The sequence below is a fragment of the Mycobacterium sp. DL genome (assembly GCF_039729195.1).
Taxonomy (GTDB): Bacteria; Actinomycetota; Actinomycetes; order Mycobacteriales; family Mycobacteriaceae; genus Mycobacterium; species Mycobacterium hippocampi_A.
This window is the reverse complement of the sequence record NZ_CP155796.1, coordinates 1,768,442-1,999,127: the sequence shown is the minus strand read 5'-3', so window position 1 is coordinate 1,999,127 and position 230,686 is coordinate 1,768,442. Positions and strand designations below refer to the sequence as shown.

Below are 230,686 nucleotides of genomic sequence, written 5' to 3'. Positions count from 1 at the left end.
CTTGCGCGCGAAAGTGCGCAATCACGTTCTCCGCGCCGCCAGCAAGGTGCCGTACTTCACCACATGGCTTCGCGACCATCGGTGGCTCCCCGACGCCCACTACCGGACCGGCCTGTTGGCGCTCAACGGCAATCCGGCGGAGGGCTGGCTCATCCCCCAACCATGGGTCATCGACAGCCACGGGGACCGGGTCCGGCTCGACGACATCATCGGCGGCTGTTGGACGATCCTGCACACGGGTCCCGAACGTCCATGGCAGGCCTGGCGATCGGCCGGTGTTCCCATCGTCAGGATCGCCCCGCCCGGGAGCGCGCCCCGCGCCGACTCCGTCGTCGATGCGGACGGAACGCTCATCCGCTGGCTCAGGCAGAAGAAGGCCTCGGTAGTGGCCGTTCGACCCGACGGATTCATCTACGCCGCCGGCGGCGACAAACCCCTTCCGCAACCCCCGGCCGGGTTCACCGGCGTAGTGGCCGAACGATCGAAGGAACTCGCATGACCGAACCCGCCCTCCCCGATACCGACCCGACACGTATGGGCTCCGAATACACGGTGCGCGTCAAGGATGCAGAGATCTTCGTCACCGACACCGGCGGAGTCGGTCCGGCCGTTGTGATGCTCCATGGCGGCGGCCCCGGCGCCTCCGGGGTGTCGAACTACTCACGCAACATCGCCTCGCTGGCGCGCTCTTTCCGCGTCATCATCCCCGACATGCCCGGGTACGGCCGTTCGACCAAACATGTCAACCACGATGATCCGTTTGGCCACCTCGCCGACTCGATCCGCGGCCTACTGGACGAATTACGTCTTCCCACAGCACATCTGATCGGCAATTCGTACGGAGGGGCGGCTGCCCTCCGACTGGCCCTGGACACGCCGCGCCGGGTCGGCAAGCTCGTGCTGATGGGGCCGGGCGGCATCGGCACCACCAGGGGCCTGCCCACCGACGGACTGAAGAACCTGCTGTCGTACTACGGAGGTGGAGGTCCCACCCGCGACAAGCTGTCATCGTTCATTCGGACATACCTGGTGTACGACGGCGCCGCTGTACCCGACGATCTGATCGACCTGCGCTACCGGGCCTCGATCGACCCTGAAGTGGTGGCCGATCCCCCGCTGCAGCGACCGAAAGGGCTGCGCACCCTGTGGCGGATGGACCTGACCCGGGACAAGCGGCTCCGCTGCCTGCCCAATCCGACTCTGGTGCTGTGGGGACGGGACGACAAGGTCAATCGACCATCCGGCGGACCGCTACTGCTCAACCTCATGCCCAACGCCGAGCTCGTCATGACCTCGCATACCGGCCACTGGATGCAGTGGGAGCGCGCCGAGCTGTTCAACCAGCTCGTGACCGAGTTCCTCTCCGCCGAATCACGATTGGCGACCTCATGACCGCGGGCACGGACGTTTTCGGCAAGGTCCGTCTCGGCTACCTCGTGATCGAGTCCGAGAAGTTCGGCGACTGGAAACGGTTCGGCCGCGACGGAATCGGCATGCACCTCGACGAGACGCTCCCCGACGTCATGCGGTTCCGCCTCGACGACAACGAGTGCCGGTTCCTGGTGCAACGCGGTCGGGCAGAGGACACGACGGCACTGGGATGGGAACTCGACGACCATGCCACCTTCGAGGCGATCGAGACGCGCATTCGGAGTCACGGGGTGCCGGTGACGGAGGGCCCCGCAGAGGAAGCCATGCTGCGCGGTGTCGAGCGCTTCATCAGGTTCCCCGGGCCGAACGGTCTGAACCAGGAGATCTATATCGATGCCCGGAAAGCCTCAGCGCCAGCGCAGTTGGCTGCGCGCAGTGGTTTCGTCACCGGTGTGGACGGGATGGGACACGTTGCCATCGCGACCAAGCGACCGCACCAGATGCGCGGCTACTACAGCACAGTGTTCGACGCCCGGCTGAGCGACTACATCGACGAGACCATCAGCGGACTGAAGTTCAAGATCCGCTTCCTGCGAGTCAACGAGCGTCACCACACCGTGGCCATCGCCTCGGTGAACCGTCTGCCGATCAATCCGATCCGCACCCGAATCCAGCACTGCAACGTCCAGGTCGCCGATCTCGACGACATGACGTCGGCCTACCAGCGGGTCAAGCATCTTGGCTTCGACATCGCGCTGTCGATCGGCCAGCACACCAATGACAAGGAACTGTCCTTCTACGCGCAGACCCCGTCCGGGTTCGAATGGGAGGTGGGCTGGAATCCGATCGTCGTCGACGAAAGCACCTGGGAACCAACCACGCATCAAGGCATCAGTATCTGGGGACACACCCCGGAGGGACAGACGATCATCGACACCCTCGATCGGTTCAGGACCGGTGTGCACTCGGTGATTCACCCTGAGGACAGCGTCCCCGCCCTTGCCGGCGCCGGGGTTGCCGACGACTGACACTTCGGCGCCAATCGACGGTGAGCACCCATTGGTGACATGGGTGCCGGCCGGGACGGTGGTGCTCGAGTACAGGCTCGACGACCGAATTCGTCGCTGGGCGAGGACCCCGCAGCCTCGAGGCAGAAGTATCACCACCAAGACCACCCGAACAGTCACCGATGTTTTGAGGCATCGTTTGTCACTTGGATGTGTTGTGTCACTTCAGTTTCAGCAGTCACACCGTTGCCCGGATTTGTCAGTGGTCGAATGTATGTTCGAATCATGTCGGGGACGGGTTTGCAGGAGGCGGTGACCGCGTTGCGGGCCGCCTTCGACGCCGTCGCCGCCTGCGATATCGACCTGCTGACCCGCGCAGAGCTGATCGGGCCCCTCGACGATCTGCAAACCCTGACCTGCCAGCTCCCCAGCGTGAGTCAGCGGCTGCTGGCCCGGCTACAGACCGAGGCCACTCCGCAGCAGCTGGGCGCCAAATCCTGGAAAGACGTCCTGACCGTCCGCTGGCGCATATCCGGGGCCGAAGCGAATCGCCGCCTGAACGAGGCCGCGGTGTTGGCGCCGCGACGCACCATCACCGGAGAGCCCCTGCCCGCAGCGCTGCCGGCGACCGCGGCCGCCCAAGCTCTCGGGCTGATCACCAGCGAGCACGTCGCGGTGATCCGCGCCGCGGTCACAAAGTTGCCGGGTTTCGTCGACGCGGCCACCGCCGCCCAGTTCGAAGTCGACCTGGTCCGCGTCGCGGTCGGAGTCGGGCCGAAGGAACTCAAAGAGACCGCCGCGCTGCGGTTGTTCCTGCTCGACCAGGACGGCCCCGAACCCGACGACACCGAACGCGCCCGCACCCGCGGCCTATCGGCAGGTAAACAACAACGCAACGGCAACATCCCCGTCCGAGGGGAGTTGACCCCCGAAGCGTGGGCGACCCTGGAGGCGATCTTCGCCAAATACGCCGCCCCCGGGATGTGCAACCCTGATGACCCCGAACCGTGCACGTCGGGCACACCGAGCCAAGCCCAGATCGACAACGACCACCGCAGCCTGGCCCAACGCCAACACGACGCGCTGGTGGTGGTCGGGCGGATCGCGTTGATGAGCGGCCTGGGCGACCTCAACGGGCTCCCGGTATCGATCATCATCCGCACCACCCTCCAAGACCTCGAGAGCAGGGCCGGGGTCGGTGTCACCGGCGGCGGCACCGTCATCCCGATCAAAGACGTGATCCGCCTCGGCGCCCACGCCCACCACAGCCTCGCGGTGTTCGACCGCACCACCGGATCAGCCCTGGACCTGTTCCGCACCAAACGCATCGCCTCCCCCGCCCAACGACTCATGCTCATCGCCCGCGACAACGGCTGCACCAAACCGTGCTGCACCGTCGGCGCCTACGGCACCCAAGTGCATCACGTCACCGCCGACTGGGCGGCCGGCGGCAACACCAACATCGACGACCTCGGCCTCGCCTGTGGACCCGACAACCGCCTCGTCAACACCCACGGCGGCTGGACCACCCGGATGAACGACCGCCACGAAGTCGAATGGATCCCACCACCGGGACTGGACACCGGCCAAACACGAATCAACTACTACCACCGCCCCGAAGCCCTTCTCCGCCCACCAGAAGAACCGGAACCTCAGGGCCCCAACGGTATCGCTCCGTCAGCCGAGTCCGCCGATCGTGATGAGGTCGGCGACACAGAATCGTGCGCCCCACCCCCGATCGACCACCCCAGCGAACCCGGCGGACCCGCACCCCCCGACAACCAAGCAGCCTGAGCACCGCGCGAACTTTCGCAGCCGCGCATTTCACTGCACCGCCTAACCGTAGGCGGGATAGCGATTCTCCCAAATGGCGAGTTGCTTTGCGCGGTGCTCACGTACGACTCCGGTCTCTGGACCGAGCAGCATCGTGGACCCGCCGACGCCGTCGTAGGGTTCCCAGGGCTCTCCCCCACGCACGAATTCCAGCCACAGATCCTGAACTGCGTCTGACATATGGCGCGCCTCTGCGTCGTCACCGGCCAGCGCAGGCGCAGCGTCCAGGTTGCCGAAAAGCAAGGGCAGGCACGAATCGTGACATGCGCCCAATCCGGCACGCGGAGAGGTCCATTGCAGTTCGTAGCGGAACACCGTGTTGCCGCGCTCGGCGTGTGCCCGGACGAACTGCTCTGTCGGCGCGGTGAAGTGGTAGTCGGTGACCATCGCGCTGGCGACATCACGAAGCGTCTGGTGGTCGGCGCCGTACGTCGCCACCACCGCGTCGGCGTCGTGACCATCCCCGGCCAGTGCCTGCGCCCTGTCCCGCACGTACTTCTCGGTGAAGACGCCCTCATCCAGCGCCGCGTCGAAGATCCGCCACTCGTCGCGCGTCGTCCCGGCGAGGACTGGGATCGCCGGCATGTCCCGGGTCCGCGCGAGCAACAACGGATGCCGTTCGATGACGCCACCGTCGATGCAGGGATGAAACGGGCCCTTCGGCGGCACGAATCCCGTGTCGATAGCACCTTGTGCAGCAATGATTTCCGCGACAGACGGTTCTCGTGTGACGGCAGACATGACTTGCTCGGCCGCGGCCGAGGCAGCCGCCGTCGACCGGACGCGCTCCAAGCCGCCACTCTGCAGGATCGCACGGTCGAAGAGTTCACACCCTCCGGCGAGCAAGGCCGATATCGCGATCGCACCGGAGGACTGGCCCGCCACCGTGACGGCGCTGGGGTCGCCGCCGAAAGCGCCGATCTGCGCGCGCACCCACTGCAGCGCGTGCCTCTGGTCGCGCAGTGTCAGGTTGGTGGAGTCGGCCCCGTGCCAGTCGGGCGCATAGAGCGCACCCAGCGCGCCGAGCCGGAAGTTCATCGTCACCACCACGATGTCGCCGCGCCGGGCCAGCCGCGAACCGTCGAGGAGCGGAGCGGACCCGTGCCCTTGCGTCTGTCCGCCGCCGTGCAGGAAGACCAGCACGGGTCGGCGGTTGTCGTCGGCCGCAGGCGTCCAGATGTTGAGCGTGAGACAGTCCTCGCTCATCGTTAGGCCGCGCTTGGCCAGCCGCTCGGGCGAGATCTCCTGCGGTGCAATCGCCCCGAACGCTGTCGCCTCGCGCACGCCTGCCCAGCTGGTCACGGGTTGCGCTGGGCGCCAACGTCGCTCGCCTGTCGGCGGCGCTGCGTATGGCACGCCGCGAAAGACGACGACGTCGCCGGTTGCGTCGCCGCGCAGTGCTCCGTAGGCGGTGTGCGCGACTGCGGTCACGGGCGCTCGGTCAGAGGGTAGAGCTGCGCCATCTCACCGTCGAGCACTCGGGTCAGGAAGTCGCGGCCCTTGAAGCTCACCACCTCCACGCGAAGGCCGCTGTGCGGGTCGCGCAGGAACGCCACACCGGCACCCGTGCGCTCCAACTCCCAACCGTCGTCCTGCAGTCGCGTCACGTCGTCGCGCCAGCGCTGCGCGTAATAACCGACGTGGTGCATGCCGCCGAGCTTCGGTTCAGCGAAGATCGAGTCAGCGGCAGCGACCACCTCGATGAGCTCCAGGTACGGCGGGCCGGAAGCGGAGAACGCGATGCGCACGGTCTGGTCGTCCGCGGATCCGTCCGGACGGGCGAAGCCACTACGCATCTCGAACGGTGGCGCCCACGTGATCTGCATGGCGCCGCCAAGAGTCCGCATGGCCGGCAACAGATCGGGGACGACATGGCCCACGTGGTAGACGTTGTCGAACGCCGACAAGGCAAGCGTCTCGCGTTTCGGGTCCATGTCAGATCCTGTACCTGCGGCGGATGGCGTCGAAGCGTGTGTGCAGTTGCGCGGCTCGCTCCTCGGGGGTGACGTGCCGGGTGGCGGCAGGCAGGACGGTGTCCAGCTCGGCTGCGCTGACGACGGTGGTGCTGACCTCGGGCAGCTGTCGACTGCCGATGACGCGCATCGTCAGGTAGCCCTCGCTGAAGCGTTGCGTGTCGATCCAGTTGTACACACCGGGGTCGTTGTGCGCCATCACCATTCGCACACGGCCATCGGAGTCGATCGCCGATCTGCTCGGTGTGTAGCTCACCGGGCGGTACAGGTAATCCATGCTGTTCCAGAACGCGCCCATATTGGTCAGCATCCAGAACTCCCCGCCGTCGGCGAACTCGAAGATCAGCGCGTCATCGGGACCGAGACGCCACGGCATCGTGACGATGAGCCGGCCGCGGCGGGCATCGCGTTGTTCCGCCGTGCCGGTGAAGCGCGCACCCGGAAACACGTTGGGCTCGGGTTCGCCGTACAACGAGCCGATCTGCAGTTCGCGATCCGGCCAGTCCGTCATCACCCCGGTGAGGAAGTCGCCGGCCCACTGCATCGAGGCGATCAGATCCTGCGGTGTCGGCACGGGACGCGGCTCGTCCATGTCGATGCGCTCGATGCTGAACTGCGCCGAGCGCTCGCCCCAGGAGTCGAAACCCTGCCGCATGAACAGTTTTCGTGAGCCCGCAGTGGTGGGCAGCCAATTCGGTCCCCGCCGTGCGCCACCGACGTAGAGGACGAAGCTGCCGTCGGGCTCGGTAACCAGGTCGTCGCCGGTGATGTTCGCCTCGGGGGTATCGCCGAAGGGTTCGTGCAGGTTGGGGTGATCGGCGCCGTAGTACACGTCCTTCTCGGGTCGCGGACCTTGGACGGTGAAGTTGAGGAACCGCGCTGTGCCGCGGTCGCCCGCGATCCGGTACGTCGAGGCGCCGTCGATCCACGCCTGCAGATAAACGAAGTCGGCGTTGTCACCGCCGAGCTTACGGCTCGGCCCGCAGAACGGGTGGATCACCGGATAGCGGGTGTCCTTGGTCTCCAGAGCCAGGTCGTAGGCCTGCCCGAGATTCTGCGTCAGGTAGCGGAACGCGTCGGCGCGCTGCAGGGCATCCGCCGGCGAGGTGTCCTTGAAGGCGAGATCGCCCGCTGCCTTGAGTCTTTCGCAGAACTGGTGCCATGCCCCGCGCAGCGCCTCGTCGTCTGCGCTGTCACCGAACGCCATCAGCGCCTCGTTTCGATGTCGATGCCGAATCGCTCGCGATAGGCGGCGAATTCGTTGTGCAGCTGCTGCACTGGAACCGGCAGTATGTCGGTGGAGTAGGTGAACTTGCCGTACCTATCGCTACGGTTGGTGACGAGGTAATCGCGCATCGCCTTCTCGGCTTCGGCCATGAACGGAAGTCCGGCGAAGTCGTAGAACCCGCCGATCGTGGCGACCGGGTCCGCGACGAAGTCACGGTAGCGGACGTGATGGATGCGCGGGTCGTCCACGAGTGGGTCGGTCAGGTAGGCGTGGAAGTTGGCCCGCGACCCCGCGATCGTGTCTTCGGCGTACCGAGTCCAATCCAGCGTTCCGGCAAGGCTCTCGTTGATCTGCCCGAACGCCACGATCTGCGAGGCGAGCACCTGCACGGGGTCGCGGTGTACCCAGACGATCCGGGCGTCGGGATAGGTGTCGAAGAGCGCCCGCAGGCGTCGGCCGTGAAACCCTTTGAGCACCCACCGCTTCGGCGGGCGAGCGTATTGGATGTGCTGCAGCATCATGCGGTGCAGGGCGTACTGCGCGTGAGGGTTCTGCGGAAAGTTCTGGATGGTCATCGGAACCCGCCACCAGGCGCTCGGATTCGTCGCGCGGAAGTCGAAGGCCCACGTGCGTTCACACTCGGGCAGCCCAGCACCGAGCAGATCGTTGTAGGGGTGGCTGACGATCCACGGTGGGATGCGGTCGAGGATCTCCCGCCAGTCGGCATCGGCCCGTCCCCGGCGCGGGTCGTCCCCCGCGGCCGGGCCGGGTGGCGGCGAGGGATACATGACCTCCCAAAAGCGCAGCGCTCGCGATTCCTCGTCCTCGGCGAGCAGAGCATGCAGCAGCGTCGTTCCCGACCGCGGCTCACCGGTGGCGAACAGCGGTGCCGTGATCCGTTCTGATGCCAGCGGCAGGCGTGCGTGATCGGTCATGAAGCGCAGGCGACTCGTCAGCAGTCCGGAGATCGTGTGTGCGGCTGCCCGCGAACCTGTTTCGTCCAGTTCGGCGCCGTTGAGGCGGTCGACGACCAGTGCCACGCGCGCGGGCAGGGTGTCATCACCGAAGTCAGTGAGCCCCGTCGACTCCTGCGCGTCCGCGATGAGGACGTTCCCGTCCAGGATTGTCATGGCGTGCTTCCTGTGAACTGCAGCAGTGCGTCCTCGACCTCACGAACTTTGTGTGCCGAGTCGGCGGCGTAGGCCTGCCCGGCCATTCCGCCGTAGTCGAGCACCGACACGATCCGGGCACCCGCCTCGCCGAATTCGGCGATCTGCGCGGCGACCTGTTTCGGTGTGCCGTGCGTAACCACAGACAGGATCGCGGCCGGGTCGACCTGCTCGAAGAGCCGGAGCAGTCTGTCCCGGCTCAGCACCCGCGGGTCGATGTCCTGGATGCCGCGCCACTGCTCCCCCATCGGATGACGGTGACCGGTGGCTGCCAGAGCGTCGGCCGTCAGTTGCAACACCAGCGATTTCACCAGCGGAGCATGCATGATCTCGCGCAGTTCGTCGGGCTCGCCGATGAGGCAGACCACCATCTTCGCCGGTGTGATCGCCTGCGGGTCGCGGCCGGACTGTTCGGCCGACTCCCGGATAGCCGCCAGCTGAGTGGCGTAAGTCTCTGGCCCGGCACTACCCGTCGGCCACCAGCCGTCTCCGAGTTCACCGACCAGCCGCAGCATGCGGGGGCCGTTGGCCCCGATCCAGATCGGTGGCGGGCCGGTGGTGTGAAGCTCGGCGTCCAGCCGGGCGTGCTCCAGCGTGAAGAACCGCCCGGCGAAGTCGATCGGCCCATCGGTGGTCCAGAACAACCGGATCAGTCGCAGCGCCTCACCGAACCGACTCACCGTGCCCTCGTGGTCGAAGCCGTACGGAGCCAGATTCTCGCGCTCGCCGGCACCGAGTCCGAGGATGAAGCGGCCGTCGGAGAGATGGCTCAGGGTCAGTGCCGACTGCGCCAGCATCACCGGGTGGCGACGGACGGTGTCGAGAACGCTCGTGGCGAGCCGCGTGCGCGTGGTGCGAGCCGCGACCGCGCCGGCGAGGGTGAGAGCGTCCAAGTAGCGGTGCGGCGACGGCGACACCTCCGCGAGGTCGGTGAACTCCGGCGTCCAGATCGAGTCCGGCCAGAAGCTGACGAGGTGATCGGGCATCCACAGGGAGTGGTAGCGGCCCTGATCGAGGGCGTCCAGCCCGCTGAGATCGAGCGGCAGAGTCGTCCGGAAGAACGAGGCCAGCTCCAAGGGCATGCAGCGCAAGCTACCGGAGGTCGGCGGCTACGTCAGCGGAATGCTGTGCATCTGCTCAGCAACCCGGGTTCGATCATGGTCAACCCGATCCCAGCGCAGCCTGATCCGCCACCGCGACGAGCCGGAAACCGCCCGGACCGTAGGGTCACGGTCCGAGCGGTTTCGGCTATCAGAATCGTCGGGCTCAGAAGTATGTCGTTGTCGCCGTGCTGGTTCCGTTGTCGCAGGCGATGGTGACATTCCAGTTCTTGAACCGCGGCACCGCCGGGACGATCCGCAGGGCGTACTGGGAGTTCGCGGGTAAGGCGAATGCACGGTTGAAGTTGTCAGCCGTGTACGTGCACTGCGACGACACCCCACTGCGATCTGTGATGTGAGCGACCAGGCCACCCAGAACCGTGTCGAACGACACCGTCGGACCCAGCTTCGGCGCCGGCGGGGGCGGCGGCGGATCGTTCGGAGGCGGTGGAGTGTTGCCATTCGAGCACCCCGACACGATCACCTTCGCACCCGTCTGGTTCTGCAGCTTGGCCAAGGCGCTACTCGAGGCGGCGGCAATCGTCGAGCCTGTTGCCCCTTCCCTTTCGCCGTAGTCATTGGAGGCGGCCGCCGCGCACTGGTTTGTGGCGATGACCACGGTGACGCAGTGACCGGCACCGTTGTTGGAACAGTTCGTCAGCGCCCCCTGGGCAGCCTGGTCCTGGTTGCCCCCGATCGACGAACCGCCTGCCATCGTGACGGGCGGATTCTCGTTGACATATCCGAGCGCCAACGCGATGTACTGATCGGCAGCCTGCGCCGATGCGGGCGTGAGTAGGCCGACGGCGGCCGTACCCGCAGCCACCAAGATGGCGGCCGCGGTGCGGCCTTGCCAGCCCACACTGTTCTTCGAAGTGGTGTTCATGATTGCTCCTGTGAGGTTGTCGCTGCCCTGGGTCGGGCGCGTGTTGGTCGTTCGGCCGTTCACTGCGGGTCTGTATGTGGTCTGCCGAGCTTTCGGCCGTCTCCGGTTTTTCCCGCTGCAGCAATAGTCGTGCGCCGCAAGCGGCTGCGGAATCGCCGGGAAGCCAGAACACGACGCCAAAAAGCCAGGGTTTCCTATCCGCCAGGTAAGGCCGACGGCGTGCTGCGCTGAATGCAAGATCGTCGCGGTGGGGGCCTGACCTCTAGTTGCGTGTGGGTCGGACAGAATCAGGACAAATCATCAGCACAAATCGCCCCTCTAGCGCCCACCACAGCGAACAAAAAGCCGCTCCGACCTATGGCCGAAGCGGATTGTCGAGAGTGGAGCTACCGACGGGCATAACCCCTGCGCCGACGTTCGGTCGTCACGCGCTATTTCGCTGGACGGAAATAAGGTTCAACCGTGCCGCTGAGCTTGACGACCATCGGGTTTCCGCGACGATCCTTGGCGGTGGGAACCTCAACACGCACCCAGCCTTCGGCCACGTCGTATTCGAGAACATTGGTCTTCTCGGCGCCGTTGAAGCGGATACCCACATCGCGGCGGAGCACCTCTTCGCTGTAGAAAGGGCTGCTCGGATCGATGGAGAGGTGGTTCGGTGGAACGTCGGTGACCTGATCCTCAGACATGATGGCTTTCGTCGAATGCGGCGTGCGTTTCGTGGTGGAGCTAAGGGGATTCGAACCCCTGACCCCCACACTGCCAGTGTGGTGCGCTACCAACTGCGCCATAGCCCCTAGATGTTGTGCTCATCGAAGTTACACCACCCGCGGGGGCCGTTCAAAATCGCAGGTCACGGCACTTCCCCGCCGGCTTCCGGTCCCAGCGGACGGGCCTGCGTGTGCTCGGTGTCGGTCCGTGGCCTGGTTTCGGGGGCGAAGATCCACCCCACCGCCGCGATGCCGAGGATCAGTCCGCTGATCAGGAACGCCCACCCGAACGACGTGTACTGGGCAATGAGGCCCACGAGCAGCGATCCGCCGATCGAGCCGAAGTCCGCCATCATCTGGAAGGTGGCGACCGCCGACCCGCCCCGCGACTTGTTGCCCAGCACGTCGGCGACGGCGGCCTGCTGCGGTGAGATGAAGATGCCGGTCGCCGCACCGGCGATGACGGCCGCGGCCAGGAACACCGGCAGCGAGGTGGTGAAGCCCACCAGCGCGGTCGACACCGAGGCCAGCGCCAGGCCGAAGATCAGCAGCTTGCGGCGCCCCAGGCGGTCCGACAGATATCCACTGGGGATGACGACCGAGATGTTTCCGACCGCGAAGGCGGTCAACGCGAGACCGGCCGCGCCCGGTCCGCCGCCGAGCACCTCCACGACGAACAGCGGTACCAACGCTATTCGCAGACCGAACGACGCCCACCCTGTCGCGAAGTTGGAGAACAGCGCCGCCCGATACGCCCGGTGCCGGAACACCGTCCGGAAGGGCACCGGCGGCGTCACCTCCTCGTCGGCCTGGGCGACGACCGCGGAATTGCGCAGGCTGACAAAAACGACGGTCGCGGCGACCAACAACGCCGCGCCGTAGATCAGGAACGGTGCCGACAGGCCGAACCCGACGGTCAGGCTCCCCAGGATCGGCCCTCCCACCGAACCGAACATGAAACCCGACGAGAACAGCCCGGCGACGCGTCCACGGGCATCAGGCGGGGAGATCCGGATCATCAACCCCAGTGACGACACCGTGAACATCGCCGACCCGACTCCGCCCAGGGAGCGGAAAAACAACAGCTGCCAATAGGTTTCGGCGAACGCGCACGCCGCGGTCGACAGCGCGACGATGACGAGTCCGCTGATGTAGACCTTCCGCTCACCCAGGCGCTGGACCATCCAGCCCGCCGGCGGCGCCCCCACCAGTCGCATCACGGCGAAGGCGGTGATGACAAATGTCGCGGCGCTGATGCTGACTCCGAAGTGGCGCGCGTACTGCGGCAGCACCGGCGCCACCACTCCGTAGCCCAGCGCCACGACAACGTTGGCGACTACCAGGACCCAGACTTCACGGGGAAGCCGGCGTTTGGTCTTGTCCTGACACTCGCCCTCCGGGCGCGCACTCAAGCGATGACCAGTCTCACGAAATGACCTTGTTCACCACTTCACGCGCAGCGTCCTGCACCTCCGCGAGATGCTCGGCGCCGCGGAATGATTCGGCGTAGATCTTGTACACGTCCTCGGTACCCGACGGACGCGCAGCGAACCACGCGTTCTCCGTCGTCACCTTCAGTCCACCCAGCGGGGCACCGTTGCCCGGTGCGGTCGTCAGCTTCGCGGTGATCGGCTCACCGGCCAATTCGGTTGCGGTGACCTCCTCGGGCGACAGCTTGCCCAGACGTGCCTTCTGCTCACGGTTGGCGGGCGCGTCGATGCGCGCATAGGTCGGCGCACCGTACTTGTCGGCCAGCGTCGCATACCGTTGCGACGGGGTCGATCCCGTGACCGCAAGGATCTCCGAGGCCAACAGCGCAAGAATGATGCCGTCCTTGTCGGTGGTCCACACCGATCCGTCGCGACGCAGGAAGGATGCCCCGGCGCTCTCCTCGCCGCCGAAACCGATGGTCCCGCCGATCAATCCGTCGACGAACCACTTGAAGCCCACCGGAACCTCGACGAGCTTGCGGCCCAGACCGGCCACCACCCGGTCGATGATCGACGAACTCACCGCCGTCTTGCCGACCGCGATCGAGGCGGGCCAGTCCGGACGGTTGGAGTACAGGTAGTCGATCGCCACGGCGAGGTAGTGGTTCGGGTTCATCAGACCGCCGTCGGGGGTGACGATCCCGTGCCGGTCGGAGTCGGGGTCGTTGCCGGTGGCGATCTGGTAGTTCCCGATGCCGCCGATCAGGCTGGCCATGGCGTTCGGGGAACTGCAGTCCATCCGGATCTTGCCGTCGGTGTCGAGCGTCATGAAGCGCCACGTCGCGTCCACGAGTGGGTTGACGACGGTCAACTCCAGGTTGTGGCGTTCGGCGATGGCACCCCAGTAGTCGACGCTGGCACCGCCGAGTGGGTCCGCGCCGATCCGGATGCCCTGCGCGCTGATCGCGTGCATGTCGATGATGTTGGGCAGGTCGGCGACGTAGGCGTCGAGGTAGTCGTGGTGCTGCGCGGTGCTCAGCGCCTTGGCCAGCGGTACTCGTTTGACCGCCTTGAGCCCGTCGCGCAGGATCTCGTTGGCCCGGGCGGCGATGACGCCGGTCGCGTCACTGTCGGCCGGCCCACCGTTGGGCGGGTTGTACTTGAAGCCGCCGTCGCGGGGCGGGTTGTGCGACGGCGTGACGACGATCCCGTCGGCGAGGTCGGTGTCGCGGCCCCGGTTGAACGACAGGATGGCGTGGCTGACCGCCGGCGTCGGGGTGAATCGGTCCGCCGAATCGATCATCGCCACAACGTCGTTGGCCGCCAGCACCTCCAGCGCCGAGACCCACGCCGGCTCGGAGAGCGCATGGGTGTCGCGGCCGATGAACAGCGGTCCGGTGGTGCCCTGTGCGCGGCGGTACTCGACGATCGCCTGCGTGGTGGCCAGGATGTGGGCCTCGTTGAAGGCTGCGTCCAGGCTCGATCCGCGATGCCCCGAGGTGCCGAACACCACCTGTTGATCGACGTTGTCGGGATCGGGAGCAACGGTGTAGTACGCCGTCACCACCGCGGCCACGTCGATGAGGTCCTCGGGTTGCGCCAACTGACCGGCACGGGGATTAGCCATGGGGTTGATTCTGCTACGTCGGCGGCGCGCAAAGAACCCACCCGGGTGTGCATACTTTCCGGCATGGCCTTCGACCGGCGGGAACTCGCCGCGGTATTCGTCGGCGGGGCGCTGGGAGCGGTGTCCCGCGCTGCTTTCGAGACGCTGGCCGCCCCGGATCCCGGGCGGTGGCCGTGGCCCACGTTCGTGGTGAATATCGCCGGCGCGTTCCTGCTCGGGTACTTCACCACCCGACTGCTGGAGCGACTGCCTCTCTCCAGCTACCGCCGGCCGCTGCTCGGCACGGGGTTGTGCGGCGGCCTGACGACGTTCTCGACGATGCAGGTCGAGACCATCTCGATGATCGAGCACGGGCACTACGGGTTGGCGGTGGCTTATACGACGGTCAGCATCACCGCGGGCCTCATCGCCGTGTACACCGCCACGATGCTGGTGCGACGGGTCCGGGTGGGGAAGCGATGAGCGCTTGCGCGAAGAGCAGAGGGAAGCGATGAGCGTCCTGGTTTGGAGCGGGGTCCTGGTCCTCGGCGGGGTGGGCGCGGTGGCGCGCTTTCTCGTCGACCGGACGGTGGCCCGTCGCACCGCGGGCTCGTTCCCGTTCGGCACCCTGGTGGTCAATCTCAGCGGCGCATTCGTGCTCGGTTTCCTCACCGGCCTCGCGCTCCCGCCGGATGTGGCCCTGCTGGCCGGCACGGCATTGATCGGCTCGTACACGACGTTCTCCACCTGGATGCTGGAGACCCAGCGACTCGGCGAGGAACGTCAGGCCAGATTCGCAGCGGCCAACATCTTTGTCAGCGTCGCGCTCGGTCTGGTGGCGGCGGCCACCGGCATGTGGCTCGGGATGGCGCTGTGACCGACAACTGCCTGAAGTTGACCGCCTACTTCGGCGAGCGGCAGCGCACCGACGGGCACTTCCTCGCCGAGCAACTGCTATCCCTCTACGGCCGGGAGCAGGTGGCCACCAGCATCATGCTGCGCGGCTCCGCCGGCTTCGGTCCGCGTCATCAACTGCGCACCGACAGCTCCCTGAGCCTGTCCGAGGATCCCCCCGTGGCGGTTGCGGCTGTTGATACCCGCGCCAAGATCGAGGGACTGGTCGACGCGGTGGTGGATCTGACGCCTCGTGGCCTCGTCACGGTGGAACGAGCGCACCTCATCGACGGCGTCGCCACGCCCCGCGTCGGCAGCGACGCGGTCAAACTCACGGTCTACGTCGGCCGCCAGGAACGTGTGCAGCGCGCACCGGCCTACCTCGCCGTCTGCGATCTGCTGTTCCGTCACGGACTCGACGGAGCCTCGGCGTTCCTGGGCGTGGACGGCACCGCCCATGGAACCCGCTACCGCGCCCGCTTCTTCGGGCGCAACGTCGATGTGCCGATGATGATCATCGCGGTCGGCCACGCCGATCCCGTCGGGAATGCGGTGTCTGAACTCAACGGCCTGCTGCGCCGCCCGCTCATGACGATCGAACGTGTCCGGGTGTGCAAACGCGACGGCGTCGTCCTCGCTCGCCCTGACACGCTTCCCGGCGCCGACGACCGCGGCCGCCCCCTTCACCAGAAGCTGATGGTCTACACCTCCGAGGACTCCCTCGTCGACGGGGTGCCCGTGCACCGCGCGCTGATCCGGCGGTTGCGCGAGACGAAAAACGCCAGCGGGGCAACAGCATTGCGGGGAATGTGGGGCTTTCACGGGAGTCGGCCACCGCACGGCGATCGGCTTCTGCAACTCACCCGGCGGGTGCCGGTCACGACCATCATCGTCGACACCCCGGACAGCATCGCGCGCAGTTTCGACGTCGTGGACGAGGTCACCATCCGGCACGGCCTGGTGACCAGCGAGATGGTGCCGGCGTTGGTGTCGATCGATACCGGGACACCGCGGCCGCGCGTCGAATTGGCGGACTGGGCATACTGAGCGGCAAAGCGAGGTAAGCGTAGCCTACCTTTACCTCCCGGTGTAATCTCCCACCGCATGGAGACGTCTAGCCCGGAAGCCGTCAGCGCGGCCCTCGAGGAGATCCTGCGCGATGACCTCAAAGTCGATATCAGCCGGGTGACGCGCGAATCGCGCCTCATCGACGATGTGGGCCTGGACTCGGTGGCGTTCGCGATCGGAATGGTGGCCATCGAGGACAAGATCGGCGTCAAACTCTCCGAAGAGGATCTCCTGACCTGCGACACGGTGGGCGATCTGGAGGACGCCATCCTGGCCAAGACGCCGGCCGGCCGATGAACGCACTCGCGAGCGCGATGTCGCAGACCATGACGACGGCCACGACAGACCTCGTGCTGCTCGACCGCGCCGGCACCCAGTGGACCCGCCATCCGTGGCAAGAGGTCCATGCCCGGGCGGAGAACATCGCTCAGCGCATCGTCGACGGCCCTGCCGGTGCCGTCGGCCTGGTGGGTGAACCCACGGTGGAGTTGATCGCGGCGATTCAGGGGACGTGGCTGGCGGGTCGCTCGCTGTCGATCCTTCCGGGCCCCGTCCGTGGCGCGGACGACGGGCAGTGGGCCCGCGCCACCGCCGAGCGGTTCGCGGACATCGGCGTCACTCAGGTCTTCAGCCTCGACAATTATCTGAACCTGTTGCGTGACAACGCAACAGGTCTCACGATCCACGACGTCATCGATGCCGGCCACCCTCGACGGTCGTCGACATTCGAACAGCAGACCACGCCCGACGGCACCGCGGCGGTCCTCCAGGGCACCGCAGGATCCACCGGAACCCCGCGCACCGCCCTGCTGTCACCCGAGGCCGTGATGAACAACGTGAGGGGGTTGGTGGCGCACGCCGACGTCCGCACCGGCCACGACGTGGGGTGCACGTGGCTGCCGCTCTACCACGACATGGGCCTGACATTCCTGCTGACCGGCCTGCTTGCCGGCGGTGAGATGTGGCTGGCCCCTACCGCGGCCTTCGCCGCCTCACCGTTCCGCTGGCTCAGCTGGCTCTCGGAGAGTCGCGCAAGCATCACCGCCGCACCCAATTTCGCGTACTCGGTTCTCGGCAAGTACGCCCGCCGGGTACCCGATGTCGACCTCGGCAACCTGCGCTACGCGATCAACGGTGGCGAGCCGATCGACTGTGCGGGCTTCGATCTGTTCCTGACCGAGATGGCCCGCTTCGGGCTCGATCCGCGAGCTGCCGCCCCGTCCTACGGCCTGGCCGAATCGACCTGCGCCGTCACCGCCCCCACCCCGCACACCGGCTTGCTGTTCGACGAGATCGTCGACCCGGCAACTGATTCGGTCACACGACACGCCCTGCTCGGTACGCCGATCCCCGGCATGGAATTGCGGATCACCCCGACCGGACACGCCGAGCCCTCCCGCGCAGGGAGCACCGAGATCGGCGAGGTCGAGATCCGCGGTACGTCGATGACGACGGGCTACCTCGGCCAGGATCCGCTGGTTCCCGGCGACTGGTTTCCCACCGGTGATCTGGGCTATCTGACCGACGCCGGACTGGTGGTGTGCGGCCGGATCAAGGAGCTCATCACGGTCGCGGGGCGCAACCTTTTCCCCAGTGAGGTCGAGCGGGTCGCCGCGCAGGTGCGTGGCGTGCGGGAAGGCGCGGTGGTCGCGGTGAGCACCGACGGGGACTCGGCCCGCCAGGGCCTCGTCATTGCCGCGGAGTTCCGTGGCCCCGACGAGGCCGGAGCGCGAAGCGATGTGGTCCAGCGGGTGGCGTCACAGTGCGGCGTGGTGCCTGCCGAGGTGGTGTTCCTGACTCCCGGATCGCTGCCCCGCACGTCGTCGGGCAAGCTCCGCCGCCTCGAGGTCAAACAGAACCTGGTTGCGGCGCGCGCGTGATCGCATCCGGCCCGCGCGCCGTCGTCCGGCGACCCGGTCAGCGGGCCGCGGGGGCGTCGGCCGCGGTGCGGGGCAGGGCGTAGAGCGCCATCCTGCGGTTGGCCATCTCGTGCTCGCCGAGGAATGTACAACCGGCGAACTCACACACCCTGCGGGCGCCGGTGTTGCGGTGGTCGGGGTCGAACATGATTCGGCGACAACGGGGTTCGACCTCGAAGAGACTGGCCACCACCTTCGGCAGCAACAGCGGCATCAGACCGCGATTGAGCAGCTTGAGGTCGGCCACCGCAGCATGCAGACCGAGGTCGTAGGGGTCCGCCTGGTAGCGCGGGGCAATGGAATCCTTTGCGGCCCGGTAGATCTCGATGTAAGCCACATCCTGGCCGCGGAAGCTGCCGATCAACGGCCGGGAGTACTCACCGTCGATCTGGGCTTGCAGGTAGCGCTGCCACCGCTTCGCCGGCCAGGGGTATTCCCACGCCTCCACCAGGTGCGGGCGATTCATCCACTCCGACACCATCTCCGCGTCGGCGGCCGGGTCGACGAGGCGGAGCGCGTACGGTTCGCCGATCCGCGGGGTGGGCGGCCCCGGCACCGCCGCAACGTCGTCAGGTACCGAAGTGAGCTCGCGCGGGAGGACAGTCGGGGCCTCGTCGATGTCGGTCATTTGTCCGACGAGCCTACCCGAGGAGGTAAGGGCAGGGTTACCTACTGCTGTTCGCCGTCCCGGTCAGGATCCTGTGGAACCTGCCGCCACGCGCCACCCGGGCCCCGTGAGGGTAGCCTTCCGTCCATGACCGCAGCTGCGATCACGGTGACGCCATGAGCGCAGGCTTGTTCGCGCTTCTCGACGATGTCGCGGTGCTGGCGCGCCTTGCGGCGGCCTCCGTCGACGACATCGGCGCAGCGGCCGGGCGGGCGACCGCGAAAGCGGCCGGGGTGGTCATCGACGACACCGCCGTCACGCCGCAGTACGTCCACGGCCTTGCCGCTGAACGTGAACTGCCGATCGTCAAGCGCATCGCGATCGGATCGCTGCGCAACAAGATCCTGTTCATCCTGCCCGCCGCGTTGCTGCTCAGTCAGTTCGTGCCGTGGCTGCTCACCCCGATCCTCATGCTCGGCGCCACCTACCTCTGCTTCGAGGGCGCCGAGAAGGTCTGGGGCAAGCTCCGCGGGCACGAGGGACACGGCGCACCTGTCGCCACCGTCGGGCCCGACGCAGAGCGCCTGATGGTCACCGGCGCCATCCGCACCGACTTCATCCTGTCGGCCGAGATCATGGTGATCGCGCTCAACGAGGTGGCCGATCAGTCGTTTGTGCCGCGCCTGATCATCCTCCTCGTGGTCGCCGTGGTGATCACGCTGGTGGTGTACGGCGTCGTCGGCGGCATCGTGAAGATGGACGACATCGGCCTGAGCCTCACCCAGCGGTCATCGAAGTTCGCCCAGAAGGTCGGCCGCGGTCTGGTCGCCGGCATGCCCAAGCTGCTGGCCGCGCTGTCGGTCGTCGGCACGGTGGCGATGCTGTGGGTCGGTGGACACATCCTGCTGGTCGGTACCGACGAACTCGGATGGCACGCACCGTACGGGCTCGTCCATCACGTCGAGGGTTTCGTCGACCACGTCGCCGGGGTCGGTGGCGTGTTGGCCTGGCTGATCAACACGGCAGCCTCGGCAGTCATCGGGCTTGTTGTCGGGCTCGTGGTCGTCGCGGTCGTGCACGTGCTCCCGTTCGGCCGCAAGGACAAGCACACCGCCGACGCCTGACCGGGTCAGAGGTGCTGGTCGCCGCTGCCGTCGCGGTCGCGGACGAATGCCAGCAGCTTGGCATCACCACTGGTGAATCGCCCCATCTCCTCGCCACCGTCACAGCGGACCAGCGCCACCGTCACTGTGTCGGCGGTACGTCCGATCACCTGCCACAGCGCTCCGGAGTCTTCCCAACGTTGCAGTTCGGCGACACGATCAACGTCCACTGCTCAACGATGCCACCGTAGGCTCCAGCTGTGCATCCCGGCTCCGCTGTCGCCGCCGCAGCACTGTTCCTCTGGCTGGGAATGGTCCTTGCCATCTCGTTCGTCGAAGCGCCGTTGAAGTTCCGCGCCCCGGGCGTCACCGTGGCGATCGGCCTGGGTATCGGCCGGTTGGTCTTTCGCGCTCTGAACCTCTGCGAAGGGGTGCTGGCGATCGTCGTCGCCCTCGCGTTCGTGGTGTCGCCGCCCTCTCCCGGCGCGGTGGCCGCGGCGGCCACCGCCGCCACAGCGCTGCTTGTCCAGGTCCTGGCTGTTCGGCCCGCTCTGGGCCGGCGCTCCGATGCGGTGCTCGCCGGGGCGGAGGGGCCGCGGTCCCGGGCGCACCTCTGGTATGTCGCTCTGGAAGTGGTCAAGGTCGTCGCGCTGATCACCGCGGGTGCGCTGCTGCTGTCTGCGTGACGCGTTTTGGGTCGGCACCGCTCGGGTACCTGCCGGGGACACCCGAGAGTCAGGTATTGAATGAAATCGCATGTGAGAACCACGGTCGCCCTGTTCGGCGGTGCCACGCTGCTCACCTTCGCCGTCGGCTGCGGCAGCAGTGACAGCGGCGAGTCGACCACCACGACGACGCCCACTACCAGCGAGACCACCACCACGACCACGACGACGCCGCCGTCCACGACACCGGTGGCGCCGACGAGCACTGCCCCCGGCGAGGCGCCCGGCGGCGGCGCTGCCATCCCGGGCGGGCCCACCGGAGGCGGCGGACCCGAGGGCGGCGGCGGAGCCATCCCCGGCGGACCCACCGGAAGCGGCGGACCTGACGGCGGCGGCGGAGCCATCCCCGGCGGACCCACCGGAAGCGGCGGACCCGCGGGCGGCGGCGGAGCCATCCCCGGCGGACCCACCGGAAGCGGCGGACCCGACGGCGGCGGCGGTTGCATACCCGGCGTGGGCTGCGTCGAGGTCCCCGTACCGTGACGCACCGCCGGTCGTCGACCGGTGACCGGGGCACCTGATGTCGCCCTCGGCACCCGCTGTTCTGTTCGACGTGGACGGCACCCTGGTCGACTCCAACTATCTGCACGTTGCGGCGTGGCTGCGCGCGTTCCACGCTGAAGGTCTGCCGGTCGACGGTTGGCGGATTCATCGCTGCATCGGCATGGACGGCACCAGGCTGGTACGCACGCTCTCCGGCGATGCCGGCCAGGACGTGATGGAACGCCTGAAAAAGGGACACAGCGAGTTCTACGAGCAGAGCGCGAGCCTGCTCGCCACGCTGCCCGGCGCCAGAGACCTGGTACGCGCGGTGGCCGACCGGGGTCTGCAGGTGGTGCTGGCGACGTCGGCGCCTGAGGACGAATTGTCAATGCTGAGAAAGGTCCTCGACTGCGAAGGCGTCATCGCCGCGGTGACGTCATCGCAGGATGTCGAGACCGCCAAGCCGAAGCCCGACATCGTCGAGGTCGCGCTGGAACGCGCGTCGGTGACTGCTGAGAACGCCGTATTCGTCGGCGACGCCGTCTGGGATTGTGAAGCGGCCGCCCGTGCGAAGGTCACATCGATCGGACTGCTCAGCGGCGGGACGTCGCGAGCGGAGTTGCTGGAGGCCGGCGCTTCGGCAGTGTTCGAGGACGCGGGCGACCTCTTGGGAAAGCTGGATTCGACCATGATCGATGAGCTGGCTCGCCGTTCATAGGCGGTTTCGAGCACGCCCCGGTCGCGCTCAGATTTTCTGATTCTTCCGCCGTTTCCCCTGCGCGAGGACCAGCGTCAGAGTTCGCTCGAGGGGGGCGTCCATGGTCACTGGAAGAGAGGCCGGTCGGGTTGCCGGCCTTGCCGTTTCACTGGGTGTCGGGCTGGCGATCGTCACCGGGGGGCTGAGTGAAGCCACCGCAGAGCCCACCGACTCATCGGCGTCTGTGGGCAGCGCGGACTCGCCGTCCAGTGATCCGCCCAAACGCTCCATCAACTCGGCCGACGATGACGGCACCGCGTCCGAGCGGTCGAACCGCACCGCGTCGACGGCGGAGTCGGGTGGCGAATCGTCGGAGTCGAAGCGGTCGTCGCGGCGTAGCACCGTGACGTTGTCCTCGCCGGACGAACCGGCTGGTCAGGCGCCGCAGCGGGCCGAGGACGACGACCCGGCACGCGACGAACCGAGCCCCGCACCCATGCAGGCTCAGGCGGTGTCGACGATGGTGGCCTCCGCGCGCCGCCAGTCCCAGGATCCCGCCTTCGAACCCACCGCGTCGGAGTCACCGACAGCCGAGCGGGTGTCGGTGACGCAGACCAGCCAGGCCTTCACCGCGGCCGGCGCGCCGAACTCCCCGCCCGCGGTGAGCGCAACGGTCGCCGCACCAGATCCGCTCTCCGGCGTCACGCAGGTGACCGTCACCGCCACCGACACGGACCCGGTGACGTTCACCGCGACCAGGCCGTCCTTCGGCAGGGTGATCGGCGACGGGGCGGGCAACTTCACCTACACGCCAACAACATTCGTGCGGTTCCTGGCCCGTTTCCTCCCTTCGATCAACTCCGATCGGTTCTCGGTCACCGCAACCGACAGCCACGGAGCGGCGACCTCGGTTGCCGTGACCGCCAGCATCGTGCCCATCAACTCCGCCCCCAGGGCGGGTGCGGTGACGGTCAGCCTGCCGGCCGGCGCGACCGGCGTGGTCACCGGAAACGCCAAGTCCACCGACCCCAATCGGGATCGCCTGAGCTACCTCGCTTCGACGACCACGACCGCCAAGGGCGCCGTGACGGTGAACAGCAACGGCACGTTCGTCTACACACCGAACGCCCTTGCGCGACACCGCGCCGCAGCCGTCGGCGCCACTGCCGCGGACAAGACGGACACGTTCACCGTGACGGTCTCGGACAGGTTCGGCGCGGTCACCGGCATCAGGGTCACCGTGGCCGTCAGCCCGAACAACTCCACACCAACAGCCACCTCCGAGGTCGACGATCCCGATCCGGTCACCGCGGTCGTCAGCGGCATGGTGATCGGCGCCGATCCCGACGGCGACGTGCTGGCCTACCGGGGGCCCACCGCCACGCTCAAAGGCGCCATCGTGGTGCACGCCGACGGCACCTTCACCTACACGCCGTCGGCGACCGCGCGATACCACGCCGCGCACGCCTACGCGCTGCCCTACGACAGGTCGGACTCCTTCGACGTGACCATCGAGGACGGCCACGGCGGTGTCACCACTGTCCCGGTCAGCGTCGTGATCAGTCCCGGTGACGAAACCCTTTTGGCACCAGAGCTTTCGACGTTCTGCGGATGCATCCTGATGCCGAAGGACACGATCTTCCACGCTGATCTGCGCAGCCTTCCCGCGATGCCCGAGTCCGACACGTGGATCGGCCTTCTCGGCGGAGACCGGGGTGCCACCCTGCGCGCGGCGTGGGCGGGCAACGAATGGATGGGCAGCACCGGCGGCATTCCGGTGAACGTCGTCGGCGCGGAACACCCCAAGGAAGACGTGGTGTTCAACCGTGGCTACTCGACCACCGGACCCGGCATCGATGACCGGCCCTATGCGATCCCCCACCGTCCGCTCGTCGAGGGCATGCCGTCGGTCCCGGCGTGGGACCGCCATCTGCTGGTGTTCCAGGAGGGAACGTGCATCTCCCAGGAGCTGTACAACGTCGCCAACGGTGTCGAACTGCCGTCCGCCGGCATTCTCGACGCCCTCGGAAACGCCGCCTACGCGGCCATCTGGGGGTCCCAGTGGATCGCCGAGGCGGGCGCGCAGTACGACATGAGCTCGCCCCTCTACCCGACGATCGGGCACTCGAACGCCTCCAGGCTCCCCTATCTGCCGATGATTCTGCGACCCGATGACCTCGAGCGCGGCTACATCGACCACATGCTCGGCATCACCATCGCCAAAGACGTCGGCGCGGGTTATGTCTGGCCGGCACGCTCCGGCGACGGCAGCGCCGCCGACGGCATCCCGATGGGCACGGTGCTGCGCCTGCGTGGCGACGTCGACATCACCCGGTACGCGCAGTCCACCCAGGTCATCCTGCGGGCACTGCAGGTGCACGGTGCGGTGGTCTTCGACTCGAAAGGGCCCGGCACCGACGGGGCCAGCCTCCTCGCCATGAGCAACGGCTGGGAGGACACCGACTACGTCACCGCCAAGAGCGAACTGAACACCATCCCGATCAACCTGTTCGAAGCCGTCGACGCCGCAAGCCTGGCCCTCGACCCCGCCGCCGGCTGGATGATCGGCTGATCGATCCCGGGGTGGACTGCCGATGAACACCCTGTGACGCATGTGGCGACAGGCGTGGCGGCGGCCCTGCAGCCGTCACAACACCTCTATGCTTGGTCCCGCCATCGACAATGGAGGCGTCCTGACCCACCGTTCATCGCCGAGAAGCCTCCCGTGACGTCCCGGCCAGCCGATTTCACGGCTCCGGTGTTCGCCGCCGGCCATGCTCACGACGACACCGATCTCATCGACGACGATCTGCCCCAGGTCGTCGCCGACACCATCACCGATTTCCTCCACACCCCGCGCGCCAGGGGCTGGATTCACCTCTACTCGGCCGCCACCGCGATCGTGGCCGGGGCGGCACTGGTGCCGGTCGCCTGGCTCACGGTGTCACCCAAGGCCGGGCTCGCCACCCTGATCTACGCCGTCGGCATCGTGGCGATGTTCGGCATCAGCGCTGCGTACCACCGCGTCGACTGGAAGTCTCCGGCGACGGAGAAGTGGATGATGCGCATCGACCACTCGGTGATCTTCGTGTTCATCGCCGCCAGTTACACGCCCTTCGCGATGTTGGCGATGCCGCCGCACACCGGCGCGCAGGCCCTGACCATGGTGTGGTCGGGCGCGGCCGCCGGCGTCGTCCTCAAGATGTTCTGGCCGTCGGCCCCGCGCTGGGTCGGGCTACCGCTGTACCTGCTGCTGGGCTACTCCGCGATCTGGTTCGCCGGAACGCTGGTCGACGGCGCAGGGTGGCCGGTGGTCGCACTGCTGATCCTCGGCGGCGTGCTCTACAACATCGGCGCCATCTGTTACGGCCTACGCTGGCCGAATCCGTGGCCACAGACTTTCGGCCACCACGAGTTCTTCCACGCTTTCACCGCAGCGGCGGCGCTGTGCCACTACTTCGCGGCCTGGGGCCTGATCATCTAACCGAACAGTTCGTCGAGCGCCCGGTGTTCGAGTTCGACCCATCGCTGCACCTGCCGTCGAACGTCCTCGACCTCATCGGGACTGAGATGCGTCGCGCCCTCCGGCGTGATCCGGCAGATGTCCATCGGACCTCCGACGCTGGGTGACGAGGCGTCCAGCGCGTCGAGCACCCGAAGCGCGGCCACCACGCCGTAGTCGACATCACGTTCCGCCATCTGGAAGTGCGCGAGCAGGGCGTGGGCCTGCTGAGCCATCGGGGCTCCACTGCCGATCGCCTGGAATCCGGTTTCCTCGTGGTGCCCGATCAGTCCGTTCGGATCGAGGTCGATGATGAACGGTTCGTCCCCGGAGTAGCCGGCGGCGAGGACGTAGGTGGCCGGAGTGCCGGCCGCTTCCTGGCCGGGCACCTCGGAGATGAAGTTCTCGTAGTGATGCTTGAGCACCGGCAGCACCCTGGACTGCAGTGCGTGCCCGAGGTTCTTGGCCTCGACGACAGCGTCGGCTTCATCGTTGAAGATCTGCTCGATGTCGTAGAGCACCGCACGGGATCCGCTGCCGCCCCAGGCGGCGTGCTCGCCCAACGCGTGCAGCTTCTGCGCCGGATAGGACAGCCCCCTGCCCGGATCGGTGATCTGCGAATCGGATGCCACCACGATTCCGTTGGCGCACAGCACGGCAAGGACAACAGTCATGGGGCGGGCCTCACTGTGGCCACCTCGGTGAGGCCACTGATCTTCAGGACGGGCATCAGGATCGGATTCACTGTGATCTCGACGTTCTCGGCGTGGTCGAACAGCACGCTGATCGCGCGGCTGTCCAGGTAGTCGACGCCGCTGAGATCAATAGTGAGCTGGTGATGATCAGCACTTGCCTTCCTTGCGTCGGTCAAGGCTTCGGAGAACATGTCGATGTTGCTCAGGTCGAGCTCGCCCGTCGCGCGGACGACAAGCGATCCGTCATCTCGGCTGTCGGTCGTCAAGCCCAGCGGTGTGACCATCAAACAATCCTTGAGCGCATGTGTACCGTCGTGCCGCCGGCCTGCGGTTCGATCGACACATCATGCATCAGGCCCCGCATGAGGGCGATGCCCCGACCGCGGTGGGCGGCCTCGACCGGAGTTTTCCAGGTGCCGGTGTCGACGATGGTGACATCCAACTGGTCCGCCACCGCGGTCGCCCGCAGGGTCACCCTGCTCGCGGTGTCTGTCGACGAGTGCCGGTGGCCGTGCTCGATGGCGTTGGCCAGCGCCTCCCCGGTGGCGATCAGCACGTCGAGGGTCTGCTCGGAATTGAGACCGGCCCGGGTCAGCCAGCCCCGCAGCGCCGCCCGGCTGGGGGCGAGCTCGCCGACGTCGGGTGCCAATTGCATCTCCAGCGGTGCGGGCTGGCGATACAGCAGCAGCGCGACGTCGTCCTGGTATCCGTCGTCGGGCGCCAACCGCGTCATGATCAACGCGGCCAGGTCCTCCAAGGTCCCCTCGCCGTGACCCTCCATAACTTCGGCGGCGCGGGCGATACCGTCGTCGATCGCTTCACTGCGGCGCTCCACCAGACCATCGGTGTAGAGCAGCAACGTGGACCGCGGCCCCATGGTGGTGTGTGCTTCGGGTCGGGGTCGGTCCGTGGCCAGCCCGAGTGGCACCGACTGCGCATCCTCGAGCAGGACGCGGGTGCGATCGGGCCGCACCAGGATCGGCGGTGGATGCCCCGCACACGAATACGCAAGGTCACCTGTTTCCGGATCGAGCACCGCGCAGAACGCCGTCGTGCATCGTGCGGCCGGGATCCGCGCTGCGAACCGGTCAACAGCCGACAGTGCGGCGGCGGGGCTGGGACGCTCCAGCAACAGTGCACGGGCAGCGCTGCGGAGTTGGCCCATGACCGCCGCGGCCGCCAGGCCGTGACCGACGCAGTCGCCGACGATCAGCCCGATCCGACCGTCGTCGAGATCCACCACGTCGTACCAGTCGCCGCCCACCTGCAGCGGACTGGCTGCGGGCTGGTAGCGCACCGCAAAACCGGCGGACACCGCGGGCCCGAGGATCGCGTGCTGCAGCGCCAGGGCCGTCTCCCGCTGCTGGTCGACCTGGTGTACGCGCTGCAGGCCCTGACCGAGGCGCCCGGCGAGCACGGTGAGCAGGGTGTGTTCCTCCGACGTGAAGGGCCGTTGGTCGTCGAGTTCGATGAGCACCACCAGCACGCCTTGGGGGTGTTGCAGAGCGATCGCGGCTTCACCGGGCACCCCTGTGACGGGGACCAGCAGTTCGCCGTCACGAAGCGACGTGACCGCCTCCCGCGTGCGCGGTGGTAGACCCTGCCAATCTGCGGATCCCTCTCCGGCGAAGAGCAACTGCGGGACGGGCCCGCTTCCGGAGTGCGGCGAAGGAAATGTCACCGCCCGCACCCGCCGCGCATCCCACACCCGGCACAGCACGTCCGCCGCACCCTGGACCGCGTCGTCGAGGGTGTCGGCCTGGACGAGCCGCTCGTTGAGCGACGCCAGCGCCGTCTGGCGCTGTACGACGTACCGTTCGGCGGTGACGTCCCGCAGGGTCCCGACCGTGACCTGGCGACCGGTGACGGGATCGGCGGTGTGGCTGAAGGTGGCGTTGACCCAGAGCCGATGGCCGTCGCGATGCGTGACCGGGACCGCAGCCAGGCTGCCGCTCGCCTGTTCCATCAGCTGACCGAAAGCGTCGGTGAACTGCCGGTGGGCTTCGGAGTCGCCGTGCGCCGACGGCCACCACGGATGCAGTGGCGGATAGGGCAGACCGTCGACGCCGAAGCCGAGGATGTCGGTGAACGCGGCGTTGATCTCGATGACGGCGCCGTCCTCGTCGCAGACGAAGAAGGCTTCCTGCAGCGAATCGACAAGGGCGGAGCGCCACTGCGAGTGGTGCTCGCGCAACCGTGCGAGTTCGACGTTGCCGCGCACCCGGGCGAGCAGTTCGGCCGCGGCGAACGGCTTGACCAGGTAGTCGTCGGCACCGGCCTGTAGACCGCCGATGGATGCCTCCTGGCCGGCGCGGGCGGACAGCAGCAGCACCGGCACCGCGGAGGTGCGACGGTCGGCGCGCAATGCCGCCACCAACTCCAGGCCGTCCAGTCGCGGCATCATCACGTCGCTGATCACGATGTCGGGCGGAGTGACACGGACGCTGTCCAACGCCTGCTGTCCATCGGCGACGGCGTGCACCGCGTATCCGTCGGCTCGCAGCAGTCGGGTCAGATAGTCGCGCATGTCGGCATTGTCATCGGCGATCAGCACCCGCACCGGCCGCCCGGTTGTGCGGGCGTTGCCCGGCAAGCCTGGCGCGCCGTCGACCTGTTCGGATGCCTCGTCGGTGGTGCTCCACCGCAGCGCTTCCTGCACGTAGGTTTCAGCGGTGTTGCTGCCCGGCCCGGTCTGTGTGCTCGGCGCGACGACGGCATCGTCCGGTAGATGCGCGGTCCCGAAGGGCAACCGCACGGTGAAGCTGGTCCCCACCCCCTCGGTGCTCTCGGCCTCGATGGTTCCCCCGTGCAACCCGACCAGTTCCTTGACGAGCGCGAGCCCGATCCCGCTTCCCTCATGCGAGCGCGCCCGGGCGTTCTCGATACGGTGGAACCGCTCGAAGAGCCGGGGAATCTCGTCGGCGGACACACCGATCCCGCTGTCGGAGAACACGATCACCGCATGGTGCGCTTCACGTCGCGCGTCGATCGAGATGGCGCCCTCGAAGGTGAATTTCAGCGCGTTGGACAGCAGGTTGAACACCACCTTCTCCCACATGTCGCGGTCGATGTAGACCGGTTCGCCCAACGAGGGGCAGTCCACCGCGAGCCTGAGACCCGCGCGCTCGACCGCTGACCGGAAGACGCCCGCGAGCTCGGCGGTGGTGGTGGCGAGGTCGACAGGCTCGTAGCGTGCCTGCGTTCGACCGGCTTCGATGCGTGAGAACTCCAGAAGCGTGTTGACCAACTTCGTCAGGCGTAACCCGTTGCGCCACACCACGTCGAGCTCCTGGCGTGTTCGTTCCCCGACATCCTCGGCCTGGCGCAGCTCGGCGACGGGATCGAGAATCAGTGTGAGCGGGGTGCGGAACTCGTGACTGACGTTGGAGAAGAAGGTCGTCTTGGCTCTGTCGAGCTCGGCGAGTTCCTCTGCTCGCCGCTGCTGAACGCGGTAACTGCGGGCCAGCCCGATGCCGGCGGCGATGTGCCCGGCGACGAGGGTCACGAACCCGCGGTACCCCTCATCCAGCGGGCGATACCGATTCAGTGCCGCCACCAGGAACCCACTGGGGGAACCGCCTTGCTGCAGAAGGGGAACGACGAGCGCCTGCGACGGCGGCTCACTCCAGTCTCCGGTCGGCAGATCGGGGTAGGCCGCTGCGCCGAGGTCGACGAGCACCGACTCCCCGTTCGCCGGTGCGTCCATCGGCCAGCGGCCGCCGCCGCCCGCCGTCTGGACCTCCGGCGCTACCGGATGGCCCGCCGGGATCCCACTGGTACCGACCAGGCGCGCGTCGCCGGCGTCGTCGAACAGATAGGTCAGCGTGAAGGGCAGGTCACGTAGATTCTGACGGAGCTGCCGGCCGGCGAAGCTCAGGATCTCGCTTTCGTTGCGCACCACGCTCGGGTCGGAGCCCAGGTCTCTCAGGGTGGCCATGCGCCGCTCGCCGATCACCTGCAGCGTGTCTTCGCTGACAACACAGAGCATGCCGACGACCCGGGCATCGTCGTCGCGCAGCGGGCTGTAGGAGAAGGTGTGGTAGGTCTCCTCCGGATAGCCCGAGCGCTGGAGAAGCAGCAGCAGGGAGGTGTCCCACGTGGCCTCTCCTGTCGACAGGACCCGTTCCACGCGTGGGCTGACATCGCTCCAGACTTCGGCCCACACCTCGCTGGCCGGTCGTCCCAGTGCCCACGGGTACTTGCGCCCCAGGGTGTCGCGGCGATACGCGTCGTTGCAGAAGAACGTCAACTCCGGGCCCCAGGCCATCCACATCGGAAACCGTGTGGACAGCAGGATGCTCACTGCCGTCTGCAGGCTCTGCGGCCACAGCTCAGGCGTGCCGAGCGGGGTCGCCGCCCAATTCACCTGCGCGTGATCGCGTCCGACGGCACCCCCGGCTGCAAAAACCTCCGCTGTGGACGAGCTCTCGGGACTCACCTCAGCCATCGACGACCGTGCCACTGCACCGCCACATCACGAACATCCCGTCTACATGGACAACCTTCTGGAACGTCCTACCGGCGCCGGTTACCCGATCCGTGGCTCGCACACACACCCACCTGTCTGCGGCGCGCGCCACGGTGCGCCCATTCTGTCATCGCCTCACCGATCACACCCGTATCCGTGGATCGGTTTTGGTGCGACGAGGCCGACGTTCCGTTCCCGTTCCACGGCGGCGTCAGGTTGGCTGCGCAGGCACAGATCGATCCGATGCCGCTGCTGCAGCGGCTCGCGGAGGAACTCGAGGCGCACGGTGGCCTGGTCATCGCCGGAGCGCGGGTGCACGCCGTGTCGGGACGCAGTCCGTTGCGGATCGAGGTGCGCCTGTCGACCGACGACGAACGGCAGTCTTTCGGGACCCGGATCTCCGCGCCGCGGTGCATCCTCGCCACCGGAGTTCCCATTCTCGACCGCGGCGCGTTCTTCGCCCGGGTGAAGCCCCAGCGGTCCTACTGCCTGGCCTTCGATGTGCCCGGCGACGTGACCAGGCCGATGTTCCTGTCGGTGGACTCGCCGACCCGATCGGTGCGCTACGCGCCGACGGCCGACGGCGACAAGCTCATCGTCGGTGGTGCCGGCCATACCGTCGGGCGGTCCGCCGCGCCGTCGCGCGGCATCGAGGAGTTGACCCGCTGGGCGCGACTGCACTACCCCGGGGCGGTGCAGACCCATTTCTGGTCGGCTCAGGACTACACCCCGATCGACGAGCTTCCCTATGTCGGGCCGCTGCTCCCCGGCCTCGACACCATCTATGTGGCAACGGGATTCGACAAGTGGGGAATGTCCAATGGCGTCGCTGCGGCACTGGCGCTGACCAGTCGGATCCTCGGCGGACGGATGGACTGGTCCGCTGCGTTCGCCAGTTGGCGCACAGGCGAACTGGCAGGAGTGACCACGGCACTACAGGCCAACCTCGAGGTCGGCCTGAACCTGGCGAAAGGTTGGGTGAGCCCGTGGGCCGGTGGTTCTCAGCCGCCCGGCGACGGGGGCGGCGTTGCCAGCGGACCCCCGTGGAACATGCATGCCGACAGCGTGGTCGGCGGTGTCGCCCACTCGGTATCCCCGGTGTGCCCGCACCTCGGCGGCGTCGTGCGATGGAACGACGCGGATCGGGCGTGGGAATGTCCGCTGCACAGTTCACGCTTCGCACCCGACGGCGAACTGCTGGAGGGGCCGGCCACGCGGGGGCTGACGCCGTGCGCGGCAAAAGTGAGTGGCCCCGCGCGAGCGGACAAGCGACCCGCCGCGTCAGCCCGCAGCGTCGAGGTCGCGCCGCTCCACCAAAGCCGCGAGCCGCCAGGTGCATTCGCGGTTCCGCGGCCAGGCGGCCGCGAGACCAACCGAGTCGGGCAGCCACTTCAGCGGCACGCTGGCCGGGACCTCGGCCATTTCGATTCGACAGCCCCCGGCAGGAAGGGCGCTGAGCCGCAGCGTGATCCGCGCGGCCCCAAAGGGGCGGGTCTTGGCCAGCAACACGAGTTCCTCGCGCGGCGTGCACGCCTCCACCGTGGTGGTGTCGTTGATGACCAAGGGCCACAGCCCGATCGAATGGTGGATCTGGCTGCCCGGCTCGGGCCAGTTCCTGTCCACGGCCCGCATCCGGCTGTTCCCCACCACCCACTGCGAGTAGGTCCAGCCGTCTGCGAGCGCATCCCACACCGCGTCGAGCGACGCCGTGGTGTCACGGGTGACGGTCAGTGGATTCTGCGCTTCCTCGGTCATCGATTCACTCTTCCTGCTCTGCGCCTTTCGCGACTGGCTGCCGTCGGAGGGCTTCCCCTGCGAAGGGCGCTCAAACCCGGAAGGACTCGACGATCAAGCCTCAGGCACTGTTCGGGCCGAATTCGTTGGCGACGGGTGTCACCGCGGTCACCGGGAACCCGGCGCGGCGAGAGTGTTCGCGGACCGTGTCCTCACTGTCGGCATCGTGGATGCAGTACACCTTGTCACCGGCGACGTAGCTGGTGATCCACGAATACTCCACGCCCAGCGACTCTGCTGTGGCATTGGATTTGCGGGCGACCTCTGCAAGCTGCTCGTCGGTCAGCTCCGCGGCGCCGGGCATGTCGCGTTCGATCAGAAAGCGTTGCATCGTGATCTCCTCGGTCTCGATCGGACCGCCGCGGGTGCGCCGGGCTCATCCAGCCTGCAGGACGCGGTGGGCGGTGGCATCGGCAGAAACTCCCCATTCCCCGCCCGACACCGGACCGGCAACGCCCGATCGGACCGTTTCCGCAGGTGGGATGCCCATCAGGGATAGCATTCAGACGTGACGCTCACCGAGCGCGGGCACGAACTCGACCTGCTTGCGACCCGGGCGGCCGACGCCTACGCCGGCCGCGGCGGCGCGGTGACGGTGTGCGGCGAGTCGGGTGCGGGCAAGACGTCGTTCGTCGAGGAGTTCGTCGCCGGGCTGACCGACGGCCGGCGTGTGCTCTGGGGCATCTGTGACCCGTTGTCCACCCCGAGGCCGCTTGGCCCACTTCATGATCTGGCACATGAGTTCAGCCCCGCCACGCAGGAGCTGCTCCGCAGCAGCAACCTGCCGTACGACATCTTCGTCGCGGTTTTCGAGGAGCTCCGCAGTCGGCCGTCCGTGCTGGTCCTCGACGATCTGCAGTGGGCCGACCAGGGCACCATCGACCTGCTGCGGTTCCTGCTGCGTCGTGCCCCGCAGTCACACCTTCTGATCGTCGGGATCGTGCGCGACGACGAGGTCAGTGTGACCCACCCGCTGCGTGGGCTGCTCGGAGATGTGGCGCGCTCCGCTCATGCGCAGTCAGTGGTCGTGCCTGCGCTCAGCGCGGCCGCAGTCGCCACCCTGATCGGCGACCGCGACATCGACCCGCAACGGCTGCACACGCTGACGGGCGGCAACGCGTTCTTCGTCTCGGAGATGCTCGACCATCACGGCACCGACCTACCCCCCACGGTGCGCGACGCCATCCTGGCCCGCACGGCCGGTCTGGACGTCCCCGCCTGGGATCTTCTCAATCTGCTGACGTGCGCGCCCGGTTCGATCCCGGACCACCTCCTCACCGATCTCGGCGTCACCCTGCCCGCGCTTCGTTCCCTTCACGAGGCGAGGCTGATCAGGCGGGACGCCCGTGGTGTGGCCTTCCGCCACGACCTGTGCCGACGTGCGGTGTCCAGCGTCATACCGCCGGGCGCCGAACCCGGTCTGCACCGCCGGTTCATCGACGCACACGCCAGGGCGTCACAATCCGACCCGGCGGTGTTGACCCATCACGCGATCGGGGCGGGCGATGCGAAGCTGATCGCCTCAGCGGCTACCGATGCGGCGCGGGCTGCCGCCCGTTCCGGCGCCCATACACAGGCATGCGAGTTCTTCCGTATCGCCCTCGAGCAAGGCGGAATGCTCACCCGTACAACCGAAGCCGAATTGCTGGAGTCATTGGCTACCGAGTGCTACCTCGTCGACCGACTCGACGACGCGATCGCTGCCTGCCACCGGGCCCTGCGGATCCGCCGAGAGCTGCGGGCGCCCGTCACGGTCAGCGCGAACCAGCATTCGCTCGCAATCTACGAGTGGTACAACGGCAATCGCGCCCTTGCTGACGGCCATGTCCGCGACGCCATCGCCACGCTCGAGGGCGACGCCGCCCGAGGGGAATCGGCCCGGCCCCTCCAGTTGGGACATACCTACGTCACCCAGGCTTTTCTGGCCATCCAGTCCAGCCGACTCGACGTGGCGACGCAGACGCTCTGCCACGCCGCACACCTCGCTTCCGAAGTCGAGGATCCTGCCCTGACGGTACGAGTCCGTCTCACAGAGTGTTTCGCAGAGATCCTGGCCGGCGATCGGACGGCCCGCGATCGCCTTCTCTCTGTGCTGTCGGGTGGGCCCAGCCACATCGACGACGTGTACTCGACCGGCTACACCAACCTCACCTACTTCGACGTCGAGCAACGCCGACTCGGGGAGGCCGCCCATCTGCTCGACGTCAGCATCCCGCTGATGATCGAGCATGACCTTCCCATCTGCCGCATGGTGCAACTCGGTTCTCGCAGCAGGTTGAACCTTCTGCGCGGCGACTGGGACGGCGCGCTCGCCGACGCCGACAGTGTCCTGGACAGTCCCAGCGCACCGTTGGCGCGGACGTGGCCACTGCTGATTCACGGGGTCGTCTCGCTGCGCCGGAGCGGTGACGATGCGGGGGGCATCGACCGGGCGTGGGAGTTGGCGTGCCGCTTCGGCGAACTGGTGAGGGTGCTGCCGGTCGCGGCGGCGATCGCCGAACGACACTGGCTCACCGGCATCGAGGATCCGCGTCTGGACGAGTGCCGGACACTGCTCGACAGTTCGCCACGGGAAGGGTTGGAATGGGCGCGCGGCGAACTGGCGATGTGGTTGCAGCGCATCGATTCCGCTGTGTCGGTCACAGGTGTCGCGGAGCCGTACGACCTGCTGATCGGAGGTGGTTTCGCAGCGGCCGCCGAGGTGTTCGAGCGCCAGTCGACGCCGTACGAGGCTGCGCTGGCACTCGTGGATTCCGGTGATTCCCGGCTGGTGCGTCGTGGGCTGGACGCGCTTGACCGGCTCGGCGCCGACGCCGTAGCCGCCAAGGTGCGGTTCAGCTTGCGCGCGGCGGGCGTCGCCACGATTCCCGCCCCCCGGCGCGCGACGACCTTGACGAACCCGGCGGGCCTGACGACACGTCAGGTCGAGGTGTTGCGGCTGTTGCAAGACGGCTTGACCAATGCCGAACTGGCCGAGCGGCTATACCTCTCCGTCAAGACCGTCGATCACCACGTATCGGCGATCCTCACCAAACTGAACGTGACGAAGCGGCGCGACGCCGTACGTCGCGCAAGGGAGGTGGGCATCCTCGCCTGACGCGTTTCGAACATGGGTAGCTCCTCCCGATGTCGGAGAACTCCCGATGCCTGAGGGTCGAGGTGACACCACGACGCGAGGAGTACGCCGATGAGCACCACCCCGACCCACCCGCAGACACAGTCTGACCGAGATGCCGACAGCCGGCTCAAAGCCAAGCACCGGGCCTTGTGGGCGTCCGGTGACTATCCGGCTGTGGCCGCCGAGCTGATTCCCGCGCTCGGCCCCAGGCTGGTCCAGGCCTGCGGCATCGGATCCGGCCAACGGGTGCTCGACGTGGCTGCCGGCTCCGGCAACGCGGCGATTCCCGCGGCCGCGGCGGGGGCCGTCGTGACCGCCTCGGACCTGACGCCGGAGCTGTTCGACGCCGGCCGCACGATCGCCAGGCAACGGGGCGTCGAGCTCGACTGGGTCGAAGCCGACGCCGAGTCGATGCCGTTCGCCGACAACAGCTTCGACGTGGTGATGTCGTGCGTGGGTGCGATGTTCGCCCCACACCACGAGGCAACCGCCGACGAGATCATCCGGGTCGTCCGGCCAGGCGGCACCATCGGGATGATCAACTGGACGCCGGGCGGGTTCATCGGCAACCTCTTCGCAACGATGAAGCCGTATGCTCCCCCGCCACCGCCGGGGGCCAGTCCGGCGCCTCTGTGGGGAGATGCCGACCACGTCCGAGAACTGTTCGGCGACAGGGTCACCGACCTCGAGACGCACCGTGAGACGGTCGTGATGGACCACTGCGCGACGCCCTTGGACTTCCGGGAGTACTGGAAGCGCAACTACGGCCCCACCATCACGACCTACCGGTTCAACCAGGACGACCCCGAGCAGACCGCAGCCTTGGACCGCGATTTCCTGGCCCTGCTGGAGGGCTGGAATCACTCGACCGAAGGCGGCCGAACCGCCTATGAAGCCGAGTATCTCGTGGTGACGGCAACCAAGAGGTGACGCTATGCGCCGTCCAGGGGTGCCACCCGATCGCCGACCGGCCGCCGCGGAGTGGCCGGTAACGGATCGGCGCCGGGAGGAGCCCATCCGACGCGCACGAGCATCTGCGGAAAGTACCGATCGTCGAAGATCTCCGACCGCAACATCGTGCGGGTTTCCGCGACTTCCAGAACCTCGGACATCAGGCAGGTGGCCAGCCCTCTCACCGTTGCGGTGAGCAACGCCGAACTGGTCGCTTCACCGGCCCGCAACCTGCTCGATTCGTCATCGGCCGCGGTGGCGAGCGCCAGAAGGACGCCGTTGTCGTACGCGGGGGGCGCATCAGGAGGCTGCTCCAACGCGCTTCCCGCGAATACGCGCGCGGGCACCGCCGACGTCGGATCGGATCGGGGGGTGTTGCGCGCCGGCACCCCGGCGGCCGCCGCGTGCCGACCACTCCACGTACTCAGCTCCTGTGCGTAATCCGAGTCCAGCGCGTGTTGCCACAAGGCCTGGGTCAGTACGGCCTTGAAGTCGGTCGTCGTCTCGACCCGGCGCAGTGACACACCCATCCGTGCGACCCGGGCGCCCATCCACGCGATGTCGGCGAGGTCCACCGCTCGCGAGCTGAAGGTACGCCGATCGGTACGCCTGGTCGTGATCGCGGCGGCGAGCGCTACATCCGTCTCCCGGGCAGGGTGTGGTTGCACGGTGATCGAGGCGAGATGGTCGGGCTCGGCAGGGTTCGGCAATCGATGGATCGTCGCCTGCCAGCCCATGGCAGACAGCGCAATGACGCAGTGGTTGAGCGCAGCGCCGCAGCTGACGGTCAGCTCGCGCCGATCCGGATCAGCGTGCTTCAGATGCAGCGTGCGGTCGGCATAGAGGTGCAGGCTCTGCGGCCCGGCCCGCCACAGCCACGGTTGAGAGTTGTGGACCGACGGTGCGCGGGTCGCCAATGCCAAGACCGCGGAAACGGTCTCGTCGTCGGGAAAGGGTGCGGCCACGTCTTGGAGTCTGGCCGCGGCCACCGATGGTCGGACAGAGACAGAAGTCCTCTATCGCGGTGACCAATGCCCGGAACATCCGCAGTGGACGTTCGGCACCCGGCAGTGGTCCAACGGCCCTACGCAGCCGCCGGCCATCGCCGATACGTTGATCCGATCGATGGGTGTGACGGGTGACGATGTGACACGACGCTGCCCGACACGATGCCGAATGAACGGGGACCGCCATGAGTTATGCCGCGACTGACCGTCCGGTCACGATTCTGCCCGAAAGTGAGTGCTGGCAACTGCTCTCGGGAGTCACCCTGGGCCGGCTGGTGACCAGCGCCGACGGCAAACCGGAGATCTTTCCGGTGAACTTCGTCGTCCAGCGGCGCACCGTGCTGTTCCGCACCGCAGAGGGAACGAAACTCATCAGCAGTGCCATCAACAGGCAGGTGCTCTTCGAGGCCGACGATCACACCGCAGCCGAAGGCTGGAGCGTGATCGTCAACGGCGTGGCCCGCACTCTGCACACCGACGAAGAGATCGACGAGGCCGAGCGCGCCCACCTGCTGCCGTGGACGGCGACGGCCAAAGAGCACTACGTCCGGGTACTGCCGACTCGGATCACCGGTCGCCGGTTCAGTTTCGGCGCCGAACCCGATCGGGAGGTTCGCTGACCAGCTGATGCTGCGCGCTGTCAGCCGCCGGCGCTGTGGCCACGCTGCCGGAACGCGGCCACAGCCGTCGGGAGCGTGGGGTAGATGTGATCCGACCCGATGTTCTCCAGCATCCCGGCCGCCTGCAACGCATCCCGTAGGTCCTGCTTGACCCGGGCCATCGCGAACTGCACACCGCGCCTGCCCAACTCGACGCGTAGCCGCTCCAGCGCATCCAATGCGGTGAGATCGACCTCCGAGTTGGCTTCGGCGTTGAGGACGAACCACTCCACCGGCTGAGGGTAGGCATCAACGGCTTCCAGGGCTCGCAGGCGGAAGTCTTCGGCGTTGGCGAAGCACAGCGGTGCGTCATAGCGGTACATCACCAGGCCCGGCACCAACTCCGCCTGCGGATAGTCGTCGACGTCGTGCATACCGGGCAGCCCGGGGACAAAACCGAGGACGCTGTCGTGGGCCCGAGCCACCCGACGCATCAGATCGAGGATGGACAACGCCACCGCGACCAGTACGCCGTACAGGACACCCAGGACCACCACCGCGGCTGTGGTGGCGACGGCGAGAATCAGCTCGCTGCGGCGGAATCGTGCCAACCGTCGAAACTCGGATCCGTCGATCAGATGTAGCGCGGCGACGATGACCAGTCCTCCCAACGCCGCGAGGGGGACGGTTGACAGCACGCCCCCACCGATGGCCAGCACGATGATGACCGCGCCGAGCGAGGTCAGTGACGCGAGCTGGGTTCTCGAACCCACCGCATCTCCGATCGCGGTGCGGCTACCACTGGAGCTGACCGGGAAACCGTGCGTGAGCCCGGCACCGATATTGCACATCCCCAGTGCGCGCATCTCGGCATTGGCATCGATCTCCTGGCCGCTGCGTGCGGCGAACACCCGCGCGGTGACCACGTTGTCGGAGAACGCCACGATCGCGATGCCCACGGCGGGAAAGATCAACGCCACGATCTCGTCGAGACCGAGGACTGGAATGTCGATGCCCGGCAACCCCGACGGGACTGCCCCGACGACGGCGACGCCGCGGGACTCCAGAGACCACACCAGCACCACGACCGACGCCAGGACAACGGCGATCAGCGGCCCGGGCAGGCGTGCCGCTCGTGTCGCCAAGAGGAGTTGAATGGCGATCACGGCAGCCGCCAAAATCACCGTGAGCCAGTGCACTTCGGCCAGATGGGTGATGAAAGAAGCTGTCTGAGAGATGAACTCGCTTCCGGCCACCTCTGTCCCGGTGATCTTGCCGAGTTGCCCGGCGATCATCACCAGCGCAATCCCCGCCATGTAGCCGACCAGGATCGGTCGCGACAGCAGGTTGGCCAGGAACCCGAGGCGCACCAGTCCCCCGATGAGGCAGACCGCGCCGACGAGCAACGCAAGGACTGCCGCCGACGCGGCGTAGCGCCCCGCGTCACCGCCGGCGATCGGCCCGAGGGTGGCCGCGGTCATCGCCGTGGTGCTCGCCTCGGGCCCCACCGACAACTGCCGCGAGGACCCGAGCACGGCGTACAACGCAAGTGGCACGAGCGCCGCCCACAAACCGGTGACGGGCGGGAGTCCGGCCAGGGTTGCGTAGGCCATCGCCTGCGGGATCAGATATGCCGCGACGGTCACCCCCGCCGTCAGATCAGCACGCAGCCAGGAGCGCTCGTACTGACTGAACTGCGTCAAACCCGGAAGCAGGTGATCTGCGTCAGGGCGCCACGTGTTCGGTGTGGCCCGCGCCGACCGGCCGGTCATGAGAACACCGCGGCGTCAACGGCGAACCAGCAGCACAGAGCAGTCAGGGTAACCGAGGATCGGGTGACAATTGGGCACCTCCAGGTCGGTGATCCGATCCGCGTCGGTATGGCCCACCACGGCCAACTGGACGTGTTGACGGTCCGGATGCAATTCGGAGTATGCCCTACCGCTACCCGCCGCAACCGTTTCGACGTGTACGTCGGGATATCGCCGAACCCAACTGTCGAGCCGTCGATCCACCTGACGTACGGTCGCGTCGCGCAGGCGACCCTCCTGCATGGCCAGGTGGACTACGGAGTCGTTGTCCGGATCGTCATCCAGGACAACTGAAATCACGCCGGTGTCGCAGATTGATCCCGCCGAGTCGGACCGAATGAGCGCGACCGGGCACTGCGCTCCCGATGCGAGCGCGGCAGAGACGGGACCGAACAGACGTCCTTCCAGCCGCTCTCGGCTCGGGACTCCGATGCAGACCATCTGCGCGCGAGCCGATTCCGCGACAAGGACGTCGCCGGGATCTCCCTCGATGCGTACGGACTCGAACCGAATCGTGCGTCCTGCTCGTGTCGCCTCGGCTTCGGCCGCCGCCACGACCGAGTTGGTGTGCGGTGAGTGCTGCGCACCGTCGGGGACCGCGTGCACTATTCGAAGGGGCACATCGAGGTGGACGGCTTCGGGCACCGCCCATCCGAGGGCGTTGAGCGCAGCGCGTGATCCGTCGACGCCGACGACGATCGGCAGCGCAGCCCTACTCATGGCGCCACGGTAACGAGGGCTCACGCCCCCGGGATAGGGCCTTTGGTCAGTCGGTGCGGGCCGCATTCAGCGCCTAGGGAAGCGGTGCACACCATTTCAGCACCGTGCCGCCACCCGGTGAGTTCTCGACGCTGAAGGTGCCGCCCACATCGTCGGCACGCAGACGCAGATTGGTCAGGCCACTGCCGGTGATCTCGTCCGGTAGACCGCAGCCGTTGTCGCTGATCTCGATCGACAACTCGTCCTCGACGACGACGTTGACGGTGAGGGTGCTGGCCTTTCCGTGCCGGACCGCGTTGCTGACAGCCTCGCGGACAACCGCTTCGGCGTGATCGGCCAGCGCGGCATCGACAACCGACAGCGGACCGACATACTGCACACTCGTACGGAGGTCGGCGCCGGCGAACTGAGCGACGGCCTCGTCCAGACGCTGGCGCAGCCGGGTGACGCCCGACGACGAGCCGTGCAGATCGAAGATCGCGGTGCGGATCTCCTGAATGACTTCCTGCAGATCGTCGACACACCCCATGAGCCGTTGTTGCACCTCGGTCGAGCGTGCTCGTGGAATCGTCCCCTGCAGGGCCAGCCCGACGGCGAACAACCTCTGGATCACATGGTCGTGCAGGTCGCGGGCGATACGGTCACGATCGGTCAGGATGCTCAACTCGCGCATCTGACGCTGGGTGCTGGCCAGCTGCCACGCCAGCGCCGCCTGGTCTGCAAAAGCAGCCATGATGTCGAGTTGCTCACTGGTGAACGGTTGGGCACCGGGAGGCCGCAGCGCGACGAGTACCCCGATGACGGTCCCGGTTGCGCGTAACGGCAGCACCAACGCCGGACCACTTTTCGTCGCGTCGCCGGCGAGGTCCACACCGTCGAATCGTCCCGGCGTGCGCCCGACGAAGGCGTCTCCGATCACCGTCCCCTCCACCGGTATCGCGCGCACGTCCAGATCCGGGCTGTCACCCGCGGTTGCCGAGATGACGAGATCGATGGTTTCGCTGACCGGCAACTCGGGGTCCGACGGGACCGCAACGAAGGTGTGTACGGCGCCGCTGAGCGCCAGGGATTCATCGGCGATCAGCCGGAACACGGTCGCCGGATCGGTCCCTGCCAACAGTTCGGTCCCGATGTCGCGGGTGGCCTCGATCCACGCCTGACGAATCTTGGACTGTTCGTAGAGTCGCGCATTCTCGATCGCGATACCGGCGGCCGCGGCCAGAGCCTGGACGAGCACCTCGTCGTCCTCACTGAATGGCAGCCCGTCCGCCTTCTCGGTCAGGTACAGATTCCCGAACACCTCGTCGCGGATTCGGACCGGCACCCCGAGGAACGTCTGCATCGGCGGGTGGTGCGGCGGAAATCCCACTGATGCGGCGTGGTGGGAGATGTGGTCGAGCCGGATCGGTTTCGGGTCGTCGATCAGCACACCCAGCACGCCGTGCCCCTCGGGCAGGTGCCCGATCTCCTCACGCGTCGCCCCGTCGATTCCCTCGTAGATGAATTCGACGAGTTCGTGGTCATGGCCACGCACACCCAGCGCCCCGTAGCGGGCGTCGACCAGATCGATCGCCGTGTGCACGATCGTGCGCAGCGTCTCGTCGAGTTCGAGACCTGCGGTGACCACCAGCATCGCTTCGACGAGCCCGTCGAGTCGGTCCCGGCCTTCTACGATCTGCTCGACACGGTCCTGCACCTCGCTCAAGAGTTCACGAAGTCGGAGCTGAGAGAGGGTGTCGCGCACCGGGTGCACAGCCGAGTCTGCATCGGACCTGTCGGTCACGACAACAGTGTGTCACCACACCTCTGTGTCGCGTGAGAGTCTGGCGATTCTGCTGCTGCGGCGGTTCCGCCGACCGCGGCGCTCGGTGCACGGTCGGCGGCAACCACACCGTGTGCCGCCACCGCGTCCCGTCGCGTCTGCTCGGCCCGGGCGCGGACCCCACGCATCATCTTCTGTTCCATGACGAAGTGCGGGATGTCGAACACGGGATTGCCGACCGCACCACCGCTGCCCCGGACCAGCAAGCGGGTACATCCTGCAGTGTCGCGCAGGTAGAACCCCCACGCGCCGCTGGCGAGGAGCCCCTGCCCCATCCGCTCGAAGTCGTCGGGCGACATCAACACCAGATGCGACCGAGGTTCCACGGCCGCCACCAACTGCCGGGCAGCGCCACCGTAGCGACGCGCCAGCCATATGGTGTCGCCGACCCTCACGTCCTGCCATTCCGGGTGAACGGTGGCCGCGTTGTGAATTTGTGCGCCGACGAGCCGTTCCAGAGCCGAGTAGCTGTAGAACCCGCCGCGGTCCTCGCCGATCTGCGCCAGCCACGGCCACACCTGCCCAGGAGACGCGTCGATCGTCAACGCACGGGTGGTCCTGGGCCCGCCCGACGCCACCAGCTCGTCACCGGGCAGCACCGCTGTCAGCTCGTCGTCGTGAGCGCCCCAGCGATACATCCACGGCCGCACCACGTAGCGATACAGCCCGACCGCACCGGTTGCCGCCATCAGCCCCGCGAGCACCGGTCTCTGTTCACCCATGGGTCAACGCTAGGAGTGCAGCGGCGCAGAGTGCAGGGTCCAAGGTCCCCGATATCGGCGACCTACGCCTTTTCGTCTCTGCGGCATCACAATCCGGTCGGATACGTCTCGGGCGTCTCGCCCGCTGACCATGAACTCGTCACCTCGAGTGGCTCCAGCGCCCGCGTCCTGTCGATGTGGATGATCGCGTCGAACTGCTCGCCCGGTCGGACGTGGTAGTAGTGGCTCTGCCGTTCGGTTTGCGGAAGGTAGATCACCCCGATGGCCCGACCCAACCTGACGACATCGAGTGGATCGGCCGCAGCGTGGCTGATCGCTGCCGAAACAAGGAATTCCGACCTGCCGGTCTCATGGAGCAGCTCTTCGACGCTGCCGTTCAGGGCGGGGCGAACGACCTTGCGCTCGGCGATTCCCCCCCATTCACTGGCCGCAGTGACAGTGCCCGTGTACGTGGTGAAGCCGATCAGCCGGCAGTCCGCACCGTACCGTTCCCGCACCAACTGCCCCAGCGTCAGCTGGCCGTCGGATCCCACCTCGGTTGCCCGGGCATCTCCGACATGAGAATTATGGGCCCACACCACGACCCGGGCCGGCTCCGATTGCGAGCCGCGTCCCAGGTGGGTCAGCAGGGCGTGCAGAGTCTGGGCCATGTGCTGATCCCGGAGGTTCCACGATGTGACGCGACCACCGAACATCGCTCGGTAGTAGACCTCCGCGTTGCGGACGGTCTGCGCGTTCTGTTGGGCATAGAAAATCTCGTCCTCGGCGAGCAGGCCGTCGCGACGCGCGTATTCGACTGCGTTGAGTTGTAGCTCGACCAATTGATCGATGGCCTGACGCTCGCAGGACAGTCCGGCGCCAAAGGCCGCGGCGAACCCGTACGCCTGCCCATCATCTGCGGAGGCGTGGTCAAAACACGCGTACCGGTCACGTGCCCGGGCCGCCGCCACGGGGTCGATCGTGGCGAGATAACCGATCACTTCCTGCATCGAGCGATGAAGGCTGTAGAGGTCGAGTCCGTAGAAGCCCGTTTGGCGCTCGCCGCGCTCGCGCTGCCGACGGTTGTGAGTGTGCAGCCATTCGATGAAGTCTCGCACCACCACGTTGCGCCACATCCAGGCCGGGAACCTCTCGAATCCGCTCAGCGCCTGGTCCGGGTTGGTGTCGTCACCCAGTCCGCGCACATAGCGGTTCGCCCGGTACGCGTCGGGCCAGTCCGCTTCGGCGGCAACGGCGCAGAAGCCCTTGTCTTCGATGAGCCACTTCGTGATCGCTGCCCGCGCCGCGTAGAACTCCTCTGTGCCATGCGAACTCTCGCCGATCAGGACGATTCGAGCATCGCCGATGATCTCTTCGAGTGCCTCTGCCGGGGGCACACCACCGGGGGCGTCCACCGCGCAGCGATCGATCACCTGCGCGGGGGTCTCCTTCATCCGCATCCGCGAGGTCGCGACGCCCACCGTCGGAGTGGCGAGATATTCGCGGACCTCCTCGTCACTGACCTGCTTGAAGTCCCAGAACGACTCCCCCACCGCGAGAAAAGGCGTCGGCATCGTGGCGCACACGACGTCGTCGACCAGACCGGCGAACTCACGGCAGGTCGACTCCGGGGCGGCAGGCACGGCTACCACGATCTGCGCCGGCTCCGCCTCTCGAAGTGCCTGCACCGCTGCCAGCATGCTGGCGCCGGTGGCGAGCCCATCGTCGACGAGGATCACTGTCCTACCGGCAACCTCGATCGGCGGGCGGCCCCCGCGGTAGGCGGCCTCGCGCCGTATCAACTCTCGCCCTTCGCGTTCGGCGACGTCACGCAGTTGCTGGGGTGTCACCCGCAACGCGCGCAGCACATCGTCATTGACGACGACACGTCCACCGCTGGCCAATGCACCCATGGCGAACTCTTCGTGGCCGGGCGCCCCGAGTTTGCGCACGATGAAGGCATCGAGTGGAGCGCCGAGAGCTACTGCCACTTCCCACGCGACGGGGATGCCGCCGCGCGCAAGGCCGAGGACGACGACGCCGTCCAGATCGCGCTAGGCACTGAGCAGGTCGGCGAGCACCCGGCCGGCTTCTCGGCGATCACGAAACACCCGCCGGGGTGCTCGATGCAGGGATTCTCGTGTACGGGTCATCTGGGTACTCCGTCCCGATTGTGTCGCCACTGTCACCATGCGCTGCGGTGCCACCGGGGACTAGGGACCGAAGTCCCGCTGTGAAGAGCCGTTCGTCCGGTGTCCTTCGAACAGGGACCACCGGCCCTAGTCGGCCGGCGGCCGCGAGCGCAGAGTCTGCTCATGAACAACAACATGGTGCGGATCGTCGGCGCGGTCACGATCCTCTGGGCGGCGCGCAGCTACTACCGCAACTGGGGCACGACGAAGGAAGAGTGCCGGATGAATCTTCCTGGCGACGAGTTGATCCGGCGTCCGTCAGTCCAGTCCACCGAGGGGATCTGGATCGACGCGCCACCGTCGGACGTCTGGCCCTGGCTGGTGCAGATCGGTCTGGACCGCGGCGGCCTGTACTGCTCCGGCATTGCCGAAGTGCTGATCGGCCCGGACCACGCCAAGGCCGACGGAATTCATCACCAGTGGCAGCACCTCGCCCCCGGGGACACCATTCGACTGACGCCCAGCGGCTGGCTGGGCCTGCGGCACGGGCTCACCCTGACGGTCGATCAGGTCGTCGACGGCAGCCTGCTGGTGCTGCGCGGTAGCCGACCGGGCATGCCGTGGGACACCGTGTGGTCGTTCCACCTGCTTCCCCGCTGGGAGGATCGCTGTCGATTGCTGATCCGAACCCGCACCCGGCTGCGGCACCCCGGCGAAGTGCTGGGCGTCGAACTGGCCGGCCCGATGGTCGCGCTGCTCACCCGAGGGATGTTGTTGGGGATCAAGCACAGGGCCGATCCTGCAACACCAGCCGGTGGTCGTCAGGATACGCCTGAACCCAGCGCCAACACTTCGTCGAAACCGGCGACAAGGCACGCGTGAAACACGTCGTAGTCCGGGATCGCCGCGGTGTCCACGTCGATACCCAGCGTGCACACATCGACATAGGTCAACAACGTCACGTTGACGGCCGAGCCGATGGTCGGACCGAATCCATACTGAGTCACAACCTTTGCGCCACCGAGGAATACCGGCACCGGGATCCCGGGGACGTCGCTGCACAGAAAGTCGACGTTGCGCAGGATCGAGCCGATGTACCACCGGGGCATCATATTGAGCGCACCGGCGATCCACTGGGTGTAGGGCACCGACTTCTCCTGCCGTACTTTGCCTGTGATGTCGTGGATCTGGCGGATTCGTTCCACCGGATCGGCCACACCGACCGGGACGTCGAACCGCATGATGGTGATCCGGTTGCCGCCGATCTCGTCGCCCTCACGGCGCAGGCTCATCGGCATCGTCAGGTGGAGGTCGCCCACCGGGACGCCGTGCTTCTCGTGGTAAATGCGCAACCCTCCGGCCACCCCCGCGACGAAGGCGTCGTTCAACGCACCCCCACCGTGGTGGGCGGCGGCCCGAAGCCGGCCGAACGGGACCTCGTGCACGCCGAGCCTGCGGATCATGCTGCGCTCACTCATCAGCGGCGAGCCCCTGCGGTTCACCGGGCGTATGGTCCGGTATATCGATGCGGCCAACTCGGCCGCCGAGGACACTGTGTCCACCGGATTCACGATGCTGCGGGACAACAACTTCGGAGCGCCCTTCACGGTGCCCCACAGCGCATCGCCCACCAATCGTGCGTCGTAGCGCGCGGTGTCGCGGTAGCCGCGCAGCCACGGCGGCTCGGGCACCTGCGGCATCGCCGCCACCGGCCCGTGCTTGTCCGGGACTTCCGACAGGTCGAACAGCATCATGCCTATCTGGACGCCGCCGACGCCGTCGGTCAGAGCATGATGGAACTTCAGGACCAGCGCCGCGCCGTCGTTTTCGAGCCCATCAACGAGCGTGGCCTCCCAGAGTGGGCGGGCCCGGTCGAAGTCCTCCATCGCCGCGATCCGCGCCATCTCCAGCACCGTGGCCATGGTGCCTGGCACGGGCGCGGTCACTCTGCGCATATGGAAGTCGAGGTCGAAATCCGGTGCCTGCTCCCACCTCGGCGGCGCAGGTGGCGGGGACTGGACGACCCGCTGTCGCAGCATCGGCACCGCGCGCGCGATGACATCGAAGCGACTGCGTACCTCGTTCCAGTCCGGCGACCTGCCGAGCAGGATGACCGTGACCACCGTCGAACGGAGCTGGGGATCAGCTTCCATCGCCCAGGTGAACGCATCGCTGTGGCGCATGAACTCGGTCACTTGGCACCGACATCCACTCGGGCTGCACCGTCTGGGGGTGTGAGGCCGCCTCGGCCTCGGCCGAGTGCTGCCAACCGCTGCACCGCGTCTTCGATCCCCCGGGCGAGCACGTCCACGTCGGGTGCACTGTCGTAGTCGGCGGTGATGCCGAAGGAGAACCGGCCCGCGTAGCTGAGCATGGCGATGCCGGTGCGCAGATGGAGCGCAATGGGCGGTATCGGCAGGATCTCCAGAACCTCGCGCCCCAATACCCTCTGCCGGCCGCGGGGGCCCGGGACGTTCGTCGCCAGCGCCGTCACGGAATTCTGAGGCAGCCGGGTGAGCAGTCGGATCGTCCACGCCGAGAGCGCGAATGGGATGTTCCCGGCAGCGGCGAACACGGCTCGGCCGCCCTCCCGCTGGCCACTGTCCTTGGCGCGGCTCAACCGCCGGTGCACGATCTCCAACTGCTTGACGGGATCGGGTTCGTCAACCGGCAGCAACGGCAGCATCGCCGACACCCGGTTGTCGGTGATGTCGAAGTGATCGGCCGATCGCATCGACACCGGGATCAGCGTTCTCAATGCATGGGGCCCCGGCGATTCACCCCGGTCGAGCAGCATGGTCCGGTAACTGCTGGTGATGGCAGCCAGCGCGACATCGTTGAGTGTCACCCCGAAGCTGCGGCTCACCTGCTTCATGACGGCCAGGTCGACCAGCGCGGCACTGTAGCGCCGCATCCTGGTGACGGGCCCGTTCAGCGACGACTCCTGACCGGCGACGAGCACGTGCGCCGTCAACTCCGCAGCTCCCACCACAGCGTGTTCGGCCGCACTGGTTGCGGCCACAGTCGCCCGCCACGCGTCGCTCATCCAGGTCACCGGGTTGAGCCTCGGCCGGAGCAGGCCGAGAATCGACGGTTCGGGTTCCCTGGCAGCGCGGATGTCGCCGGCGAAACTCTCACCGGCGCCGTCGTCGCTCAACTTCGAGAGCATCTGAGCAGTGGCGATGCCATCGGCGATGCAGTGGTGGATCTTCATCAGCGTCGCCCACCGGCCCGAGCCGAGACCCTCGATGATCCAGCATTCCCACAACGGCCGGTCGCGGTCGAGTCGCTGCTCCATGATGCCGGCGATCATCGTGAACAGCTCGGCATCGCCGCCCGGCACCGGCAACGCGACACGATGCAGGTGGTGCGCGATGTCGAAGTGCGGATCCTCCACCCACTCGGGTGCGGCGAGGTCGAAGGGCCGAGTGTGCACGACCTGGGTGCAGCGGGGAATGTGCCGCGCGCGGTCGGCGAACGCCGACACGAGGTCGTCGTAGTCAGGCGACGGACCTTCGATGATCGACACCGCACCCACGGCGAGGCTCACGTGCGGGTCGGAGTCCTCGGCCTGCAGAAAGCTCGCATCAAGCGTGCTCAGATGCTCCATGCGACGACACTGCGCCACCCGGCGGCGTCACGGCAGGGCCGCAAGTCCTCAAACCGCGGGGACAACGTCGTTGGGGCCGCCGTGGTCACCGGGAACGCACTCGGGCCCTACGGCGCCACCTGAGGGACTTCCGGCCATTCACCGGGCCGGATGCCGCACCTAGGGTCGAAGCCGAACGGAAGGCGGGTGATCGTCGTGACGCCACGGATGGCCGACACCACCACCGCAGACACACCGGGCGTAGGCCCGCGGATCGTGACGTTGACGATGAACCCGGCACTCGACATCACCACCGACACCGACACGGTGATGCCGACAGAGAAGATGCGTTGCGGCTCAGCGCGTTACGACCCAGGCGGTGGCGGTATCAACGTCGCCCGGGTAGCGGATGCGCTCGGTGCGTCGGTGCTGGCACTGTTCCCCGCAGGCGGCGCCAGTGGCGACTCGGTGACCGACATGCTCGACGCCGCGGGTCTGCCATCGCGTCGGATCCGGATCACCGAGCCGACCCGGGAGAGCTTCACGGTGAACGAACGCCGCACCGAGCGCCAGTTCCGGTTCGTCCTGCCGGGGCCGGTCCTCAGTGCTTCCGAGCAGACGGCGTGTCTGGACCAGTTGGGTGAGGTCGCGGCCGCAGCGGACTTTGTGGTCGCCAGCGGCAGTCTGCCGCCCGCGGTGTCACCGGACTTCTACAACCGGGTCGCCGAGGTGTGCCGGCGGATCGACACTCCACTGATCCTCGACGCCTCCGGAAGCGGCCTGCGGCATCTGACCGGCGGAACGGTGTTTCTGCTCAAACCGAGTATCCGCGAGCTCCGCGAATGTGTCGGCCGGGCGTTGGCCGGCGAGGCCGAGCAGGTGGCCGCCGCCCGAGAACTGATCGAACGAGGGTGCGCCCGCAACATGGTCGTCTCGCTCGGCGCACAGGGCGCCCTGCTGGTCACCGCGCACGGCGCCCAGCGCTACCCGGCAGTCGCCGTGCCACCCGGCAGCGGTGTTGGTGCCGGTGACGCGATGGTCGCCGGGATCACCTGCGGGCTCAGCCGAGGGTGGGCGCTGCCGAAGGCGCTGCGGTTCGGTATCGCCGCGGGCGCAGCCATGCTGATGACACCTGGGACAGCTGCCTGCACTCGCGCCGATGTCGAGCGGCTGTTCGACACCACTGCCGAGCCCATCGACCTGACCGCCCGCGGCCCGTCGATGTAAAGCATTCGGCGGCAGATGAACTCGTTGTCGAGGAATCACCTGTGCGAGTGACCTTCGACCCTGTGTCCCGTCTGGCGGTTGTGGAAGGTTTGGGGCGTGGCGCGGCACCGATGCCGCGCTCAGGAGGACATGTCATGGATACGTCTGGATTCGTTCGCTTCTTCGAAGACATGGGAATCGATGACGTGCCACTCGTCGGCGGTAAGAACGCGTCGCTGGGTGAGATGTTCCAGAAGCTCTCCGATCAGGGCGTGCGCGTCCCCCACGGATTCGCCGTCACCGCTGCCGCCTATCGGCACATGCTGGACGAGGCCGGTGCATGGGACCGCCTGCATGCCGAACTCGACGACATCGACCCCGCCGACGTCGCCGCTTTGGCGCGGAAAGCCAAACGTGCGAGAGAGATCGTCTACGGCGCCGGACTACCCGACGACCTGGCCGCCTCGATCCTGGCCGGTTACCTTGCGCTGCAGCGCGAGTACGGCGAGGACGTGAGCCTTGCGGTACGCAGTTCGGCGACGGCCGAGGATCTGCCGACCGCAAGCTTTGCCGGCCAGCAGGACTCGTACCTCAACATCAAGGGCGAGGAGAGTCTTCTCGACACCTGCAGGCGGTGTTTCGCCAGCCTGTTCACCGACCGGGCCATCCACTACCGAATCGACCAGGGCTTCGACCACTTCAAGGTCTCGCTGTCGATCGGGGTGATGAAGATGGTGCGCTCCGACATCGCGTCCTCGGGAGTGATGTTCTCGCTCGACACCGAATCGGGTTTCCGGGACACCGTCTTCATCACCGGCGCATACGGCCTCGGCGAGAACGTTGTCCAAGGCGCGGTCGATCCGGACGAGTTCTACGTTCACAAGCCGACCTATCTCGCCGGTCACCGCGCCGTGTTGCGTCGCCTCCTCGGCGACAAGGCCGTGAAGATGATCCTCGTCGACGGCGAGACCAAGAACACCACGAGGAACATTCCCACCCCGAAATCCGACCGCGCCCGGTTCTGCCTGACCGATGCCGACGTACTGGAACTGGCGGGCTATGCCTGCTCCATCGAGGCGCACTACGGCAGACCGATGGACATGGAGTGGGCGAAGGACGGTCTCGACGGCCAGCTCTACATCGTCCAGGCCCGACCCGAAACGGTGGCCTCCCAGCACAGTGTCACAGCGCTGGAAACCTATGTGCTCGAGGGCAGGAGCGAGGTCATCACCGAGGGACGCTCGGTGGGTGAGCGGATCGCCTCCGGTGCGGCGCGGCGGATAGAGAACCTCACGCAGCTCGAAGAATTCAGGCCTGGCGAGGTGCTGGTCGCCGACACGACCACACCGGACTGGGAGCCGGTCATGAAAACCGCCGCGGCGATCGTCACCAACCGCGGCGGCCGCACCTGCCACGCCTCGATCATCGCGCGCGAACTCGGCATCCCCGCCGTGGTCGGCACCGGGGACGCCACAACCTGCGTGCCCGACGGCGCGGTGGTGACCGTTTCCTGCGCCGAGGGTGACACGGGCCGGGTGTACGAGGGCGCGGTGGGTTTCCACGTGGACCGTACCGAGGTCGGCGACCTTGCCCGGCCCCGAACGCAGATCATGCTCAACCTCGGCAACCCCGACCTCGCCTTCAAGACGTCGTTCCTACCCAATGACGGTGTGGGACTGGCCCGGATGGAGTTCATCATCAGCGAGTACATCCGCGTTCACCCGCTCGCTCTGCTGCACCCGGAGAGGGTGGGCGACAAAGACGCACGCCGGACGATCGACCGCCTCATCCGGGGATATGCCGACGGCAGCGAGTTCTTCACCGAGCGCCTCTCGGAGGGGATCGGCACCATCGCCGCCGCGTTCTGGCCCAAGCCCGTGGTGGTACGGATGTCGGACTTCAAGTCCAACGAGTACGCCAGCCTGATCGGCGGGCACAGCTTCGAACCGTCCGAGAGCAACCCGATGATCGGATTTCGCGGCGCCTCGCGCTACGCGCACCCGGCCTACGCCGAGGGATTTGCGCTGGAATGTGCTGCCATGCGACGGGTTCGCAACGAGATGGGATTGACCAATGTCATCCTGATGCTCCCGTTCGTCCGGCGAGTCGCCGAAGCCGATCTGGTGTTGCAGACGATGGCAGACCTGGGTCTTAAACGCGGCGAGAACGGACTCCAGATCTACGCGATGTGCGAGATCCCGAACAACGTCATCTTGATCGATGAGTTCGCCAAACGCTTCGACGGTTTCTCCATCGGCTCCAACGATCTGACCCAGTTGACCCTGGGGGTAGATCGGGACAGCGAGATCGTCGCCTTCGACTACGACGAACGCGACGAGGGTGTCAAAGAGATGATCCGTTTGGCTGTCGAGGGCTGTCGCCGCAACGGCATTCACTCCGGGTTGTGCGGACAGGCCCCGTCGGACTACCCGGACATGGCCGAGTACCTGGTCCGGATCGGCATCGACTCGATGAGCCTGAACCCCGACACCGTGGTCAAGACCACGCGTCAGGTTCTGGAGTTGGAACGCCAACCCGTGCCGACCCGATGAAGCTGCCCGTCACCATCGACCCGCGTCATCACGACGCGGTGCTCTTCGATCTCGACGGGGTTCTGAGCAGCGACGTGCCGCTCTTCGGCGCAACCATCGACCTGGCCGCCAAGCTGCGTGCTACAGGCGTTGCTGCGGCGGCCTATTCGTCGAACCCTGAGTGCCGGCGCGCCCTCAAGGCGGCGGGGGTCGACGACGTGTTCGGGGTCTGCATCGAGGGGGTTGCGGGCGAACGCGGAACCCCCGAAAACCCGGATCCGACCATACTTCTGGATGCGACGCGCCGACTCGGTCTGCGACCGCAACGGTGTGTGGTCGTGGAGAATTCCGTCGCGGGTGTTGCCGCCGGCCGTGCCGGCGGGTTCGCGCTCGTCATCGGAATCGGTGGCGCCGCAGCGTCCGGGGAAATGACCCGCCACGGCGCCGACGTCGTGCTGCCCGACCTGGCCGACGTCGCCGTACTCACGGGTCACCGACGGATCTCGGAGCTCCCCAATGCGTTGGCGTCCTACGGTCAGCTGATCGGCATCACCAGTGCCCGCGAGTCGATGTTGTTCCTGGACTACGACGGAACGCTGTCCCCCATCGTCTCGGACCCCGATGCGGCCAGACTCGTCGAGGGAGCCGCCGAAGCGTTGCGACTCGTATCCACGGTGTGCCCGGTGGCCATCCTCAGCGGTCGGGACCTCGCGGACATACAGGCCCGGGTCGGCATTCCCGGGATCTGGTATGCGGGCAGCCACGGGTTCGAGTTGACGGGGCCGGACGGCACCCATCACCAGAACGATGCCGCTGCGGTGTTCGTGCCCATCCTGGAGAAGGCGGCCGGGAAACTCACCCACGGTCTCGACCATGTTCCGGGCGTACGAGTGGAGCACAAGCGGTTTGCGGTGGCGGTCCACTTCCGTGAGGTGCAGCCGGACCTCGTCGGTGAGATCGTCTCCGCCGCACACCAGGTGGGTGCGCAGTCGGGCCTGCGGGTGACCAATGGGCGGATGCTCGTGGAGCTGCGTCCCGACCTCGACTGGGACAAGGGAACCACCCTGGCGTGGATACGCGACCGCATCGACGCGTCACGCTCGCTGATGCCGATCTACATCGGCGACGACCTGACCGACGAGGACGCGTTCGACGCCGTCCGCTTCGACGGCGTCGGCATCGTCGTCGGACACGACGAGGACGGTGACCGCAAGACGGCCGCCCACTTCACACTCCAGGACCCGGATCAGGTGCGCGAGTTCATCGAACGCGGTTCGCGTTGGCTGGCGTACAAACATCAGGTCTCGAGCGAGGCTTGGGACTACGTCTTCGACGGATACGATCCGCACAACGAGAAGCTCCGCGAGGCGTTGTGCACGGTGGGTAACGGCTATTTCGCCACCCGCGGTGCCGCGCCCGAGTCGAAGGCCGGTCAGGTGCACTATCCGGGCACCTACGCAGCCGGCGTGTACAACCGGCTCGTCGACGACGTGTCAGGGACCGAGATCGACAACGAGAGCCTGGTGAACCTGCCGAACTGGCTCGCCTTGACCTTCCGCATCGACGACGGCGAGTGGTTCGACATCGATGCGGTCACCGTGCTGTCCTATCGGCAGGCACTCGATCTTCGCGGCGCAGTTCTACACCGGGAGGTCCGGTTTCGTGACGACGTGGGCCGGACGAGCTCGCTGACGCAACGGCGATTCGCGGCGATGCACCTGCCCCACGTAGGCGCCCTCGAGACCACGATCGTCGCCGAGGACTGGTCGGGAATACTCGAGTTCCGCTCCACACTGGACGGCAACGTGACCAACTCGCTCGTCGAGCGCTACCGGGATCTGGACGGCGGGCATCTGGGGTCGGCAGTCGCCCGTGAGCTCTCGACCAACTCGGTCCTGCTGACCGTGCAGACCACACAATCGCGCGTTCCGGTCGCCATGGCCGCACGAAACACGCTGTGGCGCGACGGTGAACCCGTACCGGCCACCTACCGCCTGTTCACCGAAGACGCCGAGATCGGCCACGACATCGCAGTGCGATTGTCCTCCGGTGAGTCGGTGTCGGTCGAGAAGGTGGTGACCGTCTACACGGGCCGCGACGTGGCGACCTCCGGACCCGGTGTCGACGCGCACCGCTGGATCGCCCGGCTCGGCAGGTTCTCCGAGTTGCTCGACGGACACCTGACCGAGTGGACACATCTGTGGGAGCGGTTGTCGATCGAGTTCGACGACTTCACCGACGAAGTGCGGATCCTGCGGCTGCACATGCTGCACCTGCTGCAGACCGCGTCGCCGAACACCGCCGACGTCGATGCCGGGGTTCCCGCCCGGGGACTCCACGGCGAGGCCTACCGCGGGCACATCTTCTGGGACGAACTGTTCATCTTCCCGGTGCTCAACCTGAGGCTGCCGATGGTCACCCGATCGCTGCTGGGCTACCGCTACCGGCGGTTGCCGGAGGCCAGACACGCTGCCCGTGCCGCAGGTCATTCGGGCGCGATGTTCCCGTGGCAGTCCGGCAGCGACGGCCGCGAGGAAAGTCAACGGCTGCACCTGAATCCGCGCAGCGGTCACTGGAATCCGGACGCCAGTGCCCGTGCACACCACATCGGTATCGCCGTGGCCTACAACTCGTGGAAGTTCTACCAGGTCACCGGTGACCTCGCCTACCTGATCGACTACGGTGCCGAACTGCTGGCCGAGATCGCCCGGTTCTTCGTCAGCCTGGCCACCTACGACGACGAGCGCGCACGCTTCGACATCCGCGGCGTCATCGGCCCGGACGAGTTCCACTCCGGCTATCCCCACGCCCCCTACGACGGGATCGACAACAACGCCTACACCAACGTGATGGCGGTGTGGGTCATCATGCGCGCCCTCGACGCACTGAATCTACTGCCGTTGCCGAACCGCCTCGACCTGATGGAGACGCTGGGACTGCACAGTGCAGAACTCGCACATTGGGACGACGTGAGCCGGCGGATGTTCGTCCCGTTCCACGATGGCGTGATCAGCCAGTTCGAGGGCTATGGCGATCTGGCGGAATTGGATTGGGAACGTCTGCGCAGCCAGTACGGCAACATTCAACGGCTGGACCGCATCCTTGAAGCGGAACACGACGACGTGAACCGCTACAAGGCGTCCAAGCAAGCCGACGCACTGATGCTGCTCTACCTGCTGTCCGCTGACGAACTCCGCGAGCTACTCGCCCGGCTCGGGTATCGGCTCACGCCGGAACAGGTACCGCAGATGGTGGACTACTACCTTGCCCGCACCTCCCACGGCTCGACGCTCAGTGGCGTTGTGCACACCTGGGTGCTCGCTCGGGCGAACCGCGATCGGGCCTTGGAATTCTTCACCCAGGCTCTGAAGTCCGATGTGTCCGACATCCAGGGCGGCACCACGTCCGAGGGTATCCACTTGGCGGCCATGGCGGGAACCGTAGACCTCATGCAGCGGTGCTTCACCGGGCTGGAGACCCGTTCCAATCGGATCATCCTCTCGCCCTACTGGCCGAAACAGCTTGGTGTGTTGGCGATACCGATCCACTATCGCGGTCTGCACCTGCACCTGCGGGTCAGCGGAAAGGGTGTGATCATCAGCGTGGATCCCCGCGACGCGGCCGGAATCGAAGTCGAGTGTCACGGTGAGGTCGTCGAACTGATGCCGGGAACGACGATCCGGTTCCCAGGCTGATGACCGGCGTGTGGTTGTCGGCTGCTGGCGGATCGGACTTGAGTTCCTAACTGGAGTCAAGCTACTTGAGGACTCGTCGTAGGCTTGTGTGTAGCGGGCTGGGATGTTGGAGCGCCTGGCGACTCCTGTGACTCCTGGCCCGCCTTTTTGCGTCGGTCGCGCATGAGTTTGTGGCGGACGTGGTCGCGTCGGCGCGGATCGAGTTGGTAGCGCTCTTTGACGATGGCGCGGCCTTCGGATTCGGTGATCGCGGTGCCGTCGACATCGCGCAGCTGGTAAGGCGTGTCGTTGCGCATGCAGGTGGCGATGCGGGTGATCAGCATGGTGGCGAGGTGGCAGATCGCTGAGTCGTGGTGGCGGTCTCCGGCCATCAGGCGGTGGTACTTCGCGGCGAACTGGGGATCGGTTTTGCGTGCCTGATCGGCTGCGGTGTAAAGCATTTCGCGTAGCAGCGGGTCGCCAGCCTTGGTGATCGACGACTCGGACTTGACCACTCCAGATTGGCTGACTTTCGGGACCAGCCCGGAGTAGGCGCGGATCGCCGCGAGGGAGGTGAACCGGTGTGGGTCGCCGATCCGGCCGGCGATGACCGCGCTGATGGTGGCTCCGACCCCGGGTGCGGACGCGACGATGCCCTGCGGGTCGGCGTCGGTGTAGAGGTTGGCGATCCGTTCGTCGATCTCTTTGATCTGGCCGGTCAAGAACAGCGCTTGTTCGGCCTCGTGGGCGATGTCAGCAGCCAGTTCGGCGAAGTTCATTCCATCGGTGCCGTCAACATTCCACAGGGCGAGGGTTTCCTTGGCCGCGGCGATCAGTCCGGCGGCATGGTCCTCACGCCAATTGCCACGCGAGCGGGCGATGAGGAACCTGGTCAGCCGGGCCTGGCCAAGCCGGATGACGGCGTGCGGATCGGCGTAGTGCGCCAGAAACTGCAGCGCGGCGTTGCCGTAGTTCGAGCCCAGTACCGCGTACCAGGCTGGTCCCAGTAGCTCGATGAGGGCGTCGAGGCGGGCATAGACCGCGGTGCGGCGCTTGACCATCGTGGAACGCTGCTTCGTCAGCCGCCGCAACGGGTCAGCTGGGCCTTGTCCGGTGTAGGGACGCAATCCTTCCGGGTGCAGTAGCGGCAGCCGGGCCAAAAGCTCGGAGTCGATTCGGTCGTTCTTTGCGTGCTTGGAGTAGTACTTGCGCAGGTCCGCCGATTGCGTGGTCGGCACCATCACCACCTTCGCGCCGCGCCGGCGAAACCACTCGGCAACCACGATCCAGGCGTTTCTGGTCGGCTCGAGTACCACCGTCAGCTCAGCCGGATCCTCGACACCCACATCGGCCCACACCCGCTCCAGATCGTCAGGGCGGGTCAAGAACTTGCGGCCCCGCCACACCGTTTTCCCGTCACGGGCCAAGGTCGCCTGGTGCGCAGCCCGAACCGCGACGTCGATTCCCAACGTCAATGCCACTGCAAAACCCTCCTGCCCTAACATTTTCAGATCCTCAGGTGACTGACCGCCGCGGCCACGGCCCAGACATTCTCTAAGCAGGAATCCACACCCACGGGTGGCTCCAAGTTCCCGAACAAGGACACCGCACGACCAGACACCGAAGTCCACGGGAGGCCGCTCAAATCTCAGGGATCACCAAGTGTCCCGGTCGGACCCTCGGACCTGCCCGTGGACTCACACCAAGGCTAAATGAGGGACCTGTCTGTGATGATGGTGTCATGTCCTCGGCTGCACCATGTTTCATCCCGAGCCCGCCCCGGGGGGCGCGGCTGGAGGTGTTGTTCGAGGAACTCTCTGAGCTGGCCGGGCAACGGAATGCGATCGACGGGCGCATCGTCGATATCGTCGCCGAGATCGACCGCGACGGGCTGTGGGCGACGACCGGCGCCAAAACGGTCTCTGCGCTGGTGGCCTGGAAACTGGGCACCTCCCCGCACAACGCCGAGACCCTGGTCACCGTCGCCGAACGGGTCGAGACGTTCCCGCGCTGCCTCGACGCGCTCCGCGAGGGCCGGTTCTCCCTCGATCAGGTCGGTGTGATCGCCGAACGTGCCGCCGACGGCTCCGATGACCACTACGCGCTGCTGACCGAGAGCGCCACGGTCTCCCAACTGCGGATCGCGCTGCGGGCCGAACCCCGACCCGAACCCGACCCCACACCCGAACCCGATCCCGATGGTGAGTCCGAACCGCAGCCCCCGCCCGAACCCGAACGCACGATCAGCAAAATCAGCGACCACACCCACACCACCTACCGGATCCGTCTCCCCCACGCCGAAGCCGCCACCGTCGACGCCGCCCTGGCCTCGCACCTCGACGGGTTGGTCGCCGACTGGAAACACCACCACGACACCGCCGAACCCGCGTCAGATCAGGCACCGCCGTTTCCGAGCACCATCGATGCGTTCATGAGTCTCATCGAGGCCGGGTGGGACACCGAGGTGGCCCGCCGCCCACACGGACAGCGCACCACCGCGGTGATCCACGTCGACGCCAACTCCCACGTCGCCGCCCTGCACCTCGGACCGCTGCTCTCCGACGCTGACCGCCAGTACCTGCTCTGCGACGCGACGTGTGAGGTGTGGTTCGAACGCCACGGCCAGGTGATCGGCGCCGGGCGGGCCACCCGCACGGTGAACCGGCGGCTGCGCCGGGCGCTGGAACACCGCGACCGCTGCTGCGTGGTCCCCGGCTGCGGCGCGACCCGCGGCCTGCACGCCCACCACCTGCGGCACTGGGAAGACGGCGGCCTCACCGAGCTGTGCAACCTGGCGCTGGTCTGCCCCTACCATCACCGCGCCCATCACCGCGGGCTGATCACCATCACCGGCCCCGCCGACCGACTGGTCGTCACCGACCACACCGGCCAACCACTCACCAACCGGTCCCTGGCCCGACCCCCCACCACACCACCACCACCAGTGAACCCCTACCCCGGACCCACCGGCGAACGCGCCCAATGGAAGTGGTACCACCCCTACCAACCCAAACCACCACCGACCAATTAGCTCACGGCGCGTGTTGCCGCTCCACGTGTGGATCCCTGTGCCGCGACGAGACAGACGACAGATACGCCGCCGCGTCGTCCAGATTCCGTTGCGCCGCGGGTGACAACCCGATGTCGAGTTCGAACTCGAATCCCTTGATCGCCAGGACGTACACCTCGGGCACGCGCTCGAAGCACAGCTGGCAGGCCGCCATGATGGCGGGGATGGAAATGGCGTGTGAGGTGAAGGTGAAGTCCATCATCGGCGCCGCGCGGTACATTGTGAATGACTGCACCGCATCGCTTTTGGTGGCGTCGACGAACAACACCCGGCGTTTGGTACTGATCAGCTCGGCGTCCTCGAGCAGGATCTGATAGCTGCGCTGTCTCTCCGCGCTCCCGCATCGGCGGTGTGCCTCGAGCCAATCGACAAAAGCCCAACCCAGCCCGTCGTCCTGCCTGCCCACGTTGCCGATCCCATAGATCAGACAGGCGTCGTCGTCGAATGCGTCGAGGTTCACGACCGGACCCGCTCGTTGATCACAGTCCCAGAAGGATCACGCACCGTCACGATCAGCGGCATCTGCCCGAAGGCGTGCGTCGCGCAACTCAGGCAGGGGTCGAATGCGCGAATTCCGACCTCGATGGCGTTCATCATGCCTTCGGTGATCTCGCCATGACCCACCAGGTAGTCGTCGGCCACCGAGCGCACCGTGCGATTGAGCACCTCATTGTTGTGGGTTGTGGCCACAATGAGGTTGGCGAAAGTGATGTCACCTTCTTCACCGGCGCGGTAGTGATGCAGCAGCGTGCCGCGAGGAGCTTCGACGACGCCCACTCCCTCACCCACCCACGCGCTGGCCGCCGGCGTGACGAGCAGATCGTCGCGCTGCAGGTCGGGATCGTGCAGCAATCCTTCGATCAGTTCGGCGGCATGGAGCACCTCGATGGTCCGTGCCCAATTGGTGTGCAGAGTCATGTTGTTCGCTGCACCACCGGTGTAGGCGTGGAAGCGTTCCAGCGCCTCGGCAGCGAGCGGCGTCGACAGCGATTTGGTGATGTTCATCCTCGCCAGTGGACCCACCCGCACGGAGCCCTTCTCCCGGCCGAGATCCTTGAGGAAGGGGAACTTCATGTAGCTCCACTTCTCCACCGCTTCGGAGAAATGATCAAGGTAATCGTGGTAGTCGAATTCACTGACGACGCGCTTCTCCTCGTCGACGATGCGCAGCACACCGTGGTAGTAGTCCACATCCCCGTCGGCGCCGACCAGCGACATGTTCAGTGCCGGAACGTGCGCGAAGGCGTCCACCGCACTTCGGTTCGTGTCGTGGAACTCGTAGAACAGCCGAAGGCCTTCCTGGGCGTAGTCGATGACCTCGTCGATCGACGGCAGTCCCTCCTCGCCGTTGAGCAGCCTGTCGCATTCGGCACGGCTCACATTCTTGTCGACTCCACCGGGCACCGAGTTGATGCCGTGCATCCTCCTGCCGAAGACGGTCTTGATCACTTCCTGGCCCCACTTGCGCAGCATGATCACCCGCCGCATCAACGCGGGATCGGCCTCGATCAGACCGAGCAGGTTGCGCTGCTCGGGCGCGGCATCCATCCCGAACATCATCTCGGGCACCACCAGATAGAAGTAGGCCGTTGCATGTGATTGCAGCATCTGCGCGTAATGACCGAGACGACGGATCTTCTCGGCGGTTCGTGTCACGCCCATCCCCCCGTGCCCGCCCGCACCGATCATGTCGTCGAGTACCTTGGCCCCACACAGATGGTGGCTGACAAAACAGATCCCGCAGATCCGCTGCATCAGCATCGGCGCCTCCCAGAACGGGTGGCCTTGAACGAATTTCTCGAATCCGCGGAACTCGACGACGTGCAGTCGGGCATCAACGACGTTGCCGTCGTCGTCGAGGTTCACGGTCACCTTGCCGTGGCCCTCGATGCGGGTGACGGGGTCGATGACGATCTTTCTGCTCACACGTGGCCTCCGGGATCAGTCATAGTGGTTCAGCGAGCGCGGCAGCGCGACCGGGCGCCCGTGGATCAAGTCGTCGAGCACCGCAAAGATCGTGTCGGCCTCCGGCGGACAACCAGGGATGAAGTAGTCCATATGGACGACTTCGTGGCAGGGGTGGACCTTGGTGGTGATGCGGGGAATGTCTGGGTGACAGGGGATGAGCCGATCGGCACCCGGTACCGCGGTCGGCGAATCGAGGTACGCCTCGGCCAGACAGTCCTTCAACTCGAAGACGTTGCGCATCGCCGGCACGCCACCCCACACCGCGCAGGCGCCCACCGAGATGAGGATGTCGCAGTTCTCCCGGAAGTGTTGCAACGTCTCGATGTTGTCCTCGTTCGCGACCCCGCCCTCGATGAAGCCGATCGCGCATCGCTGGGTGATCCGCTTGATGTCGGTGAGTGACGACCGGTGAATGGTGACCGTTGTCAGCAGCGGGAGTATCCGTTCGTCCATGTCGAGGAAGGACAACGTGCAGCCCCAGCAACCGCACAGGCTGATCATCGCCACGTCGATCTTGCCGTCGCGGTCCGCCGTTAGCGCCGGACCTGCTGGCGTCGTCGGCAATTCGTCCGATCTCATCTCGTCGGTCACGGGGCTCCCGGCCCGTCCCCCGAGTCCAGAGCCCGGTCGCGAACGGACTTCACCTCGTACTTGCGCCTGCCGATCGGCACGTCGAAACCGACCCGCTTCTCGAGGATGGCGCCCACGGGGCAGATCTCCACGGCATACCGAACCTGTTCGACGGGCATCGCATCGGCCCGCTCGGCGTCGACCTCGATCTGTGACTCGCTGCCGCGCCCACTGATGCTGAAGATCTTCTGCCCGTCGGTCTCGTCACGAACGAACTCCACACAGCGTTGGCAGAAGATGCAACGATCCCGCTCCAGCCAAATCCGTTCGGACACATGGTCACGCTCCCGGACCGGGAACCGGTAGGGAAAGCGCGACACCAGCATGTCCACCTCGTAGCCGACCGCCTGCAGAGTGCAGCGTCCACTCTTCTCACAACTCGGACAGTTGTGGTTACCTTCGGAGAACAACAGCTCTACCAGTGCCTTCCGCATGTCGGCGGTGTCCGGTTCGTCCACCTCCACCGTCATCCCGTCGGTGACATGGACGGTGCAGGCCGCGGCCACCGTGCCGTTGACCTTGACCGCGCACACCCGGCAGGTGCCGAGGCACGGTTCACCCCGCAGGTAACACAGCGTCGGGATGTACACGCCGGCGTCGGCTGCGACGTCGACAAGGGTCGCACCCGCCTCGGTCGAGACCGCGGCTCCGTCGATCTCGATCCGGATGCTCATGGCGTCCCGCCTGTCTCCAGTTCGGATTGTGCCGCACTGTATCCGGCGAGGGCCCCATCCAGATCGAAGGACGGCAACAGGGTGGATTCCTGGGTGCGCAGCCTGCTCCGGTAGATGTCGGGGAACTTCTCCAGGCTCGTCAGGATCGGGTTGGCCGCGGTGGCCCCGAGACCGCACCGGCTGGTCGCCCGTACCAGTGCACCCCACCGGGTCACCTCGTCGAGGTCCCTGCGGACGGCGTTGCCGGCCATGACGAGTCCCACCTTGTCGTGAAGATCGACGGTGCCTGCCCGGCAGGGCACGCAGATGCCACACGACTCGTCGGCGAAGAACCGGGTGTAGTCCTTGACACAGTCCAGCAGGTCACGGCTCGAGTCGAAGACGGTGACGGCGCCATTGCATCCGATGTCCTCGTAGGCGATCCGGCGTCGACCGTCCGCCTGCACCGACAGACACTCCCCCGACGGTCCGCTGATCTGCACGGCCCGAGCGTCCCGGGCGTCGGCCATGGCGAGGACCTCGTCGAGGGTGATCCCCCACTCGATCTCGTAGACGCCGGGCCGACCGCAGTCACCGGCGATGCTCAGCAGACGGGCTCCCGGCGATTCGGTGGTGCCCATGCGGCGGAACCATTCGGCGCCCTCTTCTGTCACCCGCGTTGCCGCAGCGAAGGTTTCGACGTTGTTCACGCAGGTGGGCCTACCGAGATAGCCCTGCTGGATCGGGTAGGGCGGTTTCAGCCGAGGAGTGCCCCGTTTTCCTTCGCAGGACTCGATGAGCGCGGATTCTTCGCCGCAGACATACGCGCCTGCCCCCATCTGGATACGGATCTCGAAATCGAATCCCCGCTGCCCGCCGATGGTGGTGCCCAGCAGTCCGTTGTCGCGGAGTTCCTGGAGTTGACGTTCCAGGTAGTTCCTCAGGTAGATGTATTCGGCACGGAGGTAGAGGATTCCGTGCCTGCTGCCGATGGCGTAGGCGGCGATGACCATGCCGAGGAAGACATCCTTGGGTGAGCGGGTCAGCAGCGCACGGTCCTTGAAGGTGCCGGGCTCACCCTCATCGGCGTTGCAGATGACGTACTTGTCGTCACCCGGTGCGTCGCGGCACAGCTGCCACTTCAGCCCGGTGCGGAACCCTGCGCCGCCGTACCCGCGCAGACCGGACTCGGCGATCGTGGCGATCGTCTCCTCGGGTGACGCCCCGAGGCACCGCTTGAGCACCGCCTGGTGATCGGCCTGCCCGCTGAAGAACACCGGCCCGCCGGTGTGGACATTGGACTCCACCAGATGGTCGACGTAGCCGACCTGGTCGTCCGGCAACCCGCCCGGGTTCGCGATCGCCGCGGCGGTTCTGCCGGCCTTCAACGCAGCGATGACGTCGACGACCGTCTCTGGTGTCAGCCGGGTGAAGACCACGTTGTCGATCAGCATGGCCGGTTCCTGGTCGCTGAGGCCGATGCACGGCGTCTCGAAGAGTCCGAACATCCCCGCCGCGGCTCCGAAGGTGACTCCGGTTTCCCGCTCGAGGGTGTCGTAGACCGCCTGATATCCGTTCATCTTGGCGATGACCGTGTTGCTCAGATAGATCCGGTGCCGACCCGAGGGCCTGGTGTGGAAGAAGTGATAAAAGGAGGCAGTCTCCGCGATGTCCGCCGGAGAACGATTCAGCGCGGCCGCCATCTGCGGCAGGTACTCGTCGGGAATGTGCCCGAACAGACGCTGGATGTCCCACAGGATGTCGATCAACCGCGTTCCGTCGCGGCCGTAGCGTCGCAGGACGGTCTCGACCTGTGCGTTCATCGGACCTGCCATCACGCGAATGTAGCCATCCGGTTGCCCGTCCCCTAGGGCCGAAAGGCTCTGTTGGGTGCCGCAGTCTGCGACGATCCTGAAAATCAGGAGGTTTGTCGATGAGCAGGCACTGGCTGGTCATGGAGGGGGCCGGGCCACCAGCGCCCTACCGCGCACGGCTGGCGGCAGCGGGAAGGCATCTCCCCGCAACTCATTTGAGCACCGACGATCTGATGGCGACCACACGTCACAACACGCACATCGATCTGGAGCGGTTGACCGGGATCCGCGAACGCCGCGTCGTCGACGGCGACGAGGACTCCTACAGTCTGGCTACCTGCGCGGCGTCGGACTGTCTGGACCGGGCACAGCAGGATGCCGCCGCGCTCGACGTCGTGATCAGCTGCAGCATCACGAAGTTCCGGGACGGCCTGACGCAGTGGGTGGAGCCGACGATGAGCGGCGCCGTCGCCCGCGCGATCGGCGCCCGGCACGCCATGACCTTCGATCTGTCCAATGCGTGCGCTGGAATGCTCACCGGTGTCACCGTTCTCAACAACTGGATCCGGCAGGGCACGGTGGAGCGCGGCCTGGTGGTCAGCGGCGAGTACATCTCCCAACTGGGCCAGAATGCCGCCCGGCACATCCGCAGCATCATGAGCAAGGAACTGGCGTGCCTCACGCTGGGTGATGCGGGAGCAGCGCTCCTGCTCGAACGCGCCCCGGCCGACTCCGCGGGTATCAGCCTTGCCGGTTTCACCACCGTCGCTGACTACAGCAGACTGTGTTTGGCATACCCCAAAGGAAACGATCCGGGCGCCCGGATGTTCACCGATTCCCGCGGGATCCAGCGAGCGGCCATCAATGCGACACCTTATCTGCTGCACGAAATCCTCGACGCCGCAGGTATTTCCATGCATGACATCGATCACGTGATCACCCATCAGACATCGGCCCGCGCAATACGGAAGGGAATGGCGGCGGTCACCGCATCGTTCGGCGAAGCTCCGCGGCACGACGCCGTGATCACCGTGGACCGCTACGGCAACACCGCATCGACCACCCATACCGTCGCCCTGGTCGAAGAACTCGAAGCCGGGCGGATCCACGCCGGGGAGACCATCGCGCTCATCGCCTTGGCATCAGGCCTCGAGATCGGCGTCGTTCTGCTCACCGTCGACGAGGAGTTGGTGAACCGATATGGGCACCGTCGTTGAACGGGTGGAGGTGATCCGCGGCAATTGGCGCACCCGGCACAGCGCACTGCACCTCGCGGTCGCCGTGGCGAAGACATGCCTGCATCACGATTCGAGGAACGCCGACGAGGTGGACCTGCTGATCAACGCCGGAATCTACCGTGACCACAATCTCGCCGAGCCCGCCCTTGCGGCACTCATCCAGGAGGACATCGGCGCCAACACCGAGGTTCCGCACGGCCACGGTCACGGCACTTTCTCGTTCGACGTGGCCAACGGCGCATGCGGGGTGCTCACCGCGCTGCAGATCATCGACGGATTTCTGCGCTCCCGCACCATCAACTGCGCGCTTGTCGTGGCCAGCGACGCTGATCCGGGCCACGGGCGCAGCGAGGGCTTTCCGTTCTCCCCCGCCGGGGCGGCGATGCTGTGCGACTGGAGAGACGACGACCTCGGGCTCAGTCGGGTGCACTGGATGAACATGCCTGACGACGGCGAGAACTTCCGCGCGACGGTGGGACTTCACGACTCACACAATGTGCTCCGGTTCAGCGCCTCGACCGACCGGGACGAACACTTCGCCTCGGCGGGCGCCGAAGTGGTCCGTCGCTGTCTGCACGAGGCCAACCTGACGATGTCCGACATCGACATCATCGTCGCAGCGCCGCCGCGGGCCGGTTACCGCGCGGCACTGGCCCGGCGCCTCGCAGTCCCGGTGGAACGGATCGTCGTTGCGCACGACGAGCGGATGCACACCGCTGCGCTGCCCTGGGCGCTGTACGACGTTTCGGACCAGCTCCCGCCGGGCAGCCGAATACTCTTGGTCGCGACGGGCGCGGGAATCACCGCAGGTGCCGCGCTCTACCGCACGACCCAACCGAGGAGTCGCACATGAACAAGATCTCGTTGACCGCCCTGGCCCGCGAGCACACGGCAGCAGCGGAGAGGGCCTCCAGCGGGCGCAGCGCCCATACCGTGTACGGCGGCCACGAACACGTGTTGCGGCAGACCCTGATCGCGCTCGAGGCGGGTCAGGCGCTCGACGAACACGAGAGTCCCGGTGAGGCCACTGTCCACGTGCTGCACGGACGCATCCGGTTGGTCGCCGGCGACGACAGCTGGGAGGGCTCGGCAGGAGACCTGATCATCGTGCCGGATTCGCGACACTCGCTCGAAGCCGTCGAAGGTTCGTCGATACTGCTCACCGTCGCAAAATCCGCGTCGATCTGACGGTGACCTACGCGTCGGAAACAGAGGACTAAAGCCTCCTCACCCATCGGGATCGGGCACATAGCGTCGAACACACGGTGTGATCTGCACACCACCCGATTTCTGGAGGACGACGATGTCCGAGACGCTGATCTCTCCGCCCCCCGATTCCCGCCACGCCGGACCGAAGAAGGGCCTCGGACTCGCCGCCCTGACAGCCATCGTCGTCGGTTCGATGATCGGCAGCGGAATCTTCGCGTTGCCTTCGCAGATGGCCGGCAGTGCCGCCCCCGGCCCGCTCCTGATCGGGTGGGCGATCACCGGCGTCGGCATGCTGACGCTGGCGTTCGTCTTCCAGACACTGGCGACCCGTAAGCCCGATGTCGACGGCGGTGTCTACGGTTACGCCCGAGCAGGATTCGGCAACTACATCGGATTCACCTCGGCCTTCGGCTACTGGGTCTCGGCGTGGGTCGGCAACGTCGCCTACCTCGTTCTGCTGTTCTCGACCCTGGGATACTTCTTCCCCGGATTCGAAGGTGGCGCAACCGTTCCCGCCATCATCGGAGCGTCGATCGTGCTGTGGATCGTGCACTTCCTGACGCTGCGCGGGGTCCAGACGGCCGCGTCGGTCAACGTCGTGGTGACCATCGCGAAAGTGGTCCCGATCCTGGTGTTCATCGCGATCGCCGCCGTCGGATTCAAGGCGGGATTGTTCAGCGCCGACTTCTGGGGGCGGGCGACACAGATCGACGGGGCGCCGCTCGGGGACACGATGACCCAGGTCAAAAACATGATGCTGGTGACGGTCTGGGTCTTCATCGGTATCGAGGGGGCTGCGGTCTACTCGCAGCGCGCCGCCAACCGTCGAGACGTCGGGCGGGCGACCGTGCTCGGCTTCGTCGGGGTGTTGATCCTGTTGCTGATGGTCAACGTGCTGTCCTACGGCTTGATGGCCCAGGCGGAGCTCGCCGGAGTGCCGGATCCGTCGATGGCGGGAGTTCTGGAGAATCAGGTCGGCAGCTGGGGTGCGGCCTTCATCTCGATCGGCCTGGTGATCTCACTGCTCGGCGCGCTGATCGCCTGGGTGCTGCTGTGCGTGGAGATCCTGCGTCTACCCGCCCACGAACATGTCATGCCGAAGGCGCTGGCCCGCGAGAACGCTCACGGTGCACCCGCAAATGCGTTGTGGTTGACCAATATCTGCGTCCAGGCCCTCCTGTTGTGGACCCTCGCCAACGCGAGCACCTACACCAACCTGGTGTACCTGGCGACCTCGCTGATCCTGCTGCCCTACCTGTGGTCTGCGGCCTATCAGGTGCTGCTGGCGGTGCGCGGTGAGACCTACGAATCGGGACATGGCCGCACCCGCGATCTGGTCATCGGCATCATCGCGCTGGGGTACGCCGTGTGGTTGGTGTACGCGGGCGGGTGGCAGTACCTGCTGGTGGCGGCGATGTTCTATCTGGCCGGGACCGCGATGTTCCTCTGGGCGCGTCGGGAGAGCCGGCTGCCGGTGTTCACCAAACCCGAAGTCGTCGTTGTCGGCGTCGTCGTCGCAACGTCGATCCTGGCCGCCGTGCTCATGGCGACCGGCAACCTGGCCGTCCTGTGAGCACCGGCGAATCCCGGCTCGGTGTCTGGTCCGAGGCGGGGCGCCTGCGCCGGGTCATGGTCTGCGCACCGGGCCTGGCGCACCAGCGCCTCACTCCGGAGAACTGCCACGAGTTGCTGTTCGACGACGTCATCTGGCTGCAGCAGGCCCGTCGCGACCACTTCGATTTCGTCGCGAAGATGGTCGACCGCGACGTCGAAGTCCTGGAACTGCAGGATCTGCTCGCCGACGTCGTCGCCAAACCCGACGCCCGGGAATGGCTTCTGAACCGGACGGTGACCGACGATCTGGTGGGTCCCGCTCTGACCCACGAGATCCGGGGCTGGCTGACCGAGCTGTCACCAGACCGGTTGGCGGAGTTGCTCATCGGCGGAGTCGCCTACCAGGATGTGGTGGCCGAGGTGGACAGTGCGTTCCTGTCGTTGTTCAGCGCACTGGACCCGGCGGGGTTCGTCATCCGCCCGCTGCCCAACACCCAGTTCATGCGGGACAACTCCGCCTGGATCTTCGGCGGGGTGACGCTCAACCCGATGTATTGGCCGGCGCGGCGCCAGGAGACCCTTCTGACCACCGCCGTGTACAAGTTCCATCCCGCATTCGCCGACGAGACGTACAACATCTGGCTGGGTGATGCGGACGGCCCGCCGACCGATCACGGCATGGCCTCTCTCGAAGGCGGCGACGTGATGCCGATCGGCAAGGGGCTCGTCGTGATCGGCATGGGCGAGCGGTCGTCGCATCAGGCGATCACCCAGGTGGCGCGAAACCTGTTCGCCGCCGGTGCCGCTGACCGGGTGATCATCGCCAGCCTGCCCAAGACCCGCTCGGCGATGCATCTGGACACGGTGTTCACCTTCTGCGACCGCGACCTGGTGACCGCTTTCCCGCCCGTGGTCGACGGGATCGTCGCGATCAGCCTCCGCCCCGACGACAGCACAGCGTCAGGTCTGGACGTCCGGCGTGAACCGAAAGGCCTGATCGACACGATCGGCGACGCCGTCGGCGTGGACCTGCGGGTCGTCACCACCGCCGGCGACGTGTACGGCATCCAGCGCGAACAGTGGGATGACGGCAACAACGTGGTCGCACTCGAACCGGGCGTCGTCATCGGCTACGACCGCAACACCCTGACCAACACCGCGCTACGCAAAGCGGGCGTGGAAGTCGTCACCATCGACGCCAGCGAGTTGGGCCGGGGCCGCGGCGGTGGCCGCTGCATGACCTGCCCGATCCTGCGCGACCCTCTCTACACCTGAACGGAATACAACTGTCATGGCGTTCAACAATCGAAATCGCAGCCTGCTCAGCCTGGTTCACCACACCGACCGGGATCTTCACTACCTGCTCGACCTGGCGCGTGACCTGAAGCGAGCCAAGTACTCCGGCAGCACGCGTAACAGTCTGGCAGGCAAGAACATCGCGCTGATCTTCGAGAAGACGTCCACCCGCACCCGCTGCGCTTTCGAGGTCGCAGCCTACGACGAGGGTGCTCATGTCACCTACATCGATCCGGCGTCGTCTCAGATCGGGCACAAGGAGTCGATGAAGGACACCGCCCGGGTGCTGGGACGGATGTACGACGCGATCGAGTACCGCGGCACCGCCCAGGAGACCGTCGACGAACTCGCGGAGTACGCCGGGGTCCCGGTGTTCAACGGGCTCACCGACGAGTTCCATCCGACTCAGATGCTGGCCGATGTGCTGACCATGACCGAGCACTGCCCGAAACCGCTGCACGACATCGCCTATGCGTTTGTCGGCGACGGCCGCAACAACGTCGCCAACTCCCTGCTTCTCGTCGGATCCAAGCTCGGCATGGATGTGCGTATCGGCGCCCCGAAGGAACTGTGGCCGAGTGACGATCACGTGAGGATGTGCGAGGAGTTCGCCGCGGCCTCCGGAGCACGGATCACCATCACCGACGACCCCGACGAGGCGGTCAGTGGCGTCGACTTCATCCACACCGATGTCTGGGTGTCGATGGGGGAACCGGTGGAGACGTGGGGCGAGCGGATCGACCGGCTGCTTCCCTTCCAGGTGAATTCCACCCTGATGAAGGCCGCAGGCAACCCACGGGTGAAGTTCATGCACTGCCTACCTGCGTATCACAACTCCGAGACCACGATCGGCGCCAAGATCGCGGCGCAGTACCCGCTCCTGTCCAACGGCATCGAAGTCACCGAGGACGTTTTCGAGAGTCCGGCGAACATCGCCTTCGAGCAGGCGGAGAACCGGATGCACACGATCAAAGCGGTTCTCGTCTCGGCGCTGAGCTGACGTGCCATGAGGGTCGTCATCGCGCTGGGAGGCAACGCGCTGTTGCGGCGCGGTCAACCGATGACCGCGGACAACCAGCGCGCGAACATCCGGGTCGCCGCCGAAAGAATCGCCGCGATCACCACCGGCAACGAGATCGTCATCGCGCACGGCAACGGACCCCAGGTCGGCCTGCTGGCCCTGCAGGCGGCCGCCTATCACGATCTTGCCGACGGCGTGGCTCCCTACCCCCTCGACATGCTCGGCGCCCAGACCGAGGCGATGATCGGCTACGTCATCGAACAGGAGTTGGGCAACCTGTTGCCTGCCGACCAACCGCTGGCCACGCTGTTGACGATGATCGAGGTCGACCGCGACGACCCCGCCTTCGACCACCCCACCAAGCCGATCGGGCCGGTGTACGACCGGGAGACCGCAGAACGACTGAAGGCCGCCGGAGGCTGGACGATCGCGGCCGACGGCGACACGTTCCGCCGGGTGGTCGCCAGCCCGAAGCCCAAGCGCATCTTCGAGATCCGACCGATCCGCAGCCTGGTGGAGCAGGGCACGATCGTCATCTGCGCCGGCGGCGGCGGCATACCGACCATGTACGACGAACACGGCGACCTGCGCGGCGTGGAGGCCGTCATCGACAAAGATCTCGCCTCCGCCCTGCTGGCCGAACAACTGGACGCCGATCTGCTCGTGATCGCCACCGACGTCGACGGTGTCTACACCGGCTGGGGCACTCCGGATCAGGCCCGCCTGGGCGGCGTCACACCCGAGGACCTGGCCGGCCTCGACCTACCTGCCGGTTCGATGGGGCCCAAAGTGCAAGCCGCATGCCAATTCGCGCTGCACACCGGCAACGAGGCAGTCATCGGATCACTCACCGACATCACCAGGATCGTCGAGGGCACCGCGGGGACGCGGGTGCGCGCGGACCCGGTGGCGTCATCGTTGAACAACGCATGAACCACGCGGTGTCGGCAACGCAGCGATCGTTCTCGCGATGGCGTTCTCGTCTCGAACCAGCGCTGGTGATACTCACGGTCGGAGTGCTGCTGGCGGGCGGATTCGCCTGGCTCGCGGGCGCGCCCACCGTCGCCGACACCTTCTGGATCGCAGGCACCCTACTCGCACTCATACCGGCGCTGGCATGGGTCGTTTCAGCCCTGCGCCGCGGCCACGCCGGCGTCGATCTCATCGCAGTCCTGTCGTTGGTGGGCACACTGCTCGTCGGTGAGTACCTGGCGGGCTCGCTGATCTCGGTGATGCTGGCCGGCGGACGCGCGTTGGAAGCCTCCGCCCAGCGGCGCGCCTCCCACGATCTGCGGGCCCTGCTCGAACGCGCGCCCCGCTTCGCCCGCCGGCGAGAGGGCTCCGAGGTGAGTGTGATCCCACTGTCTGACGTGGCGATCGATGACCTCCTTGTTGTCGGCCCGGGCGAAGTCGTGCCGGTCGACGGCCGTGTTGTCGACGTGGTCGCCGTGCTGGACGAATCGGTGCTGACCGGGGAACCCCTGCAGGTGGAGCGTGCCGTCGGCGAACCCGTCCGAAGCGGTGTCATCAACGCGGGCAATGCCTTCGAGCTACGGTCCACCGCCACGGCAGCGGACAGCACCTACGCCGGAATCGTCCGACTGGCCGAACTGGCCGGCGCGGAGAGCGCTCCGATAGTCCGACTGGCCGACCGCTACGCCGCCTGGTTCCTGCCCTTGACACTGGTGATCGCGGCGGCGGCCTGGGTGGCGAGTGGATCGGCGGTGCGTGCCGTGGCGGTCCTGGTGGTCGCGACTCCCTGCCCGCTGCTGCTCGCCGCTCCTGTGGCGATCGTGTCGGGACTGTCCCGCGCCTCACGCCACGGTGTGGTGATCCGCAGCGGCGCTGCGCTGGAAAACCTCGGGAACGCAACGACTCTGGTGATGGACAAGACCGGCACTCTCACGATGGGGCGTCCGGTCGTCGTCGAGATTGCGGCCGCCCCGGGATACGAGGCGGCAGAGGTCCTGCGATTGGCGGCATCGGTCGACCAGATGTCGCCGCACGTGCTGGCCGAGGCCATCGTCTCCGAGGCGCTCACCCGTGCCGCCCAGTTGTCGCTGCCGACCACTGTGGTGGAAGAACCCGGGCGCGGCGTCACCGCCAGAATCGGTGGCTCGCAGGTGTACGTCGGGAAACTGGCCGATGAGGTCATCGAAGGCGGGTGGGCCCGTGCGGCGGTGAACCGGGCATGCCTGGATTCTGCAGCGATCGCATGGGTGTGCGTCGACGCCGAACCAGTAGGGGCCGTCCTTCTGCGGGACCCACTGCGCCGCAATGCCCCCCGGACGGTACGACGCCTGCGCGCTGCCGGGCTGAAGCGGTTGGTCATGCTGACCGGCGACCGCGCCGAGCCCGCGCGGGAGGTCGCGACGGTGCTCGGACTCGACGAGGTCTACGCCCAGCAGAGCCCGGCTGACAAGGTCGCCGCTGTCCGCGCCGAACGCGATCGTGCGGTGACCGTGATGGTCGGCGACGGTGTCAACGACGCTCCGGCACTGGCCGCGGCCACGGTCGGTGTCGCCATGGGTGCGCGCGGTTCGACAGCCTCATCGGAGGCAGCAGACATCGTGCTGACCACCGATCGCCTCGATCGGCTCGCCGATGCCATGGACATTGCCCGCTGGTCGCGTCGCATCGCAATGCAGAGCGCCACCGTCGGCATGACGTTGTCACTTATTGCGATGGTTGTCGCCGCGTTCGGCTGGTTGCCACCCGCTGCAGGCGCGCTTCTGCAGGAGGGCATCGACGTCGCCGTCATCCTCAACGCCTTGCGCGCCCTGAGGGGCAACCCGGCGGTGGACGTGTCGCTCACCACGAACACCGAAGACATGCTGCGGCGATTCGACGCTGAACACGACACGCTGCGCGACACGGTCGGGCTTCTGCGCGACGCCGGCGATCAGCTGGCCGCCGGTTCCGACGCCGACGCATTGGAGGCCTTGACCGGCGTTCACACGTTTCTGACAGAACAGCTCCTGCCGCACGAGCATGCCGAGGAGACGCAGCTCTACCCTGCGTTGGCTCGGCCCCTCGGCACCGGCGAGGCCACCGCCACGATGAGCCGTACCCACGCCGAGATCCAGCGACTGTCCGACCGGATCGGCACCCACATCGCTCTCGCCCGAGCGGACAACGGAATTCAGCCCGACCAGGTCGACGACCTACTCGCATGCCTGTACGGGCTCTACGCACTGCTGAGACTGCACTTCCTCCAGGAAGAGGAGAGCTACTTCACCCTGGCCGACGACGAACCGCCGTCGCCGAAGCGGGCCCGGTGGCCACAACCCGGATGGGCCTTAGAGCGGCGCAGAAAGGCCCATAGTCCCCTATCGATCAACTCTGGAGGCGCACATCCTTAGCAGAGAGAAGTGTCGCGGCCTGGATGGGTGAGCTGATCTGCAACTTCGCAGGCCACTACCGGGCCGGCATGTACACCGATCTTGTCGTTGCCGACTGAAGAACAGATCCAGGAAAGAATCGAGGCAGCAGAATGCAGGACGACAAAAGCGCCCCGTCGGTGGTCGTAGGCATCGACGGTTCCGAAACCGCGATTCAGGCGGCACACTGGGCCGTGGCGGAAGCCGTCGAGCTGAATGTGCCGCTACGCCTGGTCTACGTGACCAAAGCCACCCATTCGTCGTCGGATGACTACGAACTCGATGTGCACAAGGGCAAATCTTCGCTTCAGTTGGCGCAGAATGCGATCGAGGCCACGGGCCGCCCGGTGAAAGTCGAAACCGCAATCGTCACCGGGCCACCCTCGGTGGCGCTCATCGCCGAGTCCCAGAACGCCGGATTGATCTGCGTGGGGACGGTGGGTATCGACCGCTACGCCCGCTCGATTCTGGGATCGACGGCCACCGAACTCGCCGCGAAGGCCCACTGCCCGGTCGCCGTCATCCGACCGCACGACGACGGGGAATCGAGTGGCGATATCAGTTGGATCGCCGTCGCGGTCAACAACGATCCCGGTAACGACGTCGTGGTCGCGCACGCCCTACGGGAGGCGAGGTTACGTGGTGCCCCGGTGCTCGCCGTGCGTGGAGGCCGAAACACCGGCAGCACCGAAGACCTCGACGCCCGGGTCGCACAATGGCGACAGCACTACCCTGACGTCCACATCTACCCGATCGCCGAGCACAGCGACCTCACGTCCTTCCTCCGGCACTGTGACGAACGGCTGCAACTCGTGGTGATCGGCGGCTCCCAAGCCGACGAGCTCGCACAGATCGTCGGACCCGCGGGTCGTTCGATCCTGCACCACGCGAAGGTCTCGGTGCTGGTGGTCCGCAACTGAGAGGATGCGGTCAGGCCTGGCTGCCGGTCCTGCCGCCGCCGTCACTGGTCCACAGTTCCCACTCACGCTCCCAGCGGGAGTCACGCCGACGAGCCAACCGCCCGCGCAACCACAGCGTCATACCGGCCACGAGGCTCACGGCCGCAAACCAGAACCCGGCGCCGGCAACCGCCGCATCAGTCCCCGCCCGCCACGACGACGGCGGCTGCCCGGCCTGATCTCCGTCTGCGTCTATCCAGAGCTGCAGTTGGTCACCGGCTTCGGCCTGCGGATCCACCTCGGTGACACCACTGCGCTCCCGCCCGCCGACCCACCATTGCACCGGTGCGGTGACCCGCACCCGGTTCTCCAGAATCGTCGACGTCGGTTCCCCGGTGATGACGGCGACGACCGCGTGCCGGGCACTGGCCTCCTGCGAGTAGTGATGAGACCGGTCTTCGTGAACTGCGGTGCTGATCGCCCCGGCCACCGGCGTCAGGACAAGGACCGTGACACAAGCCAGCACCAACAGAGCTGCCTCCACCCGGTCGCTGGTTCGCACCAGCGGATTGTGTCCGAACGCGCGGATGAGCCAACTGTGGCGGAGGTAGACCGTGAGGGTGTCCATCGATGCCTCCCGTGATCCGTGACCAGTCGATCGTGACAATGCAGGCGCCCGGCGGTCCAGAGGCCAACGTCATCTCCCCGGTCACCGGATGATGTGACCACCGGCGCCCGCCACGTGACCAAAGACCCTGTCTGCCAACGGTGACCACCGATTAGCCTCCACTCAGAGGACACCTGGGGGCACCACATGTCAGAGCACGCGAAGAAATACGGACTTCTGGTCGGCGTCGACGGATCGGCGGAGTCCGACTCGGCCGTCCGATGGGCAGCACAGGAAGCTGCTCTGCGCGGTATGCCGGTCACTCTGATGCATGTCGTCACACCGATACTCGTCAGCTGGCCGCACGGACCGGCCCAGGCGAACATCACTGAGTGGCAGGAAGACAACGCCCGCCGCGCCATCGCGCACGCCGAGAAGGTGGTGCACACCAGCATCGGTGATGCCGAACTACCCGAGGTGCACACCGAGGTCCGGTACGCCGGTTCGGTCGGTTCGCTGGTCGACGCGACCGAGGATTCCTGGATGGTCGTTGTCGGAAACAGCGGTCTCGGCGCAGTCGGCCGGGCAGTGCTGGGCTCTGTCAGCGGCGGCCTGGTGCATCACGCACACTGTCCGGTCACGGTGGTGCACGGTGCTGATGCCCAGCCACCGAAGCCGAACTCTCCGATACTCGTGGGAATCGACGGCTCACCTGCCTCGGAAGCCGCCACCGCGTTGGCCTTTGACGAAGCCTCTCGCAGAGGCGTGGATCTTGTTGCGCTGCACGCGTGGAGCGATGTGGGTGTGCTCCCGGCCCTCGGGATGGACTGGCGCCAGTACGAGGACCTCGGTCACGAAGCGCTGGCGGAACGCCTCGCAGGTTGGCACGAGCGCTACCCCGATGTGCAGGTGCGACGCCGGATCGTGTGCGACCAACCGGCGCGCTGGCTGATCGACGAATCCGACAAGGCCCAGATGGTGATCGTGGGTAGCCGCGGCCGGGGTGGATTCACCGCGATGATGCTGGGCTCGGTCAGCTCCGCGGTGGCAAGGGATGCGAAAGTGCCTGTCATCGTTGTCCGCGCCTAGCCGGCGGGAGAGATCAGCCCGTAATGCCCGTCGTAGCGGTGGTACAGGACGGCGGCACGACCCTGTGCGGCATCGATGAAGAACAGGAACGGCAGGCCCAGTAACCCGAGGCGCTCCGTTGCCTGCTCGACCGTGATACACGGTGCGGGTTGTGAACTGAAGGTCAGCGCGACGTCGAAGGGGGCCAGCTGATCCGGTGGGACCGGTACCACCTGAGCCAATCGGTAACCGGCCGCCCCGTCGCGGTACAGCACGCTGGCGATCCCGGTCCCCTGCTCGGTGAACAGGTGAAAGTCGTAGTCCAGCAGCTCCATTTCCCCAACGGCGTCGTCGACATTGCAGGCAGCCATGGCGAAGGACTTGCGCCGGATGATCCGGCGATCATCGACGGGACGGGAGTAGTGGCGGGGCCTGCTGCTGGGCTCTGATTGATGCCGCCATTCGTGCGGGGCATCTTCGGGCAGCCGACCGCGCCTCGCCTCCCAGTGCTCTTCGATCCTCTCGAGCCGGCGTCGCAACCGCTCGTCCAGCTTGTCGATGGCTTCCCGGGCGGTGGCCGCGTCGACCTGTGCGCGTACCAGCCGACCGTCCACGTCGAGGTTTGCCTGGGCGACCACGGGGTGGCGAACCGCTGGATCGGTGTGCCGGGTCAGTCTGACCCGAGCGTGCAGCACCGGTCGGCGGGTGAGCCCGGCAATGCCGCTGATCTTGCTGCGCGCGTAGTCGGCTGCGCCGGGCATCCGGCCGTGAGTGGTCACGGCGACCTCAACGGCCTTCGGCGAGTCGGTTCTGTTGCTCATGCTCTATTTCCTACGCCGCGGCGGACCGTCGCAGGAGGGCCGAAGGTCACCGCGCCGACTAGATTGCCAGGCAACATATCTGCTGGGCTTCGCGGACGGAGTCGGCCAACGGCCGGCCCGTATCGATGTCGTGCGCGCTGTGCCGAATCCCGTCGGCACCGGCGAGTGCCGCAGCGATCTCCGGCGTCGCGTCGGATTTCGACCCCGTCCGGTGCTCGACCCTCGAGGTGGCTTCGGCGATCGGTACCGAACAGTTGAACTCGACGATGGGCACTGATGTCCGAGCAGAGAGTTCGTGCGCTTGATCGCGGTGCTCTGCAGCCCGCCACGTGCCATCGAGGATCACCGACTGTCCGATGCTCAGCAAGGCTTCCGCCTGGCGAAGTACCTCGGCATACACTTCGGCGACATTGGCCGGCGAGTACAGACCGGCGTTGAGATCACCCACCGGGCCGGACACCACGCCGGCATCCTGCAGATGCCGGCGCACGTCGTCGGTGGAAACGACCCGCGCCCCGATCTTCGCGGCCAATGCCGTTGACAGTGTGCTCTTTCCGGTGCCCGGGCCGCCTCCGACGAGGACGAGCCGCACCGTCGCCCTCTTGAGGTGATCCAGCGCCAGATCGAGGTGCCGACGGGCGTCGACTGCGGCGTCCGCGTGCCCCTGAGCAACCCGCACGCAGTCGACCTTGGCGCGAACGACCGCCCGGTAGGCGATGTAGAAGTCCATCAGTGAGCGTGGTGCGCAATCATCAGCGGCCGAGATGTAGCGCTCGAGGAACCAGTCGGCAAGGTCGCGTCTACCCAGAAACTCCAGATCCATCGCCAGGAACGCCGCATCGTCGATGCCGTCGACGTAGCGGAGTTGGTCGTCGAACTCCAGACAGTCGAGCAGCGCCGGCCCCTCCGGGAGGCAGAAGATGTCGTCGGCCAGCAGGTCCGCGTGGCCGTCGAGGATGCGTCGCCCGGTGATGCGCTCGGTGAACATCGCCTGACGACCGGCCGCGAACTGAGCGGCCAACCGTCTCACCTCTCGGAGCGAGTCGCGCGGCACCACGTCGTCGGCATGTGTGTCCAGTTCGTCGAGGTTCTGTCGCCAGCGCGCCCACACCGCGTCGCCAGTGCCCTGGGCGTCGATTGCCGGACCCCGGTCGGCCCCCACGTGAAAATTCGCCAGAACCTCGGAGATGCGCGCCAGATGGTGGTGCACCGATTGGCCGCTACGGACCAGAGATGCCAGGCGGGTGCTGTCGGCATGGCGACGCATGACGATCACCGGTTCCGGCGGCCCTCCTCGCCCGTCCGAGAAGTGGGCCACGCCGAGATAACTGTCCGGGGCAAGCCGCCTGTTCAGGCTGACCTCGTGCTGACACGCACGCTCCCGATGCGCGGCGGTGCTGAAGTCGAGAAAGTCCGTGATCACCGGTTTCTTGACCTTGTACGCCCGGTCGCCGAGAAGGACGACGACGCCGGTATGTGTCTCGCGGACTTGAGCGGCCAGATCACCCGAGGTTGCGGCCACGTCGCTCATGGACTCCAGCGTCGGACACCGCCCTCGGCCACACCAGAGCACTAGGCCATCGGGCTGAGGACCATTGGCCCTGTCCTCGGCTCGCGCCGCAGCCGACGATGGTGACAGATGAGGAGGTAGGCGATGCGTGACTGCGCGGTCGACGTCGAGATCATCAGAGATGCAGTGGAACTGGCGTGCCGTGCGCCGTCGCTGCACAACAGCCAGCCCTGGCGGTGGGTGCTCGAGGGCACCACCGTCCAGTTGTACGCCGACCCGCGTCGCGTCGTCCGCTCCACCGACAGCTCCGGCCGGGAGGCGATGATCAGCTGCGGTGCGGTTCTCGACCATTTCCGGGTGGCCATGGGGGCGGCGGGATGGACGGCGCACGTCGACCGCTTTCCCAACCCGAACGACCCCCGACACCTCGCATCGATCGACTTTTCTGCAGGCACCTTCGTTACTGCCGGTCACCGGCGACGCGCCGACGCCATCCTGCTGCGTCGCACCGACAGGCTGCCCTTCGCTGCACCACCGGACTGGGATCTGTTCGAATCAGAGGTGCGAGTCTCACTCGACACCGATTCCGTCCGGTTCGATGTGATCGACGATGGGTTGCGACCGGAACTGGCCGAAGCCTCGGATCTCACCGAGTCGCTGCGGATGTACGACTCCTCCTACCACGAGGAACTGTACTGGTGGACAGCAGGTTTCACCACTGCCGAGGGAATTCCGCAGGGCTCGCTGGTATCGGCTGCGGAGAGCGACCGCGTCGATGTCGGGCGCAGTTTCCCTGTCGTGGCGGATTCACGACGCCGCCCCGAGATCGGCGACGACCGGTCCAAGATCGTGGTGCTGTCGACTTTTGATGACACCCGTGACAGCGTGCTGCGCTGCGGCGAAGCATTGTCCGCCGTACTCCTCGATGCCACCATGGCGGGCTTTGCCACCTGCACGGTCACTCATCTGATGGAGATCCCCGCGAGCCGGGCGGTGGTGGCAACGCTGAGCGGCGCCGATCAGCCGCAGGTCCTGGTGCGTGTCGGGCTGGCGCCCGCGATCACCGACGTGCCTGCCCCCACCCCCCGCAGACCGATCGACGAGATCTTCGAGGTCCGCGGATCCGTTCGGCATCAGGGACCTTCGACCCTGCCCGCGGGGCAGTGACGCCGGTAGCGGCCGGCCTGAGAATGCACGGAACTGGAGCGATCATGCGAGATCAACCCCCGCCGTCATGCGTTGTGGTGGGCATCGACGGTTCCCGGTCGGCAGTCGATGCCGCGCTGTGGGCAGCCGACGAGGCAGTCGGTCGCGACCTGCCGCTGCGTCTGGTGTACGCCATCGACGCCGGCGAGACCGTCGAGGACCGTTCCCGCCGCCTGGCTGACGCCGAATCGGCAGTGCGGTACGCCTTCACCGTCGTCGAGGCAACGGACAAACCCGTGAAGCTCGAGGCCGAGATCGTGCAGGGCCGACCGAGGACGGTGCTCGTCGAAGCGTCCCGGTCTGCCGTGATGCTCTGTCTCGGGGCCGTGGGGATCACGCACAGCCGACGCGACCCGATCGGGTCGACCGCCGTGGCGACAGCCGCCTCCGCGCACTGCCCGGTGGCGGTGGTCCGCGGTCATGATCCACAGTCGACCGCGAAGGGCTGGGTCGTGGCCGAGATCGACCGGCCCACAACCGCCGACACCGTGCTGAGCAACGCGCTCGACGAGGCGCGGCTTCGCGGAACTCCGCTACGCGTGGTCACTGTGTGGCAGTCCGGCTACACCGATATCCATGACAACCACGCGGTGGCAGATCGCAGCAAGCTGGCGAGGGCCCAGCTCGACCGCCGGCTGGCGAAGTGGCGACGTAAGTACCCGGACGTGGACATGCATGCTGTCGCCGTGCACGGCAACAGCCTGGCCTACCTGACCAGGAACGCCGACATGATTCAGCTTCTCGTTGTGGGCAGGGAACGTGCCGACGGCATCAGAGAACTGGTGGGTCCGCCGGGTTTCGCGGCTCTGCACCATGCGAACTGCTCGGTGTTGATCTGCCAACCACAGAACGCGCTGTGAGGCGTCATGGGCGCGACCTCGCCACGATCACCGGAATCCGTGCGGATTGCACCACCGCTGAGCTGACCGAACCCAGGAGAAGCCCGACGAGACCGCCTCGTCCGTGACTGCCCACCACCATCAGCTGGGCGGAACCGGAGAGCTCGAGCAACTGGCGGATCGGGTTGTCCATAGCGACGACACGGTGCACTGATACGTCCGGGTAGCGCTGCTGCCAGCCTGCCAGCCGTTCGGCGAGGATCTCGTCGGCCTGTTCACGGACGTCGGGCCACCCGACCCCGATGAAATCGTCGGTGCTCTCCAGCCAGGTGTGCAGCGCGACGAGGTCCACGCCCCTGCGCGACGCTTCGTCGAACGCGATCGCGACGGCACGTTCGGACACCGGGGAGCCGTCGATGCCGACCAGGATCGGCGCCTCGCGGAGGTCTTCCGACGGCGCCTCGCGAACAACCGCGACGGGGCAGCGGGCGTGATGAACGAGACCGGCACTGACCGAACCGAGCACGGCCCGTTGAATTGCTCGCAGGCCACGACAGCCCACCACAACCATGTCGGCGTGCTCGGACATGTCCACCAGCACTGCCCGCGGGCTGCCGGTGACCAGTGCCCGATCCACCGTCAAGGACTGTGTGACCGGCAGCGCCCCGCGCGCGATCCGTGTCGCGTCGTCGAGCAGCACCTCGGCAGTCTTCCGCCGGCTTTCCCAATAGTCCTCGGGCAGTGGCACATCCAGCCACGCGGTAGCGCTGGGATCCGTCAGTGCGTGAACCAGAACGAGCGCAACGCCACGCAGCGCCGCAGCGCGGACCGCCCACTCGACTGCTGCGTCGGACTGCGGTGAGCCGTCGACGCCGACGACGATCCCGGGATGCGCTGAACTCGAGGACATCGCCTTCTCCTTCGACGCTACGGCCAGTGGTCTTCACGCTAAGGGGGCCATGGTCGGACGTCTGCGGGCATAGGTCACTGTCGATGCAGGACCAAAGACCTGAACCCTGCAGGTTCACAACAGTGCATCGTTCACAACGACCAGTGCACGTTCTGGTCACAAATGAGGCACGCGGCGACCACAGCGGCCACGACGGTGATTGGATCGGACTGGACGTCGGCCTGGAGGTTTCTGCATGCTTTCCCTCGGCGCGGCACAGCTGTTGTCGCTGCTGCTGGTGGTCGGTGCCCTGGCCGGGCTGGGTGGATTCGTCGCAGCGACGCTGGCCCGCAGGAAGAAGCGCCGGACCAGGAAGGTTTTCCTCGCCGGTGTCCTCTGCGGACTGCTGGCAGGCGAGATCGTGCATCTGCGGCGTCGCGGACTGATCGCGCTCGGGCGCACCGCACCGCCTGTACGCGCGAGTGTGGTGCGCCGGGTCCGCCAGCTTCGCATATAACCCGCTCCCCATCGCCCGTGTTGCAGGAGTGGCCACTGTGATAATTGGGTACACACTGCCGCAACCATCACCGCACCAGGTCGAGGAGAGACCGTGGCCATCCGCACCACCACCACGCGCGCCGCTCTGTTGATGCTGGCCGCGGTCGCGACGCTGGCCGGCCTGAGCGCGCCCCCGGCGATGGCTGCCCCGAAGTGCAACGACATCGAGCTAGTGTTCGCCCGGGGAACCGACGAACCCGCCGGGCTCGGCGCGGTCGGAAAGGCACTCGTCGAGACGCTGCGACCCATGGTCGAAGACCAGTCCATCGGCACCTACGCGGTGAAATATCCGGCGTCGTGGGATTTCCTGCAGGCGGCCGCCGGGGCCAACGACGCGAGTGCCCGCATTCAGTCCATCGTCTCGAACTGCCCGGAGAGCAAAATCGTGCTGGGCGGCTACTCGCAGGGCGCAGCCGTCATCGACGTCGTCACCACCTCGCCGATCGCAGCGCTCGGCTACACCAAGCCCCTGCCCGCCACCGTCATCCCCCACATCGCGGCCGTCGCGGTCTTCGGCAACCCGTCCGCGCGGCTCGGTCGGCCGCTGACCCTCCTCAGCCCCGACTTCGGCGGCCGGACCGCCGACCTGTGCAACACCAACGATCCGATCTGCTCCCGGGGCGACGATTTCGAGTCCCACAGTCGCTATCCGCAATCAGGCCTGGTCAAGCTCGCCGCCCAGTGGATCACCAAACACGTGCAGCAGCAGCCGCTAACGGCGGATTCCTAGCTCATCGAGCCGGGCGTGATACGTCGCCACGTTGGCGAGTTTGATGTCCTCATAGCCTCGCACCAGATCAGCCAGATTCGCCACTTCCACTGCACGGTCGTAGTTGGCCGCGTTCAGCTCGGCGGCAAGACCATTGACGATGCGCACGTATTCCGCGAGCAGTTCGCGTTCGACCCTACGGACATGGGCATGACCGAACGGATCGAAAGTGGTTCCGCGCAGCCGCTTTCCCCTGGCGAGTAGGCGCAGGGCAATGTGGCTTCGCGGGCCCAGGCCGATCTTCTTGGTGCGCCCCATCGCTCGCAACATCGGCGGGTGCAGCTTGTACGTCAGGTTGGCACCGGCGGGGATCTCGGACTTCACGTCGGCGAGGAACTGTGGATCGGTGAGCAGTCGCGCGACCTCGTACTCGTCCTTGTAGGCGGTGAACTTGTAGAGCCCCCTGGCCACTGCGTCGCTGAACTCGGTGCGGCCCCCGACAGCACGCTCCGCGGTCCAGATCGATTCGAGCAGCATCACGTATCGGCGGGCCACCTTCTCGCTCTGGAAGTCGATGAGGTTCGCGGCTCGTCGCGAGATCAGGTCACCGACCTGTCCGAAGAATGTGGTGCCTTCGAGTATGTGTGCGGGTGGCACCGCCGGCCGGCGTTCACGTGTGGGCAACGCGGTGTCGTGGAACCGGGTCGGGTCGGCGATGGCGAGTCGCCCCCAACGGAACGCGGCGATGTTGGCAGCCACGGCGACGCCGTTGATCTCGATGGCCTCTTCGATCGCGGAGGCCGGAATGCGCAGTGCACCAGTCTGATACGAGGCGCCGACCAACAGGAAATTGGCGGCGGCCGTACTACCGAACAGACTCTGGGCGGCGGCCAGCGCGTCGAACGCGTGCACGCTGTGCGACGCCCGGCCCATCCGGTACAGCAGATCGGCCGTCTCGGGGTAGCTGACCGACTTGTCGTAAACCATGCTCCCGGTGGGCGTCTTGCTCGTCGACACGACCGAGATCGTCGACGCCGGATCGCCGTACCCGAGGTTCTTGGTGTCGGCGGCGACCAACAGATCGAACCCGACGATGCAGTCCGCGCTGCCGGGCGTGAGCCGGTTGGCGGGATCGAGCTTGCCCGCGGCGAACCGAAGGTGCGACACCACCGGGCCGGCCTTCTGGCTGAGACCGATCTGGTCCAGGCTCTCGACGTCGTAACCCGCGCGCAACGCGGCGGTGGCGAGCACCTGGTTCACCGTGACGATCCCGGTGCCACCGATCCCGGCGAAGAAGACGTTGTGGGTGGCGGTGACCGGTTCGACGGCGAGCTCGGGCAGAACGGGTGGAGGCGACGGCGCCGGGCGGGCCGGAGCCGCCCCCGGCTGCACCTCGACAGTGACGAACGACGGGCAGTCGCCGTCCAGGCAGCTGTAGTCGGTGTTGCACGAACTCTGGTCGATACGGGTCTTGCGGCCGAATTCGGTGTCGACCGGTTGCACCGAAAGGCAATTGGACTTCACGCCGCAGTCGCCACAGCCTTCGCACACCGCCTCGTTGATGAGCACCCGGGTGGTCCGGGTGGGCAGGGTGCCGCGCTTGCGCTGCCTGCGGGCGTCGGCCGCACAGTGCTGGTCGTAGATCAGCACAGTCACACCCTTGACGTCGCGCAGTCGCTTCTGCGCCTCGTCGAGGCGGTCTCGATGCCACACGACCGTGCCCTTGGCCAGCTGACGCTTGTGGTGTCGTTCGGGCTCGTCGGCACAGACGATGATCTGCGTGACACCCTCGGTGGTCAGTTTGTGTGTCAGTTGAGCGACGGTGAGTGCACCCTCGGCGTCCTGGGCGCCCGTCATCGCCACCACCTCGTTGTAGAGAAGCTTGTAGGTGATGTTGACCCCGGCCGCGACGCAGGCCTGGACAGCGAGCTGACCGGAGTGGAAAAACGTTCCGTCGCCGATGTTCTGGAACAGGTGGGGCACGTCGGTGAACGGCGCCTGCCCGATCCACTGACTGCCCTCCCCTCCCATCTGGGTGAGTCCGGTGACCGCACTGTCCTTGCGGTCCGACATCGTCACCATGGTGTGGCAGCCGATCCCGCCACCTGCCAGCGACCCTTCGGGCACAGCTGTCGACCGGTTGTGCGGGCAGCCGCTGCAGAAGTACGCGGTACGTTGCGCAGGAAGCACTTCCAGCTGCAACGGCGGCGGCGGTGGCTTCTTGAGTTCCAGCCGATCCTTGAGCACGCGGCGCAGCGGGGCCAGCAACCGCCCTGCCGTCAGTTCACCTCCGGCGGGAATCAGCGGTCGGCCCACGGCATCCTTCTTGCCGAGGATCCGCGGCGCATCCGGCAGGCCGTAGAGGATTTCGCGCAGCTGGGTCTCGATGAACGCGGTCTTGTCTTCGACGACGAGGATCTCGTCGAGGCCCTCGGCGAAGGTGGTGACGATGCCGGGGCCCAGCGGAGACGGCATGCCGATGCGAAGCAGCTTGACACCGGCGTGGTGCAACGCGAACTCGTCGGCCCCGAGGTCGGCCAGCGCCTGCCGTACTGAGTCGAACGTTGTTCCCGTAGCGGCGATCCCGATGGTCGCCGCGGGTGGATCGATCTCGATGACATCCAATCCGTTGGCGGCGCCGTACGCGCGCACCACCTCGGCCCGGGGTCCGTAGAGGTCGGCCTCGGCGTCAAGGCTGGCGGCCGGGGCGGCCATCGGCCGCTGACGGTACCTGAACGGCGTCCCATCCCAAACTATCTCGGGGACAACGATATCGACGGCGACGTCGTCGGAGTCCACCGACCAGGCGCCGTCGGCCACGTCGGCCACGATCTTGAGCGCCACCACGCATCCCGACGCCCGGGACAACGCCACAGCGTGCATGGTCATCGTGACGATCTCCCGCGCATTCCTGGGGAAGAGCACCGGGATACCGAGCGCGGCGAGTGAGCGCTCGCTGACGGCGGGCACGGTCGAGGACTTGGACGCGGGGTCGTCGCCGACGAGGAGCAGCATGCCGCCGCGTGGGTTGGCGCCGTACATGTTCGCGTGCCGGATCGCGTCGGTGGCACGGTCCAGGCCGGGCCCCTTGCCGTACCAGACACCCACCACCCCGTCGTAGAGCGCATTGCCGGCAGGCAGAACGGCTTGGCTGCCCCACACCGACGTCGCCGCGAGTTCCTCGTTGAGTCCGGGCACGAACGTGATGTCGTGTGCCCCCAGGACGTCGGGCATCGCGGCCAGCATCCGGTCGACGCCGCCCAGGGGGCTGCCCTGGTATCCCGACACGAAGGTCGCCACCCGCAGACCTGCTCGCACGTCGCGTTCGTGTTGTTCGACCAGTGCGCGGGCGATGGCCTGGACGCCGGTGAGCATGACCGGACCCGACCCGGTGCGATACCGATCGCCGAGGTTGTACTGGTTCCGCTGCGAATCCTGGTCCGGTCGGCGGATGTCGAGATCCGTCATCTGTGCTCACCACCTCGGTCATCAATGGGCGTAGTGCTCCTTCCAGGGTGGCATTCATATGCATAGTGAGCAAGCAGCACAGCTCCTACTGAGCATGTTGCCCAAATTATCCAGAGTGTGACGTGGGATACTGAGCGACATGACGAAGCTGGACCGCACAGATGCCCGACTGCTGCTGGCGCTCTGTGATGCGCCGCGCGCCACCGGCGTGCAACTGGCCGCGATGCTGAACCTGGCACGGAACACCGTGCAGGCACGACTTGCCCGGTGGGATCAGGACAAGGTGCTCGCGCCGATCGACCGCTGTGTGTCCCCCCGCGACCTCGGATACCCGCTCAAGGCGTTCATCACCGTGGTGGTCGACCAGCACCGACTCGAGGACGTCATCGCCGCACTCGAGACCGTCACCCAGGTCACGCAGGTCACCGGGCTGTCCGGCGCGGCGGACCTGCTCGTCGGTGTGGTGGCGACCGATGCCGACGATCTCTATCGTGTCGCCGGCCTCGTGCTCGGGGTGCCCGGAGTCGAGCGCACCACCATGTCGGTGGCGATGCACGAGGTGATCGCCTACCGGACGCGGCCACTTCTGGAGGCACTTGCGCGCGGCCAGTGAATCACGCTCCGCCGGAATTGCATTCCAGCAGGCCAGAATTCGAGATTCCGCTGCTGGAATGCAATTCCGGCGAGTAGTGGGCCGGGCCTAGAGAGCTGCGAAGCAGGGATTGGTGTCCTCGTTGGGAATCGACGCGTCACGACTGGAGAACTCGCCGACGACGCCCGCATCGGTGACAGCGACGCTGTCGGCCTCGATGCCGAGCGGATAGTTGTCGTTCAGCTTCTTGGTGAGGTCGTCGAGTGCGCCCTGAACGGTGTCCTTCGGGAACGGTCCACTGACGTCGAGCACTTCGAGTTCGAGGTCACCGTCGGTGACGACCGGCCTGGCGGTGACGCCGCTGTCGCCTGCCTGCAGGACGATGGTGCCCGCCGCCGGGTCGGTGCTGACACCGGTGACGAGACTGCCGACGCCGGGCAGGTTTTCGGCGACGGTGTCCTTGATGCCCTCCGATGTCCACGTCAGCGTGGCGTCCAATGATCCGATGGTGCCCTTGGCGTCACCGGAGTCCTGCAACCGCACGTCTTCGAGGGTCACGACGGCGGTCATTCCCTCGGCGGACTGCACCCGGTCCCCCGCCGTCCGAACCGAGATGTTCGTGTAGTGGCCGGTGATGTGCTGCCACAGAAACGGCGGGTTCACTCCGTAGGAGATGGTGGCGCCGTCCTCCACGACGCACTCGGCCACCCCGACCAGGATGTCGTCGGCGCGGTGTCGTGCGTAGAGTTCGCCGCCGGCCAGTCCACCGGCCAGCAGAGCCACGACGATGACCGCGATCAGCACGATCGTCTGCCGGCTGAAGAACCCGGCGGTCCGCCCGTTGCCGTCACCGGACGGCCGGGGTGTGGACACCGGTGGGCGCGGCGGCGGCGGAGCAGGTGGCGGGACGGGTCGCGGCGGCCGCCGGAACTGCTCGGTGGGCGAGGCATCCGCGGGTCGCGCGCGAAGCGTCTCCGTCGGCAGGTCCGGGCGGGCGGGGCGGGGAAACCGGTGGGGCGCCGGATCGGAGGGCGGGGTGCCCCGGCCGCGCCAACCAGGCTGCCCGGGGCGTTGCGGCGGGTTGGTCACCTGCGCAAGTCTGCCCCATCCCGGTCATGCGCCGGCGGAGTTGGTCCGGCCCCGCCAAATTCTCGACGGGTTACCTTGACCCCATGGAATCCGGTCCGAGCCCGATCGTGAGCACCGTGTCCAGACCGCACCCGGCGCGGCGGGCCTCGACGACGTACCCGGTCCACGACTCCATCGACGCGCGATTCGCCGACATGGACGCCAACGGACATCTCAACAATGTCGCCCTCGAGACACTGCACGAGAACACCCGGGCAATGCTGCACCGCCGCGTGCTGCCGGATGCCTACGATCTCTCGTCGCGGAAACTGCGCATCGTCACCTCGACGATCGTCGTGCACTATCTGCGCGAGGCGCCGTGGCCCGCAGTCATCCAGACCGCGATCGGCATCGGACACATCGGACGGACCTCGTTCGTCTCCTCGTCCGCCCTCTTCCTCGACGAGGAGTGCATCAGCGTCTGCGACACCGTTCTTGTGGTCCTCGACGCCAACGGCCCGACACCGATTCCCGACGATGCCCGCGCCCGCCTCGAAGCGCTACGCCTGCTCGTGGATTGAGCGCATTGCAGCCAGCAGGAAGCGACCGGGCGCAGAATCCGCCACGGGCACGGCGGCCAGCGTCCATGACACCGGGCGCCGACCGGAGGAGAGTCATCCCCAGCAAAGGCCCAGGATTCCCAGGAGGACCAATGACGACGTCCGTCTCGCGAAGCACCCACACCACCTCACTGCTCGACGGCGAGATCGTCGAGGAGTCCGACCTGGGCTCGATGCGCCGCGTCACCGCCGACAACCTGCCGATCCTCAAGGGGCTGTCGATCAAGCGGGTGCTGCTGAACCCCGGAACCATGCGGACCCCGCACTGGCATGCCAACGCCAACGAACTGACCTATTGCGTGTCGGGCACCTCACTGGTGTCCATCCTCGACGACGGCAGCAAGTTCTCGACTTTTGTCGTCACCGCCGGGCAGATGTTCCACGCCGCATCGGGCTCACTGCACCACATCGAGAACATCGGTGACGAGGTCGCCGAGTTCATCATCGCGTTCCGCAACGAACGGCCCGAGGACTTCGGGTTCGGCGCCACCCTGGGCGCATTCTCCGACGCCGTGCTGGGCAACACCTACGACCTGCCCGCCGCCGATATGGCCAGGATCCGACGCGACACCGGCACTTTCCCGCCCAATCCGCCCGCCGACCACAAACTGGCCGCCCGCATCGGTGATCCCGAGATCCCGCCGGGAGCGTACTTTCGTGACCCGCACAAGTTCGACATCGAAGCCCAGGCCCCGGGATTGAACTACGTCAGCGGCAACGCCCGATTCGCCCGTGATCAGTTCTGGCCGGTCTTGAAGGACATCTCGATGTACTCGCTGCGGGTCACCGAGGTCGGGATGCGGGAACCACACTGGCATCCCGTGACCGCCGAGATGGGCTACGTCCAACACGGCGACGCCAGAATGACGGTGATGAATCCTGATGGGACGCTGGACACCTGGACCATGACCACCGGTGACATGTACTTCATCCCGCGCGCCTATCCGCACCACATCGAGAACATCGGAACCGACGACTGGCACTTCCTGATCTTCTTCGACCAGCCCTTCCCCGCCGACATCGGCTACCGCGCCTCGGCGAGCGCCTACTCCCGCGAAGTGCTCGCAGCCGCCTTCGGCACCCACCTCGACGATCTGCCCGACTTCCCGTTCACCCCCGCCGACCCGCTGATCGTCGGCCGCGTCAACCCTGTCGACTGACCCGTGACCGCACACCGCACGAGGACGGAATCGGCGACTATGAAAGTTCTTTCGGCCTCACAGGCGACCACTGCGTTCAGCGCGGTGGTCATCGGAGGATCCCTCGGGGGGCTCGCCACCGCGCACGAACTGGCCTCCGTCGGAGCCGAGGTCGCCGTTCACGAGCGCTCCGTCGACAGGACACAGCCGCGTGGTGCCGGCATCGTGATGCAACCAGAGGTCGCCTCGCTGCTCGCCCGTGTCGGAAGGTCCGTCCCGTCGGTGAGCGTGGCGCTGTCGGAGCGCCAACAGCTTCATCGGCACGGCACACCTTCGCGGTATCACGCCCCGCAGTGGATGACCGCCTGGGACACCCTCTACGACGCTTTCCGCCAGCCCCTCGAAGGGGTCTGCGTCCGTTTCGACAGCAGACTGGACCATCTTCGACTCGACGGCGACAGGGTCACCGCAGTCTTCGGGGGTGGCTTCTCCCACAGTGCGGACTTCCTGGTCGGAGCTGACGGAGTCGGCTCTGCGACAAGGCTTCTGACGAGCGGTCGTGATGACGGTGACTACGCCGGGTATGTCGCCTTCCGCGGCCTGGAGCAGGAGTCGGAACTTCCGGAAGCGCTGATCGATCTGCTGGCGCGGCGCTTCACGTCGTTCGCCGTTTCGGGCATGCAGATGCTGTGTTACCTCGTTCCCGGTGTGCACGGCGAGACCGACCCGGGCAACCGACGGGTCAACTGGGTCTGGTACGTGAACACGTCGAAAGCAGCCGTTGCCGGATTGATGGTCGGCCGGTCCGGCCAGAAGTACGCGCACTTCCTACCGCCGGGGGAACTCAGGCCGGAACCCGAGGACGCGCTTCTCTCGCTCGCCGACCAGGCACTGCCCAGCCCGTTCGCCGAGTTGGTACGGCTGTCGACGGTGTTCATGCAACCGGTGTTCGACCTGCCGCCGACGCGGATGGCCGCCGACCGCGTCGCCCTGATCGGCGACGCGGCGGGAACGGTTCGACCACACACCGCTTCGGGGACGTCTAAGGCACTCGGGGATGCCGCCGCTCTTGCACAAGCCCTCAACGGCTGGAACGGATCCGACCCCGTTCCGCGACGCGCCCTGCACGCATGGGAGCTCTCCCGGCTCACCCATCTGACCGACGTCGCCGCCGCAGGCGTGCGGCTGGCCGCGCGCTCGTCGTTGGGTGCCGGCGGGCCGCGGTTCCTCGAGGCCGGAGAACGGGTTTCGGTGCGTCGGGGCGGCTACCAGTTGCTCGGCGAGTAGTCCTTCAGGAAGCAACCGTGCAGATCTTCGCCCGACTCTCCGCGGACGATGGGGTCATACACCCTGGCGGCGCCGTCGACGAGGTCCAGCGGCGCGTGGAAACCCTCGTCGGCGAGCCGCAACTTGGTCGGATGCGGGCGCTCGTCGGTGATCCAGCCGGTGTCCACCGCCGTCATCAGGATGCCGTCCTGCTCCAGCATCTCCGCGGCGCTGGTGCGGGTGAGCATGTTCAGCGCGGCCTTGGCCATGTTGGTGTGCGGGTGCCCCGGGCCCTTGTAGGCGCGGCTGAACTGGCCCTCCATCGCCGAGACGTTCACGACGTACTTGCGGCGCGCGGGTGACGCGGCCATCACCGGGCGCAGGCGGCTGACGAGGATGAACGGTGCGGTCTGGTTGCACAGCTGGACCTCGAGCAGCTCCATTGCGTCCACCTCGTGCACCCGCTGGGTCCAGCTGTTCACCGACGCGGTGTCGGGAAGCAGGCCGCCCGCATCGATCGCGGTGCCCGCGGCGATCCGCTCAGGGGACGCGCTGCGCGCGGTGAGCGCGAGCTCGGTGACGGCGTGCGGATCGGGGTGCTCGGCGAGGCTCCCGGCGAGCGCTGCCGGGTGGGCGTCGCTGACCCGGTCGAACGTGACCACGTCCACGTCCCCGAGCTCAGCCGGCGCAGTGCGCTCCGCCTCGACCAGCGCCGCGTAGGAGCCCGGCGCCCGGCGCACCGTCTGGGCGGCGTTGTTGATCAGAATGTCCAGCGGGCCCTGTGCGGCCACGTTGTCCGCGAGCGCGACCACCTGAGCCGGGTCACGCAGGTCGATGCCCACGACGCGGAGCCGGTGCAGCCATCCGGCGCTGTCGTCCATCGCGGCGAATCGGCGCACCGCATCGTTGGGGAATCGGGTGGTGATGGTGGTGTGCGCACCATCGCGCAGCAGTCGCAGCGCGATGTACATCCCGATTTTTGCGCGACCTCCGGTCAGCAGGGCGCGCTTTCCGCTCAGGTCGGTGCGGGCGTCGCGCTTGGCGCGGTTGAGGGCCGCGCATTCGGGACAGAGTTGGTGATAGAAGGCGTCGACCACCGTGTGGTGGTTCTTGCAGATATAGCAGGCCCGAGACCGGATCAGCGTGCCTGCGGTCGCTCCGGCCACCGAGGACACCAGCGGCAGGCCGGCCGTCTCGTCGTCGATGCGACCCGGCGCACCGGTGGCGGTGGCGGCGATGACGGCACGGTCGGCCTCGGCCACCGCGTCGCGCTTGGCGTCGCGGCGGGCCTTCTTCACCGACTTGAAGATGGCTGCCGTGGCCCTGCGCACGGCCACGGCGTCGGGGTGCTCGGGCGGCAACGACTCGACGTCGGCCAGCACCTGCAGACAGGTGCTGAGCTTGTCCGGGTCGATGGCGGTCACGTTGGAAGAGTACTGGCACCGCCCGAAAACGACGGCGCGCGGGCGCTGCGCACCGCGATGAGTCCACCGCCGATGACCAGTGCCATCCCGAGATACGTTGTCGCCGTCGGTCGATGTTCCCAGACGATCCAGTCGATCAGCGCGGTGAACACGATGACGGTGTAGATGAACGGACCGACCTTCTCCGCTGACGCATACCGGTAGGCCACGACGATGAGGATCTGGGAGAACAACTGCGCGAATCCGAGGCCGATCAGGCCCGCCCAGGCCGCCGGGGGAAACGGTTGCCAGTCGACGACGGCAAGGGGCAGCACCATCACGGTGGAGAGCAGGAAGTAGTAGAAGAGAACTCTGATCATCGGCTCGGTAGCGCCCAGCCAACGCACCGACATCATCGCCACAGCCAGCAACAGCGCACCCGCGAGGGCGGAGAGCTCACCGACATTGAAGCCGCGCGCCTGGGGCTGCAGCACCAGAACCACCCCGGCAAAGCCGATGCAGGCGCCGGCCCAGGTTGATCCCGATACCCGCTGCCGGGTGACACACCAGGCGATCAGGGGCATCCACAGCGGCGCGCTGTAGGTGAGCACCGTGGCGTTGGCCAGCGGTATCAGGGTGATCGCGAAGAACAGCGCGTACCAGCAAGCGGTTCCGGTCGCAGCCCGCAGGAGGTGCAGACCGAACTTGCCGGTTCGCAGCGATGATAATCCGCCGCGCAGCGCAACCGGGGTGATGAACACCAGGCAGATCACGTTCTGGACCAGCAGCAGGACCCCGGTGGAGGTGTACTGACTCGATGCCTTCGCCAGGGCGCCCACCAGTGCGACGCAGAAGAAGGCGGCAGTGGTGAGAATCGCTGCCAGTGCCAGGTTCTCGGGCCGGTGACCCGTTCCGGTTCCGGACACGGCGATCTACGACGGACGTGCGAGCGGGATGACCGTTCCCGCAGTGGATGCGGTGACGTCAGACCTGTTGGCGTTGGCGTTCATCCGAGCGGTTTCGCGCGCCAGGATGTGGTTGAGCATGCCGGGCGCAACAACGTCGAGGGCTCGCAGCGCCAACGCCTTGCGCGGAGCTATCCGGATCGGTCTGGTGCGGGCGGCGGTCACCATCCAGTCGGCCGCTTCGTCGGGACTGAGCGCAGCCACCCCGTCGTACGCCCGGGTCGGAGCGATCATGGCCGTCGCCACCAACGGGTAGTAGACGGTGGTGGAGTGCACGCCGCGGGCACCCCACTCGGTGTCGATGACACGACTGACCGCACTCAATGCCGCCTTGGATGCGTTGTAGGCGGCGAACATCGGCGACGATTCCGGCAGTACCCGCCAGGTGGCGACGTTGATGATGTGCCCGTCACCGCGCTCGATCATCCCGGGTACCAGGCCCCTGATGAGTCGCAGCGGAGCGTAGTAGTTCAACTGCATGACGCGCTCGATGTCATGCCAGCGTTCCAGCGACTCTTCGAGCGGCCTCCTGATCGACCTGGCGGCGTTGTTGATCAGAACATCAACAGGGCCAACTGTTCTCACCAGTTCGTCGACCTCGGCGAGGTCCGCCAGGTTGGCCCGGACCGCGGACGCGCTGCCGCCGGCGGAAACGATCGCCTCGACGACCTCCGCCAGCAGGGCCTCTCGCCGGGCGACCACGATGACCGATGCGCCTTCGGCGGCCAGCTTCTGCGCAGCAACCGCGCCGATTCCCGAGGACGCACCGGTCAACAGAATTCGCTTGCCGCGCAGATCCACCGTGGATCGGGCCGGCCATCGCGGCAGCGGGCGCATCCCTGCCAACCGCATCGCCGTCCTGACCCGTGGAATCATTGCCCGCACCCCCGACTCATCGGCGCATGGCGTGGCCGATCCCGGTATCAATGTAGGGCGCGTCAGCTAAGACCGCAGCTGATCTCCGCATTGGTCAGACGGCGGGATCGGCCGGTGGCATTCAGCAGCAGGCGTCGGCCTTGTCGACGGAAGTGCCGCCACAGCACACACCCTTCTCGGCACTGCCACCCTCGGTGTGTTCGGGGCTCGTCCCGAAGGTCTCGGAGTCTGACAGCACCGTGTAGACCTCCCACTTCTCCCCTGCCGGACCCGTCACCCACACCTTGTCCTGGGTGGCGAAACAACAGGTGGTGTTCATCTCCTCCTCGGTGAACAGACCCCCGGCGGCAAGCCGACCGATCTCGGCGTGCACGGCGTCGCTGGTGGCCACCTCGACGCCGAGATGATTGATGCTGCCGCCCTTGCCCGGGTTCTCGATGAGTACCAGCTTGAGCGGAGGCTCGGAAACGGCGAAGTTGGCGTACCCCTCCTTGATCTTGGCGGGTGCGGTGTCGAAGAGCTTCGAGTAGAACGTGATCGCCTCGTCGAGGTTGTCGACGTTGAGGGCGAGTTGGACACGGGACATGATGGAACCTCCGGACCTGTGAGACTTATATCGAATTGTCGAGCTACCGATACCCTGCCACCTTTTTGATATATGTCAATCCCGTGGCACTATCAAAAGGTGCCCAAGACACTGCCGACGATCGACATCTCCGCCCCGGTGTGCTGTGCACCCGTGGCCGCCGGACCCATGAGTGACGAGGACGCACTTCACGTGGCGCTGCGACTCAAGGCGCTTGCGGACCCGGCGAGGGTGAAGATCATGTCGCTGCTCTTCAGCTCGTCGGCCGGCGCCCAGAACAGTGGCGAACTCGCCGCACTACTCGGCCTGAGCGAATCGACGGTCAGCCACCACATCGCGCAATTGCGCCGCGCCGGCTTCATCGAATCCGATCGGCAGGGCATGCACGTCTACCATCGGCCAGCCCCCGAAGCGGTCGGCGCCCTGTGTGTGGTGCTCAACCCCGACTGCTGCACGTGACCGGTCATCAGGAGGTGAGTGCGTCGTGAATCCTGCTGCGCCGCTGGGCGCGATCAGCGCGTGCCGCCACGGCGTCATCGATGCTCACCGCTTCGAAAACCGCGGTAGATCCAGGCGCAAGCTGGGCGACAGCATCCATATCGGCACTGATGACTGTCGCCACCATCGCGTACCCACCTGCCGATACCGCGTCCCGGTGCAGGACGATGGGCTGACTGCCGCCAGGAATCTGGATGGAGCCCATCGCGTATCCCGCGTCGACGATGTTCGACGGATTCGATCCCGCGCCGAACGGTTGAGCACGATCTGCGAATTCGAACTTGTGGTCGCCACTGAAGCGTAGGCCGGTTCGGTCTGCGACAGGGGTGAGCTTCCACTGGGTGGTCGTCAACATCTCGACGGACTCGGCAGTGAGCAGATGATCGTAGAGCCCGAGAACCACCCGGGCGGTCAGCGCGCGCGAGAAGTCCGGCCGCAACTCGTCGGCAAGGGCGCGACCCGCGGAATCGGTGGTGCGGGCTCCGATCGGCACCGTATCCCCGGCAGCCAGCGCCCTGCCCTCGTGGCCACCGATCTTCCCCAGCGAATACGTACTTCGACTCCCGAGGACCCGAGGAACGTCCACGCCTCCGCTGAAGGCGAGATACGACCGAGTCCCTGCCGCTGCGAATCCACAGGCGACCGTGTCGCCCTCGGCCAGCTCGACAGCAGTCCACTGCGGAACGACATCCCCGTTGACGGAGACCTCCATCGTGGCTCCGGTCGCCGCCATCGTGGTCGCTTCCGTGACGGTGAACTTCGGTGCCGTGTAGACCGACTCGATGGTCGCGAGAGCGGGGTCGTTGCCGACCAGGAGATTGGCGATCTCGTGCGACAGGGTGTCCATCGCACCGCCGACCGGGATTCCGACATTGTAGTAGCCGGGCCGGCCCAGATCCTGGACGGTCGATTGCAAGCCGGGTTCGTCAATCAACAGTGCCATCAAGGGCCTCCATCATTGCAGCGTTGTACTTCTCAGGATCGGCGGTCCACCCGGCAAGATCGAACTCGACTTCCGTTCGCTTGTAACGGAATGAGCCGTCCTCGCACTGCCGGCGGATGCTGTGGTATTCGTCCTCGCCGATGGGCTTGAACTTGACGATGTCGCCGGACCGGAAGAGCACCATCGAGTCCTGAAAGTCAGCCAGTGGCGAGTTCGGAGCGAAGACCGGTGCGGCAGCGATGCCGAACATCTGATAACCACCTGCCCCCTGAACCGAATAGATCACGCTGAAGCAACCGCCGTGCCCCACGGTCAGCGCGGGAGTATCCGTTCGCGGACTTAGGTACTTGGGTACTTCGAGCTGAGTCGCGCGGGGCGTCATCTGGTACATGAAGGGCAGTGCTGCAACAAATCCCACGGCGGTCACCATCCAGGGGGTCCCATGATGGCGGGCGATGAACTCCTGCGCGCCGGAAAGGTCGTTGATCTCCGCGGCGAAGTCGAGATCGGTTTTGTCCGGAGTCTGATGATTGTCACGGAACCGCTGCCCGACCTCGGAGGTGAACGGGTCGTCGTACCAGACCGGGATCTCGAACACCCGGGCCGTCGAGGTCTGCGACGACGTGCTCCGAACCGCGATCTCGAGATCGCGGATCTTGTCCTGGAGTGCCTGCGGCGGTGTGACGTCGGGGTCGTAACGCACCAGCAGTGAGGCGTTGGTGGGGCAGATATCGGTGATACCGGGGATGTCGGCTGACTCCACTGCTGCAGCCAGGGTTCCGACGAGGAAGTAACCTTCCAGGCTCATGGCCTCGTCGATCTCGACGAACAGGAACTCGTCACCACCCCAGGAGTAGCGGGCCTTGTCGCGAAGCACAGTGTGTGTCATGAGATTCCTTGCAGAAGTTGGTCTGCGGCACTTTCGAGGAACTTCGTGTGATGAGTGGCTTCCCGCACCGAGGAATGCGCGAGTACCGACCCGAGATAGGCCGTCGTGGTCTCGACACCCTCGAGCCGCAGTTCGGACAGTGCGCGTCTAGCACGGGCGAGTGCCGAATCGCGATCGGAGTGCCACACCACCACCTTGGCCACGAGAGAGTCGTAGTACGGCGAGACCGTCGATCCACTGACGACGCCGCTGTCGATGCGGACGCCCGGGCCGCCCGGCCACCGGATGTCGGTGATGCTCCCGGGACTCGGCATGAAACCCTGCGACGGGCTTTCGGCGTTTATCCGGATCTCGATGGCGTGCCCGTCGCGGGTGATATCGCTCTGCTGGTAGCCGAGTTTCTCGCCGGCAGCGATCCGGAGTTGTTCACGGACCAGATCGATACCGGTGATCATTTCGGTCACAGGATGTTCGACCTGAAGTCGGGTGTTCATCTCGATGAAGCAGACCTCTCGGCGATCTGCGTCGTAGAGGAACTCCACGGTGCCCGCGCCACGGTACTGGCATTCGCGGGCCAGCCGTACGGCCGCATCGAGCATCTGCTCGCGCAGTTCCCCCGGCAGGTTCGGGGCGGGTGTCTCTTCGAGGACTTTCTGATTGCGTCGCTGCAGCGAGCAATCACGATCGAAGAGATGGACCACATCTTTTCCGTCACCGAGGATCTGGACTTCGACGTGGCGGGCTTTGTCGATGAAGCGCTCGAGATAAACGGCCGAGTCACCGAACGCCGCACCGGCCTCGGCCACCGCAAGCTGTAGCTCGCCCTCCAACTCGTCGGCGCTCGCGACGAGCCGGATGCCCCGGCCGCCGCCGCCCGCGGATGCTTTGATCAGCAGTGGATACCCGATGCTGTCCGCCACGGCTCTCACATCGCCGTCGGGCATCAGCGCGCCGTCGCTGCCGGCGAGCACCGGAACACCGGCGTCTTTGGCGGCTTGCCGGGCTTTCGCCTTGTTTCCCATGAGCGCGATCGACTCCGGACTGGGTCCCACCCAGGTGGCTCCGGTCGCGATGACGCTCTTGGCGAATTCGGCGTCCTCAGAGAGAAATCCGTAGCCGGGGTGCACAGCATCGGCTCCGGAACTGCGGACCGCCTCTGTCAGGGCGCTCGAGTTGAGGTAACTCTGACCGGCCTGCGCGGGTCCGATGACGGTGACGAGATCGGACAGCTGCGCGGCGTAACTCTCACGATCTGCCTCGCTGGCAGCCAGGACGGTTTCGAGTCCCATCTCCTGAGCTGTTCGGATGATCCGGACAGCGATCTCGCCGCGATTGGCTACGAGTAGTCGTTTCATCTAGTCCTCCGTAAGCACTGCGATCACCGTGCCCGGAGTGACCTCGGCGAGGTCGTCGACCTCGAATCGGTCGATCTTCCCGGCAGCGGTGCTCTTCACTTCGCTGAACTGCTTCATGATCTCGACGAGCCCGATCGCCTGACCTACATCTACGTGGTCACCTTCGGACACGTAGGGCGGCTTTCCCGGCCCGGGACTGCGGTAGAAGACTCCGGGTAGCGGAGTGGAGATCTCATGGGTGGCCAAAGGCTTGCCTTTCTGTGTTCTGCGGCTGACTGTTTTCCAGCGCCGCGACAACTGCTTTCGCGACATCGACACAGTTCGGTGTGTCGGAATGGACACAGACACTTGAGAATTCGACCGGAAGCGTCGAACCGTCGGTGGCGGTGATCGTGCCCGTGCTGAGGGCGGATTCGACGCGAGCCGCAGCCTTGGCGGGATCGGTTGCCTGCGGCCGCCGCTGGATCACCAGCTTTCCCTCAGCGTCATAGTCCAAGTCGACATACAACTCGGAGACGAACTCTGCTCCGGCTGTGTGGGCGCTGGTCTGATGAGCGGTTCCCGCCATTCCGAAGATCTGGACCTCGAGTCGCGCTGCAAGCTCCGCCACCGGCTGCATCAGCTCCTCGTCGCGCGAGAGCATCCCATAGAACGCACCGTGCGGTTTGATGTGGTTCAGGCGTGCACCCGTGTACGCAATGAACGCCGAGAGCGCACCGACCTGATACAGCGTCAGGTCGCGCACCTCATCGACGGTCAGGGCCATCTGGCGTCGGCCGAATCCGGTGAGATCCGGCAGACCGGGATGAGCGCCCAAGGCCACCCCGGCACGTGCGGCGTTGGCGACTGTGGACGACATCACCGACGGGTCACCGGAGTGGAATCCGCACGCGATGTTGGCGACTCCGATGAGGTCCAACAACTCGTCGTCGTGACCGAAGGTCAGTAGACCGAAGGACTCTCCCAGATCGGAATTGATGGTGATAGGAGATTGCATACCCAAAACGCTATGGCGATGCGTGCTCCAGAACTACCGGACTTCTGCACTAAAAGAAGATTAAAAGTATCGTGCATATGCACGAATGCCTGCAATTCGTGAAGAAGCGACACAACCGCGCAACCTCGCGGAAACACCGCTTTCAGCAGCGCGTTCGTCGACAAGGGAGGGTCGGCATGCAGTTGGACGCTCTGATGGCGAACGAGTATCTGGGGCTGCGACTGAAAACTGCGACCCAGACCACTCGGATGCGAAGACCCGTCTCGACCGTCGCTCCCACCGAGTTGATCGAACCGACGGCGTTCCTGCAGGGCAACGAGTTGGTGACTCTCGCCGGTATCGCGATGAACTTCCAGGACAGCCGGACCTGGGACGCCTACGTCGAGAGGCTTGCCCAGGTGCCGGTCGCCGGCATCGTCTTCAATTCCGGGATAGCGCACGCCGCGGTTCCCGAAGGCCTCATCGATGCGGGTAACAGATTCGACGTGCCGGTGATGGAGGTTTCCCCGCCGGTCAACCTTCTCCAGGTCCACCGTCTGGTGAACGACACACTGCAATCGGAGAACAACGCGATTCTGCGGACGTCGTTGCAATTGGCCGACGCCTGTGCCGAGTTGGAGGCACGGGGTACGACGGTGCTGGAACTGCTCGAGCAGATCAGGTCCGTGGTCGGCGGCGAGGTCGGGCTGATCGACTCCCAGGGAACGATGGTGGCCAGCCGACCCTCGTCAATGGTGTGGCACGTGGCCAACCCGCGAGCCGCAGAACCCTTTGACGATGTCACCGAGCATCTCCGTCACCTGAACCCGGTACGTGGCCGGGGACAGTTCTCGATTGCGGTGAGGTCACCGAACAGTGCGGCGGCACTTGACGCGCTGCTGGGGCCTGTGGGATCGATCGTGAGTCTGCATCTGAACTCGACTGCCGAACAGTACGGTGAGGAGAACGATCGGATGCGGGCTCTCGTCGAGCAGTTGCGACAACCGCACGGCGACACTCTGCGCTACACCAACAAGCTCATGCGTACCGCCGGCTTCGATCCCCGTAAACCCACCGTACTGGTGACCGTGCGTACCGGTACCGACGCGCATGACTCGTGGCGAATGCGCCTCCAGTTCGCGGATATTTTTCCAGCACTGGGGATTTCAGAGTCCGGCGGGTTCCTCTTTGTGATAGGTCAGGATTTTGATCAGGCCAGCGTTCCCAGGGCGGTTGTTCACCTTCTGACCGAGATTGCGCCACGCCGTCCCGCGATCGTGACCGAACCGCTGCACGGCCTGGGCAGTGTTCGAGCTGCGATGCTGGCCTCACCTCAGCAGCTCGACCGGGTCACCGGACCGACGGTCGCGCGCCGATTCGATCTGCCCTCGGTGCTCGCCACGGCACTGACCTCCGATGGCATCGAGCAGGCACTGCAATTTCTGCGCCCACTGGACACCTATGACCGGGAGAACGATTCCGAGCTCATGGGCACACTCAGGTCGTACCTGGCCGCCGACGCAAGTCCCACCAGAACTGCCGCGGCGCTCTTCATTCACCGAAATTCGCTGTCGTACAGGCTGAACCGAATCGGCGAGCTTCTCGGAGTGTCCTTACACACCCTTGCGGGAAAGACCACCTCCACCGTAGCGCTCGCCGTCTGGGACATGCACAGCGCGGAAGACTCCGCTGCCCGTTCATAGCCGCCCACCCTCAAACCGATCGCCGATGATGTCGCGATAGACGTTGATGTAGTTGTCGACCATGGTGGCCACGGCAAAGTGGTCGGCGGCGTACTTGGCGATGCCGTCGCGGTCGAGTTCGCCTGCGGCGGCGACCGCCGCCACCGCGGAGTCGACGTCGTCGACCAGATGCCCGGTCACACCGTCGATGATCAACTCCCCCATCGACCCTCGCGCATTGGCGACCACCGGGCTGCCACAGGCCAGAGCCTCCACAACGCTGTAACCGAAGGGCTCGTCGAAGTCGATCAGGTGCAGCAGCGCGTGCGCACCCCCGAGCACCTCGGCACGCGCGGCCGCGTCGACGGGGCCGAGATAGCGCACCCGCTCTCCGTCGACATGGGGTGCGACCTCGTCGCGAAAGTACTCGTCGTCCTGGATGATGCCGGCGATGTCGAGGCGGCGGCCGCATCGTCGAGCGACCTCGATCGCGTGCGCAGTGCCCTTGTCGGGGTGGATGCGCCCGAAGAACAACAGATGCTCACCGGGATCCGGATGGACGCCGAACTGTGCGACATCGATGCCGTGGTGGACGGTGGCGGCGTAGTGCAGCTTCGGGTGTCGATCGGAGTCGCTGATCGACACGTAGCCGGTGGTGCGGTCGTAGCGCTCGTAGACGGGAACGATCCGCTCCGAGGAGAACCCGTGGATGGTGGTGACCAACGGCGTCTCGACAAGCCCGCTGTAGGTCAACGGCAGGAAGTCGAATCCGTTGTGGATGATGTCGAAGTCGACGGCCCGTTCGAACACCGACGCGATGTGCAGGCACTCGGCGACCTTGGCGTCGATCGTGTTGTCCTCCGACCACCCCGTCGCCGCGGTCGCGTGCAGTTCGGCCGAGGTGATCGAGTCGGCGGTGGCGAACAGCGTGACGCGGTGGCCTGCCGCCACCAGCCCTTCGGTGAGCAGCGAGGCGAACTGCTCCCACGGCCCGTAGTGCCGCGGCGGAGTCCGCCACGCGACGGGCGCCAGCACGGCGACTCGGATCGGGTCACTGGCCGCGCCTTGGATGGGAATGCGCTCACGCTACACCCCGCGTTCGACCGGTAATCTCCCCTTGTCGACGGCCGCCACCAGCGCCGCGTGGTCGGCTTCGGTCTGGTCGGCGTAGCGGCGCGCGAACACACACAGCGCGTCGTCCACCCGTTCTGAGCGGCCCATGTAGCCGGCGATCATCGAGGCGCCACTGGTCCGTGCATGACCTTTGGCGAGAAGCTGCCCGACGACACCGGTGTAGTCGATGAGTGCCTTGGGGTCCATCGCATCCAGCGGGATGGTGCCCTTCATGTTGCGGAACTGACGCACGTAGAACTGCAGGCCGTTGACCGTGGTCCAACCCAACAGCGGGTCGCTGACCGTCTGCAGGGCCTGCTGGTACTCGACCACGCGCTGGCCCTGATGTGCGTGCCACGCCGACTCACCGTGGACGTAACGCGCGAGCACCGAACGGCGGGCCTGCTTGAGTTGCAGGAAGACGACGTCCTCCGGGGAAGATCCCTCCAGCAGCGCCACATACGCGCGCAGACCGACGCTGCCGACGCCGACCACCTTGTGGGCGACGTCGAGCAGGGTGTAGCCGCCGAGAACCCGGCGCCAGTGGGTGGACAGGGTGGGCAGATAGTTGTCGAGGGCCTCGGCCAGAGCGTCCGCTTCGCGCGACGGCAGCCGGGTGATCAACGGTGACTCTTCGACGATCCGGCGGACGCCGTCGACCTCACGGGTGAAGCGGGGCAGCGCGCGGTCACTGGTGCGGTTGCGTGCCCGCCGCGCCGACCGCCGCACCTCGTCGGCGAGCGGACCGGCGGTCTCGCCGGCCAGTCGGTCGACCTCCAACCGGGTGAAGGAGCGTGAGAACAACGGCTCGTCGGCCAGTCGGCGCAGTTCCTGGTGGTAGGCCGCGACACAGGAGCGCACCGCCGAGCCACAGTCGTCCTCGGAGGCGCCGTTGTGGCGTCCCGCCACCCAGATGCTGGCCACCAACCGGCGCAGATCCCACTCCCACCCACCCGGGTGCGCTTCGTCGAAATCGTTGAGATCGATCACCAGATCGCGCTCAGGTGACGCGTAGAAACCGAAGTTGCCCAGATGGGAATCGCCGCAGACCACAGGCGTGATGCCGGTCGACGGAAGGCGGGCGACATCGTCGGCCATCACCACGGCGGTGCCGCGCAGAAATCCGTACGGAGAAGCCACCATCCGGCCCACCCGGATCGGAATCAGGCGGTCCAGTCGACCCTGGTGATTGACCTCGATGAGATGTACCGGATCCGGCCGGTCCGGGGGCGCCGTCCATTCGGCCAGCGTCCGCCGAGGCACCCGTTTGCGAAGGCTCTTTCCGAGCGCGTACCGCTCCGCGCGGGTCACGGGTCGCTGTCGCAGTGAGTGATAGGCGCCGCTGTCGATCTCGGCAAGCACGGTATGCCTTGCCGGCTGGGAACCCTCCACCGCGCTGCTCACTGCGAACACCCCTCCCTCGTGGCTGAATTGCCGGTCCCATGGTGCGCCGGTGGGGCGGTGGCGTGGGGCGACTTCACCGAATCGAGGCTGATCTGTGCGCCCCGGAGCCCATCGACCACACTGAGGTGATGACGGAACTCGGCGCCACTCGTGTTGCGGTGTACCTCGACTTCGACAACATAGTGATCTCGCGGTACGACCAGGTGAACGGTCGCAACTCCTTCCAGCGCGACAAGGCCAAGGGCCTGGACGAGGATCCCGGCCGGCTCAGCCGCGCCACGGTCGATGTCGGGGCGATCATCGACTTCGCCTCGTCGTTCGGCACCCTGGTGCTCACTCGCGCCTACGCCGACTGGTCCGCGGAGATCAACGCCGGATACCGCGGCCAACTCGTGGGACGTGCCGTCGATCTCGTCCAACTGTTCCCTGCCGCGGCCTACGGCAAGAACGGCGCGGACATCCGTCTTGCCGTGGATGCGGTCGAGGACATGTTCCGACTGCCCGACCTCACCCACGTGGTGATCGTCGCCGGCGACTCCGACTACATCGCGCTGGCGCAGCGGTGCAAACGGCTCGGACGGTATGTGGTGGGCATCGGGGTAGCGGGCTCGTCGAGTCGCATGCTCGCGGCCGCGTGCGACGAGTTCGTCACCTACGACACACTGCCCGGGATCCCGGTGTTCGAGCCTGCCGAGGTCGCCGAGGAGAAGCCCGCACCCAAGCGGCGGTCCGGACGGTCCAAGTCCGCCGCGGCCGACCAGCAACTGCAGAACGACGAGCCCGACCCGCCGGACCAACAGGCCGCGGCCACCGGGCTGTTGACCCGGGCGCTGCGCATCGGCCTGGAGAAAGACGACGCAGACTGGCTGCACAACTCCGCGGTGAAAGCACAGATGAAGCGCATGGATCCGTCGTTCAGCGAAAAGTCTTTGGGATTCAAGTCCTTCAGCGACTTCCTGCGCTCGAGGTCCGATGTCGTCGAGCTCGACGAGAGCTCGACCACACGGATGGTGCGGTTACGGGACAAGCCCTGAATCGCCGCGGTGACTCCTGCTCACCAGTGCAGCTCGGGCAGTTGGCGGAACACCTGACGGGTGCCTTCGCCCCAGGCCTGGCCCAGAGCACTGACATAGGGGTCCCCGTCATGGAATCGGCGACGCCACTTCACCTCGAGGCTGTCGCGTTCATAACAGATCAGGTCGATCGGCATCCCTACCGACAGGTTGCTGCGCATCGTCGAATCAAATGACACCAGTACACACTTCGTGGCGTCGCTGAGGGAGGTGTCGGAGGAGACGACCCGATCGAGGATGGGCTTTCCGTACTTGGTTTCGCCGGACTGCAGGAAGAGCGTGTCCGGCCCGGCCTCGATGAAATTGCCTTCGGCATAGATCCGGAACAACCGCATCGGCTCGCCCGCGAGCTGGCCGCCGACGATGAACGAGGCGTTGAACCCGCCTTTGGTCCGGCGCAGGTATTCGGCGTCGCGTTGCTCGGTCTCCCGCATCGCATCCGAGATCAACCTCACGACGTCGAACATCGTCCGGGCGCCCAGCACATTGCTCTCCGCGGCACCGTCGGCACAGCGCTGGGTCAACAGGCTGACGATCGCCTGGGTGCCGGCCAGGTTTCCCGAACTCAGCAGGACGATGACGCGGTCTCCGGGGCGCTCGAAGACCGTCATCTTGCAGAATTTGGCGAAGTTGTCGACGCCGGCGTTGGTCCGGGAATCCGACGCGAAGATGATGCCTTCGTCGAGCATCACGCCGATGCAGTAGGTCACGTGACGCGTCTGCGATTCATCAGAGATTCCCGTTCATGAGACGCGCGATTCTCGCGTGCGACAGACCCGTAGCCTACGCCGCTGCTCGCGGCGTCACGCGGCTAGGCTGAGGTGCGATGGCCCCATCAGAATCACTGCTGCAGGAAATGCTCGACGAATTCGAGTTGCGCAGGCTCGTCCACAGCTATTGCCGCGCCGTCGATCGTGGCGACATCGCCGCGCTTCGTGATCTCTACCACGACGACGCACGGGACGACCACGGAGCATTCTCAGCGGGGTCCGCCGCTGAGTTCCTCGACCAGCTTGCCGCAGCGCGGCCCTACCTCCGGTCCATGCAGCACCACATCACCACGGTGAACTTCGCGATCAGCGCGGACCACGCCGAAGGCGAGATCTACACCATCTCGAACCACACATTCGCCGCGGGAGGTCACGACGTCGATGTCGTCGTGGGCGGCCGCTACCTCGACAAGTACGAGAAACGCACCGGTACATGGAAGTTCAGCGACCGCAGGATCGTCACCGACTGGGCGCATGTCCGTGATCCGTCCACCGTCGACATGAGCCACCCGATCACCAAAGACACCCCGAAGGGCAGCCCCGGCGCCGACGATCCGTCGCACGGGTTCTTCTCGCTGTTGACCGGCGTTACCCGCTCCTGATCAGGACACTGAGGTTGGTGCTTGCGACAGCGTCACCAGTTCGGCTTGTGGCCGGGCGGGAACCTGCTCGGCGTGGAACCAGCGAAAAGCGAGGTTGCCACGCGGATAGTCCACCGTGGACACCGAATTCGGATGCCCGGTCCTGCCTTTGGAGATGACGATGGTCACCGAACCGTCGCTGTTGGGAACCGCGGTGCGTGCGTTGACCGAGACCCGGGCGTCGGTCACGATGTGTCCGCCCATGAACTGGTTCCACACCACCATGTTCCAGAACCTGCAGACAGGTGGGTGATAAGTGACCACGAGTGCCTCGTCGTCCTCGAGGACGAAGCTTCCGTAGGAGTAACAGGCATCGCGGGCCGACCATCCGAAATTGCTGTCCCCCACCTGGTACGGCTCACCGAATTCGTTTGCCACCTGGGAGGTTTCGTGACCGAGAGCGTGACCTTCGTCTACCCGGGCACCGACCGCGAGCGGGACGATCGCGAACATGGTGCGTAGCCAGGCCGCGCAGGCCCGCAGCGCCGCTGCCGTTTCGTCGTCTCCGTGCCGGATCGGGTCGGGCTCCTCGAGTGCCTCGATCTTCCAGCTCACCGGCCGGCCGACCAACGGGTCGACCTGGTAGTCGCGGGTCACCAGCACGGCCATCTGAGGTAGCGGACCGATCTCGAAGGAGAAGTCACCGTTCGCGTCGACGGCTCCTGAGCTCTCCAGATCGGTGTCGTTGACGATCTTCACCACCCGGTCCGACCAGGTCCCGGGAGCGGGCTCGTTGTAGGCGGTGACCGAGAAGTACACGCTGTCACCACGATTGCCACTGATCCGGTACCGACGTCGGTCGTCGACCGGGCACATGTGGTACCACGCGTCGGTGTTGTCGCCACCCCAGCGCCGGTCTCGACGAAACGGCGTGTTGAGTTCGACGAACTGAGGTCTGCTTGGCTCGGGGAACAGATAGGTGTCGAATGCCACCCCGAGGGTGGTGGCCAGCATCCGGTACCCGTCGGCGAGGTGGCGGTCGTCGGTGACGGCCCGGTCCCCCTCGAGGAAGCTGCGATCCAGCCCTCCGAGGGTCTCGATCAGTTCCCGCCACGCTGCGGTGGATTCGGTCATGCGCGTATTCCTCTCAGGATCAGGGTGGCGGCTCGGTCCATCCAGCCGTCGTCGAGGGCGGTCCCGCGGGCCAGCAGTGACACCAGCGCGATTCCGGTGACGGCCTCGGCCAACTCGTCGGCCGTCACCTCCGAGCGGATCTCCCCACGGTCGGCCGCACCGGCCAGGAAGTCGCCGAGGCCGCGGGTGATGATGTCGCCGAACCGTGTCAGCAGAGCGGTGTGCAGGGTCGGGTCGGCCGCCATCTCCCCGATAAGACCGGGCAGCGCCGCACGGGCGGGTGGCGCGGACAGCACGCCGGCGACGCGTCGCACCATCTCGCGGATGTCGTCGGGAAGCGATCCGGTGGAGGGGATCTCGGTCGACTCACCGATTGGGAACACCGCTTCGTGAACCAGATGGGCCTTGCTCGGCCAGCGGCGGTAGATCGCGGGCTTGCTGGTTCGGGCTCGCCGGGCTATCGCGTCGACCGACAACTCGGCGTACGGGATCTCGCCGATCAACTCGACGGTCGCGGTCAGCACCGCGTCGTCGATCAGCTGATTCCGGGGGCGTCCCAGGTCTGTTCTCATTACGTAACGCAGAGTAACATAACTCGCCGTGACCGAATCCCCAGGCGATCTGATCGTGCTCGACGACCTGTCTGCTCCGCGTTACAGCACTGAGGCACAACAGATTCGCGATCTGATGGCTCCCCTTGCGGCAGACTGCGCACTGGACTCCGACGTGTTGCATCGCCAGGCGCGCGAGGCGACCGGACTCGACGACTTCGGACCCGACGACTACCGCGAGCGCCTCGACCGCTACCTCGCGGCACTCAACGGCATCGAGGACATGCACGCTCCCGGGGTGGTGAACTTCTTCAGCCAACTCTCCCAGTGGCTGAAGAACCGGCTACTGCTCACCGATCTGCTCAGACGCCACCCCGAGATCCACGACGTCGAACTCGTTCCGCCCGTGGTGATCGCCGGTCTGCCGCGCACCGGCACCACCCATCTGCACAACCTGCTGGCCGCCGGCCCGACATTCCGCACCATGCAGTACTGGGAGAGCGTCGAACCGTTCCCACTGCCGTCGGAAGCCGGGATCGAGCCGGATCCGAGGCGGGCCCGCATGGATGTGGCACTGTCGATGATGGACCTGCTGATGCCGCATTTTCGCAGCATGCACGAGATGACCACCGATCATGTGCACGAGGAGATCCAGCTTCTCGCCAATGACTTCTCCACCATGCTGATGGAGACGCTGGCGCACGTCCCGACGTGGCGTGACCACTATCTGGAATTGGACCAGACACCTCACTACGAGTACATGGCAACACAACTCAAGGCGATGCAGTTCCTGCGCGGCGGGCGGCGCTGGCTGTTGAAGTCGCCGCAGCACCTCGAACAGTTGCCCGTGTTGAGCCGGGTTTTCCCCGGTCTGGTGGTCGTCTGCACCCACCGCGATCCCGTCCCGGTGACGCTGTCGATGGTGGCGATGGTCGCGTACTCCTCACGGATGTACAGCGCCGCCCCGCCGGTGCGCGAGATCGGGGCGTCGTGGGTGAACCGACTCGACCTGTTGCTGTCAGCGATGGTTCGCGACCGCGAGGTCATCGGCCCCGATCGATCGATGGACGTCCGGTTCGACGACTACATGGCCGACCAGATCGGCGTCGCTGAAAAGGTTTACGCGTTGGCGGGCGAGTCCATGACCGACGACGACCGGATCGCCATCGACGGCTATCTCGCCGAGCACAAGCGCAACCGGTTCGGCAGGGTGCAGACCTCCTGCGACATGTTCGGCATCGACGAACACGACCTCCGGGAGAGGTTCGCGTCTTACACGCAACGATTCCTCAACTGAGCGAACAGTTTTCAGGAATCAGCGACCGGATCCCCGGGCTCCTCGACCTCAGTCTCCACCAGCAGGGACATGCCGTGCAGCGGCGTCAACTCGACGGCAAAACTGTGCAGGTCGTCAACGGTGGCCAGTTCGGTGCCGGTGAACATGTCCGACACCCGTGCGCCAGGGGGCAGATGGTCTGACCGGACTGTGCCCGCACTGGGCTCGTTGGCGAAGTTCAGCACGGTCAACTGCAACCGTCCCTCCCCTTCGAGCTCATGGACGAGGACCAGCATGCCCCGGTGGGACACCTCGGGGATGTCGAGCTGGCGGCTGGTCGCGATCCCGTAGTGGGATCTGACCTTCAGGATCGCTTGCAACTGTCGGACGAAGCTGGTGTCGTCGGCGAGCTGCTCGGGGATCGAACCGTAGAGGCTCCGGCCGCGCGGCATACCGGCACTGGACTGCTGGGCCTGCGGGTTGGTACCCATCAGGTCGTGCGCGGCCCGGTTGATCCAACGGGTGTCACCGCCGGAGATTAGTTCGGACACCTTGCCCGTGGGAAGCGTCAGCATCCCGCACAGATCCCAGCCGGACAGCGCGAACACCCCTGGCTGCAGGGCGTTGAACATCGCCAGCAGCAGATGCGCGCGCCGGATCAGGTCGATGTCGTCAATGGTGTCGAGGTCACGGACGCCCAGCGCCGCAGCGACGACCGTCGCCGTCGTGCAGGCGATGCCGTTGGTGGTGAAGACCCGGTTGTAGGGCGCGTTCGCCCCGGTCAACTGGTCCGTGAGTTCGCCGCGAACCGAGGCGGCGATCTGCTCACCGGTGAGCTCCGCGCCCTTGTAGCTGTAGATGTCGTCGCGGTGACCGTTCTCCCAGTGGAGCAACTCGTAGGTCAGTTCGTCGTGGTTCTGCAGGGCGTGCACCAGCGACGCCGGGTCGACACCCAACTCGAGCGTGGTGCGCAGCGTCAACCGGAGGAACTCGGTGTCGGCGGTGGCGAGCGCGTGATGGTAGGCGGGACGATTGACGAAGTCATACGAGAGGTCCGCGCCCGCCTCACCGATCTGACGGATGTCGTCGATGGTGAGATTCAGTTCCTGGAACGTGAAGCCGCCCACTTTGCGCACCATGCTCGCGATGAGGTGGTTGGCGGCCTCCGAGAGAGGATGGCCCTCGGACCACGCGGTGCTGCCCTCGGATGCGGCTTTCTCGACCCCCAGGAAACCGTTGGCGTCCAGCCGCAGCGCCCCGGTGCCGAGATCGGCCAACGAGTGCAGGGCGTCGCCGATGACCATCCGCATCCCGGCGAACGAAGGATCCAGCCAGTTGATCGACGGCTGACCGTCCTTGAAGTAGTGCAGATACACCCACCGCCGCGCGACCCCGTCGATGCCGGTGACGGCTCGGGTGACACTCCAGTTCGTCTCCTTGACGCCCTCGGCGTAGAAGATGACCCGCTGCAGGCGCCCGATGATGTAGCCCGCCTTGTCCAGCCACTCCTCGGTCGCCGCGTCGATGTTCACCGAGTCCGTGCTGCCGGGCACCTCGGGCAGTTCGTGCCAGTCACGCGGGTCGATCTCGACCATGTGATAAATGCCCGGGTAGTCGGCATACTTCATCTCGGCGAGCCGGAAGTCGGCGCCCTTACCCGTGTGACCGGGCACGATGTCGTCGATGATGGTTCCGCCGTACCAGGTTGCGGTGGAACACATCTGGCGGAACTCCTCTTCGGTTCCGAACGCCGGGTCGATCTGGGTGCTGATCCGGTCGAAGTGTCCGTCCACGCTCGGCGTGTGCTGCCAGCCCGAGATCCCGCCGGCCCGCTTCACCGGACCGGTGTGGACCGCCTCGATGCCGATCTCGGCGAAGGCCTGCCACATGTCCTCGTTGGCCATGGCCTTGAGAAACGATTCGTCCGGCCGGGTGATCAGCGACAACGGGTAGGCCGTGAACCACACCGACGCGGTGTCCACCGCGGCGCGCGGGTTCGGTGTGGCGAACGGGTTCTGCCACATCGATCCCTGACCGGAGAACTGCTGGCTGATCTCGTTGGCGTCGGCGAGCATCGATTGGGCGCGCAGCCACTCCACGTAGGCGGGATTGTTGCCGTTGGCGGGCCCGTCCTGCGTGATGGACCGGCGGGCGAACGGCGCTTTGACCCGCGGCCGGTACCGCAGCGTCCGCGGACGCGCGGGATGAAGGTGTTCGGCGAACGTCGGCTCGACCGGGTCGGGAGCCTCCTCGTCACCGAAGTCCTCCAACTCCGACATGGGCCTCTCCTTCTCAGTTCTTGCAGTGCGCACGCAGCAGCCGCAACGCGATCATGGCCGTATTGCCACCTGACCGCATACGGAAACGCCGTCGGCCTTCAGGATCGATCACCCCCAAAGTAGAGGAACTCGGTGGGAAAACCCTCCCGGCGGATTCCACGCTCCCCGAAAGACGGCCAAGAACTGCTCGCTTGCGGACACAATGTGCGAATGCGCTTCGGAAACTTCATGGCTCCCTTTCATCCGGTCGGGCAGAACCCGACCCTCGCCATCGAGCGGGACCTCGACCTGATCGTGATGATGGACCGCCTCGGATTCGCCGAGGCGTGGATCGGCGAGCACCACTCCGCCGGGTTCGAGATCATCGCCTCCCCCGAGGTCGTCATCGCCGTCGCCGCCGAACGCACCAAGCACATCAAGCTGGGGACGGGCGTCAGCTCACTGCCGTATCACAACCCGTTGATGCTCGCCGATCGGATGGTCCTGCTCGACCACCTCACCCGCGGCCGCGCCATGCTGGGCTGCGGCCCGGGCCAGCTCACCTCGGACGCCCACATGCTCGGCATTCCGGCCGATCAGCAACGACCCCGGATGGAGCAGAGCCTCGACGCGATCATGCGGCTGCTGCGCGGCGAGACCGTCACCATGCACACCGACGGGTTCACCCTGCAGGACGCCCGATTGCAGCTGAAGCCGTACAGCGATCCGTGCTTCGACGTCGCGGTGGCGGCATCGTTCTCCCCTACGGGTCCGCGGGGGGCCGGGAGACACGGCGTCGGCATGCTGTCGATCGCCGCCACCGCCAAGCAGGGCATGGACCTGCTCGCCCAGCACTGGGCGACCTGGGAGGAGGTCGCGCTCGAGCACGGCCACGTCGCCGACCGCTCGAAGTGGCGGCTGGTCGGCCCGATGCACCTCGCCGATACCCGCGAGCAGGCCGAGCGCGACGTCGAGTATGGAATCGCGGAATTCTCAAGGTATTTCACCCACATCCTGCCCGCGGGCCCGGTTCAGGGTGACACCGCGGCCGAGATCATCGCCAACAACCGGGAGTCCGGCTTCGCGGTGATCGGCACGCCCGAGGACGCGGTGGCCAAGATCTCCGAGCTCGTCGAGGCCAGCAACGGCGGGTTCGGGGCCTTCCTGCTGTTCGACCACGACTGGGCGCCGCCGGCGGCGAAACTCCACAGCTACGAGTTGTTCGCGCAGTACGTGATGCCGCACTTCACCGGCCAGCTTGCGCCGCCGACCGCGTCACGCGACTGGGTGACCGGGCACGGAACCGAGTTCGTCGACCGTGCTGCGCACGCGATCGGCAAGGCCATCGACGACCACGCCGCGGAGCAGGACGCCAAGAAGGTCCCGCAATAGCCGGGTTCAATCCGTCGCGCCGTCGGTCGACTGCACCTTCGCGTTCGGGACCGACAGCGCGACGGTGAGCTCCATCACCGTCTTCGGGTCGTTGAGCCGGTCGCCGAACAGCTCCCGCAGCTGGGTCATCCGGTAGCGCACCGTCTGCGGGTGGACGAACAGGTCCGCAGCGACCAACTCGCGCTGGCCTCGGTGCAGCAGCCACGACCTCAGGGTCTCGGCCAACCGTTCGGCGGTGTTGGGCCGCAGACCGGACAACGGCGCCAACGCGTGCCGGCGCAGATCGTCGGCAGCTTCCCGATCGGCGGTCAGGACGAGTTCGACCAGGTGATCGTCGGTGTCGATGACCTCGACAGTGGCATCGCCGGCCACCGTCAGCTCCCGTGCCCGCAGGGCTCGTTGATACGACGACCGGACCAGCATCCACGGCCGAGCCGGTCCCACCAATGCTCGTCGGCCCTGCAGGGCCGAACGCAACTGAGCGCGATGCCGGTCGTCCAGATCCGGCACGAGCAACACCGCCAACGACTCCGACGGGCTGATCCCCGGCAGGTCTTCGTTGAGCTGCAGCGTGGATGCGCCGAATCGAGCGGCCAAGCCGCGGGTTTGCGACACCGCGAGCACCACCGCGGTCAGGGTGGCCGGAGAGTGCCAATCGGCTTTGTCCGCGCTGTCGTGCAAGACCTCGGCGGGCTCACCGTCGAGCAGCTGCCTGGCCAACCGTTCGAGATAGCGTTCGCGCACCCGCCCGGTGGTGGCCAACTGATCGGCGTGGCCGGCGACGCTGGACGCCGACAGTTCGTCGATGAACGCGAAGACCAACTCTGCGAACCGGGCCACGGTGTCCGCCGGCACGCCGGCGCCGACGGCCGTCGACGACAGCTCGCGCCAGGCCACCCGAGCGCCGACGCGGTACGCCGAGAGCAGCGCATCCATGGACCGGCCCTGACGCGCCTCGCCGCGTCCCAGTTCGTAGGCGCCGTCCAGTGCCGGACTCAGCGTCGCCGTGGCATCGGAGTCCTGCGCGCGGACCGCCAGCCGCAGAAAGCCGCCGAGCGCCATCTGCACCGCGTTCTCGATGTTGGCACCCATGCGACCGCTGAAAGCTCCGGCGTAACTGGGCACCTCTCCGGTCACCGCGGCCACGGTGCGTTCCGCCATGCTCGGCAACACCGCCAGCAACGCCGACGCGACGTCCTCGGATAGGTCGAGTCCGGTGAAGCGGAGCTCCGGTTCTGAAATAACTGTCTCCTCCGAACAAATTCGTGCGACTTCTTCACGCCTAGAGTCCAAGAGTTTATACCTCTCTCTCAGTCACAGTGGAGTCATGACCACAACAGCACCCCGCACGACCTCGCTCGGTGTGCTGCGGGCGCGCGTGATGAAGCTCGCGGAGCGGGTGACCACCCCCTTGGTGCCCGCTGATTACCTCGACGTCATCGATCCGCTGCGCTCCGGCGCCGATCTCCGTGGCCGCATCGTCGCGCTCCACCCCGAGACCCGCGATGCCGTCACCGTGGTGATCAAGCCCGGCCGCGGTTGGCGCGGTCACACCCCCGGCCAGTACGTGCGGATCGGGATCGACGTCGACGGAGTCCGCCAGTGGCGGGCCTACTCGCTGACCTCGCAGACCTCCAGGCCCGACGACTGCATCACCATCACCGTGAAGGCGATCCCGGGCGGCACCGTGAGCAACCATCTGGTCGGTCGCGCCACCGTCGGCACTGTCATCCAACTGGACCAGCCCGCAGGCGAATTCACCCTCGAAGGGCACGAGCCGGCAAAGATCCTCTTCGTCACCGCGGGCAGCGGTGTCACCCCGGTGATGGGGATGCTCCGCAACATGACCGATCAGCACCGCGACGTCACAGTCGTGCACTCCGCACCCACCGCGGGTGACGTGATCTTCGGCGAAGAACTCCGGACGATGGCGCGCCGAGGCCGGATCCGACTGGTGGAGAGGCATACCGACACCGACGGGGTGCTCGACATGGAGACCCTCGCCGACCTCGTCGACGACTTCGCCACCCGCCAGACGTGGGCCTGCGGACCCGCCGGGATGCTCGACGCCCTCGAAGCCCGCTGGGACGCTGCCGGAATCGCCGACCAACTGCACACCGAGCGCTTTCGCCCGACGATGATCACCGCGGGCGACGTCGGCGCCGTGACCTTCGCGAAGTCCGGAACCACCGTAGATGCGGAAGCATCCCAGACCCTGCTCGACACCGGCGAGGCCGCAGGCGTGCTGATGCCCTCGGGTTGCCGAATGGGCATCTGCTTCGGCTGCGTCGCTCCGCTGCGCCAGGGCGCGGTACGTGACCTCCGCACCGGCGACATCACCACCGCCTCGCCGGGCGACAACGTCCAGATCCAAACCTGCGTCTCCGCCGCCGCGGGCACCTGCGAAATCGAGCTGTAGTCAAGGAGATTCGACATGACTGTTTCCACCCTCGAGCCGACAACCGAAACCAGAACCGGCCCGGCCGCCCACCTCACCGACGACGACATCACGAACATCGGCCTCGAACTGGACGCCATCCGTGAGCAGATCATCTCCGAACGCGGCGAACGCGACGCCGCCTACATCCGCAAGGTCATCGACGGCCAGCGCAAGCTCGAACTGAGCAGCCGTGCCGTGCTGCTGTTCTCGCTGTTCCCGCCCGCCTGGATCGTCGGCACCGCGGGCCTGTCGGTATCGAAGATCGTCGAGAACATGGAGATCGGCCACAACGTCATGCACGGCCAGTGGGACTGGATGCGCGACTCCAAGATCCACTCGACGACATGGGAGTGGGACAACGCCTCCCCGTCGGACATGTGGAAGCACTCGCACAACGAGGTGCACCACACCTACACGAATGTGCTCGGCAAGGATCACGACCTCGGCTACGGCATCATGCGCGTCGACGAAGACCAGAAGTGGATGCCGTTCTACCTGGCGCAGCCGCTGTGGAATGCCATCAACGCCTGCATGTTCCAGTACGGCATCGCCGCCTACGACCTCGAGATCGGCAAGTTCCTGAAGGGACGGACCGACAAAGACGAGTTCCGCCGCAATGCCAAGCAGGTCGTCGCGAAGATTCGCAAGCATGCGACCCGCGATTACCTTCTGCACCCGCTGATGTCGGGCCCGTCGGCGCTGCCCACCCTCACCGCGAACGTGACGGCCAACCTGGTCCGCAATCTGTGGACGCACTCGGTGATCATGTGCGGACACTTCCCCGAAGGTGTGCAGACGTTCGAGAAGAGCTCCATCGACGGCGAGACCCGCGGCGAGTGGTACCTGCGCCAAATGCTGGGATCGGCAAACATTTCCGGCAGTTCAGTACTGCACTTCATGACCGGCAACCTGTCGTTCCAGATCGAGCACCACCTGTTCCCCGACCTGCCCAGCAACCGCTACCAGGAGATCGCACCCAAGGTGCAGGACCTGTTCGAGCGCTACGGCCTGACCTACACCAGCGGATCGCTTCCCAACCAGGTTGCCTCGGCGTGGAAGAAGGTGTTCCGACTTTCGTTGCCCAACAACTTCAGCCTCTTCGGGCGGGGCAGGAACACCGAGACCGCCGCGGCGTAATACGCGCGCGTGGTGTGTCCGATGTCCTGATGCACTGATTCGCCGACTCCCCACGCCGACGACCACCTCGGAATATGCTGTGAAGGCTGATGACCGAATGGTTGTTTCTGGCGGTTCTTGTTCCGGCCATCGTGGTGCCGGTGGTTCTCCTCGTCGGTTTCGCCGGGTGCGATCAGGTTTTCGGGCTCGATCGCCTGGATGAGCTCCGACCAGCGCCCGTCATCGATTCGGCCACAGGGACGAGTCTGGGCACCATCACGCTCGCTTGGATGATCGACCCCACCGCCACCCGTATCGAATTCGAACGGATCGAAGTCGACCTCGTCGGACCGCCGTACACCTTCAGCGTGCCGGCCTCACCCGCCGGCCACGACGACCGTGCCGGATTGAATCCGGCGAGGACATATCAGTACACGGCCCGTGCCGTTTTCGCCGACGGTGACATGTCCTTGCCCTCTGCGCCGGTCAGCGCCACCACGCTCGGCCCGCCCGCCTTCGACGCCAAGGGGGTCGGCGCCCCCGTTTCGGGCACCGCCTCCGCGAGCGCCACCTGGTCGCACACGGCATCCGACGATTCGAGTGCCGTCGTGGTGGGCTTGCAGTGGGCGCACCGCGGCGGCTTCCTCCCGCCGAGTGGGACGCCGACGCGCACGGCGACCTTCGGCGGAACACCCATGACCTCGCTCGGCGCTGTCGGCCTCAACAATGTGCCGCTCACCTCGATAAACGGCACCTTCGTCTTTCACGAACTCTTCGGTCTGCTCAATCCCCCGACAGGGCCGCAGACGGTGTCGCTGTCGGTCGGACGGCCCGGCGCCGCGGAGATCAATGTGCAGGCATGCTCCCTCTCCTACACCGCGGTGTCCGCATTCGGTTCCGTATCAACAGATTTCGGCACCGAAGCGGGCACCTCGCTGTCGCAGGATGTCATTGCGGCCGTGAACGAGGTGGTCGTTCAGATGTTCACCACGGACTCGGGGCCGATCACCGGATACAGCCAGACCCTACGTGTGGACGGGGTGGCCGATGACTTCGCCTTCGTGACAGGAGATGCGCCGGGAGCCGCGTCGGTTCCGTTCACCGCGACCCGAGTCGGCGGTGTCGACTACGCCGGCCTGGCCGTGCGACTCACGCCGATCTCGTAGCGATCAGCCATGTCCAACCCTCTCACCGGCGACTACACCGCAGTGGTGCAGATTGCCATGCGACAGCTCAACGGCCTCCTGGGCACCCTGCACCAGAACGGTGGCCACGACGCCGCGTTGAAGCTCCTCCACAGCGCGACCACCCGTATCGGCGACCCTCCCCGCAGACACCCGGAGGTCGGTGCATTCGGCGATTGGGTGGTCGCCTACCAGAAGGCCGCTCCCGGCCATGGAATGGCGGACGTTCGCTCTCTGGTGACCGCCACCGCACCCCCTGGTGCGTCGACGATGTTCACAGACGCCTTCGCAGGCTTCGATCAGGACTGGGAGATCGAGCTTCCCCCGGATGTGGTCCGCGGCAGAGCCAAGCTCCAGGTGTCCGCCATCACCGTCACGGTGCCGCCCGGCTCGTCGACCGCGGTCGTCATTCACGCGGACGTGCGGGCGCAGTACTACCCGGATCCGGGTACCACCGAGTTACCTCCCGCCGTGCACGGCGAGCTGCGCGCCACGTTCGATGTCCGTCAGACACCCCATGGGACCGGACGCCGGCTCATCATCCAGCCCTCGGCCCAGGACGCCGAAATCGACTTCATCCCTGCTTCCGGAAGCGGGTTGACGGCGGCTGCCGCGAGCCGAGTCGCCGCCGAGGTCCGCAAGTTCCTGCGCGAAAGCGTGTCCCTGCTCCCGGTGGACTTGCCCGACGACTTCGTATTCACCGAGTTCAAGGGACTCGGATCCGTCCCGCACCAGGTCGTCGCCCTACCCCTACAACTGGCAGGTGCTGCCGCGCCTGCCAACGGCCTTCACAGTCTCACTCAATCCTTCATCGGTTCAAGCGGATTCGGCTTCGCGGTCAGTGAGGAACACGTCCGTACCCTCGTCGACATCGACGCGATCCGCCAGGCGATCACCGACCGACCACCGATCAAGTTCACCATCAGCAGCATTTTTGGTGGCTCAGCCTCTGTGGAGTACCGCCTGCACTTCAGTTCCGGGCCGTCGTTGACGTTCCGAAACGGCGTGATCGAGATCGCGGGCCGTGTTGCGGCGGTGACGGACACGGTGTGGGCACCGAACGGGTTCGTCGGCTTCACACAGCGAGTCGTTCTGGTGCTGAACCCGACCACTCAGGCCATCACTCTCCAACGCGCGGGAGAACCGGACGTGGACAAGTCGTGGTTCATCCCGCATAGCAGGGCAGCCAACATCGTCAGGGTCGAGATCGACAATGGGCTGGACGCGAACGGTGACGCGGTCCGCAGAGTTTTCGACGACGCACGAGGCACGCTCAACAAGGGAGTGCGCACGTTCGACGCCGGCGCGACAGCGTCGTTCACGGCCATCAACATCACCGTCGACGGGGTGGTCGTCCGAGGAGACATCCGCAGCCTCGCCCGCCTCGCACCGGTCGTCGAGATCGGTGAGACGCACGGGGGCGCCGCGTTCACAGCCTTGCAAAGCTGGATTCCCGCCGGCGGCATCGATCGGTTCGTCTGGACCTGGGTGGAGCACTCTGAGACGAGCAGCATCTGGTCAGGCGTCGAAAGAACGTTGGTCGACGAACATCGCTTCATCCTTCCCAAGCCCGCGGGACTCACCAGCGTCAGCCAAGTCTGCCTGCGCATCGAAGGGACCCAGATCACCCCGACCGGGCAGCAGGTCAGCATCGCGGGCGGTACCACCTGCCAGGTGCAGGAACCTGAGTTCGCGCTGGACATCCCCCCGTGGTGGGGTCCGCTCACGGTCCCGTTCTGGAGACCGGCCATCGCTGACGACAACCCGATGAGGGACGCCATCGCAGGCCACCTCAGCGTGCAGGCGAATGTCCCGGGAGACATCCGGATCCAACCGAATACGCTGGTGTACTTCGTCGATGGGCGCGGGGACCGTCCGCTTGATCCGTTGCTCGAGGCGCTGGGCCCGGTGCCCAGCAGTTCTTCGCTAGCGGTCACGGTTGTCGTACCGGCCGGAACCTTCGAGGCGACTCGGCGCGAGGTGGAAGACAGACTCGGACTGCCTCGCAGCGGAGCTCCGTGGCTGCATCTCACCGAGGACGACGAGGACGGCTGGACAAAGACATTCGGAGTATCCAACCTGCCGTCCATGTATCTGATCAATGCCAGGCGGGAGTTCGTCTGGACCCGCGAAGGCGAGCCGGATCCGACGGAAGTCGTTGCCGTACTGGACAAGTACGTGGCCCCTTCCGCACCCGCGTCCTTCCGCCCGCTTCGGCTGACGGTTTCACCGGGTGATACCGCGATCGACGCAACATTCGAAGACGGTGGGCACCACTACGCGCTGCACCGCATGCGTGGACGCCGCATCCTCCTGACCTTCTGGCAATCGTGGTCAGCGCCCTGCCTCGCGGAGCTGCAACGCCTGCAACGACTCAATCGGGAAGACCACAAGGTGCCCTTCATCGTCGGAATCCACGGTGGCGCCACGAGCGAGTCGATTGATCACGTTCGCCGTCGCCTCGGCCTGTCGTTCCCACTCGTGCAGGACCATCAGCAGCGGATGGCCCGCCGGTACGGGATACGGTGCTGGCCAACGACGATCACGATCGACGCCGATGGACGCGTGGACCACATCCAGCTCGGGGTGGCGCATGAACACGGACCACCGAATGACGACAGGGCATCGGCAGTCGGCGTGAGTAGCTGACACCATGCAACTGGTCCTGATCACACTCGTCGTTCTGATGATCGATCAGGGTGTGAAGCTTCTGGTTCGTCACAGCCGATTCGACAGCGTCCGGTTGGGGCCGTTCGGAAGTCTTCGCCAGGTGCCGGGACGCTTGTGGTTGCACCGGTTGACTGTGCATCAACCGAAAGCGCTGTGGCTCTGGGCTGTTTGCGCCTGTGTGCTGGTGGTTGCCGGCACGGCGATACCGTCGTTGCTTGTGTTCGTCGGCGTGCTGCTCGGCGGCTCGCTCAGCAACATGGTCGAGAGCTCACTGCGTGGTTCGGTCACCGACTATGTGTGCCTTCGGTTCTGGCCCGCATTCAACCTCGCCGACGTCGCGCTCGCGGTCGGCGCGTTCGGGATCGGCATCGAACTGCTGCGGGCAATCGGTGAGGTGCGGGGATGACATGAATGCGCCGGCGATCAGCCCTGCTCAGGTCGGCTTTCCGCGGTTCTTCACCATCGCCGGGCGCCGCGTCAACTCCTACAAAGCCTTTCTGGCCGTAGGTATCTGCATCGGCACACTCGCGACAGCCGCGATGGCAGGCACGTCCGGACTGTCTCCGCTGCGCGTCGGGTTGGCGGCGATGGTTTGCGCGCTCGCCGGGCTGATCGGCGCACGGGTCTACCACCTGCTCATCCACCTGCCCGGGTACCTCAGAGCGAACTCACCGCAGGCATGGTGGCTCACCACAGAAGGAGGCATGAGCGTCTTCGGCGCCCTACTGACCTTTGTGCCCGCGTCCTATGTGGCCGCAGCCGCGGTGGACATCCCGGCGGCAATACTGTGGGATCAGATGGCGATCGGCGTGCTCGCGGGCGGCTTCTGGATCCGGCTGGGATGTGTGTTCAACGGCTGCTGCGCCGGACGCCAAACGGACACAGCGTTCGGCATCCACCTGCACGACACCCGGGGGGTGCGCAAGCGGCGCGTTCCGGTGCAGTTTCTCGAAATGGCATCGTGGGCCGTCGGCCTCGTGGTCTTCCTCGGCCTGTGGCCCGACACTTCTCCACCAGGAACCTGCGCATTGGCCGTCCTCGCGTGGTACGGCGTGGTCCGCTTCCTGCTCGAACCGCTTCGCGAACGGCCGGACGTGATCTGTGGTCGCATCCGGATCAACCAGGTGGTGGCCGCGGTGATCGCGATGGGCGCCGGCGGTGCGCTGCTCGTCCTGGTGCGGGGCGGCTGACGTGATGTGCAAAGGCCACCCCCGTCGGTTGGTACGCGGTCTAATTGGTCGCCGACTGCCTGCTCCGCCGAACCCACCACCGAAAGAGAGCCCATGACCCACAACCCCGACGACCTCCCCTCGCCCGCTGACTTCCGAAGGAAGTTGGCCCACGTCGATCGGGAGTTCTCCGATGCCCGTCGGTATCTGTCAGCGTTGTGCGCCGAAGACTATGAAGCGCTCCAGACACTGATGGTGGAGATCCACCACAGCGAACGAGCCATGAAGGTGTTGGCAGCCATGGCCGTTCAGGCGCTCGACTTCGCCCAGCTGTCCGCGGATCGCCTCGGCGGTGATGTCCAGAAGTGGCTCGACGAGTCGGTGATGGCCCAGGATGCCGGCGAGAACGAGCGGGACCGGACCGAGCTCGGCGGCGAGGGCTGACTTCGCGAACCCGAGAACGGGCGCTACTGCGCGAGGTATCCGCCGTCGACAGGCAGCACCACGCCGGTGATGAAGGAGGCGTCGTCAGAGGCCAGGAAGACGATGGCGCTGGCGACTTCAGCCGGTTCCCCGAGACGGCCCATCGGGTGCATCCCCTCGATGGCCGCCAGGTATTCCGAGCCACCCGGCTCGTCGGGGAGTCGCCTGACCCGTTCGGTTCGGATCGTTCCGGGGGCAACGGCGTTGACCCTGATCCCCTGGTCGGCCCACTCGACCGCCAGATGCATGGTCAGGCCGGTAGCGACGAACTTGGCGGGCCCATAGGCCGCCTGCCGCTTCTGCCCGGCCAGCCCGGAGATCGAGGAGAGACACACGATGGCGCCTCCACCGGTCGGCAGCATCGCCTCGATCGCGAACTTGCACGTGAGGAACATGCCGCGCCCATCGATGCCCATCACCTCGTCCCAGCTGTCGGCGGTCATCTCCCTCACATCGCCGAGCGGGATGATGCCGGCGTTGGCCACCAGCACATCGAGCCTGCCGAAGCGGTCGACCGCCGCCCCGATCATCCGTCGTGCGTCCTCCTCGACCGAGACGTCGCCGACGACCGTCTCGACCTCCGCATCGGCGTGCCGCAGTTCATCGGCCAGCGCCAGCAGCGGTTCGCCCTGAATGTCGGTCAGGGTCAGCCGCGCGCCCTCGCGGGCGAACAGCTCGGCCGTCGCCCGGCCGATGCCGAACGCCGCACCGGTGATCACTGCCGACTTCCCGAGGAGACGCCTCGGTTCCTGGCTCACAACGTCCCCATGGCGGTCAGCCCGCCGATATTCGCCCCTGAGTTCACCGCGGCATCGTGTCACTGCTGTTCGGACGGTGTCCGGGCTTTGGCCGGCGTGGTGTGGTCTGTGTCCGAAAAGAGAGCAGGTGGAAGGCGTCGACAGGGCGATCGGCCCTACTGGACTCAGCCGTACCGGAGCCGGTTTGTAGGCTTTCGGGCATGCCGTTGAACAACGGCGAGGAATTCGCCGGGTACGTGATCCAGCGGTTACTCGGCACCGGTGGGATGGGTGAGGTCTACCTCGCCCAGCATCCGCGGTTGCCTCGTCACGACGCGCTCAAGATCTTGTCACCCACCTCAACGGCGGACACCGAGTTTCGCGCACGGTTCGTTCGCGAAGCCGAGTTGGCCGCGACTCTTCGACACCCCCACATCGTCGGCGTTCTCGATCGAGGTGAGTACAACGGCCGGTTGTGGATCTCGATGGACTTCGTGGACGGGATCGACGCCGGCCGGTTGATCACAGAGTCGTACCCGCGCGGTATGCCGGAACACGATGTCCGGGAGATCGCGGCGGCGGTGGCCGACGCGCTCGACTTCGCCCACGAGCACCGCCTGCTCCATCGTGACGTCAAGCCGGAGAACGTCCTCGTGACCGCATCGGATGGACGTCGACGACGGGTGCTGCTGACCGACTTCGGCATCGCACGCCGGTTCGATGACGTCAGCAATCTCACCGACGACAACGTCGCGATCGGAACCGTCAGCTACATGGCGCCCGAGCAACTACGCGGCCAGTCGCTCGACGGCCGCGCCGACCAATATGCGTTGGCCGCCACGATTTTTCATCTTCTGACCGGTGCGCCACCCTTTCCGGACGCCAATCGCGCGGTTGTCATCAGTCACCATCTGGGCACTCCGCCGCCGCGGATATCGGAGCGCCGACCCGATCTCGCACACCTCGACGGCGTCCTCGCCAGAGCGCTGGCCAAGGAGCCCGACCAGCGATATCCCAGTTGTCTCGACTTCACCCAGGCCCTCGCGCAATCAGGTCGTCGCCTCGACGCTCCACAGCATCCGCAGTCCGGTTCACCGGCTTCGGAAGGCCGCCTCGGCACGCAGCGTCTCGAGCGTGTGACCCTTCACGGGACAGCGCGCGCCATCACCCACAGCGCGTCCGGCCGGCCGGGCCAACCAGGGACCCTGTCGTTCCACCTGGTGCCTGACAGCCCGACCGACAACCTCCCTGTCCCTGTTCCGGTCGATATATCCGCTGAACTCGAAGCGGATCGACTGTCAGAGGGCGACCAGGTCGAGGTCAGTGGTGTCTGGGACGGCCGTACCCTCGACGCCGACGAGGTCGGCATCTTCCCGACCGCTACCCCTCCCCAGCGACGGTCGTCTCCGCCCGGCACTACAGCGAGGTGGGAAACGGAAACGGCACCCCGACGCAGTCGCACTCGGTGGGCGGTGGTCGCCGCACTCGTCGGTGTGATCGTGGTGGCGGCGGGTGCGGTGCTGTGGTTCACCGATGGGTTCGGCCAATGGGCGCGCCCGGGCCCGATCCTCACACCGGAGAGCGTCACGGTGTTCGCGCCCGACAGCGCTCCGGACAATCCGCAGGAAGCCGAACTGGCGATCGACGGTGACCCCGACACGTCCTGGTCCACCGTCACCTACAGGGACGCGGTCCCGTTCCCGAACTTCATCGAGGGACAGGGACTGATGCTGCACCTGTCCGAACCGGCGGCGCTGAGTGCTGTCACCATCGACTTGTCCAGCACGGGAACCGAAGTGCAGATCCGTTCGTCGCCCACCGAGACGCCGGCCTCGCTGGCCGACACCACGGAACTGACCCCGGCGACGACCCTGCAGCCGGGCGAGAACCGCATCAACGTCGATGACGCGGCCGAGACCTCGAATGTGCTGGTGTGGATCAGCACGTTGGGCACCACCGACGGCCAGAGCCGGACGGAGATCTCCGAGATCACGTTGCAGGCCCGCTGAAGTAGTCGGCGTTGGCGGTGCACCCTTACCTCGGGGCAAGCCTTACCTATCCACGTGGACTGAAAATTGTGGCTCCCAAAGGGATATCAGGCGACACCGCAGCCTTCATACGATCTCCAGCAACCGGCTCACCTTTAGGGCCAAGACAAGGAGAATTCCATGACTTCCACCATCGTGACTCGAATCGGTCTCGGCGTTGCCGCAGCTGCGTTCATGACGGGCATCGCGTTCGGGGCAAGCCCCCTTGCCAGCGCACTTCCCGAGGGCACCATCAAGTCCGAATGCAAGTCCGCGGGAGGCACGTACTCGACGGGCGTAGGACCGGACGGCAATAGGTACTCGGATTGCATCTACAAAGACTCCAGCGGCGTGGTGCACACTGACCAGTACAAGAACGGTAAGTACACGGGCACGTTTGAATAGGGCGAAATCGCGATCAGCCGAACTCCACCGACCGGGCCAGTACTCGTACGGTGGAAAGCCATGAAATGAGAAAGTGGGCCAGAGCTTTTGCTCTGACCCACTTCTCCAGTTGTGGAGCTGCCGGGAATCGAACCCGGGTCCTACGGCATTCCCTCGAGGCTTCTCCGTGCGCAGTTCGCTATGTCTCTACTCGGATCTCCTGATCACGCGAACAAGTCAGGATGACGATCCCAGTCGCTGTTTGATGTCCCGATATGTCCCGCGACCGGACGTATCGGTGGGTCCCTCTAGATGATGCCAGGGTCCGGGCCGAGGGCGCTCCCGGTCTGACAGACTCACCGTCGCTTAGGCAGCGAGGGCGAAGTCGCGCTGATTGGAATCGGCGCTTAATTGGTTGCAACGACGCTTACGGTGGTCAATTGCCTGCACCGGCACGCTTCCCTTGATTCGATGCGCGAAGTCGAAACCGTTCAGCCCCTCGCACCCCCGCCGACCTCCGGCGGGATAGTTCATACTACCGGCCGTTGCAACATCGGCCAGCGAATAAATAGTCCCAAGTCGGAATCGACCGCTCGCGAGCGTGCCACCACGGCTGCAGAATCGCGCCGAGAACGACCCGGAATGCACGTTCGGCGCATCAAAGGCCACGTCAGACCGGCGCGTTGCGGGTCTCCGAGCCACGGCCGAGTTCCGAGATGGGCACCGCGCTTCCGAAAAGGTGCCCCTGGCCCAGCCGGCAGCCGGCGTTGAAGACCGTCTCCGCCTGCGCCGCGGATTCGATACCCTCCACGATCACCGCGAGCCCCAACTCGTTGCACAGCCCGACCACCGATCGGTACAGCGCGAGACTGCGTGCCGGATCGGTGCCCGAGGCGAAACTGCGGTCGAGTTTGACGACCTGCACCGGCAGCGCGTGCAGATACATCAGCGAGTTGAACCCGGCGCCGAAGTCGTCGAGTGCCACTTTCACACCCAGCGCATTGAGCCGGGTGATCTGGGCCGCGGCGTCGGTCAGGTCGACGATCGGCACGGTCTCGGTGACCTCCAGGACCAGCCGGCTCGGATCGATGTCGTATCTCGCCAGAGCGAAGCGGACATGCTGTTCGAAGGTCGGGTTGCCCAGCCGCGCTGCGCCGATGTTCACGTGGATGTCGAGATCCAGCCCGGCCGTCTGGACTGCACTGCACGCCATGTCGAGGACGAGGGCATCGAGGTCGGCGCCGAGCCCGGACGCTTCTGCGGCGGCGACGAACGTCTCGGGAGAGATGTCGATACCGCTCGGCGCCGTCCACCGTGCCAAGGCTTCGACTGCCACCTGCGCCCTGTCCGGGAGCCGCACGATGGGCTGATAGGCCAACCTGAACCCGGCGGGAACCGTGCCGGCGGCCCGGCGCAGCGCCGTCGGGAAGTCCCCGCGCACCCCCGCCGTCGGCTGGTACACCACCGCGGTGTCCTTGCCGAGCCGCTTTCCCGCATACATCGAGATATCTGCTTGCCTCAGCAGGTCGTCGGACGTCTGCGTCATATTGTCGGCACTCGGCCGGACCAGTCCCATGCTGGCCCGCACCCGCACCGACGAGCCGTGCACGGGGAAGGGGTCCCGAAGTGCCACCCGCAGACGGTCCGCGACGACCTCCGGCTCTTCGGATTCGCCGTCGATCAAGATCGCGAACTCGTCGCCGCCGACCCGAGCCAGGGTGTCGACGTCGCGCACACAGCGTTGGAGCCGCTCACCGACCGCCCGCAGGAGCGAATCGCCCGCTGCATGGCCGAAGCGGTCGTTGACCTCCTTGAAATCGTCGAGGTCGACGAAGATCAAGACGAAGCGGCCACCCCCGCGCATCGCGCTGTCGAGCCGCTGGCCGAACAGCAGGCGGTTGGGCAGGCCGGTCAGCGCATCGTGGTGTACCTGATGCGCCAGACCGAGCTGAGCCCAGGACGGCTCCTGGGTCAACACATGCTGTGCGCGGATCGCCACCACCTGCCGGATGGCCACGAGCAAGACCAGCAGGACAGTCACCCAGACCACCAACGGCGCCAACTGCTGACCGATCAGCACGTGAAAGGCGAAAAGCACTGCGATTCCGAGGAAGCCGAGATACGGCAGGATCAGCTGCGCCCAGTCCATCTCCTGGTCGCGAAGCCTTCGGGGGCCGGCGTCCGGCGGCCGATAGTCGAGCATCGCGTAGGCGATCAGCAGTGGCCCCACGACAAAGCCGACACCGCTCCACAGGTCCGCATTGACCACGCCCACCTCGTCCAGATAGGCCCGCATTCGGTCGGATGCGGCCATCGTCACGATGCCGCCGGCCAACAACAGATAGTGCGACCGATACGGCTGGCCAGGAGCGTAGAGCATCGTGATCACCACGGCCGCGACGACGACGACCAGCTCGGCAATCGAGAAGATGATCTCCACCGCCGCGTTTCCCGAGCGGGGCAGCGAGGACATCGAGTGCGCGCCCAATCCGCCCATGGCGATCAGGATGATGAAAGACGTGGCCGCCACCACGCCGTCGAGGACGGTGGTGAGCACAGAATGCCGGGGCAGGCGAACCGTCTTTCCAGGCGCAGTGCCACCGGCTCGAACCAGAGCGACCACCGCCGCCAACGCGAACACCGGGCAGATCAGATAGGCGGCGACAGCGGCCGGCGGCGCGGGCGCCGCATCCGCTCCAGCTCCGCTGGACCACCAGAATGCCTGGCCGGCAAGCCAACTCAGCAATGCCGCCGCGGCCAGCAGTCGCCACCAGCGCGCCGCCCCGGACACCCGCAACGCGACGACGACGCCGCAGACCACCGCCCCCAGTCCGGTACTGAGCTGGAGGATCGCTTCTCCGCGACGGGCCGCCTCGTCCCCCCACAGTGCCAGCGCGTTGACCGACACCAGCAGCACGACGAAGACGAACAGGTAGATCCGCAGGTGGTACGCCTTGATCGACCGCTCCTTCCCGCCGCGGGCAGACCCGAGTTCGGGCGTGCCCATGACGGTAGCTAACCCGCGGCGATCATTCCGACAGATGCCAGAGCCAGCACCATGCCGGTTGCCTGCCAGCGGGTGACCCGCTCACGGAGCACCATGATCGCCAGCAGAACCGTCGCCGCCGGGTACAGCGCGATCAGCACCCCTGCCAGGGACAACATCGACGATTGCAACGCCAGCAGCGTCGCGACGTTGGCGACGGTGTCGAGCACCCCGGCGAACACCGCTAGCCGGAGCGGGATGCCGCGTTCGAGTACCAGATTGGCCGTGACGGCTGCCGCCAGCAGCACGATCGCGGTAGCAGCTATCCGCCCGAACACCAGCGGCCAAAACTCCGCCTCGACCGGCACCTGGTCGAGGATCACGAAGTTCATTCCGAACGCGACACCGGAGCCGACGGTCAGCCAGGCCACCTTCACCGTGAACTTGTGCGTGGTGACGTCCTCATCGCTTGCCTCGCGACTGACCAGCACCACGGCGGCGAGCGCGAGCACCACGCCGACCAGGGCGATCGGTCCGGGCCGCTCCCCCAGCGCCAGCCCGACGCCGACCGGGATGCCCGCAACCAGGATTGCCGTCAGCGGCGACACCACCGAGATCGGACCCGACCCCAGCGCTGCGTAGAACCACCACACACCGAAGGCCTGGGCCACCCCGGACAGCAGTCCCCAGACGATCGCAGCGGTACCGACCTGGCCACCGAACGGCACCGCGATGACGATCAGCAACACCAGAGCGACCGGATAGGACACCAGCACCACCCGCAGGGCCGCGACCCGGCGCGACGCGATGCCGCCGACGAAGTCGCTGACGCCGTAGCCCAGCGCCGCGATCAGCGCACTGATGATGCCGGTCAGGAGGTCATGCCCTTGACGCGGCGGCCCAGCTCGCGGGTGACCTCACGCTCCGCGTCGCGGCGGGCGAGGTCCTGACGTTTGTCGTGGGCCTGCTTGCCGCGGGCCAGCGCCAATTCCACCTTGACCTTGCCCCCGGTGAAGTACAGCGACAGCGGAACCAGGGTCAGGTTGCCGTCACGGATCTTGCCGACCAGATTGTCGATCTCCCGGCGGTGGAGCAGTAGTTTGCGATTCCGCCGGGGCGCATGGTTGGTCCAGCTGCCGTGGTGATATTCGGGGATGTGCAGGTTGCGCAACCAGATCTCGCCGTCGTCGAGGGTGGCGAACGCGTCGGCCAGCGACGCCTGGCCCTCACGCAGGCTCTTGACCTCGGTGCCCATCAGCGCGATCCCGGCCTCGAAGGTCTCGAGAATCGCATAGTTGTGCCGCGCTTTGCGATTGCTCGCCACAACCTGGTTGTTGCTGTCCTTGGCCACTTTGGGTTTCTTCGCCATGGCTATCTTCGTACGTAGAGCCGCAGCGTGACGTACGCCGTGACCCCTGCCATCGCCACGCCCACAAAGAGCAGGATCGGGGCGATGTAGAGGATGTCGGCGTAGTCGATGCGGGCTATCAGATTGGCTTGATAGAACTGGTCGAGGGCCTTCTCCAGGAACAGCGCCCGCACCGCGATCAGGCCGCCGATGGCGATCAGGACACCCAGAAGTGCCGCCAACATCGCCTCGACGAGGAACGGCAACTGCGTGTACCAGCGACTCGCGCCCACCAGACGCATGATGCCTATCTCGGTGCGTCTCGTATAGGCGGCGACTTGAACCATGTTGGCTATCAGCAACACCGCGCCGATCGCCTGCACCAACGCCACCGCGAACGCCGCGTTCGACAACCCGTCGAGCACCGCGAACAGTCGGTCGATCAAGTCCTTCTGATTCAGGACGTTGAGCACGCCGGGCTGACCGACCATCGCCTGGTCGAAGTCCTGGTGCTGCTCGGGGTCCTCGAGCCTGACGACGAACGACGCCGGGAACGCATCTCGGCCCGCGACGTCCTCGTACTGCGGGAACTTGCGGATCGCGTCGTCGTACGCCTCGTCGCGGTTGAGGAACCGCACGGATCGGACGTCCTCGCGGTCTTCGATCGCCTGACGCAGCGCCGTGCACGGGTCGGCGTCACACGATGGATCGTTGGCAGAGACGTCGTTGGTGAGGAAGACCTGGCTCTCCACCCGGTCGAGGTAGATGTCGCGGGACTGGTCGGCCAGTCGCACCACCAGTAGCCCGCCACCGAGCAGACCGATCGAGATCGCGGTGGTCAGGATCATCGCGACCGTCATGGTCACGTTGCGGCGAAGTCCGGTCAGGACCTCGTTGATGAGAAAGCCGAAGCGCACTTATCGGTCCATTCCGTAGACGCCGCGCTGTTCGTCACGAATCAGCCGGCCGAGTTCGAGTTCGACGACGCGCTGGCGCATCGAGTCGACGATGTGGTGGTCGTGGGTGGCCATCAGCACCGTCGTGCCCGTGCGGTTGATCCGCTCGAGCAGGTCCATGATGTCCTTGCTGGTGTCAGGGTCGAGGTTGCCTGTCGGCTCGTCGGCCAACAGCACCAGCGGCCGGTTGACGAATGCGCGGGCGATGGCGACGCGCTGCTGCTCGCCGCCGGACAACTCGGCGGGCAACCGGTTCGCTTTTCCCGACAGGCCCACCATCTCCAGCACGTCGGGGACCACGCGGTTGATCACGTCGCCGCGTTTACCGATCACCTCGAGCGCGAACGCCACGTTCTCGAACACCGTCTTCTGCTGCAGCAGGCGGAAATCCTGGAAGACGCAACCCATGACCTGACGCAAACCGGGTACGTGGCGGCCGGACAGCTTGTTGACGTGGAACTTCGACACCTTGATGTCGCCTGACGAGGGGTTCTCCTCAGCGAGCAATAGTCTCATGAACGTGGACTTGCCCGAACCCGACGGCCCGATGAGGAAGACGAACTCACCCTTGTCGATCTTCAACGAGATGTTGTCGAGTGCTGGACGTGCCGACGACTTGTACTGCTTTGACACGTGGTCGAGGGTGATCATCACGGCACGCCAGTGTAGCGGGGAGACATCAGATTTCCTCTTCGCTACTGCGGTGGCACCGCTGGGGGCGGCACCGGACCTGTCACGGTGGGTGTGGCATCGGGTGCCTGGGTGAAGGTCTGCGGACCCTGCGGACCGGCCCCGTCGGGGTCGATCATCGTTGTCGTCGGCGGGGCGAACGGATCTCCCGGAGCGGTGGTGGTCGGCGTCTCACCCGGCGATGTCGTCGGCTCTGTCGGGCTGGTCGTCGGCGTGGGTTCGGCGGTCGTTGTCGTGGTGGTGGTCGGTGTCGTGGTCGTCGGGTACTCGGTTTCGCGGGGGCGAACGTTGGTCCGCGGCACCCAGGTGTAGTTCGGGTCGGGCACGAAGCCCGGCGGCACGATCGCCGATTCCGGGGCTGCCGGCTGGGCCGGTGGCTCGTAGACCTGGGAGACCCAGGACAACACGATGAAGGTGACGATGAGGCCCGCGGTCGACGTGCGGATCCGACCGCCCGGCAGGTAGTGAGGCCAACCGCGGCCTTCTCGGCGCCAACCACTCAGCTTCTGTCGGATGTTCACTGCTTCGACTCCGACCGGCTCTGAGCTACCTCCGCCTTGCCGGCGATGGTGTCCACCGTCGGCGGGTGGTCGCTGGTGGCGATCCCGGCGCGGTTGAGCGCCGCGATGATGCGGATGCGCAGTCGGCGGCCCACTTCGTATTGCTTGCCGGGCAGCGTCCGGGCCACCATCCGCAGGTTGACGGTGTCCAGTTCGATGCTCTCCACACCCATCAACTGCGGGGTGTCCAGCAGAAGTGCGCTGAGTCCCTCGTCCTCCATCGCGTCCACGCCGACGGCGTGTAGCAGTTCGTTGACCCTGTTGAGGTCGGCGGTGGTGGGCACCGGGATGTCGACGACGGCTCGCGCCCAGTCCTTGGACATGTTCAGCGAGCGGACGATGTTGCCGTTCGGGACGGTCCACACCTCGCCCTCGCTGGTACGCAATTTGGTCACGCGCAGGGTGACCTCCTCGACGGTGCCCTCGGCCTCGTCGGGCGCGCCGAGCATGTTCACCTGCACCAGGTCGCCGAAACCGTATTGGCGTTCGGTGATGATGAAGAACCCGGCCAGCAGATCCTGCACGAGCTTCTGCGCACCGAAACCGAGCGCCGCACCGAGCACCGCCGCCGGCGCCACCAGGGAGCCCACCGGAACGTTGACCACGTCGGTGATCTCGACCGCGACGACGACGAACAGGATCGCGATCGACACCCACGAGATCACCGAGGCCACCGCCTGCCGGTGTTTGGCGCTTTCGGAGCGCACCAGCTGGTCGCTTTCCTGGTACTCGGCATCGATGCGCCGTGTCACCCGGCGTGCGATCCAGCTGATGAACCGGGCGGCCAGCAGCGCGCCGACGAGCAGCAGCGCGATCTGCAGTCCCTTGGTCAGCAGCCATATGCCGATTTCGCCGTGCCAGAAACTGTGCCAACCCTCGGCGAAGCTGATGGCTTGATAGGTACTAGTCGTCATCTTTTCTGTTGCGCCACCGGATACCGGCTTCCAGGAAGCCGTCGATGTCTCCGTCCAGCACGGCGGCTGGATTTCCGACCTCGTATTCGGTGCGCAGATCCTTCACCATCTGGTAGGGGTGCAACACGTAGGAACGCATCTGGTTACCCCAGGAGCTGCCGCTGTCGCTCTTGAGGGCGTCCATCTCGGCCCGCTCCTCTAAACGCTTGCGTTCCAATAATTTTGCCTGGAGCACGCGCATCGCAGACACCTTGTTCTGCAGCTGCGACTTCTCATTCTGGCAAGTCACCACGATACCGGTCGGGATGTGGGTGAGTCGAACCGCCGAATCGGTGGTGTTGACCGACTGCCCGCCGGGCCCGCTGGACCGGTAGACATCCACGCGGACGTCGCCTTCGGGGATCTCGATGTGGTCGGTGGTCTCGGTGACGGGCAGCACCTCGACTTCGGCGAACGACGTCTGACGACGGGCCTGGTTGTCGAACGGGCTGATCCGCACCAGTCGGTGGGTGCCCTGCTCGACCGAGAGCGTGCCGTAGGCGAACGGGGCGTGCACGGCGAAGGTCGCGCTCTTGATGCCCGCCTCTTCCGCGTAGGAGGTGTCGTAGACCTCGACCGGGTACTTGTGCTGCTCGGCCCAGCGGATGTACATCCGCATCAGCATCTCGGCCCAGTCGGCGGCGTCCACGCCTCCCGCGCCGGAACGGATGTTCAGAAGGGCTTCCCGCTCGTCGTACTCACCGGAGAGAAGGGTGCGGACCTCCATCGCCGCGAGGTCCTCGCGCAGCTTCTCGAGCTCGGCGTCGGCCTCGGCGAGCGCTTCCTCGGCTCCGGCGCCGCCCTCTTCTGCGGCCATCTCGTAGAGCACCGGCAGATCGTCGAGCCGCCCGCGCAGTTCCTCGACGCGACGCAGTTCGTTCTGGGCGTGCGACAGCTCGCTGGTCACCTTCTGCGCCCGCGACTGGTCATCCCACAGGTTCGGGTCGGAGGCCTCCTGCTCCAGCTGCTCGATACGGCCGCGAAGCGCCTCGACGTCGAGCACACGCTCCACGGTGGTGAGCGTGGAGTCCAGGGTGGCGATATCGGATTGACGGTCAGGATCCACGAGAGTTCAGGGTACTCACCGTGCAGCCAGGTGATGCCACGGCTGTCGTCGGCCCATTCCCGAATCCGACCCCGGCGACCACCGCAGAATCCCGCGTCCGACCTCGGTGGCGATCTAGCATCGGGTTGGACCCTCGTTCGGCCACACCGCGACAGCCCTCGCATGTGGCCCGCCAGCGACAGAAGGCAGCCCTACATGCCCCCAATGCGGCCGTATCACGTGGCCATCGTCGGCTCAGGACCCTCCGGGTACTTCGCCGCCGCGTCCCTGTTGAAGTTCGCGGCGTCCGGTGACCGCGACGTCCGCGTCGACATGCTCGAGATGCTTCCGACGCCGTGGGGCCTGGTGCGTTCGGGCGTGGCTCCCGACCATCCGAAGATCAAATCGATCAGCGCGCAGTTCGAGAAGACGGCCCTGGACCCGCGCTTCCGGTTCTTCGGCAACGTCGCGGTCGGTGACCACGTACACCCGGCGGAGCTGGCGGAGCGCTACGACGCCGTCGTTTATGCGACCGGCGCCCAGTCGGATCGGGCGCTGGGGATCCCTGGAGAAGATCTGCCGGGCAGCGTCGCCGCGGTCGACTTCGTCGGTTGGTACAACGCGCATCCCCACTTCGAGGAGATCGCGCCCGATCTGACACGTCACCGCGCCGTGGTCATCGGCAACGGCAACGTGGCACTCGATGTGGCCCGGATCCTGGTGAGCGACCCCAAGAGTCTTGCGGGCACCGACATCGCCGACCACGCTCTGAAGTCACTGCACGCAGGTGGCGTCGAGGAAGTTGTCGTCGTGGGCAGGCGAGGACCGCTGCAGGCACCGTTCACCACGCTGGAACTCCGAGAGCTCGGTGAGCTCGAGGCGCTCGGCGATGTGGACATCGTCGTCGACCCCGCCGACTTCGCCGATATCACCGACGAGGATCTCGAGGCCGCCGGCAAGACGGTCCGCAACAACATCAAGGTGCTGCGGCAGTACGCCGAACGCACCCCGAGCGACGCCACTCGTCGCATCGTGTTCCGGTTCGCCACCTCGCCGATCGAGATCCGGGGCGACGACCGGGTCGAGTCGATTGTGCTCGGGCGCAACGAACTGGTCAGCGACGCCGACGGCCGGGTGTCGGCGAAGGACACCGGCGAGCGGGAGGAGCTGGCGGTCCAGCTCGTGGTGCGGGCGGTCGGCTACCGCGGACTGCCGACCCCCGGCCTACCGTTCGACGAGCGCGCCGGCACCATTCCGCACGTCGACGGACGGGTGGCGGGCAGCCGCAACGAGTACGTCGCCGGATGGATCAAGCGCGGCCCCAGCGGAGTGATCGGCACCAACAAGAAGGACTCCCAGGACACCGTCAACACGCTGCTGGCAGACCTCAGCGCTGCCGAGCTCGCCGATTTCCCCGATGACCACTCTGACCGGCTCGCGCAATGGCTCGTCGAGCGACAGCCGAAGGTCGTGACCACCGATCATTGGCAGCTGATCGACGCGCACGAACGATCGGCGGGCGAGGGAACCGGCCGGCCCCGCGTCAAGTTGACGACCGTCGCCGAACTGCTGCGCATCGGGCACGGCTGACGGGCTCGCGAACAGGCGGGAGTCAGCCGTGTTGCACGGGTGGCGGCGGGGGCGGTGGCGGCGGCTCCATCTGCGGAGCGAATCGCCAGTTGTCGGGGTTCTTCGGGGAGTAGACGACCGGGAACAGCTGTCCCATCGTCGGCCACTGGTCGACGTCGACGGAGAGGCGTTGATATACCGCGTGTTCGTTGACCGTGGGTCCGTTCATGACGCCGGTGATCGTGACGAACTGCTCACCCGTGACGTCGTCAGGTCGGGGGCTGACTCCGGTGACCAGGAGGGTGCCCTGCGGCCATCCGGACCCGGCGCCACCACCACCTCCGCCACGGCGCCGCATGAGATACGGCCGCGCAATCAGAAACAGCGCACCGACGAGCATCAGGATGATCGCGAGTTCGAACACCCCCACATGGTAGGACGGCTGCTATGAGCACCCTTGCAAATGACCTGCAGCTGGCCCTCCAGCTGGCCGACGAGGCCGACGCACTGACGATGCAGCGGTTCGGCGCGGTCGACCTGCGCGTGGAGACCAAACCGGACATGACGCCGGCGACCGACGCCGACCTCGACACCGAGACCCTGCTGCGTGACCGCCTCGGCGAGTTGCGGCCACAGGACTCGGTGTTCGGCGAAGAGTTCGGCGGCACCAGGGAATTCAGCGGTCGGCAGTGGGTGCTCGACCCGATCGACGGCACCAAGAACTTCGTCCGGGGGGTGCCCGTGTGGGCGACGTTGATCGCGTTGCTCGTCGACGGTGTGCCGGTGGTCGGCGTGGCCAGTGCGCCCGCGCTGGGTCGGCGGTGGTGGGCCGGCCAGGATCAGGGCGCATTCACCTCGTTCGGTGGCACCACCAGGAAGATCTCGGTGTCCGGGGTCAGCGAACTCGGCTCGGCGAGCCTGTCGTTCTCCGATCTGTCCACCGGCTGGGACGAGGACCGGCCGAAGCTCATCGAACTCACCGACGCCGTGTGGCGGATGCGCGGGTACGGCGACTTCTGGTCGTACTGCCTGGTCGCCGAGGGTTCCGTCGACATCGCCATGGAACCGGAGGTCAAAGTCTGGGATCTGGCGCCGCTGGACATCCTGGTGCGCGAGGCCGGCGGCCGGTTCACCGATATGGCGGGCCGGCCGGGACCCCACGGCGGCAGCGCGGTGGCGACCAACGGGTTGCTGCACGACGCGGTGATCGCCCGATTCGGTGTGTGACGTGCCTTACACATCGCGGTACCTTACTCATCAGTCAGTTCCAGTACCTTACTCTGGAGTCAGTTGCGCGATCGCGCATCTCCGACCATCAACCGAGGGCAGCTGCCAATGACGAACACCCTGCCGTCCAAGCAACGCGGTCGCGAGAGCGCCGTGGGCCTCCAGAAGCACAAGCGCTCAGCGATCGACATCGGAATGGCGCTGCTCACGCCGATCATGGGCCAGGAGTTCCTGGACAAGTACAACCTGCGCGATCCGCTCAACCGGGGCATCAAGTACGGCGTCAAACACGGCTTCTCCGCTGCGGGCGCCTCGACCCGCCAGTTCAAGCGCATCCAGGGCCTCGGCAAGCCGGCGACCCGGCTCAAACCCAGCGGCGCCGACTACTTCGACCTGACCCCCGACGACGACCAGAAGATGATCGTCGAAACGGTCAACGAGTTCGCCGAGGAGATCCTGCGGCCCGCCGCGCACGACGCCGACCACGCCGCCACCTACCCGCCGGATCTGATCGCCAAGGCCGCCGAACTCGGCATCACGGCTATCAACATCCCCGAGGACTTCGACGGCATCGCCGAGCGCCGCAGCACCGTCACCAACACGCTCGTCGCCGAGGCGCTGGCGTACGGCGACATGGGGCTGGCCCTCCCGATCCTGGCGCCGGGAGGCGTCGCATCAGCGCTCACCCACTGGGGAAGCGCCGACCAGCAGGCCACCTACCTCAAGGAGTTCGCAGGCGAGAACGTCCCGCAGGCCTGTGTCGCGATCGCCGAACCGCAGCCGCTGTTCGACCCGACCGCGCTGAAGACCACCGCGGTGCGCACCCCGAGCGGGTACCGGCTCGACGGCGTCAAGTCGTTGGTACCGGCTGCCGCCGACGCCGAGATCTTCATCGTCGCAGCCCAACTCAGCGGAAAGCCGGCATTGTTCATCGTCGAGGCAGCCAGCAAGGGCCTGACCGTCACGGCTGACCCGAGCATGGGCATCCGCGCCGCCGCGCTGGGCCGGGTCGAACTCGACAAGGTCACCGTCCCGCTCAGCGCGCGCTTGGGTGAGTTGGACGCTCCCGCAGCCGATTACGCCCAGCTCTACAGCGATGCGATCGCGCTGTCACGTCTCGGCTGGGCAGCGCTGGCGGTGGGAACCTCGCACGCGGTGCTCGACTACGTCATCCCCTACGTCAAGGAGCGCGAGGCCTTCGGAGAACCGATCGCCCGCAGGCAGTCCGTGGCCTTCATGTGCGCCAACATCGCCATCGAACTCGACGGACTGCGGCTGATCACGTGGCGCGGTGCGGCGCGGGCCGAGCAGGGGCTGTCGTTCGCCCGCGAGGCGGCTCTGGCCAAGAAGCTCGGCACCGACAAGGGCATGCAGATCGGCCTCGACGGCGTCCAGCTGCTCGGCGGCCACGGCTTCACCAAGGAACACCCGGTCGAGCGCTGGTACCGCGATCTGCGGGCCATCGGCGTCGCCGAGGGTGTCGTGGTCCTCTAACTCACCGACCTGACGGAAAAGAGACTCACATGGCAATCAATCTGGAACTGCCGAAGAAGCTGCAGGCGGTCATCGAGAAGGGGCATCAGGGCGCGGCGGAGATCCTGCGGCCGATCTCCCGCAAGTACGACCTGAAGGAGCACGCGTACCCCGTCGAGCTGGACACCGTCGCGACCCTGTTCGAGGGCATCTCCGAGGCCAAGACCATCTCGTTCGCCGGCGCCGAGGCGTTCCGGGACGGAGACGACGGCCCGAAGGGAAACATCAACGGGGGCAACATGTCCGCCGTGCTCAACATCGTCGAGGTCAGCTGGGGCGACGTCGGGCTGGTGCTGTCGATCCCCTTCCAGGGACTGGGTAATGCGGCGATCTCCGGTGTCGCGACCGACGAGCAGCTCGAGCGACTCGGCAAGGTGTGGGCCGCGATGGCGATCACCGAGCCGGGTTTCGGGTCCGACTCCGCCGCCGTGACGACCACCGCGAAACTCGACGGCGACGAGTACGTGATCAACGGCGAGAAGATCTACGTCACGGCCGGATCCCGCGCCACGCACATCGTGGTCTGGGCGACGCTCGACAAGACCAAGGGACGGGCGGCGATCAAGTCGTTCATCGTGCCGCGCGAGCACCCCGGCGTCACGGTGGAGCGTCTGGAGAACAAGCTCGGCATCAAGGCTTCCGACACCGCCGCGATCCGGTTCGAGGATGTCCGCATTCCCAAGGACTATCTGCTGGGTAGCCCGGAGATCAACGTCGAGAAGGGTTTTGCCGGGGTCATGGAGACCTTCGACAACACCCGCCCCGTCGTTGCGGGCATGGCGGTGGGCATCGCCCGTGCCGCGCTGGAAGAGCTGCGCAAGATCCTGACCGACGCGGGCATCGACATCTCCTATGACAAGCCGGCCCACGCCCAGAGCGCAGCGGCCGCGGAGTTCCTACGGATGGAGGCCGACTGGGAGTCCGGCTATCTGCTCACCCTGCGGTCGGCGTGGCAGGCGGACAACAAGATCCCGAACTCCAAGGAAGCCTCGATGGGCAAGGCGAAGGCTGCCCGCGTCGCCAGCGACATCACGCTCAAGACCGTGGAATTGGCGGGCACCGCTGGGTACTCCGAGGGGGCGCTTCTGGAGAAGTGGGCCCGCGACTCGAAGATCCTCGACATCTTCGAGGGCACCCAGCAGATCCAGCAGCTGGTGGTGGCCCGCCGCCTACTCGGCCTGTCATCGGCTGAACTGAAGTAACCGGGGCGCACGGCTTGCTACCGTGCGCTCGTGGAGCACCGCATCACCTGTCCGTTGTGCGAGGCGATGTGCGGCTTGCGAGTCACCGTCGAAGGCCACACCGTGGGCGCTGTCCGGGGCAATCCCGAAGATGTGTGGTCCCGCGGGCACCTGTGCCCCAAGGGCGCCTCGCTGAAGCAGATCCACGAGGACCCCGATCGGTTGCGTCTGCCCATGGTGCGTCGCCGTGACGGTGAGCACGTGCAGGTGTCCTGGGACGACGCGTTCGCCGAGGCGGAAACGGTTCTGCGGCCGGTTCTGGACCGGCACGGGGCGGGCGCGGTCTCGGTGTACATCGGTAATCCGGTCGCTCACAACCTCGGGCTGGAGACCTACGTCGGAGCGCTCGTCGGCCTGGCGGGGGCAGCGGGTATGCCCGCGTACTACACACCGGGCACGGTCGATCAGTGGCCGCTCAACGTGGTCAGCGCCTTGCTCTTCGGCGGGATGTGGAATGCGCCCATACCCGACCTGGACCGCACCGACCACCTGATGATGTTGGGCGCCAACCCCTCTGCGTCGCAAGGATCGATGCTCTCCGCTCCCGACATCATGGGTCGGCTGGCGGCGATCCGCGAGCGTGGCGGCACCGTGGTGGTCGTCGATCCCCGCCGGACCCAGACGGCACGACGCGCCACGGAATGGGTACCGGTGCGCCCGGGTACGGACGCACTGCTGTTGTTTGCGCTGCTGCACACTCTCGAAGAACGGAACTGGATTCGCCGCCCGCGCCATCTCGACGACATGGTGGCAGGACTCGACGATGTCGTCGCGTTGTCTGCAGAGTTCTCGCCTGAGCGAGTGGCCGCGGCGACCGGAATCGCCGCCGAGACCATCCGCCGACTCGCGGCCGGATTGGCCGACGCCGAGAGCCCGGTGATCTACAGCCGAATAGGGACGTGCACACAGGAATTCGGCACGCTGGCCACCTGGCTGGTTTTTGTGCTGAACGTGGCACTCGGCTCGGTGGACCGTTCCGGCGGCGCGGTCTTCCCCAAGGCCGCGGTCTGGTCACCGATGTTCATGAAGCCCCCCGACCAGGACGGGCCGGGCTGGCAGTTCGGCCGGTTCCGCAGCCGCGTGCGAGGCGCACCGGAAGTTCTCGGGCAGTTCCCGATCAGTTGCCTGGCCGAGGAGATCGACACTCCCGGCGACGGTCAGATCCGCGCGCTGATCACCGTGGCCGGCAATCCGGCGATCTCCGCACCGGGGGCACGTCGCCTCGATGCGGCGCTCGGCGGGCTGGAAGCCATGATCTCGGTGGACAATTGGCTCAACGAGACAACGCGGCACGCACACGTGATCCTGCCCGGCCTGTCTCCGCTGGAGCGGGCCCACTGCGACGACCTGTACTGGATGTACTCCATCGCGTCGTGTGTGAAGTGGTCCGATGCCGTCCTTCCCGCCGCGGTGGGGCGCCCCGCGGAATGGGAGATCATGCTCCGCCTGGCCGGAGCGGTGGTCGGCACGCCGATCCCCGAGGTCGACACCGCCGCGCTCGACGACCTGTACACCCAGGGCATCGTCCACACCGCTTGTCAGGCTTCCGACACTCCCCTGTTCGGGCGTGACCCCACGGAAGTCTTTGCGGCGCTGCGGGGCCGGGGACCCGAGCGGATGATCGACCTCGGCATTCGCACCGGCCCCTGGGGTGACGACCTCGGGCGCCGGCCGGGCGGACTGACGCTGGACGAGGTCCGTCGCCACCCCGATGGGCTGAGGCTGGGCGAGCTGGAGGGCGGGCGGCTCTCGGAAGTGTTGACCACACCGTCGCACCGGATCGAACTGATGCATCCGCTGCTGACCGCCGACATCCCGAGGCTGCTGAGCCGGATCGACCGCGCCAGTGACGGATTGGTGTTGACGAGCAGACGACACCTGCGATCGAACAACTCCTGGCTGCACAACGTCGCCGGCCTGATGCGTGGCAGGGATCGTTGCACGCTGCTGATCAATCCCACCGACGCCGCGCACCTCGGTGTCTCCGACGGCCGACCGGTCGATGTCTCCACCACCGAGGGCTCGATCCGGGTGCCCGCCGAGGTGACCGACGAGATGATGCCCGGCGTGGTGTCGCTACCCCACGGCTGGGGTCATGGCGTCGACGGCACTCAGATGAGCGTGGCGAACGCTCACCCGGGCGTCAACACGAATGTGCTCAATCCTGCTGCGCTGATCGATGTTCCGAGCAACACCCAGGTCGTCAACGGGGTGCCGTGCCAGGTGGTTCCGGTGCCCGCCGCCGGGTGAGCACGGCGAGTCCGCGTCAGAAGCCGTCGTGCACGACCACCCGGGTGCGGCCGGTGACACCGCCGCCGATGATGCGTCCGAGAACGTCGGCGACCTCGCGTACCGGGACGTCCTGGGTGATCCGCGCCAGGTGCCGCGGTTGTAGCTCCGACTCGATCTGAGCCCACACCTCGCGGCGCTGCGTGATGGGGAGCAGTACCGAGTCGATGCCGGCGAGCGTCACCCCCCGCAGGATGAAGGGAAGGACGCTGGCCGGTAGGTCCGCCGACCCGGCGAGTCCCGAAATAGCAGCCACGCCAGCGTAGTTCAGGGTGCTGAGCGCATGGGCCAGCGTCTTCCCGCCGACGCAGTCGACCACCGCGGCCCATTGTGACTTACCCAGTGGACGCACTTTGTCCTCGGGACCGGGAACCCGGTCGATGACCTCGGCGGCACCCAGTTCTCGCAGCAGATCGTGGGCGTCGGCCTTCCCGGTCGACGCCACCACCTCGTAGCCGAGGCCGGCGAGCAGGTCGACACTGACGCTGCCCACACCGCCGGTGGCGCCGGTCACCAACACAGGGCCCTCGGACGGCGTGACGCCATGTTTCCGCAACGCATTCACACTCATGGCCGCGGTGAAACCGGCGGTGCCGATCGCCGCCGCGTCGGCAGGGCTCAAGGTGGACAGTTTGACCACGAGGTCGGCGGGATACCTCGCCACCTGCGCGTAACCGCCGTGCCGACCCGTGCCGATGTCCTGACCGTGAGCGACGACCGCGTCACCGACGGCGAACTCCGAGGACGAACTCGCGGTCACGGTTCCTGCGACGTCGATCCCAGGAATCAACGGATACGACCGCGCGACTCCACCTTTGGGCGTGACCGCCAGTGCGTCCTTGTAGTTCACGCTCGAGTACTCGACACGGATCTCGACGTCACCGTCGGGCAGGAACGATTCGTCGACCACCTCGTGGCGCAGCACGATGGCGCCCTCGGCATCCTCGTGGGCGACCATCGCGTTGATTTCCGTCATGGCGGCCACAGTAGCCAACGCGGATCCTCGGACGAAGAAGCCCCCGACCGCCAGGCGGTCAGGGGCTTCGTTCGTCAGCTTGCTATCGGAGGAGGGTCGCCTGCAGGTCAGGCTTCATGGCCTGCAGTTCCCGGCCCCAGTACGCCCAGTTGTGCGTGCCGTTGTCGGGGAAGTTGAACACACCGTTGTTACCGCCGGCGGCGATGTAGTTCTGCTGGAAGGTCTCGTTGGTGCGGATGGTCAGACCCTCGAGGAACGTGGCGGGCAGGTCGCCGCCGCCGAGCTCGTTGGGCTGGCCGTTACCGCAATAGATCCAGATGCGGGTCCCGTTCGCGACGATCTGCGGGATCTGCACCATCGGGTCGTTGCGCTTCCAGCCGCTGTTCGGGTCCTGCGTCCTGCCCCACATGTCGTCGGCCTTGAATCCGCCGGCGTCACCCATGGAGATGTTGATCAGGAAGGGCCACCAGCCCTCGGAGGGGTTCAGGAAGCCCGACATCGAGCTGGCGTAGATGAACTGCTGCGGGTGGTACACCGACAGGATCAGCGAGGCGGAGCCCGCCATCGACAGACCGATGGCCGCGCTGCCGGTCGGCTTGACCGCGCGCTGCGAAGCCAGGAAGTTGGGCAGCTCCTGGGTCAGGAACGTCTCCCACTTGTAGGTGACGGTCGGACCCTTGTTGCGGGCGGGCGCGTACCAGTCCGCGTAGAAGCTGGACTGTCCGCCGACGGGCATCACGATCGACAGGCCCGAGTCGAGGTACCACTCGAACGCCTGGGTGTTGATGTCCCAGCCGTTGAAGTCCTCCTGCGCACGTAGACCGTCGAGCAGGTACACGGCGGGCGAGTTCTCGCCACCGCTCTGGAACTGGATCTTGATGTCGCGGCCCATTCCAGCGGATGGCACCATCAAATACTCGACCGGCAGGCCGGGCCGAGAGAATGCTCCGGCGGTTGCCGAACCTCCGGTGAGGCCGACCAACGCGGGCAGAAGCGCCGCCGTCATGCTCGCAACGCCGATCCGGCGCGCCCAGGGCCCGCGAATCTTGTCAAGAAGTCTCATACCGTCAATCCATCCATCTTCCGGTTACCGCATGATGCGGTTTGTCCTGCGATTTCTCGGCCGGTCACAGCCGACATCGAGGTGTTCACCCCGTTGTCGGACGATTGCGCAGCAGCCAGTAGGCAGCGCCGAAGGCCGAGAAACCTTCAGTTGTAGCGGTTGCAGTAAAGCATGTGACCAGCATGTGAGAAAGTCCGGCCACGCCGAACAGCACACTTCCTGCAGGAATCGGAAACTGACGCCGAGGCAAGCCGGCCGCTCGAAATCTGCGAAATCACTGGAAGCCCGTGGCGCGAGTGAGCCGACAGGCCCGTCATTCACACGTCACAGGTGACGATGGTGACGGCGGTCACACGCTTACGTGTTCAGTAGGCTGCAGCGGATGGCCAAAGCCCCCGCAGGCGCAGGCAAATTGTCTGCTGACGACTGGATCCAGGCCGGCTACGCGATCCTGGCCGACGACGGCTTGGAGGCACTCAAGATCGACCGACTGTGTGCCCGCCTCGGCGTCACGAAGGGCAGTTTCTACTGGCACTTCAAGGACATGGCGAGCTACCGCGCCGCTGTCGTCGCAGCGTGGGCCGGGTTACGCGACCGCGACCGCAGTCACTTCGGCGAGTTGGGGCATCTCCCGCCCCGCGCACGGCTCGCACAGATGATGGGCGCCCTGCTCGGCCCGCGCCAGTGGACTCTCGAGCGGGCGATGCGCGAGTGGGCGCGCACCGACCCGGCCGTCGCCGAGAGCGTTCACACCGCTGACCAGAGGGTTCTCAGCGCGGTCCGACACGCGTTTCGAGACGCCGGGTTCGACGCCGACGACGCCGACGTGCGCGCGAACGCGACGTTCGCGGCGGGCATCGGGTTCCTGCACCTCTCCAACGCGCCACCCGGCGCCCAACTGGCCGCCCAACAGGAGCGGTTCCTCGACCTGATGCTCGCTCACTGACAGCCTTCCATACTTAAAGGTATGGTAATTTCGGTTGATGTCGTTGACCTGGCCAGACGCCCCGACCATCACCTCCGACTACGTCGCCGGGCTCGCCGCCCGCGCGGAAGAGGCCGAGCACCTCCGCCGCTTGCCCCCCGCCACGCTGGCCGACCCTGCAACGTCCGAGTTCATCGAGTTACTGGTTCCAGCCCGCTACGGCGGCACTCAGGCGCCGTTTCCGGCCATCCTGGATCCCGTGCGCGCGATGGCTCACGGCTGCGCCTCGAGTGCATGGACGTTGGGGTTCTATGCGCTCCACAACTGGATGCTCGCGCTGTTCGGCGAGCAGGCGCAGAGCGAGGCCTTCGCGACTCGCCCCTTCCTGGCCCCGGCGCCGCTCGCCCCCACGGGCCGCGGCACGGCCTGCGACGGTGGCATCCGACTGTCCGGACGGTGGTCGTGGGCGACCGGGGTGATGGACGGCAACTGGGTGATCGTGGGCGCGCTGTGTGAGCGTGAACCGGACGATCCGAGCTCGCTCCATCCGGCGCTGGCACTGTTGCCGATCGACGGCGTGCGCATCGAGGACGTGTGGCACACCGACGGAATGCGTGCGACGGGGTCCAACGACGTCGTCATCGACGACGTTTTTGTGCCGGCGCACCGCCTGGTGGCCGTGTCCGACATCTACACGGGTAGCGCACCCGGCGCGGAGTTGCACGACTCCGACACCTATCGCTGGCCGATGGTGCCCGCACTGGCACTGCTGGCGGCGATGCCCGCACTGGGCAGCGCCGAACGTGCCGCCGACATCTATACAGAGCGACTCTCACAGCGATACCTGGCCTACGAGGGCGTCATGCAGAAAGACAAGCCGGTGGCGTCCGTACACCTCGGGCAGGCGCTGGTCCGGCTTCGGTCGCTACGTGGATTACTGGCAGACACCGTGGGGGAGATCGAGGCCGTCGTCGCCGCAGGCGATCCGGTGACGCGCGCGGTGCGCGGACAGGCCAGGCTGGCCGCAGCGCACATCGTGCACGAGTCGCGCTCGGTGATCGCCGATCTGCTTGGGGCATCGGGGGCAAGCGCACATTTTCTGGCCAATCCGCTGCAGCGGATCAAACGCGACGTCGACGTCATCGCGGGCCATGTGGTGTTCGACTACGACACGAGCCGCGAACTCGCGGGGGCGCTGACCCTCGGGATGACGATCCCGCGCACCGCCATGGTGTGAGCTCCAGAGAGGATTCCCGATGACAGCCCGCGACCGCGTCACCACGTTCCTCCAGAAGAATGTCGCCAACCGCGTGATGCGGCGCATGCCGTTTCAAACGCTGCTGGAGACGACCGGCCGGAATTCCGGTGAGCCACGACGCACGCCGCTGGGCGGTCGTCGCATCGGCGACCAGTTCTGGTTCGTGTCCGAGTTCGGTGAGAAGTCGCAATACGTGCGAAACATCAAGGCCGATCCCGAGGTTCGGGTGCGGCTGAAGGGCCGGTGGCACAGCGGGACCGCCCATCTCGTACCGGGGGACGATGCGCGAGCAAGGCTGCGCTCACTGCCGCAGTTCAACAGCATGGGCGTGCGCGCGTTCGGCACCAACCTGTTGACGGTGCGTGTCGATCTCGTCGACTAATCCAATGTCTGACAACGGCTTTCATGGACCGCGCTCGCCTTTAACAGAGTCGCCTCCGGGCGAGTCCCCGTCTTCGGGTGTGTCGTCGTCGGATGAATCGTCGTCGGGCAGGAGGTATCGCTCGGGGTGGTGGTAGTTGTTGATGCGGGTTTGGCCGGTGTCGAGGTCTGGTGGTGGGATCCATTCGGTGTCGCCGTGGCTGTTTTTGCGGGTGGTCCAGCCGGTCTTCTCGATGAGCCGGTTGTCGGGGCCGCAGGCGAAGGTCAGGTCGTCGATGTTGGTCTGGCCGTCGTTTTTCCAGTCGGCGACCGCGTGATGGACCTGGCTGTTGTAGCCGCACACGGTGCACCCGGGGCGGGTGCAGCCTCGTTCGCGCGCGTGGAGCACGATCCGTTGCGCCGCAGACGCCAACCGCTTCGTGCGCCCGAGATACAGCGATTCTCGGGTGTGTGTGTCGTAGATGTAGAGGTAGTGATAGGCGCCCCGGGCGGCCATTCGGATCAGTGTCGGGATCGCCAGCTTGGATCCGCCGCCGGTGACCGCCAACCCGGCACCTTTCTCGAGGTCCTGCAGTGTCGTCGACACGATCACCGTGACCGGCAACCCGTTGTGGGTGCCCAGGTTCCCCGATGCCAGCGCGGCCCGGCCGACGGCTTTGAACGCGTCATGGTTGCGCTGAGCCTGGGTACGGGTATCGGACCCGGCCCGCGGCTCACCGGCCTCGCCGTCGGCACCAGGTTCGCCCTCGGCCTGGCCGTCGCCAGGCTCGTCGTCGGGGATGTTGGCGCCGGGGGCGGCTTCTTTGGCCAGGATCGCCTCCCAGTAGGAGCCGGCCTCGGCGTCCAGGCGCCCACGGATCGACCTGGTCCCGTCACGCTGCTGTTTACCCAGCACGATGCCGCGGGTGCGGGCCTGCTCCTTCTCGCTGGGTTCGGGGCCGTCCTGATCGATCATCATCAACAACGCCCCGGCCGCTTCGTCCAACGCTTCGGGTCCCAACCCGGCGGCCTTGCCGGCCAACTGCGCCTCCGCGTCCACCCGGGTGCCCACATCGACCCACGACGGCAGCAGCTTGTGGAACCTGGCGATGATCTCCACATGCTCGGCCCCGATCAACCCTCGAGCCTGGGCGGCGGCGGTAGCCTCCCACACCGGCGCCAACGGTTGCCCGGTCAACGACCGCCGCGGCCCCAACACCGCGGCCTCGCGCAACCGGTGCTTGGCGTCTTTGCTGCTGACCCGCAACGCGGTCGTGAGCACCTTCGGCCACGACGCCTCACCCAACCGGGCAGGTTCGGTCTCGGCGACCAGCCGGCTGACCGCGCGATGCTCCAGCGCCGGGATCGACCGGGCGATCGTGGTCACCTCGGCCAGCAGCCCGACCAGCTCGCGATGCGACACCGCCTCACACGCCCGGTGCAACACCTCCAGCTGAGACCTGATCGCCTCGACCGCGTCCGACACCTCACCCATACATCGAACACTAGTTCGAACCACCGACAAATCCGGTCCAGGATGTGACTCCAGAAACCACAGTGACACAAGAGGTTTGGATGCGTACTTGACCTGAACGTTGACTCGCGCCAGAGATAAAACTAAAGTCAGTTTTACTTTTTAGTGGTCGGGAGGACCTCCATGGAATCGTTCGTGCATCTGCGCAAAGGCACAACACCCCGTCGCCTGCACGCCGACCTCGACGGCCTCAAGGACGATGAACTGGGCCGCGGTGGATTCGTCGGTCGTACGGCCAACCTGTACCGACGTCACGACCCGACGGCATACCGCTCCGTGGGGCCACTGCGGCCCGTCGACGTGTTGTCGAGCGAACTCAAGCCCGGGGACGCCACCGATGCCGACGGCGGTCCCCTGCTGATGTTCTCCAACGCCGACTGCGAGGTGCTGCTGTCCCGGCGCGCCGAACCGATGCCGTACTTCGCGCGCCACATCGACGGCGACCTGCTGTGCTTCGTGCACGAGGGCGAGGGGCTCATCGAGACCGAGTTCGGACCACTGCGCTACCGCAAGGGTGACTGGATCTACCTGCCGAAGGCGTGCACCTGGCGCCACGTCCCCGACGATCAGTGCACCTGGCTGATGATCCAGGCCACCGACGACTTCAGGGTCCCACCGCCCGGCCAACTCGGCCGTCATTTCCCCTTCGACCCTTCCCAAGCGGTCATCCCCGATCCCCAACCCTTCGACGATGACGGCCGGAACGAATACGAGGTTCGGCTGGTTCACTCGCCGATCGACGGAGCCGGCACGACTTCGCTTTTCTACCAACACCATCCGCTCGACGTCGAGGGCTGGCGCGGCGACAACTTCGCGTTCACGTTCAACATCGACGACTACAACGTGGTGACCTCCGACAGCGTCCACCTCCCGCCGACAGTGCACCTGTTCATGCAGGCCACCGGCGTGTACGTGATGAACTTCCTGCCCAAGCCGGCCGAAGGGGTGGCGGGCACCGAACGCACCCCGTGGTATCACCGCAACGTGGATTTCGACGAGATCGCGTTCTTCCACGGCGGCTCGCTCTACGGGATCCCGATGCCACCCGGGCTGATCTCGCATGCGCCGCAGGGAGTCCACCACGGGGCACCCGAGAAGGCGAGGGAGCGGGCTCGGCGCAAGTTCGACGACTTCCAGTCGGTGGACTGGCGGGTGATCGCGATCGACACCCGGCGACGACTGGTTCCGTCAGCCGAGGTGCTGGCGAACGACCTCGGGCAGCACTAGATGGGGACCGCCGAGACCTTCGTCAAGCATGACTACCAGCGCATCCCGTATCTGGTTGCCTACCAGAACAACTCAGGCGTCCGCGATGTCTACGGCGGCGTTGCCGATCTGGTGGTGCTGGAGAGCTATCTGCTCAAACCGGCCGTGCCGTCGGACACAGTGCTGGTGTTCATGCATCCCATCGGTGGCGGTGCCTACCTGCCGATGATCAACGCCCTGGCCCGCGCCGGGCACCACGTCATCTACTGCAACAGCCGGTTCCGCGGCACCGACTCGGCGTTGCTGATGGAGAAGGTCGTCGAGGACCTCGGCGAGTGCGTCAAGGACGCCAAGAATCGACTCGGCTACTCGAAGGTGGTGCTCGCCGGCTGGAGTGGCGGAGGGTCGCTGTCGATGTTCTACCAGCAGCAGGCGCAGCATCCGACGGTGACGGCCAGCCCGTCCGGCGATGGTCCCGATCTGACGAAGCTCGGACTGATACCGGCCGACGGCATCATGCTGCTCGCCGCGCACATCAGCAGGCACGGCACCATGACCGAGTGGATGGACGCGTCCATCCTCGACGAGAGCGACCCCACCCGGCGGGATCCCGAACTGGATCTCTACGACCCCGCCAACCCCAACCAACCGCCGTACACTCCGGAGTTCCTCGAGCGCTATCACCAGGCGCAGGTGGCGCGGAACCGGCGGATCACGGCGTGGGTCAAGGACAAACTCGCTGAACTCGAGGCACAGGGACGGCCCGATGACGAGTTCGCGTTCGTCGTGCACGGCACGATGGCGGACCCACGCTGGCTCGACCCGACCGTCGATCCCAACGAACGCACACCGGGAACCTGCTATCTGGGTGATCCTCAGGTGGTGAACATGAGTCCGGTGGGCCTGGCGCGGTTCTGCACACTGCGCAGTTGGCTGTCGCAGTGGAGCTACGACGACGCCCACGGCGACGCCGTGACGTGCGGGCCCGACATCGCCATCCCGGCGTTGGTCATCGGTAACCTCGCCGACGATGCCTGCACACCGAGTCACACCCGCCGGATCTTCGAGGCCATCGGACATCCCGACAAGGAGATGCACGAGATCACCGGCGCCAACCACTACTACGCCGGGCCTGATCAGCGCGACAAGCTGCGCGAGGCTGTCGGCATCGCCACCGACTGGCTGGTACGTCACGACTTCGCGGTAGCCCGGTGACCGCATCGACGGGGCCACTCGACGGGATCCGGGTCATCGAGGTCGGAACGCTGATCTCGGGGCCGTTCGCCGGTCGACTGCTCGGTGACATGGGCGCGGAAGTCATCAAGATCGAACCCCCTGGCGCGCCGGATCCGCTGCGCACCTGGGGGCAGGCCGAACTCGACGGCCACCACTTCTTCTGGACGGTGCACGCGCGCAACAAGAAGTCCGTCACCCTCAACCTGCGTGAGGAGAAGGGACGAGACCTCTTCCTCGAGCTCGTCGACCACAGCGACGTCATCGTCGAGAACTTCCGACCAGGCACTCTGGAGAAGTGGCGCCTGGGCTACGACGTACTCCGTGAACGCAACCGCGGCATCATCCTGGTGCGGGTCTCCGGGTACGGGCAGACCGGACCTGACGCCCACAAAGCCGGCTATGCCTCGGTCGCCGAAGCCGCCAGCGGCCTGCGCCACATGAACGGGTTTCCCGGCGGTCCTCCCCCGCGACTGGCGCTGTCACTGGGTGACAGCCTGGCCGGGATGTTCGCCGCCCAGGGCGCGCTGGCCGCGCTGTACCGGCGCTCGGTATCCGGCGAGGGCCAGGTCGTCGACGCGGCGCTGACCGAATCATGCTTGGCGGTACAGGAATCCACGATTCCCGACTACGACGTCGGCGGGGTGGTCCGCGGGCCCTCCGGCACCCGGCTGGAAGGTATCGCGCCGTCGAACATCTATCCGACCGCCGACGGCAGCTGGGTGGTGATCGCGGCCAACCAGGACACCGTGTTCCGCAGGTTGTGCGGAGCCATGGGCCGACCCGAACTCGCAACCGACGCACGGTTCGCCGATCATGGTGCGCGGGGACGCAATCAGGACGAACTCGACACGATCATCGGTTCCTGGGCCGCGGAACGCCACCCCGCCGACATCATCGCCACCCTCTCGGAGGCGGGGGTGATCAGCGGTCCGATCAACACCGTCGCCGAGGTGGTCGAGGATCCCCAGCTGCAGGCCCGCGGGATGATCGCCGACCACTGGGACGAGCGCATCGGACGCAACGTCAAGGGGCCCGGGGTGGTGCCGGTGCTCTCCGAGACCCCGGGAACCATCCGGCACGCCGGGTCGGCCAGCCCCGGTCAGCACAACGACGAGGTCTATCACGGCCTGCTCGGGAAGAGCCACGCCGAAATCGAGACACTGCGATCGGAGGGCGTGCTGTGAGCGAACTGCCTTCCCACGTCGACATCAGGGACGTGTCCCTGCGTGACGGGTTGCAGATCGAGGACCCGATTCCGTTGTCGGCCAAGCTCGACCTGCTCGCCGCCATCGCCGCGACCGGGGTGCGGGAGATGGAGGCGACAGCCTTCGTGTCACCGTCGAAGGTGCCGGCACTGGCCGATGCGGCCGAGCTTGCCGCTGAGTTGCACCACTTCACCGACATCGAATTCTCCGCGCTGGTGGCCAGTCCCAACGGGGCCAAGCGCGCGATCGCCGCCGGGCTGAGGTCGATCGAATATGTGGTGTCTGCTGCGGACGGACACAGCCGCGCCAACGTGGGTCGGACATCGGGCGAGGCGACCGCACAGATCCGCGAGATCGTCGCGATCGCCCACGACAGCGACGTCACCGTCGAGGTCATCGTCGCCACCGCATGGGACTGCCCGTTCGACGGTCCGACGGCCCCGCAGCGGGTGCTGGACATCGTCGCCGCCGGCACCGAAGCCGGGGTAGACCGACTCGCCATTGCCGACACCATCGGAACCGCCACGCCACGGCGGGTGACCGACCTGATCGCTCTGGTCCGACCGAGGATCGGTGACATTCCGCTCGGCGCACACTTCCACAACACCCGCGGTAGCGGGTTGGCCAGTGCCTACGCTGCCGTCAGCGCCGGCGTCACCCGCCTGGACGCTTCGGTCGGTGGCCTCGGCGGCTGCCCGTTCGCCCCCGGCGCGAGTGGCAACATCGCGATCGAAGACCTGGTCTACCTGCTGCGCGACAGCGGGATTCACGTCGACGTGGACCTGCAGGCCGCCATCGCAGCCGCACGCGTCGCACAGGACGCGGTCGGCCATGACCTGCCCAGTGCGCTGCTGCGTGCCGGCGACCGGAAGTTGGACTAGCGGCCGTGCCGCCCGCGACGTCGGGGACGTTGAGCGCCAAGGGGCGTCAGACACAGCTGGCCATCGAGCAGGCCGCTCGGAAACTGTTCGCCGAGCGCGGTTTCCACGGCACAACGCTCGGTGACATTACCTCCGCTGCGGGAAAGTCACCCGCCGCGTTCTACCGGTACTTCACCGACAAAGAGGATCTGCTGGCCGCACTCGCCCAGTCGTTCCTGCGGGAGGTCGTGACGCCGTCGGGGCTGAGCCTGCAGCTGCCCGACTCCCCCGACGACGACGCGTTCTTCACCGCGGTGGTGTCCGGCTACTGGACGATGTTCAAGCAGAACATCGGAATCATGATCGCAGTGGCACAGTTGGCCACCACCCAGCCGCGCTTCGCGACGGTGCAGAACGAGTTTCGTCGATTCGGTATCGACATCGTCGCCGCGTCGGTGCGCCGCGCCCAGGAGCAGGGGTATGGCGCTGAATTGAATCCCGAGTACACCGCCGCCGCGATCGCCCTGCTCTTCGAGAACTTCACCACGGTCTTCGTCGGTACACCCGATCTGGGACTCGACATCAACGACGAGGACGCGATCACCACACTGGCTCGTATCTGGAAGAGAACGCTGTACGGGTTTTAGCACGACTGTCAACGGGGACCGTCCAAAGGAGAGATTGTGGATTTCAGCCTGCCTGACCATCTTCCCGGGCTGCTGGCCGATATGGATGCGTTCATCGAAGCGGAGATCAAACCGCTCGAACGCGAACACATCCAGTATTTCGACCAGCGCCGCGAGTACGCCCGCACAGACTGGGACAACGACGGCATCCCGCGACGGGAGTGGGAGGATCTGCTCGGCGAGATGCGAAGACGAGCGGACAGGGCGGGCTGGCTGCGCTACGGGCTGCCGTCACGCTTCGGCGGTCGCGACGGCAGCAACATCGATATGGCGGTCATCCGAGAACATCTGGCGCATAAAGGACTCGGTCTGCACAACGACCTCCAGGACGAGTCCTCGATCGTGGGCAACTTCCCCCAGGTGATCATGATGGACCGGTTCGGCACCGAGACCCAGAAGAAGGAATGGACCGACGCCCTGATCACCGGGGAACGGTCGATGGCGTTCGGGCTCACCGAGCCCAATCACGGATCGGACGCCACCTGGCTGGAGACCCGCGCCGTCCAGGACGGCGACGAGTGGGTCATCAACGGCGCCAAGCGGTTCAACACCGGCGTGCATCGCGCAACCCATGACCTGGTGTTCGCCCGAACCTCGGGCGACCAGGGTCAGGCCCGAGGCATCAGCGCGTTCCTGGTGCCGACCGATACCCCGGGGTTCTCCGTCCCCTACTACTGGTGGACGTTCAACATGCCCACCGATCACGGCGAGGTTGTGCTCAAAGATGTGCGGGTGCCTGCCGACGCGGTGCTCGGCGAGGTGGACCGCGGCCTCGAGGTCGGACAGACGTTCCTGCACGAGAACAGGATTCGCCAGGCAGCCAGCAGTCTCGGCGCGGCCCAGTACTGCATCGACCGCGCCGTCGCCTACGCCGGGGAGCGCTCGGTGTTCGGCAAGCCGCTGGCGGTCAACCAGGCGGTGCAGTGGCCGCTGGTGGAGCTTCAGACCGAGGCGCAGATGGTTCGACTGCTGGTGCGCTACGCCGCGTCCGAACTCGACCGCAACCACCACATGGAGGTCTCCGACAAGGTGTCGATGGCCAACTACCGCGCCAATCGCCTGGTGTGTGAGGCCGCTGACCGCGCGATGCAGGTGTTCGGCGGCGTGGGCTACAGCAGACACGAACCGTTCGAACACATCTACCGGCACCATCGCCGCTACCGGATCACCGAGGGAGCCGAGGAGATCCAGATCCGCCGGGTCGCGCAACGGCTCTTCGGGTTCGGCCGATGAGCGCTTGCGCGAAGAGGAGACAGCGCCGATGAGCGACACACTGGCCCGGGCGCTGGAACGAGTGCTCCACCCGGTCGTGGGACAAGTGCGTGTCGAGAACCTTCAGCCGCTCACGGGCGGAGCGAGCAGGATCACCTGGGCGTTCGATGCGGTGGCGGACAGACGTCGAGCCCTGATCCTTCGCACCGGTGCCGACGACGACCTGCACGCCGGTATGGAGTTGGAAGCGTCGGTGCAGCAGCGGGCCGCTGCTGCAGGGGCACCGGTCCCCCATGTCCTGACCGCCGACAACTCCCCGGCCGCGCTGGGTAACCCGTACCTGATCTGTGACGCCGTCGCCGGCGAGACGATCGCGCCGCGGATCCTGCGCAGGCTCGACGACGCGGGTCGGACGCGACTGCTCGAGCAGTGCGGCGCAGCGCTCGCCGCCATCCACCGTGCCGATCCCGACGGGATCGGTTTGTCATCGTCGGATGAACTGGCCGGCTGGCGTGCCCGCCTCGACGAGATGGGCGACACTACAGCTCCTTTCGAGTGGGCGTTTCGCCGCTTGGCGGAGCAGCGCCCTGCGGCGTCGCCGATGCGGTTGATACACGGCGACTTCCGGATGGGGAACCTGATCGTCGACGACTCCGGCCTGGCGGCGGTCCTCGACTGGGAGCTGACACACATCGGTGAGGTCTACGAGGACCTGGCATGGTTCTGCATCCGGGCGTGGCGGTTCGGCGCACCGCAGACACTCGGCGCGGGTGGACTCGGCAGCATCGAGGCATTCCTGCGCGCATACGAAGTCGCTTCGGAGGCGACCGTCGACCGCGACGCCTTCCGCTGGTGGTTGACGGTGGCGACGCTGCGGTGGGGCGTCATCTGCCGGCACCAGGCCGAGCGACACCTCACTGGCGAGGCGCGTTCGGTCGAGCTTGCGGCGATCGGCCGACGGGTCAGCGAGACCGAATGGGACGTACTCGATCTGATGTCGGGAGGCGGAGCGAGATGACCGCCTTGAACGGACGCCCCACTGCGGCCGAACTCGTAGCGGCGGTCGCCGATTTCCTCGACAACGACGTCCGCGCGGCGTGTAGCGGTCAGGTGGGGTTCCACGCCCGCGTCGCCGCCAACGTCCTGCGCATCGTCGAGCGTGAGCTGCTCGACGACACAGCCGGCGCCGCGGTTGCCGCACTGAACGATCTCGGGTACGCCGACGAGGCCGAACTGTCCCACGCGATCCGCAGTGGTCTTCTGGACGACCGCCCCGCCGACGTCATGGCGTGCCTGAAAGTTCTGGTCCACCACCGGTTGTCGATCGCCCACCCCGGGTACGACGACGCCTGAGGAACCCACTGGTGACTCAGTTCGACGAGGCCGAAGACCCCGATCCGTAGGGCATTGCCCCTGCCAGAATCCGCGCATCAACGTCGGGGGTCAACCGCTGCGGAAGCGCACCGGCGCGGGTGCACACCCGCAGCACCTCTTGGGCGGATCCAGCCGTGAAGAGTGCATACACCGCGTCGTCGGCCGACACGGAGAGCACGAGAAGTAGCCGGGCCGAGAACTCCGTGGTCGCGACCGCCGCGCTGCAGGACTCCAGCAGCGCGACGAACTTGGTGATCGCGGGGTCGGTGAACGCTGACCGGTGCCATTCGGCGAGAAAGAAACCCATATCAGCCCGACACCTCGCGCAAAGTGTCGATCTGTCGTCCCAGTTCGGCGCGACCGCGGATACCGAGCTTGCGATAGATGCGACCGAGGTTGTGTTCCACCGTTTTCGGGCTGATGTACATCGCAGCTGCGACGTCCCTGTTCGTCATACCGGACGCCACCAGCTCGGCAACGCGTAACTCGGACGGGGTGAGGATGTGCTGCGACGGGCCGGCGGCGGCGCGCCCGAGTTCGGCGCGGGCCCGGTCAGCCCACAGTGATGCTCCGAGACCTTCGAACGTTGCGAGGGCGTCGGCGAGAGTGACACGGGCGGCGTGCTTCTGCCGCAGTCGGCGTTGCAACTGGCCGACCACCAATTGGGTGCGGGCGCGCTCGAAGGGCATCGGCAGTGCGTCGTGCGCCTCGAGCGACCGGGCGGCGGCTTCCTCGGCGGCATGGATCTCACCGCGCGCCGCCAGCAGCATGGTTCGGCACCGGGCACCGATCGCGATCATCCACGGGCGGTTCAGTCGGGCACCGTTGTCCTCGAGTGCGTCCACCCACGGCTCGAATTCGTCGGTGCGGCCCAGCGCGAACGCCGCCTCCATCAGGTCGGGCAGAAACCACCACGACGTGATCTCAGTGTGTCCCTCGACGCCGCTCCGGGCCAGCAGCGGGTGGAGCGCTTCGACCGCCGCAGCGTGCTGTCCCAGTGAGAGCTCGAGAAAGCCCAGCACCATGCGCGGTCCGTCGAGCAGCGTCGTCTCCCCCAGCCGATCCGAGTGCTCCAAGACCAGTCCGACCTCGGCCCGGGCGTCGGCCTCGCGACCCTCCAGCGCGGCGATCAACCCCCGCGGTACCGCCGCCAGGGCGCGGGCCGGAATGCTGTCCAGTTGCTCGGCACCCAGCAGCATGTCGTCGGTGATCTGAGTGGCGTCTCGGTGACGCCCCAGCCAGATGTCGACCATGGCCGCGTGGGATTGGACCCAGAGCATGTCGACATCGGAACCCCTGGCAGCGCAGTGTCTCTGAGCGTCGATGAGTTGCCCACGAGCCTCGGTCAGCCTGCCGGTCCACGACGAAACCAGTGCCTTGACGATGCGCGCGCTGAAGGGTGCCGCGGTGTGCACGCCGGTGTCGTGGCGCTGCTCCAGATCGATCGCCCGCTGTAGGGACACCTCGTCCACACCCTGCCCGTTGGCGCACCGGAACAGCACCTGCGCAGCCAGCGCCTGGCTGATCAACATCCGGTCGGCGAACTCGTCGGCACGTGTCCGGGCCAGTTGCGCGTGGCGAGCGGCGCCTTGGGCGTCCCCGGCGGTCGACAGTGTGATCGCCAAGGTGAGGTGGGTTCGCACCGTCAGCGCCGGATCGTCGGCGGCATCAACGACGGCGGCGTGGAGTTGTTCGACGGCGCGGCCGAAGTCGCCGCGGACAGAGAGGGCGCCGCCCAGCAACACCCGGGCACGGGCGCGCAGCGGCCCTTCGGGGAGTTCGGATGCGGCCGGCTCCAACAATGCGAGCGCTCGATCCACGTCGCCGGAGAGGAGGTGGCTGTGTGCGGCGTTCACCCGACGTGTCGCGGTGCCGCCTCCAAGGCCGATTGCGAGTTCGAGCAACTCAGCGGCAACCGCCGGCGAGGCTTTCGCACGCGCGGCGTCTGCCGCAGAGTCAAGTGCGAGAAGGGTTTCCGGATCGCCTGTCGTCGCCGCCAGCGCCATGTGCCGGGCCTGGCGTTCGAGCACCGGCTCGATACCGGCGACGGTGCGGTGGATGCGTCGTCGGTCCGCCGGGCGTGCCTGGCTGTAGACGACGTGGGCGAGCAGGGGGTGGGAGAAATGAAGTTGGCCGCCGTCGATGACGACGATGCCACGATTTTCCGGGACTTCGAGCAGCGTCACGATCCGCCGGACCGGACGCCGCAGGATCGCCGCGAGCAGGTCCAGCGTCGGGTGGGTGACGCAGGCCGCGGCCAGCAGTACCTCGTGGACCTCCTCGTCGAGCTGGCCCACACGCAGACCCATGACGTCGGTCAGGGTCGACGGGAGCGCCGACCCCCACGCCGAGTCCGCGGTGTCCAGTGCATGGGCGAGTTCCAATGCGTAGTAGGGATTTCCCCCCGAGATCTCAGCAATTCGTGCCATCGTGGAACGGGGGAACGACCGGCCGGTCCGACTCGACATGAGCCGGTGCAGCCGACCCAGCGGCATCGGCGCGATCGTCAGCCGCGTCACGCTCTCGGACCGTCCCAGATCCAGCCAGGACACCGCACCGGAACGATCCGGAACAGTCCGCTCGGTCACGACGATCCCGATACGACCTCGCACCCGACGCAGCGCATACGCCAACGCGTCACGCGTCGCGGCGTCGATCCACTGCACATCGTCAACCGCCAGCAGCACCGGCGTGCGTACCGCCAGTTCCTCGATGATCGACATGAATGCCGCGGCGACCGAGCGGCGGTCGATATCGGCCTTCGGACCACCTGCGCGGATCAACACCTGCTCGAGCGCCTGCCGCCCCACGACGGGCAGGGAGTCGAGCACCTCGGGTTCGACATCACCGAGCAGGTCGTCGAGGCCGACAAAATCCAGCAGCGACTCCGCTTCGCTCGCCCGCGTGGACAGCACACGGAAGCCGGCCTGCCGCGCCTCGTCGTGCGTGGCCAGCCACAGTGTCGTCTTGCCGATCCCCGGCTCACCGTCGATGAGCAGCGCCGACGGTTGGCGCGCTGCGGCGTCGAGAAACTCCGTGACGCTTGCTGCTTCGTCCCTGGCATTCACGGGCCGGCCTACCGGTGGGGGCGATCCGGGACCGGCGAAGTACGGGCGGAACTGCAGCCCGGAACAAGCGCCGGTTCGAGGGTTGCTCGGGAAGGATGCGGGCAGGTCACGTCGGTACCTCCATTGTGGAAGGGCGCGCAGGTCGGGCACGCTGGGAATCTCGATCACCGGCACCGTCATCGGATCGATCCGTCGTTCAGCGAAGTTCGGGCCATCTCGACGATGTGCACTGGTGCCTCCTAGGTACTGCCCAAACGCGTTGGGTGACGAGGAGGAGCGTATGAACGCGGCGACTGTGGCGTCACGCGTAGTCGACTACGTGTTTATGCGCGTAGCGCTACTTGGTAGCAATCGGCTCACGACCGCGTGAGTACTCGCTGATCTGCATCTAGTGCGGGTCCCACGCGGCTATGGTGACGCACATGGTGGGGTGGCAGGTGGGACCTTCGAAGTGCCTGATCGACGAGGGCGTCGACTATCTGGTGATCGGTAGCGGCTTCGGCGGGTCGGTCGCGGCGGCCACCCTGGCCGAAAAGGTGGACGATGAGACTTCGGTCTGTCTGTTCGAACGTGGCAAAGCGTATCCGCCGGGATCCTTTCCCAGAACCTGGAACGGCCTCAACGAAAGCTTCTGGGATCCGCCGTATCGGAACGGGATGTTCCAGATGTGGTCGTTCACCGGAATCGACGCGATCACCGCGAGCGGGCTGGGTGGCGGATCCCTCATCTACGCCAATGTCATGTTGGAGAAACCCGAGACTTGGTTCACTCAACCGAACCCCGACGGATCAGGTGCCGAATGCTGGTCATTCCGACACGCTGATCTCGCAGAGTACTACCAACAGGTGCGGGATTTCCTGAAGGTGGAGGAACTACCGGACGAGTTGAGAACATGCTCACCCAAAACCGCGCGGTTCCTCGAAGCACTGCCGGATGCCCAGCTGGCGCCGTTGGCGGTGCGCTTTTCCGCCACAAAAGGCAACCCGCAGGCCGGCGTCCCGCTCCCGGCGGAGGATTATGCAAACATCCACGGAGACGTGCAGCGCACCACTTGCCAGATGTGCGGTGAATGCGATTTCGGTTGCAACGTCGGCGCCAAGAACACCATGGACCATACCTACCTGTCGAAGGCCGCCGCCGACGGCGCGGAGATCTGCGTCCAGACCGAGGTGCGCGAGATCCATAGCTGCAATGACGGAAAGGACCACCTGTTCCACGTCGGCTATATCGTCCACCGAGACGAGCCCGACGCACAGGACCAGCCCGATCCTCCGCTGCAATGGATAAGGGCCAAACGTGTTGTCCTGGCTGCAGGCACCCTCAACACCACCCTCCTCATGTTGCGCAACAGAGGGAACCTCAACATTTCATGCGACGAACCGATCGGCACGCGATTCTGCGGCAACGGTGACCTCCTCGGTTTCGCCCTACCTGGATTCTGGTCCCGGGGCCTGCTTCCCAGCAGGGGTCCGGTCATCACCAGCTTCAATCAGAACGAAGAGGGTGGCCACCGAATTCTGTTACAGGACGGTGGGGCACCAAATTTGAGAAGTTGGAAGCTGACTCGGAAAGAGGCCCGCGACCTGATCGTCAAGCTGGGCCGAGAGTGGATTGAGCGCATCCTGAGGCCTCGTCCGGGGCTTCAACCCACTGCGGAAGAACGTTCTTGGTGGCCGCGATGGCGCTGGCCGCTACCGATTCTGGGCATGGGTGCCGACACACCTGATGGCCGATTGACATTGAACGAATCAGACTGCACTTTGGAGTGCGACTGGACAATCGACTCATCTCAACCTCACTTCGAAGAGGTGCGGCAGCGCATGGAGTCACTTTCCCAGCGACTCACAACGCGGTTCCTCAACCCCCGGTGGATGGACCGGGTGATCACCGTTCACCCGCTTGGTGGCTGTCCCGCCGACACGACGGCGGAGAAGGGAGTCGTCGACAGCTACGGCCGAGTCCACTCTGTGCCGGGACTGTGGATCGCCGATGGCTCGGTGATGCCGGGACCGATCGGCGCCAACCCCTCACTGACCATCGCGGCGTTCGCGCGCCGCGCTGCCTGCAAGCTCCTCGAAGAAGGCCTCGAAACCCCCTCCACCCCCGAGCCGTTCATTCGTACCGACTGAGTTTTCTCTTCAGATAGATCCGGCCCAGCCCCTTCACGAAGAAGGCGACGTACGTCCCGACGGCGCACCAGCGGGTAGACCACCCTCCTTCGCCGTAGCCACGCATCGTCGTCATCTGACGGACAAACTCCCACAGGGTGATCGAGATGACGCCCGCGGCCCGCCGCGGCCGCATTTCGTCGGCGTCCGGCGTGACGTCGACGAGCGTCACCCGGAGTCGTGTGGTGTCGCCCCAAACCCGCCAGATGCGCCCGCCCCTCGGTTCGAGCACCTTGCGCGCCGACATCGTGAACTGGCGATCATCGTTGATCAGATCTGCGGTGTAGAGCATCTGTTGCACTGGCGTGCCGTTCGGACCCTGGCCTGACTCAAAACACACGAATTTGCCGTTTTCGGTGACGAATCGTCCACCAAGCACGGGAATCACGACTTCGGCGCGCACGTCTGCTTCGTGCGAATCACCTTCGATGAAGGCGGCGACGTCAGGAATATCGATGGTCAGATACATTGCCGTGGCAAATCCGTCGACACGCTCGTAGCCGTCCAGCGCGTCCAGCGCACGAAGCGCGATGCGTCCCGTCATCGTCTCCCGGAAACGCAACCCCGTCATCGATTACTCCGCGCCTGCGCGGCCAGCATCACGAACCAGAGCGCCACTGCCCCCCAAGCAACCCCCCAGGCCCACACACTGACCACCGGTACCTCAGTTTTTCCACACACCGCAATCCAACCCACAAGTGCCGCCACCAACGCAGCGATCGCCGGCCACCGTAAACCCGAGAACACTTCGGTGATCGCCATGACCCCTGCGAGCACCACGGCCACCAGTGCCAGTGAGTTGATGTTCGGAGCCACGACGCCCGGTCCGGAACCGAGATGTATTGCCAGGCTGGGAAACAGCAAGGCGGACACAACGAAGAGCAGACCCACATGGCTGACCAGCGCAAGTTTTGTCATCGTCAGCGACTCAGCCATTCGATCATTCGGGGGAAGATCTGGACGGCCGAATACTCGCCGAGGAATGTGTCGAGGTGACCATATCCCCGTGGCTCCCAAAGATCATGAGGTCCAGTGGTCTTGGCCTTGAAGACCCCGAAGGATCGCCTCATCCCTTGCGGATGGAATGTCTTGTTGTCGGCCCCGCAGACGAACAGGAACCGCGCGTCGGTCTTCGGCTCGTGGGCAAAATCCACGGGGATGTCATCGTATCCGCGCACCGCGACCAGATGCTTCGCCTTCAAGCATCTGCGAGTCTGCCGGAACAGACTCACCGGGACATGCGCGAACTCCCCCTTGATCCAGTCGTGGGTGACATCGTCGAGGTTCTGATGGCTCCACAGAGTCGGAAAGCCCACGCCGTAGGTGAAACTGGAGTGCTTGCACACCGCGTTGTCGCATTCGTGATGGAACATGCGGACCAGAAAGTCCAATAGCTTCGCGCTCAAACTCGATGCGTACAGCCCAAATTGCGGATTGAACCAGCTCGTCATCCTGCCCAGTGTCGCCAGCGCAATAGGCAACTTGACCCCGGCGGACCACCGGACCTTCGGGTTCATCGCGGTCGAGTTGGCCACCACCGTCGTCACCTCGGGCAGCAGGCCCGACGCGATGGACATCATGAACGCATGAGAACCTTGACAGTGCACAACCGCTTTGACTGCGTTGTTCTTCTTGGCGGACTCTGACTTTGTCCTCCTGAGGATCTCGGTCACCGCCGCCGGAAAATCATGAACCGCGGCATCATCAAACGTGTACTGCGTCGGTTCGAGATCAATGCTGGCACGCCAGTTGAGAAGCCATACGTCGAAACCCGCCGCTGACAGCATCGCCGGAAGCGTGATCGTGCTCGGAGGGCAGAACAGGTTCGCCCGGGTGCCGGACCCGTGGACGAACATCACCGCGCCCATGTCACGCTCAGCGTTCGGATCGGGATCCAGGTGCTGGAAGTTGAGTTGAAACCCGTCCTTCGCCTCGAACCAGACGGTCTCCATCTTCGGCAGTACGACACCGTCCGGGTTCCGCAGCGAGATGTCGGACTCGGTCAGCATCGGCGATATCGAGAACATCCCCATTCACAACGCCCCTTCACGTGAATCAACAGCACCCACGGTTGTCGCCAGCGCCGCCCGATCGGGGACGCCGAGTTTCATGCACGCCTTGTACACATGGCCTTCCACGGTTCGCACCGAGACGCACAATCGGTCCGCGATGGCCTTGTTGGTCATGTCTTGTGACACCATCACCGCGACCTCGCGCTCACGCCCGGTCAAGGGCATCGGGTTGAGGACACGTTCCAGTGCCGGCGTCGTCGGGTTCCCGCAGCGCTGGGACAGTTGGCTCGCGCGCGACTTCGCGGCGATCTCCCCTGCGCGGTCACCGTTGGCTTGGTGGGCGGCGGCGGCCTGCGCGGCGGCGTCGGCAGCAACGGCGATCATTCCCGCCGCCTCGAGGTCCACCGACACGTCATTCAGGCCCGCACCGTCGCCACTGGCCAGTGCCGCGGTGTGGGCGACACACAGATGACCTGCAGCACAATTGATCTTGGTGTTCACCCGGCGGGCTGCCGCCAGTCCCTGGACGTCGCCCAGTCGCGCGCCGTCATGCAATACCCGCAGCAGGATCGCGTCCTGACCTGACTGCTCGGCGGCATGCGCGGCGTCCCGGACGGCACCGACCGCGCCGCGGAGGTCGCGGGCGGCAGCCAGCGTCCACGCCCGAGCCAGCGCGAGGTCCGGCGCATACACCTGCGAGCGCAGACCGTGACTGGCCTCCGCGCGCCGCAGTGTGCTGGCCGCATCGGCTGCGCGGCCCTGCTGGCCGAGCGCCTGCGCGAGGCCGATGAGCGCCAGCGGGCCCCAGCTGTAGCCGGTCGAGGTGAGCGCTGCCGCCGCCTGGCGCAGCAGGATCACCGCGTCGTTGTAGGTACCCGCCGCCAAAAGAGTGTGACCCAAGAGCACTTCGCCGATCGCGCGCCCCGGCTGCTGGAACTCCGAGAAGCTCAGATAGTGCCGCGCCAGCCTTTCGGCCGCGGGCACATCACCGGCCATGATGAGCGCCAGCGCCTGGCCCAGCCCCATCGTGAACCGCAGCAACCCGGGGTGCGTCGCGTTCAGACCACGCTGTGCAATCGGTTCGACGTCGGCGAACCTGCCCAGACGTGCACTGGACAGCGTCGCCGCCGCAGAAGCCCAGGCCACTGCGAGATCCTGCGCGTCGTCGGCGTCGAGCACACCGTCCGCGACGCGGACAGCCTGGACCAGATCGCCGGAGTTGAACGAAAACGTCGCCGCCAGCGCATCGATCGTGTGCAGCGCGGCGCGCTCGGTGATTCGCGCCCGCATCTGCGACAGATAGTCAACGGCCTCAGCGGATTCGGAGAGCATCCAGAATCGGTTGGCGGCCTTGGGTAATGTCCAGGCCATCAAGTCCCACTGCGACAGCGTGTCCGGGTCGACCGGGGACAGCACGTCGTCGGCGTCGCGGCCACGGCCCTGCCAGGACAGTGCGTGGGCGAGCGGCAGCCGTGCCGACAGCGCCCCGGTCTGGTCCAGCGCGCCACGCGCCAACCGCTCCCCGAGCGCGAGGTCACCCAACCGCATGGCCTCCCACGCCAGGCCGGTCAGTTCGTCGGCTCGCGGCGGGTCGTCGGTGTCGATTGCCAGTCCGGCCAGCCGCAGCCGCGCGCTGATGCTTTCCGGTGCGCGGGCCGAGAGTTGTTGCACCAGTTGGGTTCGGAGCCGGCGAGCCGCGAGGCGGCCCAACCCCGATCGGACGCGTTCGGTGTAGAGCGGGTGAAAAGGATGGGCGACCAGGGTTCCGGCTTGATCACTGACTGCGACGACCCCTGTCGTCTCGGCCTGATCAACCGCGTCGAGGCCGGTGAGCTCCGCGAGGTCGGACACCGCCAACGGTTCCTCGATGGCGAGGAACTCCAGGACTGTGCGCACCGGCGACGGCAGCGTGACCAGGTGTTGGTCGATCAGGGTGGAGAGCTGCGGGGTCAGCGGCATCTCGCCGCGAAGCTGCCACACGCCCTCCACCTGACGCAGCGAACCGGAGTTGAGAGCGGACTCCACGAGGTGCCGCAGGTAAAGCGGATTGCCCTGGCTGACATCGAACACCCTTGTCGTGCTGACATCCTCGACCACGCCGCCCAGCGTCTGCTCCAGGAAGAATCCGGTCTCGTCGAAGTCGAACGGGAAGATGTCATGGCGCGCGAGGATGTCGTCCTTCCAGAGCGCGGTGACGGCGTCGGGGACAGGCTCGCCCTCACGGACGGTGAGCAGCATGTGCGCTTCGCCGTTGACGGCAAGCTGATGCACCAGCGTCGCCGAGAGCGTGTCGAGTTGATGTGCGTCGTCGACCACGAGGATGAGGCCACGCGCGGCCCCGGCCCGTAGGGCTTCCCGGGCGGCCCGGAGCACGGTGGCCGGTTCGTCGGCGCCGGCCACCGCGATCAGATGGCTGAAGGCCCCGAACGGAATGCCCTTCGCCGATGCGGTCGCCGAAATCCAGTGCGCCGCGGATTGGGGGTGCTTCCTGGCGAACTCCTTGAACAGCTTGCGCGCCATCGACGTCTTCCCGACGCCCGGAGCCCCGACGAGCACGGCCGCCAGACCCGCGCCACCGATCGACGATTCCACCTGCTGACGCACCAGGCCCCGACCCACGGTCATACCGTGCACCCCCCTCGCCCGAATGCTAACTGCCGGATCGTCCGGGGGCGGGCTCAAACAGCGAAAACGCCGTCTGATGTCAGATTCGGCGAATCCGCGCCAGCCACGCTGGTTCGTCCACCCGGGTTCCGACAGTCAGCTTCAGCGCCTCGGCGTGCACCTCCGTGACGAGCCCGCGGTAGGTCGTCGTGGTCAGTTCTTCGATGTCCCAGCCGGCGCCGAACGCCTCGCGGATCGTCTCCTCGCTGACCTCGGGCCCGAATCCGCGGCCGGCGTCGGACAGGGCGAGCACATGCACGACCGCCCCTGGTCGAGTGGCCGTGTGCAGGCTGCGGACGTACTTGGCACGGTCACCGTCGTCGAAGACATGGAAGAGCGCGCTGTCGATGATCGTGTCGTAGCCCGGTACATCGTGCAGGTCCAGCGCATCGGCAACCTCGAACCGCGCGTCGACGCCGTGCTCGGCGGCGTTGCGGCGGGCCTGCTCTACGGCTGTCGGGGCACCGTCGACACCGAGAACGTCGTATCCCGATCCTGCCAACAGGATCGTGTGCTCGCCGGTGCCGCATCCGACATCGAGCACCCGACCGGTGATGAGTCCGCGGCGTTCCAGGTCGACGATCGCCGGCTGCGGCTCGCCGATCACCCAGGGCGGGATCTGGTTCTTGTAGAAGTCGTCGAATCGGGAGATCGTTGGCGTTTGGTCCATGAAGCCCAGTGTTCAACCTGAACTGAAGTTGAGGTCAACAGGATGTCCGAAACCGGTACGCGGACTGTCACCGACGTAGCCGACCGACTGTTCGACGCCATCGAACGCAGCGATATCGCCACCGTGGAGCAGTTGTTCAGCCCCGAGGTAGCGGTGTGGAAGAGCGGCGACGACAGGCCCAGCGGCCGGGATCGATCGGTTCGCATCATCGCGTGGTTCGTCGAAACCACCGTGGGACGGCGGTACGAGATCCTCGACCGCCAGGTGTTCGACGGCGGCTTCGTCCAGCAGCACGTCCTGCACGCCGACGGCCGCACGGGTGCGTCGATCGCGATGCGGGTCTGCATCGTGATCAAGATCGGTGCCGATGGCCTGATCACCCATATCGACGAGTACTTCGACCCGGCGGCGATCGCTCCCCTGCTCTCCGACGACCGAACATGACGGATGTTGCCGACAAGGCAGGCGTTTTCGGGGACGCGACATTGCGGTCGGGCTACCATCGCGCCCATGGCTGTGCCCTCGCCGGCGTCATCGCGAACGTCCGGCCCGCTGCGGATCCTGGTCTACAGCGATAATCCGAGAACCCGGGAGCAGGTGCAGCTCGCGTTGGGCAAGCGGGTGCACCCCGAGCTTCCGGAGCTCAGTTACCTCGAGGTCGCCACCGCCGCGATGGTGATCAAGCAGATGGATGCGGGCGGGTTCGATCTGGTCATCCTCGACGGCGAGGCCAGCCCGGTGGGCGGAATGGGTATCGCCAAGCAGCTCAAGGACGAGATCGAGCACTGCCCCCCGGTACTGGTGCTGACCGGACGGCCCGACGACGCGTGGCTGGCCAGGTGGTCCCGTGCGGAAGCGGCGGTTCCGCACCCGATCGACCCGATTCGTCTGGGCGACGCGGTCGTGTCGCTGCTGCGCACCCCCGCCTGACAGCTGGAAACGCCAAAAGCGCTGCGCCACTTGGGTTTTTACGGCACCACGGGATGGCCGCACGACGCTAGTAGCGATACTAATCAAAATGTGTGGCTTGCATCCAAAAGCGGGCTAGGCTGTGTGCTAGCTCACATCGACAGCCCCGAGGAGCGCCTGCTCAGCATGAATTTGTACACACCGATCCTGGTGCTTGGCGCGATCGCCGCTGTGTTCGCCGTCGGTTCGGTCGGGATCGCCCTGCTGATCGGACCCAGGCGCTACAACTTCGCCAAGCTGGAGGCCTACGAGTGCGGGATCGAACCGATGGACGCGTCCGATCCGGCCGCGGCCGCCACCGGGCAGAGATTCCCGATCAAGTACTACCTGACGGCGATGTTGTTCATCGTGTTCGACATCGAGATCGTCTTCCTCTACCCGTGGGCCGTGGCTTTCGACAGTCTGGGCGCCTTCGGCGTCATCGCGGTGGGCCTGTTCTTGTTCAACGTATCCGTGGCGTACGCCTATGAATGGCGGCGGGGAGGCTTGGTGTGGGACTAGAAGAAAAACTGCCCGGTGGGATTCTGCTGTCGACGGTGGAGAAGGTTGCGGGCTACGTACGTAAAGGGTCGCTGTGGCCGGCCACCTTCGGCCTGGCCTGCTGCGCGATCGAGATGATGGCCACCGCCGGGCCCCGCTTCGACATTTCCCGCTTCGGCATGGAGCGGTTCTCCGCGACGCCGCGCCAAGCCGATCTGATGATCGTCGCAGGGCGCGTGAGCCAGAAGATGGCTCCGGTGCTGCGTCAGATCTATGACCAGATGGCCGAACCGAAGTGGGTTCTGGCGATGGGGGTCTGCGCATCGTCGGGCGGGATGTTCAACAACTACGCCGTCGTGCAGGGCGTCGATCACGTGGTACCGGTCGACATCTATCTGCCCGGGTGTCCGCCTCGGCCGGAGATGCTCCTGCACGCAATCTTGAAACTGCACGACAAGATTCAGGAGATGCCACTCGGGGTCAACCGCGAGGAAGCGATCCGGGAGGCCGAGAAGGCGGCGTTGGCGGTGCAGCCGACGATCGAATTGAAGGGCCTGCTCAGGTGAGCGATTCCCGAAATGACGACGAGTCACCTGAGGTGATCGGTGTCCGCCGAGGCATGTTCGGCGCGAAGGGCAGCGGTGACACCTCGGGCTACGGCCGCCTCGTGCGCACGGTGGCGCTGCCGGGCGGATCGCCGCGGCCCTACGGCGGGTTCTTCGACGAGATCGTCGACACCCTGTCTGCCGTGATCGGCGAGGACGGGTTCGCGGCAGCGATCGAACGTGTGGTGGTGCACCGCGACGAGCTGACCCTGGAGGTCACCCGCGAAGCGCTTCCCGCGGTGGCCCAGGCGCTGCGCGACGACCCGGGACTGCGTTTCGAACTGTGCCTCGGCGTCAGCGGCGTGCACTACCCCGACGAGATCGGCCGGGAACTGCACGCGGTGTATCCACTGATGTCGATCACCCACAACCGTCGTATCCGCGTCGAGGTGGCGGCGCCGGATGCCGACCCCCACATCCCGTCGCTGTTCCGGGTGTATCCGACCACCGACTGGCACGAGCGCGAGACCTACGACTTCTTCGGAATCATCTTCGACGGCCATCCGTCGTTGACCCGGATCGAGATGCCCGACGACTGGGTCGGTCACCCGCAACGCAAGGACTATCCCCTCGGCGGGATTCCGGTGGAGTACCACGGCGCCGAGATACCCCCACCCGACGAGCGGAGGGCCTACAACTGATGGCCACTTCACAGCGTCCACCCGACCGGGTGGTGGTCGTCGGTGGCCAGGACTGGGACGAAGTCGTCACCGCGGCAAGGCAGAACGCCAGGGAGCACGCCGGCGAACGGATCGTCGTCAACATGGGCCCGCAGCACCCGTCGACACACGGGGTGTTACGCCTCATCCTCGAGATCGAGGGCGAGACCATCGTCGAAGCACGGTGCGGAATCGGCTATCTGCACACCGGCATCGAGAAGAACCTGGAGTTCCGCAACTGGACACAGGGCGTGACCTTCGTGACCCGGATGGATTATCTCTCACCGTTTTTCAACGAGACGGCGTACTGCCTCGGGGTGGAGAAGTTGCTGGACGTCACCGATGCGATCCCCGAACGGGCCTCGGTGATCCGGGTGATGCTGATGGAGCTCAACCGGATCTCGAGTCACCTGGTCGCACTGGCCACCGGCGGTATGGAACTCGGTGCGATGACGGCGATGTTCCTCGGCTTCCGCGAGCGCGAACTCATCCTCTCGGTGTTCGAGTCCATCACCGGGCTGCGGATGAACCACGCCTACATCCGACCCGGCGGCGTCGCCGTCGACCTTCCCGACGACGGGATCAGTCAGGTCAGAGACCTGCTGGAACTGCTACCCACGCGGTTCTGTGATCTGGAGGATCTGCTCAACGAGAACTACATCTGGAAGGCCCGCACCCAGGGCATCGGGTACCTGGATCTGACGGGGTGCATGGCACTGGGCATCACCGGCCCGGTGCTGCGCTCGACGGGCCTGCCGCACGACCTGCGCAAGGCCCAACCGTATTGCGGCTACGAGACATACGACTTCGACGTCATCACCGATGACGGCTGCGACGCCTACGGCCGGTATCTGATCCGGGTGAAGGAGATGCGTGAATCGCTCAAGATCGTCGAGCAATGTGTCGAGCGGCTGGAGCGACTCGAGGGTCAACCGGTGATGGTCCAGGACAAGAAGATCGCGTGGCCCGCCGATCTGAAGCTCGGACCCGACGGTCTGGGCAACTCCCCCGAGCACATCGCCAAGATCATGGGGCACTCGATGGAGGGCCTGATCCATCACTTCAAGTTGGTGACCGAGGGCATCCGGGTGCCCGCCGGCCAGGTCTACGTCGCCGTCGAATCACCCCGCGGCGAGTTGGGCGTGCACATGGTCTCTGACGGCGGCACCCGTCCCTACCGCGTGCACTACCGGGACCCGTCGTTCACCAATCTGCAGGCGGTGGCGGCGATGTGCGAAGGCGGCATGGTCGCCGACGCGATCTCTGCGGTGGCGTCGATCGACCCGGTGATGGGCGGGGTCGACAGGTGAGCGTGTTCCTCGAGCTCGGGCAGCGCCCCGACGAGCCCGGTCCCCCGATCCACGGGCCCGCCGCCTACCCCGCCGACGTCGAGTCCCGGCTGGCCGCCGACGCGGCGGTGATCATCGCGCGCTACCCGCAGTCGCGCTCGGCGCTGCTGCCGCTTCTGCACCTCACGCAGTCCGAAGACGGATACCTGACCCCTGCCGGAATCGCCTTCTGCGCAGCGCAGTTGGACCTGACCCCGGCAGAAGTCACCGCGGTCGCCACGTTCTACTCGATGTACCGTCGCTCCCCCACGGGTGAGTATCTCGTCGGCGTGTGCACCAACACCCTGTGCGCCATCATGGGGGGTGACGCCATTCTCGACTCCCTGCAGGAGCACCTCGGCGTCGACGCCGGGCACACCACTGCCGACGGCCGTATCACCCTCGATCATGTCGAATGCAACGCGGCCTGTGACTACGCGCCGGTGGTGATGGTCAACTGGGAGTTCTTCGACAACCAGACGCCGTCGTCGGCCCGCGACCTCGTCGACGCGTTGCGCTCCGGCCGGCCGCCGACACCCTCACGCAGTGCATCGCTGTGCACGTTCCGGGAGACCGCGAGAACACTTGCCGGGCTGCAGAACGCCGATGGTCCCGTTGCCGACGCCCCCACCGGTGCAGCGACCCTGGCCGGCCTTCGGATCGCCCACGAGCGCGATATGTCTGCACCGCAACCCGATTCGGCGGCATCGACCAGCACTGCTTCGCACAACGGCCGCCCCTCCGACGGAGAGAAGGCCCAAGCCGCCGAATCCGTGAAGGACGAACCAGCGCCGGGGCCGTCGGCGACCATCCCGGCCGAGTCCTCGACACCCGAGACCGACCCGAAGGCGACGGATCCCGAATGACGCCACTGACTCCCGTGCTCAGCCGGTTCTGGGACGACCCCGAACCGTGGTCGCTGGACACCTACCGCCGCCACGGCGGTTACCAGGCGCTGGAGCGGGCCCTGGCGATGAGTCCCGACGACGTGATCGCCACCGTCAAGGATTCGGGTCTGCGCGGGCGCGGCGGCGCGGGTTTCCCGACGGGGACCAAATGGTCGTTCATCCCGCAGGGTGATGAGGGCGCGGCAGCCAAGCCGCACTATCTGGTGATCAACGCCGACGAGTCGGAACCCGGTACGTGCAAAGACATTCCGTTGATGCTGACGACGCCGCACTTCCTGGTCGAGGGTGCCATCATCGCCGCCTACGCGATCCGGGCTCACCACGCGTTCATCTATCTGCGCGGCGAGGTCGTCCCGGTGTTGCGGCGCCTGCAGGCCACGGTCGCGGAGGCGTACGCTGCGGGCCACCTGGGCACCGACATCCACGGCTCGGGGTTCGATCTGGAACTGATCGTGCACGCCGGTGCGGGCGCCTACATCTGCGGGGAGGAGACGGCGCTGCTCGATTCACTGGAGGGCAGGCGGGGTCAACCGCGGCTACGACCGCCGTTCCCGGCGGTGGCGGGGCTGTATGCGTGTCCGACGGTGGTCAACAATGTGGAGTCGATCGCCAGCGTGCCGCCCATTCTGCTCAACGGCATCGACTGGTTCCGCTCGATGGGCTCGGAGAAGTCACCGGGCTTCACGCTGTACTCACTATCCGGGCATGTCACCACACCCGGGCAGTACGAGGCGCCGCTGGGCATCACGCTGCGCGAACTGCTCGACTACGCAGGCGGTGTCCGCGCCGGCCACACGCTGAAGTTCTGGACACCGGGCGGATCATCGACACCGCTGCTGACCGCCGAGGACCTCGACGTGCCACTGGATTACGAAGGTGTCGCCGGTGTCGGGTCGATGCTCGGCACCAAGGCGTTGCAGATCTTCGACGAGACCACCTGTGTGGTGCGGGCGGTGCGGCGCTGGACGCAGTTCTACGCCCACGAGTCGTGCGGCAAGTGCACCCCGTGCCGTGAGGGGACCTACTGGCTGGCGCAGATCTACCAGCGTCTGGAGACCGGTGCGGGCACGGCGGCAGATATCGACAAGCTGCTCGACATCTCGGACTCGATCTTCGGAAAGTCGTTCTGCGCCTTGGGCGATGGAGCGGCGAGCCCGATCATCTCGTCCATCAAATTCTTTCGCGACGAGTACGAGGCGCACCTGGACGGGGGATGCCCGTTCGATCCGCACGCGTCCATGCTCGCGGCACCGGAAAGGGTGGGCGCATGACACTCGCGGAGCACAGCCACGACGCCCCGCCCGTCGAGATGGTGTCGCTGACGATCGACGGGACGCAGATCAGCGTGCCGAAGGGCACCCTGGTGATCCGGGCCGCCGAGTTGATGGGCGTGCAGATCCCGCGCTTCTGCGATCACCCGCTGTTGGACCCGGTAGGGGCGTGCCGGCAGTGCCTGGTCGAGGTCGAGGGACAGCGCAAGCCGATGGCGTCCTGCACGATCACCTGCACCCCGGACATGGTGGTGCGGACCCAGCACACCTCGGAGTCCGCCGACAAGGCGCAGCACGGGGTGATGGAACTACTGCTCATCAACCATCCGCTGGATTGCCCGGTCTGCGACAAGGGCGGTGAATGCCCGCTGCAGAACCAGGCGATGTCCAACGGCCGCCCGGAGACCCGCTTCGAGGACGTGAAGCGAACCTTCCCGAAGCCGATCAACGTGTCGTCGCAGGTTCTGCTGGACCGGGAACGCTGCGTGCTGTGTGCCCGCTGCACCCGGTTCTCCGATCAGATCGCCGGAGACCCGTTCATCGAACTGCTGGAACGTGGTGCGCAACAACAGGTCGGGATCGCCCCGGGGGAACCGTTCCAGTCGTACTTCTCGGGCAACACCGTGCAGATCTGCCCGGTGGGAGCATTGACCGGCGCGGCCTACCGGTTCCGGGCGCGGCCGTTCGATCTGGTGTCGAGCCCGAGTGTCTGCGAGCACTGCGCCTCGGGCTGCGCCCAACGCACCGACCATCGGCGAGGAAAAGTGTTGCGCCGCCTGGCCGGTGACGACCCCGAGGTCAACGAGGAATGGAACTGCGACAAGGGGCGGTGGGCCTTCACCTACGCGACCGTCGGGGATCGGATCACCACCCCGCTGGTGCGTGACCCCGACGGCTCGATGCGTCCGGCCTCCTGGTCGGAGGCCCTCGGCGTGGCCGGGGCCGGGCTTGCCGCCGCAACCGGCAACGCCGGCGTGCTCGTCGGCGGCCGGGTCACCGCCGAAGATGCCTACGCCTACTCCAAGTTCGCACGAATCGTGTTGAACACCAACGACGTCGACTTCCGCGCGCGGCAGCACAGCGCCGAGGAGGCCGATTTCCTCGCCGCCCGGATCGCCGGCCGGCCGATGACCGTCACCTACTCGGACCTGGAGAACGCGTCGGTGGTGCTGCTCGCCGGCCTGGAACCCGAGGAAGAGGCACCGATCGTCTTCCTGCGACTGCGCAAAGCGGTACGGAAGCACGCCCTGCAGGTGATGTCGATCGCGCCGTTCACGACCCGCGGTCTGACCAAGCTGTCGGGTGCGTTGATCAGGTCGGGACCCGGGAGCGAGGCAGCCGCACTGGACGACCTGGCCGGCAACGACCTACTGAACCTGCCGGGGTCGGTGATCCTGGTGGGCGAACGACTGGCCACCTCACCCGGGGCGCTTTCGGCCGCAACACGATTGGCAGTTGCGACCGGCGCCCGACTGGCGTGGGTTCCGCGGCGTGCCGGAGAGCGCGGCGCGCTGGAGGCCGGTGCGTTGCCGAACCTGTTGCCCGGCGGGCGGCCGGTGACGGATGCGACGGCGCGTCGGCAGATGGCCGCCGCCTGGAACGTCGACGAACTGCCCGCCGCCCCCGGCCGCGACACGACCGAGATCCTGCGCGCGGCACGCGACGGTGCATTGGGCGCCCTGCTGATCGGCGGTGTCGAACTCGATGACCTACCGGACCCCGAGGCCGCCATCGCCGCGGTGGACGCCGCACCGTTCGTCGTGAGCCTGGAACTGCGCGAGAGCGCGGTCACCGAGCGGGCAGACGTGGTGTTCCCGGTCGCGCCGGTGGTGGAGAAGGCGGGCTCGTTCGTCAACTGGGAGGGACGAATCCGGCCCTTCGAACCGTCCCTGCACACCAACGCCGTCCCCGATCTGCGGGTGTTGAACTTCCTGGCCGACGAGATAGGCGTCGACCTCGGCCTGCGGACCGCTGCGGCGGCCGCCGAGGAGCAGGCCCGGATCGGCCTGGGCGGCGGAGACCGTCCCGAATCGCCGCGGGTCGAACCCTCACCGCCGCGACCGGCGAGTGGCCAGGCCGTCCTCGCGGGTTGGCGCATGCTGCTCGACGCCGGACGGCTACAGGACGGCGAACCGCACCTCGCCGGGACCGCCCATCGGCCGGTCGCGCGAGTGTTGCCCGCCACGGCCGCCGAGATCGGCGTCGCACCCGGCGAACTGATCACCGTCAGGACCGAGCGCGGCACCATCACCCTTCCGGTGGAGATGACCGATATGGACGAGCGCGTGGTGTGGCTGCCGATGAACTCGCCCGGCAGCGCGGTGCACCGGGCACTGGGTGTGACCGCGGGCGCCGTGGTGACGATCGAACGGGGTGACGCGTGATCCATCCCGATCCGACACAGTTCGGTCACGACCCGTGGTGGCTGATGCTGGCCAAGGCTCTCGGCATCTTCGTGTTCCTGCTGTTGACGGTGCTGACGGCGATCCTTCTCGAGCGGAAGATCCTGGGCCGCATGCAGTTACGGCTCGGCCCCAACCGGGTGGGTCCGCGCGGGCTGCTGCAGTCGCTGGCCGACGGTGTCAAGCTCGCCCTCAAGGAGGGGCTGATCCCCGCCGGGGTGGACAAGTGGATCTACCTCGCCGCACCGATCATCGCGGTGATACCGGCCTTCATGGCGTTCGCCGTCATCCCGATGGGCGGCGAGGTCTCGGTGTTCGGCCACCGCACCGCGCTGCAACTGACCGACCTACCCGTGGCGGTGCTCTACATCCTCGCGGTCACCTCGATCGGGGTGTACGGAATCGTGCTGGCCGGTTGGGCGTCCGGGTCGGTCTACCCGCTACTGGGCGGTCTGCGGTCGTCGGCGCAGGTGGTCTCCTACGAGATCGCGATGGCGCTGTCGTTCGTCGCGGTGTTCATCTATGCCGGGACGATGTCGACCTCGGGGATCGTCGCCGCGCAGAACGACACCTGGTTCGTGTTCCTGCTACTCCCGTCGTTCCTGGTGTACGTCACCTCCATGGTCGGTGAAACCAACCGTGCGCCTTTTGATCTGCCCGAGGCCGAGGGCGAACTGGTCGGCGGTTTCCACACCGAGTACTCGTCGTTGAAGTTCGCGATGTTCATGCTCGCCGAGTACGTCAACATGACCACGGTGTCGGCGTTGGCCGCGACGTTGTTCCTGGGCGGTTGGCACGCTCCGTGGCCGATCAGCATCTGGGAAGGAGCCAACACCGGGTGGTGGCCGCTGCTGTGGTTCACCGCGAAGGTCTGGGTCTTCCTGTTCCTGTTCATGTGGCTGCGGGCCACACTGCCCCGAATGCGCTACGACCAGTTCATGCGGCTGGGCTGGAAGATCCTGATCCCGGTGTCGCTGGGCTGGATCATGATCGTCGCCGCCACCCGCGTGCTGCGCGACTACGGCTACCAGGGCTGGGCCACCGGCCTGATCGCCGCCGGGATCGTCGCGGTGCTCGCGGTGCTCTTGGTCGGGTGGCGGACGCTGCACGCCCGAAAAGTACGCAGGACCCCAGAACCACCCGTTCAAGCAGCAGAACCGGGCGCGTTCCCGGTGCCGCCCATGCCCGTCAAGGAGCCAGCCGATGCCTAAATTCCTCGATGCCATCGCCGGTTTCGGCGTCACGTTCGGGTCCATGTTCAAGAAGCCGGTCACCGAGGAGTACCCGGAGAAGCCCGGCCCGGTGGCACCGCGCTACCACGGCCGCCACCAACTCAATCGGTATCCGGACGGGTTGGAGAAGTGCATCGGCTGCGAGTTGTGCGCGTGGGCCTGCCCCGCCGACGCGATCTTCGTCGAAGGCGCCGACAACACCGAGGAAGAACGGTATGCGCCCGGCGAACGCTATGGCCGCGTGTACCAGATCAACTACTTGCGGTGCATCGGATGCGGGCTGTGCATCGAGGCATGCCCGACGCGCGCGCTGACGATGACCACCGACTACGAGATGGCCGACGACAACCGTGCCGACCTGATCCTGGGTAAGGACAAACTGCTGGCTCCGCTGCAACCGGGAATGGAGCAACCGCCACACCCGATGGCCCCGGGAAGCACCGACGACGACTACTACCTCGGCAACATCACCCCCATCAAGGAGGTGCAGTGAGCGTCGAGTTCGTCACCGCAGTATCCAACACCGCGCTGTCCGACACCGGGCTCACCAGCACCAACGAGGCCGTCCTGTTCTGGATTCTGGCGGTGGTGTCGGTCGTCGGCGCCATCGGTGTGGTCGCCGCGCCGAAGGCGGTCTACTCGGCGATCTCGCTCGCGCTGACCATGATCGCGCTGGCGGTCCTCTACATCGCCCAGGACGCTCCGTTTCTCGGGGTGGCGCAGGTGGTGGTCTACACCGGCGCGGTCATGATGCTGTTCCTGTTCGTCCTGATGCTGATCGGTGTCGACTCCTCGGAGTCGCTGGGAGAAACCCTTCGCGGACAACGACTTGCGGCGATCAGCGCCGGCGTCGGGTTCGGCATCCTGTTGATCGCCGGAATCGGCAACGTCTCGGTGACCGGTTTTGTCGGCTTGACCGAGGCGAACGCTGGCGGCAACGTCGAAGGCCTGGCCGCGCTGATTTTCACGCAGTACCTGTGGGCCTTCGAGCTGACCGGGGCGCTGTTGATCACGGCCACCCTGGGAGCGATGCTGCTGGCGCACCGGGAGCGCCTCGAGCGCCGCAAGAGCCAGCGCGAACTCGCCGCTGAGCGGTTCGCCCCGGGCGGGCATCCGACCACTCTGCCGAACCCCGGTGTGTACGCCCGGCACAATGCAGTCGACGTACCCGCCCGACTCCCCGACGGCTCGGCGTCGGAACTGTCGGTCAGCGCGATTCTGCAGTTGCGTGATCTGCCTGCCGACGATGACCGGGAAGCCGACGGGGAGCGCCGATGAATCCCGACAACTACCTGTACCTGTCCGCTCTGCTGTTCACCATCGGCGCGTCCGGGGTGCTGCTGCGCCGCAACGCCCTTGTCATGTTCATGTGTGTCGAGCTGATGCTGAACGCCACGAACCTGGCATTCGTCACGTTCTCCCGCATGCACGGGCACCTCGACGGGCAGGTGGTGGCCTTCTTCACCATGGTGGTCGCCGCGTGCGAGGTGGTGATCGGTCTGGCCATCATCATGACCATCTTCCGAAGTCGACGTTCGGCGAGCGTCGACGACGCCAGTCTGCTGAAGAACTGATGGGCCGATGACACTCCCCGTGTGGTTGGTGATCGCGCTCCCGTTGGCGGGCGCGGTGATCCTGCTGTTGGCCGGCCGGCGCTCCGACCGGTGGGGGCACCTGCTGGGCACGGTGGCCGCGGTCGCGTCCTTCGTCTGTGCCGCAGTGCTGTTCGTGGACATGCTCGGCCGTGAAGCAGACAGCAGGACGACCCACGAATCGCTGTTCTCCTGGGTTCCGGCCGGCGAACTGCGCGTCGACTTCGGTCTGCAACTCGACCAGCTGTCGATGTGCTTCGTCCTGCTCATCACCGGTGTCGGATCGCTGATCCACATCTACTCGATCGGCTACATGGCCGAAGATCCGGAAAGGCGAAGGTTTTTCGCCTACCTGAACCTGTTCCTCGCCGCGATGCTGCTGCTCGTGCTCGCCGACAACTATCTCGGCCTGTACATGGGCTGGGAGGGCGTCGGACTGGCGTCGTACCTGCTGATCGGCTTCTGGTCGCACAAACCGTCGGCTGCGACGGCGGCCAAGAAGGCCTTCGTCGTGAACCGGGTTGGCGACATCGGTCTGGCGGTGGCGCTGATGGTGATGTTCGCCGCCGTCGGATCCGTCTCGTTCGCCGCGGTTTTCGACGCCGCCCCGGTGCTCACCGAAGGCACTCTGACCGCCATCGGGTTGATGCTACTGCTGGCTGCGTGCGGCAAGTCGGCCCAGGTCCCGTTGCAGTCCTGGCTCGGAGACGCGATGGAGGGCCCGACGCCGGTGTCGGCACTGATCCACGCTGCCACCATGGTCACCGCCGGGGTGTATCTGATCGTGCGCTCCGGACCCGTGTTCGACCTCGCCCCGCACGCACAGACCGCCGTGGTGGTCGTCGGCGCGGTGACCCTGCTGTTCGGCGCCGTCATCGGCTGCGCGAAGGACGACATCAAGAAGGCGCTCGCCGCATCCACGATGAGCCAGATCGGCTACATGGTGCTGGCGGCCGGCCTGGGGCCCGCCGGGTACGCCTTCGCGATCATGCACCTGATCACCCACGGGTTCTTCAAGGCCGGACTCTTCCTGGGCGCGGGTTCGGTCATGCACGCGATGGACGACGAGGTCAACATGCGCCGCTACGGCGGACTGCGCAAAGCACTTCCGATCACCTTCGTGACGTTCGGGCTCGGCTACCTCGCGATCATCGGTATCCCACCGCTGGCGGGGTTCTTCTCCAAGGACGGGATCATCGAAGCCGCGCTGGGTGCAGGCGGCGTCAAGGGCATCATTCTCGGTGGCGCAACGATTCTGGGCGCCGGGATCACCGCGTTCTACATGACCCGCGTGATGCTGATGACGTTCTTCGGCGAGAAGCGCTGGGCTGAACACGCGCATCCCCATGAGTCACCCGCGGTGATGACCTGGCCGATGATCCTGCTGGCAATCGGCTCGGTCACCGCGGGCGGGGCGCTGGCGATCGGGGGCACGCTCGAGCACTGGCTGGCACCGGTCGTCGGCGCCGAGGAGATCCACCACGTGCTGCCGGTGTGGGTGGTGACGGTGATCGTGCTGTCCGTCGTGGCCATCGGTATCGGCATCGCGTACCGCATGTACGGATCGCGCCCGGTTTCCGAGGAGGTGCCGGCCGGGTCGGCGCTGACCGTCGCGGCACGCCGAGACCTGTACGGCGACATGTTCAACGAGAGGGTGCTGATGCGTCCCGGCGGGGCTGTCACGGTGGGCTTGGTGGAGATCGACGACGAGGCGGTGGACGGTGCGGGCAGCGGACTCGCCGCCGGAGTCGGGCGGATCTCCGACGGCCTGCGGCAGCTGCAGACCGGGTTCGCGCGCTCCTACGCACTCTCGATGCTCGCCGGCACAGTGCTCGTCGTCGCGGCGATCCTGGCGGTGAACCTGTGGTGACCTCGATCCCGTGGCTGACGGTTCTGTGGGCGGTGCCCATGGTCGGCGCTGCGCTGGTGTTGCTGTTGCCCGCCGCGCAGCGCGCACTGGCGAAGTGGGTGGCGCTGGCGGTATCGCTGGTGGTGCTGGCCGTCACGGCGGTGGTGACCGTCGGGTTCGACCCCGCCGGCGAGCAGTTCCAGTTCGTCGAGTCCCACACGTGGATACCGTCTTTCGGGACCGGCTACATCCTCGGCATCGATGGCATCGCACTGGCCCTGGTGGTCCTCACTGCCGTTTTGGTGCCCTTGCTGATCATCGCCGGCTGGAACGACGCCCGCGATCGGCTCAGCTGGGGTGGACGCTCGGTCAACATCTACTTCGCGCTGACCCTGGCCGTCGAGGGCATGGTGCTGATCTCGCTGGTGTCGCTGGACATCCTGCTGTTCTACGTGTTCTTCGAGGCGATGCTGATCCCGATGTATTTCCTCATCGGCGGGTTCGGCGGGCAGAACCGCAGCGCCGCGGCCGTGAAGTTCCTGCTGTACAACCTCTTCGGCGGCCTGATCATGCTCGCCGCGGTGGTCGGCCTGTACGTGGTGACCGCCCAGAGCGACGCCTTCGCGGCCGGAACGTTCGACTTCCGCGCCATCGTCGCCGCGGTCGCCGGCGGCGAGTTCGTGCTGAACCCGATGGTGATGCATCTGCTCTTCGGCGGCTTCATGTTCGCGTTCGCCGTCAAGGCGCCGCTGTGGCCGCTGCACCGGTGGCTGCCCGACTCGGCGGTCGAGGCCACCCCGGCCAGCGCCGTGCTGATGATGGCGATCATGGACAAGGTCGGCACCTTCGGCATGATCAGGTACTGCCTGCAGCTCTTCCCCGACTCCGCCAAGTACTTCAGCCCGCTGATCATCACGCTCGCCGTGATCGGGATCGTCTACGGCGCCATCGTCGCCATCGGCCAGACCGACGTCATGCGCCTGATCGCCTACACCTCGATCTCCCACTTCGGCTTCATCATCCTCGGCATCTTCGTGATGACCAGCCAGGGGCAATCCGGGTCGACGCTGTACATGGTCAACCACGGCATCTCGACGGCCGCACTGTTCCTGATCGCCGGGTTCCTGGTGTCCCGTCGGGGATCTCGCCTGATCAGCGACTACGGCGGAGTGCAGAAGGTGGCGCCGGTGCTCGCCGGAACCTTCCTGGTATCCGGCCTGGCGACGTTGTCGCTACCCGGTTTGGCACCGTTCATCAGCGAGTTCCTGGTCCTGATAGGCACTTTCACCCGGTACCCGGTCTTCGCGGTGATCGCGGCCAGCGCGCTGGTGCTCTCCGCGATCTACATCCTGTGGATGTATCAGCGGATGATGACCGGGCCCCTGCACGCCGACCTGGACGGCAAGGGTGTGCTGTCCGACCTGGTTCCGCGCGAGCTCGTCGTGGTGGCTCCGCTGATCGCACTTCTGCTGGTGCTCGGGGTCTATCCCAAGCCCGCATTCGATGTCATCAATCCCGCGGTGACCTACACGTTGACGACGATCGATCAGCCTGACCCGGCACCCCGGATGGCGGAAGGCCCGACACGATGACTGTTCCCACGCCGAGCATCGAGTACGTCCTGCTGTCCCCCATGCTCATCGTGCTCGGTGCGGCCGTCCTCGGCGTCCTCGTCGAGGCGTTCGCACCTCGCCGGCAGCGCTACGTCGCCCAGGTGGCACTGAGCCTCGTAGCGCTGATCGCGGCCTTCGTCGCCGTCGTCGTGCTCGCGCGAGACCTGGACGGCGGCAACGGCTTCACCGCCGTGATGGGCGCCGTGGCCGTCGACATGCCCGCGCTCTTCCTGCAGGGCACCATCCTCCTTGTCGGGGTGCTGGGTGTCCTGCTCATCGGCGAGCGCCGGATCGGCCTGCCCGGGCAGGACCCGGAGGACTCCGCCGGCCTGGACGCCTTCACCCCGCAGGCCTCCGCGGTCGTGGGAAGTGTCGACGAGCGCCTGGCCACCAAGTCGGGTGTCGTCCAGACCGAGGTGTTTCCGCTGACGTTGTTCGCGGTAGGCGGCATGTTGCTGTTCCCGGCGGCCAACGACCTGCTGACGATGTTCGTCGCACTGGAGGTGCTGTCGCTCCCGCTGTATCTGTTGTGTGGACTCGCACGGCGCCGACGCCTGCTCTCACAGGAATCGGCGCTGAAGTACTTTCTGCTCGGGGCGTTCTCGTCGGCGTTCTTCCTGTACGGGGCCGCGATGTTGTACGGCTACGCGGGCACCCTGAAACTCGACGGCATCGCCGATGCGCTCGCAGCGGGCACCGGCAAGCCCTCGCTGGCCCTGATCGGCACAGGACTGCTGCTGGTCGGCGTGCTGTTCAAAGTCGGCGCCGTGCCGTTCCATTCGTGGATTCCCGACGTCTACCAGGGCGCCCCGACCCCGATCACGGCGTTCATGGCCGCGGCGACCAAGATCGCCGCGTTCGGCGCGATGCTGCGCCTGTTCTACGTGGCGCTGCCCGAGCTGCGCGACGACTGGCGCCCGGTGCTGTGGGCGATCGCGATCCTGACGATGGTGATCGGCACGGTCACCGCGGTCACCCAGACCGACATGAAGCGGATGCTCGGATATTCGGCGGTGGCACACACCGGCTTCATCCTGACCGGTGTCATCGCGGGGAACGAGGCCGGGCTGTCGTCGACCCTGTTCTATCTGTTCGCCTACGGTTTCTCCACGGTCGGTGCGTTCGCCGTGGTGAGCCTGGTCCGCGACGGCGCAGGCGAGGAGGACACCGCGATGGCGCGATGGGCAGGCCTGGGCAGACGTTATCCCGTTGTCGGCATCGTCTTTTCGCTGTTCCTTCTGGCGTTCGCCGGCATCCCGCTCACCAGTGGATTCGTCAGCAAGTTCGCGGTCTTCAAAGCGGCAGGCGAGGGGGGCGCCATCCCGCTCGTCGTGGTCGGCGTGCTCGCCAGCGCGATCGCGGCGTACTTCTACGTCCGGGTGATCGTGCTGATGTTCTTCACCGAACGCCCCGACGACGGCCCTGTGGTGGTCGTGCCCAGCGTGCTGACGACGGCCGTCGTCACCGTCACCGCGGCCGTCACGTTCATGCTCGGCGCGCTCCCGCAGCCGCTGCTCGACCTGGTCAACTCCGCGGACCGGTTCCTCTGATACGAACGGGGACGCAATGACCGAGCAACTGGTGCTGACCGTCGACCTCGGCGCTGTGCGCGTCGTGACGTTGAACCGACCGGCGGCGCGGAACGCGCTCAGCCGGGACCTGATGCGCGCCGCGTACGCCGCGTTGACCGCCGCCGATGCCGACGAGTCGGTGTGTGCGGTCGTGCTGACCGGCAGCGATCCGGCGTTCTGCGCCGGTGTGGACCTCAAGGAGGCGGCCCGCGACGGGCTGTCGTACTTCGAGGAATTCCGAGCGCAGAGCTGCATCGCGGCCGTCGCCAAGATGAGCACACCTGTCATCGGCGCCATCAACGGCGCCACGTTCACCGGTGGCCTGGAGATGGCGCTGGGCTGCGACTTCCTGATCGCCTCGGAGCGCGCGGTTTTCGCCGACACCCACGCTCGGGTGGGAATCCTGCCCGGCGGCGGCATGACGGCTCGACTCCCCCAGCTCGTGGGCGCGGCGATGGCACGGCGGCTGTCGATGACCGGAGAGGTCGTTGATGCCGCACGCGCCGAACGGATCGGGCTGGTCACCGAGGTGGTGGCCCACGAGCGACTGCTCGAGCGGGCCGTCGAACTCGCCGCCCAGATCGCCGACGTGCCGCGACCGACGATGCGCGGACTCAAGGAGATCTACACGACGGGGTCCTCGGCGGTGACCGGTCCGGCGCTGGCAGCAGAGGAGAAGATCGCCTTCGCCCAGCACCGCGACTTCGACACCCTCGACGTCCAGTTCCGCGCCGTGTCCGAGCGGAACAAGGAGCAGATCCGACCGCGGTAGTCGAGGACGCGTGGCGGGTCAGGTCACCACGCCGTGAAGCAGTATCGCCGCGGTGCTGTCCACCCAGGCCGGGCTCGCGAGATTCTCCGGTGCCTGCAGCAGCGCCAGAAGCGTGGCACCGCCGATGAGGTCGACCAGGCGGCCCGGGTCGACGCCGGCGCGCACCTCCCCCCGATCGATCGCATCGTTGAGCCGGGTGTGCACCGCACCGAACACGTCGCTGAAGCGGGCCATCACCCGACCGCTGAGTTCGGTGTCGGCCGACATCTCGGCGAGCAGCCCTGGCAGCGCCGCACGGACCACGGGGCTGATGAAGACGTCACGCGTCGCCTCGACCATGGCGCGCAGATCGGCGGCGATGTCGCCCGGCGCGGCCTGCATCGCCGTGGGCGTCGACGGGAACGCGGCCTCGTGCACAAGCTCGGCTTTGCTCGACCATCGGCGGTACAGCGCGGTCTTGGTGGTCCCGGCACGCTCGGCGACCGCTGCCATCGTGACATTCGAATATCCGATTTCGACAAGCAGATCCGCGGTGGCACGCAATATGGCAGCGTCGATGCGCGGGTCCCGTGGGCGCCCGGCAGCCGGGGTCTTGTCATCCGGCAATGGCTCTGCTTTCATAACGCTACTCACGGTAGCGTAACTGTGAGCGGGAAGGACGTGTTCGTGACGAATGAACCAGCCGTCGAGGAGGTCGGTCGCCTTCAACGGTCCAGCCGCGACATGACCAATGTTCCGGCGGCCCTGTCCCGATGGTTGTCCACGATCCTGGGCGACAGCACACCCGAGATCACCGTGGAGAGCGGCGTCGATTCCAACGGCATGTCCTCGGAGACGATCATGCTCCGCGGCCGGTGGATGCAGGCCGGCCGCCCGATCGAACAGAAGTGGGTGGCTCGGGTTGCGCCCACCGAGGCCGACGTGCCGGTCTTCGAGCACTACCGCCTCGACCACCAGCACGAGGTGATCCGCCTGGTCGGCGAACTGACCGACGTCGCGGTGCCGCGGGTTCGGTGGCTCGAGACCAGCGGTGACGTGCTCGGGCGGCCCTTCTTCCTGATGGATCGTGTCGACGGGTCCGTCCCGCCCGACGTGATGCCCTATACCTTCGGCGACAACTGGCTCTACGACGCACCCGTCGAACACCAGCAGCAACTCCAGAACAGCACCGTCGAGGTGCTGGCCAAGCTGCACTCGATTCCCGACGCACAGAAGACCTTCGGCTTCCTCCAGGACGTCGACCCCCCGGGGGACACGGCGCTGCACCGCCACTTCGGCTGGCTGAAGAGCTGGTATGAGTTCAGCGTCCCCGACATCGGCCGCTCACCGCTGGTCGAGCGGGCGCTGGCCTGGTTGGAGGAGCGCTTCCCCGACGACGTGGCCGCGGCGGAACCTGTTCTGGTGTGGGGTGACGCCCGCATCGGCAATGTGATCTACCGCGATTTCACGCCGGTCGCCGTGCTGGACTGGGAGATGGCCACCGTCGGACCGCGTGAGTTCGACCTTGCGTGGATCGGGTTCGCGCACATGGTCTTCCAGGAACTGACGAAGCTCGCGGGGTTGCCGGGCATGCCCGACTTCCTGCGCGAGGACGATGTGCGGGCCACCTATCAAGAGCTCACGGGTGTCGAGGTCGCCGATCTCGACTGGTTCTATGTGTACTCGGGTGTCATCTGGTGCTGTGTGTTCATGCGCACCGGAGCCCGCCGCGTCCGCTTCGGCGAGATGGAGAGACCCGACGACGTCGAAGCGCTCTTCTACCACGCATCACTGCTGAAAAGACTGATCGGAGAGGCGAACTGATGCTCGGACCGATGGACGAGTTCCCGATTCACCAGGTGCCGCAGCCCATCGCGTGGCCCGGATCCTCGGACCGCAATTTCTACGACCGGTCCTACTACAACGCCCATGACCGCACCGGCGACATCTTCCTCATCACCGGCATCGGCTATTATCCGAACCTCGGCGTCAAGGACGCGTTCCTGCTCGTCCGTCGCGGGGACACCCAGACCGCGGTCCACCTGTCGGGGGCCATCGACCAGGACAGGCTCAACCAGAACGTCGGCGGCTATCGCATCGAGGTGGCCGAACCGCTGCACAAACTACGGATCGTGCTCGACGAAACCGAGGGAATCGCAGCTGATCTCACCTTCGAGGGGCTCTTCGACGTCGTCCAGGAACAGCGGCACGTGCTGCGGGCGGGCAACCGGGTCACCCTCGACGCCCAGCGCTTCGCACAGGTCGGTTCCTGGAGTGGCACGCTGTCCATCGACGGCGAGGACATCGACGTCGACCCGTCCCGGTGGATCGGCACCCGCGACAGATCCTGGGGCATCCGGCCGATCGGTGAAGCCGAACCCGCAGGGCGGCCTGCGGACCCACCGTTCGAGGGCATGTGGTGGCTGTACGTACCGATGGCGTTCGACGACTTCGGCATCGTCATCATCATCCAGGAGGATCCGTCGGGCTTCCGGTCGCTCAACGACTGCACACGGATCTGGAAGGACGGCCGCGTGGAGCAGTTGGGATGGCCGCGGGTCAAGATCCACTACCGGTCCGGCACCCGCATCCCCACCGGTGCGACGATCGACGCCACCGCCTCCGATGGCAGCGCCCTGCGTTTTGACGTCGAGTCCAAGCTGGCGGTGCCGATTCACGTCGGCGGCGGCTACGGCGGGGACTCCGACTGGATCCATGGCGTGTGGAAGGGCGACGGCTTCACCGAACGCCTGACCTACGACATGACCGATCCGGCCATCATCGGGCGGGCCGGTTTCGGCGTGATCGACCATGTCGGCCGCGCAGTGTGCCGCGACGCCGACGGCACCGAACGCGAGGGCTGGGGACTCTTCGAGCACGGTGCGCTGGGCCGACACGACCCGTCGGGCTTCGCCGACTGGCTCACCGTCGCCCCCTGACGCCGTTCGCCGAAACTGTATTCCACGCGCTCAGAGCGCCCGATTGCCCACGTGGAATACAGTTTCGGCGCTCAGACGGGGCGGGGTTCGCGCACCGCGGCGCGGCCGAACACCATCGACTCCTCGATCCGGTCGAACCGGTGATCGATGACGTCGAGCACGTAGTTGTGCCGCACGTTCCACGGCCGGTGGGTACCTGACTTCGGCAGCGCATGCGGCGAGCGCTTGATGTAGCCCGCCTGCAGATCGAAGGCCGGCTTCTCGGTGATGGGACCCTCGCCGCGATGCGGATAGGCGTGGGTGTAGCCGCGAGAATCCATGTAGGCCACCAGCTTCGCGAACGCCTTGGCCGTCATGTCCGCACGCAACGTCCACGACGCGTTCGTGTACCCGATGCACCACGCCAGGTTGGGCACGTCTTCGAGTAGGTACTCCTTGTAGACGAAACGATCGGTGGGTTCGATCTCGGTCCCGTCGATCACGATGCGGATGCCGCCGAGCGCCTGCAGTTGCAGACCGGTGGCGGTGACGATCACGTCGGCATCGACGCGTCCGCCCGACGTCAGCACGATGCCCGTCTCGTCGACGTGATCGATGGTGTCGGTGACCACCTCGGCCCGCCCGTGTTTGATCTGCTCGAACAGGTCGTCGTCGAGGATCAGGCACATCCGCTGGTCCCACGGGTTGTACCTCGGTTTGAAGTGCACGTCGACGTCGTAGCCCGCCGGCAGCGCGGCTTTGGCCCGGCTGCGGATGAGCTTGCGCCCGAAGTTGGGTGCTTTGCGGAACATGAAGTAGGTCAGGATGTGGAAGGCCGCGTTGCGCACTCGCACCACGGAGTGAGACAGCTTGCGCGGCAGGATCTTCCGGATGAAGTCCACCATCGGGTCGATACGTGCCATCGACATCATGTACGTCGGCGACCGCTGCAGCATCGTGACGTGGGCGGCCTTCTGCGCGAGGGCGGGGATCAGGCTGATCGCGGTGGCCCCGCTGCCGATCACCACCACCCGCTTGCCGGAGTAGTCGAGGTCCTCGGGCCAGAACTGGGGATGGACCACGTCGCCGCCGAAGCGTTCGATGCCCGGGAACTTCGGCTGGTAGGGGTCGTCGTAGCTGTAGTAGCCGGTGCCGAAGAACAAGAAGCGTGCCCGGTAGAGACGTTGCGCACCGCCGTGCTCGGCATGCACCGTCCAGGTGTCGGTCGCGGAGTCCCATTCCGCGGACTTCACCTCGGTGTCGAAGCGGATGTGTTCGTCGATGTGGTGCTTGTGCGCCGTCGTGGTCAGGTATTCGCGGATGTACTCACCGTCGGCGACGTTCTCCGGACGGGTCCACGGCTCCCACGGGAAGGACAGCGTGAAGATGTCGCTGTCCGATCGGATGCCCGGGTACCGGAACAGGTCCCAGGTGCCGCCGATGCGGGACCGCCGCTCGAGGATCCGGTAGTTGAGCTGGGGATTGCGCTCTTCGATGCGGTAGGCGGCGCCGATCCCCGAAATCCCTGCGCCGATGATCAGGACGTCGGAGTACTCCGCTTCCGAATGGTCTGTGTCTACCTCGTGCATCCGCAACCTCCTTTGGTCCGTCCACGTACCACGATATGGGTCGGTGCCCCGGCGCGCGGCGGATCGGGCGCGGGAAACGACGCGACCGCGCACGTTGGCGCGCCGAATCCGCAACGATGGGGGCATGGCGGACGTTGTTGTCGTGGGAGCGGGATTCGCCGGACTCTCGGCGGCGCGCGAACTGGTGCGACTCGGGTACGACGTGGTCGTCGCCGAGGGTCGCGATCGGGTCGGTGGCCGGGCCTACACCGCGACCGTGGCCGGAGTGCCCGTTGATCTCGGGGCGACGTTCGTCGGACCGACGCAGGACGCGGTGCTTGCGCTGGCGGCCGAGCTGGGATGCGAGTCGGTGCCGACCTACGGCCACGGCAAGAACCTGATCCGCTGGCGCGGCCGGGTGCGGTCCTACCGCAGCACCATCCCCCGGCTCTCGATCATCGAGTTGGTCGACGTCTCCCGCATCCAGTGGCGGTTCGACCGGATCAGCAAGAGAGTCCCGGTGGCCGAACCGTGGACCTCGCCCATCGCCTACGACCTCGACGGCGTCTCGCTCGACCAGTGGTTGCGTTCGGTGCACGCCGGCGCATCCACCCGCGACCTGATGGCGATCATGTCCCGGGTGACCTGGGGATGCGAACCGGACGCCGTCTCGATGCTGCACGCAGTGCGTTATGTGAAAGCCGCGGGCGGCCTCGGGCGGATGCTCGACGTCGACGGTGGCGCCCAGCAGGACCGGTTCCCGGCCGGAACCCAGCAGATCGCGACGCGGATGGCCGACGAACTCGGCGAACGGGTGATGCTGAACGCCCCGGTGCAGCGCATCCGACGCGACCCCGACGGCACCGTGACCGTCGAATGCGAAGGCGCCGAGTTCACCGCACGCGCGGTCGTCGTCGCGATACCGCCCGCCCACCGCGCCGGTATCGAGTTCGTCCCACCCTTGCCGCCCGAGTGCCAGGAGCTCACCCGGCATTGGCCGCAGGGCCACCTCAGCAAGGCCTACGCCGCGTACGACCGCCCGTTCTGGCGCGATGCCGGCTGTTCGGGCGAAGCACTGTCCGATGAGGGGCCGGTGTTCATCACCTTCGACGTCAGCCCCGGCGATGCGGGCCCCGGCATCCTGCTGGGTTTCACCGACGCGCGGATGTTCGACCCGTTGCCGGCCGAGAAGCGACGCGAGGTCGCTCTCGCCGGTTTCGCCGCGCTGTTCGGCGAAGCCGCGTCAGAGCCGATCGACTACCTCGACCACTGTTGGGGCACAGAACAATTCGCGCCCGGCGGACCGACCGCCGCGGTGCCTCCCGGCTCGTGGACAGCCCATGGACGCTGGCTGCGCACGCCGGTGGACACCCTGTTCTGGGCGGGCACCGAGACCGCCGACCAGTGGACGGGCTTCCTGGACGGGGCGGTGCGCTCGGGACTGCGGGCGGCCGGCGAGGCGCATCAGAAGCTGGTGCGCCGCTCCTGAGTTCCGCTCGTCGTCTCGACCAGCCACCGCAGGTGCTCGTTGACGTCAGCGGGCCGCTCCAGGATCGCGCAGTGCCCTCCGGCGAGTTCGACGAACCTGGCCAGATTCGGGGCGGTCGCGGCGATCCGGCGGGACGAGACCATCGGCAGCAACCGGTCCTGCCGACTGCCGATGACCAGTGTCGGGACGGTGAGGTTCTTCAGCCCGATGTGCTGCGGGCCGAGGTGGTCGACCAGAACACGGGCCCATCCACCCCGCCCGGCCGGCGGGGTGCCGTTGAACATCTCGAAGACGAAGTCGACGATGGCGGGGTCCGCGTCGCGACCCACGGCGATCGTCGACACGAAGCGGCGACTCGGGAGATCTGCGGCACGCACCAGCGGGGCGCCACCGAGGTTCCTCAGCACGGTGCCCGCCGCACGGGTGCGCACGTCGGAGAACCGCTGCGGCACCGGTAGGAAGTTGACGTTGCGTAGCAGGTCACCGGTAGTGGTGTTGATCAGCGCGACAGCGTCGGCACACTGGGCGACACGCTCGGGATGCCGCTCGGACCATGACGTGATCGCGATGCCGCCCATCGAGTGTCCGGCGATGACCGCGCGCTCCCCCGGCGCCAGCGTCGCGTCCAGCACGGCGTCGAGGTCGGCCGCCAGGTGGTCCAGGCTGTAGCCGCCCCGACGCGGGGGCACCGAACTACGGCCGTGGCCGCGGTGGTCGTAGGCGATCACCCGGTAGTGCTCGGCCAGGTCGGTGATCTGGTGAGCCCAGACCCGGATGGCGCACGTGATGCCGTGTGCCAGCACGATGGGATATCCGCCCTGGGGCCCGAACACCTCGGTGTGCAGTCGCACGCCGTCTGCGGACCATACGTCGACCACCCGACCCTGGGGCAGAGCTTCGGCGGGGGCGAAGGCACCCCGGACTCGGGTGCTACCACCTCGTGCCATTCGCGCTCCCTGTGCACTCTGCGGGTCGCGGCGACTTTGCCGCGTAGCTGACTGTACCGCCGCAGACGTCACAGAACGGTGCGGTTGAATGGACGGATGCGTGCGATACAGATTGCTGAACTCGAGGGACCGTCGGCGGCGAAAGTGGTCGACATCGACGAACCCACCGGCACCCCCGACGACGTGATCGTCGATGTGCACGCCGCCGGGGTGGCGTTTCCCGACGCGCTTCAGTCCCGTGGGCTCTACCAGTACAAGCCCCCCATGCCCTACACCCCCGGCGCGGAGATCGCCGGCGTGGTACGCAGCGCCCCCGCCGGCGCGCACGTCAAAGCCGGCGACCGGGTGGCCGGGCTGACGATGCTCTTCGGCGCGATGGCCGAAGTTGTTGCGCTGCAACCTGAAAGACTCTTCACCCTGCCGGACTCGGTGTCCTTCGAAGCGGGCGCAGGTCTGTTGTTCAACGATCTGACGGTGCACTTCGCCCTGCGGAACCGCGGCCGGCTGCGCGATGGCGAAACGGTGCTGGTGCACGGTGCCGCGGGCGGTATCGGAACCTCCACGCTGCGACTGGCGCCCCCATTCGGCGCGTCCCGGGTGATCGCCGTGGTTAGCAGTGAGGACAAGGTCGACGTCGCACGGTCGGCGGGCGCGACCGACGTCGTGCTGGCCGACGGGTTCAAGGACGCGGTGAAGGAACTCACCGACGGACGCGGGGTGGACATCGTGGTCGACCCGGTCGGCGGCGACCGGTTCACCGATTCGCTGCGTTCGCTGGCCCCTGGCGGCCGGTTGCTCGTCATCGGCTTCACCGGCGGCGACATCCCCACCATCAAGGTGAACCGGTTGCTGCTCAACAACGTCGACGCGGTCGGCGTCGGCTGGGGCGCCTGGACCCTGACCCATCCCGGATACCTGCAGGAGCAGTGGTCCGACCTGGAACCGCTGCTGGCCTCGGGCGCGGTATCGGCGCCCGAACCGGTGGTGTATCCGCTCGAGCGGGCAGCCGAGGCGATCGCCTCCCTGGAGGATCGCACCGCCAAAGGCAAGGTCGTCGTGTCGCTGCGTTGAACTCCCGATCACCGAACTCGCCGATGTCGTGCGCTCGACTTTGCCCACTGCGATGATGGGCAGTATGTCCACCGATAGCGGGTCGTCGATGGCAGACCCGCACGTTGCTGGTTTTCTGACTTCCGCGGAGTCGAAGCCCACCGGCCTGGTCATCGAGGGACAAGCGGGGATCGGCAAGACCACGCTGTGGCTGTCGCTGCTCCATGAGGCGCGTGACCGGGGCTTCAGAGTGCTGTCGGCGCGCGGCGGCCAGACCGAATCGGTGATGGCCTTCGCGGCGCTGGCCGACCTGCTCAGCGACGTCCAACCCGAGCACTTCGCCCGGCTTCCCGCGCTGCAGCGCCTGGCGCTGGACCGCGTCCTGCTGCGCGCCGGGGCCGACGGACCCGCGACCGACCAGCGGGTGGTGGCGGCGGGATTCGTCACCATGCTGCACGCACTGGCCGAACACTCACCGGTGATCGTGGCGATCGACGACACGCAGTGGCTGGACAGTTCCAGCCGGGCCGCCGTCGAGTTCGCTGTGCGCCGCCTACGGGGTCCGTTCGGCGTGCTGGTCACCGAGCGCTGCGAGCCCGGAGACGGGGCGGCCGCCACCTGGCTGCATCTGGACCGCCCCGACCGGCTGAACCGCACCGCGGTGCGTCCGTTGGACACCCGGCAACTGCACACCGTGATCTCCGATCGCCTCGGGCGCACGTTCTCCCGTCCGACGGTGCTCCGAATCGCCGAGATCTCCGGCGGCAATCCGTTTTTTGCCCTCGAGCTGGGCCGCGCCATCAACGACGGGACCGCGGGCACCGAGTTGTCCTTGCCGCCCACCCTCGCCGACCTGGTGCGCAGGAGGATCGGTCTGCTCGACGACGACGCCCGCAACCTGTTGTTCAGCGTCGCGTGCATGGCCGAACCCACGGTGGAGTTGCTCGCGGCCGCCAACAACCTCACCACCGCCGACCTGGTCCAGCGGGTGGAGCAGGCCGAATCCGAGGGCATCGTCACCCTCGAGGGAAACCGGGTCCGCTTCACCCATCCCGTGTTGGCCAGCGGCGTGTACACCGACGCCGGACCGAACGTGCGCCGAGCCATGCACCGAACGCTCAGCGAGCTCGAGACCCAGCCGGAGCTCAGGGCGCGGCACCTGGCGCTGGCCTCGGCGAGCGCCGACGAGGAGGTGCTGACCGCGCTCGACCAGGCCGCCGACGCCGCACGCGCCCGGGGGGCGCCGGCAGCCGCCGCCGAATTGGTCGACCTGGCAATCGGACTCGGCGGCGACACCCCGCTGCGGCGCCTCAAGTCGGCCGAGAACCACTTCCTTGCCGGAGACACCGCCCAGGCGGGATCGGTGATCAGCGTCGCGGTCGAGACGATGGAGCCCGGGATCCTGCGTGCATTGGCGTCGAGCCAACTCGCGACCATCCGGATGTACCAGAATCTGCACGGCGAAGCCGTCGATCTCCTGCGGGCGGCGCTCGACGAGGCCGTGGGCAACGTCCCCGTCACCGTGACGATCATGCTGCGGTTGTCCTTCGCGCTCAACAGCATCGGTGAGCTCGACGATGCCCGCCGCCATGTCCGCGATGCCGTCAAACTCGCCGATGAGCTCGGCGTGCCGGGCCTCACCAGTGCCGCGCTGTCCTGGTCGGTCCACGTGAACTTCCAGTGCGGGCGCGGCCTCGACGAAGCCGCACTGGACCGGGCGCTGGAGCTCTACGACAGCTCCCTGGACGTGCCGATCATCTTCCGGGCGCCGTTCGTGCACGCAACCGCGCTGTCGTGGACCGGCCGGCTCGAGCAGGCGCACCGCGAGCTGACGGCGGCGCGCGAGATCTGTATCGAACGCGGGGCCGAAAGCGACATGATGGCCATCGCCGGGTTCCTGGCGATCAACCACGTGTGGCGAGGGCAGCTCGCCGAAGCCGCCGCCGAAGCCGCCGAGGCGGTCGAGCGCGCCGAACAACTCGGCGGGGACGACGTTCTCATCATCCCGATGACAGTTCGCGCCGCCGTCGCTGCGTACGCCGGCCGGGTCGACGAGGCCCGCGCCGATGCGCACTGGGTCATGGTCGCGACCAAGAACCGCAGCTCGTCGCACATCGCCGACTGGCCCGGAATGACGCTGTGCTTCCTCGAGGAGTCCCTGGGCAACCATCGCGAGGCCTTGCAGGCGCTGGACACGGCGTTCCTGAAGACCGGGCAGGTGCCCGCGACCGAGTTGATGTACGCCTGGCATCTGCCCGATGTGATCGAGGCGATGATCGGTGTCGGCCGACTCGACGATGCCGAGTTCCTCACCGGCGCAATCGAATACAACGGCCGCGAGCACCGGCGCGTGTGGATGCTGGCGGTCGGCGCGCGATGCCGGGCGATGCTGCTGGCCGCACGCGGTGACGTCGCCGCGGCCGAACAGACCGCGTATCGGGCGATGACCGAGCACGAGGCGCTGCCGATGCCCTTCGAACGGGCCAGGACTCAGCTGATTCTGGGCCAGCTGCAGCGCCGGATGCGCCAGAAGCACACGGCCGCAGACAATCTGACCGAGGCACTGCGGACGTTCGAGGAACTGGGTACGCCGTTGTGGGCGCGACGGGCGCAGGCTGAGCTGTCGCGCACCGTCGTCTCCCCCAACGACGACCTCAGCCAGCTGACACCATCACAGCAGCGGGTCGCCGAGATGGCGGCATCCGGGTCGACGAACAAGGACATCGCGGCGGCGATGTTCATCAGCACCAAGACCGTCGAGCACAATCTGACGAAGATCTACCGCAAGCTCGGCATCGGCTCACGCGCGGAGTTGGGCCGCCGGATGGATCAGGGCCGGACAGACACTTAGGTGATCCAGTCGGGCTGCTGGTCGACGTCGACGGCGGAGAAGTCCTTGTGGGCCAAGCCGGCCAGAACCCCGCCGTCGACCACGAACTCCGACCCGGTGGAGAAACTCGATTCGTCGCTGGCCAGGTAGACGACCATGTTGCTGACCTCCCTGGGCTGGGCGATGCGACCCAGCGCGCTCTGGAAGATGTCCTCGGGCACCCAGTCGGCCATCGGTGTCTTCACCAGACCTGGGTGCACGGAGTTCACCCGAATCCCGAACTGTCCCAACTCCAGAGACACCGACTTCGTCAGTCCGCGGACCGCGAACTTCGTTGCGGTGTAGCCATGACTGGCGATGGTGCCGGCCATCCCCTCGATCGACGAGATGTTGATGATCGACCCGTGACCGGCATTCTTCATCGTTGGCGTCACAGCACGGATGCCGAGGAACACGCCGGTCAGGTTGATGTCGAGGATGCGGTGCCACTCGGAGAGTTCATAGTCCTCGACGGTGCCGATGTTGAGGATGCCGGCATTGTTGACCAACACGTCGAGCCCGCCGAACTCACCGACGGCGACGGCCACCGCGGCTTCCCAGTCCTCGGAGCGGGTCACGTCGAGATGGACGTAACGGGCGTTCTCGCCGAGTTCCTTGACCACCAACTCGCCTTCGGTGTCGAGGAGGTCGCCGCACACCACCTTGGCGCCGTGGGCGACCATCTCGTGAGCATGCGACGCGCCCATTCCCCTGGCCCCGCCACTGATCAAGGCGACCTTGCCGGCCAACCGTCCTGTCATCGATCCTCCTGTTGTCTGGGTGCTTTGAGCTCGTAGTCGTCCGGGTCCGGGCGATGTGTCCACTTCCAGTAGTCGACGATGCGCCAGGCGAACAGCGTCGGCAGTTCGCCTGCGGAGTTCTTGTAGTAGCTGCTGGTGACCGACGGGTGGGAGTAGACCATCGTCTTCAGGCGCTCCTGGCTGCGCCGGTCGTAGTCGGTGCACACGGCGGCTTTGGGCATCGCCGAGGCGGCGCCCGAGGTGAGCACCATGTCGATGCAGCCCAGGATGTAGCGCATCTGGCATTCGGAGTTGTAGATCAGGCTGGCGCCGTTGACGGCGTTGGTGCCAGGGCCGAACATACAGAAGAAGTTCGGGAAGTCGTTGACGGTGATCCCGAGATAGGCGTAGGCGGCGTCGCCCCACACGTCGTTCAGGCTGACGCCGGCCACCCCGCGCACGTCGATGGGCCCGAGTTGGTGGTTGACGTCGAAACCGCTGGCCCACAACAACACATCGGCTGATCGGTGCACACCGGTGCCGTCGACGACACCGTCCGGGGTGATCTCGGCGACGCCGTCGGTGATCAGGTCGACGTCGTCGCGCTGCAGCGTGGTCAGCCAGGTGCCGTCGTCCTGCAGGGTGCGCTTGCCGAACGGCGGATAACTCGGCGTCACCTTGGCCAGCAGTTCCTCGTCGGTGGCGAAGGCCTGCATCCACGCGACGAACACCTCGCGGATCGTGTGATTGCCTGCGCTGACCGATAATCCACCGTTGTCCCAGTCGGGGTCGATGGTGATCTGCTCGTCGAGTGCGTCGGCGATCGGCCACCAGGACACGAAGCGCAGCCACCGCCCGTAGTACGGCAGATGCCGGGTGGCCCATCGGGCGCCGTCACCCACCGGTGCGTGGTAGTTGACGTTGGGCGCCATCCACTGCGCCGTGCGCTGATAGACGTCGATGTGCGCGGCGGTGCCGGCGATCGCCGGGACCAGCTGGAATCCGCTGGCGCCGGCCCCGATGACGGCGACCCGCTTGCCCGACAGGTCGACGGTGTCGTCCCAGTCGGCGGTGTGAAACGATGGTCCGCCGAAGGCCTTGGCGCCCTTGATGTCCGGGATGACGGGGTTGCTGAACTGGCCGACGGCGCAGATCAGGCCCCGGGCGCACAGGGTCTGCGCCGTGCCGTCGCTGGAACGGATCCGCACCCGCCAGGTGGCGGTCGGCTCGTCCCACTCGGCGCCGGTCACCTCGGTCTCGAACCGGATGTGCTCGGCGATCCCGTAGCGCGCCGTGACGTCGTTGAGGTACTGCAGGATCTCCGGCTGGGTGGCGTAGTGGTGCTCCCAGTGATCGGTGGGTTCGAACGAGTAGGTGTAGTACTGACTGGCGATGTCGACGCGGCACCCCGGATACCGGTTGGCCAACCAGGTACCGCCCACCCCGGACTGCTTGTCGACGATCGTGAACGGGATTCCGGCTTCCTTGAGCTTGATGCCCGCGAGCACACCCGACTCGCCGCAGCCGATGACGACCACCGGGAAGTCGGCCCGCTGCTGTTCGGTCGAGGCCAACACCGGCCCCTTCTGGTCGACGTCGGTGACCCGCAGGTCCGCGGCGATGTAGTCGATGAACTCCTCGGTGACCTGACCGGCTGACATCACGTTCAACATGACGCGCAGCTGGTGCTCGTCGGGGATGAACGGCGGCGGACAGCCACGGTCGCGGTAGTCGCGGATGACGTCAAAAGCCCGCTCGCGCACTGTCTGTTTGTCGGGTTCGCTCATGGCGCCCTGGAGATCCATCGCGATCAACATGAACGGGCCCGGCAGTTCGTCGAGGAGCCCGAGGTCGCCGGTCATGTGCACCATCGACATCAACAGGGCGGGCACGCTGGCCGCATCCACCGCCGCGCGGATCACCTCGTCGGAGTCGTCGAACGGAAGACCCGTCAACCGCGCGAGTTCCGGATCGCGGACGGCGGCGCCGGTGACATGTGGCATGCACCACACCATACATATGCCGATCTGTGGATGATGACTTCGTCCGCCGAGCGCGCGTGTTTGCACGCCTCTGCGCGGCGAGTCGCGTACAACGGCGCGCGCTCGCCGGCCACGAGGTGCGCAATACTGTGCCGATGAGCAGTCTTGCCGGCAAGGGCGTTCTGGTGACCGGGGCAGCGTCGGGCATCGGGGAGGCCACCGCCGCCCGACTGCTCGCCGAGGGCGCCTCGGTGATCGGCATCGACCTTGCTCCCGAAGCACCGCAAGGACTTTCGTCCGCATTCGACTACCACTGCGCCGACGTCATGGACACTGCCGCCCTTGCGCGGGCAGTCGCCGCGGTGGTCGACAAGGCGGGCAGGCTCGACGGCGTGGTGCATTCGGCGGGGGTGGGTGGCGGCGGTCCGATCCACCTGCTGCCCGACGAGGAATGGGACCGCGTGCTCGACGTCAACCTCAAGGGCACGTTCCTGGTGATGCGTGCCGCCCTGGCCCAGATGGTGTCCCAGGAGCGTGTCGCCGGCGAGCGGGGCGCGATCGTGACGCTGTCCAGCGTCGAAGGACTTGAGGGGACGGCAGGCGGAAGTGCCTACAACGCTTCCAAGGGCGGGGTGGTGCTGCTCACCAAGAACGCCGCAATCGATTACGGCCCCAGCGGAATCCGCGCCAACGCCATCTGCCCGGGTTTCATCCAGACCCCGCTGTTCGACTCCGTCATGGGACTTCCCGGCATGGACGTGCCGCGCGAGGGCTTACGCCATGAGCACAAACTCCGGCGGTTCGGCCGCGCCGACGAAGTGGCCGCCGTGGCGGCGTTCCTGCTGTCGGGCGACGCCAGCTTCGTCAGCGGCCAGGCCATCGCCGTGGACGGCGGTTACACCGCCGGCCGCGACCACCACGTCACCGAGTTGCTGGGCCTCGGCGAGCAGTAGCCGACCGGGTCACCACAGCACCGCGATAGCGGCGGCCGCGAAGGCCAGCGCCCCGACGGCCAGGAACAGCGGCCGCGGCACCGCTTCCCCGGTGCGGCGCTGCCGGGCGTTGCCCATCCCCAGCAGCGCACCCAGGAGCACCAGGATCACCAGCTTCACCCCGATCTTGGGGTAGTTCAGTTCGATCCCGGACGGCCACGGCGCCGCCAGCGCGAGGCCGGTGAGCAACGACACCAGCAGTCCGTAGTCCATCACCCGGGTGGTGCGGAAGCGACCGGCGGCCGCCTCCGCAACCCAGGCCCCGAAGGTCACGGCGAACCCGACGAGATGCACCAGGACAACTACATCGCGTAGTACTTCCATGGTGTGAGGCTACAACGCGCGTGCTCCTCAGCTGATGCGGATGAGCTTCTTGTTGACGAACTCGTCGATGCCGAAGCGGCCCAGCTCGCGACCGAAGCCGGATCGCTTCACGCCGCCGAACGGCAACTCGACGCCTTCGGCCCCCACGGCGTTGACGAACACCATCCCCGCCTCGATCCTGTCGGCGACACGCTTTGCCTGCTCATCATCGGTGGTGAAGACGTAGGAGCCCAGCCCGAACGGGGTGTCGTTCGCGACGTCGACGGCCTCCTCCTCGGAGGTCACCTTGTAGACGGTCGCGACGGGGCCGAACAGCTCCTCCTTGTAGCTCGGCGAGTCGGGAGAGACACCGGTCAGGACGCCGGGCGGGAAGAACGCGCCCTTGCGCTCACCCTCGGACACCAGCGTCGCGCCGTCGTCCACGGCCCGCTTCACCTGCTCGTCGAGCCGGTCGGCGGCCGCGACCGACGACAGCGGGGCCAGCCCATCCGCCTTGTCGAGCACCTTCTTGGTGAACTTGTCCAGGAAGTCGTCGTAGATGTCCTCGGCGACGATGATCCGCTTCGCGGCGTTGCAGGCCTGCCCGGTGTTCTCGAAGCGTCCGTCGATCGCAGCCTCCACCGCCGAATCCAGGTCGTCGGAGCTGAGCAGGATGAACGGGTCCGAACCGCCGAGCTCCAGCACCACCTTCTTGAGATTGCGACCCGCGATCTCGGCGACGGCAGCACCGGCACGCTCCGAGCCTGTCAGCGAAACCCCTTGCACGCGTGGGTCGGCGATGACCTCGGCGATCTGGTCGTTGGTGGCGTAGACGTTGACGTAGGCGCCCTCCGGATATCCGGCGTCGAGGAAGATCTGCTGCAACGCCGCGGCCGACTCGGGGCACTGCGGGGCGTGCTTGAGGACGATGGTGTTTCCGAGCACCAGGTTCGGGCCGGCGAACCGGGCCACCTGGTAGTACGGGTAGTTCCACGGCATGATTCCGAGCAGCACGCCAACCGAACTGCGGCGGATCAACGCCGAACCCTCTCCCTCGACGAGATCGATGGGCTCGTCGGCGAGGAACTTCTCGGCATTGTCGGCGTAATACTCGTAGATAGCGGCGCTGAAGTCGACCTCGCCCTCGGACTGATCCAGCGGCTTACCCATCTCGCGTTGGATGATCTTGGCCAGTTCACTCTTGCGCTGGGTGTGCAGTTCGGCGACCTTGCGGATCAGGGCGGCGCGCTCGGCGACGGTCGATCCGCGGGACCACTCCTTGTGCGCCTTCGCTGCGGACGCGACGGCCTGCTCGATCTGCTCGTCGGTGGCGGTGGGGTACTCCTGGACCAGCTCGCCCGTCGACGGATCAACCACCGCATACAGGGATGTGCTCATTGTGTTCCACTCCTCTAACTCATGGTCCTACGAACCGGGTCTTTCCAGTCTCGCGGTCAGGTTCAACACTACGGTCCCGAGTTCGACGGACCAGACTGTTAGGCCGAACCCGGTCGGGACAATCGCCGCTCCGTATATCTTCGTCACGAACCTTGTCCACTGTGGACCTGCCCCGATCGAATCGACGTCCTTAGGCTCAACTCATGACAGCCCCTCCGATCGGCGGACCCGGCCTGGCGCAGGTGCGCCGGGTCTGCACCGACGTCCCCGGGCCCCGGTCCCGTGATCTGGCCGACCGTCGCAACGCGGCCCTGCCCGCCGGATTGACCAGTGCCGCAGGGGTCTACGTGGCCGCGGCCGGCGGCGGCGTCGTCGTCGACGTGGATGGCAACTCCTTCATCGACCTGGGCAGCGGTATCGCGGTCACGACGGTCGGCAACTCCGCACCGGCCGTGGTGTCCAGGGCCGCCGCACAGCTCGCGCAGTACATCCACACGTGTTTCCTGGCCACCCCGTACGAGCCCTACATCGAGGTGGCCGAGACCCTGAACCGGCTGGCCCCGGGCAACCACGAGAAGCGCACCGCACTGTTCAACACCGGCAGCGAGGCCGTGGAGAACGCGGTCAAGTACGCCCGCGCCGCCACCGGGCGCTCGGCGGTCGTGGTGTTCGATCACGCGTTCCACGGCCGGTCGCTGCTGACGATGACGATGACCGCCAAGAATCAGCCGTACAAGCACGGCTTCGGTCCGTTCGCCCCGGAGGTGTACCGCGCGCCGATGGCCTACGCGTACCGCTGGCCCTCGCCTCAGAACTGCGCAGCCGAGGCCTTCGATCAGTTCGCCCAGCTCGTCGACTCTCAGATCGGCGCCGACGCCGTGGCCTGCGTCGTCGTCGAACCGATCCAGGGCGAGGGCGGGTTCATCGTCCCGGCCGAGGGCTTTCTGCGGTCGGTCGCCGACTTCTGCCGCGAGCGGGGCATCCTGTTGGTCGCCGATGAGATCCAGACCGGGATCGCCCGCACCGGTGCCTGGTTCGCCAGCGAACACGACGGTCTGGTGCCCGATCTACTCACCACCGCCAAGGGCTTGGCCGGCGGGCTGCCGCTGGCAGCGGTGACCGGGCGCGCCGACGTGATGGACGCCGCGCACCTGGGCGGGATCGGGGGCACTTACAGCGGCAACCCCGTCGCCTGCGCCGCCGCGCTCGGGGTGTTCGACGAGATCAACGACCATCAGCTCATCAACCGCGCCCGCGACATCGGCGACCGGATGGTCTCCGAACTGCAGTCGATCGCCGCCACCACCGACGTCATCGGCGAGATCCGGGGGCGAGGCGCGATGATCGCCGCCGAACTGGTCCTGCCCGGCACCCGCGAACCGCATCGCGACGCCGTTGCCGCGCTCACCCGACACTGCCAGCGCAACGGCGTACTGACCTTGACAGCAGGAACTTTCGGCAACGTCCTGCGTTTCCTCCCACCGCTGACCATTTCCGACGCACTGCTCACCGAGGCTTTCGGTGTGGTGCGCGAGGGCTTCGCCGCCCTCTGAGACACCGTTAGGAGTTCCGCCGATGACCAGCACCCCAGCGCCACTGGAGTTGTTCGACACCGCACGACTGCTCGAGGACGACGAGCGCGAGATCGCCGCCACCGTCCGCAAGTTCGTCGACACCCAGCTCAAACCCCACGTCGCGGACTGGTTCGAATCTGCGACTCTGCCAAGAGAACTCGGAAGGAAGTTCGGTGAGCTCGGGCTTCTGGGCATGCATCTGCAGGGATACGGCTGCGCGGGCACCAATGCCGTCAGCTACGGCCTGGCGTGCATGGAACTGGAAGCCGGCGACAGCGGATTTCGGAGCTTCGTCTCCGTGCAGGGTTCGCTGTCGATGTTCTCGATCCACCGCTTCGGCTCCGACGAGCAGAAGGACGAATGGTTGCCCCGACTGGCGGCGGGCGAGGCCATCGGGTGCTTCGGGCTGACCGAGCCGGACTTCGGCTCCAACCCCGCCGGAATGCGGACCCGCGCCCGCCGCGACGGTGACGACTGGGTGCTCAGTGGGACGAAGATGTGGATCACCAACGGCAATCTCGCCGATGTGGCCACCGTCTGGGCGCAGACCGACGACGGTATCCGTGGCTTCCTGGTGCCCACCGACACACCGGGATTCACCGCCAACCCGATCCACCGCAAGCTCTCGCTGCGCGCTTCGGTGACCTCCGAGCTGGTGCTCGACGAGGTGCGACTTCCGGCCACGGCTCAGCTGCCGCACGCCACCGGCCTGGGCGCACCGCTGTCCTGCCTCAACGAGGCCCGGTTCGGCATCGTCTTCGGCGCTCTCGGGGCCGCCCGCGACTGCCTGGAGACGACCCTCGACTACACCCGGACCCGGGAGGTGTTCGACAAGCCGCTGGCCGGGTTTCAGCTCACCCAGGAGAAGCTCGCCAACATGACCGTCGAGCTCGGCAAGGGCATGCTGCTGGCCATCCACCTGGGCCGCATCAAGGATGCCGACGGCGTGAGTCCGGAGCAGGTCAGTCTCGGTAAGCTCAACAACGTGCGGGAGGCGCTGGCGATCGCCCGCGAGTGCCGGACGCTGCTCGGCGGCAGCGGGATCACGCTGGAGTATTCGCCGCTGCGCCATGCCAACAACCTGGAATCCGTGCTGACCTACGAGGGCACCTCCGAGATGCACATGCTGGCCATCGGCAAGGCGCTGACCGGCCTCCCGGCGTTCCGCTGATGAGCGCTTGCGCGAAGAAGAGAAGGCGCTGATGCCCGCCCCCGTGCAGATCCGGCATCTGGTCGGCGGTGACTGGCATTCCGGTCGGGGCGATTCACTGCTCAGCGTCAACCCGGCCCACCCCGGGATCGTGGTCGCCGAGGGCCGCGGCACGGACGCCTCGGACGTCCACGCGGCCATCGCCGCGGCCACCGCCGCGTCACCTGCCTGGGCGGGGACCCCGATCCACCAGCGCGGGGCGCTCCTGCTGGCTGCCGCCGACGTGGTCGACCGCAACGCCGAGGCCTGGGGTCTGGAGCTGGCCACCGAAGAAGGCAAGACCAAAGCCGAAGGCATCGGCGAAGTCCGGCGTGCCGCACAGATTCTGCGCTACTACGGCAACGAGGGTGATCGTCAGGCCGGCGAGATCTACGCCTCCCCCCGCGCCGGGGAGCAGATCCTGATCACCCGCAAACCGCTCGGCGTGGTCGGTGTCATCACCCCGTTCAACTTCCCGATCGCGATCCCGGCGTGGAAGATCGCCCCCGCACTGGTATACGGCAACACCGTGGTGTGGAAACCGGCGAGCACCGTTCCGCTGCTGGCGATTCGGTTCGCCGAGGCGCTGACCGCCGCCGGCCTGCCCGCCGGGGTGCTCAACCTGCTGATCGGCGATGCCGACGTCGGCGATGCCCTCGTCAGCCACGCCGGCATCGACGCGATCACGTTCACCGGATCCACCGGAGTCGGGCGCCGTATCGCGGCCGCCGGTGCCACGCGCGGGGTACCCGTGCAGGCCGAGATGGGTGGCAAGAACGCCGCGGTGGTGCTCGACGACGCTGACGTCACCCTCGCCGTCGAGCAGGTGATGCTGGGAGCGTTCCGATCCACGGGCCAGAAGTGCACCGCCACTTCCCGATTGATCGTCACGGCGGGAATCGCCGAGCAGTTCCTGGGCGAGTTGCTGGCCCGCGTCGCGGCACTGCGCGTGGGTGACCCCACCGACGACGCAACGCAGATGGGTCCCGTCGTCAGTGACCCGGCACGCACGTCCATCACCTCCGGGATCAACACCGCCAGCCGCCAGGGCGCCACGGTGTTGGCCGGCGGGGTTCCCTACTCCGACGGTCCGCTCGCCGACGGCTACTTCGTCGCGCCGACGGTCGTCGACGTCGGCAGTGCATCCGTCGATCTGTGGACCGACGAATTGTTCGGACCCGTTCTCGCGGTCCGGCGGGCCGATACCGCCGACGAGGCCTTCGCGCTGGCCAATGACAGCGAATTCGGTCTCTCGGCAGCAGTGTTCACCCAGGACGTCACCCGTGCCCTTCAGGCCGTCGACCGGATCGATGTCGGGGTGCTGCACATCAACTCCGAGTCGGCGGGCGCGGACCCCCATGTCCCGTTCGGCGGCGCCAAGAAGAGTGGTCTCGGACCCAAGGAACAGGGCGGCGCCGCCCGAGAGTTCTTCACTCACACCACCACCGTGTATCTGCGCGGCGGGAGGCCCGGCGCATGACCGCCGGAGCGCTCGACGGCATCGTGGTCGTCGATTTCAGCCGGGTGCTGGCCGGACCGTACGCGACGATGATGCTCGGTGATTTCGGCGCCGAGGTCGTCAAGGTCGAACGCCCCGGCTCCGGCGACGACACCCGGCAGTGGGGTCCACCGCATGACTCCGAGGGTGTGGCAACGTATTTCAACTCGGTCAACCGCAACAAGCGTTCGGTCGCCCTGGAACTCAGCGACCCCGACGACGTACGTCAGGCCCGCGATCTGGTGGCGCACGCCGACATCGTGGTGGAGAACTTCCGGCCCGGCACCATGGAGAAGCTGGGTCTCGGTTACGAGGATCTGCGGGCGATCCGACCGGACGTCATCTACTGCTCGATCACCGGCTTCGGCCGTGACGCAGGGGCGGCACTGCCGGGCTACGACCTACTGGTGCAGGCCGTGGGCGGCTTGATGAGCGTGACCGGCACCGAACCCGGTGATCCGACCAAGGCCGGTGTGGCCCTTGTCGACGTGCTGGCCGGACTGCACGCGCTGAGCGGAATCCTGGCCGCGCTTGCCCATCGGGATCGCACCGGCGAAGGCCAACGGGTCGACACGAACCTGCTCGCCGTGCTGCTGTCGTCGATGGTGAACCAGGCCTCCGGCTACCTCGGCGCAGGCGTGGTGCCAGGCATCATGGGCAATCGCCATCCCAGCATCTCCCCCTACCAGACCTTCGACACCGCGGATCGCCCCATCGCGGTGGCCGTCGGCAACGACAAGCAGTTCAGGGCGTTCTGCGCCGCGATCGGCAGACCTGGCCTAGCCGACGACGCCAGGTTTGCGACCAACCCGCAGCGGGTGGCCAACCGAGATGCATTGTGCACCTTGCTCGAAACCGCCTTGATGACGAACGGCGCCGATCACTGGTACGCGGCTTTGACCGCCGTCGGCGTGCCGGTCGGACCGATCAACGATCTGGCCGAGGCCTTCGCCTTCGCCGAGGGACTCGGGATTCACCCGACGGTATCGATACCCGGCACCGCGACACCGCAGGTGGCCAACCCGATTTCGCTGTCGGCCACCCCCGTCACCTACCGCAGCGCGCCGCCCCCGCTCGGTGGGTAGCTCGTTGCGTCAGGCGTGACTGAGGAGCACTTGTCGGGACTTGAGCGCCAACCACAGACGCGCCCGGGTGTCGGCGGACCCCAGATCGTCGGACAACATCTCGCTGATGCGCCGCACACGGTTGCGCATCGTGTGGCGATGGACATGCAGTGAGGCGGCTGCGGCCTCGAGTTGGCCGTTGTGCTGCAGGAAGGCTGCCAGCGTCTCGATCAACTCGTCGTCGCGGCCCGCAAGCGGATCCAGTGGCGCGGCGAACAAGTGGAGTTCGGCGGCGCTCCGGCCGCCGAGCAGCGCACCGAACGCACCGAGTTCGCCGAACTCGGTGATACCGGATCCGGCACCGCATTGCAGTGCAACGCCGGCCTCTTCGACTGCCATGGTGATTGCGCAGAGTCGACCGGGTCTGCTCACCCCGCCCGCCGGCGCACGCCCGCAGGTACGGCCGAACGCATTGATCACATCCGAGATTCGCCGCCGACTGCCCGCGGCGGGCAGCACGATGACGATCTCGTCACCTCGTGGTGCCAGCAGATAGGCACCGGCGGCCGAGAGCAACCGCCCCAGGTTCTGCTCGGCCGCACACACCGGCCCGGCGCCGCTGAGCACGACCACCACGACGTCGCCGTCGGGCTCGAAGCCGAAGAAGCGAAGCAGCCCGGCGTCGACAGTGCCTGAGCCGCTGAGCATCTCGCGTGTCACCGCGGTGCGCAGCCGCTGTTCGGCATCCATCACCCGGGCCGGTTTCTCCAGGGCGATCGAGATGAGTGACACCGCGTGCGCCAGGAGCAGGCGATCGGCGGTGGACAGTGGCTGCACCGTCCGCACCGCCAGGTGACCGCGAACAGGTTGGGCCACCCGAAGGGTCTGGACGGTGATGAGCGCGTCCCCGTCGGCGGTGACGTAGCCGGCGTGATGGCGGGCAGTGGCAGGTCGCACCGACTGGGTCAGCACAGTGCCCAGCCGCTGGTGTCCGACGCCTGCGGCGGCCAGCATCCCACCGTCGGCGCCGGTGACGACCACCGCCGCGGAGAGCGAGTCCGCGAGTGTGTCGACGACGGCGGGAATGCCCCCGCGCAGCGTCGCCCGGGCAAGCACCTCCTGGTGGTCGACGACGCGCTGCACCGAGCGCAGTTCGTCGGCTTTCACCGCATCGATCACCACCCGGGCGATCGCGATGAACGGTGTCGACGCAGGGACCTGGAGCACCGGAATGCCCGAGTCATCGCCTGCGGCAAGCACACCCGAGGGGACCTCGGAGAACGTGGTGCCCGTGTCCACGGCCAGCGCAGCCGTTCCTGCCGATGACAGGCGCGCGAGGTAGTCGGCTTGTGCGGCCGCGTCGCCTCCGATGTTGATCCCCGTGGTCATCACCAGTTCACCGCCGGTGAGATACGGGGTCGGGTCGGACAGTTCGATCGCGTGTGCCCACGCGATCTCACGGTCGGCGGCATGGGCGCCGGCGACCAGTGTCAGGCCGAGGCTTTCGACCTGTGTCAGCCCCCGGGCGGTGATCACTCGCGGGTCGCGGCCACTGCGCCCAGACGTGACTTCTCGGCTGCGGCGACGAACGCGCTGAACAGCCGCAGCCGGTCGGCTTCCGGACCGTCGTCGTCCTCGGGATGCCACTGCACACCGAGGTAGAAGCGGTCCGGGTCTTCGACCGCCTCGGTGATTCCGTCGAGCGCCCGTGCCGCCACCACGAGTCCCGTGCCGATCTGGTCGACCGCCTGGTGATGGCCGGAACGTCCGCTCACTCTGGCCGATTCCAGGATCGAGGACAGACGGGTGCCCGGCATGATGTCGATGGGCTCGTCGACGAACTCGGGTTCCCCGGGCGCCCCGTGGTGCAGGGCGTAGTCGACGATGTCGGGAATGATCGTGCCGCCCCGCGCAACGTTGAGCAACTGGGATCCGCGGCAGATGCCGAAGATCGGGCGGTCGGCGGCCTCGGCCGCCGCGATGACGGCGAAGGCGTCGCGGTCGGCGCGCGCGTCGATCCCGTAACTGGCCGGGTGGCGGGTGCTGACGCCGTAGCAGGAGCCGTCGATGTCACCACCGCCGAGAAGCAGTACGCCGTCGAAAGCTGCGGCCCCCGAGGGGTCCTCGAGTGCCTCGGTGGTGTCCCAGAGTTCGTAGGAGGCGCCGAGTTCCACCAGCGTCGCCAGGGTGACGCGGGTGAACCGCCTGACCAGCGCGGCGTCGGCCGCGCTGATGTCGGGATAGTTGAGCGAGGCCAGCACGCACACATGGGCCCGCGGCGCTGCGGGAACCGGAAGATCCGGGATGACGTCTTCCCTGCGCACCCGGTTGTCGGTGGGCTTGTTGTCGGTCACTGGGAGTCCTTTCGTTTGCGGGCCCGGTCGACCAGGTCGGCGAACAGAGCAGCGTCGGTGCCCGACGTGGCGTGGCGATCCTCGGGATGCCATTGGACAGCCACGATGTCGGCGCGACGGTGTTCGACCGCCTCGACCAGCCCGTCGGCCGCGACTGCGGTGACGATCAGGTCGGCGGCCAGTCGGTCGACGGCCTGATGATGGTAGGACGACACGTCGATGGTGGTGGCCCCCACGATGGTATGCAAACGGGAGCCCTTCTTCACCTCGACGTGGTGGATGGCGTTGTGGTGCAGGGTGTTCGTCTCGGGAACATGCTGCACCAGGGTCCCGCCGAGGGCGACGTTGAGAACCTGCATGCCGCGGCAGATCGCCAGTGCGGGCAGGTCGAGCTCGACCACCGAGCGGGTGATCCCCAGGTCGAATTCGTCCTGGAACGCCACGATGTCCGTCGTCTCCGGCGCCGCCTCCGCCCCGTATCGCCGGGGCTCCATGTCGGCACCGCCCGGCAGCAGCACACCGTCGAAACGTTGCAACCGACCGGGCAGTTCGGCCAACGGGTCGGCGGCGGGGCCGTGCACGACGACCGGTTCGCCGCCGGCCGCCCAGACCGCTTCGCAGATCGCCTCGGCGGCAAGCGTCGCCGAGAATCGCAGGATCGGTGCATGAGCGGCGCGCCGACCGGCCACGGCCACCAACGGCCGGGCCACTCAGTTCCCCGCGAACGGATAGTCGAGGGTCGGCAGCCACTCCTCCCAGACCGTGCGCAGGCGCCCCGACTCGATGAGCCGACCGAGTGCGCTGTCGATCTCGGCCAGGTTGTCCGGCCGGTCCTTCGCCACCGCGATCCCCCACCTGTTCGCGGTCTGCACCGTGAACGCGAGTTCGTAGTCGGGATGTGTCGCGCCCAGCGGCACGAACACGACGTCATCGTCGACGACCGCGTCGACGTCCTCGCTGCGCAGCGCGGCCAGCATGTCGGCGTAGACGTCGTCGGAGCCCGCGCCGAACGGCACCGGCACCGCGCCCTCGAAGGTCTCGACGAGCGCAATGTTGGTGCTGTTCTCGATCGCGGCGACCCTGCGGCCGACAAGATCGGCGGCCGTGTGGATCCCGGCGCCTCTGCGGACCAGCACACCCTCGTGGAACACGGCGTATGGCCTGGTGAAGTCGACCTGTGCCTGCCGCTCGGCGGTGATTCCCTGGCCGCACAGCACCGCGTCGGCGTCGCCGCGTTGCACCGCCGGGATCATGTCGACCCACGGCACCCGCACCCATTCCACAGGACGGCCGAGTTCGTCGCCCAGCGCCTCGGCGACACCGGGCTCGTAGCCCTGCCTGCCGCGCTCGGGGGTCCACAGGGAGAACAGCGGCGGCGCCTCGGCGTCGAGGCACGCCAGCCTCAGAGCGGCGGTCACGGGGTGTCGTTCCAATACATGTCGCGCTCCCAATCGGTGACGTACCCACAGAATCGAGCCCACTCGTCGGCGTGGAAATCGACGAGCAACTCCGACAGCACCGGCCCGAAGGCCTGGTTGAGCACCTCATCTGCGCGGAAGGCGCCGATCGCCTCGCCGAGCGTCAGCGGCAACGCCGGGAAGCGCTCGTCCTGCGGTGCGTCGTAGGACGATCCCTGGGTCGGAGGCCCGGGGTCGGTGGCGTTCTTCATGCCGTCCTCACACGCCGCGAGGATCGCCGCGTGTGACAGGTAGGGGTTTACGGCGGCGTCGGGCAGCTTGTACTCGAGCCGTCCGACTGCAGACAACCGGACGGTGCAGGTCTTGTTGTCCAGGCCCCAGTTGATCCGCGAAGGCGCGAACTGCCCTGCGTCCCAGTACCGCTTGTAGGAGTTGACGGTTGAGCCGTTGATCAGCATGGCGCCGGCGGAGTGGGCCAGCAGGCCGCCCAGGGCGTGTCTCCCGACGTCGGTGAGGTGCAGTTCGGTGCGACCCGGGTCCGCCAGCACGTTGACGCCGTCGCGCCACAGGCTGAAATTGTGGTGGCAGCCGTTGCCCATCATCCCGGTCGCCGGCTTCGGCATGAAACTCGCGTGGATACCGAGTTCGCGGGCGACCTGCTTGCAGATCTGCCGGTAGGTGGTGAGCCGGTCCGCGGTCAGATCCGCGTGGTCGTACATGAAGTTCAGCTCCACCTGGAACTCGTCTTCGTAGTCGCCCTCGACCATGTCCAGTCCGAGGGCTTGCGCGTACTCGACGACCTTCTTGACGATCGGCCGGTTCCGTTCGAGGTGTTCGATGTGGTAGGCGGGGCTCGACCCGGGCCGGAACTGCGCCTCCAGACCTTCACCCTGCCAGGTCATCTCGGGCTCACAGCCGGTACGAAGCTCCAGACCGGTTCGCTCGGTGAACCCTTCGTGCAGGCGACGTAGCAGACCCCGCGAATCGCAGGCGAATTCAGCGCCGGGAGCATCTGTCAGGTGATCGGGCTCATAGAGTCGGCAGAAGACCCGGGCGAAGCTGGAGTCCCAGGGCAGGACCGCGAAGGTCTCCAGATCCGGGATCGCCGTGTACTCCGGTGCATGGACCCCTCCGGCGAGAAGCACGCCCTCACGGGTGCCCTGCAGGTTGGCCACCGCCGTCTGGTGCTGTTGGACCCCTTTGACCGCCAGTCTCTCGAAATGTTTTGCGGGCGCCACCTTGCCGACGACCCGGCCGGTGATGGTGACCGCCTGGAAGTACACGAATTCGACGCCGCGGTCGGTGATCGTCGACAGGGCGGCCGCGAGGTCGGGGCTCTGGGCGTTGCCCTGGCGGTGCGCGTCGAGTGGGGTTGTTGTCATCGCCTGCTCAATCCTTGATGAGGATGGCCTGGGCGGGACAGACGTCGGCCGCCTCCTCGACATCGCTGCGCTGTGAATCGTCGGGGTTCTCGTCGTATTCGAGCTTGCCCTCGTCGTTGAGGGTGAACACCGCGGGCGCGGCGATCGCACACTGGCCGTGGTCCTGACATTTCGCGAGATCTACGGTGACGTGCATTCGGGAATCCTCTCTGGTCTGCGGAAGGGCTGCAGTTCCGGCGTTCACGGGGCTGGCGTGAATCCGATGGGCAACCGGATCGGTCCGGTGTTGCCCGAATCCGGCAGCCACTCGGCGCCGGGCAGTTCGTGGGGGTCGCGCAGTCGGCGGGCCAGCAGCGGCAAGGCCTCGCTCATATCCGAGCGGGCGACGAAATGGCCCAGACAGTGATGGGCGCCGCCGCCGAAACCGAAGTGCGGCTTACGTTCTGCGGTGAGGTCGAAGCCCGGTTCAAAGACTCTCGGGTCGGTGCCCGCGGACTCGCTGTAGAGGTGAACCGTGGTGCCCGCGGTGAGCATGACACCCTCGTACTCGAAATCCTCCAGCACCTCGCGGGTCACCCACCGCACCGTCGGGTTGACCCGCATCACCTCCTCGACGGCGCTGCCGCCGAGATCGGGCCGCTGCGCGAGCAGTCGCCACTGATCGGGGTGGGCCATGAACGTCTGCATGGCCAGCCCGAGCTGATTGCGGGTGGTGTCGAACCCGCCGAAGATCAGCAGCACCATGGCGTCTCGCAGTTCGGTGTCGCTCAGTCGGCCGTCCTCCGCGCGCGAGGCGTTGACCAGGGTGGTGACAAAGTCGTCGCGCGGGTTCGCCCGGCGATCGGCGATGAGGTCGTCACAGTAGTCGTACAGCCGTTGCAGGGCCGCCTCGATCCTGGGCAGATCCTCTCGGATCGTCACCCCGAGGGACAGCCCGATGGTCACCGATTCGGTGGCGATGACCCTCCATTCGCTTTCGGGGATGCCGAGCATGATCGCGATCACCCGGGCCGCGTACGGCTCGGCGAACTCGCTGACGAACTCGCAGCGGTCCGGCTCGGAGAAGTTGGTGATGAGTTCGTTGCCCAGTTCCTGGAATCTCGGCACGAGCGCGCCGATCAACTTGTGCGAGAACGCGGGGTTCATCAGCCGGCGCAGCCGGTGGTGTTCTTCGCCTTCTTTGTTGAGGATCCAGCTGGCGAACCAGTCGGCGAACGGTCCCTCGGTCACGCCGTTGTGGGCGGGCCACGCGGCGCTGCCCTGCCGCAGTTTGGGGTGCTTGAGCAAGCGGTTCACCTGCTCGTAGCGCAGCACCGCGAGGCCGTACTGGGTGGTCGCGTACCAGCTGCGCTCGCGGGCGTCGTGGACCTCGGTGGAGGTGATCGAGAACGCCGGGTCCGCGACGTCGAACGCGGGAACGGGGCCGAGAGTGGCCGACGACATCAGTACTACCTCCGAGGGTGGGCTACCTGCGACCGGAACTGTGACTAAATCCTCTAAAAATAGATGCTTAATGTCAACAGCTGGCGGCTCATTGTCCGTTAAGAGTCGGTTACGTGCTGCTGCCCCGAGGTTGCTCGTCAGCGTCCGGCCAGGCGATGGCCAGCACCCACCCGGTGCCCAGCGGCAGCTCGGCCACCTCCCGGAACGCCGAACGTTCCTCGGCCGGGCCGACCGCGGGCATTGCCGGCAACCGCGATCCGACAAACCACCGCGCGGTGTTCGCGGCGATGACCCGCCTTTCGGTGTTGACGACGACGGCGTCGTCGCCGGTCTGCCGCAGCACCTCGAGGAGGTGGCGCTCGACCTCGCCGACCACCAGATCCGCACCCGCGACACCGAGGAACGTGCCGTCGGCGACGATCGGGATCGTGGCGGTGATCGTGTACATGTCGGAACCGCTGTAGTCGACATAGGGCCCGTAGGCGACCCGCGCGTGACCGCGCTGCGCCAGTCGATACCAGTCCATCTGCAGATAGTCGTAGACGTCGATCGAGTTCGGGTCGAAGTTCAGCCTCAGCCGGGCAACCCGGTCGTTGTGCCGCTGCCACCAGGCCAGATACCGCTCCTTGCCGTCGACGACAAACGGCGCGGCGATGAAACCCATGCCCCACACGGCCCGTTCCTCGCCGAGCAGGTCGGCGAGTCGACGCTGCAACCCGCGGAAGTGGAGTTCGGTGAGCGTGGCGCGTGGTGGCCGACTGGCGAGCACGTCCTCGGCGATGCGGCCGAGCAACTCGTAGATCGGTTCCAGGGACTGCGACGCCTCCTCGGCCAGGCGGCGGGCCACTCCATTGTCGGACGTGCCGGCGGTCATGCGTCCGCCCCCGGTGCGGCGGTCAGGTCGGCATCCGCCGCGGCCTTCAGGTCGAGATCCGTCGCCCCGGCCGTCAGGTCGAGATTGACTTCAGTCAGACGGGCGAGCTGACCCATGATGTGTGCCTCTGCCAGACGCCTTGCCTCGGCGGCGTTTTCGGAGGCGACGGCCGTGGCGATCGCGTGCTGCTCCTCGACGTGCGCGGCGATGTCGACCTGCCGACCCACGGGCAGCCACACCAGACCGGCGATCTCGGCCTGCAGGTTGGCTTCGCGGCGCGCGAGGCGTGCCGACTGCGACGCGATCGCCACCTGGATGTGGAACCGGCTGTCGGCGCGGATCCGGTCACCCAGCGTGGTGGCCGAACCCAGCTGATCGGTCAGGACGAAGAGCCGGCGCACGGCGTACGGAGCGGCCCGCTCTGCGGCCAGCCGCGCCGCCTGCCCGGCGATCGCGGTGTGCTCGTCGAAGAGATCGCGCAGGTCAGAGGCGCTCATTGCAGCCAGCCGCGCAGTCAACTGATCGACGGGCGGACCCGCCGGGCGGCGCACGAACGATCCGCCGCTGCGACCGCGCCGGGTTTCCACCAGCGCCTGCTCACGCAGTGTCGCCAGAGCTTCCCGGACGGTCATGGGCGCCACCCCGAACTGCGCCGCGAGGTCGATCTCCACGGGCAGGCGTTCGCCGTCGTCGAGCAGTCCGAGGTGGATGGCCTCGGTGATGCGCTGGACGATCTCGTCGGCGCGGCCGACCGGAGCTTCGGCCGCAACGAGTGGGGACAACGACGACACCGGCGCCCTCCTCCTCCGCGGTACGACCGTCGCCGGCAATCTACCGGATTCCGGATCAATTCTGCCGATTCTGTTGCCGTTTAAACAATAGGACTGTAGTTTTTCGGTCACTTGGCTTCGCAGCGCTACCAGAAAGCAGGCTGATGTCCACTTCTACGCCGCCCACCAGCGCCTCCGATGAGGGTTCCCCCGCGTTCCTCGGCGGAGACGACGCCGCGCATCTGCATGCGCTCGGCTACAAATCCGAGTTCAAGCGGGAGATGAGCCCCTGGGCCAACTTCTCCCTCGGGTTCACCTACCTCTCCCCGGTCGTCGGCGTCTACACCCTGTTCGCCTTTGCGCTGGCGACCGGCGGACCGCCGATGATCTGGAGCTTCCTCATCGTCGGCCTGGGACAGTTCCTGGTCGCGCTGAGCTTCAGCGAGATCGTCGCGCAGTACCCGGTCGCCGGCGGGGTGTATCCCTGGGCGCGCAGACTGTGGGGCCGCCGATACGCCTGGATGACCGGCTGGGTCTACATGGTGGCGCTGCTGGTGACCATCTCATCGGTGGTCTACGGCTCCGGTCCGTTCATCGCGGCCACCTTCGGTGTCGAGGCGACGGTGAACAACGTCATCGCCTTCGCCCTGATCCTGCTCGCGCTGGCCACGGCCATCAACTTCATGGGGACCAAAGTCCTTTCCAAAGCCGCGATCATCGGCTTCACCGCCGAGTTGATCGGCGCGCTCGTCGTCGGCGTCTGGCTGCTCGTTGCGCATCGGGAACACAACATCGGCATCATCTTCGACAGCTTCGGCGCGGGCGGTGACGGCAACTACCTGTGGGCGTTCGCGGCCGCAGCGCTCATCGGTATCTACCAGTACTACGGTTTCGAGGCCTGCGGCGATGTCGCCGAGGAAGTGGCCGACCCGGGTCGGTTGATCCCCAAGGCGATGCGCCGAACCATCTACATCGGTGGTGCCGCAGCAACATTCGTCTGCCTGGCGCTCGTGCTCGCAGTCGCCGACATCCCCGCCGTCATCGCCGGCGAGGACACCGATCCCGTCACCACCGTTCTCAACGAAGCATTCGGCCCGTTCGGCTCGAAGGTGATCCTGCTCATCGTTCTGATCTCGTTCCTGTCGTGCGCGATGAGCCTGCAGGCGGCCGCGAGCCGACTGGCCTACTCCTACGGTCGCGACCGGATGATCATGGGCCACAAACTACTCAGCAAGTTCTCCGCCACCCGGCACGTCCCGCCGTACGCGCTGCTGCTCGCTGCCATCGTGCCCGCGGTGATCGTCATCGGATCGAAGTTCTCCACCGACGCGATCACCAAGATCATCAGCTTCGCCGCGTTCGGCATCTACCTCGGATTCCAGATGGTCGTGCTGGCGGCACTGCGGGCACGCCTGAAGGGCTGGGTCCCCAGCGGCAAGTACTCCCTTGGCAAGTGGGGCATGGCGGTCAACATCACCGCACTGGTCTACGGCGTCGTCGCGATGATCAACATGGCGTGGCCGCGGACCCCCGATGCCGCGTGGTACGACAACTGGATCGTGGCGCTGTCTGCGGCGGTGGTGGTCATCATCGGGCTGGTGTACATGGCCGTTCACCCGCTGCATGACCGAAGCACGGCCCCGTACAGCGACGCCATCCCGTCGAACAACCCCTGACGCCGAGGCCTACATCGCGGGCGGCTGCGTCGGGTCGGAGGAAGTCATCCGAGCCGGGTGACCGAACAGTAGAACGTGTACGTGCCGTCGCTGATGGCATCGGGCACCGGCAATGTCACCTGGCGATCGACGGTGTCGCGTTCGGCGGGCGAGAGCGCCGCGACCGAGGCAGTCAGCCATCCCGCGGCGGTGAAATCCTCTTCGAGATAGGAGAGGTTGATCGACGTGCTGAACGGCACCCGGTCGCCGATTCCCGGCATCTGGGCGCGCACCAGCTGCTCGATGCTCGAAGCCAGTCCACCCCAGGTCTCGCCGGTGTCGGCGTCATCCCAGTAGCCGTTGAACACCGGTCTACTGTCGAGCCACACGTCCAGGTGGACTTCGTCGGCGCCGGGCCAGTCCGCGCCAGATTCGTTTCTGATGAACAGTCCGAGCGGGCGGTCCAACATCAAGTAACTGATCGGAGTCTTCCAGGCCAGGGTGAACCCGGCATACTGAATGTTGTTGCGGCGCATCACCAGATAAACCTGATATCCGCCCGATGTCGAATGGGTGAGGTTGACGTACTGCCCGGTGCCACTGGTGGCCATGAGTTCCTCATCGGCGAGGTCGCGGACACTGAGTGAACATCGGATGCGGTCCGGGTTGTACACCGAGAAGGCCTCTTCGCGCGGGTCACCCGCGAACGTCTCGGGAAGTGCTGCGATGAACCAGCATTCGTCGTTGTCACCGAGCTTGCGGCCCACCGGGAATCCAGTTTCGGTCGGGGTGTGCGGGGCCAGTGCGATCGCGGTAGCGGGTGATTCGCCATGGTGTTCGAGGACCAGCAGGTCCCGGTTGCCGACGCGGTTCCTGCGTGACCGGGCCACGATGTAAAAGGGTTCGGCGGCAACGTGTGTGGTGCCGACGGGATTGACGGTGGCTTCTCTGAAGGGGGCTTGCAGGCCGGACTCCAGATCATTCTTGGACACCGTGCGCAACTGCGCGAGAGGCCTGCTCAGGTCGCTGCGGGTATATGCGCGGGTCTCCACGTCGGCGGCGCTCCAGAGTGTGAACGTTCCCGGGGTGTCGACATACAACCACTGCAGCGTCCCGGGAAAGTCGAACTCGAGCGGGAGGTGATGCAACGTCGACGGCCGCCCCGGTGAGCCGCCGGCAGCCGTCACCCACTGGTGCAGGTCGATCGCGTCCGCTGGTCGGCAATGGTCCGATCTGCGCTGTACCACTGCCTCGAGCGAAAAGTGGTCACTGGCATTACGGATGCGGGAATACATGTGGTGGGCCACCAAGCCGCGCTCGTTCTCGTTGCCGAACAGCATGTAGTCCAGGCGCTGACCTTGCCCGCTCTCCCAGTTCAGGTTCGTGCGGCCGAGGTCGTGGTCCTGCTGATCGTTGGGAGGGTGCATACCGGTACGCCACCCGTCATGGGTGAGGCGGGTCAGTTCGGTCGACGCGAGGTCGAAGATCTCCGCCCACTCGTCGGTGAGCGCCTCCGAGTCCCCGCGAATGTTCAGATCCCCCAACACGATGACACGCTCCCACAGCTCCGGTGAGCTGCCGATCACTTCTTTGACGGCGGTGTACATGGTGTCGAGTTGGCTGCGTCGGACGTCGCGGTGCTCGTCCTCGGACAGGTAGGAGGCCTGCATGTGGGTGAACGCAATGGTCGTCGGCAGGTCCACGCCGTCGGGGCTGTCGACCTGAATGACACCGACGCCCTTGGCGGCCATGGTGTCGTCGCCGGCCGATTCGGTGAAGAATCGTTCGTGGAAGTTGCCTCCGTCGGGCAGCGTCAGCAGCGGTCGGCGACTGAAGAGCATCAGCCCGGAGTCTTCCAGGACCCCGCCATCGTGGATCTTGTCCACGATGTGGGGCCACCGTCCCGACAGCCGCAGACGCAGGCGGTCTCGTCCGTCCTCGTCGAACACCTCGTTGAATGCGATCACGTCGGGCTGATCGACCACCGGCAGAGCGAACAGCGCGCGGGCCACCCGGTCGGCCCTTTCGGGTGCATCGTTGGTGGTGCTGTGCAACGCATCGGCCACCCAGGGCAGCATCTGCACGTTGAAGGTCATTACTCTCAGCGGCCCCATCAGCGGCTCCTCACTCGCGGCGCTGGTACAGATCTACCGCCTCGTACAGTGCTGGGCACGCGTAAGCGACTACGCGATTGTTCGTCACCCGCCAAAAATCACGGCCGCAGAAGCCCGCTCAACCCTCGACTTCGCGGTCGATCGGTGTGCCCCGGTCACCCTCCGGCCAAGCCGATCCGGTGTGACCGGCGACACCCAGCAAAGTAAATCCCGCCGCCATCACTTTCCTCGGTCCATCCGCGGGAATTGCCTGACTTTCCGACCACTGACGGTTCGGGAGCATCCACGACCCGCAGTCTCAACAGCCACGACGTGCACTGTATGCAAACTCACACCGTGAAAGTTGATTTACCCAGAATTAACAAGGACGATCAAAGCGTTCTACTTGCCGAGTGATCCTCGACCAAGTGGACACCAGCAGCAAACACAGCCCCGTACCCCGGGGACCCAAAAAGGAGTTGAGCACCATGTCCCTCGCGCACATTCGCGCAGACGTCAAGCGCGCCGTGAACCGGCGTCGCCTCTATGCGCGGATCAACGCTCTGCCGGATTCGACGGTTCGCGACGAGCTTCTCGCCATCGCCCGCCGGCATGAGGACACGAATCACTGACGCCAACCCGCGTTGACCAGAGCCGGCTGCCCCCGTGGGGCGCCGGCTCTCTTGGTTCTACGGGGCCCGCTGCGGCCGTAGCGCTTCGTGCACGAGCCACCTTCAGACGCGCCGCATCCCGCGGTCGGCGAGCAGGAAGCTGGCACCTGTGTGCGCGGCTGCACCTGGACGCGACACGTACGGCACGATCCGGAAGTCGGCCCGCATCTGGTCGCCAGTGATGTGCGTGCGGAGGTACCCCCTGCGGTTACTGAAGTACCGGATGTGCGGGTTGTCGGGCAGGACCGCCTCGATCTCGTCACGGGTGTCGGACCCGTCGCCGCCCGAGCTGATCGAACTGGTCACCAGTTCCGTGGCGACCACCCGCGAGGTGGGATCACCGAGTCGTTCGTGAACATCGGCAGCCCAGTGCGAATGAACATCACCGGTCAACACCACCGCGTTGCGCACCGGTGAATCGCGTATTCCGGCGATGATCCGGTCACGGTTGACGGTGTAGCCGTCCCAGCTGTCCGGGTTGTACGAGCGTGCCGGCCCGGGGGTGAGGTCCACCTGGGAGAAGAACACCTGCTGACCCAGCACATCCCATCGTGCGCGAGATCGCGCGAGTCCGGCCGCCAGCCACTGTTCCTGCGCCGCACCGGTCATGCTTGCTGCGGCAGAACGGCGCTCGGCGCAGTCGGAGGCATAGGCGTCGTCGCACGGCTGATCGGTCCGGTGCTGGCGGGTGTCGAGCATGTGGAACGTCGCCAACCCACCCCAGTGCACTCGGCGGTGGAGCGCCATCCCCGTGTCATGTGGCCTGGCCGAGGGCCGCAGCGGCATGTTCTCGTAGTACGCCTGCAGCGCCGCGGCCCTTCGCGGTCGGAAACCGTTGTCGGGCTTGGCCGGGACCTCGCCGGCCCAGTTGTCTGCCACCTCATGGTCGTCGAACACCACCAACCACGGCGCGGCGGCGTGGGCCGCCTGCAGGTCGGGATCGGTCTTGTACTGTGCGTACCGCTGCCGATAGTGGGCCAGCGTCACGGTCTCGGGTCCGACGTGGTCGCGTACCCGAACGGCGCTGCGCCCGGCACCGTATTCGTAGTGGTAGTCACCGAGGTGCACAACGAGGTCGGGGTGCTCCTCGGCCAGCCTGCGATATGCGGTGAACCAGCCCTGCTCGTAGTTGGAGCAGGACGCGACGCACATGGTCAGCGGCGCCAGCGAGTCGTCATGCGGCGCCGTTCGGGTGCGCCCTGCGGGCGACAGGTACCCGTGGGACCGGAACCGGTAGAAGTACTCGGCGCCGGACCGGAGCCCGACGAGCTCGACGTGCACACTGTGCGCGGTTTCGGGCACAGCGGTGGCGCTGCCCCGCTGAGCAATTCGAGTGAACGCAGGGTCCTCGGCCACCTCCCACTCGACATCGACGGGCCGCGTCGGCATACCGCCCAGGCCGCCCTCGGCCAGCGGCGTGGGCGCCAGCCGGGTCCAGATCACCGCGCCGTCGGCGCTCGGTTCCCCGGAGGCCACGCCGAGTGTGAACGGATCGGCCGTGACAGGGCTCAGGCGCCGCGGCGACTGGAATCCGACGGCCGGGAGGGTCGCGAGCAGCGCCGCGCCTTTGAGGACGGATCGCCGGCTCGGATGAGGAGACACGGCGGAGTGTCAGCCGTACAGCTTTCGCGGCGGTGACGGGCAGCCATACGGTGTCCTCCCGCAGGCATGCCGTCCGGAGAACTCTTCGGCCCGAGACTCGGCGAGCGGCGACGACCTCGTCATGATTCACTTCTGGTCGTGACCGAAGTGCCGACACACGATCCGCGAGCGGACCTCCAGACGGCGCTGAATGCGGCGCTGATCCGCGGTCAAATAGTCTCTACGTCAACGCTTCTGGGGCCACACACATCCACGGCGATCGATGCGGTCGCCCGTGCGCACCCGGACGCCACAGCTGAGGAGATCGCGCTCGCCTATGACGCCTTCGCACGCGAACATGGCCTGCGGTTGACCTCCGAGTGAACACCGTGGAACAGGATCGTCCGCTGCGGCGTCAGGCGGCGATGAACAGCGCGGCCGCGACCCCGGACTCGACGACGAAGTAGAACCAACTCGGGTAGAAGCGGGCCCGGCCGTCGGCCGCTGAGACCAGGCGGCCGAACGCCATGCCCGCCAGCGCGGCGGCGACGGTGACCAGGATGCCGGACCGCAGTTCGGGCCTGGCCACAGCGAGGGTGAGCACCGCCGCGATCGCCAGCCCGAAGCCCCCGTACACCGCGCGCACCTCGGAGCGCGCCGCGGCCGAACCCAGCGTGATGTCGAACGGTGCGACCAGGCGGTCCGGCACCACGAGCCCGTAGATGCCCATCCCGGCGAAGAACACTGCGGTGATGACGATGACTGCGGTGACCACGTAACCTCCAGTTCATTGGCCTAGGAGGTCACTATGACAGCCTCCGACCCTTGAGCAGTCTCAGCGGGAGCTGAACTCCACAGGGGTCTTCGGTTCGGTGTCCACGTGCAGGCGGAAGATGTCCGCGCGTGCATAGTGTCCGACCACGTCAAAATCCAGTGTCTGCCGGTGGATCTCGTCGGTGTCCACGTCCGCGTAGATCACGCATTCCTCGTTGTACACCGGACCCGCGAGCACCTCACCGCGCGGTGAGATCACTGCGCTGCCGCCGCGCATCAGCACGTCACCGGGTGAGGTGCCGAACTCGGGCTGGTAGTCGTCGGGGTAGTCGCTTCGGCGCATGACCTGACAGGCGGTGATGACGAAGCATCTGCCTTCCAATGCGACGTGCTGCATCGTGCTCATCCACGAGTCACGATCGTCAGCTGTTGGTGCACAATAGATTTCGATACCCTGCCCGTACATGGCAGCTCTCATCAGCGGCATGTAGTTCTCCCAGCAGATGACGCTGCCCAGCCGGCCCGCGGGGGAATCGACGACGGGAAGTGTTGATCCGTCGCCGAACCCCCAGATCAACCGCTCAGCTCCCGTCGGCATCACCTTTCTGTGATGTCCGCGGGTGACTCCCTGCTCGTCGATCAGAACGACGGTGCAGTAGCACGTTCCTCCGGCTCTTTCGATCACACCGATCACAACGAAGATCGATTCGAGTCGGGCGGCTTCGGCGATCGCCGCCAGTTCCGGTCCGTCGAGTTCGACGGCGCTCTTCCAGCACCGCAGATAGTCGTCCCGACCCGACTCGGTGCGACGGCCCACCGGGCTTCCGAAGCTGAGCCCCTTCGGGTACGTGCCGAGAAACGCTTCGGGGAAGACGATGACCTTGGCGCCCTCGCGACCGGCTTCACGCACCGCCGAAATCGCCTTCTGTGTGGTCGCGGGACTGTCGAACGCGACAGATCCCATCTGGGCTACTGCTACACGTACCATTGATCTTCCTTCAGTTCCGTTGCGATTGAATCGATGACGCCGATCATCCACTGCAGGGCCGGGGAACTCTCCTGGGATTGATGCCACAGAGAGTTCACGGTGAATCTGGGTAGCTGTATCGGTGGGGTGCTCACGGTCAGGTCGAACGACTCCGCGAAGACCCGGGCCGCGAACTCCGGCATCGTCGCTACCGCAGGGACTCGCTTGAGCAGGATCGGGACCATCGCGAAATGCCCTGTCGAGGCGGTGATGTCGCGAGTCTGTCCTTCGGCCTGCAGGACGTCGTCGACGATCCCCCGCGTCCCGTCCGCGGAGATCATCAGGTGCGGCAACGCGAGGTAATCCGTGTAGGAGAGGTCACCGTGGCGATCGATCAAGCTGGGGTTGTACACACATGCGTACGAGGATTCGAAGAGGTCCCGCGAGCGGATCTCAGATCCCCACGCCGATGAGGCCGCGATGCCGATGTCGATGTGGCCGAGGGTGACCAGATCTTCGACGCCGGCCCGCCGTGTCTGAATGCAGTGCGCCGACGAGGTCGGGCTCATGGTGGTGAGAGTCTCGATGATCTTCGGCATGAACACCGCCTCGAGGTCATCCGACATGCCCAGCCGGAAGACAGCGCGCTCACTCGACGGGTCGAAGGAGGGCGGACCATCGATCGCCTCGTGAAGACTCGCCAATCCCGCCGCAACGGCGGCGTGGATCTGCCGCGCCTTCGCGGTGGGCGCCATGCCTCCGGAAGCCCGGACAAAAAGCTGATCGTCGAACATCCTCCGCAGCCGCTGCAGACTGGCGCTCACCGCGGCCTGGCTCATGTTGAGGCGCACCGCAGTTCGGGTGACGTTGAGCTCTTCCATCAGGACCGCGTAGACGACGAGAAGGTTCAAGTCGTGGCTGCGAAGATGAACCGGACCCTCGGTGACCATGTTCTCCTATTCCACCGCAAGGACGTTGCGGGCGTAGGGAAGTAACCCTGTGGTGGGATCACAGTTCACATATTCCGAACGTGCGGTGCTGGGCTGGATGAACACCTCGTGCCACGTCGTGACCTCACGATCCGGGCCGTATTCCTGGTTCTTGGCGATGGCATGTTCATAGATCGCATGATGGGTGGCGTGATTCTCAGCCCACGTCTCGAGGTCTGTCAGGCTGTGGAAATGCGCGTAGGTGCTCGTCTCCCGCTTGGGGTCCAGCGTGTCCCGGTCGAGGCTGGTCAGCACGCGCAGTGACAGAGTGCCCGTGGTTTCCTTGTGATCCAACAGATATCGCATACCCGCCGACAGCTTGGGTTCCAGGCTCTCCTCATAGTCGGTGAGCTGCTCCTCGCCTGCCTGCGCCCAGTACTGCCCGGATCTGATCACCGCCATGTTGTGGTGCGACTCCGCGCGTAGTCGCCGTCCCCGCGTTTCCCGGTACGTGCTGGGTGATCTCTGGGATTGAGCCACGTCCAACGGGTCGATCGCTGACACCGGAAGGCGATCGCGCGCCGCGCCGAAATACCCGTTGGTCGTCATCGGCTCCACCTGGGTTCCGGCACACGCGGCCAGGCCGAATGTTCCGCGAGGGTCGGAGTAGATCGTCTCGGCGTGATCAACGGGAACCTGGATCACTTCGTGCCAGGCGCCGAAGGCGACTGTCGTCGCGTCGAGGCCGTCGTACCAACGGCCCAACGCCGACGACAGCAGCCACTGTTCGTGGTGCGTCGGGTTCCGCCAGTAGGCCAGATGGATGATGTTGACCAGACCGGCGTCGTCGACGCAGGTGAGCAGCTCCCAGGATTCCGGCGCGCACGCCAGGTGGGTGCTGCGCGTCAGCTTCATTCGTTCCAGAAACGCCTTCACACCGACGGAGTCCCACGATTCGACCTGGATGCCGAGGTAGTCGCTCGTGAGGAGGGTGACGGGCTCGGTGTAGACCAGGCTCCATCGGGGCGCCCTGGGCTCATGCCCCTCGGGCCTACGTGCCGGTACCCGGCGGGGGTAGGAGATGTTGTTCCACGAACTCATGGTGTCTTCACCTGTACCCGTTCTGCGGCCGACTTCCGCTCCCGGTAGGGCCATTGGACAGTCCCGAGGTCGGTTCCACGGGTCTCCTTGACCAGGATCCCACCGACGATGGCAAGGCCGGCGAGTGCCGCCGCCCATACCCAGAAGAACCAGCCGTTTCCGCTGCTCGCGGACCAGGTGAGCAGGTACGGCGCAGTGCCTCCGAACAATGCCACCGAAACCGACGTCGCGAAGGCGACGCTGGTGGCGCGAATGCGGGTCGGGAACAGTTCAGAGATGAACGCCGGATACATAGCGGCGCCCATGGCCCAGATGCTCATTCCGACCGCCTGCGCGACGAACAACGTCCACGGCTCGTCGGTGATGATCTGGGACATCGGGTAGAACAGCACGATCGCAAAGACGCCGAAGGCGATGATCATCGGTCGCCGACCGAAGCGATCCGACAAGCGACCACACACGACGAGCGAGCCGAGGGCGACGGCCTGGGCCAGCAGACTGGCGGTGAAGGCGTCGGTCGGGTCCATCCCGCGATCTGAGATCGCGAGGGACGAGGCGAAAATCGCCCAGATGTAATAGGCGCAATTGTGTCCGCACGACAGCAGGACCACGAGGATGCCGGCTTTGAATTTGCGCCCTGCCGACCACTGCGCGTGAACATTTCCGGCCTCGTCGGTTGCGCTTCCCTCTGTCGCCTCGAATTCTTCCGTCTCGGTCGCCGAGCGCCGTAGTACGAGAACAAAAAGGCCCAATATCGCACCGAGGACGAATGCATATCGCCAACCGCCGTCGGCGACCGCGTCCTGGCCGAGGATGCTGTTGAACAACGCACCCAGCATCGTCGCCAACATGACACCCAAGGTGACGGCGAAGAACACCGAGCTCGACCACAGGCCGCGCTTGGCAGGCGGGGCGATCTCGGATACGTAGGTGTAGGCCACTCCGGACTCACCGCCATGTGCCAGGCCTTGCAGTAGACGCGCGAGCAGCAGTAACACCGATGCCCACACACCGATGCTGTCGTAGCTGGGGATCAGCGCGATCGCCAGGCTGGCAATCGACATGGTGCTGATGGTGGCGACGAGCACGAACTTGCGTCCGCGGGCGTCAGCCAGTCGGCCGAACACCAACCCGCCGAGTGGACGCGCGAGGAAACCTGCCGCAAAAACCGCCAGGGTGGACAGGAGTGCGGAGGTCGGTTCGGAGCTGTCGAAGAAGTGGGACGCGATATAGGTGGAGAAGATCGCATACAAAGTCCAGTCGAACCATTCCAGGATATTTCCGGCGCAGGCCGCACGTAGCGACCGCAACTGGCTTTTGCCGGGCGGTGAATTCACTTCAGACACAGACATTGTCATCTCCTTGCACAGAAAAGGGCGGCGGAACCGAATGCCTAACCGAATCGAGAGACTCGACTACCAGGCGGCTGTATTGCGGATTCCTCGACCTTAAGTGATGGAAGTGACATACAAAAACAACTTGTGCTTATAACCGATATCGCCGAGCGTGATGTTACGACGACGTTAGGCGCGAATCACGGTCTCGATGCGTAGGAGTTGTCCCGCCCGAATCGCAGACCACAGTGCATCCGCCCTGCGCTGGAACCGACTGCGCGCAAATACCATTCGTCCCTGCGGAGACCTTCGGCCTGTTCTTTCGACTAGCTCGAAACAGACTCAGGACACAGCTGGAAGCTGTGTCCTGAGAACGTTCGAGCCTGAGAATTCGATTGTGTTGTGCCGGAGAGGATCAGTCCGAGGAATCCGAAGAATCCGAACCGCGCTTGCTCCCGGAATCCCTCGACGAGGAGGAGTCATCGCCGCTGCTTGCCCGCTTCTTCGACTGCTTCCCTTCACCTTCCGACGCCCGCTCGGTGTCCCGCGCCGCCGAGTCGGTCTTCTCGGACTCATCGGACGTCCCCGCAGCATCAGCGCCGTCGGACACGTCCTTGTTGTCGTCGGCTGCGTCCCTGTCGTCGGCTGCGTCCCTGTCGTCGGCTGCGTCCCTGTCGTCGGCTGCGTCCCTGTCGTCGGCTTCTGTCGAGACTCCGTCGTCGGTACCGACGGATTGCACGTCGCCGGTGCCCGAGTCACTCGGCGCGTCATCGGTCACGGCGACCGCATCGACGGTGGCCTCAGCCAGATCAGCCGAGTCACTGTCTTGGACATCCTCTGCGTCCGACGCCGCCTCCTCGGTCGCCGGGGTGACGGTGTCCTCGACCGCCTCGGGGACCTCGGTGGCGAGACTGCGCAACCAGGAGGGCGCGGGATCATTGCGGATGTAGGCCTTGTCGATCGAGGCCTTCAGTTCGGCCTCGCGCGGTGCGAGGCTCGGGAACATCTGTACCAGGGGCAGCCTCTCGGCCGGGATCAGATAGTGGGTGGTGGAGCCGCCCAGGGAATTCACATCCACTGTGATGTTCTCCGCCGGTACCTCCGTCAGGTCGGCGAACATGGTCGGGACGTGGACGAACAGCGCTCCGGCCATCGCGTTGGCGACCGCGTTGAGGTTCCACCAACGGTCGGGGAAGTCGGCGAAGCCGTCGTACTCGCCGGTCACAACGATCGTGTCGTACACCGTTTCCGGCGCCGGACGGTAGGTGTAGTCGTAAACGGGGTTGTAGCTCTCCGTGTCGTCGATGATCTCTTGACGGCTGGAATCAGCGACCACAACGAAGTTGATCTCCTGCCCGTCAGGCGCGTCGGGGTCTGCGGCCGCGAGCCGCAGAACCTCCGTCACCACCAATGAGCCGGCCGATAGTCCGACCACAGTGACCCGCTCGCCGTTGATGACGTTGCCGTCCTCGTCTCGGGAGAGCCGCGCGAGCGCAGCGTCGATCTCGGCGCTGAGGTTCGTGATGCCGACGTCGATCGACGCACCCAGCGTCAGATCGTCGGCGCCGGTGTAGGGCCTGGCCTCTGCCGGCCAGTCGACACTCACACGCTCGACGTCGCTCAGAGCCCCACCGAGCAGTTGGGACATCACCACATCGTGCATCGTCGGTGTTCCGATCCCGCCGATCACCAGAGCCGTGCTGGCCGCCCAACCCGACGCGGCAGAAGACACCCCCAGAACGACAGCAGCAAAGGCACTCCCGCAGGCGACCCCGGCCTTACGCATCCGTACTCGCATGAAATCTCCCCAACATAAGAACCGGAAATTGATCGCCAACTGGCGCAATACGAGGATATTGCGCAACTTGCTAATTGCGCCAGCAGCTGACACCGGGACGCAGAAAAGGCAAACTTCGTGCCGCTTGCCAGCATTCGCTCAGGGCGAGAAACTCATCGCTTGGGCTCAGTTTTCAGAACGCTGTCGTAAATTCGATAGCCACCACAAGATCCGCCATGCACCGCACAAAAGCACATTTCACAGCGTATCCAAGGGCCATCGACCGGCGACCTGCGCCGATAAACAACGGCGGCGTCGAATAGATACGATTCACGGCTCTGCGCTTTGCTAAATTGGCCAAAAGAGAACAAAAATTGCCATTCGGGCTCTCCTCCAGCCGACTATCACTGGCCGATAACGGAACAATCAGTTCCCGCAAGCGAACAGGCCTGCACAACGCCGCCTCGGTGAGTATCGGGAGGGATTTAATTGACGCGAGAGCAATTTCGGGTCATCTGGCGGCAAACCGTATCGGGCCACACCGAGCAGGTGGCGATGTCACGACCATGACTCGTCCAGTTCTCCCAGAGCCGCAATGAGCGCGCTGTTGGCGCTGTAGTCCACGGGACAGGCGACCACGCTGACGGTGTTCGACGACAACGCCTCTCGCAGCGTGGGCAGCAACTCGTCGGCCGATGAGACGCGAAACCCCTTGGCCCCGAAGCTCTCCGCATAGGCGACGAAGTCCGGGTTGCGGAAGCGGGTGTCGACGTTGTGACCGATTTCCAGATCCATCTTCCAGCTGATGAGGCCGTAGGCGTCGTCGACCCAGATGAGGATCACCATCGGCGTACCCAGACGCAGGGCGGTCTCGATCTCCTGCGAGTTCATCAGGAACGATCCGTCGCCGGTCGCGACGAGGACATTCGCCGAAGGTCTCGCGATCTTCGCGGCGATCGCCCCGGGAACCGTCCACCCCATCGTCGACAGTCCGTTCGAGATCAGGCAGGTATTCGGCTCATACGTCGGATAGAGCCGAGCCATCCACATCTTCAAGGCACCGGTGTCGACCAGAGCGATGTCATCACGCCCCAGGACCGTGCGGGTGTCGGCGACGATGCGAGCGGGGGTCAGCGGGAAGCTGTCATCGGCTCGGCCGCGATCCAGCTCGTCGGCCAGCAACGCTCGAATCCGTTCCTGCCCAGACGAATACGGCCGGTCCCGGACCACCGCGGCCGCCAAGGCGTCGAGGCACCCTCCGATGTCGGCATGTAGTCCCACCGCCACGTCGTAGTGGACGTCGACTTCGGCCGGGAACCGGTGCACGTGGATGATCTTGGTGTCGCCCCGAGGGTTGATTCGGGCGGGGTCGAACTCCTGCAGTTCGTAGCCGGCGGCGACGATGACGTCGGCCTGATCGAAACCGAAGTTCACGTAGTCGTGGCGCATGAAGCCGACGGCTCCGAGCGCCAGCGGATGATCGTCGGGCATCACGCCTTTGCCGTGAAAGGTCGTCGCGACGGGCATGCCGAGAGACTCGGCGAAACGTCGCACCGCTGCCGAAGCGTCGCTGCGTGCCGCACCGTGGCCGGCGAGCAGGACGGGATTGCGCGCCGATTGCAGGATCTCGGCGGCGCGGGCGATCTGAGTCGCCGACGGATCGTCGGGCCGCGGCACGTTGACGCGCAGCGGGCCGGCATCGGCCGGGGCGTCGGCATCCTCGACGTCCTCCGGAACCGCGAGGTAGACAGCTCCGGGGCGCTCGGTCTGTGCGAGTTTGAACGCCTTTCGGACCATCTCCGGCACTGCGCCAGGCGTTGCGACCAGAGCCGACCACTTGGTGACGGGTGCAAACATCGAGACCAGGTCGACGCTCTGGTGCGTTTCCTTGTAGCTACGCCGCATCCCGACTTGCGCCGACAGTGCCAGCACCGGAGTCGAATTCGTGGTGGCGTCGGCGACACCGAGCAGAAGATTGATCGCCCCGGGCCCGAGAGTCGCCGAGCACACCCCGGCTTTGCCGGTCAGTCGGCCGTACACCTCGGCCATGAACGACGCACCCTGCTCATGACGGGTGAGCACGTAGTCGATCGACGATCTCGACAGCGCGTCGACCAACAGGATGTTCTCTTCGCCGGGAATGCCGAACACATGCGTGACGCCCTCGTTTTCGAGGCATTCGACGATCAATTCGGCGGTGGTGCGACCGGTTTCATGCATAGGACCGACCTAACCACAACACCATCCCGCGAAACCCGGTTCCGATCAACGTTGTACAACCGGGGTCCGCAGCCCGTCATCGGTGATCCACGAGCCGGCAGGTCCATGAACGCAGCGTGTCGGTCTCGAACAGGTCAACGAATGGCGCGACGCAGGCGGATCGCGGCGCTGGCTACCAAGGCGATGACCGCACCGACCACCGCAGCACCGAGCAGCGAAACTCCCTGTGCCAGATCGAAGTTCCAGGCAATGAAGTTGATGGTGGTGTGCACGGTGTTCTGCAGAACGAAGATGAGCAAGGCGATGGCGAGCACAGCTGCGACGATCAACGCGAACTTGGACGCCAAACCGCCGACGCGGCCGGTCGGGGTGCGATCTGTGGTGGAACTGGTCATGATCTTTGCTCCTTCTCGAATTGGACTTGTGGTGTGCGAATGCCGACTAGCGACGCTCTGGCGAACGCTTCTTGTCGATCTTGCGGCGGATGACGCCCCAGGTGACGCGACCGAGTCCTTCGAAGAGTCGGCTGACGATGCTCCGTCGCTTGCTCATGGGTGTGCCCTACTTTCTTGTCACCGCAGCGTGCTGCTGCGTGTAGTCAATGAGTAGTCGGCGACCGTGCCGTGAACCGAACGGCGATTTCAGGTGATCTGTTTCATACCGTCGATAGGTTTGTGCTGCGCCAGGACTCGCCGACGGTCAGATTTCCGCCGTGCAAGGAGCTTGCCCGCAAGGGTTTCCGAACAGTCGTACTGCGTTGTCATGCAGCACCTTGTGACACCAGGACTCGCCGAGATCGAGCCGGACCAACGACTCGACCGCGTGGTGATAGGCGTAGGGAATGTTCGGATAGTCGCTGCCGAAGAGCACCCTGTCCCCCAGCGCTGCCAGGTCGGTGCGCGCTGAGCGCGGAAAGGGATGCAGCTGCTCGGTGAAATCGGTGAACACCATGGTCGTGTCCAGGTAGACACCGGGGTACCGGTGCGCCAGGTCGAGGAACTCCCGGTACTCGGGCATGCCCATATGCGCGATGATCAACGGCACACGGGGATGGCGCCGAAGGACCTCCGCAATCGGACTCGGCCCCGTGAACCGACCCGCCGCGGGGCCGGATCCGGCGTGGATCACGGTCGGTATCTGGCTGTGGGCAAGCATCTCCCAGACCGGATCGAGCATCGGGTCGGTGGGCGAGTAGTCACCGACCTGGATGTGGGCCTTGAACACTCGTGCGCCCTCGTCGATTGCGTGCTGCACGTACACCGGCGCACTCGGTTCGGGGTAGAACGTGGCGGTGTGGATGCACTCCGGCGTCGACCGACTGAACTCCGTCGCCCACGCATTGAGCCAGGCGGCCATCTCGGGCTTGTGTGGATACACCAGCGACGTGAAAGCCGCGATCCCGAAGCTGCGCAGCATCTCCACGCGGGACCGCTCGTCGAGCCTGTAGCGGATCGGCCAGGTGCGACCGATGAGGGGTCCCGCGGAGTCGAAGTAGGCCCACACCTTGTCCATCACCGCTTTGGGCATGAAGTGGGTATGGACATCGATGATCGACGTGAGCCCCAGCACGTCCAGCAACCGGCGCATCTCTGCGGCCTGCCGCTGCAAGGTCATCTCGCTTGGGAGTCCGGCTACCTGAGCGGAGTCGGCAGCCTCCTGCGCACACACGTGATCCACGGTAGGCGTCTTCTCCTAGAGACTACGAAAGAGCCCCCGGTTCTGGCGATCCTCGATGCTCGCCTGTCAGATCGCGCCGACGTCGGGTTGTTCGTCGGGCGCACTGACGCTGAGCACGAGGAAGAGTGGATCGCGGGCTCGCCGGCGGCGCAGCCACAGCTGCCGGACAGACACAGACTCACCGGCGCACCAAAGGCCTGGGATCGTCTGCTGTTGGAGCGCACTACTTTCCAGTCTGTTCAGCAGAGGAACGCAGGAATTCCAGTCTGGTGCGTTCTCCGATGTTGCGATAATCTCCGTGCACGTCGGTTGAGTACACAGCCCCCGGCGCGGGTTGCGCGACCCTGGTCTGCTTGTCCGCGAGAAGCGTCCGTCGAGGGATTGGCCGATCATGAGCGCTGCCTCGAACAAGTTCCCATCATCTCTGGGGCAGGTCGTCGGGCACCAGGGAGTCCACAGCACGGCGCAGACAGGCAGTGTTGCTGAGGGCGACGCGACAATCACGGATCGCCGCGCCACCGATGCAGTGGACACGCGCGACGATGAGCGCACGCAGCAAGCTCTTGCGAGATGTCACCGTCTCGCCCTCGAGGCGTGTGGCGACGCCACCACATCTCGTCACAAGCACGGGGAACGATTGCCCACGGTGGACTCATCTCAGCGCCCGATCGACCGTGTCGTCACCGAGCACCGCCCCCGCGAGTGGTGATGGACGTGAGCTGTTCGGCGTGACTTTGCCATCCGTCGGATTCGTCGAATAGGAAGATTGAGACCGTCTCCGGCGGGTATCTACCGCTTGGTCCTTGCACTTTCTGTAAGAGCCAG

At 66.4% G+C, this 230,686-nt stretch carries 201 protein-coding genes, 1 tRNA gene, 1 other RNA gene and 2 pseudogenes (1 of these 205 only partly in view); 104 read left to right on the top strand and 101 right to left on the bottom strand.

What is annotated here, in order from left to right; translation table 11 throughout:
* From ABDC78_RS09600 to ABDC78_RS09585, 4 genes are all read left to right on the top strand, one after another.
* On the top strand, positions 1-499 hold the 3' portion of the coding sequence (locus ABDC78_RS09600) for a bifunctional 3-(3-hydroxy-phenyl)propionate/3-hydroxycinnamic acid hydroxylase (protein WP_178362007.1). It extends 1,076 nt beyond the left edge of the window; 499 of the gene's 1,575 nt are visible here — the last part of the coding sequence; its start codon lies beyond the left edge, outside the window; it ends in the stop codon at positions 497-499.
* A 35-nt stretch (positions 500-534) separates the two neighbouring features.
* Positions 535-1,392 carry an alpha/beta fold hydrolase gene (locus ABDC78_RS09595; RefSeq protein ID WP_178362360.1) on the top strand — a complete coding sequence of 286 codons (858 nt, stop codon included), beginning with the start codon at positions 535-537 and terminating at the stop codon, positions 1,390-1,392.
* Positions 1,389-2,399, top strand: coding sequence for a VOC family protein (locus tag ABDC78_RS09590; RefSeq protein WP_178362006.1), 1,011 nt, complete (start codon positions 1,389-1,391; stop codon positions 2,397-2,399). Before ABDC78_RS09595 ends, ABDC78_RS09590 begins: the two co-directional genes overlap by 4 nt.
* A gap of 249 nt (positions 2,400-2,648) precedes the next feature.
* Positions 2,649-4,172 (top strand): HNH endonuclease signature motif containing protein, encoded by a 1,524-nt coding sequence (locus ABDC78_RS09585; protein WP_178362005.1) that lies wholly within the window; start codon positions 2,649-2,651, stop codon positions 4,170-4,172.
* A 42-nt stretch (positions 4,173-4,214) separates the two neighbouring features.
* Here the strand turns inward: ABDC78_RS09585 and ABDC78_RS09580 are convergent, their stop codons facing one another.
* The 10 genes from ABDC78_RS09580 to pgm form a co-directional block, all read right to left on the bottom strand.
* Positions 4,215-5,642: a carboxylesterase family protein gene (locus ABDC78_RS09580; RefSeq protein ID WP_178362004.1), complete on the bottom strand. Its 1,428-nt coding sequence runs from the start codon at positions 5,640-5,642 to the stop codon at positions 4,215-4,217.
* Positions 5,639-6,145, bottom strand: coding sequence for a VOC family protein (locus ABDC78_RS09575; protein WP_178362003.1), 507 nt, complete (start codon positions 6,143-6,145; stop codon positions 5,639-5,641). Before ABDC78_RS09575 ends, ABDC78_RS09580 begins: the two co-directional genes overlap by 4 nt.
* Before the next feature lies 1 nt (position 6,146).
* Positions 6,147-7,391, bottom strand: a complete 1,245-nt coding sequence (locus ABDC78_RS09570) for a DUF1214 domain-containing protein (RefSeq protein ID WP_178362002.1) — start codon at positions 7,389-7,391, stop codon at positions 6,147-6,149.
* A complete protein-coding gene (locus ABDC78_RS09565) occupies positions 7,391-8,542 on the bottom strand; it encodes a sulfotransferase (protein ID WP_178362001.1) in 1,152 nt (383 codons plus the stop codon). Before ABDC78_RS09565 ends, ABDC78_RS09570 begins: the two co-directional genes overlap by 1 nt.
* Positions 8,539-9,663 (bottom strand): LLM class flavin-dependent oxidoreductase, encoded by a 1,125-nt coding sequence (locus ABDC78_RS09560; RefSeq protein ID WP_178362000.1) that lies wholly within the window; start codon positions 9,661-9,663, stop codon positions 8,539-8,541. The genes ABDC78_RS09565 and ABDC78_RS09560 overlap by 4 nt, the downstream gene beginning before the upstream one ends.
* Before the next feature lie 184 nt (positions 9,664-9,847).
* Positions 9,848-10,567 (bottom strand): DUF4189 domain-containing protein, encoded by a 720-nt coding sequence (locus tag ABDC78_RS09555; RefSeq protein WP_178361999.1) that lies wholly within the window; start codon positions 10,565-10,567, stop codon positions 9,848-9,850.
* 431 nt (positions 10,568-10,998) lie between these two features.
* The gene (locus ABDC78_RS09550; RefSeq protein ID WP_178361998.1) at positions 10,999-11,256 is read right to left on the bottom strand and encodes a DUF3297 family protein; all 258 of its coding nucleotides are present in this window, start codon (positions 11,254-11,256) and stop codon (positions 10,999-11,001) included.
* A gap of 32 nt (positions 11,257-11,288) precedes the next feature.
* Positions 11,289-11,364, bottom strand: a tRNA-Ala gene (locus tag ABDC78_RS09545).
* A 56-nt stretch (positions 11,365-11,420) separates the two neighbouring features.
* Positions 11,421-12,689: an MFS transporter gene (locus ABDC78_RS09540; protein WP_178361997.1), complete on the bottom strand. Its 1,269-nt coding sequence runs from the start codon at positions 12,687-12,689 to the stop codon at positions 11,421-11,423.
* A 13-nt stretch (positions 12,690-12,702) separates the two neighbouring features.
* A complete protein-coding gene (pgm, locus tag ABDC78_RS09535) occupies positions 12,703-14,334 on the bottom strand; it encodes a phosphoglucomutase (alpha-D-glucose-1,6-bisphosphate-dependent) (protein WP_178361996.1) in 1,632 nt (543 codons plus the stop codon).
* Between the two features lie 63 nt (positions 14,335-14,397).
* Between pgm and crcB (ABDC78_RS09530) the strand changes: the two genes are divergently transcribed.
* From crcB (ABDC78_RS09530) to mbtM, 5 genes are read left to right on the top strand one after another with little or no spacing between them, the layout of a single operon-like run.
* Positions 14,398-14,796: a fluoride efflux transporter CrcB gene (gene crcB, locus ABDC78_RS09530; protein ID WP_178361995.1), complete on the top strand. Its 399-nt coding sequence runs from the start codon at positions 14,398-14,400 to the stop codon at positions 14,794-14,796.
* Positions 14,797-14,824: 28 nt separating this feature from the next.
* A complete protein-coding gene (crcB, locus tag ABDC78_RS09525) occupies positions 14,825-15,190 on the top strand; it encodes a fluoride efflux transporter CrcB (RefSeq protein WP_178361994.1) in 366 nt (121 codons plus the stop codon).
* Complete coding sequence (locus tag ABDC78_RS09520) at positions 15,187-16,254, top strand: DUF190 domain-containing protein (RefSeq protein WP_178361993.1); 1,068 nt, start codon at positions 15,187-15,189, stop codon at positions 16,252-16,254. Before crcB (ABDC78_RS09525) ends, ABDC78_RS09520 begins: the two co-directional genes overlap by 4 nt.
* Positions 16,255-16,311: 57 nt before the next feature.
* Positions 16,312-16,572, top strand: a complete 261-nt coding sequence (locus tag ABDC78_RS09515) for an acyl carrier protein (protein WP_178361992.1) — start codon at positions 16,312-16,314, stop codon at positions 16,570-16,572.
* Positions 16,569-18,155, top strand: a complete 1,587-nt coding sequence (gene mbtM, locus ABDC78_RS09510; protein WP_178361991.1) for a long-chain-fatty acid--ACP ligase MbtM — start codon at positions 16,569-16,571, stop codon at positions 18,153-18,155. Before ABDC78_RS09515 ends, mbtM begins: the two co-directional genes overlap by 4 nt.
* A 37-nt stretch (positions 18,156-18,192) precedes the next feature.
* On the opposite strand, the gene ABDC78_RS09505 is transcribed toward mbtM, so the two are convergent.
* Positions 18,193-18,822, bottom strand: coding sequence for a GNAT family N-acetyltransferase (locus tag ABDC78_RS09505; RefSeq protein WP_178361990.1), 630 nt, complete (start codon positions 18,820-18,822; stop codon positions 18,193-18,195).
* 155 nt (positions 18,823-18,977) lie between these two features.
* Between ABDC78_RS09505 and ABDC78_RS09500 the strand changes: the two genes are divergently transcribed.
* Positions 18,978-19,925, top strand: coding sequence for a DUF808 domain-containing protein (locus tag ABDC78_RS09500; RefSeq protein WP_178361989.1), 948 nt, complete (start codon positions 18,978-18,980; stop codon positions 19,923-19,925).
* A 5-nt stretch (positions 19,926-19,930) separates the two neighbouring features.
* On the opposite strand, the gene ABDC78_RS09495 is transcribed toward ABDC78_RS09500, so the two are convergent.
* The gene (locus ABDC78_RS09495; RefSeq protein WP_178361988.1) at positions 19,931-20,134 is read right to left on the bottom strand and encodes a hypothetical protein; all 204 of its coding nucleotides are present in this window, start codon (positions 20,132-20,134) and stop codon (positions 19,931-19,933) included.
* Positions 20,135-20,164: 30 nt separating this feature from the next.
* On the opposite strand from ABDC78_RS09495, the gene ABDC78_RS09490 reads away from it, so the two are divergent.
* The 5 genes from ABDC78_RS09490 (at position 20,165) to ABDC78_RS09470 (ending at position 25,293) form a co-directional block, all read left to right on the top strand.
* A complete protein-coding gene (locus tag ABDC78_RS09490) occupies positions 20,165-20,590 on the top strand; it encodes a hypothetical protein (protein ID WP_178361987.1) in 426 nt (141 codons plus the stop codon).
* Positions 20,591-20,650: 60 nt separating this feature from the next.
* Positions 20,651-21,112 (top strand): hypothetical protein, encoded by a 462-nt coding sequence (locus ABDC78_RS09485; RefSeq protein ID WP_178361986.1) that lies wholly within the window; start codon positions 20,651-20,653, stop codon positions 21,110-21,112.
* Positions 21,113-21,149: 37 nt separating this feature from the next.
* A complete protein-coding gene (locus tag ABDC78_RS09480; protein ID WP_178361985.1) occupies positions 21,150-21,830 on the top strand; it encodes an HAD family hydrolase in 681 nt (226 codons plus the stop codon).
* A 100-nt stretch (positions 21,831-21,930) separates the two neighbouring features.
* Entirely contained in the window at positions 21,931-24,381 is a 2,451-nt protein-coding gene (locus ABDC78_RS09475) for an Ig-like domain-containing protein (protein WP_178361984.1), read from the top strand.
* A 225-nt stretch (positions 24,382-24,606) separates the two neighbouring features.
* Positions 24,607-25,293, top strand: a complete 687-nt coding sequence (locus ABDC78_RS09470; RefSeq protein WP_178362359.1) for a hemolysin III family protein — start codon at positions 24,607-24,609, stop codon at positions 25,291-25,293.
* On the opposite strand, the gene ABDC78_RS09465 is transcribed toward ABDC78_RS09470, so the two are convergent.
* From ABDC78_RS09465 to ABDC78_RS09455, 3 genes are read right to left on the bottom strand one after another with little or no spacing between them, the layout of a single operon-like run.
* Complete coding sequence (locus tag ABDC78_RS09465) at positions 25,290-25,985, bottom strand: proteasome protein (RefSeq protein ID WP_178361983.1); 696 nt, start codon at positions 25,983-25,985, stop codon at positions 25,290-25,292. The genes ABDC78_RS09470 and ABDC78_RS09465 overlap by 4 nt on opposite strands.
* Positions 25,982-26,290 (bottom strand): STAS domain-containing protein, encoded by a 309-nt coding sequence (locus ABDC78_RS09460; protein WP_178361982.1) that lies wholly within the window; start codon positions 26,288-26,290, stop codon positions 25,982-25,984. Before ABDC78_RS09460 ends, ABDC78_RS09465 begins: the two co-directional genes overlap by 4 nt.
* Entirely contained in the window at positions 26,290-30,453 is a 4,164-nt protein-coding gene (locus ABDC78_RS09455) for a SpoIIE family protein phosphatase (protein WP_178361981.1), read from the bottom strand. Before ABDC78_RS09455 ends, ABDC78_RS09460 begins: the two co-directional genes overlap by 1 nt.
* A 177-nt stretch (positions 30,454-30,630) precedes the next feature.
* Here ABDC78_RS09455 and ABDC78_RS09450 point away from each other — a divergent pair.
* Positions 30,631-31,701, top strand: a pseudogene (locus tag ABDC78_RS09450) (FAD-dependent oxidoreductase); the annotation flags it as partial.
* A gap of 54 nt (positions 31,702-31,755) precedes the next feature.
* Here the strand turns inward: ABDC78_RS09450 and ABDC78_RS09445 are convergent.
* Positions 31,756-32,229: an SRPBCC family protein gene (locus ABDC78_RS09445; protein ID WP_178361980.1), complete on the bottom strand. Its 474-nt coding sequence runs from the start codon at positions 32,227-32,229 to the stop codon at positions 31,756-31,758.
* A 100-nt stretch (positions 32,230-32,329) separates the two neighbouring features.
* Positions 32,330-32,599 (bottom strand): DUF4242 domain-containing protein, encoded by a 270-nt coding sequence (locus ABDC78_RS09440; RefSeq protein WP_178361979.1) that lies wholly within the window; start codon positions 32,597-32,599, stop codon positions 32,330-32,332.
* Positions 32,600-32,776: 177 nt separating this feature from the next.
* On the opposite strand from ABDC78_RS09440, the gene ABDC78_RS09435 reads away from it, so the two are divergent.
* Both ABDC78_RS09435 and ABDC78_RS09430 read left to right on the top strand, forming a co-directional pair.
* Positions 32,777-35,365, top strand: a complete 2,589-nt coding sequence (locus ABDC78_RS09435) for an AAA family ATPase (RefSeq protein WP_178361978.1) — start codon at positions 32,777-32,779, stop codon at positions 35,363-35,365.
* A gap of 90 nt (positions 35,366-35,455) precedes the next feature.
* The gene (locus ABDC78_RS09430; RefSeq protein WP_178361977.1) at positions 35,456-36,316 is read left to right on the top strand and encodes a class I SAM-dependent methyltransferase; all 861 of its coding nucleotides are present in this window, start codon (positions 35,456-35,458) and stop codon (positions 36,314-36,316) included.
* A 2-nt stretch (positions 36,317-36,318) separates the two neighbouring features.
* Here ABDC78_RS09430 and ABDC78_RS09425 read toward each other — a convergent pair whose 3' ends face one another.
* Positions 36,319-37,302 (bottom strand): nitroreductase family protein, encoded by a 984-nt coding sequence (locus ABDC78_RS09425; RefSeq protein WP_178361976.1) that lies wholly within the window; start codon positions 37,300-37,302, stop codon positions 36,319-36,321.
* 227 nt (positions 37,303-37,529) lie between these two features.
* Between ABDC78_RS09425 and ABDC78_RS09420 the strand changes: the two genes are divergently transcribed.
* Positions 37,530-37,964: a pyridoxamine 5'-phosphate oxidase family protein gene (locus tag ABDC78_RS09420; protein ID WP_178361975.1), complete on the top strand. Its 435-nt coding sequence runs from the start codon at positions 37,530-37,532 to the stop codon at positions 37,962-37,964.
* 20 nt (positions 37,965-37,984) lie between these two features.
* On the opposite strand, the gene sulP is transcribed toward ABDC78_RS09420, so the two are convergent.
* From sulP to ABDC78_RS09395, 5 genes and pseudogenes are all read right to left on the bottom strand, one after another.
* A complete protein-coding gene (sulP, locus tag ABDC78_RS09415) occupies positions 37,985-39,715 on the bottom strand; it encodes a sulfate permease (protein WP_178361974.1) in 1,731 nt (576 codons plus the stop codon).
* Positions 39,716-39,730: 15 nt separating this feature from the next.
* Positions 39,731-40,474: a universal stress protein gene (locus ABDC78_RS09410; RefSeq protein WP_178361973.1), complete on the bottom strand. Its 744-nt coding sequence runs from the start codon at positions 40,472-40,474 to the stop codon at positions 39,731-39,733.
* 73 nt (positions 40,475-40,547) lie between these two features.
* The gene (locus ABDC78_RS09405) at positions 40,548-42,257 is read right to left on the bottom strand and encodes a GAF domain-containing protein (RefSeq protein ID WP_178361972.1); all 1,710 of its coding nucleotides are present in this window, start codon (positions 42,255-42,257) and stop codon (positions 40,548-40,550) included.
* A complete protein-coding gene (locus ABDC78_RS09400; RefSeq protein ID WP_256736480.1) occupies positions 42,254-43,018 on the bottom strand; it encodes a hypothetical protein in 765 nt (254 codons plus the stop codon). Before ABDC78_RS09400 ends, ABDC78_RS09405 begins: the two co-directional genes overlap by 4 nt.
* Before the next feature lie 86 nt (positions 43,019-43,104).
* A pseudogene (locus tag ABDC78_RS09395) lies at positions 43,105-45,150 on the bottom strand (erythromycin esterase family protein).
* A gap of 162 nt (positions 45,151-45,312) precedes the next feature.
* On the opposite strand from ABDC78_RS09395, the gene ABDC78_RS09390 reads away from it, so the two are divergent.
* On the top strand, positions 45,313-46,011 hold the full coding sequence (locus ABDC78_RS09390; RefSeq protein WP_178361971.1) for an SRPBCC family protein: 699 nt from the start codon (positions 45,313-45,315) through the stop codon (positions 46,009-46,011).
* Here the strand turns inward: ABDC78_RS09390 and ABDC78_RS09385 are convergent.
* Together ABDC78_RS09385 and ABDC78_RS09380 are read right to left on the bottom strand one after the other, a co-directional pair.
* On the bottom strand, positions 45,951-47,324 hold the full coding sequence (locus ABDC78_RS09385) for a wax ester/triacylglycerol synthase domain-containing protein (protein ID WP_347133412.1): 1,374 nt from the start codon (positions 47,322-47,324) through the stop codon (positions 45,951-45,953). The two genes, ABDC78_RS09390 and ABDC78_RS09385, sit on opposite strands and share 61 nt — an antisense overlap.
* Entirely contained in the window at positions 47,321-48,739 is a 1,419-nt protein-coding gene (locus ABDC78_RS09380; protein WP_178361970.1) for a wax ester/triacylglycerol synthase family O-acyltransferase, read from the bottom strand. Before ABDC78_RS09380 ends, ABDC78_RS09385 begins: the two co-directional genes overlap by 4 nt.
* A 207-nt stretch (positions 48,740-48,946) precedes the next feature.
* Here ABDC78_RS09380 and ABDC78_RS09375 point away from each other — a divergent pair, with 207 nt between their 5' ends.
* From ABDC78_RS09375 to otsB, 3 genes are all read left to right on the top strand, one after another.
* The gene (locus ABDC78_RS09375) at positions 48,947-49,945 is read left to right on the top strand and encodes a 1-phosphofructokinase family hexose kinase (protein ID WP_178362357.1); all 999 of its coding nucleotides are present in this window, start codon (positions 48,947-48,949) and stop codon (positions 49,943-49,945) included.
* A 134-nt stretch (positions 49,946-50,079) separates the two neighbouring features.
* Complete coding sequence (gene ppsA, locus ABDC78_RS09370) at positions 50,080-52,476, top strand: phosphoenolpyruvate synthase (RefSeq protein ID WP_178361969.1); 2,397 nt, start codon at positions 50,080-50,082, stop codon at positions 52,474-52,476.
* The gene (gene otsB / locus ABDC78_RS09365; RefSeq protein WP_178361968.1) at positions 52,473-56,150 is read left to right on the top strand and encodes a trehalose-phosphatase; all 3,678 of its coding nucleotides are present in this window, start codon (positions 52,473-52,475) and stop codon (positions 56,148-56,150) included. The genes ppsA and otsB overlap by 4 nt, the downstream gene beginning before the upstream one ends.
* 56 nt (positions 56,151-56,206) lie before the next feature.
* Here the strand turns inward: otsB and ABDC78_RS09360 are convergent, their stop codons facing one another.
* Positions 56,207-57,610, bottom strand: coding sequence for an IS110 family transposase (locus tag ABDC78_RS09360; protein ID WP_347133411.1), 1,404 nt, complete (start codon positions 57,608-57,610; stop codon positions 56,207-56,209).
* A 260-nt stretch (positions 57,611-57,870) separates the two neighbouring features.
* Here ABDC78_RS09360 and ABDC78_RS09355 point away from each other — a divergent pair, with 260 nt between their 5' ends.
* Entirely contained in the window at positions 57,871-59,160 is a 1,290-nt protein-coding gene (locus ABDC78_RS09355; protein ID WP_178356794.1) for an HNH endonuclease signature motif containing protein, read from the top strand.
* A gap of 1 nt (position 59,161) precedes the next feature.
* Here the strand turns inward: ABDC78_RS09355 and ABDC78_RS09350 are convergent, their stop codons facing one another.
* The 5 genes from ABDC78_RS09350 to ABDC78_RS09330 are packed head-to-tail and all read right to left on the bottom strand — an operon-like array spanning position 59,162 to position 64,285.
* Positions 59,162-59,659: a hydrogenase maturation protease gene (locus ABDC78_RS09350; RefSeq protein ID WP_178356795.1), complete on the bottom strand. Its 498-nt coding sequence runs from the start codon at positions 59,657-59,659 to the stop codon at positions 59,162-59,164.
* A complete protein-coding gene (locus ABDC78_RS09345; RefSeq protein WP_178356796.1) occupies positions 59,656-61,125 on the bottom strand; it encodes a Ni/Fe hydrogenase subunit alpha in 1,470 nt (489 codons plus the stop codon). Before ABDC78_RS09345 ends, ABDC78_RS09350 begins: the two co-directional genes overlap by 4 nt.
* 15 nt (positions 61,126-61,140) lie before the next feature.
* Complete coding sequence (locus ABDC78_RS09340; RefSeq protein ID WP_347133409.1) at positions 61,141-61,758, bottom strand: NADP oxidoreductase; 618 nt, start codon at positions 61,756-61,758, stop codon at positions 61,141-61,143.
* A complete protein-coding gene (locus ABDC78_RS09335; RefSeq protein ID WP_178356797.1) occupies positions 61,755-62,471 on the bottom strand; it encodes a 2Fe-2S iron-sulfur cluster-binding protein in 717 nt (238 codons plus the stop codon). The genes ABDC78_RS09340 and ABDC78_RS09335 overlap by 4 nt, the downstream gene beginning before the upstream one ends.
* Entirely contained in the window at positions 62,468-64,285 is a 1,818-nt protein-coding gene (locus ABDC78_RS09330; RefSeq protein ID WP_306172884.1) for an NAD(P)H-dependent oxidoreductase subunit E, read from the bottom strand. The genes ABDC78_RS09335 and ABDC78_RS09330 overlap by 4 nt, the downstream gene beginning before the upstream one ends.
* A gap of 98 nt (positions 64,286-64,383) precedes the next feature.
* Between ABDC78_RS09330 and ABDC78_RS09325 the strand changes: the two genes are divergently transcribed.
* From ABDC78_RS09325 to ABDC78_RS09285, 9 genes are all read left to right on the top strand, one after another.
* Positions 64,384-65,481, top strand: coding sequence for a 3-oxoacyl-[acyl-carrier-protein] synthase III C-terminal domain-containing protein (locus tag ABDC78_RS09325; RefSeq protein WP_178356798.1), 1,098 nt, complete (start codon positions 64,384-64,386; stop codon positions 65,479-65,481).
* A complete protein-coding gene (locus ABDC78_RS09320) occupies positions 65,465-66,355 on the top strand; it encodes a 3-oxoacyl-[acyl-carrier-protein] synthase III C-terminal domain-containing protein (RefSeq protein WP_178356799.1) in 891 nt (296 codons plus the stop codon). The genes ABDC78_RS09325 and ABDC78_RS09320 overlap by 17 nt, the downstream gene beginning before the upstream one ends.
* Positions 66,352-66,690: a cupin domain-containing protein gene (locus ABDC78_RS09315; RefSeq protein ID WP_178356800.1), complete on the top strand. Its 339-nt coding sequence runs from the start codon at positions 66,352-66,354 to the stop codon at positions 66,688-66,690. Before ABDC78_RS09320 ends, ABDC78_RS09315 begins: the two co-directional genes overlap by 4 nt.
* Positions 66,691-66,805: 115 nt before the next feature.
* Complete coding sequence (gene arcD / locus ABDC78_RS09310) at positions 66,806-68,284, top strand: arginine-ornithine antiporter (RefSeq protein ID WP_178356801.1); 1,479 nt, start codon at positions 66,806-66,808, stop codon at positions 68,282-68,284.
* The gene (locus ABDC78_RS09305; RefSeq protein WP_178356802.1) at positions 68,281-69,540 is read left to right on the top strand and encodes an arginine deiminase; all 1,260 of its coding nucleotides are present in this window, start codon (positions 68,281-68,283) and stop codon (positions 69,538-69,540) included. Before arcD ends, ABDC78_RS09305 begins: the two co-directional genes overlap by 4 nt.
* A 16-nt stretch (positions 69,541-69,556) precedes the next feature.
* Positions 69,557-70,561 carry an ornithine carbamoyltransferase gene (locus tag ABDC78_RS09300; protein WP_178356803.1) on the top strand — a complete coding sequence of 335 codons (1,005 nt, stop codon included), beginning with the start codon at positions 69,557-69,559 and terminating at the stop codon, positions 70,559-70,561.
* Between the two features lie 6 nt (positions 70,562-70,567).
* A complete protein-coding gene (arcC, locus tag ABDC78_RS09295; RefSeq protein WP_178356804.1) occupies positions 70,568-71,515 on the top strand; it encodes a carbamate kinase in 948 nt (315 codons plus the stop codon).
* On the top strand, positions 71,512-73,944 hold the full coding sequence (locus ABDC78_RS09290) for a heavy metal translocating P-type ATPase (RefSeq protein ID WP_178356805.1): 2,433 nt from the start codon (positions 71,512-71,514) through the stop codon (positions 73,942-73,944). Before arcC ends, ABDC78_RS09290 begins: the two co-directional genes overlap by 4 nt.
* 131 nt (positions 73,945-74,075) lie before the next feature.
* Entirely contained in the window at positions 74,076-74,882 is an 807-nt protein-coding gene (locus ABDC78_RS09285) for a universal stress protein (RefSeq protein ID WP_178356806.1), read from the top strand.
* A 10-nt stretch (positions 74,883-74,892) separates the two neighbouring features.
* Here ABDC78_RS09285 and ABDC78_RS09280 read toward each other — a convergent pair whose 3' ends face one another.
* A complete protein-coding gene (locus tag ABDC78_RS09280; RefSeq protein ID WP_178356807.1) occupies positions 74,893-75,489 on the bottom strand; it encodes a hypothetical protein in 597 nt (198 codons plus the stop codon).
* A 186-nt stretch (positions 75,490-75,675) separates the two neighbouring features.
* Here ABDC78_RS09280 and ABDC78_RS09275 point away from each other — a divergent pair, with 186 nt between their 5' ends.
* Positions 75,676-76,557 (top strand): universal stress protein, encoded by an 882-nt coding sequence (locus ABDC78_RS09275; protein WP_178356808.1) that lies wholly within the window; start codon positions 75,676-75,678, stop codon positions 76,555-76,557.
* Here ABDC78_RS09275 and ABDC78_RS09270 read toward each other — a convergent pair.
* Positions 76,554-77,357, bottom strand: a complete 804-nt coding sequence (locus ABDC78_RS09270; protein WP_178356809.1) for a sigma 54 modulation/S30EA ribosomal C-terminal domain-containing protein — start codon at positions 77,355-77,357, stop codon at positions 76,554-76,556. The genes ABDC78_RS09275 and ABDC78_RS09270 overlap by 4 nt on opposite strands.
* Positions 77,358-77,415: 58 nt before the next feature.
* Complete coding sequence (locus tag ABDC78_RS09265) at positions 77,416-78,888, bottom strand: AAA family ATPase (protein WP_178356810.1); 1,473 nt, start codon at positions 78,886-78,888, stop codon at positions 77,416-77,418.
* A gap of 123 nt (positions 78,889-79,011) precedes the next feature.
* Between ABDC78_RS09265 and ABDC78_RS09260 the strand changes: the two genes are divergently transcribed.
* Together ABDC78_RS09260 and ABDC78_RS09255 are read left to right on the top strand one after the other, a co-directional pair.
* Positions 79,012-80,034: an NAD(P)H nitroreductase gene (locus tag ABDC78_RS09260; RefSeq protein ID WP_178356811.1), complete on the top strand. Its 1,023-nt coding sequence runs from the start codon at positions 79,012-79,014 to the stop codon at positions 80,032-80,034.
* A 44-nt stretch (positions 80,035-80,078) separates the two neighbouring features.
* A complete protein-coding gene (locus ABDC78_RS09255) occupies positions 80,079-80,933 on the top strand; it encodes a universal stress protein (RefSeq protein ID WP_178356812.1) in 855 nt (284 codons plus the stop codon).
* Between the two features lie 4 nt (positions 80,934-80,937).
* Here ABDC78_RS09255 and ABDC78_RS09250 read toward each other — a convergent pair whose 3' ends face one another.
* On the bottom strand, positions 80,938-81,822 hold the full coding sequence (locus ABDC78_RS09250; protein ID WP_178356813.1) for a universal stress protein: 885 nt from the start codon (positions 81,820-81,822) through the stop codon (positions 80,938-80,940).
* A gap of 235 nt (positions 81,823-82,057) precedes the next feature.
* Between ABDC78_RS09250 and ABDC78_RS09245 the strand changes: the two genes are divergently transcribed.
* Positions 82,058-82,318 carry a hypothetical protein gene (locus ABDC78_RS09245; protein ID WP_178356814.1) on the top strand — a complete coding sequence of 87 codons (261 nt, stop codon included), beginning with the start codon at positions 82,058-82,060 and terminating at the stop codon, positions 82,316-82,318.
* A 132-nt stretch (positions 82,319-82,450) separates the two neighbouring features.
* Positions 82,451-83,089, top strand: coding sequence for a cutinase family protein (locus tag ABDC78_RS09240; RefSeq protein WP_178356819.1), 639 nt, complete (start codon positions 82,451-82,453; stop codon positions 83,087-83,089).
* On the opposite strand, the gene ABDC78_RS09235 is transcribed toward ABDC78_RS09240, so the two are convergent.
* The gene (locus ABDC78_RS09235) at positions 83,072-86,536 is read right to left on the bottom strand and encodes an indolepyruvate ferredoxin oxidoreductase family protein (RefSeq protein ID WP_178356815.1); all 3,465 of its coding nucleotides are present in this window, start codon (positions 86,534-86,536) and stop codon (positions 83,072-83,074) included. The genes ABDC78_RS09240 and ABDC78_RS09235 overlap by 18 nt on opposite strands.
* 139 nt (positions 86,537-86,675) lie before the next feature.
* Between ABDC78_RS09235 and ABDC78_RS09230 the strand changes: the two genes are divergently transcribed.
* Positions 86,676-87,149, top strand: coding sequence for an Lrp/AsnC family transcriptional regulator (locus ABDC78_RS09230; RefSeq protein WP_178356816.1), 474 nt, complete (start codon positions 86,676-86,678; stop codon positions 87,147-87,149).
* Between the two features lie 87 nt (positions 87,150-87,236).
* Here the strand turns inward: ABDC78_RS09230 and ABDC78_RS09225 are convergent, their stop codons facing one another.
* Positions 87,237-88,217, bottom strand: a complete 981-nt coding sequence (locus ABDC78_RS09225) for a DUF2993 domain-containing protein (protein WP_347133407.1) — start codon at positions 88,215-88,217, stop codon at positions 87,237-87,239.
* Positions 88,218-88,300: 83 nt separating this feature from the next.
* On the opposite strand from ABDC78_RS09225, the gene ABDC78_RS09220 reads away from it, so the two are divergent.
* The 3 genes from ABDC78_RS09220 to ABDC78_RS09210 all read left to right on the top strand — a co-directional run bounded on the left by ABDC78_RS09220 (position 88,301) and on the right by ABDC78_RS09210 (position 91,242).
* Positions 88,301-88,777 (top strand): acyl-CoA thioesterase, encoded by a 477-nt coding sequence (locus ABDC78_RS09220; RefSeq protein ID WP_178357541.1) that lies wholly within the window; start codon positions 88,301-88,303, stop codon positions 88,775-88,777.
* A 131-nt stretch (positions 88,778-88,908) separates the two neighbouring features.
* Positions 88,909-89,976, top strand: a complete 1,068-nt coding sequence (locus ABDC78_RS09215) for a cupin domain-containing protein (RefSeq protein ID WP_178357540.1) — start codon at positions 88,909-88,911, stop codon at positions 89,974-89,976.
* A 39-nt stretch (positions 89,977-90,015) separates the two neighbouring features.
* On the top strand, positions 90,016-91,242 hold the full coding sequence (locus tag ABDC78_RS09210) for an FAD-dependent monooxygenase (protein WP_178357539.1): 1,227 nt from the start codon (positions 90,016-90,018) through the stop codon (positions 91,240-91,242).
* On the opposite strand, the gene ABDC78_RS09205 is transcribed toward ABDC78_RS09210, so the two are convergent.
* The 4 genes from ABDC78_RS09205 to ABDC78_RS09190 all read right to left on the bottom strand — a co-directional run bounded on the left by ABDC78_RS09205 (position 91,221) and on the right by ABDC78_RS09190 (position 95,051).
* Positions 91,221-92,645, bottom strand: coding sequence for an SDR family oxidoreductase (locus tag ABDC78_RS09205; RefSeq protein ID WP_178357538.1), 1,425 nt, complete (start codon positions 92,643-92,645; stop codon positions 91,221-91,223). The genes ABDC78_RS09210 and ABDC78_RS09205 overlap by 22 nt on opposite strands.
* Entirely contained in the window at positions 92,642-93,550 is a 909-nt protein-coding gene (locus tag ABDC78_RS09200; RefSeq protein ID WP_178357537.1) for a DMT family transporter, read from the bottom strand. Before ABDC78_RS09200 ends, ABDC78_RS09205 begins: the two co-directional genes overlap by 4 nt.
* 6 nt (positions 93,551-93,556) lie before the next feature.
* The gene (locus ABDC78_RS09195) at positions 93,557-94,441 is read right to left on the bottom strand and encodes an SDR family oxidoreductase (protein ID WP_347133488.1); all 885 of its coding nucleotides are present in this window, start codon (positions 94,439-94,441) and stop codon (positions 93,557-93,559) included.
* 145 nt (positions 94,442-94,586) lie between these two features.
* Positions 94,587-95,051, bottom strand: coding sequence for an ArsI/CadI family heavy metal resistance metalloenzyme (locus ABDC78_RS09190; RefSeq protein WP_178357535.1), 465 nt, complete (start codon positions 95,049-95,051; stop codon positions 94,587-94,589).
* A 99-nt stretch (positions 95,052-95,150) separates the two neighbouring features.
* On the opposite strand from ABDC78_RS09190, the gene ABDC78_RS09185 reads away from it, so the two are divergent.
* Positions 95,151-95,510 carry an Rv2640c family ArsR-like transcriptional regulator gene (locus ABDC78_RS09185; RefSeq protein WP_178357534.1) on the top strand — a complete coding sequence of 120 codons (360 nt, stop codon included), beginning with the start codon at positions 95,151-95,153 and terminating at the stop codon, positions 95,508-95,510.
* A gap of 7 nt (positions 95,511-95,517) precedes the next feature.
* On the opposite strand, the gene ABDC78_RS09180 is transcribed toward ABDC78_RS09185, so the two are convergent.
* The 5 genes from ABDC78_RS09180 to ABDC78_RS09160 are packed head-to-tail and all read right to left on the bottom strand — an operon-like array spanning position 95,518 to position 99,733.
* Entirely contained in the window at positions 95,518-96,492 is a 975-nt protein-coding gene (locus tag ABDC78_RS09180; protein WP_178357533.1) for a biotin-dependent carboxyltransferase family protein, read from the bottom strand.
* Positions 96,476-97,381, bottom strand: a complete 906-nt coding sequence (locus tag ABDC78_RS09175; protein WP_178357532.1) for a carboxyltransferase domain-containing protein — start codon at positions 97,379-97,381, stop codon at positions 96,476-96,478. Before ABDC78_RS09175 ends, ABDC78_RS09180 begins: the two co-directional genes overlap by 17 nt.
* Entirely contained in the window at positions 97,378-98,736 is a 1,359-nt protein-coding gene (locus tag ABDC78_RS09170) for an acetyl-CoA carboxylase biotin carboxylase subunit (RefSeq protein ID WP_178357531.1), read from the bottom strand. Before ABDC78_RS09170 ends, ABDC78_RS09175 begins: the two co-directional genes overlap by 4 nt.
* A complete protein-coding gene (locus ABDC78_RS09165; protein WP_256735894.1) occupies positions 98,737-98,982 on the bottom strand; it encodes an acetyl-CoA carboxylase in 246 nt (81 codons plus the stop codon).
* On the bottom strand, positions 98,969-99,733 hold the full coding sequence (locus tag ABDC78_RS09160) for a 5-oxoprolinase subunit PxpA (RefSeq protein ID WP_178357529.1): 765 nt from the start codon (positions 99,731-99,733) through the stop codon (positions 98,969-98,971). The genes ABDC78_RS09165 and ABDC78_RS09160 overlap by 14 nt, the downstream gene beginning before the upstream one ends.
* A 176-nt stretch (positions 99,734-99,909) precedes the next feature.
* Here ABDC78_RS09160 and ABDC78_RS09155 point away from each other — a divergent pair, with 176 nt between their 5' ends.
* Positions 99,910-101,415, top strand: coding sequence for a PucR family transcriptional regulator (locus tag ABDC78_RS09155; RefSeq protein ID WP_178357528.1), 1,506 nt, complete (start codon positions 99,910-99,912; stop codon positions 101,413-101,415).
* Here ABDC78_RS09155 and ABDC78_RS09150 read toward each other — a convergent pair.
* Positions 101,410-102,429 (bottom strand): glycosyltransferase family 4 protein, encoded by a 1,020-nt coding sequence (locus ABDC78_RS09150; RefSeq protein WP_347133405.1) that lies wholly within the window; start codon positions 102,427-102,429, stop codon positions 101,410-101,412. The two genes, ABDC78_RS09155 and ABDC78_RS09150, sit on opposite strands and share 6 nt — an antisense overlap.
* Before the next feature lie 51 nt (positions 102,430-102,480).
* Complete coding sequence (locus ABDC78_RS09145; RefSeq protein WP_178357527.1) at positions 102,481-103,920, bottom strand: DUF2252 domain-containing protein; 1,440 nt, start codon at positions 103,918-103,920, stop codon at positions 102,481-102,483.
* Between the two features lie 119 nt (positions 103,921-104,039).
* On the opposite strand from ABDC78_RS09145, the gene ABDC78_RS09140 reads away from it, so the two are divergent.
* Entirely contained in the window at positions 104,040-104,945 is a 906-nt protein-coding gene (locus tag ABDC78_RS09140) for an NYN domain-containing protein (protein ID WP_178357526.1), read from the top strand.
* Positions 104,946-104,965: 20 nt separating this feature from the next.
* Here ABDC78_RS09140 and ABDC78_RS09135 read toward each other — a convergent pair whose 3' ends face one another.
* The gene (locus ABDC78_RS09135; protein ID WP_347133404.1) at positions 104,966-105,694 is read right to left on the bottom strand and encodes a peptidase; all 729 of its coding nucleotides are present in this window, start codon (positions 105,692-105,694) and stop codon (positions 104,966-104,968) included.
* A 116-nt stretch (positions 105,695-105,810) separates the two neighbouring features.
* Here ABDC78_RS09135 and ABDC78_RS09130 point away from each other — a divergent pair, with 116 nt between their 5' ends.
* Positions 105,811-106,356 (top strand): nuclear transport factor 2 family protein, encoded by a 546-nt coding sequence (locus ABDC78_RS09130; RefSeq protein WP_178357525.1) that lies wholly within the window; start codon positions 105,811-105,813, stop codon positions 106,354-106,356.
* Here the strand turns inward: ABDC78_RS09130 and ABDC78_RS09125 are convergent, their stop codons facing one another.
* Together ABDC78_RS09125 and ABDC78_RS09120 are read right to left on the bottom strand one after the other, a co-directional pair.
* A complete protein-coding gene (locus tag ABDC78_RS09125; protein ID WP_178357524.1) occupies positions 106,357-107,469 on the bottom strand; it encodes a DUF1214 domain-containing protein in 1,113 nt (370 codons plus the stop codon).
* Entirely contained in the window at positions 107,466-108,041 is a 576-nt protein-coding gene (locus tag ABDC78_RS09120) for a TetR/AcrR family transcriptional regulator (RefSeq protein ID WP_178357523.1), read from the bottom strand. The genes ABDC78_RS09125 and ABDC78_RS09120 overlap by 4 nt, the downstream gene beginning before the upstream one ends.
* A 28-nt stretch (positions 108,042-108,069) precedes the next feature.
* Here ABDC78_RS09120 and ABDC78_RS09115 point away from each other — a divergent pair, with 28 nt between their 5' ends.
* On the top strand, positions 108,070-109,317 hold the full coding sequence (locus ABDC78_RS09115) for a sulfotransferase (RefSeq protein WP_347133403.1): 1,248 nt from the start codon (positions 108,070-108,072) through the stop codon (positions 109,315-109,317).
* 11 nt (positions 109,318-109,328) lie between these two features.
* Here ABDC78_RS09115 and treS read toward each other — a convergent pair whose 3' ends face one another.
* Positions 109,329-111,575, bottom strand: a complete 2,247-nt coding sequence (gene treS / locus ABDC78_RS09110) for a maltose alpha-D-glucosyltransferase (RefSeq protein WP_178357522.1) — start codon at positions 111,573-111,575, stop codon at positions 109,329-109,331.
* 210 nt (positions 111,576-111,785) lie between these two features.
* On the opposite strand from treS, the gene ABDC78_RS09105 reads away from it, so the two are divergent.
* Positions 111,786-112,946, top strand: coding sequence for an LLM class flavin-dependent oxidoreductase (locus ABDC78_RS09105; RefSeq protein WP_178357521.1), 1,161 nt, complete (start codon positions 111,786-111,788; stop codon positions 112,944-112,946).
* 6 nt (positions 112,947-112,952) lie between these two features.
* On the opposite strand, the gene ABDC78_RS09100 is transcribed toward ABDC78_RS09105, so the two are convergent.
* Positions 112,953-114,107 (bottom strand): PucR family transcriptional regulator, encoded by a 1,155-nt coding sequence (locus ABDC78_RS09100; RefSeq protein ID WP_178357520.1) that lies wholly within the window; start codon positions 114,105-114,107, stop codon positions 112,953-112,955.
* 166 nt (positions 114,108-114,273) lie between these two features.
* Between ABDC78_RS09100 and ABDC78_RS09095 the strand changes: the two genes are divergently transcribed.
* The 7 genes from ABDC78_RS09095 (at position 114,274) to ABDC78_RS09065 (ending at position 121,969) form a co-directional block, all read left to right on the top strand.
* Entirely contained in the window at positions 114,274-115,365 is a 1,092-nt protein-coding gene (locus ABDC78_RS09095; RefSeq protein ID WP_178357519.1) for a ferredoxin reductase, read from the top strand.
* A 15-nt stretch (positions 115,366-115,380) separates the two neighbouring features.
* Positions 115,381-116,523, top strand: a complete 1,143-nt coding sequence (locus ABDC78_RS09090) for an acyl-CoA desaturase (RefSeq protein WP_178357518.1) — start codon at positions 115,381-115,383, stop codon at positions 116,521-116,523.
* An 89-nt stretch (positions 116,524-116,612) separates the two neighbouring features.
* A complete protein-coding gene (locus ABDC78_RS09085) occupies positions 116,613-117,668 on the top strand; it encodes a hypothetical protein (RefSeq protein ID WP_178357517.1) in 1,056 nt (351 codons plus the stop codon).
* Between the two features lie 9 nt (positions 117,669-117,677).
* Complete coding sequence (locus ABDC78_RS09080) at positions 117,678-120,335, top strand: TlpA disulfide reductase family protein (RefSeq protein WP_178357516.1); 2,658 nt, start codon at positions 117,678-117,680, stop codon at positions 120,333-120,335.
* Between the two features lie 4 nt (positions 120,336-120,339).
* The gene (locus ABDC78_RS09075) at positions 120,340-120,762 is read left to right on the top strand and encodes a signal peptidase II (protein WP_178357515.1); all 423 of its coding nucleotides are present in this window, start codon (positions 120,340-120,342) and stop codon (positions 120,760-120,762) included.
* A gap of 1 nt (position 120,763) precedes the next feature.
* A complete protein-coding gene (locus tag ABDC78_RS09070; RefSeq protein ID WP_178357514.1) occupies positions 120,764-121,546 on the top strand; it encodes a prolipoprotein diacylglyceryl transferase family protein in 783 nt (260 codons plus the stop codon).
* A gap of 93 nt (positions 121,547-121,639) precedes the next feature.
* A complete protein-coding gene (locus tag ABDC78_RS09065) occupies positions 121,640-121,969 on the top strand; it encodes a hypothetical protein (protein ID WP_178357513.1) in 330 nt (109 codons plus the stop codon).
* A gap of 23 nt (positions 121,970-121,992) precedes the next feature.
* On the opposite strand, the gene ABDC78_RS09060 is transcribed toward ABDC78_RS09065, so the two are convergent.
* The gene (locus ABDC78_RS09060) at positions 121,993-122,766 is read right to left on the bottom strand and encodes an SDR family NAD(P)-dependent oxidoreductase (protein ID WP_178357512.1); all 774 of its coding nucleotides are present in this window, start codon (positions 122,764-122,766) and stop codon (positions 121,993-121,995) included.
* Positions 122,767-122,966: 200 nt separating this feature from the next.
* Between ABDC78_RS09060 and ABDC78_RS09055 the strand changes: the two genes are divergently transcribed.
* Both ABDC78_RS09055 and ABDC78_RS09050 read left to right on the top strand, forming a co-directional pair.
* Positions 122,967-124,754, top strand: a complete 1,788-nt coding sequence (locus tag ABDC78_RS09055) for a serine/threonine-protein kinase (protein WP_178357511.1) — start codon at positions 122,967-122,969, stop codon at positions 124,752-124,754.
* A gap of 159 nt (positions 124,755-124,913) precedes the next feature.
* A complete protein-coding gene (locus ABDC78_RS09050; protein ID WP_178357510.1) occupies positions 124,914-125,177 on the top strand; it encodes a hypothetical protein in 264 nt (87 codons plus the stop codon).
* 109 nt (positions 125,178-125,286) lie between these two features.
* On the opposite strand, the gene ssrA is transcribed toward ABDC78_RS09050, so the two are convergent.
* The 9 genes from ssrA to prfB all read right to left on the bottom strand — a co-directional run bounded on the left by ssrA (position 125,287) and on the right by prfB (position 133,715).
* Positions 125,287-125,655: a transfer-messenger RNA gene (gene ssrA, locus ABDC78_RS09045) on the bottom strand.
* A 171-nt stretch (positions 125,656-125,826) separates the two neighbouring features.
* The gene (locus ABDC78_RS09040; protein WP_178357509.1) at positions 125,827-128,163 is read right to left on the bottom strand and encodes a bifunctional diguanylate cyclase/phosphodiesterase; all 2,337 of its coding nucleotides are present in this window, start codon (positions 128,161-128,163) and stop codon (positions 125,827-125,829) included.
* An 8-nt stretch (positions 128,164-128,171) separates the two neighbouring features.
* Complete coding sequence (locus ABDC78_RS09035; RefSeq protein WP_347133487.1) at positions 128,172-128,993, bottom strand: EamA family transporter; 822 nt, start codon at positions 128,991-128,993, stop codon at positions 128,172-128,174.
* A 20-nt stretch (positions 128,994-129,013) separates the two neighbouring features.
* Positions 129,014-129,511: an SsrA-binding protein SmpB gene (gene smpB, locus ABDC78_RS09030; protein ID WP_178357508.1), complete on the bottom strand. Its 498-nt coding sequence runs from the start codon at positions 129,509-129,511 to the stop codon at positions 129,014-129,016.
* A 2-nt stretch (positions 129,512-129,513) separates the two neighbouring features.
* A complete protein-coding gene (gene ftsX / locus ABDC78_RS09025; RefSeq protein WP_178357507.1) occupies positions 129,514-130,407 on the bottom strand; it encodes a permease-like cell division protein FtsX in 894 nt (297 codons plus the stop codon).
* Positions 130,408-131,097, bottom strand: coding sequence for a cell division ATP-binding protein FtsE (gene ftsE, locus ABDC78_RS09020; RefSeq protein WP_178357543.1), 690 nt, complete (start codon positions 131,095-131,097; stop codon positions 130,408-130,410).
* Positions 131,098-131,141: 44 nt separating this feature from the next.
* Complete coding sequence (locus ABDC78_RS09015) at positions 131,142-131,657, bottom strand: hypothetical protein (RefSeq protein ID WP_178357506.1); 516 nt, start codon at positions 131,655-131,657, stop codon at positions 131,142-131,144.
* Positions 131,654-132,610: a mechanosensitive ion channel family protein gene (locus tag ABDC78_RS09010; RefSeq protein ID WP_178357505.1), complete on the bottom strand. Its 957-nt coding sequence runs from the start codon at positions 132,608-132,610 to the stop codon at positions 131,654-131,656. The genes ABDC78_RS09015 and ABDC78_RS09010 overlap by 4 nt, the downstream gene beginning before the upstream one ends.
* Positions 132,600-133,715, bottom strand: coding sequence for a peptide chain release factor 2 (gene prfB / locus ABDC78_RS09005; RefSeq protein WP_178357504.1), 1,116 nt, complete (start codon positions 133,713-133,715; stop codon positions 132,600-132,602). Before prfB ends, ABDC78_RS09010 begins: the two co-directional genes overlap by 11 nt.
* A 195-nt stretch (positions 133,716-133,910) precedes the next feature.
* On the opposite strand from prfB, the gene ABDC78_RS09000 reads away from it, so the two are divergent.
* Positions 133,911-135,284, top strand: coding sequence for an FAD-dependent oxidoreductase (locus ABDC78_RS09000; RefSeq protein ID WP_306172896.1), 1,374 nt, complete (start codon positions 133,911-133,913; stop codon positions 135,282-135,284).
* Between the two features lie 22 nt (positions 135,285-135,306).
* Here ABDC78_RS09000 and ABDC78_RS08995 read toward each other — a convergent pair whose 3' ends face one another.
* The gene (locus tag ABDC78_RS08995; RefSeq protein WP_347133402.1) at positions 135,307-135,687 is read right to left on the bottom strand and encodes a hypothetical protein; all 381 of its coding nucleotides are present in this window, start codon (positions 135,685-135,687) and stop codon (positions 135,307-135,309) included.
* A gap of 23 nt (positions 135,688-135,710) precedes the next feature.
* Between ABDC78_RS08995 and hisN the strand changes: the two genes are divergently transcribed.
* The 4 genes from hisN (at position 135,711) to ABDC78_RS08975 (ending at position 141,514) form a co-directional block, all read left to right on the top strand.
* The gene (gene hisN / locus ABDC78_RS08990) at positions 135,711-136,490 is read left to right on the top strand and encodes a histidinol-phosphatase (RefSeq protein WP_178360697.1); all 780 of its coding nucleotides are present in this window, start codon (positions 135,711-135,713) and stop codon (positions 136,488-136,490) included.
* A gap of 108 nt (positions 136,491-136,598) precedes the next feature.
* A complete protein-coding gene (locus tag ABDC78_RS08985) occupies positions 136,599-137,984 on the top strand; it encodes an acyl-CoA dehydrogenase family protein (RefSeq protein WP_178360698.1) in 1,386 nt (461 codons plus the stop codon).
* A 29-nt stretch (positions 137,985-138,013) separates the two neighbouring features.
* Complete coding sequence (locus ABDC78_RS08980; protein WP_178360699.1) at positions 138,014-139,225, top strand: acyl-CoA dehydrogenase family protein; 1,212 nt, start codon at positions 138,014-138,016, stop codon at positions 139,223-139,225.
* A gap of 30 nt (positions 139,226-139,255) precedes the next feature.
* Entirely contained in the window at positions 139,256-141,514 is a 2,259-nt protein-coding gene (locus ABDC78_RS08975) for a molybdopterin-dependent oxidoreductase (RefSeq protein ID WP_178360700.1), read from the top strand.
* 16 nt (positions 141,515-141,530) lie between these two features.
* Here ABDC78_RS08975 and ABDC78_RS08970 read toward each other — a convergent pair whose 3' ends face one another.
* A complete protein-coding gene (locus tag ABDC78_RS08970; RefSeq protein ID WP_178360701.1) occupies positions 141,531-142,529 on the bottom strand; it encodes an MDR family oxidoreductase in 999 nt (332 codons plus the stop codon).
* Positions 142,530-142,611: 82 nt separating this feature from the next.
* The gene (locus ABDC78_RS08965) at positions 142,612-143,592 is read right to left on the bottom strand and encodes an alpha/beta hydrolase family protein (protein WP_178360702.1); all 981 of its coding nucleotides are present in this window, start codon (positions 143,590-143,592) and stop codon (positions 142,612-142,614) included.
* A gap of 382 nt (positions 143,593-143,974) precedes the next feature.
* Here ABDC78_RS08965 and ABDC78_RS08960 point away from each other — a divergent pair, with 382 nt between their 5' ends.
* The 3 genes from ABDC78_RS08960 to ABDC78_RS08950 are packed head-to-tail and all read left to right on the top strand — an operon-like array spanning position 143,975 to position 146,157.
* Positions 143,975-144,538 carry a TetR/AcrR family transcriptional regulator gene (locus ABDC78_RS08960; RefSeq protein WP_178360703.1) on the top strand — a complete coding sequence of 188 codons (564 nt, stop codon included), beginning with the start codon at positions 143,975-143,977 and terminating at the stop codon, positions 144,536-144,538.
* Between the two features lie 37 nt (positions 144,539-144,575).
* A complete protein-coding gene (locus tag ABDC78_RS08955; protein WP_178360704.1) occupies positions 144,576-145,754 on the top strand; it encodes an acyl-CoA dehydrogenase in 1,179 nt (392 codons plus the stop codon).
* 19 nt (positions 145,755-145,773) lie between these two features.
* Positions 145,774-146,157, top strand: a complete 384-nt coding sequence (locus tag ABDC78_RS08950; RefSeq protein WP_178360705.1) for a nitroreductase/quinone reductase family protein — start codon at positions 145,774-145,776, stop codon at positions 146,155-146,157.
* 21 nt (positions 146,158-146,178) lie between these two features.
* On the opposite strand, the gene ABDC78_RS08945 is transcribed toward ABDC78_RS08950, so the two are convergent.
* Positions 146,179-147,630, bottom strand: a complete 1,452-nt coding sequence (locus ABDC78_RS08945) for an HNH endonuclease signature motif containing protein (protein WP_178360706.1) — start codon at positions 147,628-147,630, stop codon at positions 146,179-146,181.
* Positions 147,631-147,792: 162 nt separating this feature from the next.
* On the opposite strand from ABDC78_RS08945, the gene ABDC78_RS08940 reads away from it, so the two are divergent.
* From ABDC78_RS08940 to ABDC78_RS08905, 8 genes are read left to right on the top strand one after another with little or no spacing between them, the layout of a single operon-like run.
* A complete protein-coding gene (locus tag ABDC78_RS08940; RefSeq protein ID WP_178360707.1) occupies positions 147,793-148,896 on the top strand; it encodes a homogentisate 1,2-dioxygenase in 1,104 nt (367 codons plus the stop codon).
* Positions 148,897-150,090, top strand: a complete 1,194-nt coding sequence (locus ABDC78_RS08935; RefSeq protein ID WP_178360708.1) for an alpha/beta fold hydrolase — start codon at positions 148,897-148,899, stop codon at positions 150,088-150,090.
* Entirely contained in the window at positions 150,087-151,295 is a 1,209-nt protein-coding gene (locus ABDC78_RS08930) for a CoA transferase (protein WP_178360709.1), read from the top strand. Before ABDC78_RS08935 ends, ABDC78_RS08930 begins: the two co-directional genes overlap by 4 nt.
* Positions 151,292-152,197, top strand: a complete 906-nt coding sequence (locus ABDC78_RS08925) for a hydroxymethylglutaryl-CoA lyase (protein ID WP_178360710.1) — start codon at positions 151,292-151,294, stop codon at positions 152,195-152,197. The genes ABDC78_RS08930 and ABDC78_RS08925 overlap by 4 nt, the downstream gene beginning before the upstream one ends.
* A 5-nt stretch (positions 152,198-152,202) precedes the next feature.
* On the top strand, positions 152,203-152,823 hold the full coding sequence (locus tag ABDC78_RS08920) for a TetR/AcrR family transcriptional regulator (protein WP_178360711.1): 621 nt from the start codon (positions 152,203-152,205) through the stop codon (positions 152,821-152,823).
* 36 nt (positions 152,824-152,859) lie between these two features.
* Complete coding sequence (locus ABDC78_RS08915; protein WP_178360712.1) at positions 152,860-154,095, top strand: acyl-CoA dehydrogenase family protein; 1,236 nt, start codon at positions 152,860-152,862, stop codon at positions 154,093-154,095.
* 28 nt (positions 154,096-154,123) lie between these two features.
* The gene (locus ABDC78_RS08910) at positions 154,124-155,092 is read left to right on the top strand and encodes a phosphotransferase family protein (protein ID WP_178360713.1); all 969 of its coding nucleotides are present in this window, start codon (positions 154,124-154,126) and stop codon (positions 155,090-155,092) included.
* The gene (locus tag ABDC78_RS08905; RefSeq protein ID WP_178360714.1) at positions 155,089-155,427 is read left to right on the top strand and encodes a DUF6285 domain-containing protein; all 339 of its coding nucleotides are present in this window, start codon (positions 155,089-155,091) and stop codon (positions 155,425-155,427) included. The genes ABDC78_RS08910 and ABDC78_RS08905 overlap by 4 nt, the downstream gene beginning before the upstream one ends.
* A 16-nt stretch (positions 155,428-155,443) precedes the next feature.
* On the opposite strand, the gene ABDC78_RS08900 is transcribed toward ABDC78_RS08905, so the two are convergent.
* The gene (locus tag ABDC78_RS08900) at positions 155,444-155,755 is read right to left on the bottom strand and encodes a hypothetical protein (protein WP_178360715.1); all 312 of its coding nucleotides are present in this window, start codon (positions 155,753-155,755) and stop codon (positions 155,444-155,446) included.
* A 1-nt stretch (position 155,756) separates the two neighbouring features.
* The gene (locus ABDC78_RS08895; protein WP_178360716.1) at positions 155,757-158,696 is read right to left on the bottom strand and encodes a LuxR family transcriptional regulator; all 2,940 of its coding nucleotides are present in this window, start codon (positions 158,694-158,696) and stop codon (positions 155,757-155,759) included.
* A 242-nt stretch (positions 158,697-158,938) separates the two neighbouring features.
* Here ABDC78_RS08895 and ABDC78_RS08890 point away from each other — a divergent pair, with 242 nt between their 5' ends.
* Positions 158,939-160,645, top strand: a complete 1,707-nt coding sequence (locus tag ABDC78_RS08890) for a GMC family oxidoreductase (protein ID WP_178360717.1) — start codon at positions 158,939-158,941, stop codon at positions 160,643-160,645.
* Here the strand turns inward: ABDC78_RS08890 and ABDC78_RS08885 are convergent.
* The 5 genes from ABDC78_RS08885 to ABDC78_RS08865 all read right to left on the bottom strand — a co-directional run bounded on the left by ABDC78_RS08885 (position 160,629) and on the right by ABDC78_RS08865 (position 166,030).
* On the bottom strand, positions 160,629-161,255 hold the full coding sequence (locus ABDC78_RS08885; RefSeq protein ID WP_178360718.1) for a hypothetical protein: 627 nt from the start codon (positions 161,253-161,255) through the stop codon (positions 160,629-160,631). The two genes, ABDC78_RS08890 and ABDC78_RS08885, sit on opposite strands and share 17 nt — an antisense overlap.
* Positions 161,252-161,620: a hypothetical protein gene (locus ABDC78_RS08880; RefSeq protein WP_256736283.1), complete on the bottom strand. Its 369-nt coding sequence runs from the start codon at positions 161,618-161,620 to the stop codon at positions 161,252-161,254. Before ABDC78_RS08880 ends, ABDC78_RS08885 begins: the two co-directional genes overlap by 4 nt.
* The gene (locus ABDC78_RS08875) at positions 161,605-162,552 is read right to left on the bottom strand and encodes a hypothetical protein (protein ID WP_347133400.1); all 948 of its coding nucleotides are present in this window, start codon (positions 162,550-162,552) and stop codon (positions 161,605-161,607) included. Before ABDC78_RS08875 ends, ABDC78_RS08880 begins: the two co-directional genes overlap by 16 nt.
* Before the next feature lie 165 nt (positions 162,553-162,717).
* Positions 162,718-165,321: a LuxR family transcriptional regulator gene (locus tag ABDC78_RS08870; RefSeq protein ID WP_178360720.1), complete on the bottom strand. Its 2,604-nt coding sequence runs from the start codon at positions 165,319-165,321 to the stop codon at positions 162,718-162,720.
* A 79-nt stretch (positions 165,322-165,400) separates the two neighbouring features.
* Positions 165,401-166,030, bottom strand: coding sequence for a class I SAM-dependent methyltransferase (locus ABDC78_RS08865; RefSeq protein WP_178360721.1), 630 nt, complete (start codon positions 166,028-166,030; stop codon positions 165,401-165,403).
* 42 nt (positions 166,031-166,072) lie between these two features.
* On the opposite strand from ABDC78_RS08865, the gene ABDC78_RS08860 reads away from it, so the two are divergent.
* From ABDC78_RS08860 to ABDC78_RS08780, 17 genes are all read left to right on the top strand, one after another.
* On the top strand, positions 166,073-166,474 hold the full coding sequence (locus ABDC78_RS08860) for a nuclear transport factor 2 family protein (RefSeq protein ID WP_178360722.1): 402 nt from the start codon (positions 166,073-166,075) through the stop codon (positions 166,472-166,474).
* Between the two features lie 66 nt (positions 166,475-166,540).
* On the top strand, positions 166,541-166,960 hold the full coding sequence (locus ABDC78_RS08855; protein WP_178360723.1) for a response regulator transcription factor: 420 nt from the start codon (positions 166,541-166,543) through the stop codon (positions 166,958-166,960).
* A 165-nt stretch (positions 166,961-167,125) separates the two neighbouring features.
* A complete protein-coding gene (locus ABDC78_RS08850; RefSeq protein ID WP_178360724.1) occupies positions 167,126-167,500 on the top strand; it encodes an NADH-quinone oxidoreductase subunit A in 375 nt (124 codons plus the stop codon).
* Positions 167,491-168,045 (top strand): NADH-quinone oxidoreductase subunit B, encoded by a 555-nt coding sequence (locus ABDC78_RS08845; protein WP_178360725.1) that lies wholly within the window; start codon positions 167,491-167,493, stop codon positions 168,043-168,045. Before ABDC78_RS08850 ends, ABDC78_RS08845 begins: the two co-directional genes overlap by 10 nt.
* A gap of 53 nt (positions 168,046-168,098) precedes the next feature.
* Positions 168,099-168,725 (top strand): NADH-quinone oxidoreductase subunit C, encoded by a 627-nt coding sequence (locus ABDC78_RS08840; RefSeq protein ID WP_347133486.1) that lies wholly within the window; start codon positions 168,099-168,101, stop codon positions 168,723-168,725.
* Positions 168,725-170,053 carry an NADH-quinone oxidoreductase subunit D gene (locus ABDC78_RS08835; protein WP_178360727.1) on the top strand — a complete coding sequence of 443 codons (1,329 nt, stop codon included), beginning with the start codon at positions 168,725-168,727 and terminating at the stop codon, positions 170,051-170,053. Before ABDC78_RS08840 ends, ABDC78_RS08835 begins: the two co-directional genes overlap by 1 nt.
* A complete protein-coding gene (gene nuoE, locus ABDC78_RS08830) occupies positions 170,050-170,937 on the top strand; it encodes an NADH-quinone oxidoreductase subunit NuoE (protein ID WP_178360728.1) in 888 nt (295 codons plus the stop codon). Before ABDC78_RS08835 ends, nuoE begins: the two co-directional genes overlap by 4 nt.
* Positions 170,934-172,250, top strand: a complete 1,317-nt coding sequence (gene nuoF, locus ABDC78_RS08825) for an NADH-quinone oxidoreductase subunit NuoF (RefSeq protein WP_178360729.1) — start codon at positions 170,934-170,936, stop codon at positions 172,248-172,250. Before nuoE ends, nuoF begins: the two co-directional genes overlap by 4 nt.
* The gene (locus tag ABDC78_RS08820; RefSeq protein WP_178360730.1) at positions 172,247-174,634 is read left to right on the top strand and encodes an NADH-quinone oxidoreductase subunit G; all 2,388 of its coding nucleotides are present in this window, start codon (positions 172,247-172,249) and stop codon (positions 174,632-174,634) included. Before nuoF ends, ABDC78_RS08820 begins: the two co-directional genes overlap by 4 nt.
* Entirely contained in the window at positions 174,631-175,863 is a 1,233-nt protein-coding gene (gene nuoH, locus ABDC78_RS08815; protein WP_178360731.1) for an NADH-quinone oxidoreductase subunit NuoH, read from the top strand. The genes ABDC78_RS08820 and nuoH overlap by 4 nt, the downstream gene beginning before the upstream one ends.
* Entirely contained in the window at positions 175,856-176,377 is a 522-nt protein-coding gene (gene nuoI, locus ABDC78_RS08810; RefSeq protein ID WP_178360732.1) for an NADH-quinone oxidoreductase subunit NuoI, read from the top strand. The genes nuoH and nuoI overlap by 8 nt, the downstream gene beginning before the upstream one ends.
* Positions 176,374-177,162, top strand: coding sequence for an NADH-quinone oxidoreductase subunit J (locus ABDC78_RS08805; protein ID WP_178360733.1), 789 nt, complete (start codon positions 176,374-176,376; stop codon positions 177,160-177,162). The genes nuoI and ABDC78_RS08805 overlap by 4 nt, the downstream gene beginning before the upstream one ends.
* The gene (nuoK, locus tag ABDC78_RS08800; protein ID WP_178360734.1) at positions 177,159-177,458 is read left to right on the top strand and encodes an NADH-quinone oxidoreductase subunit NuoK; all 300 of its coding nucleotides are present in this window, start codon (positions 177,159-177,161) and stop codon (positions 177,456-177,458) included. Before ABDC78_RS08805 ends, nuoK begins: the two co-directional genes overlap by 4 nt.
* Before the next feature lie 7 nt (positions 177,459-177,465).
* Positions 177,466-179,346, top strand: coding sequence for an NADH-quinone oxidoreductase subunit L (gene nuoL, locus ABDC78_RS08795; protein WP_178360735.1), 1,881 nt, complete (start codon positions 177,466-177,468; stop codon positions 179,344-179,346).
* Positions 179,343-180,917, top strand: coding sequence for an NADH-quinone oxidoreductase subunit M (locus ABDC78_RS08790; protein ID WP_178360736.1), 1,575 nt, complete (start codon positions 179,343-179,345; stop codon positions 180,915-180,917). The genes nuoL and ABDC78_RS08790 overlap by 4 nt, the downstream gene beginning before the upstream one ends.
* The gene (gene nuoN / locus ABDC78_RS08785; RefSeq protein ID WP_178360737.1) at positions 180,914-182,488 is read left to right on the top strand and encodes an NADH-quinone oxidoreductase subunit NuoN; all 1,575 of its coding nucleotides are present in this window, start codon (positions 180,914-180,916) and stop codon (positions 182,486-182,488) included. The genes ABDC78_RS08790 and nuoN overlap by 4 nt, the downstream gene beginning before the upstream one ends.
* A gap of 16 nt (positions 182,489-182,504) precedes the next feature.
* On the top strand, positions 182,505-183,281 hold the full coding sequence (locus tag ABDC78_RS08780) for an enoyl-CoA hydratase (RefSeq protein ID WP_178360738.1): 777 nt from the start codon (positions 182,505-182,507) through the stop codon (positions 183,279-183,281).
* 18 nt (positions 183,282-183,299) lie between these two features.
* Here the strand turns inward: ABDC78_RS08780 and ABDC78_RS08775 are convergent, their stop codons facing one another.
* Positions 183,300-183,902, bottom strand: coding sequence for a TetR/AcrR family transcriptional regulator (locus tag ABDC78_RS08775; RefSeq protein ID WP_178360739.1), 603 nt, complete (start codon positions 183,900-183,902; stop codon positions 183,300-183,302).
* Between the two features lie 45 nt (positions 183,903-183,947).
* Here ABDC78_RS08775 and ABDC78_RS08770 point away from each other — a divergent pair, with 45 nt between their 5' ends.
* The gene (locus ABDC78_RS08770; RefSeq protein ID WP_178360740.1) at positions 183,948-185,084 is read left to right on the top strand and encodes a phosphotransferase family protein; all 1,137 of its coding nucleotides are present in this window, start codon (positions 183,948-183,950) and stop codon (positions 185,082-185,084) included.
* Entirely contained in the window at positions 185,084-186,199 is a 1,116-nt protein-coding gene (locus tag ABDC78_RS08765; RefSeq protein ID WP_178360741.1) for a hypothetical protein, read from the top strand. The genes ABDC78_RS08770 and ABDC78_RS08765 overlap by 1 nt, the downstream gene beginning before the upstream one ends.
* A 71-nt stretch (positions 186,200-186,270) precedes the next feature.
* Here the strand turns inward: ABDC78_RS08765 and ABDC78_RS08760 are convergent, their stop codons facing one another.
* Complete coding sequence (locus ABDC78_RS08760; protein WP_178360742.1) at positions 186,271-187,767, bottom strand: NAD(P)/FAD-dependent oxidoreductase; 1,497 nt, start codon at positions 187,765-187,767, stop codon at positions 186,271-186,273.
* Between the two features lie 124 nt (positions 187,768-187,891).
* Here ABDC78_RS08760 and ABDC78_RS08755 point away from each other — a divergent pair, with 124 nt between their 5' ends.
* Complete coding sequence (locus tag ABDC78_RS08755) at positions 187,892-189,235, top strand: flavin monoamine oxidase family protein (RefSeq protein WP_178360743.1); 1,344 nt, start codon at positions 187,892-187,894, stop codon at positions 189,233-189,235.
* On the opposite strand, the gene ABDC78_RS08750 is transcribed toward ABDC78_RS08755, so the two are convergent.
* Positions 189,211-190,182 (bottom strand): alpha/beta hydrolase, encoded by a 972-nt coding sequence (locus ABDC78_RS08750; RefSeq protein WP_178360744.1) that lies wholly within the window; start codon positions 190,180-190,182, stop codon positions 189,211-189,213. The genes ABDC78_RS08755 and ABDC78_RS08750 overlap by 25 nt on opposite strands.
* A gap of 96 nt (positions 190,183-190,278) precedes the next feature.
* On the opposite strand from ABDC78_RS08750, the gene ABDC78_RS08745 reads away from it, so the two are divergent.
* Both ABDC78_RS08745 and ABDC78_RS08740 read left to right on the top strand, forming a co-directional pair.
* Entirely contained in the window at positions 190,279-191,253 is a 975-nt protein-coding gene (locus ABDC78_RS08745) for an NADPH:quinone oxidoreductase family protein (RefSeq protein WP_178360745.1), read from the top strand.
* Between the two features lie 64 nt (positions 191,254-191,317).
* Positions 191,318-194,083, top strand: coding sequence for a LuxR family transcriptional regulator (locus ABDC78_RS08740; protein ID WP_178360746.1), 2,766 nt, complete (start codon positions 191,318-191,320; stop codon positions 194,081-194,083).
* Here the strand turns inward: ABDC78_RS08740 and ABDC78_RS08735 are convergent.
* Positions 194,080-194,862: a glucose 1-dehydrogenase gene (locus tag ABDC78_RS08735; RefSeq protein WP_178360747.1), complete on the bottom strand. Its 783-nt coding sequence runs from the start codon at positions 194,860-194,862 to the stop codon at positions 194,080-194,082. The two genes, ABDC78_RS08740 and ABDC78_RS08735, sit on opposite strands and share 4 nt — an antisense overlap.
* Positions 194,859-196,844 (bottom strand): NAD(P)/FAD-dependent oxidoreductase, encoded by a 1,986-nt coding sequence (locus ABDC78_RS08730; RefSeq protein WP_178360748.1) that lies wholly within the window; start codon positions 196,842-196,844, stop codon positions 194,859-194,861. Before ABDC78_RS08730 ends, ABDC78_RS08735 begins: the two co-directional genes overlap by 4 nt.
* 134 nt (positions 196,845-196,978) lie before the next feature.
* Here ABDC78_RS08730 and ABDC78_RS08725 point away from each other — a divergent pair, with 134 nt between their 5' ends.
* Positions 196,979-197,776 (top strand): SDR family NAD(P)-dependent oxidoreductase, encoded by a 798-nt coding sequence (locus ABDC78_RS08725; RefSeq protein ID WP_178360749.1) that lies wholly within the window; start codon positions 196,979-196,981, stop codon positions 197,774-197,776.
* A 9-nt stretch (positions 197,777-197,785) separates the two neighbouring features.
* Here ABDC78_RS08725 and ABDC78_RS08720 read toward each other — a convergent pair whose 3' ends face one another.
* Positions 197,786-198,139 carry a Fe-S protein gene (locus tag ABDC78_RS08720; protein WP_178360750.1) on the bottom strand — a complete coding sequence of 118 codons (354 nt, stop codon included), beginning with the start codon at positions 198,137-198,139 and terminating at the stop codon, positions 197,786-197,788.
* A 27-nt stretch (positions 198,140-198,166) separates the two neighbouring features.
* Positions 198,167-199,516, bottom strand: a complete 1,350-nt coding sequence (locus tag ABDC78_RS08715) for an NAD-dependent succinate-semialdehyde dehydrogenase (RefSeq protein ID WP_178360751.1) — start codon at positions 199,514-199,516, stop codon at positions 198,167-198,169.
* A 203-nt stretch (positions 199,517-199,719) separates the two neighbouring features.
* On the opposite strand from ABDC78_RS08715, the gene gabT reads away from it, so the two are divergent.
* From gabT to ABDC78_RS08695, 4 genes are read left to right on the top strand one after another with little or no spacing between them, the layout of a single operon-like run.
* Positions 199,720-201,069, top strand: coding sequence for a 4-aminobutyrate--2-oxoglutarate transaminase (gene gabT / locus ABDC78_RS08710; RefSeq protein WP_178360752.1), 1,350 nt, complete (start codon positions 199,720-199,722; stop codon positions 201,067-201,069).
* 22 nt (positions 201,070-201,091) lie between these two features.
* A complete protein-coding gene (locus tag ABDC78_RS08705; RefSeq protein ID WP_178360753.1) occupies positions 201,092-202,261 on the top strand; it encodes an acyl-CoA dehydrogenase family protein in 1,170 nt (389 codons plus the stop codon).
* A 31-nt stretch (positions 202,262-202,292) separates the two neighbouring features.
* The gene (locus tag ABDC78_RS08700) at positions 202,293-203,759 is read left to right on the top strand and encodes an aldehyde dehydrogenase family protein (RefSeq protein WP_178360754.1); all 1,467 of its coding nucleotides are present in this window, start codon (positions 202,293-202,295) and stop codon (positions 203,757-203,759) included.
* On the top strand, positions 203,756-204,862 hold the full coding sequence (locus tag ABDC78_RS08695) for a CoA transferase (RefSeq protein WP_178360755.1): 1,107 nt from the start codon (positions 203,756-203,758) through the stop codon (positions 204,860-204,862). Before ABDC78_RS08700 ends, ABDC78_RS08695 begins: the two co-directional genes overlap by 4 nt.
* A 9-nt stretch (positions 204,863-204,871) precedes the next feature.
* Here the strand turns inward: ABDC78_RS08695 and ABDC78_RS08690 are convergent, their stop codons facing one another.
* The 9 genes from ABDC78_RS08690 to ABDC78_RS08650 form a co-directional block, all read right to left on the bottom strand.
* Positions 204,872-206,377 carry a PucR family transcriptional regulator gene (locus ABDC78_RS08690; RefSeq protein ID WP_178360756.1) on the bottom strand — a complete coding sequence of 502 codons (1,506 nt, stop codon included), beginning with the start codon at positions 206,375-206,377 and terminating at the stop codon, positions 204,872-204,874.
* Positions 206,374-207,195, bottom strand: coding sequence for a gamma-glutamyl-gamma-aminobutyrate hydrolase family protein (locus tag ABDC78_RS08685; RefSeq protein WP_347133396.1), 822 nt, complete (start codon positions 207,193-207,195; stop codon positions 206,374-206,376). Before ABDC78_RS08685 ends, ABDC78_RS08690 begins: the two co-directional genes overlap by 4 nt.
* Positions 207,192-207,905, bottom strand: coding sequence for a gamma-glutamyl-gamma-aminobutyrate hydrolase family protein (locus tag ABDC78_RS08680; protein WP_178360758.1), 714 nt, complete (start codon positions 207,903-207,905; stop codon positions 207,192-207,194). Before ABDC78_RS08680 ends, ABDC78_RS08685 begins: the two co-directional genes overlap by 4 nt.
* Positions 207,906-208,613, bottom strand: coding sequence for an ABC transporter substrate-binding protein (locus tag ABDC78_RS08675; RefSeq protein WP_178360759.1), 708 nt, complete (start codon positions 208,611-208,613; stop codon positions 207,906-207,908).
* Positions 208,610-209,995 (bottom strand): glutamine synthetase family protein, encoded by a 1,386-nt coding sequence (locus ABDC78_RS08670; RefSeq protein WP_178360760.1) that lies wholly within the window; start codon positions 209,993-209,995, stop codon positions 208,610-208,612. The genes ABDC78_RS08675 and ABDC78_RS08670 overlap by 4 nt, the downstream gene beginning before the upstream one ends.
* Positions 209,996-210,002: 7 nt before the next feature.
* Entirely contained in the window at positions 210,003-210,191 is a 189-nt protein-coding gene (locus ABDC78_RS08665) for a ferredoxin (protein WP_178360761.1), read from the bottom strand.
* 44 nt (positions 210,192-210,235) lie between these two features.
* Positions 210,236-211,438: a cytochrome P450 gene (locus ABDC78_RS08660; RefSeq protein ID WP_178360762.1), complete on the bottom strand. Its 1,203-nt coding sequence runs from the start codon at positions 211,436-211,438 to the stop codon at positions 210,236-210,238.
* Between the two features lie 109 nt (positions 211,439-211,547).
* Complete coding sequence (locus ABDC78_RS08655) at positions 211,548-212,312, bottom strand: hypothetical protein (protein WP_178360763.1); 765 nt, start codon at positions 212,310-212,312, stop codon at positions 211,548-211,550.
* Positions 212,309-213,103, bottom strand: coding sequence for a GntR family transcriptional regulator (locus ABDC78_RS08650; RefSeq protein WP_347133393.1), 795 nt, complete (start codon positions 213,101-213,103; stop codon positions 212,309-212,311). Before ABDC78_RS08650 ends, ABDC78_RS08655 begins: the two co-directional genes overlap by 4 nt.
* 143 nt (positions 213,104-213,246) lie before the next feature.
* On the opposite strand from ABDC78_RS08650, the gene ABDC78_RS08645 reads away from it, so the two are divergent.
* Positions 213,247-214,758 carry an amino acid permease gene (locus ABDC78_RS08645; RefSeq protein ID WP_178360764.1) on the top strand — a complete coding sequence of 504 codons (1,512 nt, stop codon included), beginning with the start codon at positions 213,247-213,249 and terminating at the stop codon, positions 214,756-214,758.
* A 44-nt stretch (positions 214,759-214,802) separates the two neighbouring features.
* On the opposite strand, the gene ABDC78_RS08640 is transcribed toward ABDC78_RS08645, so the two are convergent.
* Positions 214,803-216,851 carry an endonuclease/exonuclease/phosphatase family protein gene (locus tag ABDC78_RS08640; RefSeq protein ID WP_178360765.1) on the bottom strand — a complete coding sequence of 683 codons (2,049 nt, stop codon included), beginning with the start codon at positions 216,849-216,851 and terminating at the stop codon, positions 214,803-214,805.
* 467 nt (positions 216,852-217,318) lie between these two features.
* Between ABDC78_RS08640 and ABDC78_RS08635 the strand changes: the two genes are divergently transcribed.
* Positions 217,319-217,462, top strand: a complete 144-nt coding sequence (locus ABDC78_RS08635) for a hypothetical protein (protein ID WP_178360766.1) — start codon at positions 217,319-217,321, stop codon at positions 217,460-217,462.
* Positions 217,463-217,564: 102 nt separating this feature from the next.
* Here ABDC78_RS08635 and ABDC78_RS08630 read toward each other — a convergent pair whose 3' ends face one another.
* Positions 217,565-219,103, bottom strand: a complete 1,539-nt coding sequence (locus ABDC78_RS08630) for an alkaline phosphatase D family protein (protein ID WP_178360767.1) — start codon at positions 219,101-219,103, stop codon at positions 217,565-217,567.
* Between the two features lie 138 nt (positions 219,104-219,241).
* On the opposite strand from ABDC78_RS08630, the gene ABDC78_RS08625 reads away from it, so the two are divergent.
* Positions 219,242-219,466 carry a hypothetical protein gene (locus ABDC78_RS08625; RefSeq protein WP_178360768.1) on the top strand — a complete coding sequence of 75 codons (225 nt, stop codon included), beginning with the start codon at positions 219,242-219,244 and terminating at the stop codon, positions 219,464-219,466.
* 31 nt (positions 219,467-219,497) lie between these two features.
* Here the strand turns inward: ABDC78_RS08625 and ABDC78_RS08620 are convergent, their stop codons facing one another.
* The 9 genes from ABDC78_RS08620 to ABDC78_RS08580 all read right to left on the bottom strand — a co-directional run bounded on the left by ABDC78_RS08620 (position 219,498) and on the right by ABDC78_RS08580 (position 229,771).
* Positions 219,498-219,857, bottom strand: a complete 360-nt coding sequence (locus tag ABDC78_RS08620; protein ID WP_178360769.1) for a DUF4345 domain-containing protein — start codon at positions 219,855-219,857, stop codon at positions 219,498-219,500.
* 60 nt (positions 219,858-219,917) lie between these two features.
* Positions 219,918-220,820: a carbon-nitrogen hydrolase family protein gene (locus ABDC78_RS08615; protein WP_256736287.1), complete on the bottom strand. Its 903-nt coding sequence runs from the start codon at positions 220,818-220,820 to the stop codon at positions 219,918-219,920.
* Positions 220,821-220,831: 11 nt separating this feature from the next.
* On the bottom strand, positions 220,832-221,773 hold the full coding sequence (locus ABDC78_RS08610; protein WP_178360771.1) for a LysR family transcriptional regulator: 942 nt from the start codon (positions 221,771-221,773) through the stop codon (positions 220,832-220,834).
* A 6-nt stretch (positions 221,774-221,779) separates the two neighbouring features.
* Positions 221,780-222,853 (bottom strand): phenylacetaldoxime dehydratase family protein, encoded by a 1,074-nt coding sequence (locus ABDC78_RS08605; protein WP_178360772.1) that lies wholly within the window; start codon positions 222,851-222,853, stop codon positions 221,780-221,782.
* Entirely contained in the window at positions 222,850-224,205 is a 1,356-nt protein-coding gene (locus ABDC78_RS08600; RefSeq protein ID WP_218621176.1) for an MFS transporter, read from the bottom strand. The genes ABDC78_RS08605 and ABDC78_RS08600 overlap by 4 nt, the downstream gene beginning before the upstream one ends.
* A 397-nt stretch (positions 224,206-224,602) precedes the next feature.
* On the bottom strand, positions 224,603-225,985 hold the full coding sequence (locus ABDC78_RS08595; protein WP_178360774.1) for a PE-PPE domain-containing protein: 1,383 nt from the start codon (positions 225,983-225,985) through the stop codon (positions 224,603-224,605).
* A gap of 537 nt (positions 225,986-226,522) precedes the next feature.
* Positions 226,523-228,184, bottom strand: a complete 1,662-nt coding sequence (locus ABDC78_RS08590) for an acetolactate synthase large subunit (protein WP_178360775.1) — start codon at positions 228,182-228,184, stop codon at positions 226,523-226,525.
* 134 nt (positions 228,185-228,318) lie between these two features.
* Positions 228,319-228,579, bottom strand: a complete 261-nt coding sequence (locus tag ABDC78_RS08585) for a lipopolysaccharide assembly protein LapA domain-containing protein (RefSeq protein WP_178360776.1) — start codon at positions 228,577-228,579, stop codon at positions 228,319-228,321.
* A gap of 304 nt (positions 228,580-228,883) precedes the next feature.
* Positions 228,884-229,771 carry an amidohydrolase family protein gene (locus tag ABDC78_RS08580; RefSeq protein ID WP_178361066.1) on the bottom strand — a complete coding sequence of 296 codons (888 nt, stop codon included), beginning with the start codon at positions 229,769-229,771 and terminating at the stop codon, positions 228,884-228,886.
* Positions 229,772-230,686: the final 915 nt, after the last annotated feature.

Excerpts from the sequence above, each read along its gene's own strand:
- ABDC78_RS09155 (WP_178357528.1), top strand. The coding sequence starts at position 99,910 with ATGCAGTTGGACGCTCTGATGGCGAACGAGTATCTGGGGCTGCGACTG.
- ABDC78_RS08885 (WP_178360718.1), bottom strand. The coding sequence starts at position 161,255 with ATGACGGGGTTGCGTTTCCGGGAGACGATGACGGGACGCATCGCGCTT.
- ABDC78_RS08890 (WP_178360717.1), top strand. The coding sequence starts at position 158,939 with ATGGTGGGGTGGCAGGTGGGACCTTCGAAGTGCCTGATCGACGAGGGC.
- ABDC78_RS09330 (WP_306172884.1), bottom strand. The coding sequence starts at position 64,285 with ATGGCAGGTCCGATGAACGCACAGGTCGAGACCGTCCTGCGACGCTAC.
- arcC (WP_178356804.1), top strand. The coding sequence starts at position 70,568 with ATGAGGGTCGTCATCGCGCTGGGAGGCAACGCGCTGTTGCGGCGCGGT.
- ABDC78_RS08670 (WP_178360760.1), bottom strand. The coding sequence starts at position 209,995 with ATGACAACAACCCCACTCGACGCGCACCGCCAGGGCAACGCCCAGAGC.
- ftsE (WP_178357543.1), bottom strand. The coding sequence starts at position 131,097 with ATGATCACCCTCGACCACGTGTCAAAGCAGTACAAGTCGTCGGCACGT.
- ABDC78_RS09335 (WP_178356797.1), bottom strand. The coding sequence starts at position 62,471 with ATGAGCATCCGGATCGAGATCGACGGAGCCGCGGTCTCGACCGAGGCG.
- ABDC78_RS09390 (WP_178361971.1), top strand. The coding sequence starts at position 45,313 with ATGAACAACAACATGGTGCGGATCGTCGGCGCGGTCACGATCCTCTGG.
- pgm (WP_178361996.1), bottom strand. The coding sequence starts at position 14,334 with ATGGCTAATCCCCGTGCCGGTCAGTTGGCGCAACCCGAGGACCTCATC.
- ABDC78_RS09445 (WP_178361980.1), bottom strand. The coding sequence starts at position 32,229 with ATGACCGAGGAAGCGCAGAATCCACTGACCGTCACCCGTGACACCACG.
- ABDC78_RS08970 (WP_178360701.1), bottom strand. The coding sequence starts at position 142,529 with ATGACGGAAATCAACGCGATGGTCGCCCACGAGGATGCCGAGGGCGCC.
- ABDC78_RS09485 (WP_178361986.1), top strand. The coding sequence starts at position 20,651 with ATGAAATCGCATGTGAGAACCACGGTCGCCCTGTTCGGCGGTGCCACG.
- ABDC78_RS08860 (WP_178360722.1), top strand. The coding sequence starts at position 166,073 with ATGTCCGAAACCGGTACGCGGACTGTCACCGACGTAGCCGACCGACTG.
- ABDC78_RS08910 (WP_178360713.1), top strand. The coding sequence starts at position 154,124 with ATGAGCGACACACTGGCCCGGGCGCTGGAACGAGTGCTCCACCCGGTC.
- ABDC78_RS08985 (WP_178360698.1), top strand. The coding sequence starts at position 136,599 with ATGACGAACACCCTGCCGTCCAAGCAACGCGGTCGCGAGAGCGCCGTG.
- ABDC78_RS09075 (WP_178357515.1), top strand. The coding sequence starts at position 120,340 with ATGCAACTGGTCCTGATCACACTCGTCGTTCTGATGATCGATCAGGGT.
- ABDC78_RS09440 (WP_178361979.1), bottom strand. The coding sequence starts at position 32,599 with ATGCAACGCTTTCTGATCGAACGCGACATGCCCGGCGCCGCGGAGCTG.
- ABDC78_RS09010 (WP_178357505.1), bottom strand. The coding sequence starts at position 132,610 with ATGACGACTAGTACCTATCAAGCCATCAGCTTCGCCGAGGGTTGGCAC.
- mbtM (WP_178361991.1), top strand. The coding sequence starts at position 16,569 with ATGAACGCACTCGCGAGCGCGATGTCGCAGACCATGACGACGGCCACG.
- ABDC78_RS08730 (WP_178360748.1), bottom strand. The coding sequence starts at position 196,844 with ATGCCACATGTCACCGGCGCCGCCGTCCGCGATCCGGAACTCGCGCGG.
- ABDC78_RS08600 (WP_218621176.1), bottom strand. The coding sequence starts at position 224,205 with ATGTCTGTGTCTGAAGTGAATTCACCGCCCGGCAAAAGCCAGTTGCGG.
- ABDC78_RS09255 (WP_178356812.1), top strand. The coding sequence starts at position 80,079 with ATGCGAGATCAACCCCCGCCGTCATGCGTTGTGGTGGGCATCGACGGT.
- ABDC78_RS08820 (WP_178360730.1), top strand. The coding sequence starts at position 172,247 with ATGACACTCGCGGAGCACAGCCACGACGCCCCGCCCGTCGAGATGGTG.
- ABDC78_RS08905 (WP_178360714.1), top strand. The coding sequence starts at position 155,089 with ATGACCGCCTTGAACGGACGCCCCACTGCGGCCGAACTCGTAGCGGCG.
- ABDC78_RS09095 (WP_178357519.1), top strand. The coding sequence starts at position 114,274 with ATGACCACAACAGCACCCCGCACGACCTCGCTCGGTGTGCTGCGGGCG.
- ABDC78_RS09560 (WP_178362000.1), bottom strand. The coding sequence starts at position 9,663 with ATGCCCTTGGAGCTGGCCTCGTTCTTCCGGACGACTCTGCCGCTCGAT.
- ABDC78_RS09500 (WP_178361989.1), top strand. The coding sequence starts at position 18,978 with ATGAGCGCAGGCTTGTTCGCGCTTCTCGACGATGTCGCGGTGCTGGCG.
- ABDC78_RS09000 (WP_306172896.1), top strand. The coding sequence starts at position 133,911 with ATGCCCCCAATGCGGCCGTATCACGTGGCCATCGTCGGCTCAGGACCC.
- ABDC78_RS08840 (WP_347133486.1), top strand. The coding sequence starts at position 168,099 with ATGTTCGGCGCGAAGGGCAGCGGTGACACCTCGGGCTACGGCCGCCTC.
- ABDC78_RS09195 (WP_347133488.1), bottom strand. The coding sequence starts at position 94,441 with ATGCGGTTGGCAGGGATGCGCCCGCTGCCGCGATGGCCGGCCCGATCC.
- ABDC78_RS09555 (WP_178361999.1), bottom strand. The coding sequence starts at position 10,567 with ATGAACACCACTTCGAAGAACAGTGTGGGCTGGCAAGGCCGCACCGCG.
- ABDC78_RS08595 (WP_178360774.1), bottom strand. The coding sequence starts at position 225,985 with ATGCGAGTACGGATGCGTAAGGCCGGGGTCGCCTGCGGGAGTGCCTTT.
- ABDC78_RS09230 (WP_178356816.1), top strand. The coding sequence starts at position 86,676 with ATGACGAAGCTGGACCGCACAGATGCCCGACTGCTGCTGGCGCTCTGT.
- gabT (WP_178360752.1), top strand. The coding sequence starts at position 199,720 with ATGACAGCCCCTCCGATCGGCGGACCCGGCCTGGCGCAGGTGCGCCGG.
- ABDC78_RS09215 (WP_178357540.1), top strand. The coding sequence starts at position 88,909 with ATGACGACGTCCGTCTCGCGAAGCACCCACACCACCTCACTGCTCGAC.
- ABDC78_RS09170 (WP_178357531.1), bottom strand. The coding sequence starts at position 98,736 with ATGAAACGACTACTCGTAGCCAATCGCGGCGAGATCGCTGTCCGGATC.
- ABDC78_RS09265 (WP_178356810.1), bottom strand. The coding sequence starts at position 78,888 with ATGAGCGACGTGGCCGCAACCTCGGGTGATCTGGCCGCTCAAGTCCGC.
- ABDC78_RS09275 (WP_178356808.1), top strand. The coding sequence starts at position 75,676 with ATGTCAGAGCACGCGAAGAAATACGGACTTCTGGTCGGCGTCGACGGA.
- ABDC78_RS09280 (WP_178356807.1), bottom strand. The coding sequence starts at position 75,489 with ATGGACACCCTCACGGTCTACCTCCGCCACAGTTGGCTCATCCGCGCG.
- ABDC78_RS09575 (WP_178362003.1), bottom strand. The coding sequence starts at position 6,145 with ATGGACCCGAAACGCGAGACGCTTGCCTTGTCGGCGTTCGACAACGTC.
- ABDC78_RS09220 (WP_178357541.1), top strand. The coding sequence starts at position 88,301 with ATGGAATCCGGTCCGAGCCCGATCGTGAGCACCGTGTCCAGACCGCAC.
- ABDC78_RS08735 (WP_178360747.1), bottom strand. The coding sequence starts at position 194,862 with ATGACAGGACGGTTGGCCGGCAAGGTCGCCTTGATCAGTGGCGGGGCC.
- treS (WP_178357522.1), bottom strand. The coding sequence starts at position 111,575 with ATGTCGGAGTTGGAGGACTTCGGTGACGAGGAGGCTCCCGACCCGGTC.
- ABDC78_RS08855 (WP_178360723.1), top strand. The coding sequence starts at position 166,541 with ATGGCTGTGCCCTCGCCGGCGTCATCGCGAACGTCCGGCCCGCTGCGG.
- ABDC78_RS08705 (WP_178360753.1), top strand. The coding sequence starts at position 201,092 with ATGACCAGCACCCCAGCGCCACTGGAGTTGTTCGACACCGCACGACTG.
- ABDC78_RS09590 (WP_178362006.1), top strand. The coding sequence starts at position 1,389 with ATGACCGCGGGCACGGACGTTTTCGGCAAGGTCCGTCTCGGCTACCTC.
- ABDC78_RS09300 (WP_178356803.1), top strand. The coding sequence starts at position 69,557 with ATGGCGTTCAACAATCGAAATCGCAGCCTGCTCAGCCTGGTTCACCAC.
- ABDC78_RS08955 (WP_178360704.1), top strand. The coding sequence starts at position 144,576 with ATGTCGTTGACCTGGCCAGACGCCCCGACCATCACCTCCGACTACGTC.
- ABDC78_RS09130 (WP_178357525.1), top strand. The coding sequence starts at position 105,811 with ATGGCCCCATCAGAATCACTGCTGCAGGAAATGCTCGACGAATTCGAG.
- ABDC78_RS08865 (WP_178360721.1), bottom strand. The coding sequence starts at position 166,030 with ATGGACCAAACGCCAACGATCTCCCGATTCGACGACTTCTACAAGAAC.
- ABDC78_RS09050 (WP_178357510.1), top strand. The coding sequence starts at position 124,914 with ATGACTTCCACCATCGTGACTCGAATCGGTCTCGGCGTTGCCGCAGCT.
- ABDC78_RS08895 (WP_178360716.1), bottom strand. The coding sequence starts at position 158,696 with ATGACGGTGCCGGTGATCGAGATTCCCAGCGTGCCCGACCTGCGCGCC.
- ABDC78_RS09290 (WP_178356805.1), top strand. The coding sequence starts at position 71,512 with ATGAACCACGCGGTGTCGGCAACGCAGCGATCGTTCTCGCGATGGCGT.
- ABDC78_RS09595 (WP_178362360.1), top strand. The coding sequence starts at position 535 with ATGGGCTCCGAATACACGGTGCGCGTCAAGGATGCAGAGATCTTCGTC.
- crcB (WP_178361994.1), top strand. The coding sequence starts at position 14,825 with ATGAGCGTCCTGGTTTGGAGCGGGGTCCTGGTCCTCGGCGGGGTGGGC.
- ABDC78_RS09515 (WP_178361992.1), top strand. The coding sequence starts at position 16,312 with ATGGAGACGTCTAGCCCGGAAGCCGTCAGCGCGGCCCTCGAGGAGATC.
- ABDC78_RS09430 (WP_178361977.1), top strand. The coding sequence starts at position 35,456 with ATGAGCACCACCCCGACCCACCCGCAGACACAGTCTGACCGAGATGCC.
- ABDC78_RS08580 (WP_178361066.1), bottom strand. The coding sequence starts at position 229,771 with ATGCGCCGGTTGCTGGACGTGCTGGGGCTCACGTCGATCATCGATGTC.
- ABDC78_RS08945 (WP_178360706.1), bottom strand. The coding sequence starts at position 147,630 with ATGGGTGAGGTGTCGGACGCGGTCGAGGCGATCAGGTCTCAGCTGGAG.
- nuoF (WP_178360729.1), top strand. The coding sequence starts at position 170,934 with ATGACGCCACTGACTCCCGTGCTCAGCCGGTTCTGGGACGACCCCGAA.
- ABDC78_RS08850 (WP_178360724.1), top strand. The coding sequence starts at position 167,126 with ATGAATTTGTACACACCGATCCTGGTGCTTGGCGCGATCGCCGCTGTG.
- ABDC78_RS08940 (WP_178360707.1), top strand. The coding sequence starts at position 147,793 with ATGGAATCGTTCGTGCATCTGCGCAAAGGCACAACACCCCGTCGCCTG.
- ABDC78_RS09570 (WP_178362002.1), bottom strand. The coding sequence starts at position 7,391 with ATGGCGTTCGGTGACAGCGCAGACGACGAGGCGCTGCGCGGGGCATGG.
- smpB (WP_178357508.1), bottom strand. The coding sequence starts at position 129,511 with ATGGCGAAGAAACCCAAAGTGGCCAAGGACAGCAACAACCAGGTTGTG.
- ABDC78_RS09140 (WP_178357526.1), top strand. The coding sequence starts at position 104,040 with ATGACGGAACTCGGCGCCACTCGTGTTGCGGTGTACCTCGACTTCGAC.
- nuoK (WP_178360734.1), top strand. The coding sequence starts at position 177,159 with ATGAATCCCGACAACTACCTGTACCTGTCCGCTCTGCTGTTCACCATC.
- ABDC78_RS08870 (WP_178360720.1), bottom strand. The coding sequence starts at position 165,321 with ATGACCGTGGGTCGGGGCCTGGTGCGTCAGCAGGTGGAATCGTCGATC.
- ABDC78_RS09460 (WP_178361982.1), bottom strand. The coding sequence starts at position 26,290 with ATGGTCACACCGCTGGGCTTGACGACCGACAGCCGAGATGACGGATCG.
- ABDC78_RS08615 (WP_256736287.1), bottom strand. The coding sequence starts at position 220,820 with ATGGGATCTGTCGCGTTCGACAGTCCCGCGACCACACAGAAGGCGATT.
- arcD (WP_178356801.1), top strand. The coding sequence starts at position 66,806 with ATGTCCGAGACGCTGATCTCTCCGCCCCCCGATTCCCGCCACGCCGGA.
- ABDC78_RS08725 (WP_178360749.1), top strand. The coding sequence starts at position 196,979 with ATGAGCAGTCTTGCCGGCAAGGGCGTTCTGGTGACCGGGGCAGCGTCG.
- ABDC78_RS09550 (WP_178361998.1), bottom strand. The coding sequence starts at position 11,256 with ATGTCTGAGGATCAGGTCACCGACGTTCCACCGAACCACCTCTCCATC.
- ABDC78_RS08755 (WP_178360743.1), top strand. The coding sequence starts at position 187,892 with ATGGCGGACGTTGTTGTCGTGGGAGCGGGATTCGCCGGACTCTCGGCG.
- ABDC78_RS08585 (WP_178360776.1), bottom strand. The coding sequence starts at position 228,579 with ATGACCAGTTCCACCACAGATCGCACCCCGACCGGCCGCGTCGGCGGT.
- ABDC78_RS09250 (WP_178356813.1), bottom strand. The coding sequence starts at position 81,822 with ATGTCCTCGAGTTCAGCGCATCCCGGGATCGTCGTCGGCGTCGACGGC.
- ABDC78_RS08750 (WP_178360744.1), bottom strand. The coding sequence starts at position 190,182 with ATGGCACGAGGTGGTAGCACCCGAGTCCGGGGTGCCTTCGCCCCCGCC.
- ABDC78_RS09475 (WP_178361984.1), top strand. The coding sequence starts at position 21,931 with ATGGTCACTGGAAGAGAGGCCGGTCGGGTTGCCGGCCTTGCCGTTTCA.
- ABDC78_RS09175 (WP_178357532.1), bottom strand. The coding sequence starts at position 97,381 with ATGACACACACTGTGCTTCGCGACAAGGCCCGCTACTCCTGGGGTGGT.
- ABDC78_RS08875 (WP_347133400.1), bottom strand. The coding sequence starts at position 162,552 with ATGGGCGCGGTGATGTTCGTCCACGGGTCCGGCACCCGGGCGAACCTG.
- ABDC78_RS08665 (WP_178360761.1), bottom strand. The coding sequence starts at position 210,191 with ATGCACGTCACCGTAGATCTCGCGAAATGTCAGGACCACGGCCAGTGT.
- ABDC78_RS09085 (WP_178357517.1), top strand. The coding sequence starts at position 116,613 with ATGACCGAATGGTTGTTTCTGGCGGTTCTTGTTCCGGCCATCGTGGTG.
- ABDC78_RS08935 (WP_178360708.1), top strand. The coding sequence starts at position 148,897 with ATGGGGACCGCCGAGACCTTCGTCAAGCATGACTACCAGCGCATCCCG.
- ABDC78_RS09505 (WP_178361990.1), bottom strand. The coding sequence starts at position 18,822 with ATGACCGACATCGACGAGGCCCCGACTGTCCTCCCGCGCGAGCTCACT.
- ABDC78_RS09210 (WP_178357539.1), top strand. The coding sequence starts at position 90,016 with ATGAAAGTTCTTTCGGCCTCACAGGCGACCACTGCGTTCAGCGCGGTG.
- ABDC78_RS09565 (WP_178362001.1), bottom strand. The coding sequence starts at position 8,542 with ATGACAATCCTGGACGGGAACGTCCTCATCGCGGACGCGCAGGAGTCG.
- ABDC78_RS09190 (WP_178357535.1), bottom strand. The coding sequence starts at position 95,051 with ATGTCCCGTGTCCAACTCGCCCTCAACGTCGACAACCTCGACGAGGCG.
- ABDC78_RS08590 (WP_178360775.1), bottom strand. The coding sequence starts at position 228,184 with ATGCATGAAACCGGTCGCACCACCGCCGAATTGATCGTCGAATGCCTC.
- ABDC78_RS08610 (WP_178360771.1), bottom strand. The coding sequence starts at position 221,773 with ATGGTCACCGAGGGTCCGGTTCATCTTCGCAGCCACGACTTGAACCTT.
- ABDC78_RS08980 (WP_178360699.1), top strand. The coding sequence starts at position 138,014 with ATGGCAATCAATCTGGAACTGCCGAAGAAGCTGCAGGCGGTCATCGAG.
- ABDC78_RS09125 (WP_178357524.1), bottom strand. The coding sequence starts at position 107,469 with ATGACCGAATCCACCGCAGCGTGGCGGGAACTGATCGAGACCCTCGGA.
- ABDC78_RS09180 (WP_178357533.1), bottom strand. The coding sequence starts at position 96,492 with ATGGCACTGTTGATTGACGAACCCGGCTTGCAATCGACCGTCCAGGAT.
- ABDC78_RS08880 (WP_256736283.1), bottom strand. The coding sequence starts at position 161,620 with ATGGCTGAGTCGCTGACGATGACAAAACTTGCGCTGGTCAGCCATGTG.
- ABDC78_RS08655 (WP_178360763.1), bottom strand. The coding sequence starts at position 212,312 with ATGACCGCCGGCACGTCCGACAATGGAGTGGCCCGCCGCCTGGCCGAG.
- ABDC78_RS09480 (WP_178361985.1), top strand. The coding sequence starts at position 21,150 with ATGTCGCCCTCGGCACCCGCTGTTCTGTTCGACGTGGACGGCACCCTG.
- ABDC78_RS08960 (WP_178360703.1), top strand. The coding sequence starts at position 143,975 with ATGGCCAAAGCCCCCGCAGGCGCAGGCAAATTGTCTGCTGACGACTGG.
- ABDC78_RS09320 (WP_178356799.1), top strand. The coding sequence starts at position 65,465 with ATGGGCACCGTCGTTGAACGGGTGGAGGTGATCCGCGGCAATTGGCGC.
- ABDC78_RS09160 (WP_178357529.1), bottom strand. The coding sequence starts at position 99,733 with ATGCAATCTCCTATCACCATCAATTCCGATCTGGGAGAGTCCTTCGGT.
- ABDC78_RS09270 (WP_178356809.1), bottom strand. The coding sequence starts at position 77,357 with ATGAGCAACAGAACCGACTCGCCGAAGGCCGTTGAGGTCGCCGTGACC.
- ABDC78_RS08660 (WP_178360762.1), bottom strand. The coding sequence starts at position 211,438 with ATGTCGTCGGCCACTCTCGGCCCCGTTCCCGCGTTCGACGTCGCGGAC.
- ABDC78_RS08605 (WP_178360772.1), bottom strand. The coding sequence starts at position 222,853 with ATGAGTTCGTGGAACAACATCTCCTACCCCCGCCGGGTACCGGCACGT.
- sulP (WP_178361974.1), bottom strand. The coding sequence starts at position 39,715 with ATGACCGGCCGGTCGGCGCGGGCCACACCGAACACGTGGCGCCCTGAC.
- ABDC78_RS08640 (WP_178360765.1), bottom strand. The coding sequence starts at position 216,851 with ATGGGGCCGCTGAGAGTAATGACCTTCAACGTGCAGATGCTGCCCTGG.
- ABDC78_RS09235 (WP_178356815.1), bottom strand. The coding sequence starts at position 86,536 with ATGACGGATCTCGACATCCGCCGACCGGACCAGGATTCGCAGCGGAAC.
- ABDC78_RS09465 (WP_178361983.1), bottom strand. The coding sequence starts at position 25,985 with ATGACTGTTGTCCTTGCCGTGCTGTGCGCCAACGGAATCGTGGTGGCA.
- ABDC78_RS09325 (WP_178356798.1), top strand. The coding sequence starts at position 64,384 with ATGAGCAGGCACTGGCTGGTCATGGAGGGGGCCGGGCCACCAGCGCCC.
- ABDC78_RS08695 (WP_178360755.1), top strand. The coding sequence starts at position 203,756 with ATGACCGCCGGAGCGCTCGACGGCATCGTGGTCGTCGATTTCAGCCGG.
- ABDC78_RS09070 (WP_178357514.1), top strand. The coding sequence starts at position 120,764 with ATGAATGCGCCGGCGATCAGCCCTGCTCAGGTCGGCTTTCCGCGGTTC.
- nuoL (WP_178360735.1), top strand. The coding sequence starts at position 177,466 with ATGACACTCCCCGTGTGGTTGGTGATCGCGCTCCCGTTGGCGGGCGCG.
- ABDC78_RS08715 (WP_178360751.1), bottom strand. The coding sequence starts at position 199,516 with ATGAGCACATCCCTGTATGCGGTGGTTGATCCGTCGACGGGCGAGCTG.
- ABDC78_RS09090 (WP_178357518.1), top strand. The coding sequence starts at position 115,381 with ATGACTGTTTCCACCCTCGAGCCGACAACCGAAACCAGAACCGGCCCG.
- otsB (WP_178361968.1), top strand. The coding sequence starts at position 52,473 with ATGAAGCTGCCCGTCACCATCGACCCGCGTCATCACGACGCGGTGCTC.
- ABDC78_RS09120 (WP_178357523.1), bottom strand. The coding sequence starts at position 108,041 with ATGAGAACAGACCTGGGACGCCCCCGGAATCAGCTGATCGACGACGCG.
- ABDC78_RS08835 (WP_178360727.1), top strand. The coding sequence starts at position 168,725 with ATGGCCACTTCACAGCGTCCACCCGACCGGGTGGTGGTCGTCGGTGGC.
- ABDC78_RS09055 (WP_178357511.1), top strand. The coding sequence starts at position 122,967 with ATGCCGTTGAACAACGGCGAGGAATTCGCCGGGTACGTGATCCAGCGG.
- ABDC78_RS08645 (WP_178360764.1), top strand. The coding sequence starts at position 213,247 with ATGTCCACTTCTACGCCGCCCACCAGCGCCTCCGATGAGGGTTCCCCC.
- ABDC78_RS09585 (WP_178362005.1), top strand. The coding sequence starts at position 2,649 with ATGTATGTTCGAATCATGTCGGGGACGGGTTTGCAGGAGGCGGTGACC.
- ABDC78_RS08720 (WP_178360750.1), bottom strand. The coding sequence starts at position 198,139 with ATGGAAGTACTACGCGATGTAGTTGTCCTGGTGCATCTCGTCGGGTTC.
- ABDC78_RS09040 (WP_178357509.1), bottom strand. The coding sequence starts at position 128,163 with ATGGGCACGCCCGAACTCGGGTCTGCCCGCGGCGGGAAGGAGCGGTCG.
- ABDC78_RS08950 (WP_178360705.1), top strand. The coding sequence starts at position 145,774 with ATGACAGCCCGCGACCGCGTCACCACGTTCCTCCAGAAGAATGTCGCC.
- ABDC78_RS08700 (WP_178360754.1), top strand. The coding sequence starts at position 202,293 with ATGCCCGCCCCCGTGCAGATCCGGCATCTGGTCGGCGGTGACTGGCAT.
- ABDC78_RS08740 (WP_178360746.1), top strand. The coding sequence starts at position 191,318 with ATGTCCACCGATAGCGGGTCGTCGATGGCAGACCCGCACGTTGCTGGT.
- ABDC78_RS08745 (WP_178360745.1), top strand. The coding sequence starts at position 190,279 with ATGCGTGCGATACAGATTGCTGAACTCGAGGGACCGTCGGCGGCGAAA.
- ABDC78_RS08775 (WP_178360739.1), bottom strand. The coding sequence starts at position 183,902 with ATGAAAGCAGAGCCATTGCCGGATGACAAGACCCCGGCTGCCGGGCGC.
- ABDC78_RS09420 (WP_178361975.1), top strand. The coding sequence starts at position 37,530 with ATGAGTTATGCCGCGACTGACCGTCCGGTCACGATTCTGCCCGAAAGT.
- ABDC78_RS09065 (WP_178357513.1), top strand. The coding sequence starts at position 121,640 with ATGACCCACAACCCCGACGACCTCCCCTCGCCCGCTGACTTCCGAAGG.
- ABDC78_RS09100 (WP_178357520.1), bottom strand. The coding sequence starts at position 114,107 with ATGGCGGAACGCACCGTGGCCGCGGTGACCGGAGAGGTGCCCAGTTAC.
- ABDC78_RS09375 (WP_178362357.1), top strand. The coding sequence starts at position 48,947 with ATGGCCGACACCACCACCGCAGACACACCGGGCGTAGGCCCGCGGATC.
- ABDC78_RS08965 (WP_178360702.1), bottom strand. The coding sequence starts at position 143,592 with ATGAGACTTCTTGACAAGATTCGCGGGCCCTGGGCGCGCCGGATCGGC.
- ABDC78_RS09240 (WP_178356819.1), top strand. The coding sequence starts at position 82,451 with ATGCTGGCCGCGGTCGCGACGCTGGCCGGCCTGAGCGCGCCCCCGGCG.
- ABDC78_RS08635 (WP_178360766.1), top strand. The coding sequence starts at position 217,319 with ATGTCCCTCGCGCACATTCGCGCAGACGTCAAGCGCGCCGTGAACCGG.
- ABDC78_RS09285 (WP_178356806.1), top strand. The coding sequence starts at position 74,076 with ATGCAGGACGACAAAAGCGCCCCGTCGGTGGTCGTAGGCATCGACGGT.
- ABDC78_RS09105 (WP_178357521.1), top strand. The coding sequence starts at position 111,786 with ATGCGCTTCGGAAACTTCATGGCTCCCTTTCATCCGGTCGGGCAGAAC.
- ABDC78_RS08760 (WP_178360742.1), bottom strand. The coding sequence starts at position 187,767 with ATGCACGAGGTAGACACAGACCATTCGGAAGCGGAGTACTCCGACGTC.
- nuoN (WP_178360737.1), top strand. The coding sequence starts at position 180,914 with ATGACTGTTCCCACGCCGAGCATCGAGTACGTCCTGCTGTCCCCCATG.
- ABDC78_RS09380 (WP_178361970.1), bottom strand. The coding sequence starts at position 48,739 with ATGGAGCATCTGAGCACGCTTGATGCGAGCTTTCTGCAGGCCGAGGAC.
- ABDC78_RS08900 (WP_178360715.1), bottom strand. The coding sequence starts at position 155,755 with ATGGGTTTCTTTCTCGCCGAATGGCACCGGTCAGCGTTCACCGACCCC.
- ABDC78_RS09355 (WP_178356794.1), top strand. The coding sequence starts at position 57,871 with ATGTCCTCGGCTGCACCATGTTTCATCCCGAGCCCGCCCCGGGGGGCG.
- ppsA (WP_178361969.1), top strand. The coding sequence starts at position 50,080 with ATGGATACGTCTGGATTCGTTCGCTTCTTCGAAGACATGGGAATCGAT.
- ABDC78_RS09260 (WP_178356811.1), top strand. The coding sequence starts at position 79,012 with ATGCGTGACTGCGCGGTCGACGTCGAGATCATCAGAGATGCAGTGGAA.
- ABDC78_RS08780 (WP_178360738.1), top strand. The coding sequence starts at position 182,505 with ATGACCGAGCAACTGGTGCTGACCGTCGACCTCGGCGCTGTGCGCGTC.
- ABDC78_RS09315 (WP_178356800.1), top strand. The coding sequence starts at position 66,352 with ATGAACAAGATCTCGTTGACCGCCCTGGCCCGCGAGCACACGGCAGCA.
- ABDC78_RS09410 (WP_178361973.1), bottom strand. The coding sequence starts at position 40,474 with ATGAGTAGGGCTGCGCTGCCGATCGTCGTCGGCGTCGACGGATCACGC.
- ABDC78_RS09245 (WP_178356814.1), top strand. The coding sequence starts at position 82,058 with ATGCTTTCCCTCGGCGCGGCACAGCTGTTGTCGCTGCTGCTGGTGGTC.
- ABDC78_RS09080 (WP_178357516.1), top strand. The coding sequence starts at position 117,678 with ATGTCCAACCCTCTCACCGGCGACTACACCGCAGTGGTGCAGATTGCC.
- nuoI (WP_178360732.1), top strand. The coding sequence starts at position 175,856 with ATGCCTAAATTCCTCGATGCCATCGCCGGTTTCGGCGTCACGTTCGGG.
- crcB (WP_178361995.1), top strand. The coding sequence starts at position 14,398 with ATGGCCTTCGACCGGCGGGAACTCGCCGCGGTATTCGTCGGCGGGGCG.
- ABDC78_RS09400 (WP_256736480.1), bottom strand. The coding sequence starts at position 43,018 with ATGGGTGAACAGAGACCGGTGCTCGCGGGGCTGATGGCGGCAACCGGT.
- ABDC78_RS09455 (WP_178361981.1), bottom strand. The coding sequence starts at position 30,453 with ATGGCTGAGGTGAGTCCCGAGAGCTCGTCCACAGCGGAGGTTTTTGCA.
- ABDC78_RS08765 (WP_178360741.1), top strand. The coding sequence starts at position 185,084 with ATGCTCGGACCGATGGACGAGTTCCCGATTCACCAGGTGCCGCAGCCC.
- hisN (WP_178360697.1), top strand. The coding sequence starts at position 135,711 with ATGAGCACCCTTGCAAATGACCTGCAGCTGGCCCTCCAGCTGGCCGAC.